The organism is Exiguobacterium sp. NPDC077395 (assembly GCF_050269125.1).
Lineage (GTDB): Bacteria > Bacillota > Bacilli > Exiguobacteriales > Exiguobacteriaceae > Exiguobacterium > Exiguobacterium aestuarii_A.
In genome coordinates this window covers 1-224,373 of the sequence record NZ_JBNNHU010000001.1, presented here as the reverse complement: position 1 = coordinate 224,373, position 224,373 = coordinate 1, and the positions used below count along the sequence as shown (strand labels likewise).

Annotated in this window: 246 protein-coding genes, 6 tRNA genes, 4 riboswitches and 2 other annotated features; of the genes, 82 read left to right on the top strand and 170 right to left on the bottom strand. The window is 48.7% G+C overall.

The genetic code is table 11. From position 1 onward, the window contains the following. Positions 1-79 precede the first annotated feature (79 nt). Both ACQKD4_RS01260 and ACQKD4_RS01255 read left to right on the top strand, forming a co-directional pair. On the top strand, positions 80-286 hold the full coding sequence (locus tag ACQKD4_RS01260) for a hypothetical protein (protein ID WP_427372201.1): 207 nt from the start codon (positions 80-82) through the stop codon (positions 284-286). A 46-nt stretch (positions 287-332) separates the two neighbouring features. Continuing rightward, on the top strand, positions 333-1,085 hold the full coding sequence (locus tag ACQKD4_RS01255; protein ID WP_427372200.1) for a helix-turn-helix domain-containing protein: 753 nt from the start codon (positions 333-335) through the stop codon (positions 1,083-1,085). 6 nt (positions 1,086-1,091) lie between these two features. Here the strand turns inward: ACQKD4_RS01255 and ACQKD4_RS01250 are convergent, their stop codons facing one another. The 5 genes from ACQKD4_RS01250 to ACQKD4_RS01230 all read right to left on the bottom strand — a co-directional run bounded on the left by ACQKD4_RS01250 (position 1,092) and on the right by ACQKD4_RS01230 (position 6,375). Next, positions 1,092-1,637, bottom strand: coding sequence for a GNAT family N-acetyltransferase (locus ACQKD4_RS01250; protein WP_427372199.1), 546 nt, complete (start codon positions 1,635-1,637; stop codon positions 1,092-1,094). 31 nt (positions 1,638-1,668) lie between these two features. Continuing rightward, complete coding sequence (locus tag ACQKD4_RS01245; RefSeq protein ID WP_427372198.1) at positions 1,669-2,511, bottom strand: TVP38/TMEM64 family protein; 843 nt, start codon at positions 2,509-2,511, stop codon at positions 1,669-1,671. 138 nt (positions 2,512-2,649) lie between these two features. After that, positions 2,650-4,245 (bottom strand): CTP synthase, encoded by a 1,596-nt coding sequence (locus ACQKD4_RS01240; RefSeq protein ID WP_031422194.1) that lies wholly within the window; start codon positions 4,243-4,245, stop codon positions 2,650-2,652. 247 nt (positions 4,246-4,492) lie between these two features. Then, positions 4,493-4,972, bottom strand: coding sequence for a DNA-directed RNA polymerase subunit delta (gene rpoE / locus ACQKD4_RS01235; RefSeq protein WP_012727404.1), 480 nt, complete (start codon positions 4,970-4,972; stop codon positions 4,493-4,495). An 80-nt stretch (positions 4,973-5,052) separates the two neighbouring features. Further along, positions 5,053-6,375: a hypothetical protein gene (locus ACQKD4_RS01230; RefSeq protein WP_427372197.1), complete on the bottom strand. Its 1,323-nt coding sequence runs from the start codon at positions 6,373-6,375 to the stop codon at positions 5,053-5,055. A 170-nt stretch (positions 6,376-6,545) separates the two neighbouring features. On the opposite strand from ACQKD4_RS01230, the gene ACQKD4_RS01225 reads away from it, so the two are divergent. Further along, the gene (locus ACQKD4_RS01225) at positions 6,546-7,844 is read left to right on the top strand and encodes a methyl-accepting chemotaxis protein (protein WP_427372196.1); all 1,299 of its coding nucleotides are present in this window, start codon (positions 6,546-6,548) and stop codon (positions 7,842-7,844) included. A gap of 38 nt (positions 7,845-7,882) precedes the next feature. Here ACQKD4_RS01225 and ACQKD4_RS01220 read toward each other — a convergent pair whose 3' ends face one another. The 8 genes from ACQKD4_RS01220 to ACQKD4_RS01185 all read right to left on the bottom strand — a co-directional run bounded on the left by ACQKD4_RS01220 (position 7,883) and on the right by ACQKD4_RS01185 (position 15,491). Further along, positions 7,883-10,009, bottom strand: a complete 2,127-nt coding sequence (locus tag ACQKD4_RS01220; protein WP_427372195.1) for a (Fe-S)-binding protein — start codon at positions 10,007-10,009, stop codon at positions 7,883-7,885. A gap of 92 nt (positions 10,010-10,101) precedes the next feature. Beyond that, positions 10,102-10,818 carry a hypothetical protein gene (locus tag ACQKD4_RS01215; protein WP_214694601.1) on the bottom strand — a complete coding sequence of 239 codons (717 nt, stop codon included), beginning with the start codon at positions 10,816-10,818 and terminating at the stop codon, positions 10,102-10,104. A 7-nt stretch (positions 10,819-10,825) separates the two neighbouring features. After that, positions 10,826-11,344, bottom strand: coding sequence for a GNAT family N-acetyltransferase (locus tag ACQKD4_RS01210; protein WP_427372194.1), 519 nt, complete (start codon positions 11,342-11,344; stop codon positions 10,826-10,828). Positions 11,345-11,511: 167 nt separating this feature from the next. Further along, positions 11,512-11,940: a hypothetical protein gene (locus ACQKD4_RS01205; protein ID WP_074035800.1), complete on the bottom strand. Its 429-nt coding sequence runs from the start codon at positions 11,938-11,940 to the stop codon at positions 11,512-11,514. Continuing rightward, on the bottom strand, positions 11,940-12,356 hold the full coding sequence (locus tag ACQKD4_RS01200; RefSeq protein WP_427372193.1) for a DUF1934 domain-containing protein: 417 nt from the start codon (positions 12,354-12,356) through the stop codon (positions 11,940-11,942). Before ACQKD4_RS01200 ends, ACQKD4_RS01205 begins: the two co-directional genes overlap by 1 nt. Positions 12,357-12,407: 51 nt before the next feature. Continuing rightward, entirely contained in the window at positions 12,408-12,968 is a 561-nt protein-coding gene (locus tag ACQKD4_RS01195; RefSeq protein ID WP_427372192.1) for a GNAT family N-acetyltransferase, read from the bottom strand. 34 nt (positions 12,969-13,002) lie between these two features. Next, positions 13,003-13,665, bottom strand: coding sequence for a Type 1 glutamine amidotransferase-like domain-containing protein (locus tag ACQKD4_RS01190; RefSeq protein ID WP_427372191.1), 663 nt, complete (start codon positions 13,663-13,665; stop codon positions 13,003-13,005). A 119-nt stretch (positions 13,666-13,784) separates the two neighbouring features. After that, positions 13,785-15,491, bottom strand: a complete 1,707-nt coding sequence (locus ACQKD4_RS01185; protein WP_214759787.1) for a glycoside hydrolase family 13 protein — start codon at positions 15,489-15,491, stop codon at positions 13,785-13,787. A gap of 213 nt (positions 15,492-15,704) precedes the next feature. Here ACQKD4_RS01185 and ACQKD4_RS01180 point away from each other — a divergent pair, with 213 nt between their 5' ends. Beyond that, positions 15,705-16,169 (top strand): GNAT family N-acetyltransferase, encoded by a 465-nt coding sequence (locus ACQKD4_RS01180; RefSeq protein ID WP_427372190.1) that lies wholly within the window; start codon positions 15,705-15,707, stop codon positions 16,167-16,169. 47 nt (positions 16,170-16,216) lie between these two features. Continuing rightward, entirely contained in the window at positions 16,217-16,981 is a 765-nt protein-coding gene (locus ACQKD4_RS01175; RefSeq protein WP_427372189.1) for a MerR family transcriptional regulator, read from the top strand. 9 nt (positions 16,982-16,990) lie between these two features. On the opposite strand, the gene ACQKD4_RS01170 is transcribed toward ACQKD4_RS01175, so the two are convergent. The 5 genes from ACQKD4_RS01170 to ACQKD4_RS01150 are packed head-to-tail and all read right to left on the bottom strand — an operon-like array spanning position 16,991 to position 22,179. Further along, a complete protein-coding gene (locus tag ACQKD4_RS01170; protein WP_427372188.1) occupies positions 16,991-17,650 on the bottom strand; it encodes a hypothetical protein in 660 nt (219 codons plus the stop codon). 19 nt (positions 17,651-17,669) lie between these two features. Then, positions 17,670-18,248 (bottom strand): hypothetical protein, encoded by a 579-nt coding sequence (locus tag ACQKD4_RS01165; protein ID WP_427372187.1) that lies wholly within the window; start codon positions 18,246-18,248, stop codon positions 17,670-17,672. A gap of 12 nt (positions 18,249-18,260) precedes the next feature. Continuing rightward, a complete protein-coding gene (locus tag ACQKD4_RS01160) occupies positions 18,261-19,403 on the bottom strand; it encodes an aminotransferase class I/II-fold pyridoxal phosphate-dependent enzyme (protein WP_427372186.1) in 1,143 nt (380 codons plus the stop codon). Further along, positions 19,400-20,248, bottom strand: coding sequence for an NAD-dependent epimerase/dehydratase family protein (locus tag ACQKD4_RS01155; RefSeq protein ID WP_427372185.1), 849 nt, complete (start codon positions 20,246-20,248; stop codon positions 19,400-19,402). Before ACQKD4_RS01155 ends, ACQKD4_RS01160 begins: the two co-directional genes overlap by 4 nt. 14 nt (positions 20,249-20,262) lie before the next feature. Then, complete coding sequence (locus ACQKD4_RS01150) at positions 20,263-22,179, bottom strand: nucleoside-diphosphate sugar epimerase/dehydratase (RefSeq protein ID WP_337874900.1); 1,917 nt, start codon at positions 22,177-22,179, stop codon at positions 20,263-20,265. A 397-nt stretch (positions 22,180-22,576) separates the two neighbouring features. On the opposite strand from ACQKD4_RS01150, the gene ACQKD4_RS01145 reads away from it, so the two are divergent. Next, positions 22,577-23,329, top strand: coding sequence for a homing endonuclease associated repeat-containing protein (locus tag ACQKD4_RS01145; protein ID WP_214744652.1), 753 nt, complete (start codon positions 22,577-22,579; stop codon positions 23,327-23,329). A 51-nt stretch (positions 23,330-23,380) separates the two neighbouring features. Here the strand turns inward: ACQKD4_RS01145 and ACQKD4_RS01140 are convergent, their stop codons facing one another. The 4 genes from ACQKD4_RS01140 to speE form a co-directional block, all read right to left on the bottom strand. Then, positions 23,381-24,337 carry a sodium-dependent bicarbonate transport family permease gene (locus ACQKD4_RS01140; protein WP_214744654.1) on the bottom strand — a complete coding sequence of 319 codons (957 nt, stop codon included), beginning with the start codon at positions 24,335-24,337 and terminating at the stop codon, positions 23,381-23,383. 217 nt (positions 24,338-24,554) lie between these two features. Further along, entirely contained in the window at positions 24,555-24,914 is a 360-nt protein-coding gene (locus tag ACQKD4_RS01135; RefSeq protein WP_031422162.1) for a DUF2294 domain-containing protein, read from the bottom strand. Further along, the gene (gene speB / locus ACQKD4_RS01130; RefSeq protein ID WP_214784858.1) at positions 24,915-25,796 is read right to left on the bottom strand and encodes an agmatinase; all 882 of its coding nucleotides are present in this window, start codon (positions 25,794-25,796) and stop codon (positions 24,915-24,917) included. After that, a complete protein-coding gene (gene speE, locus ACQKD4_RS01125) occupies positions 25,793-26,632 on the bottom strand; it encodes a polyamine aminopropyltransferase (protein WP_012727429.1) in 840 nt (279 codons plus the stop codon). Before speE ends, speB begins: the two co-directional genes overlap by 4 nt. A gap of 201 nt (positions 26,633-26,833) precedes the next feature. On the opposite strand from speE, the gene ACQKD4_RS01120 reads away from it, so the two are divergent. The 4 genes from ACQKD4_RS01120 (at position 26,834) to cls (ending at position 31,136) form a co-directional block, all read left to right on the top strand. Beyond that, on the top strand, positions 26,834-27,772 hold the full coding sequence (locus ACQKD4_RS01120) for an EAL domain-containing protein (protein ID WP_427372184.1): 939 nt from the start codon (positions 26,834-26,836) through the stop codon (positions 27,770-27,772). A gap of 187 nt (positions 27,773-27,959) precedes the next feature. Continuing rightward, positions 27,960-29,144, top strand: coding sequence for a chloride channel protein (locus ACQKD4_RS01115; RefSeq protein ID WP_427372183.1), 1,185 nt, complete (start codon positions 27,960-27,962; stop codon positions 29,142-29,144). Positions 29,145-29,209: 65 nt separating this feature from the next. Then, the gene (locus ACQKD4_RS01110) at positions 29,210-29,560 is read left to right on the top strand and encodes a hypothetical protein (RefSeq protein WP_074035622.1); all 351 of its coding nucleotides are present in this window, start codon (positions 29,210-29,212) and stop codon (positions 29,558-29,560) included. Between the two features lie 46 nt (positions 29,561-29,606). Next, the gene (gene cls, locus ACQKD4_RS01105) at positions 29,607-31,136 is read left to right on the top strand and encodes a cardiolipin synthase (protein WP_427372182.1); all 1,530 of its coding nucleotides are present in this window, start codon (positions 29,607-29,609) and stop codon (positions 31,134-31,136) included. On the opposite strand, the gene ACQKD4_RS01100 is transcribed toward cls, so the two are convergent. The 9 genes from ACQKD4_RS01100 to ypfJ all read right to left on the bottom strand — a co-directional run bounded on the left by ACQKD4_RS01100 (position 31,112) and on the right by ypfJ (position 39,456). Next, a complete protein-coding gene (locus ACQKD4_RS01100; RefSeq protein WP_274664586.1) occupies positions 31,112-31,645 on the bottom strand; it encodes a TVP38/TMEM64 family protein in 534 nt (177 codons plus the stop codon). The two genes, cls and ACQKD4_RS01100, sit on opposite strands and share 25 nt — an antisense overlap. A gap of 63 nt (positions 31,646-31,708) precedes the next feature. Then, positions 31,709-32,986, bottom strand: a complete 1,278-nt coding sequence (locus ACQKD4_RS01095; RefSeq protein WP_427372181.1) for a dicarboxylate/amino acid:cation symporter — start codon at positions 32,984-32,986, stop codon at positions 31,709-31,711. A 157-nt stretch (positions 32,987-33,143) separates the two neighbouring features. Continuing rightward, positions 33,144-33,647 carry a YwhD family protein gene (locus tag ACQKD4_RS01090; protein ID WP_427372180.1) on the bottom strand — a complete coding sequence of 168 codons (504 nt, stop codon included), beginning with the start codon at positions 33,645-33,647 and terminating at the stop codon, positions 33,144-33,146. 55 nt (positions 33,648-33,702) lie between these two features. After that, positions 33,703-34,752 carry a DUF871 domain-containing protein gene (locus ACQKD4_RS01085; protein ID WP_427372179.1) on the bottom strand — a complete coding sequence of 350 codons (1,050 nt, stop codon included), beginning with the start codon at positions 34,750-34,752 and terminating at the stop codon, positions 33,703-33,705. A 60-nt stretch (positions 34,753-34,812) separates the two neighbouring features. Further along, positions 34,813-36,186, bottom strand: coding sequence for a PTS transporter subunit EIIC (locus ACQKD4_RS01080; protein ID WP_427372178.1), 1,374 nt, complete (start codon positions 36,184-36,186; stop codon positions 34,813-34,815). Positions 36,187-36,200: 14 nt separating this feature from the next. Beyond that, positions 36,201-37,094 carry an N-acetylmuramic acid 6-phosphate etherase gene (murQ, locus tag ACQKD4_RS01075; RefSeq protein WP_427372177.1) on the bottom strand — a complete coding sequence of 298 codons (894 nt, stop codon included), beginning with the start codon at positions 37,092-37,094 and terminating at the stop codon, positions 36,201-36,203. A 100-nt stretch (positions 37,095-37,194) separates the two neighbouring features. Then, positions 37,195-37,662 (bottom strand): GNAT family N-acetyltransferase, encoded by a 468-nt coding sequence (locus ACQKD4_RS01070; RefSeq protein ID WP_339962899.1) that lies wholly within the window; start codon positions 37,660-37,662, stop codon positions 37,195-37,197. Continuing rightward, positions 37,659-38,507 (bottom strand): MurR/RpiR family transcriptional regulator, encoded by an 849-nt coding sequence (locus ACQKD4_RS01065; protein WP_074035742.1) that lies wholly within the window; start codon positions 38,505-38,507, stop codon positions 37,659-37,661. Before ACQKD4_RS01065 ends, ACQKD4_RS01070 begins: the two co-directional genes overlap by 4 nt. 94 nt (positions 38,508-38,601) lie before the next feature. Then, the gene (gene ypfJ / locus ACQKD4_RS01060) at positions 38,602-39,456 is read right to left on the bottom strand and encodes a KPN_02809 family neutral zinc metallopeptidase (RefSeq protein WP_427372176.1); all 855 of its coding nucleotides are present in this window, start codon (positions 39,454-39,456) and stop codon (positions 38,602-38,604) included. A 149-nt stretch (positions 39,457-39,605) separates the two neighbouring features. On the opposite strand from ypfJ, the gene ACQKD4_RS01055 reads away from it, so the two are divergent. After that, positions 39,606-39,794 (top strand): 2-hydroxymuconate tautomerase, encoded by a 189-nt coding sequence (locus ACQKD4_RS01055; RefSeq protein WP_012727443.1) that lies wholly within the window; start codon positions 39,606-39,608, stop codon positions 39,792-39,794. A gap of 52 nt (positions 39,795-39,846) precedes the next feature. Here ACQKD4_RS01055 and ACQKD4_RS01050 read toward each other — a convergent pair whose 3' ends face one another. The 3 genes from ACQKD4_RS01050 to ACQKD4_RS01040 are packed head-to-tail and all read right to left on the bottom strand — an operon-like array spanning position 39,847 to position 43,424. After that, positions 39,847-40,500 (bottom strand): hypothetical protein, encoded by a 654-nt coding sequence (locus tag ACQKD4_RS01050; protein WP_427372175.1) that lies wholly within the window; start codon positions 40,498-40,500, stop codon positions 39,847-39,849. A gap of 20 nt (positions 40,501-40,520) precedes the next feature. Then, positions 40,521-42,107, bottom strand: a complete 1,587-nt coding sequence (locus ACQKD4_RS01045; RefSeq protein WP_427372174.1) for a Na/Pi cotransporter family protein — start codon at positions 42,105-42,107, stop codon at positions 40,521-40,523. 21 nt (positions 42,108-42,128) lie between these two features. Further along, positions 42,129-43,424 (bottom strand): HD domain-containing protein, encoded by a 1,296-nt coding sequence (locus tag ACQKD4_RS01040; RefSeq protein WP_427372173.1) that lies wholly within the window; start codon positions 43,422-43,424, stop codon positions 42,129-42,131. Between the two features lie 106 nt (positions 43,425-43,530). Here ACQKD4_RS01040 and ACQKD4_RS01035 point away from each other — a divergent pair, with 106 nt between their 5' ends. Beyond that, the gene (locus ACQKD4_RS01035) at positions 43,531-44,373 is read left to right on the top strand and encodes a lipoate--protein ligase family protein (RefSeq protein ID WP_427372172.1); all 843 of its coding nucleotides are present in this window, start codon (positions 43,531-43,533) and stop codon (positions 44,371-44,373) included. A gap of 8 nt (positions 44,374-44,381) precedes the next feature. Then, complete coding sequence (locus tag ACQKD4_RS01030; protein WP_427372171.1) at positions 44,382-45,227, top strand: DegV family protein; 846 nt, start codon at positions 44,382-44,384, stop codon at positions 45,225-45,227. A 38-nt stretch (positions 45,228-45,265) separates the two neighbouring features. On the opposite strand, the gene ACQKD4_RS01025 is transcribed toward ACQKD4_RS01030, so the two are convergent. Continuing rightward, on the bottom strand, positions 45,266-47,215 hold the full coding sequence (locus tag ACQKD4_RS01025) for a glycoside hydrolase family 3 protein (protein ID WP_427372170.1): 1,950 nt from the start codon (positions 47,213-47,215) through the stop codon (positions 45,266-45,268). Positions 47,216-47,537: 322 nt separating this feature from the next. Between ACQKD4_RS01025 and lipA the strand changes: the two genes are divergently transcribed. Both lipA and ACQKD4_RS01015 read left to right on the top strand, forming a co-directional pair. Continuing rightward, entirely contained in the window at positions 47,538-48,440 is a 903-nt protein-coding gene (gene lipA / locus ACQKD4_RS01020) for a lipoyl synthase (RefSeq protein WP_339962969.1), read from the top strand. 17 nt (positions 48,441-48,457) lie between these two features. Beyond that, entirely contained in the window at positions 48,458-49,288 is an 831-nt protein-coding gene (locus ACQKD4_RS01015; RefSeq protein ID WP_427372169.1) for a lipoate--protein ligase family protein, read from the top strand. A 34-nt stretch (positions 49,289-49,322) separates the two neighbouring features. On the opposite strand, the gene ACQKD4_RS01010 is transcribed toward ACQKD4_RS01015, so the two are convergent. The 4 genes from ACQKD4_RS01010 to ACQKD4_RS00995 form a co-directional block, all read right to left on the bottom strand. Continuing rightward, positions 49,323-50,336, bottom strand: a complete 1,014-nt coding sequence (locus ACQKD4_RS01010; protein ID WP_427372168.1) for a fatty acid desaturase — start codon at positions 50,334-50,336, stop codon at positions 49,323-49,325. A 204-nt stretch (positions 50,337-50,540) separates the two neighbouring features. Continuing rightward, positions 50,541-52,082, bottom strand: a complete 1,542-nt coding sequence (amyS, locus tag ACQKD4_RS01005; RefSeq protein ID WP_427373252.1) for an alpha-amylase — start codon at positions 52,080-52,082, stop codon at positions 50,541-50,543. Between the two features lie 178 nt (positions 52,083-52,260). Continuing rightward, entirely contained in the window at positions 52,261-53,388 is a 1,128-nt protein-coding gene (locus ACQKD4_RS01000) for a YfbR-like 5'-deoxynucleotidase (RefSeq protein WP_224862384.1), read from the bottom strand. An 11-nt stretch (positions 53,389-53,399) separates the two neighbouring features. Beyond that, entirely contained in the window at positions 53,400-54,419 is a 1,020-nt protein-coding gene (locus ACQKD4_RS00995) for an ion channel (protein ID WP_427372167.1), read from the bottom strand. A gap of 106 nt (positions 54,420-54,525) precedes the next feature. Between ACQKD4_RS00995 and ACQKD4_RS00990 the strand changes: the two genes are divergently transcribed. The 6 genes from ACQKD4_RS00990 (at position 54,526) to ACQKD4_RS00965 (ending at position 58,172) form a co-directional block, all read left to right on the top strand. Next, complete coding sequence (locus ACQKD4_RS00990; protein ID WP_214694705.1) at positions 54,526-54,984, top strand: hypothetical protein; 459 nt, start codon at positions 54,526-54,528, stop codon at positions 54,982-54,984. Further along, positions 54,981-55,349 (top strand): hypothetical protein, encoded by a 369-nt coding sequence (locus ACQKD4_RS00985; protein ID WP_012727458.1) that lies wholly within the window; start codon positions 54,981-54,983, stop codon positions 55,347-55,349. The genes ACQKD4_RS00990 and ACQKD4_RS00985 overlap by 4 nt, the downstream gene beginning before the upstream one ends. Then, complete coding sequence (locus tag ACQKD4_RS00980; RefSeq protein WP_427372166.1) at positions 55,346-56,575, top strand: glutathionylspermidine synthase family protein; 1,230 nt, start codon at positions 55,346-55,348, stop codon at positions 56,573-56,575. The genes ACQKD4_RS00985 and ACQKD4_RS00980 overlap by 4 nt, the downstream gene beginning before the upstream one ends. After that, positions 56,572-56,985, top strand: a complete 414-nt coding sequence (locus tag ACQKD4_RS00975; protein ID WP_427372165.1) for a DUF350 domain-containing protein — start codon at positions 56,572-56,574, stop codon at positions 56,983-56,985. The genes ACQKD4_RS00980 and ACQKD4_RS00975 overlap by 4 nt, the downstream gene beginning before the upstream one ends. A gap of 70 nt (positions 56,986-57,055) precedes the next feature. After that, positions 57,056-57,616, top strand: a complete 561-nt coding sequence (locus ACQKD4_RS00970; protein WP_427372164.1) for a hypothetical protein — start codon at positions 57,056-57,058, stop codon at positions 57,614-57,616. Positions 57,617-57,659: 43 nt separating this feature from the next. Beyond that, positions 57,660-58,172, top strand: coding sequence for a hypothetical protein (locus ACQKD4_RS00965; RefSeq protein WP_427372163.1), 513 nt, complete (start codon positions 57,660-57,662; stop codon positions 58,170-58,172). A gap of 44 nt (positions 58,173-58,216) precedes the next feature. Here ACQKD4_RS00965 and ACQKD4_RS00960 read toward each other — a convergent pair whose 3' ends face one another. After that, the gene (locus ACQKD4_RS00960; RefSeq protein WP_427372162.1) at positions 58,217-59,317 is read right to left on the bottom strand and encodes a globin domain-containing protein; all 1,101 of its coding nucleotides are present in this window, start codon (positions 59,315-59,317) and stop codon (positions 58,217-58,219) included. A 186-nt stretch (positions 59,318-59,503) separates the two neighbouring features. On the opposite strand from ACQKD4_RS00960, the gene ACQKD4_RS00955 reads away from it, so the two are divergent. Further along, positions 59,504-59,944, top strand: coding sequence for an RrF2 family transcriptional regulator (locus ACQKD4_RS00955; RefSeq protein ID WP_214694713.1), 441 nt, complete (start codon positions 59,504-59,506; stop codon positions 59,942-59,944). Positions 59,945-59,966: 22 nt separating this feature from the next. On the opposite strand, the gene ACQKD4_RS00950 is transcribed toward ACQKD4_RS00955, so the two are convergent. After that, positions 59,967-60,899, bottom strand: a complete 933-nt coding sequence (locus tag ACQKD4_RS00950; RefSeq protein ID WP_427372161.1) for a ring-cleaving dioxygenase — start codon at positions 60,897-60,899, stop codon at positions 59,967-59,969. Positions 60,900-61,018: 119 nt separating this feature from the next. Between ACQKD4_RS00950 and ACQKD4_RS00945 the strand changes: the two genes are divergently transcribed. From ACQKD4_RS00945 to ACQKD4_RS00930, 4 genes are all read left to right on the top strand, one after another. Continuing rightward, the gene (locus ACQKD4_RS00945) at positions 61,019-61,228 is read left to right on the top strand and encodes a helix-turn-helix transcriptional regulator (RefSeq protein WP_214694717.1); all 210 of its coding nucleotides are present in this window, start codon (positions 61,019-61,021) and stop codon (positions 61,226-61,228) included. Further along, positions 61,225-61,692, top strand: a complete 468-nt coding sequence (locus ACQKD4_RS00940) for a hypothetical protein (protein WP_427372160.1) — start codon at positions 61,225-61,227, stop codon at positions 61,690-61,692. The genes ACQKD4_RS00945 and ACQKD4_RS00940 overlap by 4 nt, the downstream gene beginning before the upstream one ends. An 87-nt stretch (positions 61,693-61,779) precedes the next feature. Then, the gene (locus tag ACQKD4_RS00935) at positions 61,780-62,112 is read left to right on the top strand and encodes an ArsR/SmtB family transcription factor (protein WP_274665100.1); all 333 of its coding nucleotides are present in this window, start codon (positions 61,780-61,782) and stop codon (positions 62,110-62,112) included. After that, positions 62,109-62,609 carry an SRPBCC family protein gene (locus tag ACQKD4_RS00930; RefSeq protein WP_427372159.1) on the top strand — a complete coding sequence of 167 codons (501 nt, stop codon included), beginning with the start codon at positions 62,109-62,111 and terminating at the stop codon, positions 62,607-62,609. The genes ACQKD4_RS00935 and ACQKD4_RS00930 overlap by 4 nt, the downstream gene beginning before the upstream one ends. Before the next feature lie 45 nt (positions 62,610-62,654). On the opposite strand, the gene ACQKD4_RS00925 is transcribed toward ACQKD4_RS00930, so the two are convergent. The 8 genes from ACQKD4_RS00925 to ACQKD4_RS00890 form a co-directional block, all read right to left on the bottom strand. Continuing rightward, positions 62,655-63,026 carry a YidH family protein gene (locus ACQKD4_RS00925; protein WP_214744721.1) on the bottom strand — a complete coding sequence of 124 codons (372 nt, stop codon included), beginning with the start codon at positions 63,024-63,026 and terminating at the stop codon, positions 62,655-62,657. A gap of 8 nt (positions 63,027-63,034) precedes the next feature. Further along, positions 63,035-63,682: a response regulator gene (locus ACQKD4_RS00920; RefSeq protein WP_427372158.1), complete on the bottom strand. Its 648-nt coding sequence runs from the start codon at positions 63,680-63,682 to the stop codon at positions 63,035-63,037. Continuing rightward, a complete protein-coding gene (locus ACQKD4_RS00915) occupies positions 63,666-64,691 on the bottom strand; it encodes a histidine kinase (RefSeq protein WP_427372157.1) in 1,026 nt (341 codons plus the stop codon). Before ACQKD4_RS00915 ends, ACQKD4_RS00920 begins: the two co-directional genes overlap by 17 nt. Before the next feature lie 154 nt (positions 64,692-64,845). Next, positions 64,846-65,406 (bottom strand): hypothetical protein, encoded by a 561-nt coding sequence (locus ACQKD4_RS00910; RefSeq protein WP_427372156.1) that lies wholly within the window; start codon positions 65,404-65,406, stop codon positions 64,846-64,848. Between the two features lie 16 nt (positions 65,407-65,422). Then, the gene (locus ACQKD4_RS00905) at positions 65,423-66,616 is read right to left on the bottom strand and encodes an FAD-dependent oxidoreductase (RefSeq protein WP_427372155.1); all 1,194 of its coding nucleotides are present in this window, start codon (positions 66,614-66,616) and stop codon (positions 65,423-65,425) included. A gap of 272 nt (positions 66,617-66,888) precedes the next feature. Beyond that, positions 66,889-67,953: a threonine aldolase family protein gene (locus ACQKD4_RS00900; RefSeq protein ID WP_427372154.1), complete on the bottom strand. Its 1,065-nt coding sequence runs from the start codon at positions 67,951-67,953 to the stop codon at positions 66,889-66,891. Positions 67,954-68,008: 55 nt separating this feature from the next. Next, positions 68,009-68,989 carry a zinc-binding dehydrogenase gene (locus ACQKD4_RS00895; protein WP_427372153.1) on the bottom strand — a complete coding sequence of 327 codons (981 nt, stop codon included), beginning with the start codon at positions 68,987-68,989 and terminating at the stop codon, positions 68,009-68,011. Between the two features lie 2 nt (positions 68,990-68,991). Further along, positions 68,992-69,483, bottom strand: coding sequence for a lactoylglutathione lyase family protein (locus ACQKD4_RS00890; RefSeq protein ID WP_012727473.1), 492 nt, complete (start codon positions 69,481-69,483; stop codon positions 68,992-68,994). A gap of 118 nt (positions 69,484-69,601) precedes the next feature. Between ACQKD4_RS00890 and ACQKD4_RS00885 the strand changes: the two genes are divergently transcribed. Further along, positions 69,602-69,910 (top strand): winged helix-turn-helix transcriptional regulator, encoded by a 309-nt coding sequence (locus ACQKD4_RS00885; RefSeq protein ID WP_031422089.1) that lies wholly within the window; start codon positions 69,602-69,604, stop codon positions 69,908-69,910. A gap of 28 nt (positions 69,911-69,938) precedes the next feature. On the opposite strand, the gene ACQKD4_RS00880 is transcribed toward ACQKD4_RS00885, so the two are convergent. Continuing rightward, complete coding sequence (locus tag ACQKD4_RS00880) at positions 69,939-70,319, bottom strand: VOC family protein (RefSeq protein ID WP_214744732.1); 381 nt, start codon at positions 70,317-70,319, stop codon at positions 69,939-69,941. Between the two features lie 75 nt (positions 70,320-70,394). Between ACQKD4_RS00880 and ACQKD4_RS00875 the strand changes: the two genes are divergently transcribed. Next, on the top strand, positions 70,395-70,877 hold the full coding sequence (locus ACQKD4_RS00875) for a GNAT family N-acetyltransferase (RefSeq protein ID WP_427372152.1): 483 nt from the start codon (positions 70,395-70,397) through the stop codon (positions 70,875-70,877). Between the two features lie 15 nt (positions 70,878-70,892). On the opposite strand, the gene ACQKD4_RS00870 is transcribed toward ACQKD4_RS00875, so the two are convergent. From ACQKD4_RS00870 to mtnK, 5 genes are read right to left on the bottom strand one after another with little or no spacing between them, the layout of a single operon-like run. Further along, positions 70,893-71,894, bottom strand: a complete 1,002-nt coding sequence (locus tag ACQKD4_RS00870; RefSeq protein ID WP_074035675.1) for an ABC transporter permease — start codon at positions 71,892-71,894, stop codon at positions 70,893-70,895. A 1-nt stretch (position 71,895) separates the two neighbouring features. Then, the gene (locus ACQKD4_RS00865; RefSeq protein ID WP_427372151.1) at positions 71,896-73,269 is read right to left on the bottom strand and encodes a sugar ABC transporter ATP-binding protein; all 1,374 of its coding nucleotides are present in this window, start codon (positions 73,267-73,269) and stop codon (positions 71,896-71,898) included. Beyond that, positions 73,269-74,348, bottom strand: a complete 1,080-nt coding sequence (locus ACQKD4_RS00860) for a sugar ABC transporter substrate-binding protein (RefSeq protein ID WP_427372150.1) — start codon at positions 74,346-74,348, stop codon at positions 73,269-73,271. Before ACQKD4_RS00860 ends, ACQKD4_RS00865 begins: the two co-directional genes overlap by 1 nt. Beyond that, positions 74,341-75,375 (bottom strand): S-methyl-5-thioribose-1-phosphate isomerase, encoded by a 1,035-nt coding sequence (mtnA, locus tag ACQKD4_RS00855; protein ID WP_427372149.1) that lies wholly within the window; start codon positions 75,373-75,375, stop codon positions 74,341-74,343. The genes ACQKD4_RS00860 and mtnA overlap by 8 nt, the downstream gene beginning before the upstream one ends. Continuing rightward, a complete protein-coding gene (gene mtnK, locus ACQKD4_RS00850) occupies positions 75,372-76,523 on the bottom strand; it encodes an S-methyl-5-thioribose kinase (protein ID WP_427372148.1) in 1,152 nt (383 codons plus the stop codon). Before mtnK ends, mtnA begins: the two co-directional genes overlap by 4 nt. Before the next feature lie 82 nt (positions 76,524-76,605). Then, a riboswitch (SAM riboswitch) is annotated at positions 76,606-76,708 on the bottom strand. 205 nt (positions 76,709-76,913) lie between these two features. Then, positions 76,914-77,015, top strand: a riboswitch (SAM riboswitch). Positions 77,016-77,085: 70 nt separating this feature from the next. On the opposite strand from mtnK, the gene ACQKD4_RS00845 reads away from it, so the two are divergent. Genes ACQKD4_RS00845 through ACQKD4_RS00830 form a run of 4 tightly spaced genes read left to right on the top strand, consistent with a single transcriptional unit; the run spans position 77,086 to position 80,048 of the window. Next, positions 77,086-78,240 (top strand): 2,3-diketo-5-methylthiopentyl-1-phosphate enolase, encoded by a 1,155-nt coding sequence (locus ACQKD4_RS00845; protein ID WP_427372147.1) that lies wholly within the window; start codon positions 77,086-77,088, stop codon positions 78,238-78,240. Beyond that, positions 78,237-78,887, top strand: coding sequence for a 2-hydroxy-3-keto-5-methylthiopentenyl-1-phosphate phosphatase (locus ACQKD4_RS00840; RefSeq protein WP_427372146.1), 651 nt, complete (start codon positions 78,237-78,239; stop codon positions 78,885-78,887). Before ACQKD4_RS00845 ends, ACQKD4_RS00840 begins: the two co-directional genes overlap by 4 nt. Continuing rightward, positions 78,884-79,501 carry a methylthioribulose 1-phosphate dehydratase gene (locus ACQKD4_RS00835; protein WP_427372145.1) on the top strand — a complete coding sequence of 206 codons (618 nt, stop codon included), beginning with the start codon at positions 78,884-78,886 and terminating at the stop codon, positions 79,499-79,501. The genes ACQKD4_RS00840 and ACQKD4_RS00835 overlap by 4 nt, the downstream gene beginning before the upstream one ends. A 13-nt stretch (positions 79,502-79,514) precedes the next feature. Beyond that, entirely contained in the window at positions 79,515-80,048 is a 534-nt protein-coding gene (locus ACQKD4_RS00830; protein WP_427372144.1) for a cupin domain-containing protein, read from the top strand. A gap of 18 nt (positions 80,049-80,066) precedes the next feature. On the opposite strand, the gene ACQKD4_RS00825 is transcribed toward ACQKD4_RS00830, so the two are convergent. The 3 genes from ACQKD4_RS00825 to ACQKD4_RS00815 all read right to left on the bottom strand — a co-directional run bounded on the left by ACQKD4_RS00825 (position 80,067) and on the right by ACQKD4_RS00815 (position 82,025). Further along, positions 80,067-80,549: a DUF4188 domain-containing protein gene (locus ACQKD4_RS00825; protein WP_427372143.1), complete on the bottom strand. Its 483-nt coding sequence runs from the start codon at positions 80,547-80,549 to the stop codon at positions 80,067-80,069. Next, entirely contained in the window at positions 80,521-81,087 is a 567-nt protein-coding gene (locus ACQKD4_RS00820; protein ID WP_427372142.1) for a PadR family transcriptional regulator, read from the bottom strand. Before ACQKD4_RS00820 ends, ACQKD4_RS00825 begins: the two co-directional genes overlap by 29 nt. A gap of 107 nt (positions 81,088-81,194) precedes the next feature. Next, complete coding sequence (locus ACQKD4_RS00815) at positions 81,195-82,025, bottom strand: TerC family protein (protein WP_214784949.1); 831 nt, start codon at positions 82,023-82,025, stop codon at positions 81,195-81,197. A gap of 255 nt (positions 82,026-82,280) precedes the next feature. Here ACQKD4_RS00815 and folE2 point away from each other — a divergent pair, with 255 nt between their 5' ends. Then, positions 82,281-83,192: a GTP cyclohydrolase FolE2 gene (gene folE2 / locus ACQKD4_RS00810; protein ID WP_012727487.1), complete on the top strand. Its 912-nt coding sequence runs from the start codon at positions 82,281-82,283 to the stop codon at positions 83,190-83,192. A 39-nt stretch (positions 83,193-83,231) separates the two neighbouring features. Here folE2 and ACQKD4_RS00805 read toward each other — a convergent pair whose 3' ends face one another. The 3 genes from ACQKD4_RS00805 to pta all read right to left on the bottom strand — a co-directional run bounded on the left by ACQKD4_RS00805 (position 83,232) and on the right by pta (position 84,788). Further along, positions 83,232-83,399, bottom strand: a complete 168-nt coding sequence (locus ACQKD4_RS00805) for a hypothetical protein (protein ID WP_427373291.1) — start codon at positions 83,397-83,399, stop codon at positions 83,232-83,234. After that, positions 83,396-83,695 (bottom strand): rhodanese-like domain-containing protein, encoded by a 300-nt coding sequence (locus ACQKD4_RS00800; RefSeq protein ID WP_074035656.1) that lies wholly within the window; start codon positions 83,693-83,695, stop codon positions 83,396-83,398. The genes ACQKD4_RS00805 and ACQKD4_RS00800 overlap by 4 nt, the downstream gene beginning before the upstream one ends. 103 nt (positions 83,696-83,798) lie before the next feature. Then, complete coding sequence (pta, locus tag ACQKD4_RS00795) at positions 83,799-84,788, bottom strand: phosphate acetyltransferase (protein WP_214744764.1); 990 nt, start codon at positions 84,786-84,788, stop codon at positions 83,799-83,801. 338 nt (positions 84,789-85,126) lie between these two features. Here pta and hemQ point away from each other — a divergent pair, with 338 nt between their 5' ends. Together hemQ and ACQKD4_RS00785 are read left to right on the top strand one after the other, a co-directional pair. Then, positions 85,127-85,903, top strand: a complete 777-nt coding sequence (gene hemQ / locus ACQKD4_RS00790) for a hydrogen peroxide-dependent heme synthase (RefSeq protein ID WP_214759859.1) — start codon at positions 85,127-85,129, stop codon at positions 85,901-85,903. A 75-nt stretch (positions 85,904-85,978) separates the two neighbouring features. Beyond that, positions 85,979-86,125 (top strand): hypothetical protein, encoded by a 147-nt coding sequence (locus tag ACQKD4_RS00785; protein WP_012727492.1) that lies wholly within the window; start codon positions 85,979-85,981, stop codon positions 86,123-86,125. Positions 86,126-86,128: 3 nt separating this feature from the next. Here ACQKD4_RS00785 and ACQKD4_RS00780 read toward each other — a convergent pair whose 3' ends face one another. Further along, entirely contained in the window at positions 86,129-87,067 is a 939-nt protein-coding gene (locus tag ACQKD4_RS00780; protein WP_427372141.1) for an ATP-grasp domain-containing protein, read from the bottom strand. A gap of 152 nt (positions 87,068-87,219) precedes the next feature. Here ACQKD4_RS00780 and ACQKD4_RS00775 point away from each other — a divergent pair, with 152 nt between their 5' ends. Further along, positions 87,220-88,710, top strand: a complete 1,491-nt coding sequence (locus tag ACQKD4_RS00775) for a potassium/proton antiporter (protein WP_427372140.1) — start codon at positions 87,220-87,222, stop codon at positions 88,708-88,710. Between the two features lie 41 nt (positions 88,711-88,751). On the opposite strand, the gene trpA is transcribed toward ACQKD4_RS00775, so the two are convergent. Genes trpA through trpD form a run of 5 tightly spaced genes read right to left on the bottom strand, consistent with a single transcriptional unit; the run spans position 88,752 to position 92,977 of the window. Beyond that, positions 88,752-89,519, bottom strand: coding sequence for a tryptophan synthase subunit alpha (gene trpA / locus ACQKD4_RS00770; RefSeq protein ID WP_427372139.1), 768 nt, complete (start codon positions 89,517-89,519; stop codon positions 88,752-88,754). Further along, positions 89,516-90,703, bottom strand: coding sequence for a tryptophan synthase subunit beta (trpB, locus tag ACQKD4_RS00765; protein WP_427372138.1), 1,188 nt, complete (start codon positions 90,701-90,703; stop codon positions 89,516-89,518). Before trpB ends, trpA begins: the two co-directional genes overlap by 4 nt. Then, entirely contained in the window at positions 90,700-91,254 is a 555-nt protein-coding gene (locus ACQKD4_RS00760) for a phosphoribosylanthranilate isomerase (RefSeq protein WP_427372137.1), read from the bottom strand. Before ACQKD4_RS00760 ends, trpB begins: the two co-directional genes overlap by 4 nt. Further along, positions 91,230-91,991, bottom strand: a complete 762-nt coding sequence (gene trpC, locus ACQKD4_RS00755; RefSeq protein WP_427372136.1) for an indole-3-glycerol phosphate synthase TrpC — start codon at positions 91,989-91,991, stop codon at positions 91,230-91,232. Before trpC ends, ACQKD4_RS00760 begins: the two co-directional genes overlap by 25 nt. Continuing rightward, entirely contained in the window at positions 91,988-92,977 is a 990-nt protein-coding gene (trpD, locus tag ACQKD4_RS00750) for an anthranilate phosphoribosyltransferase (RefSeq protein ID WP_427372135.1), read from the bottom strand. The genes trpC and trpD overlap by 4 nt, the downstream gene beginning before the upstream one ends. 56 nt (positions 92,978-93,033) lie before the next feature. Beyond that, positions 93,034-93,261, bottom strand: a binding site (T-box leader). A 48-nt stretch (positions 93,262-93,309) separates the two neighbouring features. Continuing rightward, positions 93,310-93,538: a binding site (T-box leader), on the bottom strand. A 242-nt stretch (positions 93,539-93,780) separates the two neighbouring features. Here trpD and ACQKD4_RS00745 point away from each other — a divergent pair. Beyond that, the gene (locus ACQKD4_RS00745; protein ID WP_427373251.1) at positions 93,781-95,094 is read left to right on the top strand and encodes an amino acid permease; all 1,314 of its coding nucleotides are present in this window, start codon (positions 93,781-93,783) and stop codon (positions 95,092-95,094) included. A gap of 86 nt (positions 95,095-95,180) precedes the next feature. Here the strand turns inward: ACQKD4_RS00745 and ACQKD4_RS00740 are convergent, their stop codons facing one another. The 3 genes from ACQKD4_RS00740 to ACQKD4_RS00730 all read right to left on the bottom strand — a co-directional run bounded on the left by ACQKD4_RS00740 (position 95,181) and on the right by ACQKD4_RS00730 (position 98,112). Beyond that, positions 95,181-96,707, bottom strand: a complete 1,527-nt coding sequence (locus tag ACQKD4_RS00740; RefSeq protein WP_427372134.1) for a murein hydrolase activator EnvC family protein — start codon at positions 96,705-96,707, stop codon at positions 95,181-95,183. Between the two features lie 421 nt (positions 96,708-97,128). Continuing rightward, positions 97,129-97,494, bottom strand: a complete 366-nt coding sequence (locus ACQKD4_RS00735) for a DUF423 domain-containing protein (RefSeq protein WP_427372133.1) — start codon at positions 97,492-97,494, stop codon at positions 97,129-97,131. A gap of 12 nt (positions 97,495-97,506) precedes the next feature. Continuing rightward, positions 97,507-98,112, bottom strand: a complete 606-nt coding sequence (locus ACQKD4_RS00730) for a trimeric intracellular cation channel family protein (protein WP_427372132.1) — start codon at positions 98,110-98,112, stop codon at positions 97,507-97,509. A gap of 93 nt (positions 98,113-98,205) precedes the next feature. Between ACQKD4_RS00730 and ACQKD4_RS00725 the strand changes: the two genes are divergently transcribed. Next, positions 98,206-99,843 (top strand): ABC1 kinase family protein, encoded by a 1,638-nt coding sequence (locus ACQKD4_RS00725; RefSeq protein WP_214694799.1) that lies wholly within the window; start codon positions 98,206-98,208, stop codon positions 99,841-99,843. Here ACQKD4_RS00725 and ACQKD4_RS00720 read toward each other — a convergent pair. Further along, entirely contained in the window at positions 99,782-101,365 is a 1,584-nt protein-coding gene (locus ACQKD4_RS00720) for a GNAT family N-acetyltransferase (RefSeq protein WP_427372131.1), read from the bottom strand. The genes ACQKD4_RS00725 and ACQKD4_RS00720 overlap by 62 nt on opposite strands. After that, positions 101,362-101,874 (bottom strand): glycerol-3-phosphate acyltransferase, encoded by a 513-nt coding sequence (locus ACQKD4_RS00715; RefSeq protein WP_427372130.1) that lies wholly within the window; start codon positions 101,872-101,874, stop codon positions 101,362-101,364. Before ACQKD4_RS00715 ends, ACQKD4_RS00720 begins: the two co-directional genes overlap by 4 nt. A gap of 92 nt (positions 101,875-101,966) precedes the next feature. Here ACQKD4_RS00715 and ACQKD4_RS00710 point away from each other — a divergent pair, with 92 nt between their 5' ends. After that, complete coding sequence (locus tag ACQKD4_RS00710) at positions 101,967-103,379, top strand: NAD-dependent succinate-semialdehyde dehydrogenase (protein ID WP_427372129.1); 1,413 nt, start codon at positions 101,967-101,969, stop codon at positions 103,377-103,379. A gap of 46 nt (positions 103,380-103,425) precedes the next feature. Here the strand turns inward: ACQKD4_RS00710 and ACQKD4_RS00705 are convergent, their stop codons facing one another. The 6 genes from ACQKD4_RS00705 to ACQKD4_RS00680 form a co-directional block, all read right to left on the bottom strand. Beyond that, positions 103,426-104,058, bottom strand: a complete 633-nt coding sequence (locus ACQKD4_RS00705) for an HAD family hydrolase (RefSeq protein ID WP_214694811.1) — start codon at positions 104,056-104,058, stop codon at positions 103,426-103,428. 116 nt (positions 104,059-104,174) lie between these two features. Continuing rightward, entirely contained in the window at positions 104,175-104,540 is a 366-nt protein-coding gene (locus ACQKD4_RS00700) for a rhodanese-like domain-containing protein (RefSeq protein WP_214694813.1), read from the bottom strand. A 108-nt stretch (positions 104,541-104,648) separates the two neighbouring features. Then, entirely contained in the window at positions 104,649-104,927 is a 279-nt protein-coding gene (locus ACQKD4_RS00695; RefSeq protein WP_427372128.1) for a DUF5327 family protein, read from the bottom strand. Between the two features lie 62 nt (positions 104,928-104,989). Then, positions 104,990-106,276: a DUF2252 domain-containing protein gene (locus tag ACQKD4_RS00690; RefSeq protein ID WP_427372127.1), complete on the bottom strand. Its 1,287-nt coding sequence runs from the start codon at positions 106,274-106,276 to the stop codon at positions 104,990-104,992. Between the two features lie 13 nt (positions 106,277-106,289). Continuing rightward, positions 106,290-107,240, bottom strand: a complete 951-nt coding sequence (msrA, locus tag ACQKD4_RS00685; RefSeq protein WP_214744801.1) for a peptide-methionine (S)-S-oxide reductase MsrA — start codon at positions 107,238-107,240, stop codon at positions 106,290-106,292. Between the two features lie 82 nt (positions 107,241-107,322). Further along, the gene (locus ACQKD4_RS00680; protein ID WP_031422036.1) at positions 107,323-107,505 is read right to left on the bottom strand and encodes a hypothetical protein; all 183 of its coding nucleotides are present in this window, start codon (positions 107,503-107,505) and stop codon (positions 107,323-107,325) included. Between the two features lie 224 nt (positions 107,506-107,729). On the opposite strand from ACQKD4_RS00680, the gene ACQKD4_RS00675 reads away from it, so the two are divergent. Together ACQKD4_RS00675 and ACQKD4_RS00670 are read left to right on the top strand one after the other, a co-directional pair. Next, positions 107,730-108,806, top strand: coding sequence for a diguanylate cyclase (locus ACQKD4_RS00675; RefSeq protein WP_427372126.1), 1,077 nt, complete (start codon positions 107,730-107,732; stop codon positions 108,804-108,806). 128 nt (positions 108,807-108,934) lie between these two features. After that, the gene (locus ACQKD4_RS00670; protein WP_074035604.1) at positions 108,935-109,459 is read left to right on the top strand and encodes a hypothetical protein; all 525 of its coding nucleotides are present in this window, start codon (positions 108,935-108,937) and stop codon (positions 109,457-109,459) included. A 261-nt stretch (positions 109,460-109,720) separates the two neighbouring features. Here ACQKD4_RS00670 and cydC read toward each other — a convergent pair whose 3' ends face one another. From cydC to arcA, 8 genes are all read right to left on the bottom strand, one after another. Then, a complete protein-coding gene (cydC, locus tag ACQKD4_RS00665; RefSeq protein ID WP_427372125.1) occupies positions 109,721-111,436 on the bottom strand; it encodes a thiol reductant ABC exporter subunit CydC in 1,716 nt (571 codons plus the stop codon). Beyond that, a complete protein-coding gene (gene cydD / locus ACQKD4_RS00660; protein WP_427372124.1) occupies positions 111,433-113,157 on the bottom strand; it encodes a thiol reductant ABC exporter subunit CydD in 1,725 nt (574 codons plus the stop codon). The genes cydC and cydD overlap by 4 nt, the downstream gene beginning before the upstream one ends. A gap of 122 nt (positions 113,158-113,279) precedes the next feature. Beyond that, positions 113,280-113,969, bottom strand: coding sequence for a Crp/Fnr family transcriptional regulator (locus tag ACQKD4_RS00655; protein WP_427372123.1), 690 nt, complete (start codon positions 113,967-113,969; stop codon positions 113,280-113,282). 112 nt (positions 113,970-114,081) lie between these two features. Beyond that, positions 114,082-116,424, bottom strand: coding sequence for a TIM-barrel domain-containing protein (locus ACQKD4_RS00650; RefSeq protein ID WP_427372122.1), 2,343 nt, complete (start codon positions 116,422-116,424; stop codon positions 114,082-114,084). Between the two features lie 161 nt (positions 116,425-116,585). Further along, a complete protein-coding gene (gene arcC / locus ACQKD4_RS00645) occupies positions 116,586-117,548 on the bottom strand; it encodes a carbamate kinase (RefSeq protein ID WP_427372121.1) in 963 nt (320 codons plus the stop codon). A gap of 14 nt (positions 117,549-117,562) precedes the next feature. After that, positions 117,563-119,038, bottom strand: coding sequence for an arginine-ornithine antiporter (gene arcD, locus ACQKD4_RS00640; protein WP_427372120.1), 1,476 nt, complete (start codon positions 119,036-119,038; stop codon positions 117,563-117,565). 54 nt (positions 119,039-119,092) lie between these two features. Continuing rightward, a complete protein-coding gene (gene argF, locus ACQKD4_RS00635; protein ID WP_427372119.1) occupies positions 119,093-120,121 on the bottom strand; it encodes an ornithine carbamoyltransferase in 1,029 nt (342 codons plus the stop codon). A 21-nt stretch (positions 120,122-120,142) separates the two neighbouring features. Next, positions 120,143-121,372, bottom strand: coding sequence for an arginine deiminase (gene arcA / locus ACQKD4_RS00630; RefSeq protein WP_214745087.1), 1,230 nt, complete (start codon positions 121,370-121,372; stop codon positions 120,143-120,145). 304 nt (positions 121,373-121,676) lie between these two features. On the opposite strand from arcA, the gene mgtE reads away from it, so the two are divergent. Beyond that, complete coding sequence (mgtE, locus tag ACQKD4_RS00625) at positions 121,677-123,035, top strand: magnesium transporter (protein WP_427372118.1); 1,359 nt, start codon at positions 121,677-121,679, stop codon at positions 123,033-123,035. Between the two features lie 64 nt (positions 123,036-123,099). Here mgtE and ACQKD4_RS00620 read toward each other — a convergent pair whose 3' ends face one another. Further along, on the bottom strand, positions 123,100-123,717 hold the full coding sequence (locus ACQKD4_RS00620) for a hypothetical protein (protein ID WP_427372117.1): 618 nt from the start codon (positions 123,715-123,717) through the stop codon (positions 123,100-123,102). 174 nt (positions 123,718-123,891) lie between these two features. Here ACQKD4_RS00620 and ACQKD4_RS00615 point away from each other — a divergent pair, with 174 nt between their 5' ends. After that, positions 123,892-125,670, top strand: coding sequence for a solute:sodium symporter family transporter (locus tag ACQKD4_RS00615; RefSeq protein ID WP_427372116.1), 1,779 nt, complete (start codon positions 123,892-123,894; stop codon positions 125,668-125,670). Positions 125,671-125,691: 21 nt separating this feature from the next. On the opposite strand, the gene ACQKD4_RS00610 is transcribed toward ACQKD4_RS00615, so the two are convergent. Further along, the gene (locus tag ACQKD4_RS00610; protein ID WP_427372115.1) at positions 125,692-126,645 is read right to left on the bottom strand and encodes a GGDEF domain-containing protein; all 954 of its coding nucleotides are present in this window, start codon (positions 126,643-126,645) and stop codon (positions 125,692-125,694) included. Between the two features lie 93 nt (positions 126,646-126,738). On the opposite strand from ACQKD4_RS00610, the gene ACQKD4_RS00605 reads away from it, so the two are divergent. From ACQKD4_RS00605 to ACQKD4_RS00590, 4 genes are all read left to right on the top strand, one after another. Next, the gene (locus ACQKD4_RS00605; RefSeq protein WP_427372114.1) at positions 126,739-127,779 is read left to right on the top strand and encodes a serine hydrolase domain-containing protein; all 1,041 of its coding nucleotides are present in this window, start codon (positions 126,739-126,741) and stop codon (positions 127,777-127,779) included. After that, positions 127,776-128,165, top strand: coding sequence for a GNAT family N-acetyltransferase (locus tag ACQKD4_RS00600; protein WP_427372113.1), 390 nt, complete (start codon positions 127,776-127,778; stop codon positions 128,163-128,165). Before ACQKD4_RS00605 ends, ACQKD4_RS00600 begins: the two co-directional genes overlap by 4 nt. An 11-nt stretch (positions 128,166-128,176) precedes the next feature. Then, positions 128,177-128,884 (top strand): SDR family NAD(P)-dependent oxidoreductase, encoded by a 708-nt coding sequence (locus ACQKD4_RS00595; protein ID WP_427372112.1) that lies wholly within the window; start codon positions 128,177-128,179, stop codon positions 128,882-128,884. A gap of 83 nt (positions 128,885-128,967) precedes the next feature. Next, on the top strand, positions 128,968-129,177 hold the full coding sequence (locus ACQKD4_RS00590; protein ID WP_427372111.1) for a hypothetical protein: 210 nt from the start codon (positions 128,968-128,970) through the stop codon (positions 129,175-129,177). Between the two features lie 18 nt (positions 129,178-129,195). On the opposite strand, the gene ACQKD4_RS00585 is transcribed toward ACQKD4_RS00590, so the two are convergent. Next, entirely contained in the window at positions 129,196-129,618 is a 423-nt protein-coding gene (locus tag ACQKD4_RS00585; RefSeq protein ID WP_074035571.1) for a hypothetical protein, read from the bottom strand. 143 nt (positions 129,619-129,761) lie between these two features. Here ACQKD4_RS00585 and ACQKD4_RS00580 point away from each other — a divergent pair, with 143 nt between their 5' ends. After that, positions 129,762-130,754: an MDR family oxidoreductase gene (locus tag ACQKD4_RS00580; protein WP_427372110.1), complete on the top strand. Its 993-nt coding sequence runs from the start codon at positions 129,762-129,764 to the stop codon at positions 130,752-130,754. 67 nt (positions 130,755-130,821) lie between these two features. Here ACQKD4_RS00580 and ACQKD4_RS00575 read toward each other — a convergent pair whose 3' ends face one another. The 4 genes from ACQKD4_RS00575 to ACQKD4_RS00560 all read right to left on the bottom strand — a co-directional run bounded on the left by ACQKD4_RS00575 (position 130,822) and on the right by ACQKD4_RS00560 (position 133,304). Continuing rightward, on the bottom strand, positions 130,822-131,166 hold the full coding sequence (locus ACQKD4_RS00575) for a general stress protein (RefSeq protein ID WP_214744836.1): 345 nt from the start codon (positions 131,164-131,166) through the stop codon (positions 130,822-130,824). Positions 131,167-131,262: 96 nt separating this feature from the next. Beyond that, positions 131,263-132,723: a UDP-N-acetylmuramoyl-L-alanyl-D-glutamate--2,6-diaminopimelate ligase gene (locus ACQKD4_RS00570; protein WP_427372109.1), complete on the bottom strand. Its 1,461-nt coding sequence runs from the start codon at positions 132,721-132,723 to the stop codon at positions 131,263-131,265. A 150-nt stretch (positions 132,724-132,873) separates the two neighbouring features. Continuing rightward, positions 132,874-133,074, bottom strand: a complete 201-nt coding sequence (locus ACQKD4_RS00565; protein WP_427372108.1) for a hypothetical protein — start codon at positions 133,072-133,074, stop codon at positions 132,874-132,876. Beyond that, on the bottom strand, positions 133,071-133,304 hold the full coding sequence (locus ACQKD4_RS00560) for a hypothetical protein (protein WP_214694870.1): 234 nt from the start codon (positions 133,302-133,304) through the stop codon (positions 133,071-133,073). The genes ACQKD4_RS00565 and ACQKD4_RS00560 overlap by 4 nt, the downstream gene beginning before the upstream one ends. A gap of 128 nt (positions 133,305-133,432) precedes the next feature. Here ACQKD4_RS00560 and ACQKD4_RS00555 point away from each other — a divergent pair, with 128 nt between their 5' ends. Beyond that, positions 133,433-133,648, top strand: a complete 216-nt coding sequence (locus ACQKD4_RS00555; protein ID WP_214694872.1) for a zinc-ribbon domain-containing protein — start codon at positions 133,433-133,435, stop codon at positions 133,646-133,648. Between the two features lie 155 nt (positions 133,649-133,803). Continuing rightward, positions 133,804-134,109 (top strand): RNA polymerase sigma factor, encoded by a 306-nt coding sequence (locus tag ACQKD4_RS00550; RefSeq protein WP_427372107.1) that lies wholly within the window; start codon positions 133,804-133,806, stop codon positions 134,107-134,109. Here ACQKD4_RS00550 and ACQKD4_RS00545 read toward each other — a convergent pair. Further along, the gene (locus ACQKD4_RS00545) at positions 134,055-134,855 is read right to left on the bottom strand and encodes an HAD family hydrolase (protein WP_427372106.1); all 801 of its coding nucleotides are present in this window, start codon (positions 134,853-134,855) and stop codon (positions 134,055-134,057) included. The genes ACQKD4_RS00550 and ACQKD4_RS00545 overlap by 55 nt on opposite strands. Before the next feature lie 398 nt (positions 134,856-135,253). On the opposite strand from ACQKD4_RS00545, the gene ACQKD4_RS00540 reads away from it, so the two are divergent. The 4 genes from ACQKD4_RS00540 (at position 135,254) to ACQKD4_RS00525 (ending at position 137,708) form a co-directional block, all read left to right on the top strand. Then, positions 135,254-135,814, top strand: a complete 561-nt coding sequence (locus ACQKD4_RS00540; protein WP_214694878.1) for an RNA polymerase sigma factor — start codon at positions 135,254-135,256, stop codon at positions 135,812-135,814. After that, positions 135,811-136,533, top strand: a complete 723-nt coding sequence (locus tag ACQKD4_RS00535; RefSeq protein ID WP_427372105.1) for an anti-sigma factor — start codon at positions 135,811-135,813, stop codon at positions 136,531-136,533. Before ACQKD4_RS00540 ends, ACQKD4_RS00535 begins: the two co-directional genes overlap by 4 nt. Positions 136,534-136,597: 64 nt before the next feature. After that, positions 136,598-137,503 (top strand): Gfo/Idh/MocA family protein, encoded by a 906-nt coding sequence (locus ACQKD4_RS00530; protein ID WP_427372104.1) that lies wholly within the window; start codon positions 136,598-136,600, stop codon positions 137,501-137,503. Positions 137,504-137,516: 13 nt separating this feature from the next. Beyond that, positions 137,517-137,708 (top strand): hypothetical protein, encoded by a 192-nt coding sequence (locus ACQKD4_RS00525; protein WP_427372103.1) that lies wholly within the window; start codon positions 137,517-137,519, stop codon positions 137,706-137,708. A gap of 43 nt (positions 137,709-137,751) precedes the next feature. On the opposite strand, the gene ACQKD4_RS00520 is transcribed toward ACQKD4_RS00525, so the two are convergent. Then, on the bottom strand, positions 137,752-138,651 hold the full coding sequence (locus ACQKD4_RS00520; RefSeq protein WP_427372102.1) for a DMT family transporter: 900 nt from the start codon (positions 138,649-138,651) through the stop codon (positions 137,752-137,754). A gap of 325 nt (positions 138,652-138,976) precedes the next feature. On the opposite strand from ACQKD4_RS00520, the gene abc-f reads away from it, so the two are divergent. Continuing rightward, entirely contained in the window at positions 138,977-140,821 is a 1,845-nt protein-coding gene (gene abc-f / locus ACQKD4_RS00515; protein ID WP_427372101.1) for a ribosomal protection-like ABC-F family protein, read from the top strand. A gap of 17 nt (positions 140,822-140,838) precedes the next feature. Here abc-f and ACQKD4_RS00510 read toward each other — a convergent pair whose 3' ends face one another. Beyond that, the gene (locus ACQKD4_RS00510; RefSeq protein WP_427372100.1) at positions 140,839-141,003 is read right to left on the bottom strand and encodes a hypothetical protein; all 165 of its coding nucleotides are present in this window, start codon (positions 141,001-141,003) and stop codon (positions 140,839-140,841) included. Between the two features lie 567 nt (positions 141,004-141,570). Next, positions 141,571-142,419, bottom strand: a complete 849-nt coding sequence (locus tag ACQKD4_RS00505; RefSeq protein WP_427372099.1) for a Cof-type HAD-IIB family hydrolase — start codon at positions 142,417-142,419, stop codon at positions 141,571-141,573. A gap of 133 nt (positions 142,420-142,552) precedes the next feature. Between ACQKD4_RS00505 and ACQKD4_RS00500 the strand changes: the two genes are divergently transcribed. The 6 genes from ACQKD4_RS00500 to ACQKD4_RS00475 all read left to right on the top strand — a co-directional run bounded on the left by ACQKD4_RS00500 (position 142,553) and on the right by ACQKD4_RS00475 (position 151,784). Then, positions 142,553-144,067 (top strand): glycine betaine uptake BCCT transporter, encoded by a 1,515-nt coding sequence (locus ACQKD4_RS00500; RefSeq protein ID WP_214816290.1) that lies wholly within the window; start codon positions 142,553-142,555, stop codon positions 144,065-144,067. A 144-nt stretch (positions 144,068-144,211) separates the two neighbouring features. After that, the gene (gene kynU, locus ACQKD4_RS00495) at positions 144,212-145,486 is read left to right on the top strand and encodes a kynureninase (protein WP_427372098.1); all 1,275 of its coding nucleotides are present in this window, start codon (positions 144,212-144,214) and stop codon (positions 145,484-145,486) included. Between the two features lie 12 nt (positions 145,487-145,498). Continuing rightward, positions 145,499-146,338, top strand: coding sequence for a tryptophan 2,3-dioxygenase (gene kynA, locus ACQKD4_RS00490; protein WP_427372097.1), 840 nt, complete (start codon positions 145,499-145,501; stop codon positions 146,336-146,338). Positions 146,339-146,353: 15 nt separating this feature from the next. Further along, positions 146,354-146,977: an arylformamidase gene (kynB, locus tag ACQKD4_RS00485; protein WP_427372096.1), complete on the top strand. Its 624-nt coding sequence runs from the start codon at positions 146,354-146,356 to the stop codon at positions 146,975-146,977. A 100-nt stretch (positions 146,978-147,077) separates the two neighbouring features. Then, complete coding sequence (locus ACQKD4_RS00480; RefSeq protein ID WP_427372095.1) at positions 147,078-151,493, top strand: hypothetical protein; 4,416 nt, start codon at positions 147,078-147,080, stop codon at positions 151,491-151,493. A 6-nt stretch (positions 151,494-151,499) separates the two neighbouring features. Further along, the gene (locus ACQKD4_RS00475; RefSeq protein WP_427372094.1) at positions 151,500-151,784 is read left to right on the top strand and encodes a hypothetical protein; all 285 of its coding nucleotides are present in this window, start codon (positions 151,500-151,502) and stop codon (positions 151,782-151,784) included. A gap of 55 nt (positions 151,785-151,839) precedes the next feature. Here ACQKD4_RS00475 and ACQKD4_RS00470 read toward each other — a convergent pair whose 3' ends face one another. Beyond that, entirely contained in the window at positions 151,840-152,997 is a 1,158-nt protein-coding gene (locus ACQKD4_RS00470; protein WP_427372093.1) for a glycosyltransferase, read from the bottom strand. 46 nt (positions 152,998-153,043) lie between these two features. Here ACQKD4_RS00470 and ACQKD4_RS00465 point away from each other — a divergent pair, with 46 nt between their 5' ends. From ACQKD4_RS00465 to ACQKD4_RS00455, 3 genes are read left to right on the top strand one after another with little or no spacing between them, the layout of a single operon-like run. After that, positions 153,044-154,228 (top strand): lipopolysaccharide biosynthesis protein, encoded by a 1,185-nt coding sequence (locus ACQKD4_RS00465; protein ID WP_427372092.1) that lies wholly within the window; start codon positions 153,044-153,046, stop codon positions 154,226-154,228. Beyond that, entirely contained in the window at positions 154,228-155,367 is a 1,140-nt protein-coding gene (locus ACQKD4_RS00460; protein ID WP_427372091.1) for a glycosyltransferase family 4 protein, read from the top strand. The genes ACQKD4_RS00465 and ACQKD4_RS00460 overlap by 1 nt, the downstream gene beginning before the upstream one ends. Then, entirely contained in the window at positions 155,364-156,257 is an 894-nt protein-coding gene (locus ACQKD4_RS00455) for a glycosyltransferase family 2 protein (protein ID WP_427372090.1), read from the top strand. The genes ACQKD4_RS00460 and ACQKD4_RS00455 overlap by 4 nt, the downstream gene beginning before the upstream one ends. Here the strand turns inward: ACQKD4_RS00455 and ACQKD4_RS00450 are convergent. Next, positions 156,211-156,813 carry a response regulator gene (locus ACQKD4_RS00450; RefSeq protein WP_214694920.1) on the bottom strand — a complete coding sequence of 201 codons (603 nt, stop codon included), beginning with the start codon at positions 156,811-156,813 and terminating at the stop codon, positions 156,211-156,213. The two genes, ACQKD4_RS00455 and ACQKD4_RS00450, sit on opposite strands and share 47 nt — an antisense overlap. Before the next feature lie 43 nt (positions 156,814-156,856). Here ACQKD4_RS00450 and ACQKD4_RS00445 point away from each other — a divergent pair, with 43 nt between their 5' ends. Then, positions 156,857-158,194: a sugar phosphate nucleotidyltransferase gene (locus tag ACQKD4_RS00445; protein WP_427372089.1), complete on the top strand. Its 1,338-nt coding sequence runs from the start codon at positions 156,857-156,859 to the stop codon at positions 158,192-158,194. On the opposite strand, the gene manA is transcribed toward ACQKD4_RS00445, so the two are convergent. From manA to ACQKD4_RS00405, 8 genes are all read right to left on the bottom strand, one after another. Next, on the bottom strand, positions 158,115-159,155 hold the full coding sequence (gene manA / locus ACQKD4_RS00440) for a mannose-6-phosphate isomerase, class I (RefSeq protein WP_427372088.1): 1,041 nt from the start codon (positions 159,153-159,155) through the stop codon (positions 158,115-158,117). The two genes, ACQKD4_RS00445 and manA, sit on opposite strands and share 80 nt — an antisense overlap. Before the next feature lie 167 nt (positions 159,156-159,322). Beyond that, positions 159,323-160,234: a ribose ABC transporter substrate-binding protein RbsB gene (gene rbsB / locus ACQKD4_RS00435; protein WP_214694925.1), complete on the bottom strand. Its 912-nt coding sequence runs from the start codon at positions 160,232-160,234 to the stop codon at positions 159,323-159,325. Positions 160,235-160,257: 23 nt separating this feature from the next. Beyond that, positions 160,258-161,223 (bottom strand): ABC transporter permease subunit, encoded by a 966-nt coding sequence (locus ACQKD4_RS00430; protein WP_214694930.1) that lies wholly within the window; start codon positions 161,221-161,223, stop codon positions 160,258-160,260. Between the two features lies 1 nt (position 161,224). Next, positions 161,225-162,703 (bottom strand): sugar ABC transporter ATP-binding protein, encoded by a 1,479-nt coding sequence (locus tag ACQKD4_RS00425; protein WP_427372087.1) that lies wholly within the window; start codon positions 162,701-162,703, stop codon positions 161,225-161,227. A gap of 12 nt (positions 162,704-162,715) precedes the next feature. Next, complete coding sequence (gene rbsD / locus ACQKD4_RS00420) at positions 162,716-163,105, bottom strand: D-ribose pyranase (protein WP_214694934.1); 390 nt, start codon at positions 163,103-163,105, stop codon at positions 162,716-162,718. Beyond that, positions 163,105-163,989: a ribokinase gene (gene rbsK, locus ACQKD4_RS00415; RefSeq protein ID WP_427372086.1), complete on the bottom strand. Its 885-nt coding sequence runs from the start codon at positions 163,987-163,989 to the stop codon at positions 163,105-163,107. Before rbsK ends, rbsD begins: the two co-directional genes overlap by 1 nt. A 3-nt stretch (positions 163,990-163,992) precedes the next feature. Continuing rightward, positions 163,993-164,970 carry a LacI family DNA-binding transcriptional regulator gene (locus ACQKD4_RS00410; protein ID WP_427372085.1) on the bottom strand — a complete coding sequence of 326 codons (978 nt, stop codon included), beginning with the start codon at positions 164,968-164,970 and terminating at the stop codon, positions 163,993-163,995. A 107-nt stretch (positions 164,971-165,077) separates the two neighbouring features. After that, positions 165,078-165,620, bottom strand: a complete 543-nt coding sequence (locus ACQKD4_RS00405; protein WP_214785082.1) for a GNAT family N-acetyltransferase — start codon at positions 165,618-165,620, stop codon at positions 165,078-165,080. 75 nt (positions 165,621-165,695) lie between these two features. Between ACQKD4_RS00405 and ACQKD4_RS00400 the strand changes: the two genes are divergently transcribed. Beyond that, positions 165,696-166,142 carry a DUF4385 domain-containing protein gene (locus tag ACQKD4_RS00400; RefSeq protein ID WP_012727567.1) on the top strand — a complete coding sequence of 149 codons (447 nt, stop codon included), beginning with the start codon at positions 165,696-165,698 and terminating at the stop codon, positions 166,140-166,142. Here the strand turns inward: ACQKD4_RS00400 and ACQKD4_RS00395 are convergent. From ACQKD4_RS00395 to tenA, 8 genes are all read right to left on the bottom strand, one after another. Next, positions 166,139-166,582 (bottom strand): GNAT family N-acetyltransferase, encoded by a 444-nt coding sequence (locus ACQKD4_RS00395; protein WP_427372084.1) that lies wholly within the window; start codon positions 166,580-166,582, stop codon positions 166,139-166,141. The genes ACQKD4_RS00400 and ACQKD4_RS00395 overlap by 4 nt on opposite strands. A 62-nt stretch (positions 166,583-166,644) precedes the next feature. Then, positions 166,645-167,094 (bottom strand): OsmC family protein, encoded by a 450-nt coding sequence (locus ACQKD4_RS00390; protein WP_427372083.1) that lies wholly within the window; start codon positions 167,092-167,094, stop codon positions 166,645-166,647. A 42-nt stretch (positions 167,095-167,136) separates the two neighbouring features. Further along, complete coding sequence (locus tag ACQKD4_RS00385; protein ID WP_427372082.1) at positions 167,137-168,702, bottom strand: GGDEF domain-containing protein; 1,566 nt, start codon at positions 168,700-168,702, stop codon at positions 167,137-167,139. A gap of 115 nt (positions 168,703-168,817) precedes the next feature. Next, positions 168,818-169,456 (bottom strand): SDR family oxidoreductase, encoded by a 639-nt coding sequence (locus tag ACQKD4_RS00380; RefSeq protein ID WP_427372081.1) that lies wholly within the window; start codon positions 169,454-169,456, stop codon positions 168,818-168,820. A 25-nt stretch (positions 169,457-169,481) separates the two neighbouring features. Further along, complete coding sequence (thiE, locus tag ACQKD4_RS00375; protein ID WP_427372080.1) at positions 169,482-170,123, bottom strand: thiamine phosphate synthase; 642 nt, start codon at positions 170,121-170,123, stop codon at positions 169,482-169,484. Then, positions 170,092-170,931 carry a bifunctional hydroxymethylpyrimidine kinase/phosphomethylpyrimidine kinase gene (gene thiD, locus ACQKD4_RS00370; protein WP_427372079.1) on the bottom strand — a complete coding sequence of 280 codons (840 nt, stop codon included), beginning with the start codon at positions 170,929-170,931 and terminating at the stop codon, positions 170,092-170,094. The genes thiE and thiD overlap by 32 nt, the downstream gene beginning before the upstream one ends. Beyond that, positions 170,928-171,719, bottom strand: coding sequence for a hydroxyethylthiazole kinase (gene thiM / locus ACQKD4_RS00365; protein ID WP_427372078.1), 792 nt, complete (start codon positions 171,717-171,719; stop codon positions 170,928-170,930). The genes thiD and thiM overlap by 4 nt, the downstream gene beginning before the upstream one ends. Then, entirely contained in the window at positions 171,716-172,390 is a 675-nt protein-coding gene (gene tenA / locus ACQKD4_RS00360; RefSeq protein ID WP_012727575.1) for a thiaminase II, read from the bottom strand. Before tenA ends, thiM begins: the two co-directional genes overlap by 4 nt. An 88-nt stretch (positions 172,391-172,478) precedes the next feature. After that, positions 172,479-172,583, bottom strand: a riboswitch (TPP riboswitch). A 127-nt stretch (positions 172,584-172,710) separates the two neighbouring features. Between tenA and ACQKD4_RS00355 the strand changes: the two genes are divergently transcribed. Further along, complete coding sequence (locus ACQKD4_RS00355) at positions 172,711-173,115, top strand: ion channel (protein WP_274664709.1); 405 nt, start codon at positions 172,711-172,713, stop codon at positions 173,113-173,115. Between the two features lie 7 nt (positions 173,116-173,122). On the opposite strand, the gene ACQKD4_RS00350 is transcribed toward ACQKD4_RS00355, so the two are convergent. Genes ACQKD4_RS00350 through ACQKD4_RS00340 form a run of 3 tightly spaced genes read right to left on the bottom strand, consistent with a single transcriptional unit; the run spans position 173,123 to position 174,752 of the window. After that, positions 173,123-173,275 carry a hypothetical protein gene (locus ACQKD4_RS00350; RefSeq protein ID WP_012727577.1) on the bottom strand — a complete coding sequence of 51 codons (153 nt, stop codon included), beginning with the start codon at positions 173,273-173,275 and terminating at the stop codon, positions 173,123-173,125. A gap of 50 nt (positions 173,276-173,325) precedes the next feature. Next, entirely contained in the window at positions 173,326-174,153 is an 828-nt protein-coding gene (locus ACQKD4_RS00345) for an aminoglycoside 6-adenylyltransferase (RefSeq protein WP_427372077.1), read from the bottom strand. Continuing rightward, positions 174,150-174,752, bottom strand: a complete 603-nt coding sequence (locus tag ACQKD4_RS00340) for a pentapeptide repeat-containing protein (protein WP_214694974.1) — start codon at positions 174,750-174,752, stop codon at positions 174,150-174,152. The genes ACQKD4_RS00345 and ACQKD4_RS00340 overlap by 4 nt, the downstream gene beginning before the upstream one ends. Before the next feature lie 55 nt (positions 174,753-174,807). On the opposite strand from ACQKD4_RS00340, the gene ACQKD4_RS00335 reads away from it, so the two are divergent. Further along, positions 174,808-175,257, top strand: coding sequence for an NUDIX hydrolase (locus ACQKD4_RS00335; RefSeq protein WP_427372076.1), 450 nt, complete (start codon positions 174,808-174,810; stop codon positions 175,255-175,257). 2 nt (positions 175,258-175,259) lie between these two features. On the opposite strand, the gene ACQKD4_RS00330 is transcribed toward ACQKD4_RS00335, so the two are convergent. Further along, the gene (locus ACQKD4_RS00330; protein ID WP_214744921.1) at positions 175,260-175,937 is read right to left on the bottom strand and encodes a YjjG family noncanonical pyrimidine nucleotidase; all 678 of its coding nucleotides are present in this window, start codon (positions 175,935-175,937) and stop codon (positions 175,260-175,262) included. A gap of 252 nt (positions 175,938-176,189) precedes the next feature. On the opposite strand from ACQKD4_RS00330, the gene ACQKD4_RS00325 reads away from it, so the two are divergent. After that, positions 176,190-177,647 (top strand): aldehyde dehydrogenase family protein, encoded by a 1,458-nt coding sequence (locus ACQKD4_RS00325; RefSeq protein ID WP_427372075.1) that lies wholly within the window; start codon positions 176,190-176,192, stop codon positions 177,645-177,647. 66 nt (positions 177,648-177,713) lie between these two features. Here ACQKD4_RS00325 and ACQKD4_RS00320 read toward each other — a convergent pair whose 3' ends face one another. The 5 genes from ACQKD4_RS00320 to ACQKD4_RS00300 all read right to left on the bottom strand — a co-directional run bounded on the left by ACQKD4_RS00320 (position 177,714) and on the right by ACQKD4_RS00300 (position 180,143). Continuing rightward, on the bottom strand, positions 177,714-177,896 hold the full coding sequence (locus tag ACQKD4_RS00320; protein WP_074035494.1) for a DUF6440 family protein: 183 nt from the start codon (positions 177,894-177,896) through the stop codon (positions 177,714-177,716). A 214-nt stretch (positions 177,897-178,110) separates the two neighbouring features. Then, positions 178,111-178,449 carry a zinc ribbon domain-containing protein YjdM gene (locus ACQKD4_RS00315; RefSeq protein ID WP_427372074.1) on the bottom strand — a complete coding sequence of 113 codons (339 nt, stop codon included), beginning with the start codon at positions 178,447-178,449 and terminating at the stop codon, positions 178,111-178,113. 66 nt (positions 178,450-178,515) lie between these two features. Next, a complete protein-coding gene (locus ACQKD4_RS00310) occupies positions 178,516-179,028 on the bottom strand; it encodes an N-acetyltransferase family protein (RefSeq protein WP_427372073.1) in 513 nt (170 codons plus the stop codon). Positions 179,029-179,120: 92 nt separating this feature from the next. After that, a complete protein-coding gene (locus ACQKD4_RS00305) occupies positions 179,121-179,450 on the bottom strand; it encodes a four-helix bundle copper-binding protein (protein ID WP_214694993.1) in 330 nt (109 codons plus the stop codon). A gap of 81 nt (positions 179,451-179,531) precedes the next feature. Further along, complete coding sequence (locus ACQKD4_RS00300) at positions 179,532-180,143, bottom strand: protein kinase family protein (protein ID WP_427372072.1); 612 nt, start codon at positions 180,141-180,143, stop codon at positions 179,532-179,534. 147 nt (positions 180,144-180,290) lie between these two features. Here ACQKD4_RS00300 and ACQKD4_RS00295 point away from each other — a divergent pair, with 147 nt between their 5' ends. From ACQKD4_RS00295 to ACQKD4_RS00285, 3 genes are all read left to right on the top strand, one after another. Further along, positions 180,291-181,187, top strand: coding sequence for an aldo/keto reductase (locus ACQKD4_RS00295; RefSeq protein WP_427372071.1), 897 nt, complete (start codon positions 180,291-180,293; stop codon positions 181,185-181,187). Between the two features lie 287 nt (positions 181,188-181,474). Beyond that, positions 181,475-182,740: a hypothetical protein gene (locus tag ACQKD4_RS00290; RefSeq protein ID WP_427372070.1), complete on the top strand. Its 1,266-nt coding sequence runs from the start codon at positions 181,475-181,477 to the stop codon at positions 182,738-182,740. Positions 182,741-182,847: 107 nt separating this feature from the next. Then, complete coding sequence (locus ACQKD4_RS00285; protein ID WP_427372069.1) at positions 182,848-183,705, top strand: pirin family protein; 858 nt, start codon at positions 182,848-182,850, stop codon at positions 183,703-183,705. 39 nt (positions 183,706-183,744) lie between these two features. Here ACQKD4_RS00285 and ACQKD4_RS00280 read toward each other — a convergent pair whose 3' ends face one another. The 4 genes from ACQKD4_RS00280 to ACQKD4_RS00265 are packed head-to-tail and all read right to left on the bottom strand — an operon-like array spanning position 183,745 to position 185,403. After that, positions 183,745-184,044 carry a hypothetical protein gene (locus tag ACQKD4_RS00280; protein WP_214759938.1) on the bottom strand — a complete coding sequence of 100 codons (300 nt, stop codon included), beginning with the start codon at positions 184,042-184,044 and terminating at the stop codon, positions 183,745-183,747. Between the two features lie 4 nt (positions 184,045-184,048). Further along, positions 184,049-184,522, bottom strand: coding sequence for a GNAT family N-acetyltransferase (locus ACQKD4_RS00275; protein WP_427372068.1), 474 nt, complete (start codon positions 184,520-184,522; stop codon positions 184,049-184,051). Further along, on the bottom strand, positions 184,522-184,821 hold the full coding sequence (locus ACQKD4_RS00270) for a hypothetical protein (RefSeq protein ID WP_214785119.1): 300 nt from the start codon (positions 184,819-184,821) through the stop codon (positions 184,522-184,524). The genes ACQKD4_RS00275 and ACQKD4_RS00270 overlap by 1 nt, the downstream gene beginning before the upstream one ends. A 57-nt stretch (positions 184,822-184,878) precedes the next feature. Continuing rightward, the gene (locus ACQKD4_RS00265; protein WP_214785121.1) at positions 184,879-185,403 is read right to left on the bottom strand and encodes a GrpB family protein; all 525 of its coding nucleotides are present in this window, start codon (positions 185,401-185,403) and stop codon (positions 184,879-184,881) included. 150 nt (positions 185,404-185,553) lie between these two features. Between ACQKD4_RS00265 and ACQKD4_RS00260 the strand changes: the two genes are divergently transcribed. Continuing rightward, positions 185,554-186,099: a TraR/DksA C4-type zinc finger protein gene (locus tag ACQKD4_RS00260; RefSeq protein ID WP_427372067.1), complete on the top strand. Its 546-nt coding sequence runs from the start codon at positions 185,554-185,556 to the stop codon at positions 186,097-186,099. 44 nt (positions 186,100-186,143) lie between these two features. On the opposite strand, the gene ACQKD4_RS00255 is transcribed toward ACQKD4_RS00260, so the two are convergent. From ACQKD4_RS00255 to ACQKD4_RS00245, 3 genes are all read right to left on the bottom strand, one after another. Beyond that, on the bottom strand, positions 186,144-187,127 hold the full coding sequence (locus ACQKD4_RS00255) for a peptidoglycan DD-metalloendopeptidase family protein (protein WP_427372066.1): 984 nt from the start codon (positions 187,125-187,127) through the stop codon (positions 186,144-186,146). Between the two features lie 163 nt (positions 187,128-187,290). Further along, positions 187,291-187,476 carry a hypothetical protein gene (locus tag ACQKD4_RS00250; RefSeq protein WP_214759951.1) on the bottom strand — a complete coding sequence of 62 codons (186 nt, stop codon included), beginning with the start codon at positions 187,474-187,476 and terminating at the stop codon, positions 187,291-187,293. Continuing rightward, entirely contained in the window at positions 187,473-188,264 is a 792-nt protein-coding gene (locus ACQKD4_RS00245) for a GNAT family N-acetyltransferase (RefSeq protein WP_427372065.1), read from the bottom strand. Before ACQKD4_RS00245 ends, ACQKD4_RS00250 begins: the two co-directional genes overlap by 4 nt. A gap of 50 nt (positions 188,265-188,314) precedes the next feature. Here ACQKD4_RS00245 and ACQKD4_RS00240 point away from each other — a divergent pair, with 50 nt between their 5' ends. Next, a complete protein-coding gene (locus ACQKD4_RS00240; protein ID WP_427372064.1) occupies positions 188,315-188,779 on the top strand; it encodes a GNAT family N-acetyltransferase in 465 nt (154 codons plus the stop codon). On the opposite strand, the gene ACQKD4_RS00235 is transcribed toward ACQKD4_RS00240, so the two are convergent. From ACQKD4_RS00235 to ACQKD4_RS00225, 3 genes are all read right to left on the bottom strand, one after another. After that, entirely contained in the window at positions 188,768-189,358 is a 591-nt protein-coding gene (locus ACQKD4_RS00235) for an NUDIX hydrolase (RefSeq protein ID WP_427372063.1), read from the bottom strand. The genes ACQKD4_RS00240 and ACQKD4_RS00235 overlap by 12 nt on opposite strands. Further along, positions 189,355-190,359 (bottom strand): S66 family peptidase, encoded by a 1,005-nt coding sequence (locus tag ACQKD4_RS00230; protein WP_427372062.1) that lies wholly within the window; start codon positions 190,357-190,359, stop codon positions 189,355-189,357. The genes ACQKD4_RS00235 and ACQKD4_RS00230 overlap by 4 nt, the downstream gene beginning before the upstream one ends. A 68-nt stretch (positions 190,360-190,427) precedes the next feature. Continuing rightward, positions 190,428-190,736: a hypothetical protein gene (locus ACQKD4_RS00225; RefSeq protein WP_214744984.1), complete on the bottom strand. Its 309-nt coding sequence runs from the start codon at positions 190,734-190,736 to the stop codon at positions 190,428-190,430. Between the two features lie 144 nt (positions 190,737-190,880). On the opposite strand from ACQKD4_RS00225, the gene ACQKD4_RS00220 reads away from it, so the two are divergent. After that, the gene (locus tag ACQKD4_RS00220; protein WP_427372061.1) at positions 190,881-191,195 is read left to right on the top strand and encodes a hypothetical protein; all 315 of its coding nucleotides are present in this window, start codon (positions 190,881-190,883) and stop codon (positions 191,193-191,195) included. Positions 191,196-191,268: 73 nt separating this feature from the next. Then, on the top strand, positions 191,269-192,054 hold the full coding sequence (locus ACQKD4_RS00215; RefSeq protein WP_427372060.1) for an SDR family oxidoreductase: 786 nt from the start codon (positions 191,269-191,271) through the stop codon (positions 192,052-192,054). A gap of 36 nt (positions 192,055-192,090) precedes the next feature. On the opposite strand, the gene ACQKD4_RS00210 is transcribed toward ACQKD4_RS00215, so the two are convergent. The 12 genes from ACQKD4_RS00210 to ACQKD4_RS00155 all read right to left on the bottom strand — a co-directional run bounded on the left by ACQKD4_RS00210 (position 192,091) and on the right by ACQKD4_RS00155 (position 201,526). Next, on the bottom strand, positions 192,091-192,885 hold the full coding sequence (locus tag ACQKD4_RS00210) for a GNAT family N-acetyltransferase (protein WP_427372059.1): 795 nt from the start codon (positions 192,883-192,885) through the stop codon (positions 192,091-192,093). A 39-nt stretch (positions 192,886-192,924) separates the two neighbouring features. Continuing rightward, positions 192,925-193,422, bottom strand: coding sequence for an NUDIX hydrolase (locus tag ACQKD4_RS00205; protein WP_427372058.1), 498 nt, complete (start codon positions 193,420-193,422; stop codon positions 192,925-192,927). Then, the gene (locus ACQKD4_RS00200; RefSeq protein ID WP_427372057.1) at positions 193,419-194,486 is read right to left on the bottom strand and encodes a saccharopine dehydrogenase family protein; all 1,068 of its coding nucleotides are present in this window, start codon (positions 194,484-194,486) and stop codon (positions 193,419-193,421) included. Before ACQKD4_RS00200 ends, ACQKD4_RS00205 begins: the two co-directional genes overlap by 4 nt. Positions 194,487-194,526: 40 nt before the next feature. Beyond that, complete coding sequence (locus ACQKD4_RS00195; RefSeq protein WP_427372056.1) at positions 194,527-195,006, bottom strand: hypothetical protein; 480 nt, start codon at positions 195,004-195,006, stop codon at positions 194,527-194,529. Between the two features lie 96 nt (positions 195,007-195,102). After that, entirely contained in the window at positions 195,103-195,732 is a 630-nt protein-coding gene (locus ACQKD4_RS00190) for an NADPH-dependent FMN reductase (RefSeq protein ID WP_074035419.1), read from the bottom strand. Further along, positions 195,729-196,721 carry a ring-cleaving dioxygenase gene (locus ACQKD4_RS00185; protein WP_427372055.1) on the bottom strand — a complete coding sequence of 331 codons (993 nt, stop codon included), beginning with the start codon at positions 196,719-196,721 and terminating at the stop codon, positions 195,729-195,731. Before ACQKD4_RS00185 ends, ACQKD4_RS00190 begins: the two co-directional genes overlap by 4 nt. A 27-nt stretch (positions 196,722-196,748) precedes the next feature. Beyond that, positions 196,749-197,192, bottom strand: coding sequence for a MarR family winged helix-turn-helix transcriptional regulator (locus ACQKD4_RS00180; protein WP_427372054.1), 444 nt, complete (start codon positions 197,190-197,192; stop codon positions 196,749-196,751). A 131-nt stretch (positions 197,193-197,323) separates the two neighbouring features. After that, positions 197,324-197,755: a GNAT family N-acetyltransferase gene (locus ACQKD4_RS00175; RefSeq protein WP_427372053.1), complete on the bottom strand. Its 432-nt coding sequence runs from the start codon at positions 197,753-197,755 to the stop codon at positions 197,324-197,326. An 11-nt stretch (positions 197,756-197,766) separates the two neighbouring features. Further along, the gene (locus ACQKD4_RS00170; RefSeq protein ID WP_427372052.1) at positions 197,767-198,897 is read right to left on the bottom strand and encodes a tetratricopeptide repeat protein; all 1,131 of its coding nucleotides are present in this window, start codon (positions 198,895-198,897) and stop codon (positions 197,767-197,769) included. A 49-nt stretch (positions 198,898-198,946) separates the two neighbouring features. Next, positions 198,947-199,486 carry a DUF402 domain-containing protein gene (locus ACQKD4_RS00165; RefSeq protein ID WP_427372051.1) on the bottom strand — a complete coding sequence of 180 codons (540 nt, stop codon included), beginning with the start codon at positions 199,484-199,486 and terminating at the stop codon, positions 198,947-198,949. A 64-nt stretch (positions 199,487-199,550) separates the two neighbouring features. Beyond that, on the bottom strand, positions 199,551-200,603 hold the full coding sequence (locus ACQKD4_RS00160) for a DUF58 domain-containing protein (protein WP_427372050.1): 1,053 nt from the start codon (positions 200,601-200,603) through the stop codon (positions 199,551-199,553). Positions 200,604-200,605: 2 nt separating this feature from the next. Then, positions 200,606-201,526: an AAA family ATPase gene (locus tag ACQKD4_RS00155; protein WP_427372049.1), complete on the bottom strand. Its 921-nt coding sequence runs from the start codon at positions 201,524-201,526 to the stop codon at positions 200,606-200,608. A gap of 93 nt (positions 201,527-201,619) precedes the next feature. On the opposite strand from ACQKD4_RS00155, the gene ACQKD4_RS00150 reads away from it, so the two are divergent. The 3 genes from ACQKD4_RS00150 (at position 201,620) to thiW (ending at position 203,827) form a co-directional block, all read left to right on the top strand. After that, positions 201,620-202,312 (top strand): hypothetical protein, encoded by a 693-nt coding sequence (locus ACQKD4_RS00150; protein ID WP_427372048.1) that lies wholly within the window; start codon positions 201,620-201,622, stop codon positions 202,310-202,312. Positions 202,313-202,385: 73 nt separating this feature from the next. After that, positions 202,386-203,126 carry a hypothetical protein gene (locus ACQKD4_RS00145; RefSeq protein WP_427372047.1) on the top strand — a complete coding sequence of 247 codons (741 nt, stop codon included), beginning with the start codon at positions 202,386-202,388 and terminating at the stop codon, positions 203,124-203,126. Positions 203,127-203,173: 47 nt separating this feature from the next. Further along, positions 203,174-203,274: riboswitch (TPP riboswitch) on the top strand. Positions 203,275-203,341: 67 nt separating this feature from the next. Further along, a complete protein-coding gene (gene thiW / locus ACQKD4_RS00140) occupies positions 203,342-203,827 on the top strand; it encodes an energy coupling factor transporter S component ThiW (RefSeq protein WP_074035388.1) in 486 nt (161 codons plus the stop codon). Positions 203,828-203,855: 28 nt separating this feature from the next. On the opposite strand, the gene ACQKD4_RS00135 is transcribed toward thiW, so the two are convergent. Further along, entirely contained in the window at positions 203,856-204,332 is a 477-nt protein-coding gene (locus tag ACQKD4_RS00135) for a GNAT family N-acetyltransferase (RefSeq protein ID WP_427372046.1), read from the bottom strand. Positions 204,333-204,450: 118 nt separating this feature from the next. Here ACQKD4_RS00135 and ACQKD4_RS00130 point away from each other — a divergent pair, with 118 nt between their 5' ends. From ACQKD4_RS00130 to ACQKD4_RS00120, 3 genes are all read left to right on the top strand, one after another. Continuing rightward, positions 204,451-204,873: a VOC family protein gene (locus ACQKD4_RS00130; RefSeq protein ID WP_427372045.1), complete on the top strand. Its 423-nt coding sequence runs from the start codon at positions 204,451-204,453 to the stop codon at positions 204,871-204,873. After that, complete coding sequence (locus ACQKD4_RS00125) at positions 204,873-205,271, top strand: VOC family protein (protein ID WP_427372044.1); 399 nt, start codon at positions 204,873-204,875, stop codon at positions 205,269-205,271. The genes ACQKD4_RS00130 and ACQKD4_RS00125 overlap by 1 nt, the downstream gene beginning before the upstream one ends. Positions 205,272-205,359: 88 nt before the next feature. Then, complete coding sequence (locus tag ACQKD4_RS00120; protein WP_427372043.1) at positions 205,360-207,177, top strand: LTA synthase family protein; 1,818 nt, start codon at positions 205,360-205,362, stop codon at positions 207,175-207,177. Positions 207,178-207,212: 35 nt separating this feature from the next. Here ACQKD4_RS00120 and ACQKD4_RS00115 read toward each other — a convergent pair whose 3' ends face one another. The 23 genes from ACQKD4_RS00115 to ACQKD4_RS00005 form a co-directional block, all read right to left on the bottom strand. After that, complete coding sequence (locus ACQKD4_RS00115) at positions 207,213-208,097, bottom strand: VOC family protein (RefSeq protein ID WP_427372042.1); 885 nt, start codon at positions 208,095-208,097, stop codon at positions 207,213-207,215. A gap of 14 nt (positions 208,098-208,111) precedes the next feature. Continuing rightward, on the bottom strand, positions 208,112-208,396 hold the full coding sequence (locus ACQKD4_RS00110; RefSeq protein ID WP_427372041.1) for a putative quinol monooxygenase: 285 nt from the start codon (positions 208,394-208,396) through the stop codon (positions 208,112-208,114). A gap of 103 nt (positions 208,397-208,499) precedes the next feature. Beyond that, a complete protein-coding gene (locus tag ACQKD4_RS00105; protein ID WP_427372040.1) occupies positions 208,500-211,154 on the bottom strand; it encodes an MMPL family transporter in 2,655 nt (884 codons plus the stop codon). A 3-nt stretch (positions 211,155-211,157) separates the two neighbouring features. Beyond that, on the bottom strand, positions 211,158-211,601 hold the full coding sequence (locus ACQKD4_RS00100; protein WP_214695082.1) for a MarR family winged helix-turn-helix transcriptional regulator: 444 nt from the start codon (positions 211,599-211,601) through the stop codon (positions 211,158-211,160). Between the two features lie 111 nt (positions 211,602-211,712). After that, complete coding sequence (locus ACQKD4_RS00095; protein ID WP_274665359.1) at positions 211,713-212,186, bottom strand: YfbM family protein; 474 nt, start codon at positions 212,184-212,186, stop codon at positions 211,713-211,715. 70 nt (positions 212,187-212,256) lie between these two features. Then, positions 212,257-213,198, bottom strand: coding sequence for an NAD(P)/FAD-dependent oxidoreductase (locus tag ACQKD4_RS00090; RefSeq protein WP_427372039.1), 942 nt, complete (start codon positions 213,196-213,198; stop codon positions 212,257-212,259). Between the two features lie 70 nt (positions 213,199-213,268). Next, on the bottom strand, positions 213,269-213,955 hold the full coding sequence (locus ACQKD4_RS00085; protein WP_427372038.1) for a DUF975 family protein: 687 nt from the start codon (positions 213,953-213,955) through the stop codon (positions 213,269-213,271). An 84-nt stretch (positions 213,956-214,039) separates the two neighbouring features. After that, positions 214,040-214,258: a helix-turn-helix domain-containing protein gene (locus tag ACQKD4_RS00080; RefSeq protein ID WP_012727632.1), complete on the bottom strand. Its 219-nt coding sequence runs from the start codon at positions 214,256-214,258 to the stop codon at positions 214,040-214,042. Positions 214,259-214,267: 9 nt separating this feature from the next. Then, positions 214,268-214,747: a DUF2975 domain-containing protein gene (locus ACQKD4_RS00075; RefSeq protein WP_427372037.1), complete on the bottom strand. Its 480-nt coding sequence runs from the start codon at positions 214,745-214,747 to the stop codon at positions 214,268-214,270. 116 nt (positions 214,748-214,863) lie between these two features. Then, positions 214,864-215,427: a YdhK family protein gene (locus ACQKD4_RS00070; protein ID WP_427372036.1), complete on the bottom strand. Its 564-nt coding sequence runs from the start codon at positions 215,425-215,427 to the stop codon at positions 214,864-214,866. 141 nt (positions 215,428-215,568) lie between these two features. Next, on the bottom strand, positions 215,569-217,365 hold the full coding sequence (glmS, locus tag ACQKD4_RS00065) for a glutamine--fructose-6-phosphate transaminase (isomerizing) (RefSeq protein ID WP_427372035.1): 1,797 nt from the start codon (positions 217,363-217,365) through the stop codon (positions 215,569-215,571). 359 nt (positions 217,366-217,724) lie between these two features. Next, positions 217,725-219,083 carry a phosphoglucosamine mutase gene (gene glmM, locus ACQKD4_RS00060; protein WP_074035349.1) on the bottom strand — a complete coding sequence of 453 codons (1,359 nt, stop codon included), beginning with the start codon at positions 219,081-219,083 and terminating at the stop codon, positions 217,725-217,727. 36 nt (positions 219,084-219,119) lie between these two features. Further along, positions 219,120-220,400, bottom strand: coding sequence for a CdaR family protein (locus tag ACQKD4_RS00055; protein ID WP_214697360.1), 1,281 nt, complete (start codon positions 220,398-220,400; stop codon positions 219,120-219,122). Beyond that, on the bottom strand, positions 220,401-221,261 hold the full coding sequence (gene cdaA, locus ACQKD4_RS00050; protein ID WP_214697362.1) for a diadenylate cyclase CdaA: 861 nt from the start codon (positions 221,259-221,261) through the stop codon (positions 220,401-220,403). It abuts the gene before it with no gap. Positions 221,262-221,388: 127 nt separating this feature from the next. Next, positions 221,389-222,024, bottom strand: a complete 636-nt coding sequence (locus ACQKD4_RS00045) for an RseA family anti-sigma factor (RefSeq protein WP_214697364.1) — start codon at positions 222,022-222,024, stop codon at positions 221,389-221,391. Further along, positions 222,021-222,596: an RNA polymerase sigma factor SigW gene (gene sigW / locus ACQKD4_RS00040; RefSeq protein WP_012727640.1), complete on the bottom strand. Its 576-nt coding sequence runs from the start codon at positions 222,594-222,596 to the stop codon at positions 222,021-222,023. The genes ACQKD4_RS00045 and sigW overlap by 4 nt, the downstream gene beginning before the upstream one ends. 130 nt (positions 222,597-222,726) lie before the next feature. Then, the gene (gene rocF / locus ACQKD4_RS00035; RefSeq protein ID WP_427372034.1) at positions 222,727-223,629 is read right to left on the bottom strand and encodes an arginase; all 903 of its coding nucleotides are present in this window, start codon (positions 223,627-223,629) and stop codon (positions 222,727-222,729) included. Positions 223,630-223,830: 201 nt separating this feature from the next. Next, positions 223,831-223,906 (bottom strand) — tRNA-Ala (locus ACQKD4_RS00030). 18 nt (positions 223,907-223,924) lie between these two features. Further along, a tRNA-Gly gene (locus tag ACQKD4_RS00025) sits at positions 223,925-223,999 on the bottom strand. A 6-nt stretch (positions 224,000-224,005) separates the two neighbouring features. Further along, a tRNA-Lys gene (locus ACQKD4_RS00020) sits at positions 224,006-224,081 on the bottom strand. Between the two features lie 5 nt (positions 224,082-224,086). Next, positions 224,087-224,170 (bottom strand) — tRNA-Tyr (locus ACQKD4_RS00015). A 6-nt stretch (positions 224,171-224,176) separates the two neighbouring features. Then, positions 224,177-224,249, bottom strand: a tRNA-Thr gene (locus ACQKD4_RS00010). Positions 224,250-224,281: 32 nt separating this feature from the next. Then, positions 224,282-224,357: transfer RNA gene (locus ACQKD4_RS00005), tRNA-Val, on the bottom strand. Positions 224,358-224,373: the final 16 nt, after the last annotated feature.

Below are 224,373 nucleotides of genomic sequence, written 5' to 3'. Positions count from 1 at the left end.
TCACACAATTTTAATCTAGTATTGACGATGCGTTGGGTCAGTCTGTTTGATTTTTTGTTGAAAGGGGCATTCTATCCTAATGGTAGATCAACCAGTAGATATGAATTTACACCATGAACAACACCGTCAGTATCAGCAGCAATTTAAACGCAAAACGGAAGCATTTCGACAGCAAAGCCAGGCCATTCAACAACAAATGCAAGATTCTTCAGAATCACACGAACGAGCATTTACTAAAGAAATCGCGGAGCTAAAACAGCTAACGAAACGACATGCGTCTAAATGAGCATTCTTGATCGCTTCTACCCGCAAGGAAAGAAGTGAACCGTTATATGGAAAATAGAATCCGACAACAATTTTTAACTCATCTCGCTCGAGAGAACAATCATTTCACAGATCAAAGTTACGTGGAAAATTTTTACGAATTGGATGAGCAGATTATACGGGCTCTTCAAACCAATCAACTTCAATTAGCCAACACGTTGCTAGAAACATTGACACTCGATTTGTTAAAGCATCCTATGATTGATGAGTATCATGGGGTTCGACTTTACTTTCGAGGACTCACCTATCATGTGAGTCGCCTTGTTCCTGTCTCGAATTCAAATGTTCAAACATCACTTGCCTACACAAGTGCGCTGTTGAGACTGGTCGATGAACTCCATACCCCACTCGACTTTGTCTATGCGATCCCTGTCGTTACAGAATCATTGGCTACGATGATGTCATTCATTTCCTCACAAGACTCTTCGGATCATCGCGTTCTGTCTGCCATCCGATTGATTGAGGAACACTTAACTGATCCCACTCTGTCTTTATCAAGCGTAGCGATTGGAGTCGGGTTATCTAACAATTATTTATCTTCCTTATTTAAACAAGAGACGGGTGAAACCATTGCAGAACGCATTCGCAGACGTCGGATTGAGGCCTCAATGAACGATTTAATCGTGACCTCATTACCTATTTGCTCCATCGCGAAGTCGTATTGTTTTTCATCGTGTACAACGTTTATCAGTACATTTAAGACTTACAAAAACATGACTCCCCTACAATATCGTCAATCACACCATAAGAAAAAACGTTGAGGTTCATCATGTCCTCAACGTTTTTTCATTCCATTCTTCTCGTAACATACCCATCCGAATCGAATCATAGCGCTTCTCGTTCACGACACGCACTTGACGGATTCGACCTTCCAGTTGCATCCCTACTTTTTCAGCGACCCGCATCATACGCTCATTTCCTGACCACGTCGTCAAACCCACACGAACGACTGGTAGCGTCTCAAATAGATGTTCGGTCCATAGACGAAGGGCACGCGTCCCGACACCGCGATTCCAGCGGTCGGACTGATGCAAGATGATGCCCATCTCGAGCCACTCTCGTCCGGCATCCTCAAAATAATAAGAAACGGTCCCATATACGGTTCCATCCACTTCAATGACCCACATGTCATCTTTTTGGATGAGCGACTGCTCGATTTGCTGAAACTCTTCGTAGGACATCGCCTTGTGTTCAAAGTAAGGGGCGTCCCATTGTTTCCACTCCGGTGTCGCATCCCGATAAATCAATTCCCATAGTCGTGATAAGTCTTGTTCTTCAATCGGTCGAATGACCACTTCATTGTCTTGTCGCATCTTGTCTTCCTCTCTAAAGATCGTCCTTACCTTATTCTTGCGTCCCGTTCGAATCCCCTTTTTTTCGCTTACGCCAAATGAACGCAAGGATCAAGACAATCAAACTCGCCATGACGGAAGCGATGGCAATCGGACTCGAATCGGTCATAAACAATTGGCCAATGGAGACGGAGTAGGCAAGCCCAAACGACGTGACGAGTTTTGCACCGAACGCGATGCCCGCGAAACGTGGGAACGGCACGCGACTGAATCCGGCCGCAAGACAGATGACCTCGTCCGGCAAAATCGGAATGATGAATAAGACGAGCAAAATGCCAAGACCATACTTCTCGACATATCGGTCGTACGTCTTCAACTTCTCCTCATCGACCCAGCGGATGATCCGCTCACGACCGAACCGGGCCAACCCATACATGACAAAGATACCAAGCGTGGTCGCGATACTCCCGACTAAAGCCGCACGAAACGGTCCGAGCGCGACACTTCCAATCGGCACACTGACCGCTTCCGGGACCGGCAAGGCAATCGGCTGTAAAAAGCTGAATGCTGCAAACACCCAGACCGCCTGTCGTTCATATTGCTCTAATAGACGATCTAATCCGTATGTGTCATAGAGAACAAGTCCGAACGAGACATAATAGACGAGAACGAAAATCAAGAAGAGAGAGAACGTAATTTTCCACATCTGTTTTAGGATGACGTTCGAGCCGTCCCGAATCGCCCGTAGTAGTCCGACCGAGAGGGCGAGTAAGACAATGCCCGTCCACCCGAGCTGGTACGGCAATAGGAGGGAAGGTAAGACGACAAACGGCAACAGACTGAGCGCGACGAGCCCCAATCCGTATCCAAGATAAATCGAATGTCGTTCTTTCATGAGCCATCACCCTCTCCCCGTTCTACTTCTAGTGTACCCAGAAAGTGAAGGGGATGTATCCTGCCAAGGGCACCTTCCATCTCATGCTTTTGATGTAGAAAAAACCACGATCGATTTCAGATCGTGGCTTTCAATCATTTATTCTCCAAGTGACGCTTGGATGAAGTCATGGAATAGACGTTGTGGACGTTCTGGACGCGAAATCAACTCTGGGTGGAACTGTGATGCCACGAACCACTTGTGTTCTGGAATCTCAATGATTTCTACGAGACGACCATCCGGGCTCGTACCTGAGAACTTGAAGCCTTCTGCTTCAAACGCTTCACGGTACTCGTTGTTGAACTCGTAACGGTGACGGTGACGCTCGTATACGAGCTCTTGATCGTATGCGGCGTGTGCGTTCGTCCCTTTTTCGAGTTTACATGGGTAGAGTCCGAGACGGAGTGTGCCGCCAAGGTCTTCGATGTCCTTTTGCTCTGGAAGAAGGTCGATGATCGGATATGGTGTCGATGGGTCGATTTCAGCCGTATGTGCACCGTCCAACTTCAAGACGTTACGGGCAAACTCGACCGTTGCGAGTTGCATCCCGAGACAGATCCCGAAGAATGGGACGTTATTTTCACGAGCGAAACGTGTCGCTTCGATTTTCCCTTCGATTCCTCGCTCACCGAACCCACCAGGAACGAGGATACCGTCTGCATCGCCGAGGATGTCCGAGACATTTTCAGCTGTCACGTCTTCTGCATTGATCCAGTCGATGTCGATGTCCGCGTTGAACGCATAACCTGCGTGCTTAAGCGCCTCTGCGACTGAGATATACGCATCACGCAACTCGACATATTTCCCGACGAGTGCGATTTTCACTTTTTTCTCAAGGTGCGTGACCGTGTGAACGAGCTCTTTCCAAGCCGTCATGTCGGCAGCCGGTGTGTTGAAACCGAAGTAGTCGTTGACGAGTTGGTCCATTCCTTGTTTTTGGAGGTTAAGTGGTACTTCGTAAAGTGTCGACGCATCTTGTGCTTCGATGACCGCCTCTTTACGCGTATCACAGAAGAGTGCGATTTTCTCACGCATGTCTTCCGGAATGTCGTGCTCTGTACGGAGAACGATAATGTCTGGCTGAATCCCGTAGCTGCGAAGCTCTTTGACGCTGTGTTGCGTCGGTTTCGTCTTCATCTCACCTGCCGCACGAAGGTAAGGAACGAGCGTACAGTGAACGTACATGACGTTCTCTTTCCCGATGTCATTTTTTACTTGGCGAATGGCTTCGATGAACGGAAGAGATTCGATATCTCCGACTGTTCCACCAATCTCTGTAATGACGACATCAGCGTTCGTCTCACGACCTGCACGGAAGACACGGTCTTTGATTTCATTCGTGATATGTGGAATGACCTGAACCGTTCCACCGTTATAGTCTCCACGACGCTCTTTTTTCAAGACAGTCGAATAAATGCGTCCTGATGTGACGTTCGCGTTTTGCGATAAGTTGATGTCGATGAAACGCTCATAGTGTCCGAGGTCAAGGTCAGTCTCAGCGCCATCATCTGTGACGAATACTTCTCCGTGTTGATACGGGCTCATCGTACCTGGGTCGATGTTGATGTATGGGTCAAACTTTTGAATCGTCACGTTGAGTCCTCGATTTTTGAGTAGACGCGCGAGTGAAGCTGCCGTGATCCCTTTACCGAGCGAAGATACTACCCCGCCTGTTACGAAAATGTACTTTGTCATGTTTCTTTCTCCTCTCTTGAATACCAACCATCGGGAAACGAAAAAACAAAAAAAGCAAAAGTGCCCCCGTGAATGGAGGACACTTTTGCTGCATCGTTACGTGCTAAACTAGCCCATGACTAATTTACGCCAGAGACGATACAGTCGTCAAGATATTATTTTTTCTTTTTTTCAAGTCGGTGAAAACGACTAAAAAAGAAAAAGAGACACGCCTAGCCGGGCGCGATGCCCGGCTTTTTGCGGTCTCTTATAAATCATCCTCGTCTTCGAGATCGAGGTCGTCGTCCAAGTCATCGTCCTTGAAGTCATCAAGGCCTTCTACTTTTTCTTCTTCGTCCTCATCGTCAAATTCAGATGAATCATAATCTTCTACTTTTGCGAATACATCCAAGTCATCTTCGATATCGACGATGCCTTCGTCTGCTTCTTCGAACTCTTCTTCGAATTCGTCAAGTTCACCACGTTGACGTGCTTCGATGACGAGATCCTCATCCGACTTGTCGAATGGGTACCAAACACGAAGCGCCCAACGGTTTGCTCCCAAGTTGACGAACAACCCGTCGATGTTCAAATCGGTGTAAAGTTGTGCGATTTTCTCGAGCTCTTCTTCTTCACTCGCAAACGTATAGTTTTGCTTGATTTTTTCGCGAATCTCATCAAAAGAAACAGGCTGCTCGCCAGTTTCTTGGAGAAGTTCATAAACGAAATCAATCAACGATTTATTCATTAAAGGACACTCCTTTTCCGTCACTAGTTAAACATCACTCCTCATTATAAACAAAAGCGATATGAAAAAGCTAGAGGAAATTATGAATCGTTCGATGTCTCCGTTTTGATTCGGAACCAATACAAACTAATCAACCCGATATTGAACAACCACGTCAGTCCCAGAACGCCAAACATCCATCCTCTCGGAATTTGAAACGACAATTCCGCATTGACGGTCTGTCCGACGTATAGACCGTACCCTAACAAACCGACCATCAGAAATGAGTAGGACACGACCATCCCGAACCGCTTCCACAATTGAATGAGCAGTGAGGCAAACTCTTTGTTCGTCTCATATTTTGAAAACAAATAATCATGCCCTGCGCTCGAGTACATCGTCTGCGTGTATCCACTTACGAATAACACGGGTATGAAAGCGACAGGATGTATGAATCCAAGGAAAAAGATAAGGGATGATCCAAGTAGGACCAAATACGGATGTCTCGCAAAATCATACACCCGGCTGAAGAGTACCCAACCGAGCACGCCTGCTAAAAACGGGATGAATACGTAAAGAAGAAGTTGTAGAAACGAATAGAGGGCGAGACTGACAAACACAGCACCAATGAGCGTCCATCCCCCGAACAGACCAATCACAAAAGATAACAGTTGGACTTGTCGCGTACGACTCGCTCGAATAAATAATTGCATCCGCTTTTGAAACAAGAGCCAACCGACATATCCGAGCAGAATGACCATCAAGGCAAACACTTCGATATAGCCGCGCGCGCCTTCCAACAGACTGAGCAACCGACTGATCAATGTGAAAAGAGTGACTGCAAGGAATGCGCGCAAAAAGGAGGCAGTCTCTAGTTGCCACGTTGCTGACTTTTCAAGCGGTAACTTGCGTACGAATAGCCAAGGTAGCACCAGACTGATGAGGAACAGCCCGACCGCCCACGAATACGATTGGAATAGCGCATACGAAAATAAAACGATCCAGCTCAATAGGATGAGGACGAGCGGCCATGAACTTCCTTGTTTCGACGTTGTTTCACTCTCGCGATTTGCCAACTCATTCAACTGCGACAAAATCGTCGTCATGATGGAACCGACACCCACTGAGCCAACCCCGACTAAAAAAGCACTCCATTCAATCGCACGTTCAAATGGAAGTAAAAAAATGATCAACCCGACGGCAAGTGTACCTAAGGCCACTAAAAACGTATCCTTTGAGCCACGTCGTCCGATCACATAAACCCACAACAAGAGTCCTGACATGCTCGATACGTAAAAAATAAGGAACGGGATCAATCGTCCGACCCCTTCTTCGACCGCCATAATCGACAAAAATAAGATTTGCGGCAGAATCTGACTGCTAAGTGCGCTGACGATGATCATGAGTAGGATTACTCGTTTCATGAAAAGTCACCTCTCGTTTGAACATAGCTACACTGCTCTCCTATCCATCTTTCCCATTTTCGTTTCTACGTGAACCCGTTCATGAGCACATTCACTTCTCAGTTTCTTCACACTTCTGTCGATATAGAAGAGAACGCCAATTTAGATATGACATAAAAGGAGAATAAAATATGGCACTTTTTCGAAAGACAACCTCAACAGGTTTCGTTGCTTCAGAAGGTTTTCCTGATATTCAGACAATCGCCAAGCCGTCTGACTCGAGTTTGAGCGGACGTACTCATTATATGGGCTATACGGCCTCTCAAGTGAAACGTCTACAAGACATGGCTCCGCTCGTGGAGTCCGTGCTAGATGAAGTACTTGAAAATGTGCTCGACCACTTAATGCTTCAACCCGAAATGGTTCGCATCGCAAACGCTTCATCAACGAGGGAACGTTTAAAGAACGTATTCGCCGATTATTTCCGCAGTTTGTTGACGGGAAACATCGATGACAAATTCTTAGCCATGCGAAAACGAATGGGACAGACACATCACCACTTCGCGGTCCCTGTCGTCTGGTTCCTCGCGACGTATTCCGCGTTCAATACCTTGCTCATCCCAAAAGTCGTCGAGACGTATCAACATGACCCGGCGACTTTGACAGAATCGCTTTTGGCGTTATCACACGCGATGAACTTAGACGCTCAAATCGTTACCGAACAATACGTGAACGCCCGACTCGATGAACTCGAGTCCGCGAATGAGGCCCGTGCCACATTGTTAAGCGACGTCTCACGCGTCAGTGCAGAAGTCGCTACGACGATGGACCGAACGGGACAAGCGATGTCTGAAACAAGCAATCGCGCGCACCAAGTCCTTGCGGAAACGGAACAAACGGAAAAGATGAGTCGCCACTTGATGACGTTGACACATACGAACGGCGAACAAATCGAACAGATGGAAGTCGAATTCAAACAATCTGCTACTTATGTAGACACTTCGCTCGATCGCATCACAGCTCTAAAAAATGGTTCTCAAGAAATCGTCAGCATGACGCGAAGTATCGAACAAATCGCCAATCAAACGAACTTGCTCGCCTTAAACGCCTCAATCGAAGCGGCTCGAGCGGGTGAACACGGGAAAGGATTCGCTGTCGTCGCCACCGAAGTGCGCACACTCGCGGAGAACGCGAAACAACTGAGCAGTCAAATCAATGCGCTCATTCATGAAAATGAAGCCAATATCGCAGCACTCTTCGATCAAATGGGGCATATGCATCGGACGAACGATGAAGCGATGCGTCAATTGAACGACGTCAAGGCTAGTTTCTCGACCGTTCAAGAAGAAATGGGGCAATACGTCCTTTCGTTTGAACGGAACAAACAAGATCTCGGACAGATGGTTGAAACCATTTCCTCCATCAACGAGACGACACAAGGTTTATCTCACCTGACCTCTTCGCTTCTCTCTACAGCTGAAATGCAATAAACAAACAAGGCACGGTCCGCGGACCGTGCCTTTCTGCATTATTGTACAACCGGTTCTGGTATCTCGATGGCTTTCAGCGAGCGATCGAGCAATTCGACGACGTCGAACGTGCCGACCGTCTCATCGACTTCCTTCGCTTTCGTTCCATCAGACAACATCGTCAAACAGTACGGACATGCCGAACCGATGACTGTCGGTTTCGTTTCAAGCAATTGTTCCGTCCGAGCCACGTTGACACGTGTCCCGACTTTCTCTTCTTGCCACATGAGACCACCACCGGCTCCACAACACATACCGTTTTCACGGTTACGTGTCGCTTCGACGAGTTCGATACCCGGGATCCGTTCGAGGACGAATCGTGGTGCATCATAAATGCCGTTGTAACGACCGAGGTAACAAGAGTCGTGATAGACGACACGTTCATTCACTTGAAGGTCAGGTTGAATCCGATCCGTATCGAGCAATTCGGCGAGTAACTCCGTATGGTGATACACTTTCACACCATCAAGTCCGAAGTCTGGATACTCATTTTTGAATGTGTTGTAAGCGTGTGGGTCGACCGTGACGATTTTCGTCACCCCATACTTCTCAAACAATTTAATGTTCGCTTCGGCGAGTTCTTGGAAGAGTAACTCGTTTCCGATTCGACGTGGTGTGTCTCCTGAGTTCTTCTCTTCATTTCCGAGAATAGCGAATGAGACGCCCGCCTTGTTCAAGACGCTCGCAAAGCTCTGCGCGACTTTTTGACTACGGCTATCGTAAGAGCCCATCGCGCCGACCCAGAAGAGGTATTCGAATTCTTCGCCTGCTTTTTTCTTTTCTTTCGCCGTCGGGATGACGAGTTCTGTATCCTTGCGCCAGTTCTCGCGTTCTTTCCGGTTCATTCCCCACGGGTTTCCTTGACGCTCGATGTTTGCGACCGTGCGCTGCGCCTCCGGATCCATCTTCCCTTCCATCATGACGAGGTAACGACGAAGGTCGATGATTTTATCGACGTGCTCGTTCATGACCGGACATTGATCTTCACAGTTTCGGCATGTCGTACACGCCCAGATTTCTTCTTCCGTGATGACGTTGCCGATCAATTCGTCTGCGACGAGTATATGGCCATCTTGCGCCGCTGCTGCGATTTCAGCACCTTGCGTGTTTTGGAACATAAGTGCCGGTGCCCACGGCGATTTTCTCGTGACCGCCGCACCTTTCATATTCATATGGTCACGAAGTTTGACGATCAAGTCCATCGGAGACAACATCTTCCCTGTTCCTGTTGCCGGACATACATTCGTACAACGTCCGCACTCGACGCAAGCGTACAAGTCGACGAGTTGCTTCTGGTTAAAGTCTTCAATCTTGTTGACCCCGAAGACGATTTCTTCATCTGATTCTTCTGCTTCTTCCATCGCTGAAAAATCAACAGGTGCCAAGCGACCGACTTTGTGTGTGCGCCCGAGCCAGACGTTGAGCGTCCCGGCGATCAAGTGCGCGTGTTTGCCTTGCGGGATGTAGACCATGAAGCTGAGTAAGAATAAGAGGTGCATCCACCAGAAGACGACGAACAAGGCGAAAGCGACCGGACCCGGTACCCAAGCAAACGCTGAACCGATGAGTGTCGCGACCGGTTCACCCCACATCGGGAGCTCTTCCTTATAAACGAGGTAAAACCCGTTCCCGAACAAGACGGAAACCATCAACCCGCCGATGAAGATGAGGGCGAGACCTGCTAAAAAGTTTCGTTTCAAGCGCACGAGCTTCTCGACGTAACGACGGTAGAATCCCCAAACGACCGCGACGAGAATCATGAGCATGACGATTTCTTGCATGAACGTGAAGATTGGATAGAGTGGACCGAGCGGGATGTGTGGGAAACGTGTTCCGACCGCTAGTCCTTTCCAAATAAAATCAATCGCCCCGAATTGGACGAGGATAAAGCCGTAAAACATCATGACGTGAATGGCGCCACTCTTTTTATCCTTTAACAATTTCTTTTGACCGAACACGTTGATCATGACCTGTTCGAGTCGTTCTTTGTTCGTTTGGCTCCATTCTGCCTTCTTCCCGAGCTTGATGAATGTATAACGCTGATGAACCAGCGAAGCAAATAAATACACCCCATAGCCGAGGACGAGCAAGAATAGAATCCAGTTGACGATTAAAAATGTAGACATCCCCAAAACTCCCCCTTTTGAAAACGGATTCAATCTTGAATTCAGTATATCAAATGATGAATGAACAGTCATTCATTTTTGTGAAGTTCTCGTCAGAAGTTTAGAAGATGTTTCAAGATGAGCAATAATCCCCCATAACTGCATACGGCCAATACGAATGTACGGAAGTGCAGATTTCGGTCGGACGGGAGTTCAAACTTCACGATATTGAGAATCATCGCCCCGGCCACGAACGCAAAACAGAGCGCTTCGACGTGCGCGGCCAAGTCAATCCAGCGTGAAAAGAACCCACCGAGCAAAATCCCACCGCTCAACAAGTAGCGTCCTTGTCGCATGTAACGTTCTCCATAGTGCCGGTTCAAGTCATGTCCGAGCGCCAAAAAGTGGACACCGAGCGCCGTCGCATAGAAACTTCTCGCAACGAACGTCACGGAGTCGGCCGTCACCACATACGCCGAAAATGTCATATATGCCGTGAGGAGCGTCACCTGTAGCCAATACGAAACGGCCCGATCGACCGCTTCATCTTGGAAGTGAGGCGTCCGAACGAACCGCATCGTACCGTAGAACAACGTAAACCCGATGAGACTGACGATGTAAATCTCTGAAGGTAGGGCCAGATTCAACCAATCGATGCGGAGCGTGTCCTGGCGTTTATTCAGCGACGGCAAGAGATACATGAAGAAGTACGTGATGGCGACCCCGCTCGAGAAAGAGAACCACTTCTTTGAAGGAACGGTCTCTTCCCGGAACAAATAGATGCCGAAGAAGTTAATCAGCGCCAAATAGATGATGATCCAGTTCGCCATCTCGTCTTCATCCTCTCAAATCAATCCAAAACCGCTCGACAATCGTCCCGTCTTCTTCCGTATACGGTGTGTCCGCGACGCCCCCGTTGTTTAAAATGACTTGACGGGAAGCGACGTTTGTCCGATCACACGTAATTAAGGCACGCTCAATGCCTAGCTCTTTCACTTTCTCAAGCGCAAGTTGTAATTGAATCGTAGCGAGTCCTCGCCCACGCGCGCTCGGTTTCACCCCGTATCCGACATGCCCACCAATTTTCAAGAGCGATTCATTCAACTCGTGACGAATGTTCGCCGCCCCGAGAAGCTCCTCTCCGTCCGTGAGCCAATACGTCGTACTAGGGACCCTGCCTTCCTCTATGTTCTCACGTAACTCTTTCTGACGTAACGTGTTAACGTATGCCTCGAAGTCTGTCGTTTCTCGGTCCACCGAGGTCGGGACGATCCGTTCATCTCGTTCGTACCATTCTTCTAAAAATGCGAGAATCTGTTCTTTTTGTTCGACAGACGTCTTGATTAGTCTTAACATCACATTTCCCCCTTTATTCATTTCCATTCGCGCTCTCTAAATTGATTTCCTTGTTCCTTCATCTTAAGGAACGCACACTCGAAATAAAATGGACGTTCTCGTCAAGGTTTGTCCCCTTTCAAACATGAAAAAAGTGCCACCTTGTTCAGATGACACTTTCGGTATGCTTATTCTTCGAGTCCGAGACGTTGCGGCATGTGTGGAGCGAGTTGTCTCGCTTCTTCTAACCGCCCTGCTTCGACGAGCGTATGGAAATGTAAGAACTGTTCGTGCGATGCATCACTGATGGCTGCCAAATAATCGACGTACCGATCGTAGACCGCTTTGTCCTCTGGACGTGCCTCGATGAGTGCGATATACAGGCGAACGGTGTCCTCTCCGTAAAGGAGCGGGAACTCATCGTTCAATTGAAGCAGTTTATCGATCGAATTGACATCGACACCGTTCTCCTGATCGTAGTGCGTGATGACTTGTTCGGCATGGTCCTCGAGGCGACCGCGCCACTCTTCATACTCTTCCTCATTCGTTTCGAGCATCTCGAACCAGTCTTCGTTCAACATCTCTTCAATCTTGTTTACGCGTTCTGTAAAGTTCATCAGTCTTCTCCTCCTTCAAATGTCCATGTGACATGTACTTCATATATGCCAACATCTTCTTCATTCATGGACAACTCATATACGAACGTACATGATTCTTCTGCCACATCGAGGCGCGATGTCGTCGTCGCCATCGTCATCGACATATATGGATTCTTGTATAAGCTTTGCGTGAAGCGACCTTCGATGAAGGAGTGATTCATCTCGATTGGTCCCTTACAGATCAGCGCCAATCGTTCCGGCGTGTACTTGATTGTCGTCGGGACCGGTCCGTCCTCTTGTTGTTGGTCAAACATTAAAATAAAGCCAGTCTTCAATGGATAATATAAGCCGTCAGCCGAAAGTTCGATCGCCTCTGACATATCACTCATCCGTGTTGTTTGCTGGACACGCACGCGAAGTGGTTCAATCGCCATGCTCATCCCCCTTTCCGTCAACTCATCGTACCATATGTGGTAGGAGTCGTTCTATCGACGGCGCTTTGTTTTCACGTAGACGAGATGGTCTACCCACTCTTCATTCTCATAGATAAACCCTTCTCTCGTACACTCGTACGACATGCCGACACGCTCAGCGAGACGAACCGACGCCTCATTGTCGAGATTGATATGTGCCTCGATTCGTTGAAAGTTCAAATCGTCAAAAGCGATACGCATCGCCAGGTCGACTGCTTCTGTGCCATACCCTTGACCCCAATGCTGATTATGAATCGTATACCCGACCCTCCCCCATTGAAACGCATCTCGCGCAAGAGTAGAAAAATCCACCATACCAAGGTGTGTCCCATCGTCGAGTCGGAAAATGGCGAAGACATGTGCCTCGTCTTCAAGCGCAAGTGCCTGATGATTGTCGACTAGCTGGTCAAACCAAACGGACGTACAGTCGCTCATGTCTAATTTCCCAGGGTCATACTCATGTTGCGAAACAAGACGATTTGTAAATCCACTTAACCACGCGTCATAATCTTGTTTCTCTAACGGTCGTACAACGATTCGATTCGTTTTTCGTTGATGCGTAAATCGGTTCAATCTTTCAGGTCCCCTTCCTATTACTTTTATACAGTCAGAAAAACTTCTTCCACTTTCCTTCCGAAATCACATCGACCTTTCCTTCATTCACACGAATCGCAGTCTCGTCGTCAATCGCATAGGCGGGTGCCTGTAACGCTTCCGCCCACTCTGCCGCATCTCGTGACGTATTCTCCGAAAGCATCTCGTGATCGAGGTGTGGAAAGATTGAGAAGTCGACAAACCCTAGCGTCTCATCGCTCTGCTCATCAGATGAACGCCATCCGACAAATGCTTCCCCGATTCGTGGGGTCATCACCATGCTGCCGGCACTCAATCCGACATACACGCCTTCCCAAGATGGGAGTAACGCCGCCACCCCGGACTGTTTCATCCAATGATGTAAAAACAGCGGATCGCCACCGTTCACCAATAACACGTCCGCTCGTTCAAATGCCGGTCTCCATACCGATTCATCGATACTCGGGAGCGCGCTCAGTTCGAGCACCCCGATCGACTTCCAGCCCAGTTCGCACATCGGTGTCGAGAAATCCCCCTTGAAAAAGTTCCATGCATGCTGCGTTCCACCGTTCAACGCATAGATGGCTGTCGGGATACAGAGTGCCTCACACTCTTCAATCGGCTTGTCCAATAACTCGAGAAGTGCTTGTTTGATGCTTTCGTTCTTTATACCTGCTGACGTTAATAACAGTTTCATCTACGTCTCCTCCTTCTTCATCTCCGTATAAGGAGTTCGCATAAGTCGCCGTTATCCCCTTTGTTCAACAAAAAAGGCCGTAGACGAATTCTCGTCCACGACCTTGAGGTACTGAAAAATTAGCTGATTTTATACACGCGGCCTTCGAACGGCTTCAAGTGAAGAAGCGTCGATTCTGCATCGCCCTCGACCGGCATATTGCTCAAGACGACATCTTTCGCACGAAGTGTCTGGTCCATATCGAACATCGTCTCTTTCGCCGTCAAGTTCGTGACGACAAGGTACTGCGTGTTCCCGAGCGTACGCGTATACGCATAGACTTCCGGGTGATCCGGTAAAACGACATCATACGCCCCGTATACAAACGTCTCATCGTCTTTACGGAGTTGGATCATCTCTTTATAGAAGTTAAAGATAGAGTCCTCGTCTTCAAGCTGTGCTTCGACGTTGATGTCTGTATAGTTCGGGTTGATGCCGACCCATGGCTTCTCTGCGAATGTGAAGCCGGCGTTCGGTGCATCACTCCACTGCATCGGAGTGCGCGTGTTATCGCGTGACGAGTTCCACGTGATACGCATCATCTCGTCATGACTCTTCCCTTGCTCGACACCGATATAGTAGCGATTGCGTGTCGCGATATCGTCATATTGATCGATTGAATCGAATTTGACGTTCGTCATCCCGATTTCTTGACCTTGATAGATGAATGGCGTTCCTTGCATGAGGAAGTACATCATCGCAATCGACTTCGCGCTTTCTTTCCAGTAACGCTCGTCGTCTCCCCATTTCGAGACCGTACGCGTCTGGTCATGATTTTCGACGTAAAGGGCGTTCCATCCGTCAGCCTCAAGTCCTTTTTGCCATTTCGTCAACACGTTCTTCAAGTGGACGACATCGAGTTTCGAATCGGCGTCCTCACTCCATAGGTCCATGTGTTCGAATTGGAAGACCATGTTCATCTTCCCTTCTTTTTCACCGACCCAAAGGTGCGCATCGTCAGGTGATACCCCGTTCGCCTCACCGACCGTCATGATGTCATGTTTATTGAACGTCTCGTCACGAAGTTCTTCTAGATAGTCGTGAATCCCGTCCACGTTCATGTGCATCTCGAACGACGGTACAAAGTCGAGGTCGTTCGGGTTCGGCAAGTCGGCGAACGTCGGATTCTTGCGGATGTGGCTGATCGCATCGACACGGAACCCGTCGATTCCTTTTTCGAGCCACCAGTTGATCATGTCGTATACGGCTGTACGCATCTCAGCGTTTTCCCAGTTGAGATCTGGCTGTTTTTTCGAGAAGACGTGCAAGTAATATTGCTCCGTCGCTTCATCGAATTCCCAAGCCGAGCCGCCAAAGATGGATTCCCAGTTATTCGGCTTCGATCCGTCCGGTTTTCCGTCACGCCAAATATACCAGTCGCGCTTCGGATTGTCTTTTGAGCTCTTCGATTCAATGAACCAAGGGTGCTCATCCGACGTATGGTTGACGACGAGGTCGAGCAACAGTTTCATACCGCGCTGATGCACCTCGTCCAATAAACGGTCGAAGTCTTCCATCGTACCGAATTCGTCCATGATGTCTTGGTAGTCACTAATGTCATACCCATTGTCATCGTTTGGCGATTTATACATCGGGCAAATCCAGATGACGTCAATGCCAAGGTCTTTCAAATAGTCGAGCTTATCAATGATTCCTTGAATGTCTCCGATTCCGTCTCCGTTCGCGTCATAAAAACTGCGTGGATAGATTTGATAGGCGACGGCTTCTTTCCACCAGTTGCGTTTAAGCGTTTGTGTTTGTTGTTGTTCTCGTTGTAAAAGTTGCATGTGATCTAGATACTCCTTATCCCAAAACTCACTGCTCATCATTTATAATTATCTTATTCGTGCTGTGAACTTTATATCATTAGCGCAATCGTTTGCACGATGCAATAAATTTATCTTACCAAAAAACATTCGATGATACAAAGATGTTTCATCAGCATACTCAACGTGTACCCTACACGATTTTGAAAAGAAATGAAAGCGAGGTGCCTCATCATGTTTCGATTTGCTACACTTGATGATTTTTCAGCCATCGACCAATTGATTGTAAAGAAAGCGAAAGAATTTCAGGCAGCCGGGAAGTCCCAATGGGTCAAATATTTAGAGCCGAGTCGCTCGGATTATGTCCGCCACGATTTAACGAAAGGGACTGTATTTGTATATGAACGTGACCACCATGTCGTCGGTGCCGTCAGTCTCATCCCACCGACCGATTGGGATCATCATCTATGGAATGACCCGGACGGTGCCGTCTACTTGCACCGACTCGTCACGGACTCGAAGGTAAAAGGAGAGCGAATCGGTGAACGCTTGATGCAATATGCCCTCTCTCACACTGCTTCGACCGTTCGATTGGATTGCGTGGCAGACAACACGTTCTTGAATGGATACTACCCTCAATTTGGCTTCCGTTACATCGGGGAACGGAACGGCTTTTCATTATTCGAAAAACAGGCTTGACCTTGACGTGACGTCAACCTTTACGCTTGTGCTAAGGAGGTGAAGGGATGTATACGATTCAACAACTTGCGTCACTCGCCGGCACGACGGCGCGGACACTTCGACATTATGACTCGATTGGATTACTCGTCCCCATGCGTGACGACAATGGCTACCGCCGTTATACGTCGCGTGATGCCGAGCGTCTACAGCTGATTTTACTGTATCGAACACTCGACGTTCCGCTCGATCAAATCGGAGAACTACTTGATGCATCGGCGTTTGATCGAGTCGAAGTACTGAACGAACATGTCGAGGCGTTACGACAAAAAGCCGCCTATTTCGCGCAACTCGCGGAGACGGCGGAAAAGACCCTCACCTCACTCAAAGGAGGGATTCCAATGGATGACAAATCACTGTTCAAAGGATTGTCTTATGAAGAGATTCAAGCACATGAGGCAAAGCATCATGATGAGGTAAAGGAGCGTTGGGGAGACAGTTCCGCTTACAAAATCGCGCAAGAGCGAGCTGCGAAGCGCTCAAAAGCGGACTGGGAACGTATGAATCAGATGCAACTCGATTTGGTTGCGCCACTCGTCAATTTGTTTCGTTCACAAGTCGCAATTGAAGATGACCGTGTTCAATCGGTCGTCAGAGACAATCATCTGTTTATCGACAAACACTTTTACGATTGTTCACTCGACATGTTCAGCGGACTCGGACAGATGTATGTAGCGGATGAGCGATTCACCGCCTATTATGACCGCTTCGAACCAGGTCTTGCATCGTACTATAACGAAGCCATCCAATATTATTGTATCGCCAACAGTTAAGTCCAAGCCTCAGGCTTGGACTTTGGTCTGTCGACGGTTCGGTCGCGCGTGATCCAGCGTTTCGATGTATCGGCGCAACATCGGTAAGACCGTGACCAATTGTAAATAAGGATATGTGGCAAAATTGTCGTCCCCCCCTTTATAGATGACAGCCTGATCGAGAGCGCGCCACCCTTGTATCGTCCATTGTTCAAGTGTTGCCTTACAGAACGAAGGCTGGGATTGGATTGCCCAATAGGCTTGGAGCTGTCCTTCCGCCGTCGACGGACGAACGGTGATGATGGGGCATGGCAATTGGTTCAAACGACTCGATTCAATCGGTCCAGTCTCGTGAATCACGAGCAGTTTCGGTGCGAGTCGTTCAAGCCACATCATCGTCTTATCGTCGTTTAAGGATGAGACATGAATAAGGTGATGAGAGGGAATCGGAGAATCCTGTAGCGGATAGCGCTCCCTCACCTCTTGAATACGCGCTTGACTCGTCCATTTCATAAGCGGTGTCGCCCATCGAATATACAATTGAGTAATCCATTGTTTGAGCGACTGTGGTCGATGTTCAGTGGGACCGTCTTCTTGAATGACATGTGTCACGCCTAAATCGCGGATAGCGTGATAGACGAAAGTGGATGTATGATGGTCACTAATCATGAGTACAATCGGTCTAGTCATCTCTCGATCCCTCCATTGATCACTTTTGATCCGTCATTTCATGAATTCCGAGTTCGCATAATGCACGTTTCCAAGAACCAAATCGTCTCGATACTTTTGCGACACTCGGTTTATTGAAGCGTTTAGCCCACTTTTGATACGTAATCGCATTAAACGGTTTTAATACTCGATACGCTTCATATAGCGCTTGGACAATCTCCGCCTTATCTTTGGCAGGTTGTACGGTGAAATGTTCTTCTTCTAAACGCTCGACCGCTTTGACGGCGAGACTCCACGACCCGAAGTGGGTAATAATATCACCTAATGAAGGAACACTTCGTCCTGATGCCCAGTGCCGATATTGAGCACTCGTCAGCCTTCCTTCTTCTGCCGATGCGAGCCGAAGTGCCTGAATCATATCCTGGGACTCGTATCGTCTGACTTCTAACAGTCCGGATGCTTTCAGGGCATTCATCCACGTCCCATAAACAGATAAAATCTCGAGAAAGGTGGGAACGTCTCGATGTTGACTCCATCGTTGATATTGTGTCACCGTGAGAGATGGAGTCAGAGATGCTGCGGTTTGAAGCGCTTGAATGATCTCTGCTTCCGTTTTCATTTCATTTCCTCCTTACACGCTTTTTTCTTTTACGAAATGGCGTGTATCTAGCACGGTCTGAATGACTTTTTGCTGCTCACCAATCGTCAAACTCGAGCTCGATGGTAAGCAAATACCGTTTTCAAATAAGTGACGACTCACGTCTTCCCCGTCAACCGTGACGTATTCGGCATCTTGATAGAGCGGTTGTAGGTGCATCGGTTTCCAGACTGGGCGTGATTCAATCCCCTCATCGTTCAACTGTTGAATCAACTGATCACGGCTGGCGATGTCGCGTCCGACTTGCATGGCGGTCAACCAACGATTCGCACGAGAGAAAGGGATTTCTTGTTGATACGTGACATCAATCGTCGAAAACATTTGTTCATACCGACGAAAGACGTTACGTCTCGCCCGGACTCGTTGTTCGATGACCTCTAGCTGTCCTCGACCAATCCCTGCCGACACATTACTCAAGCGATAGTTGTACCCGACTTCTTCATGCTCGTAATGTAAAACGTTCTCCCTTGCTTGCGTTGCGAGTTTCAACGCATATTGGCGCTGACTGTCAGAGCCTAGCAATAGCATCCCTCCACCGGATGTGGTGATGATTTTGTTCCCATTGAACGAATAAAATCCGATGTCACCGATCGTACCGGTCATCTGCCCTTTCCAAGTCGCTCCGAGCGATTCCGCCGCATCCTCAATCAGAGTCACCCCAAACTCTTGGCAAATGTGACGAATCTCGCCAATTTTTGCGACTACCCCGTATAAATGAACGACAATGACCGCTTTTGGTAACTTTCCTTTTGTAGCGGCTTGAACAAGCGCTTTTCGTAATGCTTCCGGTGACATGTTCCACGTTTCCTTCTCTGAATCGATGAATACCGGTGTCGCCCCGACATACAGAATGGGATTGACCGAAGCGACGAACGTGAGCGACTGACAAAAGATCACATCTCCTCTTTCGATTCCTAACGTCAACAACGCGAGATGGAGCGCCGCTGTGCCAGAACTCGTCGCGAGTGTATGTGTGTGATCGACGTACTTGCCAAGTTCTTCTTCAAAGGCGTTAACGTTCGGACCGAGTGGCGCAATCCAGTTACTTGCGAATGCTTCTTCTACATAAGCCATCTCTCGTCCGGACATGTGCGGTTTTGATAATAAAATAGTCATGTGCTCATGTCCTCCTTCATCATCGTTTGATAGGCGTTGTACCAATCGATTGTCTTCCTCAACCCCTCGTGGAGCGGGGTGCGTGGTCGAAATCCAATCATCGCTTCTAGCGTAGGCAAATTTATTTCTTGAAAGACTTGGTCACGCATCGGTAGAGATACATGGACCGGTTGATGCATCTGGTGCCCGATTTCCGTAAGCAGCGTTTGGACGTGTACATAATCCGAGGCATCGATTCGAAACTGTCCAACGATTGGCAAGCCTGACTGAATCAATTTGATGACACGAACGACGGTTTCGACCACATCATCGATGTAAGAGGCTTTTACAATATCCGTTGCATAGTATCCAACCATACGATGACCTTGGTCGATGGCGAGTATCGCTTTCGAAAACAAGGTTGACGAATCATCCCAAGGTCCGTATACGTCCTCTGTCATTAGATGAAGCGCTGAGGAAGAATGACGAGTCTGTTCCATCGGAAGGTCGAACGTGATGAACGACTTGATTGGCACCCGACTTTTTTGATTCATAACAAGCTGCTTCACTTGTTCGTAACGCTCTATTTGACGATGCTGATAAATGTTAGATGTTCCATTGCATAAGATGACGTGATTCGGTTCATACATCGTCACGATTTGGCGCATATGTGGCTTATGGGAGACATCTGTTCGAATGAGATGGAACAAGGGATGAGACAAAACGTATAATCGTTGTCTCGCAAGCTGCGCTTTCGCTTCTCCTTCATCATCAATCCCAATCACTTCGTATCCGTCTTTTAGTAGTCGCCTGGCAAGATGAAATCCTTTGAACGTGGATACACCGATCACCATGACACGATCCATTGCACTCCCCCCCTTTAATTTCCATCGACGACCCGGATGCGCACTTGCTGGGCTGGGATAAACTCGAATCCACTTGCAAAAATCCGTTGTAAATCTCGGTCAATATCGTTACTGTTCGCGACAAACAGTAACGCGTCTGTCAGTGCCGGGCCATTCTGTCGGAAGTGTTCGATTAACCGCAAGATGGGAGCGACCGATGTGAAGGGACGCGTGCAACCGACAAAGATTTTCGGGAAGATATTCGCCTCTGGGTCTAACTCATTTGTAGCCAGCAATTCCTCGTATAGCTTTTCACCCGGGCGAATCCCCGTCACTTCAATCGGAATTTGATCGATGGTGAACCCGCTGAGCTCGATCATCTTTTTCGCCAAATCGATAATTTTGACCGGTTCTCCCATATCGAGTACGAAGATTTCTCCACCTCGAGATAACACACTCGCTTGAATGACGAGTCGACTCGCCTCTGGAATGGTCATGAAGTAACGGGTCATCTCTGAATCCGTTACCGTGACCGGTCCTCCTTGGGCAATTTGTTCTTTGAAGAGAGGGACGACCGAACCACGGCTACCGAGAACGTTACCGAATCGAACGACAGCGAAAATCGTATCGCTTGAACGCGCTTTTTCCTGAACAATCATCTCTGCGATTCGTTTCGTCGACCCCATGACGTTCGTTGGGTTGACCGCTTTATCGGTCGATACCATGACGAAGCGATCAACCCGATATTTGGAAGCCACATCGACCATATTCTTTGTGCCATAGATATTATTTTTGACTGCTTCAAGCGGGTTATCTTGCATGAGCGGAACGTGTTTGTGTGCCGCCGCATGATAAACGATTTCCGGGCGATACGTTTGAAAGACGTGTTCGAGTCGCTCTACATCTTGCACATCCCCGATTACTGGATGAAGTTTCGTCTCAAGTCCAAGTCCGTTTAACTCTTTCTCGATTAAATAAATGCTGTTTTCTCCATGTCCGAAAAGGATCATCTCGGCCGGTTTGAACTTGATCAATTGACGACAGAGTTCCGAACCAATCGACCCTCCAGCTCCTGTCACGAGGACCGTTGCTCCTTCCACGTGCTTCGAGATACCTGAAATATCGAGTTGTACCGGCTCTCGTCCTAACAAATCCTCGATTTTCACTTCGCGAATTTCATTGATCGACACATTTCCGGTCGCAAGTTCGGACAACATCGGGAGTGCATGTGATTCAACGCCAGTCTTTTCAATCCGTTTCAACAATTCGATGCGTCTTGCGTGCGCTAGACTCGGGATAGAGAAAATGACGACTTCAATCCCTTGTTCTTCGATGATGCGTTCTAAATCGTCTGTCGTACCGAGAATCGGGACGCCGTGTACATATAGAGAGGCGAGCATCGGATCGTCATCGAGAATCCCGACAACATGGAGGACGTTCGTCCGATACTCTTTCAACTCACGTACGATGAGCTGTCCAGAGTTCCCGGCGCCGATAATCAGTGTTTTCCGACCTTGTGGGGCAGGGTGCGGCTTGAACGTATGCAAGACGTGATGACGGGCCAAGAAACGCGTGAATAAAATCATGTTGAATGCTAATAGCCCTTGAACCGCAATCATGACGCCGAGCCCGCGTCCGAATTGAAATTGATTGTAGGCGAATAGAATCAAGTCGCTGCTAATCAACGCAATGGTTACTTGTTTCATTTCATGGATTGAGGCGTATCGCCAATCGATTCGATGAATTTTCAATAGCGCCCCGACAAGCATGAAGCTAAACATTTTAATCGACACCATCAGCAACAAATCGTATGTTGTCGCTGTGAACGGCATCACTTTCGAAAATAAAATGTCAAACGTCATATATAAGACGATTGAGACGATTGCGATATCGACGCAGAAAAACAGTAAGTTTCTGCGATTTCTTCGATAGACGTTAACGAGTGTAGCCATCGTGTATTGCACCTCCAAATGTCTAAGTTGTGTAATCGTGTTGGGTATGGTGTGCGAAGAATGCGTTGATGCTAGTAAACTACCCGAGTCGTTGTAACAAATTTAAGGATAATGCGAGCTTTTTGTTATTAATGAAATCGCTGTAACAAATAAGTTCACAAAGTTATTCTCATCTTTTCTTTCACATAATGAATAATTTTCTTCCGAGCGGGAATGGAAAGAACATACCAAAAAAAATTGGATGTTGTTGACAACTGTGTTTTAAATGAAAAGGAGGAACCTGTACCGCATCGCTGTTTGACTTCTGTACGACCAACCTAACAACATACATGTTCATTCACACCAAGAGACCTTCTGAGACGCCCGTGAGCGTTCACACAAAAGGAGAGACACCAAGATGAAAAAATGGACAAGACCTCAAATCGTACAAGCTTTGCAGTTAGCTGCCCAAGAATACGCAGAACTTGATTCCAAACAATACAGTGTTTGGTCTCATGACAAAAATGTCCCTTCCCTTTCCACCGTCATTCATCAATTTGGTTCGTGGCGCGAAGCCCTCGTTGCGGCACAGATTAAGCTTTCGTTTCATTATTATTCAGACGAAGATATTCTACGCGCATTAAACAAAGCTGCAGAAGAGCTAACGCTATTCACGAGTCAAACGTACCGAGAATGGTCAAAAGTGACACGATCGCCTTCTCTCACCCTCATCAGTAGTCGGTTTGGTTCATGGTCGAATGCACTCCGAGAAGCGAAACTTCAAACAACGGCCGCTAAAAATAGTGAAGAACGCATCATCCAAGCCCTAATCGAAGCATCGGAAGAACTTGAACGCCTCACGTCTCAACATTATGCCGTGTGGGCGCAAGAACGAGGCTATCCGACCGTTGCGACCATCGCGCGAAAGTATGGTTCTTGGAGCTATGCTCTTTTCGTATTAGATATCGCTCCACCGAAACGAAAATGGGATGAAGAGGATGTGATTGAAGCGCTCCGGCTCGCGAAAAAAGAATTGCCTCATTTCAGCATCCTCCATTATCGAAAATGGGCGGAAGGACGGAACGTACCGAGTACATCGACGATTAACGTCCTCTTTGGAAGCTGGACGGCCGCTCTCAAATGTATGGAAGCGCAAAAAGTGACACAATGATGCTCAACGAACACACAAAAAGCGCCGACTCAGGAGGAGTCGACGCTTTTTTCATGTGACGATTGCAATATACAACGGAATGCCAATCAACAAATTGAACGGGAACGTGACCGCAAGGGAGAGGGTCAAATAAAAGGACGGTTTCGCTTCTGGGACCGAGGCTTGTAGCATCGCAGGCGCGGCAATGTATGAACCACTCGCCGCTAATGTCATAAGAAGTATCGTTCCTCCTTCTGAAAGACCAGCGACACCCGCCGCCAAAAAGCCAACAAGTGCCCCAATCAACGGGAATAACATTCCCATGGCAACGAACTTCAGCCCATACGTCGGCACCGTCTTCAACTGTTGTCCGACTTTTACCCCCAATCCTAATAAGAAGAGGAGCAACACCCCTGGGAACAAGTCCACAAAGAACGGTTTGAGCGGAGTCGCGTCTGGTGTCACGAGTCCGACCACAAGACCTGCCAGCATAAGCAAGATGCTCTTTGAAAATAAGCTATCCCGGAGGACAGACAGCGAATTCGTCTTACCCGACGTCGCCGTGATCCCCATTACTTGCGTTTGGTTATATAACAGTAACGCCACAATCAGTCCAGGGATTTCAAGCACGACGACCAATGTCGTCATGAACGGTTCATATCCAATCCCAAGACGCTCCAGCTGCGTTGACGCGGCCACATAGGTCACGAGCGAGACGGAACCAAACGTCGCAGCCATGGCAATCCGTTCGTGGAAGGTAAACTTCAGGAGACCTCCTGCGAGAAAAGCGAGGAGCGGTAATAAAATCCCAATCAACAGCGTCACCGTCAATGGTAGTGCAATCTCTTCAAATGATACCGAGGCGAGTCCCATCCCACCTTTTAATCCAATGGCAAGTAGTAAGTAAATGTTGAGCGTCGTGCTCAGTGAATCAGGAATCTTCAAGTTCGATTTCCCGACTGCGGCAATCACGCCCGTTACAAATAGAAGCACGGGAGCACTCGTGAGTAAAAATAAAAACAATTCCATACATGTTCCTCCTTGGCGACAAAAAAGCGCACACCTAAAGAAGGCGTGCGCTGTATGCCGACGGCTCGACTATTCGCTCCGTCAGGCCGACAACTGTCGGTTGATTAAATTGTTCAGTAGCTCCGTAAGAAGATCTCGAAAGCACGCCTCGTGACGACTCGTCCATTCGCTCCTCTCACGTCTCTGAATTTCATTTTAAAAAGTCGACGTTCCGTTGTCAATCGGTTTGATCCCAAGGTGCGTCCAACCGAAAGACGATGAGACGCTCCCCTGTTTTCGTACTGATGTCCGTGTGGAGCGAAACAATCGAACGGCCGAGCACTTGCCCGACAATCGTTTCAAGTTGGCTCCGTCCCGATTCGACGAGATTGTTGCGGTATTTCTTCAATTGCTCGCGACCTGACGACTTGGTGGCCAAGTCATACTCGGCCGGCGTCAACACACCTTGGAGTGTGACGATGGCGAGGTCCCGAAGCAGGTCTGCCTTACACGTCAATGACCCGCGACCCAAGTATTCTTTTTCCCATTGGGTGATCCGGGCGCTCAGTTCCATTTCCAGCTGACCTTTTTTCCGCATTTACTTCACGAATCCAATCATCATCTCACGAAGAATTTTTGCTGCCGCGATGGCCGTCATATCCGACTGATCGTATGCCGGTGACACTTCGACAAGGTCTGCACCGATGATGTCGAGGTCTGCGTTTGCGATGGCGTGTACCGCTTCTAACAATTCTTTCGTCGAGATGCCGCCGATTTCTTGTGTGCCTGTCCCAGGTGCTGCTGACGGGTCAAGAACGTCGATGTCGATTGTGACATATACTTTTTTCCCAGCGAGTGTTGGTAAGACGCGCTTGAGTGGCTCGATGACTTCAAATTGATGCATGTTGTAGCCGACTTCACGTGCCCACTCGAACTCTTCTTTCATCCCTGAACGAATCCCGAACGAGTAGCAGTTCGATGGTCCAATCAAGTTTGCCGCTTTTTTAAGCGGAGTCGAGTGTGAAAGTGGCTCGCCTTCATACTCATCCCGAAGATCCGTATGCGCATCCAAGTGGATGATGACAAAGTCGTCGCCGTACACATCGTGCATCGCTTTGATGATCGGCCAAGTGACGAGGTGCTCGCCACCCATTCCGAGTGGGAACTTGCCTGCTTTGACGACATCTTTGACGAATGCCTCGATCATGTCGAGCGATTTTGGCGCGTTTCCGAACGGAAGTGGGATATCCCCTGCATCGTATACCGCTGCATCTGCCAAGTCGCCGTCCAAATACGGGCTGTATTCTTCAAGTCCGATCGACACTTCACGAATTCGGTTCGGACCAAAACGTGAACCTGGGCGGAAACTGACTGTCCAGTCCATCGGCATCCCGTAAAGAACCGTCTTCGCCTCTGTCACCTCTGGGAGACTAGCGATAAACACTTTACCTGAGTATGCTTCATCAAAACGTTTGATCATTTTGTCAAATCCTCCACGAATTTCGGAAGGACGAACGCCGCGTTGTGAAGCTTCGGCGTGTAGTATTTTGTTTCGATGTCATGGAAACGCTCAGCCGATACTTGTTCCGGATCGTATTTCTTCGAACCGATTGTGAACGTCCACATCCCGCTCGGGTACGTCGGAACGTTCGCTGTGTACAATTTCGTGATTGGGAAGATTTCCTTCACGTCGCGTTGAACCGTTTGAATAAGTTCTGGTGTGAACCACGGGTTATCCGTCTGTGCGACAAAGATGCCATCCTCTTTGAGCGCTTTCGAGATGCCTGCATAGAATCCTTTTGTGAAGAGGTTCGCTGCTGGTCCGACTGGTTCTGTCGAGTCGACCATGATGACGTCATACTCGTTTTCTGACTTCGCAATATGCATGAAACCGTCACCGACGATGACTTCAACACGTGGGTTATCAAGTTCACCGGCAATGTTCGGCAAGTATTTCTTCGAATATTCAATGACTTTCCCGTCGATATCAACGAGAACTGCCTTTTCAACTGATGGGTGTTTCATGATTTCACGGATGACACCGCCGTCTCCCCCACCGACAACAAGCACATGCTTTGGATTCGGGTGTGTAAAGAGTGGGACGTGTGCGACCATCTCGTGATAGACGAATTCGTCCTTATCCGTCGTCATGACCATCCCGTCAAGTAACAACATCGTTCCGAACTCGTCCGTTTCGACCATTTCTAGTCGTTGAAACTCCGTTTGTTCGCTCTCATAAACGTGGTTTACACGGAACGTGATCCCGTAATCTTCTGTTTGGTGCTCCGTAAACCATAATTTTAATTTTTGGTCCATCGATAGAACCCCTTTCTGTTCAAAAAGTTGTTCGTATGCGAGTGGCGTTTTGAGGCGCTTCTTAATCATACGATAGGAAGTATACAAAACCTGTACCCATTTTGCACGATTTTTTTGAAGAATGTCTTCGGAATGTGAGTTTTTTGTGAGACGTGGCCGATATACTGAATGAACCGATTTCAAATGGAAAGGTGGAATAGTATGTGGTCACCCTGCGCTTCTTGTAACACAACAATTCCTTTGATTGCCCAAGGGACACTCGTCACTTCACTCAAGGAACACCCATATACATCGTTTGAAGAACTAGATATACTTCTCTCGCAAGTGGAGGGGACGGTCTACTGTGTCGATCCTGCATCGAACCGTCAGACCCCGCCGCTTGAGATCGACATGTTAAAAGATCAGCTTGCCAATCGACACATCATTGAACAGATTCAGCACGGCACGTTCGAGAGTCATCTCCAGCCAATCATCTTCCTCGATTCTACGGAAACGTTCGGGTACGAGGCACTTCTCCGTAGCGATGCCAACATCTCACCTTATGATTTATTTCGGACGGCAAACCGTTTCGGTCTTCATTCGAAGCTCGATCAGCGGGCTCGTGCTGAGGCGATTAAAGCGACATACGAAGTCGTCGCCCCTCATCAAAAGACATTCATCAACTTCTTACCCTCAACGATTTACAACCCGGACTATTGTTTGCAGCATACGTTCGACATCATCGATCGATATCAACTTAGTCCGGATCGCTTTATCTTTGAAGTCGTGGAGACGGAGAAGGTACATGACGTCGATCATTTGCAGCACGTATTCTCAACGTATAAAAAGCGTGGGATGCAAGTGGCGTTAGACGATGTCGGTGCAGGTTTCTCGACCATCGATATGTTGAAGCGACTCGAACCAAACTATGTCAAAATCGACCGCTCGTATATTTCATTTTGTGATGAGGATGCCGAGAAGCGGGATTTCCTCAAAAAAGTTCGCGCATTGACCCACTCGATGGGCATCACGCTCCTCGCCGAAGGTGTCGAGCGCATCGAAGAAGCGGATGTGTGCCGTGAGCTCGGATTTGATTTGGCACAAGGTTATTTCTTCGGAAAACCGGCTCCTGCGAAAGAGCACGCCATCAAAACAGCATAAGCATATTTCGTTATTCTAAGTGTGGGCATCGACTTGATCGAGTGCCCGCACCTTTTTATTTTCCATGGTGAGTAGCCCCAACTCATCTCTTCTAAACGGTTTCGTCGATTTTTAGGTTTCAGTCCGAGGTGTTCAGGAGATAGCATATTATAGAAGGTCGACGCGAGCGAAAAAGGTGGAGATGTAGATGAAATCATGGATTATCAGTGGCTATGCCATCGTACTCGGAATCATCATCGGCTTAGTGAGTTGGCTCTTTTTATCCGTTGTTTATAAAGGCATACACGTTGTGTGGCATACGGTACCTGAGCAATTTAATTTTCCGTTTTATGTGTTTCTCGTGCCGGTCATCGCCGGGGTATGCATCGGTCTGTTGCAACGTCGGTATGGGCGAATGCCCCGTCTCATGCCTGAGGTGTTAGAAGAACGAAAAGGAACGGGGCGCATTGACTATCGTTTGATCGGCTTTACGACGTTGACCGCCCTCCTCGTTCTCATTGGAGGAGCAAGTCTCGGTCCCGAGGCCGCGCTCGTCGGCATCGTCGGCGGGCTCACGACGTGGTTCTCAGAGCGCATCCGTCACGTCCGTCAAGAATTAGCGGAATTGCAAGAAGTCGGTCATGCCGTCGTGCTCGGGATCGTCTTCAACGCGCCACTCTTCGGGGCAATCGCAGCGGAAGAGAGCGAGCAGAAAAAGCAACCGATGCTGAACCTGCTTGCGACACTCGCCGGAATCGGGACGTTTTATTTACTCAATCAACTTGACGAGCGTCCGCCGTTCATCATTAAGTTCCCTGCGATTGAAAGTGTTCAGATTGATTGGACGATGCTATTCGTTGTTATTAGCGGCATGGTTCTCGGCTGGCTTTACTTGGTCAGTGAACATGCATTGATGCGGCTCTTCTCAAACGTGCCTATTCTACTCCTCACAACGCTCGGCGGCGTCGGAATCGGGATCATGGCTCTACTTTATCCGGACCTCCTCTTCTCCGGAGAAGAAACGATTCTCGAATATGCAGAAGACTGGCAACTCATTCCGCTGTACACCCTTCTTCTATACAGCGTGTTGAAACTGCTCTTTACGGCGTTCTGTCTAGCAACTGGATGGCGCGGTGGACACATCTATCCGCTTCTCTTCTCGTCGTTCACACTCGGCTATTTTTTCAGCCTCTTATTCGAGCTCGATATGACATTCTCGGTCGTTTTAACAACGAGTGCCTTACTCGCCACGGCGATGCGACAACCGTTGGCCATCATCGTGTTACTCGTGCTCTTTTTCCCGCCGAATAGTTGGCTCTATGTATTTGCGGTCGTGGCAATCGTTTCTAAAATTCCACTCCCCGCATTCATCCATTCGCCAATAAAAGCCTGATTTTAGAGATGAAAAAAAGGGTAATGGATGTATAGTTATGCAATCTGTCGAAAGGAGGAACTGTTGTGAGCGAATATGAAATGGCCATTGAAAACCTAATTGACGCAGTTAGCTCGGATTGGATTAGCATCATTTTAGCTATTTTAGTCGTGATCATGGGGATTGTCGTCTTCATCTATGTCGTCATGACAATCGTCGACATGTTTTTATCCAAGGATATCGTCTGGGGAATCGTTGAAGTCATCGCTCTATTCGTAGGACTGGCAGTGCTCTTGTCCGTCTTCTATTACTGGAATCGAAATCGGGTCAAAGCACAGTTCGGTCTCTTCCTCGTCTTGTTCTCTCTCGCAGTAAATGTGTACTTCTTCGTTCGTTATGCGGACGAAATCAACGCTGTCCTAAACAGCGTTTACTAAAAAACGAGGGGAATTCCCCCTCGTTTTCATCGTTAATGGAAAGGTGGTGTTTCCTTTGAAACGTCGCGTCATTCAACTCATCATCATGATCATCAGCGTCATCTTGCTCGTCGGTCTCTTGTTTTGGCTCGATGTCCTCATTCCCGTATTAATCGGGATCGCCATCGTCGCACCGCTCGTCGTCGGTTGGCAGATATTATTTGACCAAGTACAGCCCCAAGGGAAGCTCGCCTGGTTATTGACTGTATTCTTCATTCCGTTCATCGGCGTCTTAGCATGGGTCATGTTCGGTCGTACACCGCGTCGCCATCGACGCTTTAAACGAACGTCATCCGAAATTCGGATGCTAAGACAAGCGATTGAAAGCGAAAAAATCGAGACTTCTCCCGATATCGTATCTACCTATCCGTTGACACGGACACTTGAAAAATTAGGGGCAAGCGGTGCGGACGCTCACACGTCGACAACCCTCCTCGTCAACGGCGAAGAAAAGTTCGACGCCTTGTTAGACGCCATCAACGGTGCGACCGATCATATTCACATTCAATACTATCTGTTTAGAACCGATGAGATTTCACTAAAGGTCCGAGATGCACTCATCCAAAAATCGAATGAGAACGTCATCGTTCGCTTTTTATATGACGGGCTCGGTAGCCAAGAAATCGGGGAAGACTTTATTCAGCCGTTACGGGAATCCCGTGTCCACGTCCAAGCGTTTGACCCGGTCTTGCATCCATACCTCGTTTTCAATGCCAACTTCCGCAACCATCAAAAACTGATTGTCGTGGATGGACGAATCGCGCTAACAGGCGGGTTGAACGTCGGTGATGAATATCTAGGGAAGAATGAGTTGCTCGGTTTCTGGCGTGACACGCATCTACGTCTCGAAGGTCCCCTCGTCCGAGAACTTCAACAGCTCTTCGTCGAGAACTGGTTATATGCGGGTCAAGGAACAATCGATGAGACGTGGGATTTATTCGCAGACGAAGAACATCTCTCTCAGTACTTTGTGAATGAACCAAAAGGACAAAACGGGGCGACACAACTACTCGTCACGTCACCTGGTAAAGACGTGACGATTCGCGATGGATTGATGCGTCTGTTGATGGAGGCAAAAGAGTCGATCTGGCTCACCACCCCATACCTTGTACCTCCACCTGAACTGTTGGCGATTCTCGAAGTCGCAGGTCGTAGCGGCATCGATGTGCGTATCGTCGTACCGGGCAAGGGAGATGAATGGTTCAGTTTCCATGCGACCGAGTATTATTTCGAACAGCTTTTGAAGCGGAACATTAAAATTTATAAATACAATCGCCATTTCATTCATGCCAAAACGCTCCTGATCGATGGCAAAGTTGCCCTCGTCGGGTCAGCCAACTTCGACTTCCGGAGTATGTTTCTCAACCATGAGATGATGATCGCCCAATTCGATACGACGTCGATTCAACAACTTCACGAAGCCTTTTTAAAGGATTTTGAAGAATCGATTTTAATCGACTGGGCCGTGTTACGGAAGAAAACGACCGGCAAGCGATTCATCGAGGCGTTTTGTCATATCTTCTCGCCTCTTCTCTGACGCATTCGCCAGACGAGATAAGAAACTCCGACGAGACCGACCAAGAACAATTGCCATCCGATCGTCAATTGCATCGCTGCCGTCACCGCCAGCCCTTCCATGATGAGGGCAGGCACTTTCCCAATCGTACTTGCGACCGCAAATGAGGCGAGTGTCATACGACTGAACGCTGCCGATAACGTGACGAGTCCAGACGGTACGAACGGCATGAGACGCATGCCGAGGACGAGAAACCAGGCCTCGGCTCCTGTGGCCTCACGGAGTCGCTGAAACCGGCCTCCGTCCGGGGACGTGTAACGATGCAGCGCTTTTCGGTAAAGGATGAAACTGACGATGGCCCCTACCGCCTCACCGACAATCGAGACGAGAATACCAGGTACGAGACCGAGGACGCTCACGTTGATCGCCGTCAAAAAAGCGCTCGGTAACACCCCGGCCACCGCAATCACACTATTTAGTAAAATACTCATTATTAAAAATAAAGGGAGCGGGAGCAGTTCCCATTCCATAATCATCACTCTTTCTATTCACAAAATAAGGACCATGACGTGTTGTCATGGTCCTTTACTATATCATAGCGATGATGAAGAGGTCGCGCCTGCTTCATCCCACGAGTCTTCGTCGACTGGTGGTAAATGTTTTTCTTCCAATTTCGAAACGACAACCGCACATGCCGCATCCCCCGTGATGTTGACAGATGTGCGAAGCATATCGAGAATACGGTCGACCCCGATGATGAGGGCGATTCCCTCTACTGGCAAGTTGACCGACTGAAGGACGAGGGCAAGCATGACAAGCCCGACCCCTGGTACACCCGCTGTCCCGATTGAAGCGAGGACCGCCGTAATGACGACTGTCAACAATTGAGTCATTGTTAAGTCAGAAGCGAATACTTGCGCGATGAAGATGGTTGCAACACCTTGCATGATGGCCGTTCCGTCCATGTTGACCGTTGCCCCGAGTGGTTGCACGAACGACGAAATCGAACGTGGAACACCGAGTTTCTTCTGTGCAACTTCCATCGATACCGGAAGCGTCGCATTCGACGAAGATGTCGAGAACGCAAACGTCATCGCCTCATAGAAGTTTTTGAAGAAGAACACTGGGCTCATCTTTCCGATGAAGTAAACGGCTGACCCGTATACGATGGTCGCATGTAAGAAGAGCGTCAAGACAACGGCAATCATATACCATGCCATGGCGACGACCGCATCGAGACCGATGCCTCCGATTGCCGAAGCAATCAATGCGAATGCGCCGTAAGGAGCGAGCTTCATGACGATATGGATGAGGTACATCATGATGCGATCACCTTGTTTGACGAATTGACGCCATGTCTTCGCCTTGTCCCCAAGAGCGATTAACGCAAATCCAATCAATGCTGCAAAGACAATGATTTGAAGCATGTTCCCTTCAGCGAGTGCCGTAATCGGATTCGTTGGAATCATATTGACGAATGTCTGTACGATATTTGACGATTCCTCGGTCGCTGTTGACTCAAATTCAAGACCTGTTGTTTGGAAATCCCCACGCTCCCCTGGCTGTAAGACAGATGCGACGCCCATCGCCAACATAATCGCGAGTGCTGTCGTCGCTAAGAAGAACAAAATCGACTTCGTCCCGACCCGACCTAGCTCTTTCGGGTCCCCGAGACCCATGACGCCTAAAATAATCGAGAAGAAGACAATCGGCACGACTAACATTTTAATTAAATTCAAAAAGATCGTTCCGACCGGAGATAAAATATACGGATTCACAATCTCATAAATTGAATCCGGCAATCCTGCCAATCCGAGACCAACTACAACACCTAGCGCGAGACCGATTAAGATTTTTTTCGTTTCGCTCATCGTATCACCCTTTCTTTTTTTCACAATGTAGTCAGTATATCATAATACTGAATTTTCATACAATTACAAATGAATATCTCTTCAGTTACATAATTTCCTGTTACTCCCAAAAATGCGAAACAAAAAAGATTGGAGACGAAAAAATCGTCCAATCTTTTTACTCGACGCCTAAGCGCTCGAGCTCTGCATGAAGTTCAGTCGAGTTCGTCCAAATTTCTGGGCGATGCTCTTGTAGGAAATTCGCCAATACGTTGCGGGACGGAGCGTCCATCATGTCGATTAAAATCCGACCCTTCAACGATTTGTCCATCTGATTGACGTGATAAGGCAATAGTTTATAGCCTCGTCTCGCTTCGACATCTACCAACATGTCACATGCGGCGACGCCGCCATAGTAAAAGCCTTCTCGTTTCCGACCGACCGTCACCCAAACGATCCAGTACGGTTTCCCATTCGGTACCGCTTCTTGGTCCGTCAAAAACTTGATACGCTTCTCGATGGCAGACTTGGCGTGCATCGCACCCATATCGATTGTCGCCGTGCCCGCTTCGACATCGATGATGACCGGGGACATGTTATTTAAACTAAGCGAACCGACACCAAAACCGCCGTGCCCGTCCGTCGCGTCGTCTGAAATGATATTAAAATTAATGTCTTTCATGTTCCACCCTCCCTCTCTACTGTACACAATGATATAGGACGGTGGCAATCCTGAGTCACGTCCAGTCGATTTGGAAACGTCTTCCCGGTCCAATATGGCGGATAAGCGTGCGGTCCATTTCAATGACCCGACCGATGACGTTGACCCGTTCATCTGCCGGCAAATCTCGCTTCGTCACTTGCAGTTCTCCCGCATAACGCCCATATCGTTCGTTGTCCATCGTGATGCTGCCGAGCAGTCGTTCTTCTGTATTTTGCGGTTGAATCAAATGGTCACCTGGTCGTCCGTAAGCTCTCGATTCGACCGAACGAATAACATCTCGGGCTGGGTCCATCCGGTTCGTATGCAGTGTCGGTAATGAATCGACACGGTACTCTGAAGTTGCACGAAGGACGATGATTCCTTCATCGTACGCCTGAAATTGTCGCATCGCCTGATCGGACGTGCGCGGGTCACCAATCAAAATTCGGTCGACCGTCGCTTGTAAATCGATGTAACACGAAAGCGGAGACTGATGGCGGTGCGCCTCGAGTGTCGGTAACGTCTCATGAAGCGGACCACGTAATTGTTCATCTCCAGGGATGAACGCCTGCACCTTGATTCCTTGCGCATGTAACCAAGTGTTTCTCTCGTCAAACCAGGAGCGGTCGAGCCCCGTCTCAGGACGAGGATAAAAGTTATGCCACGCTTCGACGTGGTCACGTCGTAGCCCTTGTCGCAACATCTCTTCAAGCTCTGTTTCCGTGAGTGTACTGGCATTGAGTGCGACCATCATATGTCGTGACAAGTCGGCCACTTGTTTCGGTGTGACGCCATAGTCGACACGTAACCCTGTGACGCCCCACTCTAACAATGTATGGGCATCATTCCAGTTCTTGCCGAGCGCCTGTAGAGATGACGGGGCGATGTCTGCCACGAGCTCCATCTCCAGACGTTTTGCCAATTCTCCTAACTGCTGGAGCCGTCCTGTATATAACGTCGAATCGTCTTCCGGAATATGAAGCGACGTGAAGATACTCGTGAACCCGCTCTCTCGCATGCGTTCGATCCAATCAATGGACGCAGAAGTCAATTCCTCACTTAAGTAAACGGAAATCCCTCTCATCTATTTCCCTCCTCACAAAACGTATAGAAAAAGATGACTCGAGCGAGCCATCTTTGTTTGTCAAATCCCATCCGCCATCTCTTCTTTGAAGCCGAAGAAATAAGTGAACAGGAATCCTGCCGTATAAGAAATCAATAGTCCGGCGACATACGTCAAATACATCCCGTCGTCAATCAGCGGCGTAAGGGATAGACCCGATACGCCAATTCCAAGTGCAGCCGTCTTCATCGTTGCCTGGAAGGCACCACCGACCGCGGCGCCAAGACATGCCGTTAAGAACGGACGTCCGAGCGGAAGCGTGACCCCGTAAAGGAGCGGTTCGCCGATTCCGAGGAACCCAACCGGGATGGCCCCTTTGATAATATTACGGAGTCGCGGGTTGCTTGTCTTCACAAAGATCGCAAGCGCCGCACCGACTTGACCGGCACCCGCCATCGCCAAGATTGGAAGAAGCGCCGTCGTCCCGACCGTATTCAACAGTTCTAAATGGATCGGCGTCAAACCATGGTGTAACCCGACCATGACGAGCGGTAAGAAGAAACCGGCTAATAATGCTCCAGCGACAGGTCCCCCGAACTCAAGCGTCGCATTAATGCCTCGCATGATCCCATCTGACAATACGCCCGCGACCGGCATGATCGCATAGAGCGCCGTAAATCCGACGATGAGGACCGTGAAGAGCGGTGTGAAGATAATATCGATCGATACCGGCATGAAGCGACGAATGTGCTTCTCGATATACGTCATGAGCCAACCGGCAAAAATGACACCGAACAAGCCACCGCGTCCGACGACGAGCGGTTCCCCATAGATGACGATGTCCGCGAGGAGCGGGTTGAACAGAATTCCCCCGGCAATCGCCCCGAGCACCGGTGTCCCCCCGAACTCTTTCGCCGTGTTCCATCCGACGAGGATGGCTAAGTATGCGAAGACTGTGCTACCGAGGACGAGTAAAATCTGCATCCACGTCTCCGTCCGGTCGACACCGGCGTTAACAGCAAAGTTCGCCGCACCATTGATGATTCCTGAAGCGACGAGACCCGGAATGAGCGGGATGAAGATATTCCCGAGTCGACGAAGGAATCGTTTGAACGGTGACTTTTGCTTCTCTTTTACTTTTTGACGCTCCACCGCTGCGCGTTCTTCTAGCGTCAAGTTCGCGTCCACTGACTCTTCTCCGATCGCAAGACCTGTCTCATGACTCATATAGTCCGCGACCCGATTCACCGTTCCCGGACCGACGACGATTTGTAGCGTCTCATCATCGATGACCCCCATGACGCCATCAGTCTTCTTCAAGGCGTCAAGATCGGCTTTGGTCGGATCCTTCAACGACAACCGGACACGCGTCATACAGTGAGCGAGTTGACGAATGTTCTCTTTCCCCCCGACATGTGCGAGGATGTCCCGTGCTAAAACCTCTTCTTTCTTCATCTCGATTTTCCCCCTTATAGCGCCTCGCGGACAAACCCGTTCGCACGCTCTAATCGTTTGATGGCTTCTTCGTAAGAGACGTTCGCCAAAATCATGACGATTGCTGTTTTGACATGTCCTTTAGATGACGCAAAATAACGCGCGGCCGTTTCCATGTCGACCCCTGTCGCTTCTGCGATCATCCGCTTGGCACGTACTTCTAATTTTTCGTTCGTCGGTTTCACGTCGACCATCAAGTTTTGATACACTTTGCCTACTCCAATCATCGACGTCGTCGAAATCATGTTGAGGACCAATTTTTGTGCCGTTCCTGCCTTCAATCGTGTCGAACCGGTTAAGACTTCTGGTCCTGTCTCCACTTCAATGGCATAGTCTGCATGTCGACTAATGATTGCGTCCTGATTACAGGAGATGGCCGCAGTGGTTGCCCCAACTTCCCGTGCATAATCGAGACCCCCGATGACATATGGCGTCCGTCCGCTCGCCGCAATGCCAACGACGGTGTCGTCCGCCGTCAATTGAAGCGCTTTCAAATCATCGACTGCCAATTCCTTGCTGTCTTCTGCTCCCTCGACCGCTTGAATGAGCGCACGCTCGCCACCGGCAATCAACCCGATGACCTGATCTGGGGACACCCCGAACGTCGGTACGCACTCTGCGGCGTCTAAAATGCCTAAACGTCCACTTGTACCCGCCCCGATATAAATCAAGCGACCGCCTTTACGAAAGGATGCGATGACCCGCTCCACGACTTGCGCGATGACGGGAATCTGATGTTGAATCACTTGCGGGACTTGTCGGTCCTCACTGTTCATGATCGTCAATCGCTCCTCGATCGACATCTCATCTAGTTGCATCGTTCGTTCATTCCGTCTTTCTGTAGCCAATTTTTCTAGCATCGCCACCATCCTTTCTTCTCTATGATTTCATCGTACTATACCGAAACTTAAAGTCAATTTATTATTAATTATTTTTGAAATTTAATTTCAGTATTTGCGAAAGAAAAACTCACTCCGGTCGAATGAGTTGTTTCTTCAGGACATGAACGCGCACACCCTTATTCGTGGTAGAATCCTTTTCGTATACATAGCCGTTCCGCTCCCAAAACCGACGAGCGCGCAGATTGTTCGGAAGGACACCTAATCGAAACACCGTCTGATAGGGGCGCATATACTCTTCTTCCACTTGTTCATATAACGTTTGCGCCAAGCCCGTCCCGTGAAGGGTTTCCTCGACGACAAACAATCCGAGCCAAAGCGAACCGTCCACGGGATGTCGTTTTAACAGGTCCGCGATGGCGACAATCCGTCCATCTTCACGAATAATCAGACTGACGGTGGCATCCTCTTCAAAATCCGCCACATTCTCGTCGCAAAACTCTTCAAAGGACTGTCCATTCAAACGGGCAAAGGTACGTTGTCTCACCAAGAAGTCTTCCAATTCCGCGCGATCTTCTTTCGAATACGGTCTGATCATCGGCGCAACTTCACCATCTCATCTCGCGCTTCGGCATAGCGATCAATCAAGCCTTCTCCTTTTCGATGCAAGAGACCCATATATAACGTATCGACAATCGTTAATTGCGTCATCCGCGAGGCGATGCTCGCAATCCGGAAATCGCTCTCGACGTTCGGCGTGCAAAGGCGTACGTCCGCTTCCCGATAAAGTGGCGACTTGTCCAAGTTCGTAATGGCGATGACGGGCACACGTTTCTTCTTGGCGAAACGAACGAGTTCGAGCACATCTTTCGTCCGTCCCGACGTGCTGATGGCGACGAATACGTCTGATTTTCCTAAATGCGGAATCAACGACAACATATAATGAAAGTCCGACGATGTCGTAGCCGCATACCCGAGCTTCGTGAATTTATATTGCGCATCCATCGCTGCAGTCGACGATCCACCGACCCCATAAAAGATGACACGATTCGCGCGCGCGAATAAGTCCACCGCATGTTCGAGCTCGCGTTTGTCCATCGCTTCGGCACACGCCTCGATCGCCGCTTTATTCACATGGATGACTTTTTGAAACGAATCGTACGGCGTATCTTTTTGCTGGAGAACGTTGAAGTCCGTCAATGTCGTTTCTGTGACGGCCAAGTCTTTCACGAGCGCAAGCTTAAATGCTTTAAAGCTATCAATCCCGACTACGCGGGCGAAACGGACGATACTCGCCTCGGATACATCCGTCTTTTGGGCAAGTTCTTTCGTCGTCATATTTGGAATGAGCGTTGAATGGGACAAGATATAGTCCGCGATTTTCTTTTCAACCGCCGTCATATCGTCTTTTGCTAAATCAATTTTCGTAAGTAAGGATTCCATCGGGTCATCCCCTTCCTGCAACTGTTGTTCTTTTATGATAGCGGATTCTTTCCTCATATTCCAACCGGCTAAAAAGGTCGAGCGTGCGCCCGACCTATAAGTTGTTCGTATTGAACGTATCTCCACCTTGAATCGACCCGTTCTCAAAGCCTCTCTCGAACCAGCGCATCCGCTGTTCCGACGTTCCATGCGTAAACGAGTCCGGCGTCACGTATCCATGCGCCTGACGTTGTAACGTGTCGTCACCGATCTGGTGAGCTGCATTCATCGCTTCTTCGACGTCCCCTGCTTCGAGGTAACCGAGTCCTTGCGCGTGATGCGCCCATACACCCGCATAGTAGTCCGCCTGTAACTCGAAACGGACGAGATAGCGATTGAATTCAGTCTCGCTTATCTCGTTCCGAAGCGGCATGATCTCTTCTGTCGTTCCGAGAAGCGTCTGGACATGGTGCCCGACCTCATGGGCGACGACGTATGCCATCGCAAAATCACCCGGCGCATTGAAACGCTGACTCAGCTCATCATAGAAACTTAAATCAATGTACAGCTTTTGATCACCCGGACAGTAGAAGGGGCCGACCGCCGACCCGGCGATGCCACATGCGGATTCAACTTGTCCCGAGAACAGGACGAGCGTCGGTTCTTGGTACGTCATGCCGTTCTCCGCAAAAATATCCGTCCATACTTCCTCCGTGTCTTTCAAGACGACCGCCACAAAGTCCGCCATCTCCTCTTCTCGCTCCGTACCGGTGTATGTTCCTTCAGTTTGCGGCTCGCCTAGTCCGATATTGTTGACGAGGTCGGTCGGGCTTCCCCCATTCAATAACGTAAAGACGATGACGAGAATCAATCCGAGACCACCCCCGACCCCGGCAATCCCTTTTCCTCCGATACTACGGCCTCGTCGGTCCTCGACGTTACGGCTCTGTTGTCTACCTTTCCACTTCATCTTCATTCCTCCTACATTCGCTCTGTCTTGTTCCTTACCCGAAATGTCGAAAAAGTGAGCGCAAGCTTTGAGGTGGACGAGAATTTTTCTTTTCTCGGTGAAGCGGATTCACTACAATGAAAGAGACTTCAGTAAAGGAGGAATGACCCATGCCTTACGTAACAGTAAAAATGCTCCCGGGCCGTACCGTGGAACAAAAACGCGCGTTGATTGAAAAAGTGACGGACGCCGTCTCCGAGACGACGAACGCTCCGAAAGAGAACATCACCGTCTTCATCGAAGAAATGGATGCGACGCACTATGGTCAAGCCGGCGTCATGCACGCGGACAAGAAATAAGTAACGAACGGACTCCTTGAATCGGGGTCCGTTTTTTCGTCTAAGCACCACGTCAAATATGTATTCGTTGAACTTCTTGATTTTTCGCTTGCAGTCCACAAAGAACCTCTTCAATGAAATCATCGACCTCTTGAGGTGACATATATACATATTCATGCTGTGGGTCAAACGGATGTGTTTTATAGAAGGTCGTGATGTTTTGAATTTGTTGTCCCGTTTGTCCTTGTGGGAAGAATGGTAGGACGTCTTCGAACGAGTCAATGTGACAGAAGTCCGTCCAAAAGATATGATTCGGATGTTTTGCCAAGTACTCAAAGTCAATCCCATACCAGTCCGTTTTGACTAAACGGGTATAGTCTGGTGTTCCGACGATTGCCTGTACAATCGGTTCTTCTTTTTTCGCACGGGTCAACCGCACCCAATATTCGTCTGTTATCAGATGAAAGTAGTAACCGACTAAATAAGACCACTCTGTATTCGATTTCGTGGTTCCTCCATCTAAATACGTCTGTTTGAACAAATCAGAGGAGATCCCGTTCTCTGTTTTGAAATGTGTGATGGTTTTCGGTGGTTCAGGACGTCCATCCGCTCCGACCAGCCCACAGTCCGGACCGATATTTCCTACTAAAAAAGGTATGCGTTCAAACGCGGAATCCGTCTCAAGAATCCGCTCCGCGATACGAAAGTGAGTCACCCATGTCGCCATTTCCATTCCTCCATTTTACTTCAATCTTCCCGGTTCACTTCGAACCGTTCACTCGGCACGGTCGGCTTAATCAAGTGCCGTGTTGCCCGCCAAATGTGGTAGCCGATCCGGTCAAGCCACAGCAATACTTGTACTTTTTGGATCGTCTGGTCCATCTCCAATTGATTCGCCGCCGTTTCTTCTAGCAGCTCAGAGCGATGTGCCTTCCGATATTCCGCCAACTGTTTTGACGCCTGTTTCCACATCTTCGAATCTTCCGGTGGCGTATGATGATTCAATTGATGAACGAGATCGAGTTCGTGCAAGACGAGTTCGCGCGCTGCTAAAAAGTCCGTGTCCCGCAGTGACTGGACCGGTTCGATTTCTCGCAATACATACAACCACCGTTCGAGATGGTCGATTGAATGCAGGAGGGACAAGTGTTGCCCGTAGTCATTTTGCTTTCCGACATCGTCTAGTTGAATCGTACTCAAAAAGACGCGGACATCGCTCAGCGTCTTGTCGACGAGCGTCAACTCATCTTCCCGGAGACGTCCCTCCCGGACGAGCAACTCAGTCTCGTTCCCTAAATAGCGTTCAATCTCGAGTAAAGACCGCCGCGCCGCCTCAAGGGCGACCGTCGGGAGTTGCGACATGTTCTTGTCGAGCAGACGTGTCAGTTTTTCTGCTCGGCTCGGGATCCATTTTAGTAAGCGCCTTGCGAACGACTGATAAAATGGCAAGAACAAGAGGACGCCTAACACATGGAACGTCGTATGGAATAGGGCGAGACGTAACAAGTCGTTCCAGTTGAACCAATCGGCTACTCGATTGACGACATAGAAGAGAACGGGAAACGTCAGCCATCCGATGAGGACGATGGACACGTGATAGATGGCATGCCCCAATACGATGCGTCGGGCCGACTTCCAGCCTCCGATTGAACCGAGTGCCACGACAAGACTCGTTCCAGCACTTTGACCGAGTACCAAAAAAGTGGCTTGCGGAAGTGAAATCGCGGCGGTCGCAAGAGCCGTCATCGTTAAGACGAGCCCAATCGTCGACGACTGAAGGACAACCGTCATCGCAAACCCGATGCCAATCAGGAACGCCTGTTGAGAAAAACGCATCGACTCGATTGGTCCGAACGAGAACGTGACGACATCCCGCATCGCCTCTTGTAGCGTCCCAACCCCGACAAAAATCAAACCGATACTGACGAATAATAGCCCGATTCGTCGTAGACGTGGTCCTGAGAGACGAAGTGCCATCCCGAGACCGATGAGTGGCAAGAACACTTGACGTACGTCTACGTTATAGCCAAGGACGGCGATGATCCATCCTGTCGTCGCGCTACCTACGTTCGCCCCGATGATGAGCGGTAATGCTTGCGTGAACGTGATTAATCCTGCGCTCACAAAACCGATTGTCATCAACGTCGTGACGGTAGAAGATTGAAATAAAGCCGTCAACATCGCGCCAAGTGCCGCCCCCGACAACGAGCCGTCGGTGAATTGGTTCAAACGATGACGAAGTCGTGTACCGGCCCATTTTTTGAGCGTGTCTGTGAGTAACGTCATCCCGAGTAAAAAAATCCCGATGCCACCAATCAGTGTCGCAATCTCCATCGTGTCACGCCCCTTTTCGGGTTATTCGGATTTCAATGTCGACAAGAGCCACGATTTTTCATTCGCATAATCCCTTAAGTTCAATAGCACATCTTCCGGATAGTAAATTTTTTCATCCGATTGTCTCGAGTTTAAAATCGACTGGACGAGCATGGACACTTCCGAAATCTCTTTCCGTTCTCCATCATTCATCTGAAGATAAATGCCTTCATACTTCCCCTGCCCTTTGTACAAGTCATATGGCAACTGACTCAACTGATCTTCGAGCAAGTAGTATTTCGGCGGAAGTCCGATGCCTTCCATCGTCTGACGCAACCGTTCCATATAGCGGACGCGGTTCGCTTCCGGGAAGTTTTTATATTTCAATAAACGACGATTCACAAAACGGCTTGATAAATCGGCTAGAATTGCGTCGTCTTCCTCCATCCATTCCTGGAAATAGAAGTAGACGACCGTCTCGTCCAACTTCAAATATTGTTCGAGTGACATGTTGTTCTGCTCAAAAATAGGTAAGAAATGTTTCGGTACCATTTTGAATGCATAGCCGCTCTCATATAGTTCTTGCGCCCGCTCGAGAATTGCTTTTAAGAGAAGATCGCTCGAACGTGTCGCCGGGTGAAGGTACACTTGCCAATACATTTGATAGCGGCGCATGATATAGTCTTCAATCGTATGCATCCCCGACTGTTTGACGACGACTTGGTCCTCATCTGGTCTAAGGACACGCAACATGCGCTCTAAATCAAACTTCCCATAACTGACACCCGCAAAGTGCGCATCACGCAATAGATAATCCATCCGATCGACATCGAGCTGCGAACTGAGCATATTGACGATCAAGCGGTTCGGATGCGTCTTGTTGATGATGGAAGCCACCTCTTCTGCGAACCCGACACCCATCTCCGACAACACTTGGTTGACCTCGGTATCGCCTAAAATGATGCGCTCGGTCCACACTTCATGGCGAACAGAGAAGACGTGTTCGAACGCGTGTGAGAATGGACCGTGACCGACATCGTGCAAAAGCGCCGCCGCCAATAACAGTTCGCGGTCGCGGTCATCCCATTCCGGGTATTGTTGGAACTGGTCAATCAATTGGCGCGCAATCTCATAGACGCCGAGAGAATGATGGAATCGCGTGTGCTCTGCGCCGTGGAACGTTAAAAAGGATGTCCCGAGCTGTTTGATGCGACGTAAGCGTTGGAATTCTTTCGTGTTGATCAGTTCCCAAATAAGGTGGTCGTAGACGTAAATATAACGGTGTACCGGGTCTTTAAACACTTTTGACCCAGATAATTGTCCTCGTGACGAGTACATGACATGCCCTCCTACGTTTCGTTATGTTCTAGATTCGACTTCAAACGAATCGTTCCCTCCATGCTATAATGAGAAGGAAAATTATTTGTGAAAAGGAATTAAGTATATGATCCATCCATTATTAAAACAACCGAGCTATCGTGTGATCGACCAATCGAGCCTTGGCACGATGTTTCAAGCGGAACAATCGTTCGCGACGGATGACACGTTATGTGCTTCGACCCAACAATCAGGATCTGTCTTGCGCGCATGGGTGCACACGAATACGATTGTACTCGGAATTCAAGATGCAAGGTTACCTCATTTAAAAGATGGGGTCCGGTATTTGCACGAGCGTGGCTTCCGACCGGTCGTCCGTAACTCGGGTGGGCTCGCCGTCGTGTTAGACGAGGATGTCCTGAACTTATCTTTAATCTTACCCGAGAATGACGGCATTCAAATCGACAGCGGCTATGAGGCCATGACTTCCCTCATCCAACACATGTTCCAAGACGTCACGAACGACATCGTCCCAGGTGAAGTCGTCGGCTCGTACTGTCCGGGAAGTTTCGACTTGTCGATTGACGGCAAAAAGTTCGCTGGTATTTCGCAACGACGCGTCCGTGGCGGTGTCGCCGTTCAAATTTACTTGAGCGTAAGGCAGAGCGGGAGCGAACGTGCCGAAATCATCCGAGACTTTTATGATTTGGCCATCCAAGGGGAAGCGACCAAGTTCACGTACCCGACCATTGTACCGGAAACGATGGCTTCGTTAGAAGACTTGCTCGGCATTCCCCTCACGGTTCAAGATGTTCTTACACGGGCCTACCGCGTCCTTTCCACTGTCAGCACGCTCCAAAACGCGTCGCTGACGGCTGAAGAACAAACGACACTCGTGAGCCAGCTCGAACGGATGTGGAAACGGAATGAACCATTACGCGAGATCGAACAACAATTAACAGAGGAGTGATTCATCCAATGTTTAAACTGATCACAGACACCGGGGCCGATTTGACGCACGATCAAATCATCGAGTACGGTCTTGAGATTTTACCGCTCGGTGTCATCATCGACAACGAAGAGTTTTTAGACGGGGAGACGATTCAAGCGAAAGACGTGTACGATGCGATGCGTCAAGGCAAGACGCCCAAGACGTTCCAAATCGAGGCGTCACGAATCGAGCATTGCTTCCGTCAACATCTCGAAGCCGAAATTCCGTTTTTATATCTCGCTTTCTCCGGAGAACTCTCCGGTACATATCAAACGGCTTTCATGGTCGGTGAGATGCTCAAAGAGGAGTATCCCGATAGCAAATTCAAGATTATCGATACGCGAACGGCTTCCGTCGGACAGGCATTGTTCGTCAAGACAGTCGCAGAGTACGGACAAGACCATACGTACGAAGAAACAAGTGAGTATGCTGCTTCACTCGTCGGAAAGATTCGCCACCTGTTCACGGTCGAGTCACTCGAATATTTGATGCGGGGCGGACGCGTCTCGAAAGCGAGTGCCTTCATCGGTGACTTGTTGACGATTCTGCCGTTACTGACGGTCGAGGACGGGAAACTCGTCCCGATCGAAAAGGTACGCGGTCATAAAAAGGTCATGCGCCGTATGGTCGAATGGACGATGGAATCGAAGCCACTCGTCGAGAACGGTGACCTCTTCATCGGTCACGGTGACGACCTTGGAAAAGCGGAACAGTTCGAGAAGATGGTCCTTGAACATGTTCAACCGAAACACATCACGAAAACACTTGTCGGCTCTGCCATCGGTGCCCATACCGGTCCAGGTCTACTCGTCATCGCCTATTTCGAGGCATAAAAAATGAGCTCCCCGCTATCGGGTGAGCTCATTTTCATTTAGCGGTTCCAGTTCTTAAATCCATCTCCAAACTGTGCATAGTTCTCGTCTTTGAACACACCGTCCACAAATTTCGGTACGTCTACCGGCAACTTCCCTTGTGGCTTCACTTCACCGAAGATGGCACGAATGCCCGCCGGCAAGTTCGGTCCGGCCGATTTCAAGTTACCCGCTTCCGAGTCCGGTCCGTTCGGATCACCCTTGAACCCATAGATCAAGAGCTGCGCCGGAGAGTCTGGCTGAACGGCGACATCGTATGGGTTGCGCAAGCTGAGCATGACCGACTTCTTCCCTGTCTCGTTGGCGTAACGGAACACCTCCGCCGGCACGTAATGGTCAGCCGATGTCGGCTTCAATTTCGCGCTATTGTTCACGTTCGAATCGACGATGATGTAATCGGCTGCCTCGACTTTTTGTTGAAGTGCCGGATTTTGCGTTAAGTGTGGCGTTGATGCCGAATAGTTGGCCGTGATGACGTTCACGCCTTTCATATTCCCGGCGTTCTTCTCAAGCGACTTGATCGTCTTCACCATACTGTCCGTCTGATCTTTTGCTGGTGACAAGACGAGCACCGTGTCCCCTTTTTTCGGTTTGAACGGGAGTGTCTTGTCCTCATTCTTCACGAGAGTGACGGCCGCTTCCGCGATTTCACGCTCTTTCGCTTTATGCTCCGCACTACCTACGACGGCGTTCGCTTTTGTGAGCTTCGCCTCGAGCGTCGTCGAATCGATCGTCTCTCCCCAAATCCCACGCTCTGCCTTCAGTTTTAAAATACGCTCGACCGACTCATCAATGGTCTCCTCTGATAAACGCCCATCCTTCACCGATTGGATGACTTCATCAAAGATGGCTTCGAGTTTGATCACGTCTGCTTCCGAACGCAAAATCGTCGGCATGAGGGCGATATCGACGCCCGCTTCAAACGTCTTGATGACCGCTTCTGCTTCCGTAAAGTTATCGGAGATGGCCTGCATGTTGAGCGCGTCAGTCACAACGATTCCGTCATATCCGAGTTCCTCACGTAGCACGCCCGTGATGACATCGTCCGAGAGCGTCGCTGGGAGCGGGAACGTCCCACGATCCGACTCGACGACCTCATCTTCGATTTGCGGCATACCGATATGTGCCGTCATAATCATGTCGATCCCTTCTGTAATCGCGCGTTTGAACGGCAACAACTCGAGTCCACGCAATTCGTCGAGCGACTTATCGACAATCGGTAGTCCATAGTGTGAGTCGACTGCCGTATCCCCATGACCCGGGAAATGTTTCGCCGTCGCCGCGACACCTTGGTCTTGAATGCCTTGTGTCATCGCCGAACCGAGTTCGCCGACGAGTTCAGGGTCGCTCGAGAATGAACGGACCCCAATGACCGGGTTTCCTGGATTGTTGTTGACGTCGAGTACTGGTCCGAAGTTCACGTTTACCCCGAGTGCGTTCAATTCAGAACCGATGATGTTTCCAGCGTCATACGCATATTGACTGTTACGAGTGGCCCCGATTGCCATATTTCCCGGTAAGTTCGTCCCTGTCCCGAGACGCGTCACGATGCCTCCCTCTTGGTCAATCGTGACAAAGAGCGGAATGTCATTGCTGTCGTCTTGCTTCACGACTTCTTGCAGATCATGAACGAGTTTCGTCGTCTGTTCCGTCTCCTTCACGTTCTCCGCAAACAAAATCACGCCACCGAGATCAAAACGATCGATGACACGCGCCACTTCCGGTGCAAGAGATGTATGATTTGCCCCGTTCCAGAGTCGGAAGTCCGGCATGATCATCTGCCCGATTTTTTGTTCGAGCGTCATCGATTCTAGCTTCGTGTTGACGCGCTGGTCAATTGACATCATCGGCGTCCCTTCCGCCACGACCGCATCCGCTGCCGGAATCGATGAAACGAGTAGTGCCGTCGTCAATCCGAGTGTTGCTGTCCAGTTCAATGCCTTGTTCATGTTCCCCACTCCCCTTAGTCCAATTTGACTGACCCCCAAACGAAAAGGCATGGAGGAAGAAGCGTTGCCTCATCAACGCTCGTTCACCCCATGCCTGATCGCATCAGTTACATTTGGTTCTTATTCAGGTGGTCAACAACAGTATAGCAACTCCATTTTTCAGAAACAATGACTCATGTGAAAGCGTAACCATTTTGAAACAATGTTTCTGTTTTGATACACAGAAAACTGTATTGGCAAAACCAATAATTTCCGTGGTTCGTTTTTGATTCTTTTTTTGGTAAACTCAATTCGATACAGGTTAACTTTCAAAAAGGGGGAAATTATTGTGGCAAGAGGGGAACTGAAACGAAAGCCGGAATGGTTAAAGATTAAATTAAACACGAACGACACATATACCGGGCTGAAGAAGATGATGCGCGAGAAAAATCTACATACGGTATGTGAGGAAGCTAAGTGTCCGAACATCCATGAATGTTGGGCGGTACGTCGGACCGCGACGTTCATGATTTTAGGAAGCATTTGTACACGTGCCTGTCGTTTTTGTGCCGTCACGACCGGTAAACCGAACGAGCTCGATTGGGAAGAGCCAAAGCGCGTCGCCGAATCCGTACGCCTCATGAACTTGAAGCACGTCGTCATCACTGCCGTCGCCCGTGATGACTTGAACGATTACGGGGCTACCGTCTTCGCAGAAACGGTTCGTGCCGTCCGTGCCATGAATCCAGAGACATCGATCGAAGTGCTCCCATCTGACATGATGGGTGACTTCTCTGCCTTGCAGACGTTGATTGATGCGGGTCCTGACATCATGAACCATAACTTAGAGACGGTTCGTCGCCTCACACCGAGAGTCCGTGCCAAAGCGACATACGACCGCACACTCGAATTCTTGAAACGCTCAAAAGAATTGAACCCGGATATCCCGACGAAATCGTCAATCATGGTCGGACTCGGAGAAACGAAAGAGGAATTGATTGAAGCGATGGATGACCTCCGCGCACACAACGTCGACATCTTGACACTCGGTCAATACTTGCAACCGACGAAGAAACACCTCGAGGTGGAACGTTACTACCACCCGGATGAGTTCGCCGAGTTGAAAGAGATCGCACTATCAAAAGGATTCTCACATTGTGAGGCAGGTCCGCTCGTCCGCTCGTCTTACCATGCGGATGAACAAGTACACAAGGCGCGTCGCCACACGATGTTGCCAATCGACTAATAGAAAGAAGAGAGATTATGACTGGTACGACGTGGCACTTACTTAGAACTGAATCCACTTCACCGGCTGAAAACATGGCGATTGACGAAGCCATCGCCAACTGGGTCGCGAAGGGAGAACTCAAACCGACGCTTCGTTTTTATTCATGGGCACCTCATGCGATCAGCGTCGGGCGCTTCCAACGGGCGACACGTGACTTGGACCGTGACGCCCTCACGAAGAACAACATTCCGGTCGTCCGTCGCCTGACCGGAGGACGCGCCGTGTTGCACGCCGATGAGCTGACGTATAGCGTCATCTTGCCAGAATCGACACCGGCTCTCCCGACAAATATCATCGAGAGCTATCGCTTGCTCACGGAAGGAGTCCGTCGTGGTTATCACGAGCTTGGTGTACCAGCCGAGTTTTCGGTACCGTTGACAGAAGAGGACCGTGAGGCACTGCGCAAACCGAAATCAGCCGTCTGCTTTGATGCCGCCTCCTATTATGAGCTGGCCGTCGATGGGAAAAAGATTGCGGGTAGCGCACAAGTGCGCCACCAAGGGGCCGTCTTGCAACATGGTTCCATCCCTCTTTCTGTCGACGATGAGGTACTATTCGACTGTTTCGCGATGGAAGAGCACGAAAAACGTGAAGCCAAAAGTCGGTTCAGCGAAAAAGCCGTCGCCTTGAACGATACGTTACAGCGCTTCGTCTCCTTTGATGAAGTAGCGGCCGCGTTCGAGACCGGCTTCAAAGATGCCTTCTCGTTGACGTTCGAACCGCTCGTCTTCACGAAAGAACAGCAATCCGAAATCGACTTGCTCGTCAAGAAGTATGAAAGTGATGAATGGGTCTGGAAACGCTAAAAAGATTGTCCCTTTTGATGGGGACAATCTTTTTTTATGCCGCGTTCGTTCGGCGCAACAGATGGCGCACTTCTCGGAACGTGACGAATGTTTTGTTGTTCGCATCATACAATTTGTAGCGTAACGACTTCAAACTTGAAAACAGTCCGATCGTCGTCGCCCGTTGTAACGGTGGTGTCGACGTATGCGCCTTCTCCAAATGATAGTTCGGGACACGCGGGCTCAAATGGTGGACGTGATGGAAACCAATATTTCCTGTCACCCATTGAAGCACTTTCGGCAATTCATAATACGAGCTTCCTTCGATTGCCGCCTTCACATAATCCCACTCCTGCTCATCCTCGAAGTATGAATCTTCAAACGTGTGCTGGACATAGAATAACCAAATCCCAAGCACACCGGCGATGAACATCGTCGTACCTTGAACAATGAGGAAAGCTTGCCATCCGATGACATAAATCAACGCACTGTATAACACGATGAGTGAGAGATTAATGATATACGTGTTTTGGCGTTCTTTCTTACGCGCATCTTTTCGATTGAAACGGCTCGTCACGAGAATGAGCCAAAGCGGTCCAAGACCAAACATGACGAGTGGATGACGATATAGGCGATATTTCAGTCGCGTCCATTTCGAAGCTTCTATGTACTCCTCAATCGTCATGACCCAGATGTCCCCGACGCCCCGTTTATCCAAGTTTCCGCTCGACGCATGATGAATCGCATGCTCTCGCTTCCACTTCTCGTACGGGAATAACGTCAAGATTCCTGTAATGGTTCCGACAATCGCGTTCGCCTTCTTATTTTTGAAGAATGAACCGTGCGTGCAGTCATGGAAGATGATGAACATCCGCACGACAAATCCTGCCGCAATCAACGTAAACGGTAATGTCAGGAAAATCGAGACACTCAGTAGTTGATACGCTAAGAACCATGATACGAGAAACGGTAAAATCGTATTGATCATCTGCCGCACACTAATCCGGATATCGGACTTTTCAAACGGCGAGACGTGCTTTCTTAATTGGGCAATCTTTTCTTTACTCATAACAACCTCCTTGAATTCAACAGCGTCACAACGCAAAAATATAAATGAAACCAACAACCAACGTTGTTCAATGTGAATTCATGGATCGGAAAATCGTCCCTATCAAGAATTAACACTAGGTCATTATATCACGTATAAAAATTATGTGGTGAAAATTCAGAAAAAAGACTTATCTCATTTTTAGATGAGACAAGTCTGATGGATTTATTGTTGTGTATAGATGGAAACCGAGCCACCGTTGACGAAGAACTCGCCCCAACCATCTGCGTTGACTGTTACGAGACGACTATTGTTGCCGGTCATGTCTTTCCATACTTCTCCCGCGTTCTGCTTCCCGACATACATCCATTTCGAACCACCCGGTCCGTCCGACAAAATCGTCGCAAGACCTGACTTCGCACGGTCTGTCACACCTTCACGTGTCCAACCGATGACGTCTTGGTGGTTGATGTAGTCATGTTGTGTGCCATAGGCAAAGTCTTTACGCGCTTTCAAAATCGGTTGAAGAGACCCTGACATGTTCGGAATTTCACGGTTCGTTGTCCCTTTCGTTCCATAATAATCCCCGTAGAAGAGTGTCGGGTATCCTTGACCGCGTGTCATGATCGTCGCATAGGCGAGCGGTTTGAACCAATTGGCAACCGTCGACTCGAGTGATTGCCCAGGTTGTGAGTCATGGTTGTCGACAATGGTGACGGCGAGTGTCGGATGCTGCTCGACGACCGTTCCTTTTAGAATGTTGCGCATGTCATAGTAACCGCCGCCGTTCCCTGCCGCTTGGAAGTTGTAGTGGAGCGGTACATCGAATACCGAGTGAGTATAGCCCGTCTTCGCCAAGTAATCATTGATGGCCCCAAGGTCGTTTTTCCAATACTCCGCGACGGTGAACATCTCTTTCCCTGTCGTCTGTCGGACACTTGTCACCCATTCTTTCAAGTAAGAATGATTAATATGTTTGACCGCATCGAGACGGAATCCATCGAGACCGAGTGAATCCGCGTACCATTTCCCCCAGTTTTTCATCTCTTGTCGAACTTCCGGATGATCGAAATCGACATCGGCGTACATCAAGTAGTCATAGTTCCCGTTCTCCCCGGATACTTCACTGTCCCACGCTTTCCCCGTACTCTTGAATTTGTAGATTCGGCTCAAACTCCGTGACTGATCCCAATCGGTCCCGTCAAAGTGATACCAACGCCACTTGAACGGCGAGTATGTATTGTTGCGACCCGCAAAATTGAATCCGGTCCAGGCAGAAATCGAATATTCCCCAGACGTCTCCTGATTCCGGTTAGAAGGATTGACCTCGACAGCCTGAACGGACTCGGTATAATCCGCTCCGCCCTTATGATTCATGACCACATCCCCGTATACGCCAATCCCTTTTCCGCGTAAGTTGGAGATGGCCGACTGTAGCTGCGCTTTTGTTCCATACTTCGTCCGTGTCGTCCCTTTTTGATTGAACTCTCCTAAATCATACAAATCATAAGCCCCGTATCCGACATCATTTTGAGACGTCCCTTTATATGCCGGTGGAATCCAAACCGTGGAGATCCCGATGTCTTTCAAGTGCTGCGAATCATTCGAGAGACGGTTCCAATGAAGCCCGTCGTTCGGGACATACCATTCAAAGTATTGCATCATCGTACCGTTCTGTGGAGTTGCCGCTTGTGCGACCGGTTGCCCCGAAAGCAGTGCAATCGATGTCACGCCAGCCAGCACGGCAATCCCTTGTCGTTTCTTCAACATCATTCATTCCTCCTCAATTAAATAATGAAAGCGCTTGCATAAATTATTGTGAAGGATTTTGATTTTGTTGCATAGACCGATGTCCAAAAACAGTTCTCTCTCCCTAACTATTTTTCATTTGAATAGTTCAGTCGAACGAAACAAAAACGGATGGCTTGTGCCATCCGCCTATTCATCAACTTGTGACGTAATCTAGATCGTGCAAAATATAGGCCAAGAAGAAAATCATACTCGGGTTCTCATAACGCATCTGGACTTTACGGAGTTGTTCGCGATATGTGACCTCATACTCGGCCCCGTTCATCTTCCGCTCCATGTTCATCTTGATGAGGGCATCGAGCTTGTCCATCATGTCGACGAGCATCCCTTCGTACGTGTCATCTTTCGAATCAGCCATATATCGACGGAACGCCGGTTGCATATATGCCGGCAACAACCCGAGAAGACGTTCACTCTCTGCCCGCTCATATGCCTCGAACGCCGCTCCCGTCTCTTGTGTCGAATGCTTGACTGGTCCGAGCACATCTCCGGTCACCCCTTCGACTAAGTCGTGACAAAGAAGACGTGCCACGAGTTCGGCGACATCAACGTCGACGTTGTACTTCTCGCGCTCTAAGAGTCCGCTGAACATACCGAGCGCTGCTGCCCGGAAACCATGAATCGCATCGTTGTCGTCAATCGTATTAAAGCGCCCTTTCCAACGACGGACACTGTCCATCCGCATGACGTTCTCGATGAAGCGTAAAACATCGGTCTCTGCCTCGACCTGGTCGAACAGCCAACGGACCGAATCAATCGGATGATGACGGAGGGCGGCTTTCATCTCTTCTAACTTGTCATCGAAATGAGGAGAGCCATGGGCGACTTCCCGTCGCACGAATAGCATCGCATCAAAAGAATCGATTCCGTCGACAATCCGTCCTTCGAACGAGTCATCTTCCGCCTCAACAACAAAACGGTGAAAGTGAGGACGTAACGACTGTGACAACAACTCGACAAGACCGAGGCTCGCTGTCCGCTCCATGCGCTCGATGTGACCAATCAAAGTCGGTTCTTTTTTCGTCCGGTGCATGATCGGACCGGTCTGTACTTCATTCATGTCGTGGAAAATGGCTTTCCCGAGCAAATCGAGCAAGTCGACATCACGCCCGTTCTCTTTTTCCACATAAGCCGCGATCAAGCTGAAGACCGCGACACGAAAGCTATGGCTCGCTGCATTATCATGATAATGAGGGGCATATTCGTCCCATCGTTGCACGTTTTGCATACGTGTCATCTTTCGGATAAACGTTCCGTTATGCATGGTTTCACTCCTTATGATAATTGTTCAAATACATCGTCATGACAGACGACATATAACATATCTGTGTCTTGTAGCGGCAAGTCGAGCATCGTCGCCACATCCAATCGGTCATTGACCGCGATGAGTGTCACTCCTGATTCAAGTAACGCTGTATTTGCTTGTCGAACATTTTGCCACTCGACTTTTGGTTTCAACGCTTGGATGTTTCCGCCTGACTGTTTGCTTAACAATTGACGGAAAATCGCCGTCGTCCCTGGCTGTAACGTCGCTTTCGCCATCAAGAGGGAGACCGAGTCGTTCGCTAAAATAAAGTCGTCGACGCGGACGTGTTTGAATTTCGAGATATTCCGCTCTTCACACACTTCGACGACCGTGTGCAAATCGACTTTGTAATCGTGTGATAATGCTTCTACCGCTGATGCGATCAATAACGACTTTCCGTCGGCGAGTAACGTCTCCGTGATGCGAGCATCCGCAAAAATAGCGACGCGTCGTGCTTTCAAGACGTTCGCCTGCAGCAATACGGCTTCATCCGAGGCATCCCCTGAAACGAAGTGCACTTGATCGTGCACGTACGGCTCCTCGATCAATTGATCGATCAAGACGATTTCTGCCTTCGGTTCGTAGTTAAGTACTTCATCGATTGCTTTCTTCGTTTTCGGGGACCACCCGATATACACATAATGCCCTTCTCCACGATACACTAGTCTTCCCTCCCGTTTTAACCGTTGAAACGTCGCGCCGATTTCAACTAATTTTCCAATCAACGCCCCGATAATTCCAATCCCGAATAGGAACAAGAAAATCCCGAGCCATCGCCCTGCCACGGAGGACGGATAAAAATCTCCATATCCGACGGTCGTCAGCGTCGTCATCGTCCACCAAAATGAATCAAATAATGACCCGAACGTCTCTGGCTCTAACCAATAACCGAGTACGGTTCCTAGGATAATGATGCCAACCGACGCCAAGACGACATTCAAAAATGATAACTTCGCTAACCCTTTCCACAAACGAAATAAGATATGCACTGTTTCCCCCTCCTTCTCTCTTATATACTAAACGTATCCACTAAAAGATTCACGAAACCATTTTGATGGGGGTTCCGTATAAGAAGAAAAAAGGAAGGACTGACTTATGAACTCAATCGTCTTAGAGTATCGTCTCTATAAAAATGAATTATCGTTCGAACCGCTTTATCATTATACGTCTCTCGGCTTAGACGAAGTGCTGGCCCGTCGTGAATGTGAGTTTTTCGTCAAAGACGGCATGACCTATAAACAACGCTCGTCCGCCTTAGAAGGCGATCAATACTTCTTGATTTACGTCGATCGTTACACAGAAGGACCGATGGACAAACACGAAACGAGCGAGATCAAAGTCGAGATCCGTACACTCGACGACCGGTTTGACAACCCATTGCTCGAAGCCTATTACGTCGACCGTCACCTCGATGCGCTCGCCATGCTCGGGAGCCAGTACCTGTATGTCGCCGGCAAAGAATATGAACGCGATTCAGCAGAAACAGATGAAGATCGTGGTGTGTATGTCATCTACGTCACACCGACGGGTTATGAATTGGAGGAATCAACATGAAGACAAGCAAGAAAATTTTAAGCGGACTCTCGGTCGCGGTATTGACGACTTCCCTTGCTGCTTGCGGTGGGGATGAATATGAAGAGGCGGCACTCCCGGAAGAACCGACCGGTTACGAATGTGACGATTGGGACTGGGATGACGAGACCGAGTCATATTATTGCGATGACGACCGTTCTCCTCACTATGGCAGCTATTTCTTACTCGGTAGTCTATTCCGCTCAAAAAATGCATTGAAGAGCTCTTCGTCATATAAGACGTATAAAGCTAACGGTGGTGCGACCGGCGCCGTATCGAACGGTTCCAATTCAGGATCGTCAAAATCTGGACTCGGCAGCGGCTCTAAAGGTGGATTTGGCGGATGACGCGTGACGAACTTTACAGTCAAATCCCTTATTTTTGGCCCGATTTAAACGATGAAGAATATGCCCTATATGACTGTTTCGAAATGACCGCCTCGCAGGTTAACTCGATTCGAGAAGCGACCGAGGCGGTTGACTCGATTTTTCGGAAGACGAATCAATTGTTGCGGACGCTACCGGACGAGACGCTCCGACTACTCGGTTATCCTGAGGCGAGCCTGCCTTTTTTACGAGAGAAGGCGATTTCCCAGGAAACCATCATCGGGCGTTACGACTGGATCATGAAAGACGGTCAACTCAAATTGATGGAGTTCAATGCAGATACGCCGACCTTTATTAAGGAGCTCTTTGACGTGAACGGCGTAGTCGCTTCCGAGTTTGGTCTCCTCGACCCGAACAGGGAAGCCACCGCTCAACTGAAAACCGAACTGCGCAAGGCCATCGTCGCCGCATGGAAACGCCTCGGACGAGAAGGTACACCTAAAATCGTCTTTACGGCACATGACGACAACATCGAAGACAAATGGACGGCGCGCTTTCTGCAAGAAACACTCGACTTACCATCTGAATTCGTACCGTTGCACGCTTTACTCGTCGATGAAGACGGTGTCTACACACCATCGGGTGAGCGGATCGACATCTTGTATCGTCAAACGTATCCAATCGAGCATCTTGTGGACGACCGAGCACCGGACGGAGACTTGATTGGCATTCGGTTGCTCGAATTGAACCTACAAAAACATGTGTCGCTGCTCAACCCGCTCTCGGCATTCCTCATGCAGTCGAAAGGCGTACAAGCCCTCATTTGGGAATTGTATGAGACCGAGACATTGTTCGATGAAGCCGAGCGCGACATCATCGGAACTTATTTTTTACCGACTTACTTAGAAGACACACCGTTTCTCGGCGAATCGGATTACGTCAAAAAACCGGCGTTCGGACGCGAAGGGGACTCCGTCATCTTGTACACGAAAGACGGCCAACCGTTTCACCGAGAAGCACTACAAACGTATGCGGAAGAAACAGCCGTGTACCAACAGTTCATCGAACTTCCGACACGGATGACGACGACTGTCAAAGGTCGTGTCGAGACACATTATATGGTCGGATGTTTCTGTTTGAACGGACATCCGTCCGCACTCGGCGTCCGTGCCGGTAGCATGATCACGAACAACCAATCTTACTACTTAGCCGTTGGCACACCTACACAAAAGGAGACAAACTCATGACTTTCATCACACTCGACTCAATTTTAAGCTTCCTCGCCCATCTCGGGACAGGATTCGGTCTCATTCTTGCCGGACTCATCATCTTCGCCTTGACGACCAAATATTCGGAACGTAAGTTAATCAAAGAAGGCAACATAGCCGTCGCCTTGAAACTTTGGGGGAAAGCGCTCGGACTTGCCATCGTCATCTATACGGTTTGGGCGAACAGCGTCAACTTACTCGACGCATTCATCTGGGGACTCGTCGGGATTGTCGCTCAAGTATTAGCGTTCTGGACGTTTGAATATGTCCTCACGCCTGGCGTGAACTTAGAAAAAGAAGTCGAGAACGGCAACATGGCGATCGGTTTCAGCTTGTTCGCCGCATCACTCGTCGTCGGCATCATCGTCGCCGCGAGCTTGACGTACTAATTCAAACACCCCATGCACGCATTCGCGAGGCATGGGGTGTCTCTATTTATAACAGATTGGAGGAAGAGTCATGTCCAAACGAATCATCCTACTCACGATCGTCTCCAGTCTCATCGTCGTCGCTATCGCAGTCGGCGTCGGACTGTATACGTACACCAACATTCAGAACGGTAACTCATACGAGAATGCCGAAAAGGAAATGAATCGTTATATGACGATGAACGATTGGTATACGTTTGAAATTCATAACATGGAACAGTCCGTTCTCTCTTTTTACACAAATGAAGACCGCTCCGTTATCGGTCTAGCTGAGATCGATGTCGAAACAGGGAACTTAGGGTCTGTCACGGAACAGACAGAGCCGAATCAGCCTTTTGATTTCGTCACCCTTCGAGTTGAAGACATGGAGTACATCGGTGTTCACCTTAAAGAGCGACCGGAAGATGTCGTCTATTTACGATTAAAACGAGGGGATGAATCTAAAGAATTTACTGTAAATAATCCCGAAGATGAAACATACGCCATGACATACGTCATGAAATTGAATACATCTTCTTTTGAAGACGGAACTCTTGAAACATTGGACCAGGATCATAACGTGCTATCTTCACAACCCTATTCGTCCATGTGATGAACCTTCTTCAGAAACACCGCTATGAAAAAGGAGAGCAATTATGCTAAATCGGAAAAGAGTTGCAATCTTTCTATTCTTCATTCTAAGCATCGCTATCGTTTCAGCTTTCCGCACTTCTTTATTGGACAAAATCCAGCTCGGTCGCCATTTATCGGATCATGGATTTGTCGTGTATCAATATTATAAGAAGGACGACACGGTGTTCGCACTCTTCACAAATGATGAGGAGAGGATTCTAGGTGTCGCGGAACAAAATCAGGACGGCTATGGTTCTGTAACCGTTGATACGGAACCGTCTACGTCTTTTGACTATATTTACATCCAGAACGGCAAAAATCACTATCTTGCTCTTCGTTTGAATCATCATGCTCAGCAGGTGGCGAAGTTACAGATTGAAGGAGAACTGTGGTCGGAAGAACATATACTCAACGACGCTAGTAACGGTGGAAACCGTGATTTCTTTTTCTTAGACATGTATAACTCGTTGGAGAATGCCTTGACGATTCAAACACTCGATCAACATGACCAAGTCATGACATCCATTTCATTATAAAAGTGTCGCAGACTCATCCAAGTCTGCGACACTTTTTTGATTGGTTACGTTAAAGAAAGCGTTGCAGACGGTCCGAAAAATTCATATCGTGCCTGAGGCATGACGCGTACGACCGTCTCCATCATCGCATTTGGTCCACACGTATAGACATCATGCCCTTCGACATCGAGTGCCTCAAGTTGCGTCGCACTCATACAACCCGATACGTCATCCACGTGTGTGACGAGGTGAAGTCCTTCTTTCTCGAGTTCATCGAGTTCTTCGCCGAGTGGACGAAGGTCTATACTCCGAACAGCATGCAACAATGTGACGGAACGCCCTTGTCCGAGTGCCGTCTTCGCCATATTGAAGAGAGGCGTAATCCCGATTCCTCCCGCGATCAGTGTGAGCGGACGATCTGATGCTTCAAGGATGAACTCTCCTGCCGGTGCGCTCACCGGAATTTCGGTACCGACCGTTTGTTCATGAAGCCAGTTCGAAACGAGCCCTTCTTGTTTCGGCGCGATCCAGTACCCGTTTTCTGTCGTATCGATGACGCTATATTGGCGGTGGTGCAAGATGTCCTCGCCAGCGATTCGCGCCTGAACCGAGATGTATTGTCCTGGGATGGCTGTGCCAATAACCCCATCTTTCGCAACGAGACGTAATCGCTTCACTTCCGGTGTGTCTTCAATGATTTCTTCGATGACGAACGGTTTGAATCCGACCCACGGTGCGTCATCATACATCTGTTTCTCGAGTGAGATGAAGACATCGGCAATCACGCCATACGCTTTCGCCCATGCATCGATGATGTCTGGTGTTGCCGCTTCTCCGAGGACATCTTGAATCGCTCCGAGTAAGTTTTCACCGACAATCGGATAATGTTCTGGACGGATATTCAAACTCTTATGTTTATGGAGTGCCGGTTGAATGGCAGGAAGAATCGCTTCGAGCCGGTCGATATGAAGGGCAGCCGCATAGACCGCGTTCGCAAGTGCCTCCGGTTGGCGTCCTCGTTTTTGGTTCGTATGGTTGAAGAAGTGACGTACTTCTGGATTTTGTTCGAACATTCGTTCATAAAAATGCTTCGTAATCGTCACACCATGCTCTTTCAAAACAGGCGCTGTCGCCTTTACAATCTCAATCGTTTGTTGATCTAACATATGTTTGTCCCCCTTTTGTTCAGTACACGTTCATTATGTGAGTCAGGTCACTTTAAATCAATATATTAAATACTTGTTTAAATTAGATTTCACGTTTCTGACTCATTTCTGCCATCATCCTTTCACATTTGTTCGAATCGCACTTTTAAACGTTGTCTTGTACAATGGAAAAAGAGGTGATGATGGATGAGACTCACGCAAACGTGTGACTACGCACTACGGACGTTGATGTATAGCGCCACGTTTTCGCATCGACTGGTCACGATTCAAGAAGTCGCAGACCAATACAAAATCTCCAAAAATCATGTCATGAAAGTCGTATACGAGCTTGGAAAACATGGATACTTGGAGTCGGTTCGTGGCCGTGGTGGCGGCTTCCGTCTCGCGCGCCCGATGGAAGACATCAATGTAGGCGAGGTCGTTCGAACGATGGAACCGCTCGAGCTCGTGGAATGCTTCGGGGAAGGTCGATGTGTGATCGCACCGGCCTGTGACTTACGAAGTGTGTTGAATGAGGCCATGCTGGCGTTCTTTCAAGTGCTCGACCGTTACACGATTGCCGATCTCGTCGCCAATCGAACAAACGAACTCGCCCTGCTCTTAGGCGTACAAAACCCGACAGACTGAAAAAAGTCCGTCGGGTTTTTGGTTACAGTGGTTTTAACTTTTCCTCAATTTCCGCTCGTCTCGACTCCAGAAACGGCGGCAAGGCCAAGCGTTCTCCGAGTGCTTCAACTGATTCATCCGTCGCGAATCCCGGTTCATCTGTTGCCAGTTCTACTAAGATCCCACTCGGTTCACGGAAGTAGATCGACTGGAAATAATAACGGTCAATGAGACCGGAGTGACTGATCCCATGTGCGTCAAGTTTCTCAATCCACTTCGCCATATCGTCTGTTTCTTCCACTCGAATCGCCACATGATGCACACTTCCCCGACCTGGTCGTTCCGATGGCAAATCCGGTCGATCGATGAGATGAATCTCTGTCGCCACGCCACCTTCTCCTGTTTCAAAAACGCGTACGTCGTGACCCTCCCGCTCAAATGTCTCCACATATCGATAGCCAAGCACTTCCGTCAGCACTCGTGCCGTCTTCTCAATCCGCCGTCCCGTCCATTCACTAAACCCGAGACCGAAGATGCCGACATCCGTTGGAACAGGACCATTTTTCCAAGGTGTCCCACTCCCCCCTTCCACAAGACAGAGGCGTTGACCTTCATGATCTTCAAACGACAACGTCGCCCGTCCGAGCACTGATTCGACTTCCCCATATGTTACACCGAACGTGTCGAAACGCTCTTGCCAATATGCGATTGCCCCGTCCGGCACCCTGAGTGCTGTTCGAGAGATACTGTTTGACCCTCGATACGTCTGTCCGAGAAACGGTAACTCAAAGAACGTCAAATCGGTTCCAGGCGTACCCGTCTCGTCCGCATAGAACAGGTGATACATCGATGGGTCATCCTGGTTGACCGTCTTTTTGACGAGTCGCATCCCTAGTACTTCCGTGTAGAATCGTAAGTTCTTTTTGGCATCCCCGGTCATCGCCGACACGTGATGTTGTCCCCCAATCGCCTTCATCTATCATCTCCCCTTTCTACTATATCGTTATTGTATCACCTCTAATTAAGTAAAGTCTTCTTTACATTATGTAAAGTTTGTTTTACACTCGTGGTAGAAACTAGAAATGAGGTGGCACGATGCCATTAGTCAACCGCGTGAAAGAACTGCGTGCCCGGCACCAGTTAACCCAAGGCGACCTGGCCGAAAAGGTCGGTGTGACGAGACAGACGATCATCTCGCTCGAGAAAGGCAGCTACACCCCGTCACTCATGCTAGCGATGCACATCGCACGCGTGTTCGAGGAACCGGTCGAATCTATATTCACAATCGAGGAGGAAACAAAATGAAACACGTTGTCGTTCAGTCTATTTCCAGCATCATCTTGTATGTCCTGATGGCTTTTCTGTTCAGTTCGTTTTTGTCCGATGTGTCAAAGACCGTCATTGAGTCTGACCGCTTCTTAGTTGAATTCAATCTGCTTCCACTACTATTACTCGTTGTTTTTGGCATTGTTTGGACAGTCTATTCATTTAACACACGACCGAACAAGCAGTTGAACTTTGCTCAATGGTCCGTCCGGATGACTGAATTCAGTGAGGTCGATGAGCGCGAACAAATCATCACCGCGAAAGCGACAAAAGCGGCATACGTTTCATTCGGTATTTCCGTTCCAATCTTCATGGGATCGTTCATGTTCTATCCGTTGTTCGAAGACACACTTCCCGCCTATCCAATCTATGCACTCGCTTCTACGCTCATCATCGCGACACTCGTCTATATGACGACATGGATTCGCGGTTATCGACGTTAAGGAATTCATTACGAATTCCTTTTTATATTCCTGTTTTAGAATATTCCACATGGGGAATATAAGAGAATAAGAGGACGGTGACGAAAGATGGAAGAGAAACTGGCTTCTTTGTTTCAAGCGTTAGCCGACCCGAATCGGTTACGGATGATTGAATTGTTACGGAAACAGGAGTGGACGGTCGGAATGATGGCAAATCAGCTTGGAATCAGTCAACCGCAGACGTCGAAACACCTGCGAATCTTATATGATGCGGGGCTTGTCACGGTAACGATTGATGCGAACCGGAGACGCTACGCGCTCAAGTCTCAAGCACTTGAACCGTTAGATGCTTGGCAGACCTATATCGCGCGGGAAACAGAGCGTCTCGATCGATTGGAATCGTTTTTAGCGGAGTCACAACGAGAGGAGAATCAATCATGAGTACGGTCAAATCACATGTAGAGGGCACGACATTGATTATGGAACGTTTGTTCAAGGCACCACGGCAACTTGTATTTGAGGCATTCTCGACACCCGCACATCTCGAGAAATGGTGGGGACCGGCTGGATGGGAGACGAAAGTATACAGCTTCGACTTCAAACCAGGTGGGATTTGGCACTACTGTATGACGTGTGTCGACAAAGAACAGGGTGACTTTTATGGCATGGAATCATGGGGCAAATCGACCTTTATCGAGATTGATCCTTATTCCCGAATCGTCTATACGGATGCGTTCTCAGATGCGGACGGACACGTCAATCCGGACTTACCTGTTATGACCATCACGAATGAGTTTCTCGATACAACGGAAGGCACGTTGTTCATTAGCCGCTCCGAATTCCCGAATGAAGAAGCTCTCCAACAAGTCGTTGAGATGGGGGCTGTCGAAGGATTCACTTCCCAGCTCGATCGTCTTGAAGCGATTGTGACGCAGTAACGTAAAAGGCACCGTCCTCGTAAGAGAGACGGTGCCTGATTGTGTTCACAATAAAAAATAGCTCACGAAGAGGATGAGTGAAAAGATGAAGACCATCCCAATTGCTAAAGCAATGAGACTCATCTTCGCAGATTTGAATTGTTGCGTATTAATCGTATGCACTTTTTTCAAATAGGAACGAGTTCCTACAAGAATTGTACTGATGCCGAACAAAATAGATAACATCCCGATAGCCGAGATCAATTGATGTTCTGCACCATTTAGATTCTCGCTTCGATAATAATGAAAATTCGTCACTAAGAAACCAATCCCAATCACGGTAATCGCAGTACGGATCCATGCCAAAAATGTACGTTCATTTGCCAGATGTTGCTGGATGTATTGCGAATCGATCGTTTTTTCTACTTCTACTTTCATTCTTTCAATCATCCTTCCATTTCAATCAAATGATTTTTCAAGGCGTATTGCACCAATTCGTGTCGGTGCTTCATCTGTAGTTTGTTCATAATCCGTGCTTTATGATTCTCTACTGTCTTGGGACTGATTCCTAATTTTTCCCCGATCTCATTATGGCTATACCCTAAAGTCGACAACCGCACAATCTCTAGTTCACGACGTGTCAATAACGGGTGACCATTTTTTTGAAGCACGAGCTTGTCAATATAATCCTCGGTCAATGACGTCGAATAATATCGTTTCCCGTCAAATACATACTCAATCCCTTCTGCTAGTTGAGATGGATCGCTATTTTTAGACATAAAACCAGGTACATCCAGTTCAAGAGCACGTTTGATATAAATCTCTTCATCATGCATCGTCAGCAAGATGATTTTTGCGGAAGGTACTTCCTCAGCGAGTGCTTGAACCGTCACAAACCCATCCAATCCATTCGGCATCGTGATATCAAGTAAAATGACATCGGGACGCATCCGAATCGCTTCTTGTATTGCCGCTGCTCCCTCTGCCGCTTCCCCAACTACACGAATGCGCTCATTTGTACGAAACATCAGTTTTAATCCACGTCGCACTAACTCATGATCATCAACAATCAATACATTAATCGGTTTCATCATGACCTCGCTCTCTCGGAACTGACACTGAAATTTCAGTCCCGTGCCCTATCACCGAAACGATCTGAAACAAACCTTCTATTGTTTTTGCCCTTTCTTCCATGTGACGTAGCCCTAACCCTTTCGAGACCACGAGAGAATCAAAGCCAACTCCATCATCTCGAAACAACAATTCAATTTGTTCCTCCTGTTCAAATACTCGACAATAAACATTTGTTGGATTCGCATACTTCATTGCGTTCACAAGTGCCTCTTGGACAATTCGATATAAATTAATTTCAACAAGGGAATCACATCGTGTCTTTAGTCGAAAATCCGTATGAAATACCACGTTCGGATAACGAGTGGCAAAACTATCAAGTAGCACTTGTAGTGCCGATTCCAGTCCAAATTGATCAAGTTCGACTGGTCTCAACTGTTTTGAATAATTTCTGACGTGATCCATCAGGAGACTCACTTCAGAAATGACAGAACTCAAATATTCTTTTTTATCGGGGTCAACTACGTCTGATTGCAATGAATTCAAGGCAAGCGTGATACTAAACAGCGATTGTCCGACCCCATCATGTAACTCTTGAGCCAATCGTTCATGTTCCTCTTCTCTCGCCCGAATCAATTCCCGAACCATTTGTTCTCTTAAGATATGCGCTTCCCTGCGCTTTCGTTCTGTAAAATCTCGTAAGACAAGCAGATAGTATGTCGCACCGGTCGTCGGATCATTTAAGATGCGAGCCGTGTTCATCTCAACGTCAACCATTTTCCCAGAGTATGTCGGCATCTCCGAAGTGAAATATGGGGAACGTTCATGTTCAATCAAATAGCAACGTTCTTCGCTAATGTTCACGTTTCGCTTCTGACAAAAAGAACAATAAGGAACCGGTTCTCCGATTTGCCATCCCGTCAATTGTTCGGCCGATTGATTCATCGAGATGATCGTTCGTTCATGGTCCATCACAATCACACCGTCTTTGAGTACGTTTAATATTTGATGTTCAAAGTCACGTAGTGTCAACGTTATCCCCTCCGCACTCTTTCAGTTCTTATATCCATAATACCCCTATGGGTAAACAAACCCAAATGATGCACTTCATTCCCCCATGAAAAAAGACGCGCCTCGAGGCACGTCTAATTTATTGAAAACTCTATTCATCATGATTTATTCATGTTTAACGCTTGATTGTCCGTTCGTTTAGTACATCAACAGTTGCTTGAACGTATTTAAGGCCGTATTGAACTGATGGTTCTTTAATCCAACGCATGAGTGAAAATAGGGTGATTTGGCGGTCATCCTGTTCGACACGTTGTTGCACTTCCGTCCACATCTCTCGTGTCCATTCAACCTTCTCTTTCGCTGGCACGGCATACTCATCGATTCGTTTCCCAATCAATTCTTTCGTTTGTTCATCATGATATACATCTTGGACAAACGTGAACATGAACTCAAGTTGATTCGTCACCTGTAACAACATCGGTAACTTTTCAGTCAGTTTTATTGCTGCTTCAAGCGTTTCGATTTGGATATTGGAATTGTCGATGGCTGCGTCAACTTTCTCTTTTACCGTTTCATCTTTCATCGTCGCCATACCAAAATCAACAGCATCCTCTAAACGGCGGAGAGACTGTTCAATTTTGGGCAAACGATCGATCAGTGCAATCAGTGCTTGTTCAACGTCAGGTCTTGTCAGTACGGTCTCGACCGTTTGTTCTTCAAGTGCAGAACGTTCCATCACGATCCCTCCTTTCTCACATCGTTCCTTTCAACATGCCGTTCCAGTACATAATCGGTAAAAAGTCTTTTTTCAAAATGTACATGCTTCGTCTCTCTTTTGCTTGATTGAACGGCATCGATTCTTGAGGGATTTTATCATAATCAAACTCTGCTAGAATTAATGAACCGTAACCTGTGACAATCGGACAAGAAGAGTAGCCGTCATATGAAGCTGTCGGTAAATGACCATACATTGCATCTAGTACATTTTGGACAACGACAGGTGCCTGTTTCCGAATGGCTGCGCCTGTCTTCGATGTCGGTAGATTCGTACAGTCACCTAACCCGAACACATTTTTGAATCGCTTATGTTGAAGTGTATGTTTGTCGACATCGACCCATCCACCAGAGTCTGCCAATGAACTGTTCCGAATGAATGCCGGAGCTTGCATCGGTGGCGTGACATGAATCATGTCATAGCTGATCTCGAACGATTCTCCCGTATCTAAGTTTTCAAAAATCGCTACTTTTTCATCTGCCTTTATTTCTGTCAGATTCACCCGAAAATGCGTTTCAATCTGTTTTCGTTCGAGTACTTTCTCCAGTGCGTCCCGATACTTCGCAACATCGAAAATGGCAGGATTGGCTGAACCGAAGACCACCCGACTCGAACCACGAATGCCCGTCTTCATGAAATACTCTTCCGCCAAGTACATGATTTTTTGAGGAGCACCCCCGCATTTTACCGGAGAAGCCGGGTGTGTGAACAATGCCGTTCCACCCGTAAACTTTTCGAGAGTATCCCATGTGTAGCCAACGTGTTCGTATGAATAATTACTGCAGACCTCTTTTGTCCCAAGCGCTTCTTTTAATCCTTTTATGCGTCCCCAGTCAATTTCAATCCCTGGTGACACAATGAGAAAATCATAGTAAATCTTTCCGTGACTTGACGTTTCGACTTGATTGTTTTCAGGATCAAATGTCGTCACATGATCTTGTAACCACTTCGCCCCATCAGGAATGAGAGAATCCATCGGGCGGGCCGACTCTTCTTTCTTCACAATACCTGCTCCGACTAGTGTCCATAACGGTTGATAATAATGAGTAGTGGCAGGATCAATCAGTAGAATCTCATCTTTCAAATGATGTTTCTCTCGAAGCAATCTTGCCGCGACACTGATTCCCCCGGTTCCTGCTCCTACAATCACAACACGATAATGTGTACGCATCTTATGCAACCCCTTCTGTTTATTACACGCTATTTTTGACAAACAAGTGAACCAATCTATAAACTAAGCATATTTGAAAGCGTATACACTTTATATAGGGGAAGTCCCTCAATTTCCATCTAAATCGTTGATATATGTTGTATAACACACTGGTTCATCGAAAATTTTGTTTACGTGCCGTTCTGTTCAAAGTGACTTTCATCACTTTTAAGAGCGCTATTTTTCTCAATATAAAAAAGCCTTGAAGATCAACACTCTTCAAAGCTTTACGCTCATTCAGCATGGAATTTTTTGAAAAGATCATCGAGTTGATCGAGAGTCATCTCGCCATAAACATCCCCGATACTGATTTCTGTGGAACAGTACCCTTCTTTTTCAACGAGATAACCGGTTATGCCAATCCCGGTCTCTTCTTGGATTCCTGCAATCCGTTCAGCGAGTTCCTCTTTTCCCCCTTGAAAATGTAAGTGGAACATATTCGTGACGGGGATGCGTGGTGTCGTCCACACTCCATCGATTTCATTAAAGCGTGCTGCCAACCGCACTGCATCGTCCCGATACCGGGTCATCTTGTCTTTCCGTAACTCATAATAATAATCGGAAGAAAGAATATACGGGTAAAGGCTAATCAAATCACCGCCGTAGCGTCGCTTCCACACCTTCGACGTGTCACAAAATGATTTCGGTCCAGCAAGGATGGCACCGGCAATCCCGCCGATTCCTTTATAAAACGAGACATATACGCTATCGAAGAGTGCACAAATCTCAAATGCTTCCTTCTCGTAATACGGGAGTGATTCGAACAGTCGTGCCCCGTCCAGATGTAGATAGATCCCTTTCTCACGACAGTGTTCATGAATCGCCACAAGTTCCTCGAAGGTCGGCAATTCCCCGCCGATTTCCCGTTGTGGCAGTTCGAGCAGTAAACACGCGATGTCTGGCAACGCCTGAATCTCTTCGAGTGTCATCAACCGATTTTCGTCCCCGACTAAAACCGGTTCGATGTGATGCAACTCCTTCAAACCGTCCTGTTCGTGGATTTCAAGGTGACAGAGCGGATGATACGCGACCGTGTTCTTCCCTGTTTCATCACACCAAATGCGCAGGGCAATCTGTTGCGCCATCGTACCGCTCGGAAAGAATACCGCCGACTCTTTCCCAAGAACTTGTGCCATCTTCTCTTCAAACTGACGAATCGTTTTCCCCTGTCCATACTGGTCACTCGGCTCATCGTCACGCACCTGTTCAAACGCACGTTTCAACACCCCGACTTCCCGTTTGCCGTGACCGCTCAACTGAACATCTGTCTGTCGATACGTGTCTATTAATCGCTCCATATATTCCCCTCCTCGACAAATAAACTCCCTGTCAGTATAACAGGGAGTCCTCTACTCAGTCGCGAATCCGGACGATGAGTTTACCGCGCACTTTCCGCGTTTGTAGTTTTTCGAGACCTTCTTTCAACTGGTCGAATGATAACACTTCTGTGACGAGATCGTTCAGTTCACCTGCATCAAGCAAGTTCATCAACTCTTCGGCCATATACGCCAAGTTGCGAATCGCATGTTCGTCCTCGCTCGCATGTGCCGCCCCGAGTGCCACTTCATGAATCGAAGGGGATAACGTGAAACCTTTCATGTTCGTCATATCTGGTGGACCGGCGATATAGGCGAGGTGTCCGCTGAACGCGAGACGATCGAGGTCAGCCGTCGCGACGTCGCGACCGACCGTGTTCAAAATCAAGTCGACACCACGTCCATTCGTCTCTTCCATGATTCGTGCCGTCACGTCCTCGACGTTATAGTCGATGACCACGTCCGCCCCGAGTGATTCTACCCACTCAAAATTCTCCGGAGATGCCGTCGTGAACACTTTTAACCCGAGGCGTTTTGCGAGTTGAATCGCAAAGCCACCGACACCGCCCGCTCCGGCGTGTACGAGAATTGTCTCCTTATCCCGCGTGTTCAGCTTCTGCATGACCGCTTCATAAGCTGTCATTCCGGCACACAGAATCGAAGCCGCCGCCTCATCACTTACACCTTGTGGAACGACCGCACACGCCCGAGCATCAACGACCGTGTACTCGGCGAACCCTCCATATTTCGAAAGATCCGTATGCACGGCTACACGTGAACCCGTAATGATGTTGGCGATACTTGAACCGACCTCGACGACTTCTCCGACGAGATCGACACCGAGAATGTGTGGATATGCCCAGTTCGGGTTTCCGTTTGAACCGACTTTATAGTCGACCGGGTTCAAGGCGACCGCTTCGACACGAATCAACAGTTCTCCCGTTCCTGGTGTCGGTCGGTCGATTTCTCCAATATGCAGATGATCTAGACCGGGTTGGTCGAGTAGCCATGCTTTCATGTTTAGTAAGCTCCTTCCGAATATGTGAGTTCGTATGAATGTGAATAAATTTCAACGAGATTACCGAATGGGTCTTCGCAGTACACCATACGATATGGTTTCTCGCCTGGGTAGTATTCACGAATCGGCATCCGTTGTTTCCCGCCATGGGCGACAATCTTCTCGACAAGTCCTTCAATGTCAGGGTCTTGTACACAGTAGTGGAAGATCCCTGTCTTCCAAAACTCGAAGTTGTCTTCTGGTGTCTCGTTATTCGGGAATTCGAATAACTCGATTCCAATTCCGTCTCCTGTTGACATATGGGCGATGCGGAATTTACCCCAGCCTGGTCCGAAGACGTCTGTACACATCACGCCGATTGGCGAATCATCTTCGACGACGTCTGATGGTGTCATGATGGTATACCACCCCATCACGTCCTCATAAAATTTTACGGCCTCGGTTACGCTCGGCACAGAAAGACCGATGTGTGAAAATGTTCTTGGATACGTCATGTTTCATCTACTCCTTTTTGTTTGCTCAATTTAGCGGATAACGATAAGATACTGTCATTGAAGCAAGAAAAAAAGTACGCACATTGAAGTAACTACCCGAAAGTGAGGCTCTTTGAACATGACTACATCGTTCCCCGTCAACCGCGCACTCGAGATTATCGGCGGCAAATGGCGCCCTCAAGTGTATTGTACGCTTCAAGATGGACCGCTTCGTTTTTCTGATATTCAACGGGCGATTCCTGACGTCAGCCGAAAAGTGTTGACCGACCAATTGCGTGAACTCGAGCAACTCGGCATGGTTCGCCGTGTCGACTATTCGACCGAGAAGCACCTCCATGTCGAGTATTCATTGACCGAAGACGCCCTCGGCCTGCAACCTGCCATGAATGCCCTTTGTTCATGGGGAGAGTGCCACGACAACAAATAATCCCGAGCCACATGGCCCGGGATTATTTTTATGAAGCGAACAAACTAATTAGATTCCCGTCCGCATCGTACAGGATAGCGTAACGTTGTCCCCAAAACGCATCCCATGGGGCTTTATGTGACGCATAGCCTTGTTCAAGTACCGTGTTATATAATCGGTCGAGCGCCTCACGGCTCTCACATAAGAAGGCAAGTTCGATCCGATGCCCGTCTGCCTGTTTCCATTCCCCGTATACTGATTCGGCCACTTCTACCGTATCGAACGCGAGACGCACGCCTCCTTCGTCAATCTCTACATGCGCTTCCCCGTTCATCGCTTCTGGAATCTCAAACCCAAGCGCCCGATAAAAGTCGAGCGACCGCTTCATATCCGTCACGACGATCCCGACCATGTCCAACTTGACTGCCATCACATTCCCTCCTCTTGTTTTCATGATACGATTTGAGTGTAGCATGACCACTTCCATTAGAGACGAGGAATTTTAATGAGCTATACGTTTCATCCACTCACCCAAGAGCAAGCCGAACTGATCGCTTTCAAGTGGCGCTATGAAGGCGACTATGCGTTTTATAATATGGACGCCGATGAGGAAGACCTCGCCTTATTTTTAGATGCGGATGAACGGGGAGACACGACGTTCGCCATCCTTGAAGCGAATGAGCTGATTGGCTTTGTCACGATGCAATTCGAATCAGCGGAAACTGTTTCCATCGGTCTGGGCATGCGCCCTGATTTGACAGGAAGCGGCAACGGACATCGATTCCTCACTTCAATCCTTACTTGGATCGAGGCGACATATGGGACTCGCACAGTGCATCTTGCCGTCGCCACGTTCAACAAACGTGCCATCCGGTTATACGAATCACTCGGTTTCATCCCACAAGACACGTTCATGCAAGAAACGAATGGTGGCGTATATCCTTTTCTCTCTATGACACGTGAACAAAACGAACCCCCGAACAACTGATGTCCGGGGGTTTTGTCATGTCCGCTGTTTCTTTTGAATATAAGAAAGACCGAGCGCTCCAATCAAAATCGTCCCTTTGACGATGTCTTGCGCATAATACGGCACATCCCACATCGTCAGTCCATTCAAGAGAATTCCGATTAAAATAGCTCCAATCAATGTCCCGATCACGTTCGGACGACCGGTCCCAAAGACGGCGTAGCCGATATAAGCAGCCGCGACAGCGTCCATCAAAAGCGGTGCTCCGGCCGAGACCTGTCCTGTCCCAATCCGAGATGCAAGAATGATCCCACCGATGGCAGCGAACAACCCGCTGAGCACGTAAGCGTACAACTTGATCCGATTCACGGCAATCCCGGAACGGCGGGCCGCTTCTGCGTTCGACCCGACGTAATAAAACTCACGCCCTGTCCGTGTATACGTCAAAAACAGATGAGCCCCAATAAAGAACAACAGCATAAGCAGGGCGACGAACGGAATCGGACCGATTGTTCCTTGTCCAATAAATAAAAAGGATGGAATGAAGCGTCCTGGCGCCGTTCCCCCTTCGATCGGCATGTTGTCATAAATCGAGAATCCTTTCGTATACGTCAACTGAATCCCGTTAATGACGTACATGATGGCGAGTGTCGCTAGTAAATCCGGTAACCGAAACTTGATGGTGACGAGCGCATTCAATAGTCCGACGAGAATCCCTAGGGCGAGCGGAATCAGCAGCGCGACGAGAAGCTCTTGCCGATGAAGGACAAGGCTTGCCGCTGCCCCGATTGTCGCAAGACTCGCCGTCGACCCGACCGATAAGTCAAACCCTCCGACGATGAGCGAAAACGTGACACCGAGGGCAAGTAACGACACGATTGAAACCGATTTGATGATGTCACTAAAGTTCGCATATGTCAGAAATTGATCGTTCGTCACGGTAAAGACTGCGATCAACCCAATGATTGCGAGTAACGTCCCGTATTGACCGATATGACCGCTGATTCGTTTTCGTTCTTTGACTACTAATTGTGCCATGTCATGCGCCTCCTTTCTCTACAAATTGTCCACGGTCGAGCCAAAGAATCCGATTGGCGACCCGTTCAAGTTCATGTCGCTCACTTGACGTGAACAACACGGTTTTCCCTTGTTTCGCGAGTGCAATGACGCGTTCATACACATCTTGCTTCGCTGCGATATCAATCCCTTTTGTCGGTTCATCGAGCAGATAGATGTCCCGTTCGTCGAGTAGCCATTTGCTGAAGACGACCTTCTGCTGATTTCCACCACTCAGTTCACCGACCGTTTGTTTCACGTTCGCATAGCGGACACGAAGTGATGCCAGTACGTCAGAGACACCATCGGTCTTTCCTGCAACAGCAATCACGTTCCGCTCAATCGTCTCGTCTAGAAATAATCCGTGACGACGTCTCTCCTCTGGAACGAGTGCAAACCCTAAACGTACGGCGTCTGTCGGTTCTTTGATCACGTGTGTGGTTCCGTCAACCGTGATGGATTGACGAAGCCCAGAAAGACCGAACAAGGCTTCCACCAGTTCCGTCTTCCCGCTCCCCGTCAATCCTCCAATCCCGAGCACTTCCCCGCGGTACGCTTCAACGGAAAGATTTGTCCCGAACGCAGGGAGAGTCACCTGCGCGGACAAACGAATCTCCTCTTCAGGGGTTGCCTTCTCTTGTGCCCCTTCAAATGTCGTTCCACTCAAAAAGGTTTGAACGGCTTCCGTAGAAAGGGTTTGAAACGGTCCCTCATATACAACGCGTCCGTCTCGAAGAAACGTAGAGGTCGAGGTGACGCGCGTGAGCTCATCTGATCGGTGCGTGACCAACACGATGCCTACCCCTTCTGCCGCCAGCGTTTGTAATAATTCAAGCAAGGCATCGGCATCCGTTTCCGACAAGGCGGCGGTCGGTTCATCGAGTAATAAATACTTGGCATTACTCTCGAGTGCCCGGGCGATGAGAAGACGTTGCTTTACGCTGAGCGGATAGTGACCGGCCGGACGCGTTGGATCGATGTCTAAACCGACCCGGGATAGCACGTCTTTTGACTGCTGTTTCAACAGTTGTGGGCGAATCCTCTTTACCGTCTGCCATGGGAGAACATTTTCGTATACAGGCAAATCCAAATAGAGCGCATCGTCCACTTCTTGCGATACGGTGATGATGCCTTGACGAATGGCTTCCGCCGGTGTGAGACGGATGGTTGTCCCGTCGATGGACAGCTCGCCGGACGTCGGTTCGACCGTTCCGTTCAGCAGTTTGATGAGCGTACTCTTACCCGCCCCGTTCAGACCGAGGAGTCCATGAATGTCTCCCGGTTTTAGGCTGAACGACAGTTGATTGAGTACGGTCACCTCACCGTACTGTTTCGTGATTCGTTCCAAGCGAATCATCAGTCCGTCTCCTTCATCCAGTCCGACCATGCCGCATTCGACTCGCCCCAACCCGGAACGTACTGTCCGAGGTCATTCATCGTGACAGGCTCATCCGGCAAGACGTCACGGTCCACTAAATATGGATCAACCGAGTGAATCGAAGGGGTTTCTTCTCCGACCACTTTTTGATAAGCGTAACGGACTTGAATGCGACCGATTTCAGCAGGATCCGTCGCGGCCGTCACGCCCCACGGACTCCCGTCCTCTTGCATGAGTTGTAGGTCTTCGTCACTCAAGTCAATCCCGTAAACAGCAATTTCGTCACGTCCTGCTTGCTTGATGGCACGGCTCGCCCCTTTGGCGAACTCATCCCACATCGCAAACACCGCATCGATTTCGCCTTCCGGATACTTCTTCAAAATTGCCTCCATCTGACTTTGCGTATCGAGCGCCGTATTGTTCGTCGCCGAACCAAATTTCGCGACTTCTTGGATGCCCGGGTAACGTTTCAAGAACGCATCATAAATCGTATGACGACGTTCCATCGGCGTGAATCCGCCGACCCAGATCGTGACGATGTTTCCTTCCCCGTCCAAATCTTCAGCAAGTGCTTTGAGTGAGCGCCAAGCGAGGGAATAATCATCTTGATCGATGACCGTCACCCCTTCATTCGTTAAATCGTTGTCGAATGCGACGACTTTGATGCCCTTATCGAGCGCCCGTTGAACAGGCTCTTTCAAGGCATCAGCACGTCCGTGGTCAATCAAGATCACATCGACGCCTTGCGTCGTTGCCGTATCAACGTAACTCGCCATCTTCGACAAATCATTATCGGCGTTATACACTTTCACGTTGCCTCCGAACGCTTCGACTTGCTCGGTCACCCCTTCGATATATTGCGAAGAAAATGTCCCAATCGACATTTGCATGACGAGTGCGACCTCTAGGTCTTTCGGAAGCGTCTCATTTGAGACGCTGACTGTTTTTGTCTCCACTTTATTTGTTGTCGCGGTCGTTTTCGGTTGCGCCTGTTCGTTCGTGCATCCGGCAAGCGCCAGAATGACGGTCAACAGGAAGAAGATGATTTTTTTAGACATATGCGTTTCCTCCTACGTGTTGTACAATGACCGACTCGGTCGGTTCGAGCACACCTGTCTCTGTGATCAGACCGGTGATGAGTTCTGGTGGGGTCACATCAAACGCCGGATTGAAGACGGTGATGCCGACGAGTGCCGTCGAGTGTCCCCCGATATGGGTCACTTCATGCGCGTCCCGTTCTTCGATTTGAATCGTGTCGTCTGCTTCCAAATCAAACGTCGAATGCGGGGCTGCCACATAAAACGGGATGCCATAATGCTTCGCCAAAATTGCGAGCTGGAGCGTCCCGATTTTGTTGGCCGTATGACCGGTACGGGTGATGCGGTCCGCCCCGACGATGATGGCATCGATTTGTTTCGTCTGAATTGTCCACGCCGCCATGTTATCCGTGATCAATGTGACGTCGATGTCTGCCCGGTCGAGTTCCCATACGGTCAACCGTGCCCCTTGAAGCAGTGGACGAGTTTCCGACGCGAATACACGAAACGGGATGCCTCGTTCTTTTCCGACATAAAACGGAGCAAGCGCGGTGCCGTACCGTGACGTCGCAATGGCACCGGCGTTACAAATCGTCAACACGTTCCCTCCAGCAGGTAACACGGTCAACGCATGCTCACCAATCGTGCGATACGTCGCCACGTCTTGTTCATAGATTTCAATCGCACGCGCTTTGATGGCTTTTGCGATCTGCTCAAAGTCTTCCCCCACATTTAGTCGAAGGAGTGATTCGATGACATGTTGTAAGTTGACCGCTGTTGGTCTTGTCGCAATCAACCGTTGGCCGACCTGGTCCAATTGGCGGTGAAAATATAAATTGTCCTGGAGACGTGATGCCTCTTTCGCGAGGACGAACGCCCCAAAGTAAGCGATGGCCGGTGCTCCCCGAACTTGAAGGGCCTTGATCGCCTGTTCTGCCTGTTCGAGCGTTAACACTTCGACATAGCGCTCTTCTTGCGGCAACTGTGTCTGATCTAAAATCGTCAACACCTCGGTGTCGGCATCGAAATGAATACTTTGCACACTCATACACGCACCTCCGATAGGACTGGAATTAGCTGGTCAATCGATTGAATCTGATGGCGCTGTTTGATGAGACACGTGCCGAGCTCCAAGGCGTGACGTTTCCGTTCGATCCGAAGGTCGTCTGGCAACGTTTCTAAGTCAGCGACACCCGCTAGACCGACCGTCCGACGAATCAATTCGCAGCCTGCGTAGCCGATCGCATCACTCAAAATCGATGGCAACAGTTCGTCCACGAATCCTACTGTGTTGAACGGCTCGACCGCCTGTGTGAAGCGTGTACGGAACGTTTTTTCGAACGTCTCCCACAGAGTGAGCACTTCTGTGAAGCGTTCGAACCGCTTCAACGGATGTGCATACGTCGAGAACACCAAATGGGCGATGATTTGACCGATGTCAAAACCGAATGGACCGTAAAAGGCAAACTCAGGATCGATGATTTTCGTTTCCTGACGCGTCGCAAAAATGCTTCCTGTATGTAAATCCCCATGTAGCAACGCTTCATGTTTGGTCACGAACCCAACCTTCAATTTCGTCACTTCAATTTTCAAGGCGAGATCTGACCAAAGTTGCTCCACGTCCGGACGAAGAGCCATTTCGATTTGATTCGATTCTGCATCGCGATACGGGTCGGTGAAGATCAGCTTTTCCGTAATATCACATAGCTCTGGATTGTAATACTCTTTTTCGATTTGTTTCTTGGCGAGCGGTCCTTTCGCATAGTCAGATGTCGCAAACAACGTTTCCCCGAGGAATGTACCGACGTGACGCGCCAAATTCGGATAGCTCTCTCCTTTTAGGAAGCCTGACCGGACGATTTCAAAAGCTGACAAATCTTCCAAAATCGTATAGGCGAGTTCACGGTCACTACCGAGTACATCCGGTACGAATTGTGGTACGACTTTTGAAAACTCACGGAGGGCCAGTTGTTCAATCCACGAACGGTCAAGCGTGAGCGGCCAACTCTCTCCAACAACTTTTGCGTACGGCAACGCCTGTTTCACAATCAATGACGTTTCTCCTTGACGAATGCGAAAGACGAGATTTAAATTTCCATCTCCAATTTCCTCACATTCTGCAATCCCCTCTTCTAGTAACCCCAACTGTCGAACGTGTTCGACGACACTTTGTTCTGTAAACGCCTCATAAGCCATGATAATTTTCCCCTTTCTTGAATCTATGCATTAAAAAAGCCCCTTTCTCCGCGAGAAAGAGGCACACCCAAATTGGTTGTTCCTCTCATCTTTCAGACATATGTCTGGTGGATGTAGCACCGTGCCAAATGGTCGGTTGCTGCGGCGTCTTAGGGCCAATTCCCTCTGCCAACTCGCGATAAGAGTAAATGATGTAGTTGTATTTGACGTGTTGAGACGAATATTACGGACTAGGCACGCTAGTTGTCAATCCTCTATTTTCGGTCGACTCCCTATTTTTGACACGCATATATAGAAACATTATTTTCAAACTTTTTTTCTCAAAAAAAGGAATTGACGAGTGAGCGATTCTATGTAAAAATTCAATTAAATTTCACAACTTCACAACTATTCTTATCAAGAGCAGACGGAGGGACAAGCCCGATGATGTCGCAGCAACCGACCAGAAATGGCACGGTGCTAATTCTTGCAGCTATCGCTGAGAGATAAGAGTTCATTGTTTTCGAATGACCTCTTGCCTTGGCATGAGGTCATTTTTTGTTTGACCTGAAAGGAGGAACTTATGGGAATCATCGCAACTTATGAAATCAAACATACCGATCACGTCGAACGCGTGGCTGAGAAAATCGCACATGAGCTGACCGTCGGAACATGGACCGAATTGAACCATCTCGAACAGCATCAACTACAGGCGTTCCGAGGCGCGGTCATCGATACCTCCCAACAGGAAACGACGAGTCGTTTCTCGATTCGTTACCCGCTACATAATGTGACGCCGGACTTCTCGTCCATTCTGACGACGACATTCGGAAAACTGTCGCTCGACCCAAACGTCCAACTTGTCGACCTATCGCTCCCGAATGAGCTCGCATCGGACTTTCCGGGTGCCGCATTCGGTGTTGAAGGGGTCCGCGACATCCTTCAAGTACACGACCGACCGCTCGCCATGAGCATCTTCAAAGGTGTCATCGGGCGTGACCTTGATTTTTTGGCGACACAGCTCCGTGACCAGTTTACAGGTGGTATCGATCTCGTGAAAGACGATGAGATTTTATATGACAATCCGCTCACCCCATCGATCGAACGGGCACGGGTCGGGGCATCGATCATTCAAGAACATCAAGACCTGACGGGTCGTTCCGTTCTATACGCCGTCACGTTGAGCGGACCCGTTTTCACCTTACGCGATCAGGCAAAACGTTTGATCGAAGCAGGCGCGACCGCACTGTTGTTCAATGTGTATACGTACGGGCTCGACGCGTTACGAGAGCTCGCCAAAGACCCTGAGATTCACGTCCCGATTTTGGCACATCCTGCTTTTGCGGGAGCGTTGACCGGATTGATTCGTCATTCCCTCCTTTTCGGGAAACTGATTCGACTCGCCGGGGCAGACTTGACGCTCTTCCCGTCGCCATATGGTTCACTGTCGACTCCGAAAGACGAAACACAACAGATTCAAACGTACGCGACGGAATCCCATTGGACGAAACCGATTCTGACGGTCCCCTCTGCCGGGATTCACCCAGGACTCGTCCCGGATTTGATTCGTGACTTCGGAACGGATGTCGTGATCAATGCCGGCGGTGGGATTCATGGGCATCCAGACGGTGCGGCTGCCGGTGCGAGGGCGTTCCGCCAAGCAATCGATCAGGCAATCGGTAAAACGAGCGAGACCGATGCGTTATCGACTGCGCTGAATACGTGGGGTGCGCGATGAGTACGCACGTCATCTGTGATTTCGACGGGACCATCACGGAAGAAGATAACATCATCGCGTTGATGCGACGCTTCGCCCCACCTGAATGGATCGAACTCAAAGATGGTGTTTTGAACCAAACGCTCTCCATTCGAGAAGGCGTCGGTCAGATGTTCAGCCTGCTCCCGAGTAACCAGCAAGAGCGGTATCGTGAGTTTCTTCAGTCGACCATCACGCTTCGAGCGGGGTTTGTCGAGTTTTTGCAAGAGACCCAGTCGTACGGCTTTCGATTCGATGTCGTCAGTGGGGGCATGGACTTTTTCGTCCATCCGATTCTAGGAGGTCATGTCGCACCTGAACACATCTACTGCAATCACGTTGATTTTTCAGGAGAGACGGCGCGCGTCACATGGCCTCATTCATGCGATGTTCATTGTTTGAACGACTGCGGATGTTGCAAGCCGACGATTGCCCGACAGATTGTCTCACCTACCGACACGTTGATCGTCATCGGGGACTCTGTCACCGATTTTGAAATCGTCAAACGTGCCGACGTCGTGTATGCGCGGGGTCAACTGATTTCACTATGCGAGGCGGAAGGAATCTACTATGTTCCGTTCGAGACATTCTATGACATTTCAGCTCACATGAAAGGAGTGAATGTATGACCGTACAAGAACGATGGGTCGAACTTGCTGACATTAAAGACGAGCTTGCCGCACGGGACTGGTTTCCCGGGACGAGCGGCAACTTGGCAATCCGCGTATCGGACGACCCGTTGACGTTCCTCGTGACAGCAAGCGGTCGTGATAAACGGAAGCGTACGGATGAAGACTTCGTCCTCGTCGATGCGACCGGTCAATTGATTGGAGAGCAGTCAGGCAAACCGTCCGCGGAGACGTTGCTACACGTCGAAATCTTTAACAAGACGAACGCAACCTGTTCCCTTCACGTGCACACGGTCGACAACAACGTCATCTCAGAGCTTTACGCGGCGAACGGACATGTCACGTTCACGGGTCAAGAAATCATCAAGGCACTCGGCTATTGGGAGGAAACGGCAAGCGTCCGAATCCCCATTATCGAGAACCATGCGGATATCCCGACACTCGCCCGTGCATTTGCCCCACATGTCACAAGCGATGCCGGTGCCGTCCTCATCCGGAATCACGGGATCACCGTTTGGGGCGAAACACCCGCTGCAGCAAAACGTTATCTAGAAGCATATGAATTTTTATTTAGCTACTCATTAAAATTACGCGCCTTAGGCGTCCATTCATAAGGAGGAATTCAACATGGCAACGATTTATTTTCAACAAACCGAAGAACGTGTCAGTGATCAACAAGAGGTACGTGACTTTTTAGAATCACGAGGCATCCTTTACGAAGCATGGGACATCGCGAAATTACCTGCTTCCCTTCAAGAAAACTATCAACTAACAGACGAAGACAAAGCCGTCATTTTATCGACGTTCCAAGACGAGATTCAAGACGTATCGACGCGACGTGGTTATCAAACGGCTGATGTCATCTCTTTATCCGATGCGACGCCGAACTTAGACGAACTGCTCGTCAACTTCCAAAAAGAACATCACCATACGGACGACGAGGTTCGTTTCATCGTCAGTGGTCACGGCATTTTTGCCATCGACGATGCAGAGCGTGGATACTTCAATATCGAGCTCAACCCGGGTGACCTCATCTCGGTGCCGGTCAACACGCGTCATTACTTCACGTTGCAAGAAGACCGCCAAGTCGTCGCCGTTCGTATTTTCGTGACGACCGAGGGCTGGGTGCCGATCTACGACAAAGAAAATGTGAATGCATAATAAAAACGGGCAGGTGCGTCATGCATCTGTCCGTTGCTTTTGCTCGTGTAAAGACCGTTCATCCAATCGCTCTTTTGCCGAATTTCTTCCTTTGCCTACATCCACAGTACCAAGCGCTTTACCGAGACCACGATCCGGTAGATTGACATACATCGTCTCATAATTACTCACTGCGTACGTTTCGTGGAAAATACCAACGACATCCGTCGCCCTTGCCTTTTGATTGAATGCTTTCCACGCCTCCAGATGCGTGTTCCCGTGGGCATAGTCGAGTAATTCATCTGTTGACCGCCAATATTGAATCAACGTGACCGAGCGCCAGCCAATCGTCAGATCATGTGACAGAAAGCCAAGTTCCTTTTGTGTATACAGTTCTTTCAGCATGGCCGGCATGGCATTGAAGACCGGCCACCATTTTCGAATCGATCGCAAACGATTCACTCGTAAGCCAATGACAAACACCACTACTTCTTCATTCGGGACGGCCATTTTGCGTGCCATCATTTCCTCCTCCTTTGAGGGTTATCACAGCTGCTTCACACCATTCCATCAATGCATTCGTTTGGCGTTTTCCATAATCGAGTGTCAACAGCCAATAAACAGCGTCAGGTGAATGCGAGTCGCTCGCTTGAATCATCGTCTCGATGGCTTTATACGTCTTCAGTCGTTCCCGTAGCAGTCGTTCATGATGTGTAATTTTGCTGATTGTTTGCTCCATCGTCTCATGTCGAGCGAAGAATAACTTTAGCAAGAGCTCATTCCGTTGAACTGGTAACGTATCCGGCTCTTCTGCAATCCATTGTCTTAACTCGTCATGACCGGTTGACGTCAGCTCGTATGCCTTTCGGTCGTTGTCTTCCACCTGATGGATCAACCCTTCTGCTTCTAACGTCCGAAGCATCGGATACACTTGACCGAAACTAATTTTCCAAAAGTGGTTGAGGCTACGGTCGATCATCTGTTTCATGTCATATCCTGTTCGACACTCCGTCGTCAATAAACCTAAAACAGCGTATCGTGTCATATTTTCACGAGGCATTCAACCCCTCCTATCTAAAAGATAGTATCTATTTGATATATTCCCTCGTTTCACAGAAATGAAAACAAAAAAAGCGTACTTCCCGTGAGAAGATACGCTTTTGGAGATTATGCTTGTTTTGCTGTTGGTTTCGATGAGAACCAGCCCCATGTCGCAATCCCGACCATGACTGACCAGAAGAAGATGGTCCAAGCTGTCGAGTGGACGAATCCGTCTGGGAGTCCCATGAATTCGAACGGCGTACCGGCAATCAACTCTTTGAACCCTGGGTGCTCGAGTACGAGAACCGTCAATTTGACCCCGACCCAACCGACGATGATGAAGGCGGCCGTTTCAAGTGTAGGACGTTGATGAAGCAATTTGACGAAAATACGTGCCGCAAATCGCATCAAGACGACCCCGATGAGTCCACCAGTCAAGACGACGAAGAACTGACCTGAGTCAATCCCACCGATTTCACCGAGACCGAGTGGTGGCAGGCTGACCGCAAGCGCGACCGCGGCTAAGATCGAATCGACCGCAAAAGCGATGTCCGCAAACTCGACTTTCGCAACAGTGAGCCAAAACTCTTTCTTCGATACCGGCTTTTCTGTGACAGCCGTCTCTTCTTTCGCTTCGGCCGCCAACTCCTGTTGTGGCTCCATCTTCCTCGCCTTATAGGTCATATACAGGTGTCGCGCACTCATTCCGATTAAGTAAAGTGCACCTAGTGCCTGTACTTGCCATACGTTGATCAAGAACGAGATCAAGAACAATGCGATAAATCGGAAGACGAACGCCCCGAGGAGACCATAAAATAATGCCTTCTTCTGCTCTGTACGCGGCAAGTGTTTGACCATGACGGCCAAGACGAGCGCGTTGTCTGCAGATAATAAGCCTTCCAAACCGACGAGTACGACGACGATCCAGGCATACTGCAGGACTAACTGCCAATCCATAAAAACATCTCCTTTTTTCTTTCAATTCCTTCATATTTAATAGTGATCTATTTTTTAAGTTCACAGGACCATTTTATTCCCGTTCACAAAGTAAATCAATCCTCTTTCTTCAATATCTGAAGGATTTTTTTGCGATTGCATATTCAAAACATGTTATGAGAGCAAAATCATACCCGTTCAGCCATCATTTCGTGATAAAATCCTAACAAGAACGAGTGGTCCTTTGAACCGCTCTAAAAAAAGGAGAATCCGATTATGTCTACAAGCCATGTCGCTTTACCTACTAAAGCAGAACGACATAAATTGTTCGGGTCGGTCCCACCGATTAAAGGAACAAAGCCGACCGAGAAAGAACAGATGGTCGATTTACAAAATACACCGAAAAACTTCTTATTCGCCCTCGACAGTGTCGGCATCTCAAATGTGAAGCACCCTGTGAACGTCGAGACGCCAGAAGGGGTCCAATCAACGGTCGCTACATTCGAATTGACGACATCGCTCGTTCAAGACCGTAAAGGAATCAACATGTCTCGTTTGACAGAGCAGCTCGACGCGTACCATCAACAAGGGTGGACGGTATCGAACCGTTCGTTGATCGAGTTCGCACAGGAGCTCGCCGAGCGTATGGAACAAACGGAAGGCCAATTGACAATCCGTTATCCATGGTTCTTCACGCGTAAAGCACCTGCGACTGGCCTTAGCGGTTTGATGAACGCGGACGTCATGCACCGTGTGACGTACAACCTTGAAACGGGCGTCGCAAACGTGACGGTCGGTCTCGTCATCAATGTCACGACGCTTTGCCCATGTTCAAAAGAAATCAGTGAGTACAGCGCCCATAACCAACGTGGGTACATCACGATCGAAGCAGGTCTTGATGAGACGTCGATGGACGGATTCGACTGGCGTGCAGCACTTCTCGATGCAGCGGAGTCGAACGCCTCAGCACCACTCCACCCGGTCCTCAAACGTCCGGATGAAAAACGTGCGACTGAAATCGCGTACGAAAACCCGCGTTTCGTCGAGGACATGGTCCGCTTGATCGCGGCTGACTTGTACGAGATGAAGCAAGTCGTGAACTTCTTCGTCGAATGCCGTAACGAAGAATCGATTCACCAACACGATGCCATCGCATCAATCACATTCGATAAGCGTCAAGACGCATAAAAAAATGCGGAACCTCTGTTAAAGAGGTTCCGCATTTTTTTATAGACTTGTCATGAGTTCAATCGTCAATAAGATGATGATGAGCATCACCCACACTGCCCAGACAAGTCGCCACTTCTCCCAGTCAAATCGCTTCATCACTGCATAGACCGTGAGGTAGAGCGCAATGAGAAGCGGTACGACGACCCAAGGATTCTCTAGCATCACGCTTCGATGTCGCCATCCCAAGCGAGCATTCCGCCGTCGACATTGACGACTTTATAACCTTGCGATTCTAAGTAATCACACGCCGTCTGGCTCCGTCCACCTGAACGACAGATGACGTGATAGACATTATCTTGTGCCAACTTTTCTGTCACATGTGGAAATTCAGATAGTGGATAGAGCGGTACGTTCGGGATATGCCCTGCATCATATTCATCTTGTTCGCGCACATCGATGATATGGAGAGACTCCCCGTTCTCTAACTTTTCTCGTAATTCCGTCGCATGAATGCTTTGCATACATAGCTCCCCTTTCGATAATGGATTCCTCTTATAGTTTACCTCAGCTCCCCTTCAAAAAAACACAAAAAAAGCACCCTTCTATCAAGAAGGATGCTCCAACTTACGCTTCGTTGCGCTCGTCGATTGCTTGTGCTGCCGTGATGAGTGTCAATTTGTAGACGTCCTCTTCGTTACAGCCACGTGATAAGTCGTTCACTGGTTTGTTGAGACCTTGAAGGATCGGACCGATTGCTTCGAACCCACCGAAACGTTGAACCATCTTGTAGCCAATGTTTCCTGCTTCAAGACTTGGGAAGACGAATACGTTCGCCTTACCAGCAACGTCAGAACCCGGTGCTTTCTTCGCCGCTACGCTAGGGACGAATGCCGCATCGAATTGAAGTTCTCCGTCGATTGGAAGGTTCGGTGATTTTTCTTTTGCAAGGCGTGTCGCTTCCACGACTTTCTCTGTTTCAGGTGACTTCGCAGAACCTTTCGTCGAGAAGCTAAGAAGCGCGACTTGTGGGTCGATGCCGAACGTCTTCGCTGTCGCCGCCGACAAGAACGCGTTCTCTGCTAAGTCTGCAGCGTCCGGTGCGATGTTGATTGCACAGTCCGAGAAGACATATTGCTCGTCGTCACGTACCATGATGAATACACCTGATGTCTTTTTGATCCCTGGTTGCATTTTGATGATTTGAAGTGCCGGACGTACCGTATCGGCCGTCGCGTGCATCGCGCCTGAGACAAGACCTTCTGCTTTTCCTGTATGAACGAGCATCGTTCCGAAGTAGTTCACGTCTGATGTAAGGAGTTCGCGCGCTTGTTCAGCTGTCGCTTTCCCTTTACGACGCTCGACGAATGATTCAACGAGAACATCGATGTCTTCGTATGTCGCTGGGTCATATTGTGTCAAACCTGAGATGTCAAAACCGTGTTTCGCCGCAACCGCTTCAACGTCTGCTTTCGCACCGACGACGATCGGTTCTACCATACCGTCCGCCTTTAATCGAACAGCTGCTCCAAGAACACGCTCATCGACGCCTTCTGGGAAGACGATTGTCGGACGAATCGGACTGACTTTTTGCTTCAACGTTTCAAATAATTTCATAACGAATGAACCCCTTTTCTCAATTTACAGCATGACTGCTAGTGGTTTTGCCGTTGACTTGTGTCTTTACGCGATTTCAATTATACACAGTACCCTTTTTAAAATAAACTATTCTGCCCATTTCGCCATAAATCGCTTAGAATCAATCATTATATGAATAGAACAGTTTTACTAAATCGACTGATACAGCCATTTTTGTAGCCGTTTTCATGTTTCTGTCCTCTGTTCTTTACCCTTCGTGAATCGTGATAACCCTCACAGTGTCTCAAAGTTGCCAGTCAGTGAAGCGTGTATGGTAAAATAGACGGCGAAGCCAAGTCCCGAAAGGAGATTTTTTTATGTCAGAACGTCCAGTACCTACAACAGATACACAACATGCCGCCGCCACGTTAGACGGATGGTATACTCTTCATGATTTCCGCACAATCGATTGGGCTCGTTTGAAGCTCGTCGACGCCGAAAAGCGTCAACACATGATTGACGAGTTCACTGCGTTCCTCGCTTCTCTTGAAGAGGTTGAAGCAAAAGGTGAAGGAAGCCACGCCTTCTACTCAATTCTCGGTCAAAAGGCAGACCTCGTCTTGATGGTGCTTCGCCCGACATTCAACGAACTTGAAGACGTCGAGCGCGCATTCCGCAAAACAGCGCTATACGACTATATGATTCCGTCGTATTCGTACGTGTCGGTCATCGAGCTCGGGATGTATCGTGGATCTGGAGATGGGGACCCATATCAAAACCCTCATATCCGCTCACGTCTCTACCCGACGCTTCCAAAAGCCGCGCACATCTGTTTCTATCCGATGAGCAAGGCTCGTCGCGACGGTGACAACTGGTACATGTTGTCGATGGATGAGCGCAAAGACCTCATGTATCGCCACAGCATGATCGGCCGTAGCTACGCCGGTAAGATTCAGCAGTTCATCGGTGGATCGACTGGATTCGATGCATGGGAATGGGGCGTCACGCTCTTCGCTGAAGATTCACTTCAGTTCAAGAAAATCGTTTACGAGATGCGTTTTGACGAAGTGAGTGCAAAATACGGTGAGTTCGGTGACTTCTACGTCGGGAACATCTTACCGAAAGAAAATCTGAGCACATTCTTTAGCGTGTAAAAGGTTTACGCGTATAGCACCTCGGGAATTAAGGATGATGTAAGCAAGTTATCCTAATCAACGAGGTGAACAACGATGCGCGTGTTCAAAGAAACCGATCGTGACACTGCGGAACGTTTAGATTCGTTCATCGAACGAATGGCACCGACAGCAGAATTAGTCCAACATCGATTTGAAGAGCAACTTAAACATACACAGCAAAAGGGTCAGGCGAGCGCCTGACCCTTATTTTGTCGTGGTGACATGAAGTGCGTCCCCTAAGAAACTAGCCAATTCAAGCATTCCATAACGTCCTGCTTTCGCTTCAGCGTCGGAATTGTAGTTCGTATTCGTATTGACGTCGTAGGCATAGACGTTATCGTCTCGGTCTCGAATGATCTCAATCCCCGCAATATCGATCGCATTCGCTTTCAGGAACTGTTCGAGCTTTGGAATGATTGGGTCATCGAATCCTTCGACAATTTCGAACTTCGCCGGTGGCGTCTCCCCAACCGGGCAGAATTGGTCTTCAATCGAGCAGGCGTCTGCCGGGCAGAGCTGGAATCCTTCCGACGTATCGACACGCACCGCATAAACGAACTTCCCACCGATGAATTCACAACGGGTAATATATGGTTCCGGGGATTCGATATACTGTTGAATGAGCGTGATGCCGTCAACCGAGTCCTCAAACGAGGCACCATACACATATTCCTTCAATCCTTCGATTGTATGGAACAATTGGACACCAAGTCCTTTTCCGGCACGGTTATGTTTCGTGATGAACGGTGTCATGTCTAGCTTTTCGGCCGCCTCGATGATTTGGTCTTTACCGACCGCCGCAATCGTCTTCGGCACACGAATCCCTTCACGACGAAGCGCCGTGTACTGATTGACTTTACTTACTTCTAGGCGAATGGCACGCGTTCCGTTGAACACGGTACGGTCATGCGCTTCTAGCCAAGCGAGGACGCCTTCTGTTAATTCGGGTGCATACCGATGCCCGCGTGTGTGCGAAGAAGCGCTCATGCGATTATAAAAGACACCTTCCGGGGGCGTTGCTTCGAGATCAATCGTCCCTTGGTCCAAGTGCCATAGTTCATAAGGCAACTGTAGTTCTTCTAAGCGATGAACCAGATGGTTCGTCCATTCTTCGTTCTCATGAATGACGTGAATTTTAGACATCATCATCCCTCCTTATTCTTGTTCTCACTTTACCATATCCATAACTTATAATTCCAATGTGTAAGGTTGGTATAATCGTCAATTCTGAAATATCAGACGATTTCATGGTACAATGAACTTAAGAGCATTGTTTTGGAAAGGAAGTGTTGTGTTTGCCCGTACCTGTCATCAGTACTGATGTACTCATCTTACTCTTCGGTCTACTTCTTGTAGCCGGTGTCATGGCGACGCGAATCTCGACTCGCTTCGGCTTGCCTGCCTTGATCTTATTTATGGGGATCGGCATGATCATGGGAAGTGATATCACCGGTCTCATCTTCTTCGACGACTCCAACCTGGCACAGCTGATCGGGGTAGCCGCCCTGATTGTCATTTTGTTTGAAGGGGGTCTTCAGACGAAATGGTCATCGATTCGGAGTGTCCTCGCGCCAGCCGCCTCACTTGCGACATTCGGTGTCTTAATCACCACGACTGTCGTCGCCGTAGCCGTTCGTTTCGTATTTGGTTTCGATTGGATTGAATCTTTCTTATTCGGTGCGATTATCGGTTCGACCGACGCGGCGGCCGTCTTCGCTGCATTTAAAGGAAAGAACATCTCACCGAAAGTCGGTGCGACACTCGAAGCCGAGTCCGGCACGAACGACCCGATGGCGATGTTTTTGACGATTCTCGCCCTCGACTTCATGATGAAGCCAGAAACGACCATCTGGGACGGTATCTGGATGTTTGTCCTTCAAATCGTTGTCGGAGCCCTCATCGGCTTCATTCTCGGCCAGCTGTCCCGCCTCATGTTGAATCATCTGAGACTCGAATCGAGCGGACTACATGCCGTCCTTATGATTTCAATGGCGTTCCTCACCTATGGTGTCACAGCCTACTTATTGGGAAGCGGATTACTAGCGGTCTATATCGCCGCCATGATTGTCGGAAATGCGGATACCGCGCATGAAGTGACAATCGTCCAATTCTCAGAAGCACTCGCATGGATCATGCAGATCATCATGTTCGTCATTCTTGGGTTACTCGTCTTCCCACGTCAACTCATCGAACCGGGCTTGATTTGGAAAGGACTACTCATTTCATTCGTCCTCATGTTCTTCGCCCGTCCGATCGCCGTTTATCTATCGACACTCGGCATGGCATTCACGAGAAAAGAAAAACTGTTTATCTCGTGGGCCGGGTTAAAGGGAGCTGTCCCTATCGTCTTAGCCACTTTCCCTCTCATCGCTGGGATTGAAGACAGTCAACTGTTATTCAATGCTGTCTTCTTCGTCGTCGTGACGAGCGCCTTGATTCAAGGAACGACGTTGACGCCGCTCGCTGAAAAATTAGGGTTGCTCGGACCAGATAAAATCCGTTCGCCGTATACGATTGCCCTCGTCTCGAGTAAACAGTCCCAACATAAGCTCGTTCCTTATGTTGTCACGGAGAGTTCTTCGATGATTGGCAAGACGCTAGCGGATATCACGCTCCCACCGAACACCGTCGTGAACGCCATCGTCCGAAACGAATACTTGATTCCACCAAATGGACAAACATCCATCGAAGAAGGCGACCTTTTATATGTGCTCGCTTCGATGTATCGTCATGATCAACTCGACCAAAAATTTGGTGAAGACGGTCTCGATCGAGTGGAACTATGAGTAAACGAATAACCGGCGCCTCTTTTGAAGCGCCGGTTTTCTTATGCGTGTATGTGCTTTGCCGATTGGATCAATGTCTCAACGTCATCTGTTCGCCCTTCATGGAGCGCCTCGACGATGAAGCTCCCGACGACGACACCGTCACATGCTTGTCCTAACGTCTGCACTTGCTCCGAACGGTGTACGCCGAATCCTGCTAAGACGGGAACACGTGACTGGTCTGTCAATCGAGTCAAATAGGCGAGTAACTCGTCCGGGAACACATCGGCTTTCCCTGTCGTCCCTTTGAGCGTGACCGCATAGACGAATCCTTCCGCTTTCTCTAAGATGGATGCCGTACGCTCTTCGCTACTCGTCAATGTAACGAGTGGGATGACGGCGACGTCATGTCGGTCGATATCTGCGAATAATTGGAGACTCTCTTCAAACGGGAGATCCGGAATGATGACCCCACTTACGCCGCATTCATTTGCCCGGTCAAAGAACGGTTGAACCCCGAACCGAAACACTGGATTCAAGTATGTCATCAAGACGATTGGAACGTTAAATTGATCATTTCCTTCTATTAAATGGTTCAATACCATTTCAAGCGTCACACCTGCTTCAAGAGCACGCATGCCTGCCGCCTCAATGATTGGACCATCTGCCACCGGGTCCGAGAAAGGGATTCCGAGTTCAATCGCCGTCGCACCCATCCGTTCTAGTTCTACGATGGTCGGGATGAGTCGGTCCATCCCGCCATCACCAGCCATGATATACGGGACGAACGCTGCCCCTTCTCGCTCTCGAATCGCTGTTTCTAGTTTCATCGTGTCGCCACCTTCTCTCGGATTGTGTGGACGTCTTTGTCTCCGCGCCCTGATAAACAAATCACCAACGTTTCGTCTTCACCCATCGTCTTCGTGAGCGTCTCCGCATAAGCGAGAGCATGTGAGGATTCTAAGGCAGGAATGATGCCTTCTTGTCGACTGAGGGCAAGACATGCATCGAGTGCCGCGTCATCGGTGACGGCTGCATACCGCACTCGCTCGATATCTTTCAAGAAGCTGTGCTCTGGTCCTACCCCCGGGTAGTCGAGCCCGGCTGAGATTGAATGTGCCTCCTCGATTTGGCCGGCCGCGTCTTGTAAGACATACATGAGCGAACCATGTAGGACACCGACTTCCCCTTTCGTAAGGGTTGCCGCATGTTTATCTGTATCAATGCCACTGCCTGCTGCCTCGACACCGTAGAGGGCGACCGACTCATCGTTCAAGAACGGATAGAACATACCCATGGCGTTACTTCCTCCTCCGACGCAAGCGACGACGGCGTCTGGGAGACGTCCTGTCTGTTCGAGGATTTGACGACGCGTCTCTGTTCCAATCACGCTTTGGAAGTCACGAACCATCTGCGGGAACGGGTGCGGTCCGAGTACAGAGCCCATCACGTAATGCGTATCGTCGACATGTTTGACCCAGTAACGAAGCGCTTCATTGACGGCATCTTTTAGCGTACGGCTGCCTGATTTGACAGGGACGACTTTCGCTCCGAGCAGTTCCATCCGAAAGACGTTCAACGCTTGGCGCTCGACATCGACCTCACCCATGAAGATGGTGCACTCTAAATCGAGTAATGCACATACCGTCGCAGTCGCGACGCCGTGCTGACCAGCACCCGTCTCGGCGACGACTTTCTGTTTCCCCATCCGTTTCGCGAGGAGCGCCTGCCCGATTGTGTTATTGATTTTGTGGGCACCGGTATGGTTCAAGTCTTCCCGTTTCAAATAAACGTTCGTCCCGAGGCGACGACTCAAGTTCGATGCATAATAAAGTGGCGTCTCACGTCCCACGTATTCGCTTAATAAAGAAGAGAAGCGTTCTTGAAACTCAGGGTCTTGCTTCGCCTCTTCGTAAGCGACCTCTAATTCTTCGACCGCTTGCATGAGCGTCTCCGGAATGTACTTCCCACCATATTGTCCAAATTTCCCGTTCACTGGTTGTGCATACATCATAGTTCCTCCTTGGCGCGTTGAATGAACGCGCGAATTTTTTCGATATCTTTCACACCGTCCGTCTCGACACCGCTAGAGACGTCGACGCCGTCTGGTTGAATCGTTTGAATCGCTTGTCTCACATTATCCGGGGATAGGCCACCCGCTAGCCAAAACGGATGTTTCGGCCGGTCAATTGCGTCCCAGTCTAATACTTGCCCACTTCCCGGATTCGGATGATCCATCAATCGGACATCCGCCGTCTCCTCGGTCGACGCATCGATAATCGGTAACCCGAAGATGCGGAGTTCTTCCATTGATTGTGTCCGATGGTGAATTTGTAAATCCGTCAGCCCCACGTCCATCGCTTGCTCGATGTCTTCCATTGAAGGACTTAAAAACACACCAACGATTCGAACCGATTGTGGGATCTGTGCAACTAGCGTCTTCGCTGTCGCCACGTCGATTTGACGGGAACTCGGTGCAAACACGAACCCGATGGCATCCGCCCCCGCCTCTACCGCTGCCTGAACAGCTTCTTCTGTCTTTATTCCACAGATTTTAACGAACATGTTTTCAACTCCTCGAGTAGCCGTGTCGGGTCTTCTTCACGCATGAGTGCTTCCCCGACGAGAATGGCGCTTGCCCCGGCTTCTTGTAAACGGGCAGCCGCCTCGACTGTGCTGACTCCACTTTCGCTGACGAACGTGACGTCGGGATAACGTTCCATCAAATCGATCGATGTCTCGAGGGATACCTCAAACGTTTTTAAGTCTCTGTTATTGATGCCGATCAACACGTCATCAAGTTCGAGCGCGATGCGTAACTCCGGCTCGTCATGTACTTCGACTAAGACGTCAAGACCGATCGAGCGGGCGTATCGCGTCAATTCGTGGAGACGTGTCGGATGGAGGGCCGCCACGATGAGAAGTGCCACACTCGCCCCGTAATGCTTCGCATAGTCGAGTTGCCGTTCATCGATGATGAAATCTTTACAGAGCACCGGGATCGTGACGACGTCGGCGACTTGTCTTAAATCGTCAAACGAACCGTTGAAATACGTTTTGTCTGTCAGAACGGAAATCATCGTCGCACCGGCTTGTTCGTATTGATGAGCTCGTTCGGCAACGTCGACCGTTTCTCGAATCATTCCTTTTGAAGGAGACGATCGTTTAATTTCCGAGATGATATGGAATCCATCATTCATCATATTTAAAAGAGCGACCGGTTTTGTCACAGCAACATCGATGGGCTGCATGCGACTGACCTCTTCGATTTTCGTTCCGATGATTTTCGTTAAATAACTCATGCCTCTACCTCCGTACGTTGTAAGTGTTGTAACACGCGCAAGGCGTGTCCTTCGTCAATGCTTCGTTTCGCCTCTTTCACTCCCTCACGGAGCGTCGAAGTCGTGCCGTACGTGCAAAGGGCCAGCGCCGCGTTCAGTAAGACGACGTCTCGTGCCGGACCTATTTCTCCGTTCAACACGGCGAGCAGTGTCGCAGCGTTCTCTTCCGGTGTGCCTCCGCGTAATGCTTCGAGCGGCGCCCGCATCAAGCCGACATCTCGTGGGTCGACCGCGTAACGCGCCGTCTGTTCCCCATCAAAGAAGTACACATCATTCACACCAGCAAGGCTCGCTTCATCGAGACCTCCCGCACCGTGTACGACCATGCCACGCTCTACGCCAAGATGCCGCATCGCGGTCGCCATTTTCTCAAGTAGCGACGGATGATAAACACCGATCAATTGTCGTTTCGGACGAAGCGGATTCGTCAACGGTCCGATTTGATTGAAGATGGTCGCCGTCGCGAGTCGTTTCCGGACCGGCATGACGTGCTTCATAATCGGATGGACATGTTGCGCGAAGAGGAAACTCAAATTCGTTCGCTTCAAGTCAGCATGTACTTCTTCTGCCGTCTTCACGATTGGAACGTTCAATGCCTCGAGGACGTCGGCGCTTCCCGATCGACTCGATACGCTTCGGTTTCCGTGTTTGGCGACCGGAATGCCGAGACCGGCTAGGACGAACGCGACGGTCGAACTGATGTTGAACGTGTTCGCCCCATCGCCGCCAGTACCACACACATCGAGTACCGGTAAATCAGTCGGGGGGAACTGTGCCGCTTCACGGATGTACGCTGCGAGTCCCGCCATCTCTTCTGCCGTCTCCCCGCGTTCTTTCATCGCGAGTAGCACACGTTCGATTTGCGCCTCATCCGCTTGGAACATCTCGCTTGCTGCCACTTTCATATCTGCTGTCGATAGTGCGTTTGTCTCCAATTGTTGAATCATCGTCTGTTCCCCCTCTAAAAATGTGTATAAAAAAAACTCCACACGACAGTCGTCGTATGGAGGACGGTTTGAGACCGCGGTGCCACCTCTCGTTGATTCCAAAGAATCCACTCTCCGATGCAATCACATCGTATCCCGATAACGGGGGAAACCGTCACGACCTACTTCATTCAGCCATGCTCTCATGAGCCCATTCACGCGGACGCCTCGGTCAGGATCTCACCACCCCTGACTCTCTGGACGAAACGTCTTCTCGCGCTACTCTTCTCAATCCTCGATTTGTATTGTTGAAACGAAAAAGGGGTCACCCGTCTCCTCATAGCTTACGCTACAAGAAGGACGAGTAACCCCGTGGTGCCACCTTCGTTGGTTCTACAGAACCCACTTCACGGACAATCATCCGCTTCCCCGTGATAACGGTGGGTAACCCGCTAAAGCCTACTCAAAGTTCGGTTTAGAGCTCAGAAGTCCATTCGCGACGTCCTATATACTGATTCGCACCACCCATCAGCTCTCTGTCATACAGGATTCGTCGTTACTTCTCTTCGTCGACGCCTTTATTCGTTTCAGTTAAGTTAACTCGTACTATACAGGGCGGATCATTCCATGTCAAATAAAAAAATTAAAAAAACTTTGCCTCTATATGTGCACCCCGAAATGGAGAACCTTCACCGATTTTTCGAATTGACATCGTTTTTTTCTGTCTGCTATAGTCGTCCACAACAACATTTCACTCAGTTAAAGGAGAATCGATTTTGGAAACAAATAAACTAAAACGCGAGCTGTCCACCCGGCAACTCACGATGATTTCCCTCGGGAGCGCCATCGGAACCGGGCTTTTCCTCGGAAGCGGTCTTGCGATCCAAACTGCTGGTCCGAGCGTGCTCGTCAGTTATGCCATCGGGGCGTTCATCGTCCTCTTACTCATGGGTGCACTCGCCGAAATGACGGTCGCTCATCCAACATCCGGATCATTCGGGACGATCGCCGAGCGCTACGTCCATCCACTCGCCGGCTTTCTTGTCCGTTACTCTTACTGGGTCGCGAACGTACTAGCTGTAGGGGTTGAGGTCAGTGCCATCGCCATCTATATGCGTTACTGGTTCCCGGATGTGAACGGGTTCGTATGGGTCGCCCTCTTCGGTGGACTCCTCATTTACGTCAACGCCCGTCACGTTCATACGTTCGGAACAACCGAATACTGGTTATCATTCATCAAAGTAACTGCCATCATCCTCTTCATCGTCCTTGGTGCCGCTACATTGTTCGGCGAACCAGGATCACCGATCGAATCGATCACGACAGGAAACGAAGGATTCTTCGCTTTCGGCTTTTACGGGATGTGGGTGACGATTTTCATCTCCCTTTTCAGTTTTCTCGGGACCGAACTCGTTGCCGTCACTGCAGGTGAAGCGAAAGACCCGGACCAAGCCGTACCACGCGCTTTACGCGCTACTGTGTTCCGCTTGACGTTCTTTTATGTCGTCACGCTCGCCATCATGCTCATGCTCATCCCATGGCAGCAAGCAGGGATCGATCAAAGTCCGTTCGTGCTCGTCATGGAACAGTTTGATGTCCCGTTCGCGGCAGGCATCCTCAACTTTGTCATTTTGATTGCTGCCTTGTCTGCCATGAACGCACAGCTTTACGCGTCGACACGTATGATGTACTCACTCGCGGAAGCCGGTGATGCACCGAAAGCATTCAAAACAATCAGCAAAAATGGCATTCCGATGTTCGCGCTACTCGTTTCAACGGGCGGGATCGTCCTCGCTGCTTTACTACAAGTATTCATGGAGTCATCGTATCCGTTCTTAATGGGGATCTCGATGTTCGGAGCCATTTTCACTTGGTTCATGGTCTTCGTCTCCCACTTGTTCTTCCGTAAGAAATGGACTGGGCGAAAACTTCCTGTCCGCATGACGGGGTATCCGTTCCTCCCATTGCTCGGAGCAGTCTTACTCCTCAGCCTAATGATCACGACATGGTTCACGGACTTCAATATTTTGCTGAAGTTCGGGATCCCTTGGTTGGTCGGGTTGACAATCGTCTATGTTGTGCGTGAACAAATGCGTAAAAAACAAAATCGTCAAAGCGATATCGAACAAGCTAACTAACAAGCATCCCTTCGCGACAGCGGAGGGATTTTTTTGTACGCACAAAAGCCCCTTTCGCAATCGAAAGGAGCTTTCTGTATGAGGCATCAGAAGAACTGACGCGGGTTGACTGTGCTACCTGCGCTCGTTGCCGAGTATGAGTAGCCGCCTTTATGAATCTCAAAGTGCAAGTGCGGACCTGACGAGTTCCCCGTGTTCCCAAGTGTCCCGATGTTCGACCCTTGTGTCACACGCTGTCCAGAGCTGACAGATACCGAGTTCATGTGTGCATAGACCGTTGTCCAAACTTGACCGTTGATGACGTGCGCGATCATGACGTGGTTCCCGTATGCGCCACCCCAACCTGCACGAATGACCGTACCTGTCGCAGACGCGCGAATCGGTGTCCCTGTCGGACCAGCGATGTCTAAACCGTTATGGAACGTGTAACCATACGCGCCACTCGCAGGACCCCATCCTTGTGAGTAGCGTCCTGAAGCCGGTTGAATGAACATCGAGCTAGATGGTGCTGGTGTCGACGTCGTCGGTGCCGGTTTTGGTGCTGGTGCTGGTGCCGGCTTCGGTGCTGGCGCCGGTTTTGGCTCAGGTTTTGGTGCTGGTGTTGATGAAGCCGTGTTGTTTGAAGACGACGAAGACGGGGTATTCGATTTATTGTCCTGCTTCTGTTGTGCAGCTTGCTTCTGTTGTGCAGCTTTACGAGCCGCTTCCGCTTCTCGTGCTGCCTCTGCTTTACGAGCTGCTTCAGCTTGACGTGCAGCTTCTGCTTGGCGTGCTTCTTCTGCTTTACGTGCCGCCTCTTGACGAGCTGCTTCTTCAGCACGACGACGAGCTTCTTCTTCCTCACGACGTTGTGCTTCGATTTCAGCCGCAATCGCCTGTTCTTGTGCGACTAACGTCGCTTCAATCTCTTGAAGATCGAAAATTTGCGATTCGAACTTGATGTTCTTCTCTTCAAGCTCTTTGATGCGTTTTTCACGTTGCTTCATTTTCTTCTCAAGCTCGGCTTGACGAACTTCGAGCGCTTTTTGCTGTTCGAGAAGTGAAGCGCGTTCTGCTTTCAAGTCAGCCTGTGCTTCTTTCAACGACTTTTGTGTCGCTTCATAGTCATCGAACAACTCTTGGTCACTTCGCTGAATCGTCCCGGCCGTGATCATACGCGTGACGAGGTCAGAGAGGTTTTTTGAACCGAAGATGAATTCAGCCCAGTTGATCGAGCCGCCACCGTTCTTTTGCATCGTGGCCATCCGTTCTTTCATCATTGCTTCTTGTGCCTTCATTTTTTCCTGATAATCTACAATGTCGGCTTCAAGATCCTCGATTTTCATCTCGGTACGCTTGATTTCTTGGCGCTTCATCGCGACATCATTGATGATGTCTTGCAATTGTGCGTCCATTTTATTGACCTCTGCCTGAACTTTTGAAATCTCTTCTTTGTTCACTTCAATCTTTGAAGACGTGTCGGCTTGGTCTTTTTTCACGCTATTGCGTTTTTCTTGTACTTTTTGTTGTTCTTCTTGCTTTTCTTTAATCGAAGTCGATGCATCGGCAACTGTATGTGTGCTGATGAGCATCACACCAAGCGTCAGCGTCGAGACTGTGCGTTTCCAATTCATGAATGGGGTACATCCTTTCTTAAATAACAAACGTGGGTACCTACTACACTACATATTTTTAAAGCCGTTTCAGTATGTAACAAAAACGATCATTTAGTTGAGTTTCAACACGACTAATTATATCTAACTGCTAGATATTTTCCTGTTAAAGTTATATTTCAATTTTATTACGCACAGACAGACGCGCAGCCAACGAAATCGTCTAACTTATTATTTATCAATACCTTTTCGAATCGTTCAATTTGAAATCTTCCTGTAATGTTTTATGTAAATAGAAAACGCTTTACCCTATTTTCAAATAATATTTTGAATACATCATTCATAAGTTTCCAATTGATGGAACGACCCATCAAAAAAATCCACGTCCTCGCCTCATGTACACATGAGCAAAGACATGGATATCGGTTTGACTGGTCTTCTGTTATAACTTGGTTGCGCCAATGATCACAAAAATCCAAGCGGCGATGAACAAGACTCCGCCAATCGGTGTCACGGCTCCGAGTTTCGTGATCCCCGTCAATGCCATGACATACAAGCTTCCTGAGAAGAAGATGATTCCGGCAAACATGAGCCATCCGGCAATGTTAAATTGACTGATGCTCACACGCATGAGCAGTGACGCAATTCCGATGATTCCGAGTGCATGGATCATATGATAGAGTACCCCGGTTTGCCAGTTCGCCAACATGTTTGGTGACAGTCTCTCTTTTAAGGCGTGTGCGCCGAACGCACCGAGTGCTACGCCGAGTGCCATCAATCCGGCACCAATCATTAATAAGATTTTCATTTGTGTTCCCCCTTATCTGACTTTACGTGCTGGTAAATTCCACTTCCGATAGTAGGATATCACTCGAAGTATCGCGACGACAATTAATAATGCATAGACGGCAAGGCCGCCTTCGAGCTTGAAGTAATACGTGATGACCGCGATGAGAATCGCCCAAATCGCATACACTTCAGATTGTAAGACGAGCGGTTTTCGTCCGGCCAGTAAGTCGCGGACCACACCACCCCCGACACCTGTCAGGACAGCCGCCGCAATCGCCGCTGATAATGGCAAATCTAGCTTGATGGCGACCTGCGCTCCTTGAAAGGCGAAGGCGACCAACCCAATGGCATCGACAATGACACCCCAACGTTCCCAGTGCGGCAATACGACACTCGGTAGCAGGAAGATGAGGAGTGCGACAAGAAAACATAAAATAAATAAATCATTCTGTTGCCAAATTAAACTGACGGGGTTTCCTAATAGCACGTTTCGAATCGCACCGCCCCCAAAGGCAGTGATAAACGCGAGCAGCCACACCCCAAAAATATCGTATTTTTCATCCATCGCAATGATGGCTCCGCTCGCCGCGAACGCAATCGTTCCGACGACGTTGAGCAATTCCCACTCCATGAACATCCCTTGCCCTTTCTTCAACGCATTGTATGGTAAAGTATAGTTACAAAAAATCAGGTCAGTCGAGCGACTGTCGTAAAGGATGTCGGTATTACTATGAAACGTATCGCTTTGTTCCGTATATGGATTATCGTCACCATGTTCGCCCGATTCATCATTCGGCTGTACGCCTTTTCACGTAAACAACAGCAAGGCGTTGCCACGACAGAAGAATATGAAGCACTTATGCTCAAGCTCGCGCGTGAGTATAAACGAAATGCGTTACGGCTCGAAGGCTTGTTGATCAAGCTCGGACAATTTTTGTCCATTCGTGCAGACTTATTGCCACCCGCCGTCCTGAATGAGCTCTCTGAACTTGTCGACCGTGTCCCGACATCGGGTTGGGAGAAGTCGCGCGCGATTCTAGAGGCTGAATGGGGCGTTCCTTACTCGCAAGTCGTCAAAGACGTCGGAATCGATGCCGTCGCCTCCGCCTCGATTGGGGAAGTATACGGCGCCACATTGCTTGAAAACGGGAAACGGGTCGCCATCAAAATTCAACGTCCGAATATCGAAAAAATCATTCGTACGGACTTCCGTGCCATGCGAATTGTCACGTCGATGTTGAAGCGGACATCCCTCGCTAAATCGACCGACTTAGATAGCTTATATCGCCAAATGATTTTTGTCATCGGGGATGAACTAAATTTTCAAACCGAATTAAAAAATGCTCTCTATTTTAAAGCAAAGTATGCTGATAACCCGGACGTTTATATCCCGGATTATCACGAGCACCTCTGTACAAACCGTGTCTTGACGATGGACTGGGTCGATGCGAGACGAATCACCGATCTCGCCTTCTTAAAAGAAAATGACATCGATCGCTCCGCACTAGCCGAACGGCTGTTCACGCTCGCCGCCGAACAGTTGTTGTTCGGTGGACAGTTCCATGCCGACCCACACCCCGGAAACGTCCAAATTCGGGCGGACGGCACCATCATCTTACTCGACTTCGGTATGGTCGGACAGACGACGGCGCAAGACATGGCGACGATTCGAAACATTCTACAGGCGTTCATCTCGCTCGACTATGACAGCATCGTCGACGGACTCGAGGATTTACGATTCTTGCTACCGACGGCGAACAAACAAAACATCCGCCAAGCACTCGAAAAGGCCGTGACGTTTTATTTGGAGACCGATATCGATACGGTCGATACGAAGTTAATCGAGAAAGTGTTGCAAGATATTCAGTTGCTCGTCAAAAATGAACCAATTCAACTCCCGGCGGAATTTGCCTTCTTCGGGCGGGCCGCGTCGACCTTGCTTGGCATCCTACAAATTCTCGACCCGAAAATCGACCTGTTCACACTCGGCAAACCGATTGTCATCGAATGGCTCGAGGAAGACGGGACAACGCTTCAAAACCGATATGTGAAGACCGGAATCAATTATGCGAAGAAATTATTGAACGTCCCGCCGCTTCTCGACAATTACTTAAAAGAACCAACGCGAAAACGCCTGTCGGAGCAAGCGATGTTCCAACGCAACTTAGAATCCAAAGAACTGTTGCACCGCCAAACGTTCAATGCCATCGTCATCTTGCTCGGGTTGCTCGTCGGACTACTCGGCTATATTCGACCGGATGAATGGCTGTTCTGGTCGGGTGGCGTCGTCTCCGTACTGGCTTACTTCAATTGGAGACGCCTCGGACGAAAAATTCGTCACTTGGCACGTCAGGATTTTCGAGTTTGAGCGAACCGTCACTCTCAGGAGTGGCGGTTTTTTGTTGCATCCACTCGGCAATATAGGCCCCGACGTCACGCATCATACGAGGTGTCGTCCAGCCCATCGTCGATACTTGGATGACGTTCGCCCGCTTCAAATATTCACTCTCATATTGCACGAGATAACCTTGATACGACAGCTGTCGACCGAGCTCGATTGAGGACTGTCCGTACGGCACCGGGATCGTGATGATGCCGGGGGACTGGGCGGGACTCAGCTCGATCTGTAAGCCGTTCTCACGGAGTGAGTTGATCAGGACGAGCATCTTCTCTTCATGCGACGCGACTTCCTCTTCCGTCAGTTCTTCTAATGCGACATCCATCGCCGCAAGGAGCGGTTCTGACTGTGTGAAGGCGATTGGTTGGTAAAGGGATAAGTCAAAGTAGCGAGGCACGTCTCGTAACGCTTCTGCCCGCTCTTTCATGGCAACGAACGCGAGACCTGGGGCGTTCCGTAGCGCCTTTCCTGAGGAGAAGGTCACATAATCAGCAAAGGAATAGTCATAGACGAGTGTCCCAACAGCACTGATCGCATCGACGGCAACGACACCTTGCCACGTATGAAGCGGGGTGAGATCGATTAAGATCCCCAAAGATGTCTCACAATGCACCGTCCACACCCAGTCTGGCTTAATGCGTTCAAGTTCATAAACATCCCACTTCCCTTTACGGTCCGCTTGAATGACGTCAAACGAGAGACTGACGCGAGATGCGTGATCCATAAGACGTTCTCCGAATTCGCCGGCGCATAAAATGACACCATGTCCGCTCAATCGTGATGCGACCGCATCGTTGGCCACCGTGCCGCTTCCTAAAAGCGTGTAGACATAAGGAAGTCCGATTCGTTTCGTCAATTGTTGCTGAACGGATTCAAGCATACGGCCCGTCTCGTTTGAACGATGTGGGAGCGGCTGTCTCGAGAGCCTCGCTCTTACACGCTCCGAGCATTCGACAGGACCTGCGAGCAAACTTTTCGGTCGAAGCGTCGACGCTGACTTTGATTCATAAAATGCCGAACGTGTTAACACCATCGGTACATATCGTGCTTCCTCAGGACCGATCGGATTCGCAAATGGGACAAACCCGAATCGGCGATAGAGCACTTGTTCACGCGTCGTCCCGCTGATGACGATACCGTCGACTTCACGTTCTGTCGCATCCCCAATGACTGCTCGCATCAATCCGGCGAACGTACGATTGCGCCGATACGCTTTCTTCACAGCGAGCAGACGTATTTCAAGCCAATCCCCGTCAGGCGTACACACCCCTTTTTGTTCTAACGAAAAGGGCCTTTCGCCACGTAGCGCGCACATGGCGACTACTTCACCATTCACTTCCCCAATCCAATATGTATTCTCTTCATGAAACTTGTCGACGAGTCGACGTTCTAGATTCGGCGGATGTTGCGGAATCTCTTCGACGAACGTTTCGTAATTTAATCGATGAATGGTGTCAAAATCAGATGAACCGGCTTTTCGATAAACAATCATATCGTTCCCTCCTTCACATGATGATAGACAATCACGATGGCAATGAGTGTGGCCCAGATGATATTTCCGATACTTCCAAGTGCAGCCAACGGAAGTAGGACGAGCATGATGAGCCCTGTCTCACGTGAATTGCCCGTCACTTTAATCAAAAGTAATAGAATCAGGAGACCACCGATAAACCACCACGGGTCGTATGACCATATGATTCCAGAAAAAACGGCATATCCCTTCCCGCCTGCGCGGATTCGCCAAAACGGATAAATATGACCGAGCGTGAGTGCAAGTGCCATCTGCCAAAAATACGGTCCGCTCACCTGTAGGACAAGAATCGTCTTCAGCACGTCGAATCCATATACGATTAGAAACGCCTTCACCCCTCCGATCCGATGCGCATTGCGGGCACCGGTATTGTTGGAACCAGATGTCGCTAAATCATGACCACTTAGTAACTCATAAAGTCTGCCCCCGAGCAGACTCCCGACTAGATAGCCGACGATGATGATCCACATAGTATCCCCTCATTTTTTGGAAATTTGTGTGCGTTTCAGAAAAACGGGTATCCTCTAATTAACTGTGCACTTTTTGGAAAGGGGAAATCAAGATGCGAGAAGAGAAAAACTTTATTAACGGGGAATGGACAGAGACGGAACAGACAATCGAGGTACGCAACCCGGCCACCGGAAATGTGATGGCCGTTGTGACGAAAAGTGATACCGCCGAAGCGACACAAGCTGTCGATGCGGCGCATGAAGCGTTACAGGAATGGCAACAAAAGACCGCGGACGAACGAGGGGCGCTACTGAATGAGTGGCATCGTTTAATCGCAGAACATACAGAAGAACTTGCCCGGACGATGGTCGAGGAACAAGGAAAGCCACTGAAAGAAGCCATCGGTGAAATCAACTATGCGAACGGCTTTATCGACTGGTATGCAGCAGAAGGACGACGCGTGTATGGAGAGACGATTCCCGCCTCTTCGAACAAGAAGCGAATCTTCGCCATCAAGCAACCGGTCGGCGTCATCGCCGCCATCACACCTTGGAACTTCCCGGCTGCCATGATCACGCGGAAAGTCGCACCGGCACTCGCCGCAGGCTGTACGGTCGTCATGAAACCTGCATCGGCGACTCCGTTGACCGCGATTGAATTGGTCAAATTAGCCGAAAAGGCAGGGTTCCCAAAAGGAGTCATCAACCTCGTTACAGGGCAAGCATCTGATATCGTCAAAGCGTGGCAACAAGACAAGCGAGTGCGAAAATTGACGTTCACCGGGTCGACCGAAGTCGGGAAAATGCTCATGCGTGACGCGGCGGACACGATGAAAAAGATTTCCCTTGAGCTCGGAGGGCACGCCCCGCTCATCGTCACGGCCAAAGCTGACTTAGATAAAGCCGTCCCGCAAGCGGTCGCCACGAAGTTCCGTAATGGCGGACAGACTTGCGTCTGTGCGAACCGGATCTATGTCGAACGTGCCGTCGTCGATGAATTCTCGGAGCGTTTCATCAAAGAGGTCGAAGCGCTGAAAGTCGGGAACGGTCTAGAGGAAGGTGTCGACATCGGTCCGCTCATTGATGATGATGCGCTCAGTAAAGTCGAAAAGCATATCGAGGACGCTCAAATTCGCGGCGGTGAAGTGTATGGTGGCGAAGTATTAGATGGCCTCTTCATCCGTCCAGCAGTCATCCGTTATGCGAATGAAGACATGCTCTGCATGAATGAAGAGACATTTGGTCCTCTCGCCCCGATTGCGACATTCGATTCACTCGACGAAGTGATCGAACGGGCGAACAATACGCCGTTCGGCTTAGCCGCTTACTTGTTCACACAAGACATCAACGAAGCCGTCTATTTAGCGGAGTCGTTAGAGTATGGAATCGTCGGTGTGAACGACGGTCTTCCTTCAACTCCTCAAGCGCCGTTCGGTGGTTGGAAAGAAAGTGGACTCGGGCGTGAAGGTGGTCATCACGGCATCGAAGAATTTTTAGAAGTCAAATACATCTCACTCGGGTTGTAAGAATAGGCATACAAAAAGGCTTGTCGCACGTGCGACAAGCCTTTTCTTATCGGTTGACCCATTCGACTAAATCGTTCGGCGATTTGATGACGTGATCCGCAAGCGCCCACTCTTCTTCATTTCCAAATCCGAACCCTGTCAAAACGACCGGGAAGTCGTGTGCCCGTGCTGCTTCGACATCTGATTTGCGATCGCCGACCATCATATAGTCCGCCTCACCGTGACGGACACGGTGTGCTGTCAGAATGTCCGCTTTCTTTTCGCCACTGACAGACTCCAAGCATTCCGGTGCTGTCATGTAGGAGCGAATCTGTTGCGTATCTAAAATCAAGTTCATGTAATGAACACCGCAGTTGCTAGCCGTCGTCAACGTATGACCTTGTTCGTGAAGCGTCTCCAACATGTCACGAATGCCATCGAATAAGACGTTTTGCCCTTCCATCGTCTTTTCGAGCGTCGTGTGACGCAATCTCCGAATGAGACGAATTTCTTCGAGCGTCGCTTCCGGGATGACATGCTCCCAAAACGCGTTACCTGCCAAGCCATATCCTGAACGGACCGCCTCTTCACTCGGTTTCGGAAGGTGAGGAAGTTCCTCGAGCGCCTCATGAATCGCCTGCGTCATCGGTCCAGTCGTATCTACTAACGTGCCATCGATATCAAATAAAATCACTGCCATTGGATGAATCTCCTCTCTTTCAATTGCTTCCCTTACCGTAGCAGAATCCCCGAAAATGCAAAAGAGAAAACGTGGTGACAAAAAAACGACTGAACCGATTCGTTCAGTCGCATCTATTATCCACGCCAGAAGTTCATTCCGCCTTTTACAGAATAGACGTCGGTATATCCGGCACTCTTGAGCATCGCTGCAGCGCGTTGGCTACGCATGCCACTTTGACAGATCACGTAGACGGGACGCTCCTTTTCTTTCGGATATTTCGCTTGTGCGTTCCCGAAACCAGAAAGTGGGACGTTTTTCGCTTGTTTAATGTGTCCCCCACGGTATTCATGCGGCTCACGTACATCCAACAATTGAATGTTCCGCTCTTCTGCGATTCTACGCTTCAAATCATCCGTTGAGACCGTTTTAACATTGTTTCGGCGACTCCACCAAAAATACACGATTCCAATGATGACCGCCACAAAAAGAAAGTCCAACATATTCACGCCTCCATTTGCTTTTCATTTCTTACACCCATTATACCCCCTATGGTATTTAAGTCAATGAATGTGAATCCACAAAAAAACCACATGTGTATCACATGTGGTTCAAAAATCGAGCAATGAATCGGATTTGGGTGGTTCGTCTTCTTCCATGGGAATCCCGAGGAAAGCGGCCATCTGACGATCAAGCGGAGGTTTTTCCTCACTCGCCGGTGTCGTCATTTGTGGCGTACTGACACCTTTCACTTCAGACGTCTCCGCTAATAGTAGTTCGCAAAAGCCCATCAACTTTGCCAAATGACGCTTTTGTACTTCGCCCGTCGACGACTCAATCTGTGTCATCACCTGACGCATCTGGGCGATAACTTGTTGTTCTGTAATCATGGTCCTTACACATCCTTTACGCATCCATTGTGCAGGATTTCCCCTTCGATTCGCAAGTATCCTCAACGTTTCCTTGATTCAACCCAATTTAAAAAGGCATCGTAATCAAAGCGAACTTGATTTGCATAAAAATCGGCCCATCTCGACAACTGCCGAATGAATAACGATGGTGAGTCCCCGATGGCCACAGCAATTCGTTCACTCGCCGTATAATCTAGCACGTTAGACGTCGCATCGGCCCGTGCGTGAATTTTAGCTGTGATTTGTGCTTGCACCTTCAACGTCTCAACGAGTGATGTCTCGTCTTTCATATGCTTCGCCTTCACTTTTCGTTTGTACGGTGAACGCTGCCTGACATAGTACTCTTTCCCATCAATCGTCAAATAACCGAGATAAGGGTCACGACTATGAACCATTGCCCGCTGCGCGGCAACGACACGCGCCCCTTGGTGCGACAACCCATTCTCAAATAGCGGATGCGTCGGCAGAAAAAGCGATGGAACGGCGGACTGTGCCTGTTTCATCTCTAAAATGACATCTTCATCGTGCTCTTGATCGGCCCCTTCAATCAAAATGTAATAACGCTCTAGACCGATGGAGGCCGTACCGCTTTGCAGCTTGATGGCGATGTCTTTGATTTCATAATGATCGGCGTGATGTCGATGCTCATCCGACAAGGAAGATAAATAATCTCCCCAGCCCGCCTCGATTTTGTCTCGTACTTCAGGCGAAACGGCAAGCAAATCGTCACTTGTTGAAAAATAACGTTCCTCGTCCCGTACTTCCGTTCGTTCGGACATAAATTCGTCTTTCTTCTTCTCCGCTTTTTTAATGACTTTCTTCACGGCTTTACACGTATTCTCTTTTGTAAATTGAATATGTTCACTTTTCCCTTTCGCATGCTTCTCAATCGCCTCCGCATACGAGCGTGCAAATGCCTCGATGGCTGCTTTACCGTCAAACCCCGATTCAGCCGCGAACAAATCGACAGAGACCGCCATCCGTAACAAGTCGAACAGATAGGAACCGATATACGCCTCGTCAAAGTCGTTTACGTCATAAATGATCGTACCGGCCCCGTCCTCGAACACACCGAAATTTTCAAAGTGCAAGTCTCCTTGAATGAACGTTGGGTGGTCGGGACCTGTGTCAAACGCGATGGGGACTTTCGCAAAGTCGTAATAGAACAAGTGTGAGCTCCCTCGAAAGAACGAGAACGGGCTCGAACTCATTTTGGCGTACTTCTGTTGTCTCGCTTCTTCCGAAAGATGTCGAATCGACTGGTCGTAAAAATCAAGGACGGTCCCAATCGTTTCGCACCGAATTTGTTGTTTGACGGCTGTGAACATACGACTCTCCCCTTCATTTGTTGAATAAGTGTTTATATTCCCCGTACCCAGCTTCTTCAAGCTCTTCTACAGGAATGAATCGGAGAGCGGCCGAGTTGATGCAATAGCGTAAACCGCCGAGCTCTTTCGGTCCGTCATCAAAGACGTGACCGAGGTGACTGTCACCTTGTTTTGAACGAACTTCCGTCCGTACCATGTGGTGCGTCGTGTCCATGTTCAAGTCGACTCGTTTCTCTTCGATTGGACGTGAGAAGCTCGGCCATCCACAGTTTGACTGGAACTTATCGTGAGATGTGAACAGTGGTGTCCCATCGACGATGTCGACGTACAATCCTTCACGTTCTTCGTCCCAGTATTCATTTTTAAACGGCGGCTCTGTTCCGTTTTCTTGCGTGACTTTATATTGCATCGGCGTCAAACGTTCACGGAGTGCCTGTTGCTTCTTCCGATCACTCCAAGCTTCTTTAATGAATTTCGCACGACCAGACCCGACCCGATACATCTCGTAGCGGAACGGATTCTTTTTATAATAGTCCTGATGGTAATCTTCCGCTTCCCAGAACGTTTTCGCAGGGCGGATGTCGACTTCAATCGGACGATCAAATCGTCCGGAGTCTTCCACTTCTTGTTTCGAGCGCTCCGCTGCGTCCCTTTGTTCTTCTGAATGATAGAAGATGGCCGGACGATATGATTCACCTCGGTCATTGAATTGTCCTCCACCATCTGTCGGGTCGATTTGACGCCAATAGATACGGAGCAACTCCTCATACGAGATGACCTCAGGGTCGAACGTGATCTCGACCGCCTCTAAATGCCCCGTCGTCTCTGAACAGACTTGTTGATACGTCGGGTTGTCGACGTGTCCACCCGTGTAACCGGAAATGACGCGTTCGACCCCCTCATATTTATGAAACGGTTTGACCATGCACCAAAAACAGCCTCCCGCAAACGTAGCTTTTGCCATAAAAAATCCCTCCTTACTTTGTAGTGTACCCAAAAAAGTCGCAAGACAACAAAAAACGAGAACCACAAAATGTGTTCTCGTTTTAGTCTTCTTCGACTTGGTTCACATGACGCATCACTAAAAATAAGATGACTCCTACAATCGCAGCCCCTAAAAGCGTCAACACCATGTTATCTCTAGCCGATAAAGTATAAAAGATCGCTAATCCAATCAAAATGAGCGCAATCGGAATAAACGCTCGTTTAAAATGATCCCAGTAACGCACGGACAGTCCTCCTTTTCTCTTATCATACCAAACTTTCGATTTTCGATAACGAAAGTTCTAAAAGTTGAAACATGTCTGTGAAACCGAAAAGGGATGATTGAGGTTGGACTTGAATTCTAATCAAAGGTACTTATGTTTTAGTTCGCAGGTTAATCCTACCTGTTTTCGATAAGATGATTTATACTGTAACTAAATATTTCCATACGGGGTAAGGGGGAGCTTCGATGCTCACAATCGTCAATGCGTTCTTTATCAACCTGTGTATCTTATTCACGCTCTTCACGATTTCTTTTTTACCGTTCCGTAATCGCCCCCGTCTGACACCGCAATCTCCGTTAAAGGGCAGAGTCTTGCTCGGTGTACAGACTGGACTGATTGCCATCTTACTGTTAGCAAACGCCCTGCCTCTCGAAGGGGTACTCATCGATTTGCGCGCCATTCCGATTATGCTAGCTGTCTTATTCGGTGGTTGGGTAAGCGGTACAGTCGCTGGGATCATCTATCTGATTGGCCGTGCTTTCGTCGTTTGGTACACGGACGGCGCAATAATCGGATTGTACTTAGCGTTTGCGACCATGTTCGTTCTCGTCGGATCGATTAGTATTTTACGGAAACGTATGGATAACACACGCCCGACATTACTCGTCTTCACGACAGTTAGCATCGCCATCTTTGGGGCAGCCATCTATGCCGCCCTACCGCTCAATCTATTCTATCCCGTTTTAATCGTCTACACGTTAATGTCTTATGGTGGAGCTTGTGCCGCCTATCGGTTATTGCTCGAATTACGCCGTCACTTTGAGAACGTCCAACATCAACAACAGCTTGCGCGCACGGATGCGCTCACCGGAATTGCCAACCGACGCCTGTTGAATGAAGCGATGGCCAACTTGACGGTTGAAGCAGAAGAATATGCGTTAATCTTAGTCGATATTGATCACTTTAAACGAGTGAACGACACGTACGGGCACGACGTCGGTGATGACGTGTTACGTGAACTCGGTATGCTGCTCGTCAACGAAAGTGAAGAGCGACATCTGGTCGGTCGCTTCGGTGGAGAAGAATTTTTAATCGTCATGCCACACGCTACGCGGGATGAAGTGTCTCGCCTCGCAGAATCTATCCGAGAAAAGGTTTCGTCGTTCCCGTTCGAAACGAGCGCAGGTACGCTACACATCACCGTTTCGCTGGGAGCCTGCCATTCGAACGATATTGAAATCGATAGTGTGTTGAAGCACGCAGACGAAGCGTTATATCACGCAAAAGAGTCTGGACGAAATCGATTCATCCTCGCTTCTTAAAGGATTGAACACTTCACACTTGAGCATGTTTTCTCGCTTTACTTTCTCGAAACGAATCGTTAAACTAGGCTAGACTTTGGTTCAGATTGGTACATCAGGATTTATTCAGAAAAGGGGAAACATCGTTCATGTCAGTTTTGTTATCTTTGTTTGGAATTATGTTTATCAGCTCGTTCGCGATTGACTATAAACGTGGGAAGACGCTTCAACAATCGGCACTCGGGGGAATTCGTTCGATTCAACAAAACTTATGGATCTTTTTCCGTACGTCGCTCTCGATGATGATCGTCATCGGCCCACTCTTACTCATTTCAGGACTCGTGTTTTCAGATTTAGTGGCATTTAACACCGTCCCATCTTTCTTGATCGCCGTACTTAGTATCGGTTTTGCCGAACGGATCATCGGAATGACCGTCGCACCACTGATCCGTACGTTTTGGCATCAACGGGGTCGTCTCATGCCACTTTATTTAGACGCTGCTCTTTACGTATTCTTGCTATCGATTCTCGTCTTAGAGTTTTTGATGAACATTCCTGGGATTGACCTCCAGTCACCGTTCATCGCGCTATTTTATGCGTTCGCGCTCTTCTTCACGAGATACTTGTTCAGTCTCATTCGATTCACGGTTCAAAAAGGCGTGGCCTCGAACTAATTCGAGATCCTATCCATATGTGTTCGCACGTATGGATATTTTTTTCGCAATTCTCATTGACAATGAGAATCGTTATCAACTATACTCTAGATGTAGCTTCCTAAAAGCTTGACGTGCACGTTCCCCAAACCAATCACGTCACGTGGATTCCCCTCCACGACACTCTTTTTGAAAGCATTGCTGCGACAACCCCCATTTGTTGCACCCATATTTGCCAAAAACAAGACGAGCAGCCCACCGACGGGGCTGCTCGTCTTTTTGTTATGCGAACACTTCTTGTTCGATTTGTTTCAATTCGTAGAACATACCACGTTTCATCATCAATTCCTCATAAGATCCAACTTCGACGATTCGTCCAGCTTCCATCACGATGATTTGGTCGAAGGTTTCGAGTCCCGTCAAGCGGTGACTGACAAGGATGAGCGTCCCTGCCCCAGCCTGATTCACTAGTTCAGAAAAGACATGCGCTTCCGTTCCTGCATCAAGCGCTGAAGTAGGTTCATCAAGCAACCAGATCAGCCCGTTTTTCAGAAGGGCTCGTGCAATCGCTAACCGTTGACGTTCTCCGCCTGACAAGTTCGCTCCTTTCTCAAGGACCGGCTCATCGAGTGAAAACGATAAACGGACACGTTCGAGCGCCACAAGCATCTCCTCATCGGTAAAGTCACCGGCTAGTGCCAAGTTCTCCCGTACGGTCCCGTAAAAGAAGTGATTGTCTTGCAAGACGACACTCGCATGCTGCCAGATCGCAGTCTGTTTCATGTCATTCAAGTTGTCTTGATCGAGTCGGATCGTCCCGTCTTCTGTCCGGACAAATGCCAACAACAGTTGGAGCAACGTCGACTTCCCGGAGCCGCTCGGTCCAACGATGACCGTCTTCGAACCGCTCGGGATGTGTAACGACACATCGTCAATCACATCCCGATACGTATCCGGATAGCGATAACGAACATGCTCAAATGAGATGGATGGCGATACCGTGAACTTCACATCCTGACGTTTCGCTTCGAGCGCCTCAATCGTTTCACTCGGCTCCATCACTTCAAATAATCGATCGGCAGCTTGTTTACTGTCTGCAAAGTGTCCCGGAAATACAGCCATCGGTGTCGTGTTCTCAAACGCTGTGAGCGACATCATGATGAGCATCGCCAAGAAGAGCCCGTTCAAATCTCCATCTACGACTTGATAGGCACCGATTGCCAAGACGCCCCATGAAACGAGTAAAGAGCCGGCGACGACGAGTGCGGAGTTGAAAAATTGGTTCGTCGTGTCTTTCCGCTCCGCTTCCATGTAGCGTTCGCTGCGCGCATAGACGGCTTGCTTCGTACGATCGAGTTGATGATGTAGTTTTAAATCTCGATATCCGTACATCATCTCGGTCAACTGAATCGATACATCCCCGCGCAATGCACGAATCGTCTCGTCATGACGAGCGCGAATTCGAGCAAATCCGAGTGGGATCAAAAATCCGGTGACGAGCACACCGAGTAAGATCCATAGACTGACCGCGAACGAGAAGAACGTCACAAAGAAGATCGTACTTAAGAACACGAGCACGAGTATAATCGGCGGATAGAATACGCGGAGAAAATAGTTTTGTAGGCTCTCCACATCTCCGACGACACGTGCAAGCAAATCTCCACTCCGATATTTCGCAAAAATCGATGGGACGAGCGGTTCAAGTTGTCGATAAAAGCGGACACGCAGCTCGCTCAATATCGTAAACGTCGCCCGGTGTGACGCGAGGCGCTCCCGATAACGACTTCCTGCCCGAATGACTCCGAACAGTTTGATGAGAACGACGGGTACCATGAGCGCATACAGTGGCGGAACAAGCCCTGCCCTTGAGACGAGGTATCCGCTTGCTGCAAACAGGGCGACCGCCGCAATCCCAGCTGCATATCCAAAGAAGATGGAGAGAAGGATATCTTTCTTCTCGCGCATCATCCATTTTGTAATCGTCCAAAGCGAGTTCATCGGCTCACCCCTTTCTGAAGCGCAAACAGTTCCGCATACTCTGGGACGGCGAGCAACGCGTCATGTGTGCCTTCCGCAATCCGTTTCCCGTCTTCCATAAACCAGATGGTATCCGCCTCTTTGATTGTATGCAGGCGATGAGCCACCGTGATCAACGTTGCCTCTTTCGACAACACAGCAATCGAACGTCTCACAATCTGCTCGGTCTTCAAATCGAGACCGGTCGTCGGCTCATCGAACAAGAGGATACCAGGTCGTTTAAAGAAGGCACGGGCGAGTGCGAGACGTTGTCGTTCCCCACCCGATAGACCAAATCCACCTTCTCCAAGCTCCGTCCAAATCCCGTTCGGTAATTGATCAATCACCTCAGACAGTCCTGCCGCATCGGCCGCTTCCCGTAACGCGTGCTCATCGGCCTCTTCACCTAAGGCGATGTTATCGGCAAGTGTTCCGGCGAATAGATAAGGGTTTTGCGAGATATAGGCAATGTTTCCATACCAGGCAGACTCGTCAAACGACTGAAGAGGTTCACCGTCTACGAGGACACGTCCCGATTTCACCTGTAGCAGTCCGGAGATGACGTTCAGTACTGTCGTCTTCCCGGAACCGCTCGCACCGACCAAGGCCAGGTGAGTGCCGGACGGAATCCGACCGCTCAACGGTTGAATCGCAAAGCGTCCGCCTGCGTATTCGAAGGAGACGTCTTCGAGTTCAAGGTTTGGTGTTCGTGAACGAAGTGACTTTGTTCCCCATTCGATGCGATCATCCGGGGCGTCTAATACCTCAAAGATTCGGTCGGCTGCGCCCATACTTCCACGTCCTGTATGGAAGGCACTTCCTAAATCTTTAATCGCTAAATAATACTCTGGCGCCAATACGAGAATCAAAAAGCCAGAGAAGAACGTGAGGTTTTGCCACACGACCATCTGTAAGGCGACTTCTAACGCGACGACTCCGGTACTGAGCATCGAGATGAACTCGAGCATGAGTCCCGATAAGAACGCCGTCTTCAAAACGACCATCGTTGCATCCCGAAAGTCGAGACTGCTCTTCTCAATCGCCTTCGCTTCTTGCTCCGTACGATTGTAAAGCTTGAGCGTCGTTAGCCCTTGTAACACATCTAAAAACTTACCGGAAAATTGATTCATCTTCTCCATCTGTTCTTCTGATTTTTTCTGAGTCGCAATCCCGATGATGATGAAGAACAGTGGAATGAACGGTGCCGTGACCATCATGATGACTCCTGAAATCCAGTGTTGGCTGAAGACGACGACCAAAATGAGGAGCGGGATGATCGATGTTTGGATGACTTGCGGCCAATATTGACTGAAGTAAGCGTCCACCTCGTCGACAGCATCCATGAACACACTGACCTTTTTACCTGATTGTCCTGTCAAAGATGACTCGACCGGACTCGTGGCGTACCGTTCCAACAGTTGAAGGCGTAACGTCTGTTTCGCCTTTTCGGATAAACTCGCACCGATGCGTCCTGACACGTATCCAAAAAGCGCTCGTGCCAATAAGGCAACGACGAGCCATAGCAAAGCCGGAAGGATGGCTTCGAATGATTCATCCTTTAAAAAGATTCGGTCGACGATGTCGACGATTAAATACGCTTGCGCCAAAATCGATAGTCCAATCATGACCGCGGATAACACGAGTCCGATGATGTGACCCCTTTCAGCGAAAGCAAGGGCTTGCAGTCGTTTCACTGCATTCATCCTTTCTTTATTTACAATTCCATTGCTTTGTGAGATTCATCACTAATTATACAATATGCCACGTTTTGAAGCGAACGCCCCGCTCGTCTGAACATGTAAAAGACGCCCTCATCCGAGTGGCGTCAATCGAAGTCTTGCTCAAAATATTCAGGATGCCCGATGACAAGTTGATGGGCGTCGATGCGAAGTATATCTTCTTTTCGAAGCTTCGCTAAAATCGTCGAAACCGTCTCCCGAGACGTACCGGACAGACGAGAAAGTTCGATTGCGGTGAATGGGCATCGGACGCGAACACCTTGTTCGTCCGGTTCCCCTAAATCTTCAATTAAGAAATGGAGCGTATTGATGACACGCTCTTTCGCACTCGGCGTGATGATTTCTTGGACACGCCTTTCATGCAAATCAAGAATACGATTCATCTGGCCAATGATATAGAGTAGCATGCTCGACTGCGTGGACACGAACCGCTCAAAGCGATCCGTCGGGATGTAGATGACCTCAATATCCGTCACCGCTTCAGCCGTATGACGATAGTCTTCCCCTGTGAATAGACCGTTGTATGGGAAAAATTGTTTCGGTTTCACGTAATCGGCGTAATGATGGGTCGCGTTCTCGTTCATCCGTTCGAGTTTGATATAACCGCTCATTAAGAAATACACACGCTCGCGCGGATCCCCTTCCATGAACAACAGTTGTCCTTTCCGATACGTCCGGCAATAGACGTGCGGAATCAACTGTTCAAGTGCTCGACTCGGACATGTCTCAAACAGCGTCAACTGCCGTAAATCGTCAATCGTCCACATGTGTCGCATGTTCATCCCCTCATTTCTATTCTTCTATCTTCAGTATAGTGGGATTTTTATTGAAAGCGCTTTCTAAATCCGACAGTTTTCTGACATGACAAAAGGGGGTCTCCCCCCTTTTTCAGTCCAACATCAGTTCCAATAGCGCGTCCTGTAAATCACGATCGAGCTCTAACGCATGGAGGTCAAACAGCCATGCCTCGAGACGCGTCTTCGTGGTCGCCATCTGATACAGACGATCTTTTAAGTCATAAGCGATTTCGGCGCGGTCTAAGAACCGATAGAGACGGTCGAGTCGATGTGCGTTTTGTGTCAGATCGATCGGAAGCATCACGGTCTGCTCCCGTTTCCATTCACCGAGTGGGATGTGTAACGTCTGCGTCTCCGCATCATAGTCCCCTTCTCCGACGACCCCCCGGACAAGAATCGTCAACGTCCGATTCGCCGGGACGAGTGTCAAATCACCTGATGTCTCGATGTGAAGCGTACGCGCTTCCCAATCGAGCGTGAACGTCGTTTCGAGTGACGCCCCCGTCTCATAATCACGGCTTTCCCCGTCATCTTCGTACATCGTGAACGTGTTCGAGGCACCTGGAAAGAGGAGTACTTCTAGCTCGCTCGGGTTCCCCGTTTCGTTCGCATGCGGTTCATGCGGCATCATCGGAATGATGGCACCCGCTTTGGCGAAAACCGGTTGCCCTTCGAGTCCACGGAACACACGAATCGACTTGTCGCCTTCATAACGATGACCCGTGAAGAAATCGAACCATTGCCCTTTCGGCAACCACACGTTCGCACCCGCGACATGGAGCTGTCGGTCCATTGGTGTGACAATCGGGGAGACGATGAGTTCACTTCCGAAATAAAACTGATTCGGCACCTGATAAGCCGCTTCATCATCGGGATGTTCGATATACATCGGTAACACGAGTGGCAACGCTTCTGCATGGTTCCGATAGTTCATCGTATACAAATAAGGAATGAGTTGATGACGCAGGCGTAAGAATCGCTTCATCGACTGTTCGGCTTCGATTCCGAAACGCCAAGGCTCTTTTCCGTTGAACGTGCTGAACGTCGAGTGGAGGCGCATGATTGGACTGAACACTCCGTATGCGACCCAACGTGCCGCGAGCTCATCGTCTTTTTTACCACGATGATGCCCTCCGATGTCATGACTCCACCATCCATAACCGATATTTGTAGCTGTTGCCGTGAAATACGGCTGGAAGGCGAGTGATGCCCAAGAGATGATTGTGTCCCCTGAGAATCCGACCGGGTAACGGTGGCTCCCTGGCCCAGCGTAACGAGAAAAAATGAGCGGGCGCTTGCCGTCACGGGCGATATCGATGGCATGATAATGATTTAACATCCATAACGGATCGAGTCCTTCCATCTTCGACGTCGACCCTTGTTGCCAGTCGATCCACCAAAAATCAACGCCGTCTGCTTCATGCGGGTGATGCATCTGTTCGAAATACGCTTGAATGAATCGCTTGTCAGAAAAATCGAACGGGATTCGGTCACCCGATTCCGGATCGACCCCCATCGCCTCAGCCATCGCCGCATACTGGTCTTCAAACGCACGGACCCCGTCAGCGGGGTGTAAGTTCAATGTCACCATCATCCCCTCGTCTTTTAACCATTTGAGGAATCGCTTCGGTTCAGGGAATAAGTTTCTATTCCACGAATAGCCCGTCCAGCCACTCCCATACTCTTCCGGGATGTCTGTCACGTGCCAGTCCATATCGATGACGCTGACCGAGAACGGGACGTCTTCGGATTTGAAGCGGCGCATCAGCGCCTTATATTCTTTTTCGTCGTATCGCCAGTAGCGACTCCACCAGTTTCCGAGCGCTTTACGAGGAAGCATCGGCGTCGGGCCCGTCAACGTGTAAAAATCTCGAAGTGCCTGTTTATAGTCATGGCCATATCCGAAGTAGTAAATGTCATGAATCCCTTTTCGTCTCGGCTCGACGAAGCGATCATCCGTCATCAAAAACGAGGATGAATCATCAATGATCGCATACCCTTGTTTCGAAAGGATCCCTTCTTCTAACTCCGTCGCCCCGTCCACATGGTCGAGCGTCCGCGCCGTCCCTTTCAGCGTCCGCTCGGGACCGTTGAACATGTAGCGGCTGTAATACGTACTGAAGTTCCCTTTCACGTCCACATAGAGCGTGTTCGGTGCGAACGGTCCTTTCGTATAATATAAGTGAACGTGTTCCGTGATGATTTGGAGCTCTGCCTCATCTTCAATCACTCGAAATTGTGGAACGTCAAATTCTCGATTCCACGCCACTTGGGTGGCACGGTCTTCAAAAATCCCGTCTTCTGCATACTCCATCCGAATTAACTGACTCGTCAATACGGTGAAGCGATAACAGCTTCCTTGCACGATTGCCTCTTCTCTTGCTTTCGGTCTCATCCATGACTGATATACATGATTTTCTTCGAATAGGCGCATACACTCGAGCGTTTCCGCTCTCCGTCACTTCCTTCCTGAAATTAGTGCAAACGTTTACACTGAATATGATAGCAATCTCATTTTTGGCATACAACATTCCTTCCCCTTGAATCGGGACAGAAAACAAAAAGTCGCAAACGTTTCACGTTTGCGACACATTCTTATTGTTGGAGGGATGGAGCCAAACGGACGCGTGTTCCGGCATCCCCATAAATGGCAGCTAGCGCCTGGTCGAGTGACGTGATGATGGCGACCCGGTTCGTGCCGGATTCTGCGAACTGTAGTGCCGCTCTTACTTTTGGTAACATGCTGCCCGGAGCGAACTGTCCTTCGGCGATATACGTCTCCATCTGTTCCTTTGAGGTCTCCTGGAGCGCCGTCTCATCTGGCTTCCCGAAGTTGACATACACATGTTCGACCGCAGTCAGGATGAGCAATACGTCTGCGTTGACGAGGTCCGCGAGTTTCGCAGCCGCAAAGTCTTTATCGATGACTGCCTCGATTCCGACATACCCTTCAGGCGTCTCCATGACCGGAATACCACCGCCACCGGAAGCGACGACGATATGCCCCGCTTCAACGAGCGTTCGGATGACGGCGTGTTCCGCGATTTTCATCGGGACCGGGCTCGGGACGACACGACGGTATCCACGTCCTGCATCTTCTTTGAATACGTAACCCGTCGTCCGTTCGAGATGGAGTGCCTCTTCTTCCCTATAAAACGGACCGATTGGCTTCGATGGATGATGAAACGCACTATCATTCGGATCGACCACGCTTCGTGTGACGAGAGAAGCCACATCTCGTCCAAGACCACGCGCACGCAGTGCTTTCGTTAGCGCATTTTCAAACCAGTATCCAATCATTCCTTGCGTCATCGCACCACATACATCAAGGGGCATCGCCGGCGTAGCCGGACTGTCTGATGCGGCTTGTTGTAACATTAAATTTCCGACTTGCGGACCGTTCCCGTGTGTGATGATGACGTCGACCCCTTCTGCAATCAGTGCTGCGAGAGATTCTGCCGTCGCCTCGACCGCTCGCATTTGTGCTTCCGCTGTCGCATCTTTACCTTGTTGAATCGCATTTCCGCCTAGGGCGATGACCACACGTTTTTTCTCCATATCGATACCCCCGATCAGATGACTGAGATATTACCAGATAGTATGCGTACGACTGCGAAAATGGCGAGTGCGGTCAACACTCCGGCGACCAACCATTCCGTTTTGTTGAGTGACTTGATGCCATTTTCACGTTGCGCTTTCATGTAGAGAAGTGTTCCTGGTGCGTATAGAAGGGTCGTGAGCAGTAAATAATCGATTCCTGCCGCATAGATGAGCCACAATCCGTAAATGGAAGCGACCAATCCGATCGTCAAATCGCGTGTTCTCTGTTCACCGGCGCTATAACCGATTCCATTTTTCGATACCTTCACTTGGTAAAATGCCGAGAATACATACGGGATCAAAATGGCACTTGAAGCGAGGGAGAACGCAAAATTATAGGCGGCATCTGAAATCAAGAAGGTGAAGAGGAAGAGCTGAATCAACCCGTTTGTTAACCAAAGTGCGTTGACAGGTGCCTGATTTTTATTCTCTTTCGTGAACCATTTCGGAAACACGCCGTCTTTCGCAGCAACGAACGGAATCTCAGCCGCGAGAAGCGTCCAACCGAGCCATGCCCCGAGTACGGAAATGACGAGTCCACCGTTGATGAGCATCGCGCCCCAAGGACCGACTGCTGACTCGAGCAAGTAAGCCATCGCCGGTTGCGAGGCGTTCGCCACGTTTTCCGGTGTCATGAGACCGAGCGACATGACAGAGATGAGCAGATAGATGACGAGTGTCCCGAGTAACCCGATGACAGTTGCCTTTCCGACGTCAGAACGCTTCCGAGCACGACCCGAGAGAACGACTGCCCCCTCGACGCCGATGAATACCCAAAGCGTGACGAGCATCGTCGAGACGACCTGGTCGCGAACACTTCCCCATGAGAAGCCGCCTTGTCCCCAAAAATCGAAAGTGAAGTTTTCGAGATTGAAGAAGAACAACGTAATCGTAATGAATGCAAAAATCGGAACGAGCTTGGCAATCGTGGTGACGATGTTGATCATCGACGCCTCATGCACCCCACGAAGAATGAGCGTGTGTACGAGCCAAAGCATGATGGAAGCTCCGACGATGGAGGCAATATTTTGTCCCCCTTCAAAAATCGGGAAGAAATAGCCGACCGAACTGAACAGCAGTGTGGCATACGCCACGTTTCCTAGCCAGGCAGATAACCAGTATCCCCAGGCTGAGTTGAATCCGACGAACGAACCGAAACCGGCACGTGCATAGCTATAGACACCACCGTCCAAATCAGGGCGACGCATCGTCAAGTTTTGAAAACTGAGACCGAGCGCGATGATCCCAATTCCGGTGATGACCCACCCGATGAGAATGGCACCCGCGTTCGCACCTTGCGCTAAATCGGCGGCCAAGTTGAAGGCGCCACCGCCAATCATCGATCCGACGACAAGTGCCGTCAACGCTCCGAGACCTAATCGCTTGTCTTGCTTGTCAGGATGTACTCCAGCCGAACCACCTGAGTCATGCTCCAACTTCGTAGACATTCTACTCATCCCTTTCGCTTATTTTGAAACGGGAGGGGAAGTCCCCCTCCCCCGTCAACGTTCAAGCCATTCGCGTGTCTCCGTGAGCGTTGCCGCCATTACCGCCTTGATCGTATGCATCCGATTTTCCGCTTCATCAAATACGAACGAGTGACGACTGCGGAACACCTCATCAGTCACTTCCATTTCGGTCAATCCGTACTGTTCATGAATCGCCCGACCGACCTCTGTCTCTAAGTCGTGGAAGGCAGGGAGGCAGTGTAAGAACATGATGTCCGGGTTGCCGCTCTTTTGAAGCATATCCATGTTCACTTGATATGGTCGCAACAATTCGATCCGTTCTGCGAAGGCCGCCTCTTCGCCCATCGACACCCATACATCCGTGTAGACGACGTCCGCCTGGTCCATCGCTTCTTCAATGCTCTCCGTCAACGTGATGACGGCGCCTGTTTCAGCAGCAACCGATTTCGCATAATTGACGATTTCGTCAGATGGCCAAAGTGATTTCGGTGCGCAAATCCGCATATCCATCCCTACTTTTGCGCCACCAATCAATAGCGTGTTCCCCATGTTGTTCCGGCCGTCGCCGACGTACACGAATTTGATTCCGGCCAATTCTCCTTTTTGTTCTTTCACCGTCAAGAAGTCGGCCAAGATTTGTGTCGGATGATAGAGGTCGGTCAATCCGTTCCAAACCGGCACCCCTGCATCTTTCGCGAGACCTTCGACCGTCTCATGGGCGAACCCTCGAAATTGAATACCGTCAAACATGCGCCCGAGGACGATGGCTGTATCACGTACCGATTCTTTCTTCCCGAACTGGATATCATTTTTGCCTAAATACTCAGGATGCATCCCTAAGTCGATTGCGGCGACCGTGAACGCACAACGCGTTCGCGTCGACGGTTTTTCAAAGAGTAAGGCAATGTTTTTGCCATCACAAATCCGATGTGGGATGCCTTGTTTCTTTTGACGTTTGAATGCAGCAGACAAATCGATCAAATAATTGATTTCTTCACCAGAAAACTCGTTTAACGATAAAAAGTGACGACCTTTCAAATCAAAATTGAACGTTGTAGACATACTGCTTCCTCCTTATCACATTTAGATGTCTTGACGGATAATCGGACAGCTCATGCAACGTGGACCTCCACGTCCGCGCGATAGTTCACTCGACATGATTTCAATCACTTCAACGCCTTCTTTACGGAGCAGTTCATTCGAGACGTAGTTCCGGTCATACGTGACCACGACACCCGGTGCGATGGCGAGCGTATTCGATCCATCATTCCACTGTTCACGCGCCGCTGCGATCGGGTCGCCACCGCCACAAGGAATCAACGTCGCTTCCTGCAAGCCGAGGACGTCTTTTAACACTTTCAACAAATCGGTATGTTGCGTGATTTGCAATTCACCTTCTGCATTCAATGAAAGTTCGAAAATATTCATCTTTCCTTCCGGTCCTTGAATGAACGGATGGATGGTGAATTTATCATGGTCGACCATCGTAAAGACGGTATCGAGATGCATGAAGGCGCGTGATTTTGGAATTTCGATGGCGATGACTTTTTTGAAGCTGTCTCCATGTTTGAGCAAATTGAGGGCGACGCGTTCGATTCCTTGCGCGGTCGTTCGTTCAGAGATGCCGATGGCGACGACTTCTTTCGATAAGACGAGCTCGTCCCCGCCCTCCATCGCAAATCGATAGTCGCGGTCTGACCAAATCGGAACATCATGTTTCGCAAAGCGTGGGTGATAGCGCATAATATATTGCGTGAAGAGTGATTCACGGCGACGTGCCGGTTCTTTCATTCGGTTGATGGAGAGACCATGACCGATTGCGGCGGCCGGATCTCGTGTGAAATAGAGGTTTGGCATAGGATCTAAAAAGAAGGGGTACGTATCTTCAATCATTTCGTGCAAATGTCGGCGTTTCTCCGGCTTGATCTCCGATTTTCGGATACCGGCCATCACCGTTTCAATCAACATTTCATTATCAAAATCGAGTAAATATTCTTTTAACGTTTCATAAGAGCCGTTGATATTTGATTTCGACTCCGATAAGATATCCGCGACAAACTTTTCGCGCACACCGGGGAGCGACAATGTCTCAGCCATTAATTTTTCGAGGTAAAGGACTTCCACACCGCGATTTTGGAGCGCACTCGCAAAATAGTCGTGCTCTTTTTGAATGACCGGCAAATGGGGAATATCATCGAACAAGAGGCGCTCTAAATATTCCGGGGTGAGGTTTTCTAATTCCCTTCCCGGTCGTTTCAGTAATACCGTTTTTAATTCTCCAATTTCTGAATACACATGAATCGGATGTTTCAGCGTCGTATCTTGTGAAATCGGTTGATTCGTCATTGAGATCATCTCGCTTCCTCCTTGTGATTCGGGTGTGTGACTACCCTTACCTTATCACTTTACCAAATTTGCGAATGTCTAATCCGGCAGTTCACCTGTTAGTGATTCCACATAGCTATGTATAAACCTTCACCTTTGTGAATGAACAAACAATGCATGAAAATTCGGCGTCCTGACAAGGGGAAATGAGATGTATGGATGATGAATACAATCCTTCTGAAAAATAAGGAAAACTTTTTTTGAAAAATGCGAAAGATCAGGATGTGAGCAAATGAAAATAGAAGAAATGGAATACAACGAACATGAAGCGGCACTTCGCACATTGATTCAAAAGGGAGACCCGGTCGATTTTCAAGACCTCTTCCTCTCCCTCCACCCCGGTGAACAGGCCGATCATTTTATCGAACTCGATCAGCATGAGCGTGCGTTCGTATATCGAACGATCTCACCTGAAGTGTTTACTGACCTTTTTGAAAAACTGACGTTAGAGGAACAGTGTTCATTCATTCAAGAAACGCCTCAACCGTATGCTGTCCGGATTTTAAATGAGATGTATTCAGATAACGCCGCCGATTTGATGCGGGAGCTACCCGATGCGTTCATGGACACACTATTCGAGCAGATGGACGATATCGAGGAACAAGAAGTCAAAGATTTGATGCAATACCCGGAAGAGACGGCCGGGGCGCTCATGACGACCGAGTTCGTCGTCCTTCAAGCGAACAAGACCGTCGGACTGACTTTAGAAGAGTTGCGTGAACTCGGACCAGACGCTGAGACGATTTATTACTTATATGTGGTCGACCAAGCGCACCAACTGGTTGGTGTCGTCTCTTTACGTGATTTGATTGTCGCGCCGCTCGAGGCGAAAATCGAAGACATCATGGGTTTTCGTGTCATCTCGGCAAACGTCATGACCGACCAGGAAGACTTGGCTCGGATTGTCCAAAAGTATGATTTATTGGCCCTTCCTGTCATCGACGATCAGCAAAAGCTACTCGGCATCATCACGGTCGATGATGTGTTAGACGTCATCGAGCGCGAAACGACGGAAGACTTTGAAGAACTATCCGCGACGAAGGGGTCGTCCGATATCAACATGAGTCCGTTCGAGGCGGCGAAAAAACGTGCCCCGTGGATTGTCAGCCTCATGTTTCTCGGGATGATCACAGCATCGACAATCGGTGGCTTTGAAGACACGCTTGAGACGATTGTGCTACTCGCCGTCTTCATGCCACTTGTCATGGGGTCTGCCGGTAATGCAGCCACCCAGTCACTTGTCGTTGCTGTTCGTTCGATTGCGCTTGGTACGATCAATCGCAAGAACGTCATGAAGATGATTCGACGCGAGCTCGGGACCGGCATCATCTTAGGGATTGCTTGTATGATTGTCATCTTCGGGGTCATCACGATTCTTTATGACAACATGCTCATCGGCTTCATTGTCGGAGTCTCCATCTTTGCAGCACTCAGTGTCGCCACGATGATCGGCACGATTGTCCCGCTTCTCATCAATCGCCTGAAGTTAGACCCCGCTGTTGCCTCTGGACCGTTTATCACGACACTGATGGACAACCTCGGTCTCATCATCTACTTCACGGTCGCGACGTCCATGCTTCAATTCTTATGATATTTATAAAAGTTCACACTAAAAAGCGGTGCTGATTTCATCAGCGCCGCTTTCACTCGTTATATCATTGAAATTCCTCTAACAGACGTTCTTGGGTGTCGTTAAAAGCTTCAATGTCTTCATCCGTCATCACGTCGTTTTGTTCTGCCATATAAGGATTGTCGTTCAATAATGTCTCTAGTTTACTCAAGTCAGCACTTCGCCCGCTTTCTTGATAAAGATTGGATTCTCCTACCGAAGTCAGTGTCCCTGTCCGATTCACTTTGAAATGTCCTTGTTGTAGACCGACAATTCGATACGCGTTCTCAATCACGGGGCCTTCGTATTTTTGTAAATACAAGAGAACGTTTTCTCCTCGTCTGACGAGCGGGTCTTCTTCCATATCGTTTTGTAAGAGGGTAATCGTATCAGTTTGCTTGAGTTCATGACTCACGTCTCGATAGACACGCTGCACGTGAATATCTGATTCAAAGAAAGTAACCGAATGATATTCAAAAGATCTCGGGTGACTGCTCACTTTGCCGACGATGACAATCGGCGAGCGTGTAGCTAAATCGTCTATGTGTCGGAAGCTTTCGGTCACAGCCAAATCACTCGTGTTTTCTTGTTTCAGCATATCACTAAACATGACATAACTTGCTACTGCTGCAACAGATAATATTCCAATCATCCATTTCCTCAAAGAGATTCCTCCCACCGATTCACCCTATTGAATTTCTAATCGATCACATTGAGAAATTTATGCCCAGCCCATGACTTTTTATCATTCCATCAAGATAAGAGGACTACTTTCTTACACTTTAGGGTATTTCCTACAAATAGATTATATAACATAAGTAAGAAGTGAGGGGATTCTATGACGATTCAGCAAGTACTCTACATACTCGTGACTAGTGCTTTGTTCATGGCACTCGTCGCCTACGTCTCATATCGCATGACGAGAGGAAAAGTCGAAAGTGCTGATGATTATTTCTTGGCCGGTCGCGGATTGACGGGCGTCTTCATCGCAGGTTCGCTCCTCTTGACCAACTTGTCTGCTGAACAATTGATTGGCTTGAACGGTCAATCGTTCGCCGGCAATATGTCGGCAATGGCTTGGGAAGTCACAGCTGGAATTGCTGCCATCATCATGGCGCTCTTTTTACTACCGCGTTTTCTTGGTATCGGGATCTCGACCATCCCTGAATTTTTAAGTCAACGCTATGACGAGGACGTTCGTCGATTGACCGTCCTGCTGTTTTTACTCGGATACATGTGTGTCACGATTCCGTCCATGCTCTATTCTGGCGGATTAGCTGTCCTCCAACTATTCGACGTGCCTGCCCTTCTCGGGATTAGCTTCGAGCAGTCCCTTTGGATTGTCGTCTGGTTCATTGGAATCATCGGGGCGATTTACGCTATCTTCGGTGGTCTTCGCGCGGTCGCCGTTTCCGACACGTTAAACGGAATCGGTCTCATCATCATCGGCTTCCTCGTTCCAACGCTCGGATTCCTCGCACTAGGTGACGGGAATCTTTTGGACGGGATGAAGACGATTGCGACGACGAATCCCGAAAAGTTGAACGCCATCGGCTCCGCCAATGACTCGGTCCCGTTCCTCTCCATTTTCACCGGGATGATTTTTGCGAACTTGTTCTACTGGGCACTCAATCAATACGTGATTCAACGCGCTCTCGGCGCAAAAAACTTGGCAGAGGGACAAAAAGGAGTACTATTTACGGGTTATTTAAAACTACTTGTTCCCATTTTTATGCTCTTGCCTGGCGTCATCGCCTTCCATTTGTATGGATCGAACGTCGAGAAAGCCGATTTAGCGTATCCGAGCTTGATTGCTGAGCTACTCCCGATGTGGCTCATGGGCTTTTTCCTTGCCGTCTTACTCGGTGCCGTGTTCAGCTCATTTAACTCACTATTAAATAGTATCGCAACGCTATTCGTACTCGATATTTATAAACCGAAGTTCAAACCAGATGCCTCCGATCAAGATTTGATTCGCGTCAGCAAATGGTTTGGCACGTTCGTGGCGCTCGTCTCTTTCTTTGTCGCCCCGAATCTCATGTATGCACCAGACGGGTTATGGGATTTGATTCGTCGTTTTACAGGCTTCTTCAACATCCCAATTCTTGTCATTGTCCTAATCGGTATGCTCGTCAAACGAGTTCCCCCGATTGCTGCGAAGACCGTCGTCTTCTTCCACGTCATTGCTTACTATTTCCTCGTGTGGGGAACGGAGCAATGGTTCGGTGTGGAAATCGGGATTAACTTTATCCATATTTACGGTATTCTCTTCGTCGTCGAGACGGCTATCATGCTCATCTTCGCTCGCGTACGACCGATGCTTCAAGCGAATCCGATTCGAATCGAGCTCGGACGAGTCAAACCATGGCGTCACGCGCTGTCGACTTCGATTTTGCTTGTCGCTTCGATGATTTTCGTCTATCTCGTCTTTTCACCAATTGGACTTGCCTACGCGGATGGGATTGTTTCCGGATGGTTCGCTCCATTGACGATTGGACTCATTGCCGTGACGACCCTTCTGATTTGGGCATCTTATCGCTATGGACTCGCACGATATGAACGTTATCTTAATAACTTAGGTGAAGAACCACCTGAAGTAGAGGAAGCGAGTAGTTAACAAAAAAGAGATTTTCTTGAACTAAACGTCAAGAAGATCTCTTTTTTGTTGCTGCTTTTGTTCATACATCGCGTCATCTGCTTCTTGCCAAAGTACTTCGATTGATTCTGGATGAGATGCCCAAGCCAACCCGATGGCCACTGAGATTTCCTCTTCCCGGCATGTCGTTTCGATCTCATGAACCATCTTCTCGCATGCTTCTTCTGACATCATCTGAAGAAACAAGACGAACTCGTCTCCTCCAATCCGATAGACAGAGGACTCGATGGTTTGAAGGAGGTTACCGACACGCTTCAACAAACCATCACCGGCAGAGTGTCCTTTTTGATCGTTCACGACTTTCAAATCATTCACATCGAGTACGATGATTCCGATATTTCTCATCCCTTCCGCTTGACCGATCGTTTCTTCAAACGCCCGACGATTGAAGACACCCGTCAAACTGTCATGACGACTTTCATACAGAAGACGCTCACGCTCGGTCATGGCCGCCTCGATGTTCCGAATCACACCTTGCACCGCCACAATCTCACCGTTCTCATAGATCGGGGTCGTATACTCTTCGAACCATACATAAGTCCCTTCATTCGTCCGCCACCGCTGAAGAATTGCTTCTTCATAGTCGACGCGCCCCAACACTTTGTCTAGCAACAATCGTCGATCGTCCGGATGGATTCTGCGGAAACATTCCTGCGCATTCGAATAGCTCCGCATGACGGTTCCTTCGCCCAGATACAAATCTAAAGAAGGACTGATATACCGAAAACGCCATGCTGGTTTCGTTTCAAAAATATAGATGACATCTTTCGTTTGGTTCCCGAAATGCATGAACGAAAGCGTCTGCGGATGTGGCCGTTGACGCTTATATAGCCACAAAGCAATCAAACATCCAACGAGTATCCCTAAAAAGAATAGCGTCATTGAATACACTTCCTCTCTGTTCGCCCATATCGTACCACGTTCGAGGTCAGACACCTGTCTCAATTCCTGTTATTTGGTAAATGTTTTTTTGAATATTGAGTAAATTTATGGATGGTTCATTTAGAAGTGATATAGTCGAAGTACTTGATGACTCAACAATTGGAGGTTCTTTTGCAAAACATCACGCATCTCACAGTGGACGAAACATTCTCTGGTGTCTATTCCGTCACCAACCCAGAAACGTCCATCCATCAATCCCTTGGCTATGCTAATCGCTCGGAACAGATTCAACATGAAGTCAAAACGAGATTCGGAATCGCTTCCGGTTGCAAACTGTTCACAGCAATCGCCATTTGTCAGTTAGTCGAACAAGGTCGACTCTCTTTTGCAACTTCACTGGATTCGTTTCAGACATTCGACCTGCCCTACATATCCTCAAAAGTTACAATCCATCAGCTATTGACGCATACGTCGGGGATCCCTGACTATTTTGATGAGTCCGTCTCTGACGACTTCGAAGCGTTGTGGCGTGATGTTCCGATGTATCGATTTCAACAACCACGAGATTTTTTACCGCTATTTCAACAAAAAACGATGCAGGATGAACCAGGTTCCCGATTCTCCTACAATAATGCAGGGTATATTCTGTTAGGGTTGATTGTCGAGGAAGTGACCGGGCAATCTTTCACCGATTACGTCGAACAGTCGATTTTTCAACCTGCCAACATGAGCGATTCCGGATATTTCTCGCTCGATGCCTTACCCGCCAAAACGGCGCTCGGCTATATCGATCATTCGGACGGCTCATGGCGTACGAATCAATATGCGATTCCAATCAAAGGCGGGGCAGATGGCGGAGCATATGTGACCGTTCAAGATATGACTCGTTTTTGGGAGGCGTTGTTTTCACATCAACTTCTTGACGCCGCATCCACATCCCTACTTCTCACACCACATGTGACGGTCAATGACCGAGGTGGTAGTTATGGATACGGGATTTGGATTCAGCATCATTCGTCTGGAGACATCTATAAGTACCATGTGATGGGATATGACCCGGGCGTCAGCTTTCATTCCGGGTATTACCCAGAAACTCAGGTCATTTCGGTCGTTTGTTCGAATCAATCAGACGGCGCGTTTGATGTGATGAAGCAAATCGAAGCACAGATGGGAGAGCGAATCGAATGAAAATCCGCGCATATGTCGCGTCAGATTTTGAACACATCCAGCAGCTCAATCATGAGGAAGGCTGGACTCAACTCGTCGAACGGGGGGAGCTGACCCGTGAAGCGTGGCGTCAATCGAACGTCACGTATGTCATGGAGTCTGATAAGGGAGAGATTGTCGCCTACTTACGGGGACTCACCGATACGGCAGTCACCTTGTTCGTCTGTAAATTATTGGTCGCTCCCGCCTATCAAAAATGTGGGCTCGGTGAACAGTTACTTCAACATATCCATGAACGATACCCAACAACGCGAATCGAACTGTTAGCGAGTCAAACTTCGCACACATATTACGAAAAACTACGATTCCGTCCGTTTTACGGCTTTCGGAAAACGATTCACGAATAGGAGGAATGTATATGAAACTCGCTCTCGTCACCGGGGCATCACGCGGTCTCGGTCGTGCCATTGCCCAAGAACTCCAAGCTCGAGATTATGACGTGATCGGTCTCTCACGTTCACAGTCCGAAGACGTCACATATGAACAATTACCCATCGACCTCTCAGACGTCTCAGGAATCGAAACGGCCATTCGAGACATCACTTCCCTTTTAGAGAATGCCGATTCGATTCTTCTCGTTCAAAATGCCGCATGGATCGAACCGATTCATCGTGTCGGACAGTTGGATGGGAAGAAAGTGACGGCCCATGTCCATGCCAACCTACTCGCACCGATGCTATTGGCGAACGCGGTCCTCGCTTTCAACAAGCCGACCGATTTGATTCATGTGACGTCTGGCGCGGCCAAACGTCCGATTTCAGGTTGGAGTGCGTATTGCGGCACGAAAGCAGGACTTGACCACTTCACAGAAACGCTAGCACTTGAGCTCGAAAACACACCACATCGTGCGGCACTCTTTAATCCTGGCGTGATGGATACATCGATGCAGGCGGAGATTCGCTCTTCTTCGGAAGAGGCGTTTGCAGACCTCGAACAATTCCGTTCATACGAAACAGAGGGACGACTCCGCTCTCCCGAGACGGTCGCTCGCGTGTTCGTCGAACAACTGATTGACCGCCCTCTTGAAAACGGCAAGACCTATTCGATTTACGACTTAATCAAATAATTTACCTGGTCAAAAATAGAATCACCCTCTTGCCGGTAAACCGTCTACACTACTTTCATAGACATGTGAAAGGGTGAATCATGATGAAGACGATTGCCGGAGGATTACTATTATTTGGATTATTTAGTTTGACGATGTCGTTCACGATGATTGGAGATACCGCTGTCGTCGGGGCAATGGTCAGTGGTGTCGCACTACTGTGCAGTGTCGGTCTTTTTTTCGGGTCGACGGAGCTCGCCCGCGTGCGTAGCAATTTGCTTCACGACAAAAAAACGTCTTTCCCATCTGAATGAGGGAAAGACGTTTTTGATTCAGTCTTCTTCGTATTCTTCTAATAAATCGTCGACATCATATTCTTCAAAGTCTTCTTCGTCAATAAAGATATCGCGATCGTTCACAACGTGGATTGGACCATTGGCCACATCGATGCGAATCGTCCACGCCCAAGGAATGCGTAACCGGTTATAAACCCCTGTCCAGAACTCCATTGATTCTTGCTCATACTGTTCAAATTCTGTCAGGAGTTCTTTGAACGAAACACCCGTTAATTGGAAGTTTGAGTCTTGGAGCCGTTGAAGCGCATGATGTTTCGCTTCTAATTCGGCCGCTCGGACCATTTCTTCAGCGGTCGCCATCTCGAGGATTGTCCCATCTGGCGGGAGAATATCGTATACGTTGAACAATTCGCCTTCTTCTACTTCTACATCATCAAACTCATAGTCATCGTGCCGCATACTACATTCCTCCTTACGCAATTTGAATCCCTTTTATTGTACCACTCTCTACCCGATTCCCCCTAAAGATTCGTGCATATATTTTATTTGTCACGGGAAAGAGTGTTAGAGTGAGAACATCCATAGGAAAAGAGGTTACGCACATGAATGAATCATTCCAAGCACTCATGCTCGACCAGCATGATGAACACCTTCATGCCGAAGTAAAAGAAGTGAAATCCGACGTCCTTCCGAAGGAAGAAGACGGAAATGTGTTAGTGGAAGTCCACTACTCCGCGTTGAATTATAAAGACGCGCTCGGATTGACGACATCAGGCAAAATCGTAAGCCATTATCCATTTATTCCAGGATGTGAATTTGTCGGGAAAGTAGTCGAATCGGATCATCTGGATATTAAAGTTGGGGACGAAGTCATCGCCACCGGTTTCGGGATCGGGGAGCGTCATTTCGGAGGCTTCAGTCAATACGCCCAAGTGCCAGGTAACTGGCTCGTCAAATTACCGAAAGGGATGAGCATGCGGGACGCCATCGCAATCGGGACTCCGGGACTTACAGCCATGCTTTCCATTGATGCGCTCGAACATGCTGGCGTTCGACCTGGGGAAGAAGTGCTTGTCACAGGCGCGACGGGTGGCGTAGGAAGTTTCGCCATTACATTACTCCGTCGTCTTGGCTATCATGTCGTCGCCTCGACTGGTAAAACGGATTCACCATACTTACGCTCACTCGGTGTCGAGACCATCATCGACCGGAGCGAATTAGAAGGACCTGCTCGTCCGTTGGCTAAACAACGCTTTGATGCCGCCATCGATTCGGTCGGCGGAAACACCCTCGCCAACATCTTGAGCCAAACCCGATACGAAGGTGCTGTCGCCGCATGCGGTCTCGTTGGTGGCGCCGACTTGCCGACGAGTGTCTATCCGTTCATCCTTCGTGGGGTGAAACTGATTGGAATCGATTCGGTTATGCAGCCGATGGCACGCCGTACAAACGCATGGGAACGCCTTGAGGAACTCATTGATCCGAAAGTGTTGAATGACATGATTCATGAGATTCCGCTACACGACGTCCCACGTCACGCCGAAGCGATGATGCGCGGCGAGTTGAGCGGTCGCACTGTTGTTCGTCTTCGCTAAACACATCAAAAGAGGCTGAATCGCTCGCGATTCAGCCTCTTTTCTCTCTATTCTCCATGGTGTGGAATTAGATGGTAAAGCCAGCCGGTGCGTCTTTCACAACGACGAGCACTTTGCCTTGGTCTAGTTTTTCTTCTAAACGTTCCGATTCCTCTTTCGTGAAACCGAGTTCTTGGAACTCAGCGCGAAGTTCGTCCCCTTTTTTGCGGAACATGTTTTTAGCGGCTGTCCCCAAGCCAACGTCACTCGCAGAAACGGTGTTTGCATCTGCATTGTCCGCAACACGTTTACTTCTGTCATCGTCATGTGTGATGACATAAATGTTGGACTCATCTATCCCATTGGATTTCATTGATTGAACGGCGGTAACGACTTCTTCATCATTTGTAAATTCTTTGTACAAAACTGACATGTCTATTCTCCTCCTTCAATTCTACTACATTAGTATGTATTACCTTCATCGATGGTTTTCACACATTAAAAAACGATGACAACCGTCATCGTTTTGTTAAACGGCAGGTTCCTGCCCTTTTTGTTTTTTCAATTCTTCCAATAGAATATCCGATTCATTAAACGGGATCGAATGTCGACCGATTCGCTCGACGTGGTCATGTCCTTTGCCGACGACCACGACTCGCTTCCCTTTTAACGCCTGCATCGCAGCATGGCGAAGGGCATCTTCTCTCGCTTCAAATGTCACGTACTTCACGTTCGGCTGAATCCCTTTGACTAAATCTTCAATGATTTGTTTCGGATCCTCCATTCGAACATCATGTACAGTGACAATCACGTCATCTGAATATTGACTCGCAATCCGTCCCATATCTTGACGTTTCGTCGGGTCACGGTCTCCTGCCGCACTTAGGACGACAACGAGAGACCCATCGTCTTGTTGTAACGTGGACAAACACTTCTCTAAACCGTCTGGGGTGTGTGCATAATCGATATAGATTTCGGCATCCTCTGTGTCGAGGCGCTCGAGACGTCCTTTTGGTAACGTCAGTCCTGGTACATTCAAGACAATCTTTCGAAGGGTCATATCAGATGTTGAGACGAGTCCGATCGCTGCTGCCAAATTCGCCGCATTGAACGCACCCATAAATCGCACGGGTACTTCTAGCTTAAATTCTTTCATATGAACAAGAACCGTATCCTCTCGCCAAATGACTTGAATATCGGCTTCTACTTCTTCTGTCGCGCTATACATAATGACTCGGCGCGTCGGTGCAAACTCAGCCATCACTCGGCTAGCCTGGTCTTCCGCATTTAACACGATCGCGTCACCATTCGTCACTTCTACCTGTTCAAACAATCGCGCCTTCGCCCGGGCATATTCATCCATCGAACGATGGTAATCTAAATGATCATGCGTCAAATTCGTAAATGCGGCCGCATGAAAGTGAATTCCGGCCACACGTCCCTCCATCAATGCATGAGATGACACTTCAAGTACACAGTCCGTGACACCGGCATCGACCATATCCGCTAAAATACGATGTAAGACGACGGCTTCTGGGGTCGTATTGGCCGTTTCAATCGTTTGATTGTGGAAACGGGCACCGATTGTACTGACAATCCCTGCACGAAGTCCAGAGAGACGCAATAAATCATATGTCAATGTCGCTGTCGTTGTTTTTCCATTCGTTCCCGTCACACCATATATACGCATCCGATGAGACGGATGATCATAAAAAGTACTCGCAACCGCTCCTGCTGTCTGCTTCGTATCGGCAACAACCACATTCGGTACATCGAGATCGAGTGGATATTCTGAGATGACCGCACTCGCACCATTGGCCACGGCGTCTTCCGCAAACTTGTGTCCGTCGACCGTGTAGCCGCGAATGCAAATAAAGACATTCCCTGAACTGACCTTCCTGGAGTCTGTTTCGACTCCGGTCACCCATGGATCAAGCTTCATGTCATCCATCTCATTTTGTAAAATGGCGGATAAACGTTTCGTTCTCATGCTGTGTACGTCCTTTCTCATGGGTGTCGCTAGGTGTATAAACCTTATCGTCATGTTACTAGATTTTAACGGCAATTGAGATGACAAATATATTACTTCCCGTTTTCAATGAAAAGCAATCACTTCACGAAAAAAACCTAGACGTTTCATTCACGTACTAGGTTTCTCTTCCTTAAATGCTAGATGATATTTGGTTAACTCGTTTTGTAGGACGTGGATGGCATTTGGTCCAACGCCATGCCAACTCTCTACTTCACGACGCGTGTAGAGAGACAAGTCATCTAAGGAATCGACTCCTTTTGACGTCAAAGCTCTTTTGGCTGGTGCAGCTAATTTCGGTAAGGCAATCATCCGATCTCCACCTTCCGCTTTCTAAATCGTTCGTTGATGGGAAGACAGGCAAGAACTTGTTCGATTCGAAATGTTCGTCTGGCCCGTTTATTCAAATCCCACGCCACGACATGTTCTCCCTGCACTTTCATCAATTTGACCCGCCGCTTCGAAAACACTCCATGTCGATCCACATATACCATTTCTGTGACCAGACCCGAACGCATCCATCGTAACAATTCTTCTCTCATCCTGTTTTCCCCTCCTTTTATTTAGTATAAGTATACAGAACATTTGTTCTCATTTCTATTGATAAGCTGTTCGCATATGTAAATTTCGATTATGATGGAAGAAATTTAACAGGAAAGGAAAGAAGACGATGACCTACGTTTTATTACTCGTTTTAGCGGCCTTTTTATTCGGCGCGATGATTTTCGCCGCACTAGCATTACCCAACCTTCGCAACATTTTATTCAATCGCGGCACCCTGTTCAATCAACAGAGTGAGACCGTCACTTGTCCGAAGTGCAAAACGTCATTTAAACGCGCGCCGGGAGATGCGCAGACGTGTCCGAATTGTTATCACACGTTTTGAATCGTTGAGGGGTATTGCATATTCGACCGCTATTTTTCATATTCCTTGGTTTGAATGAGAGCAAATGAGTGAAAGAACAGAAAGGATGCTTTATTTAAGTAAAGTTCCTTGTTTTTTCACTGTTGAACCTTCATTCCATACGAAAGGAGTTGCATATGCTTCCTACACTCGACGAGCGCCTAATCGATCAAATTCGTTTAAAAAATCGACAAGCCCTAGAACATTTATATGCCCGTTATGAAAACTTACTCTATCGATACGCGCTTCATTTAAATAACCGCCCTGCAACTGCAGAAGCGGCTTTGACTGATTTATTTTGTCGTGTCTGGCAACAACGTCTCAAATTCGAACCTCATACAGAAACCGTTCGTGCAACCCTGATCCGTTCTTTAGAACACATCATTCATCAGATGAACGAAGAAACATCCGCCTCGAGCACTTCTAAAATACCTTCCGCATAAGGTTTTTTTGTCACCTTTGAATGTAACCGCTTCGCCTGTTCGGTCGCGTTGTTCACCAAGTATCCGTTCCCCACATGTGCCAACATGTTCAGGTCATTCCCGCTGTCTCCAAAAGCATATGTATCTTCTCGTACAAAAGAAGAAGTGGCACATACATATTCAATACTTGAGACTTTCCCGGCATGGATCGGGTAAAAATCGATATCAAATGCATCAGCCGGATCACCTGCGTTCGGATTACATTGACTGATATTGACGGCGATGCCAGCTGAATCTGTCAGCATCCGAAGCGTTTCTCTCCATGAACCGACTTGGTCGCGGGCATAGTAGCTTCGAATCCAAGGACTCATCCCATTCCCCGGCTGTTCATCTAATTGAATACGCATCTGTCCAGTCTGTGACACGATGCGTTCCACACGTGATACAAAATCGCTCGGAAATAGTTCTTGATAGACCTCGTCCTCAACGAACGTTCCGTCCGTCTCGATTTGATATAATTCTGTGCCGAGACTCGAGGCGATGCGATGTGGCCAAAAGCGAAGATTCGCCCGTTTTACTTTTTCATGTAATGACGCCAGAGAGCTTCCCGTCACCCACATTGTCGAAAATTTGGAGGAATGTCGCTCTAGAAAATCTTCAAGACGACGCACGGATGCCAATTGAGCTGGCGTACATGCATGAGGAAAATAAGTCTCATCAAAGTCAAAACAAATGAGTATGTTTCCTTCATTCGTAAATCGCTTCATCGTATCGTCTCCTTATCGTTTTCTCTTTCTCCTATAGTACAATGAAACAGAGGAGGCATCTTATGATTCAACGTATCTTTCAAGTATATTGCCAAGTGAGTAGCCTGATTACAGGATTTTTCATTGTTTTCGCTTTTCTACTCGGCATTCGATCCTATTTCTTTTGGATAACGGTCAGTTCTCCCTTGATTGCTATCGGATTGATGCTCGTGACAGCGGTAGGACTGAGCGCCATCACCTATACCTTTTCAGAGAAATTACGATTGTTCATTTATACGAGACTTCCAGACCAATCATCAACATGTTCAATAAATCGTCACACAAAATAGTCATCCATTTTTCTATTTTGTCCGTTAGATCAATACAAGGGACATCCCTTCTGCGCAAAGGAGTATGTTATGACTGACTTAGAATTATACGAGCGTGTCCGACAAAAGGACAAAGAAGCGCTCGAAATATTGTATGATCGGTATGAGCGAATTTTATACGCCTTTGTTCTACAGCTGACAAAGGATCGCGATTTAGCCGAAGAAGCCATGCAAGAAGTATTTATCAAGTTGTGGCGCGGCGGTGGCGTCTATGATGACTCGAAAGGCAAATTCAGGTCTTGGCTCTTTACGATGAGCCGCCACGTGGCCATCGACTTGATTCGAAAGCGTAAACCTGATTTACAATTAGATGAATCTTACGCCGAGGCTATCCCTTCTGACTCACCATCCGTTGAAAAAGAAGTGGAATGGCAAGAAGAACGCGCTCAAATCGAGACGGCCATGGCGACACTGCCGGCCGAACAACAGCAAGTCGTCCGACTCATGTACTTCCAAGGGTTAAGTCAGCAAAAGATCGCTGACGCGTGTGGCATCCCGCTTGGTACAGTGAAAGGAAGGATTCGACTAGCGCTGAAGCAACTGAGGAAACAGTTATCCCATGAATTCATCGGAAAGGAGGTAGAACAATGAACGCATGCGACCAATTGATTGACTATTTCAACCAACATTTATCGGAAGATGAACGAGAGAAATTCGAACAACACTTAGCATCGTGTAAAGATTGTCAAGAAGAGCTCGAGCAACTCGAAGCACTTGTCGGTGGCGTCGCGTTCTTGTCTACTCCGATTGAACCACCCCGAGGCATGAAAGCACGTGTCCTCGATCGTGTATTCGAAGAAGAAGACAACGAACCCGTCACATCGTCCGTGACATCCGAATCCACTCCACCCGTCACACCGTTCAAACAGAAACGAGAACGGAAAGTACCTGTTTGGGGAGTGGTTGCGCTCGCGGCGGCGCTCCTGCTCTCTTTGATCGGAAACGGGTATCTGCTTACCAATCAATCCGATTCACCCGGCATCGCATTGACTGAAACCATTCCACTTGAAGGTGAATCCGAAGGGACTGCTTATCTCGCAGAACAAGATGGTACGACGCAATTGATCGTCCAAACGAACGGCTTAGGCTCACTCGACGACAATGAAGTGTACCAAGTGTGGCTGTTAAAAGATAATGCCCCAATCCCGACTGGTGCCTTCGTCACAGACGATAAGGGTAACGGGACGGTCATCTATACGCTTGACTCGGATGAAGTCGACGTCGACTGGGATACGGTCGCCGTCACAAAAGAACCGAATCGTGGCAACGAGACGCCACAAGGCGAAATGGTCTTAAGTGCCAGCCTTTAATCCTTCAACCGGACACAAATACTGTCCGGTTTTTTTGTTATGATGGACCAAAGGAGTGAATGGGATGCAAAAACCTAAAATCGGGATCGTCGGACTCGGAAACATTGCCCAAAAAGCGTATGTACCAATCCTTGCGAACCATCCCCTCATTGATGTAGCCGGTGCATTTTCTCCGAACACATCGAAGCGGGAAAAGATTTGCCAAACGTATCGGATGACCTCGTTCGACACGTTAGAGGACCTCGCCTCATCGGTTGATGCGGCATTCGTACATAGCTCGACTGAAACCCATTATGACGTCGTCGCGTATTTACTAGAACGCGGGGTCGATGTTTACGTGGATAAGCCTCTCGCCGCAACATTGGATGAGGCGGAACAACTCGTCGAACTAGCCGAGCGACTCGGCCGCAAATTGATGGTCGGGTTCAATCGACGCTTTGCCCCGATGTATAGACGTCTTAAACAAGAATCACCCTCACATATGATTGATGTGGTGAAACATCGGGAGAACGATGTCGGTCCACAGGATGCGATGTTCACCCTACTCGACGATTATTTGCATGTCGTTGATACGTTACGCTTCCTCGCTGGAAACGAGCTTCGACTCGTCTCGGGTCAACTCGAGGTCAATGACAAGCAAGAACTTCGCTTCGCCCGTCATGTGTGGCAAGACGAGCATGGGATGCATACGACATCGATGCATCGCTCGTCCGGAGCGAACCATGAGCACGTCTCCATCGTCCGTGACGGAGAGCGACTATCCGTTGACGAGATGGTCACGCTACATCGCTTCAAAGATGGACAACATGAAATAGAAACGTTCGGATCGTGGGACCCGACACTCACCCAACGTGGTTTCCAAGAGGCGATTGACCACTTCATTTCAGCGCTCATCGATGATACACCCATTCAAACAGACGGTCGTGCTGCGCTTGAGACACAGCGACTTGTCACAAAATGTTTCGAGTAAAGGAGGGAAACACATGGATTTCTTTTTCTACGTCATGGTCATGGTAATCGTCGTTTCGTCGGTCGGTGCCAATACGATTATCAAAACGAGAGAAGCTCGTGTCGAAGAACGTCGCCTGAAAATCGAAGAAGAGAAACTCGCCATTCAACGTCTTGAACTTGAAATGAAACGCGAACAAGATAAGCTCGAGCATCATGGATTTTAATAAAAGCGGTCGCCCTCTAAACATGAGGGCGACCGTTTTGTCGTCAAAGATTTCGTTCTGAAATGGGCAATTGTTGTCGCCGTTCTGCGAGCGTCGACCACGTCACGGCCGTCATGATACAACCGGCACCGATAAAGAAATTCAGATGAAGCGTCTCATTCAAGACGAGCCACCCGAGCGTCCCTCCGACCAAAGGCTGGAAGAAGAAAAAGAGTGACCCGACACTCGCATCCATCAACTCAAGTCCTTTGTTCCAAAAGAAGAACGCCCCTGCCGTCGACACGACACCGATATATAGGACACTGAGCCAAAGAACACCATTCAATTCCGGAAAGCCGTTTTGCATGACCTCCATACTCATCAAAGGGGTCATCAACAACCAGGCGACTCCAATCGCAAACGTCGTCAGTGTCAACGTCGATAAAGTCTGCGTCCCGATTTTCACGTAGATGGACATGAGCGCCCACGTCACGGCGGCTAATACGAGTATAAAACTACCTAAACGATACGTCCCTTCCCCTTCCCAACCGACCACAATGAGAACACCCACCGTCGCCAGTCCGAGCGCCCCGATTTTGACTGGGGTCAATCGTTCCTTCAACAAAATTCGAGCGAATAAGACCATGAACGCCGGCGTCGCTGCGGTCACGAGCGAACCCGTATGCGCATCCGATAGCTTCGTCCCGATAAATTGAAACGAAATCGAGGCGACATACCCGATCACACCGACGAGTCCAATCCATTTCCAATCTTTCCGCCGAATCGATTCCCGTCCAAACCGAAGCCAGACAATGAATAACACGGTAAATGCGACCGCATACCGTAACCAGACGAATGTGAACGGTTCGATATAAGCGAGCGCATACTTACTGACCACATACATTCCGCCCCATATACTCGCCGCAAGTGTCAAACTGAGTGCTCCTAGCCATTCTTTCCTCATGCTCTCTCCTCCTCAATGGCGACTATATACGACGTCCTTGTGTCCATTTCCTTTATTTTCATTGTCAGTCTCAAGAAAAACGCTTACAATCAAGACATAGATGAATGAAAGGAGGGAGAAAGGTGAAATTTGTCGGACGTACGCATTGGACAACTGAACATTTGTACATTTTGCGTGCGATTTTTCACGATGTCGCTTAATCAAGGGACCCGTCTGTCCTTTTTTAGACATTGCTGAATATACGACAAAGCGCCTCTCTCTCTAAACCGAGCGCTTCTTTGCGCTCGGTTTTTTTGATAGGCCCTGATCTCAGGAGGAACCTATTATGTTAATCGATTTACAACACATTCAAAAACAATACGGTGGTCACGCCGTTCTCACAGATGCGAATTTAATGATCAATGAACGCGAACGAGTTGGGCTCGTCGGTCGGAACGGCAGCGGTAAAACAACACTGTTACGCATGATCGTCGGCTCTGAAGAGCATGACGCCGGAACGATTTACCGTCGGCAGCGACTCTCTATCGGCTATTTGGTTCAACTTCCCGACTATCCCGGAAACAGTGGACGCGATGTCCTTCAGACCGCCTTCGAGGAAGTCCTTCGCCTTCGCGAGAAGATGTCTCGCCTCGAGGAAGAGATGTCGACGACTGAACAGCTTGAACGTCTTCTCGAAACATACGGGACGGTCCAAGCGCAATTCGAACATGCGGGCGGCTACGTCTACGAGTCAAAAATCAGTGCGATGATTGACGGGTTGAAGCTGACCTCATTCGTGGACCAACCGTTCGATACGTTGAGCGGCGGGGAACGTACAAAAATCGGTCTCGCCTTGGCGCTTCTTCAAGAGCCAGAGCTACTCATTTTGGATGAACCGACGAACCATTTGGATTTAGAAGCGATGACGTGGCTCGAATCCTATTTACAGGATTACGATTCAGCGCTCCTGATTGTGTCCCATGACCGTGTCTTCTTGGATGCGGTCGCCACGCGAATCGTCGAGTGTGAAGACGGCGAGTTGACGAGTTATCCCGGAAACTATACCGATTTCGTCGCTCAAAAAGAAAAACAATTGCTCGATCAGTTCCATGCCTATACCGAGCAACAAAAGAAGATTAAAAAGATGAAAGAAACGATTCGGCAGTTACGGCAATGGGCCAACGAAGGCCATCCACCGAATGAAAAGTTCTATCGTCGCGCCAAATCGATGGAAAAGGCTCTCGAACGAATCGAGCGGATCAAGAAACCACAACTCGAAGCCGACCAACCGAACATGCACTTCACGACGAACGGACGAACGGGACGTGACGTCTTCGAAGTGAGTGACGTGACACTTGCCTATGATCGTCCTCTATTTGAAGACGTGCATTTTTACACGGGGCATGGAGAACGCGTCGCCATCGTCGGACCGAACGGGAGCGGGAAGTCTTCGCTGTTGAAGATATTGCTCGGTCAAGTCGTGCCGCAAGCCGGAACCGTAAAGCGAGCTGACCAAGCCAAAATCGGTTATCTATCACAACACATCACCTTCGATGAGTCGCATCGGTTGATTGAAGCGTTCCGAGACCGAATCGCGGTCGATGAAGGAAAAGCGAGACATCTCCTTGCTCAGTTTTTGTTCTACGGACCGAGTGTGTTCAAACCTGTCTCAAATTTAAGCGGCGGTGAGAAGATGCGCCTCATGCTTGCGATTCTCGTTCATGAAGAAATCAATGTCCTCGTCTTAGACGAGCCGACAAACCACCTTGATATCGAATCGAGAGAGGCACTTGAAGAAGCGCTCGAATGTTTCCCTGGAACGGTCGTTACCGTCTCCCATGACCGCTACTTCTTAAATAAATTGTTCCCCATCACGTATTGGCTCGACGGGACGATGACGCGGTTTGAAGGTAATGTCGCTTATGCCCTCGACAAACGTGGACAGGAATCGAAAGAGGAACCTAAAACGGAACACGTGAAACCATCGAAATCGGTGAAGCAGACGAAATTCGCACCATCTACGATTGACGAGGAAGCTCACCTGACCCGATTAGAGGCAGAACATCAGGCACTGTTCCAACGAATGAATGAATTGGATGACCTCGATGAATTGATGGTGCTACAACAACAAGTTGATGCACTGCAAATAGAAATCGATGACGTGATGACACGTTTACTCGAATCCCTATAAAGAGAAGCGGCACCCCATCAAGGGCGCCGCTTCTTTTGCTCAAATCGAGTCTGTATGAGATAGGCGATGACCGCGATGGCCATCAACCCAATCGGGAGTATACGGTAAAGACCTTCCGTCGTTCCCGTGGTCAAAAGAATCATTCCACTCAGGAACGTCCCAAACCAATATAGCTTTGGCATATGATCCCTCCATCGGTTGCATTCATCCAATAGGATACCACAAGAAAAGCGCCCTCACTCGGCGCTTTTCTTGATTCTCTAGTCCCCGGACTTTCATCCAACCAAGCCCCGCTCGATTGACCGTCCCATCTATGATTTGGTTCGACTAGAGATGTCCAAGCCAGCGTGACGCATCATTCGAATCGGTTCATTGTCCATCGGTTCACCAATTGTTTTTCATGACATAACATGAAATCGAACAGGTGACTCGTAGACATTTGGATTGAATGGGCACGATAGACTTGGCACCTATGCTGTCCACAACTGACGGGAATCATGTGGAATTCCTTATACAAACAGTCTGTCTGGTATGCTTGCTCGGATGGCAAGCAGAGGCCGACGCATCATCGTTTGGAATACACGATTCACGCTCACATGGACTTTCCCATCCGCTTTCTGCGATTAGCTACAGGTGACGAAAGTGCCTCCCCGTTCCCCGACTCATTTCAGAAAGTGAATGGTTACATGTATACAATATCCGTTTTAAGTGGGATTCAATCCTCGTTCACGATTTCTCCATAATCTGATTTATACATAATGCGTCAGCGCGTAAGCGACCCCGTCCTCTTCCACATCTTTGGTAATATGCGTGCTCAAATCTTTTAGCGGGTCCACAGCATTTCCCATCGCAATCCTTGTCTCTGCCACTTCAAACATCGACACGTCATTCAAATTGTCTCCAATGGCAACGACATCACCCATTGGAATCTGATAATGCTCCGCTAGTTGTTTTAGCGCCGCTCCTTTACTCGCATGAGGATGTCCAATCTCAATTTTCGTCCAACCCGCTGTTGTAATCAAAATGTCGTTCCGTGGTTCATAAACTTTGCGCAAGCGGTGTAGCTTTTGGCGATCGAACGAGTAGACAAACACCTTGTACACTTCATCTCGTGCAAAGTCGATGTCTGCCATCGAGTCCATGTACGTCAGACCAAACTGTTCATTTTGAATTTCAATCTCACGTTCTGCCCATTCACGAGTGAACGATTGATCGTGCGGCAACACTTCATCGAGTTCCCGCTTCAATAAGTCGCTTCCCGAACGAAGCACCTTCACTCCCGCATTCGTATAAAATTCGACGTACGCATCGTCCGCTTTTGCGATTTCCCACAGTTCATTTACGATTGTCTGGTCCATCGCATGATAGTAAATTCGCTCGTTCTCATAAAAGCCAATTGCTCCGTTACCTGACAAAATCGGACAGACGAGGTCACTTCGCTTCAACAGTTCGTCGATATCATGAATCGAACGTCCTGAACAGATGGCGACGATATCACCATTTTCTTGTCGACGACGAATCGCCTCCTGGTTCGCCTCTGTAATCACACCCGTGCGCGACAACAGCGTCCCGTCTAAATCAATCGCAATCAATTTCATAGCATTCCCTCCTCTTTGTTTCTTTTCCCGATTCAACTCCACAAAACACGATTAAACGCGCTTCCTGTTTGCAATGTGGAGATTAGGGAACGGTTTATTAGGGCTAAATAATATTTTTTGAAAGGAGACATCTATGAAAGATTCTACACAAAAGCCACGTTTGAATCGCGTCTTTTACATTTCAGCAAGTTTAATCGCCTTACTCGTTCTATTCGGAGCCATCGCTCCAACCACGTTTGCTTCGATCGCAGGATCCATTTTCAACTTTACGACTCGCTCGTTCGGTTGGTTCTATTTACTATCCGTCTTCTTGTTTGTGCTCTTTTTAATCTTTTTAGCGTTCAGTAAATATGGAAAAATCCGTCTCGGAAAAGATGACGATCGTCCACAATATCCGTTCTTCACCTGGATCGGCATGTTATTCTCCGCTGGATTCGGTGTCGGACTCGTCTTTTGGGGTGTTGCCGAGCCGATGAGTCATTTCTTCACGCCACCGTACGCGGATACGGAAGCACTGACGGTTGAGGGAGCACGTCTTGCGATGGCTTATTCGTTCTTCCATTGGGGTGTCAGTCAATGGTCCGTCTTTGCGATTGTCGGACTGATCATCGCCTACTTCCAGTTCCGTCGTAATGCGGATGGACTCATCTCGACCAGCCTCTCACCGCTTATCAAAGAACGACCATACAAACAACCGTTGAACCAGACGATCGATATTTTAGCGGTCATCGCCACTGTCATGGGTGTCGCGACGTCACTTGGTTTAGGTGTTCTTCAAATCAACGGTGGCCTAAACAGTGTGTTCGGGCTCCCAAACACCGCTTGGATGCAAGTCGCCATCATCGTCGTCTTGACCGCGCTCTTTTTAACATCGACGACGACTGGGCTCGATCGTGGCATCAAATGGTTGAGTAATATCAATTTAGGGACCGCCCTCGTCTTGATGGTCTTTGTCTTCTTTGCCGGTCCTACCATCTTCATTTTAGAAACCCTCACCCTTGGCTTAGGTGACTACTTACAAAATTTCATTCGTTATAGTCTTCGGTTACAACCGTATCAGCAAGGGACGTGGGTCCGAGATTGGACGATCTTTTACTGGGCGTGGGCCATCGCTTGGTCACCGTTCGTTGGAGCGTTCGTCGCACGTGTCTCACGAGGACGCACCATTCGCGAGTTCATCGTCGGCGTCCTCATCGTTCCTCCGTTCATCGCACTCTTATGGATTGCTGTATTTGGAGGCACAGCCCTCCATTTAGATTTATTCGAAGGGACTTCCATCGCCGAAGCTGTCAATGCAGACGTGACGAGCGCATTGTTTGTGACGTTTGCCGAGCTTCCGTTCAGTTTCATTCTTTCAGTGTTGTCGATTCTCTTGATTTTGACGTTCTTGATCACATCGGCCGATTCTGCTACCTATATCATCAGTAGTATGACGACAAACGGTAGCTTGAATCCTCCCCTCCCCGTTCGAATCGCCTGGGGTGTTTTGTTAGGAGGAATCGCCGCCGTTCTATTGATTGCGAGTGGGTTGGAAGGACTTCAAACCGCATCGTTGATTTCCGCCTTGCCGTTCACTATCATCCTTTTGTTGATGGTCTTCACACTATTCAAGCTACTCCGACAAGAGAATGTACGAAAAATAAAATAAGCTACACTTCTAAGCGCTCAAGATCACGTTTGAGCGTTTTTTAGTTTGAGTCGTCGACACCTCGTTGTTTATTGACTTCCTTATGTCCGATTGCTACGATTTTGACAACGTACACAGCAACAGCATGAAGGGGGAAATGGGGACATGAACGATTTTACACGTGCCTACGCACAACAACTAGACAAACAAGACCCGCTCGCATCGTATCGGGAAGAATTTTATTTACCGGAAGACGGGATTTATATGGATGGGAATTCACTCGGTCTCTTATCGAAACGAGCCGAGCGCACACTCCTTGAATCGCTTGCGGACTGGAAAGAGCTCGGGATTGACGGCTGGATGTCCGGGCGTCACCCTTGGTTCAACTTGTCCGAAGAATTGGCCGCATTGAACGCACCGCTCATCGGAGGAAAGCCGGAAGAAGTGATGGTCACCGGTTCGACAACGGTGAACTTACATCAACTCGTCGCTTCTTTCTTTAAACCAAAAGGCAAACGTACGAAAATTTTGGCAGACGCCCTCACGTTTCCATCTGATATCTACGCTTTGAAGAGTCAGCTCGAACTACGTGGACTCGACCCTTCGGAGCATCTCGTTCAAGTCGAAAGTCCGGACGGGCGCATCTTAGTAGAAGACGATTTGATTGCCGCGATGACCGACGAGATCGCCCTCATCGTATTGCCGACCGTCCTCTATCGGAGCGGTCAGATTTTAGACATGCCGCGTCTGGCGAAAGCGGCGCACGAACGTGGCATTTTAATCGGGTTTGATGCTTGTCATTCCGTCGGTGCCATCCCTCACGACTTCCACGACTGGGGTGTCGATTTCGCTTACTGGTGCAACTACAAACATTTGAACGGTGGTCCGGGAACGGTCGGCGGCTTATTCGTACATGAACGTCACTTCGGCACGACACCAGGACTCGCTGGATGGTTCGGTTCACGCAAAGACAAGCAGTTCGATATGGACCATACGATGACACCGGCTGAACATGCCGGCGCGTTCCAAATCGGGACGCCACACGTCATGAGCCTCGCTCCCCAACTTGGAGCCCTCGAGATGTTTAACGAGGTCGGGATGGAAGCGATTCGTCAAAAATCACTCGCCCTCACGACATATATGATGGAATTGATTGAAGACATGCTCGCACCACACGGGTTCTTCATCGGAAGCCCGACAGACACACGTCAACGCGGTGCCCATTTAAGTCTCGAGCACCCTGAAGCGGCACGCATCTGTAAAGCATTGAAAAAACATCACATCATCCCTGACTTCCGGGCACCGAACATCATCCGTCTCGCACCGGTCGCATTATATAACACGTTTACCGACGTGTATGACGTGATCGTGACGTTAAAGAAAATCATGGATGACAAAGAATATGAGGCGTTCGAGAACGTCCGCGAAGTGGTCGCATAAGGGGGAATTGTCATGAGTGAACGTATGGAACATAAAGTGGAAAAAACGATTCAAACCGACTTCTCGAAAGACATGTCGTACGGGGACTATCTCCAGCTCGATCCGATTTTATCGAGCCAGCATCGCCTTTCCGACCATCATGATGAGATGCTCTTTATCATCATCCATCAGACGAGCGAGTTATGGATGAAACTCATCTTGCATGAATTGACGGCAGCCACGACGGCCATCACGAACGGAGAGCTCGAGCGCTCATTTAAGATGCTCGCTCGCGTTTCGAAGATTCAGCAGCAACTTATCCAGTCATGGGGCGTCCTCGCGACATTGACACCGGCCGAGTATTTAGAGTTCCGAGACCAACTCGGCTCTTCATCTGGTTTTCAGTCTTACCAAAACCGACAGATTGAATTCGCGCTCGGCTTCAAAAACGCACGGACACTCAGCGTCTATGCGCATGATGTAAAACTGTATCCGCTTCTCGAAGGCTCGCTTCAAGCACCTAGCATTTATGACGTGACCGTCCGTGAGATGCATCGCCGTGGTCTTCCGATTGATGCGAGCGTGCTCGAACGAGATGTCACGCAGGACTGGGAATGGAACGAGAGTGTCGAGAAGGCATGGGTCGAGGTCTATCGCGATGTCGACACGTATTGGGATTTGTATGAGCTCGGTGAAAAACTACTCGATATCGGGAGCCAGCAACAGATGTGGCGCTTCAACCATATGAGTACCGTAGAACGCATCATCGGACAGAAGATGGGAACAGGCGGCTCGTCTGGCGTGAACTACTTGCGCCGCGTGCTCGATCATCGTTTCTTCCCAGAGCTTTGGACGGTCCGAACATCATTATAAGAGGAGCTGAACGAAATGACATGGATTGATGTATCCCAACCGCTTCATGCCGATGTGACGACATGGCCGGGAGACACGAAGTTTTCGTACGAGATCGCTTGGCCGATGGCGCAGAGCGGTTCGGTCAATGTCGGGAAAGTGACGATGAGTCTACACGTCGGGACACATATCGATGCCCCGTTTCACTTTGACGACCACGGGAAGCGCGTCATCGATCTCGACCCTTCCCTCTATATTGGTCCGGCACGCGTCATTCATATGCCGCATAAGTCAAAAATTGAAGCGTCTGACTTGGACGGTCATGACTTGACCGGGGTCGAACGCCTCATTTTGAAGACGGATGGTTGGCCAGATAAGAGCGTCTTCCCAGAGACGATTCCTGAACTGACACCGTCTCTTGCCGATCGTCTCGGAGAACTTGGGATTTTCTTGATCGGGCTCGACTTGCCGTCCGTTGATGCGATTGACAGTAAAGAAATGGATGCCCATCATGCGTTAGCACGAAATGGTGTCCATATATTAGAAGGGCTCGTCCTAGACGACATTTTGCCGGGAGAGTATGACTTGAACGCCGTCCCGCTCCCGATTGTCGAAGGTGACGGAAGCCCCGTTCGTGCACTGCTTCGCCCCATGTCGTAAAGAGATAGCCGGAATCGGCTGTCTCTTTTTTGATTAGACAGGGATAGTCCAACCTTTGGCGAAATAGATGACATACGTGATGAAAGGAGGCAGATCGGATTTGCAACGCATCTTATCTACACTACGAAACGGTCTGCATACGTACCGTTACGACCTCATCGCCTTGACGATTATGTTGTCATGTATCCTCGCCTATGCGTACCCACTCTTTTCGTCGGGGATGGTCGTCTTTAGTGATATCGCATTCGGTCTATCGTCCGACCGTTATATCGAAGAGATTTTTGGTGCCTGGAATGAACGATGGAGCACGACAACATTGTTGAATGTGCCTCGACTCGTCTTCATCGCACCACTGTATGGATTAAGTTTATTGTTCGGTGCATCTGGACCATTCTTAATCAAATCATTCATCTTGACGTTGCTCATCGTTTCGGCACTCAGCATGTATGCGCTCGTCAAACGACTTCACTCGATTTATATCACGAAACACTTTCAGTTGATGACACTCATGACGTTCACGCTTGCCGGGCTCTTTTACGCGTTGAACCCGTGGATCATCACACGCATTCAACATATTTATCTCCTGTGCGGCTATGCGCTGTTCCCGTTCGCACTTCTACTCTTCTTTAACTTGTTCGACCCGAAATTCCGACGTCAGTTGGATCCAGACTTTTCGTTCAACAAACGACTCTCACCGAGAATCTGGATTGATGCCATCGGGTTGTCCGTTGTGTTCATGTTCATGTCTGCCGGAATCCATTACTTTTTCTTCTCAGCCATTTATATGGGCATCATGCTCGGACTGATCGTGCTCAAAACGCTTTGGACCGAACGGAAGACGCTATCGTTCAAATCGTATTTCTTCTACTACGTTCGCCTGATCACAGCGGTCGGGTTCGTGTTCATCTTGTTCAACGGCTACTGGTTCTTTATGTATGTCGGTTCCATCTTGTTCGGGGCCCAGGCGTCCCAACATAATATTAACGTCACCGAGACGTTGATGCTGTTCAGTCGAAACTCGTCGATTGAGAATGTGCTCTATACCATCAGTTATTGGTGGCCGATGTTCGACTTGCATACACTTCCACTGACGTTTTGGGTGGCCGGTGGAATCTTGCTCTTCTTCATCGGAATCGGTCTTCTCGGAAGCTACAAACGACCGATTCACCTGTTCTTCGGCTTACTCGGCATCGGTTTGATCATCTTTGCGACTGGAACGTATGAATGGATCGCGACGGCGTTCGTCGCGCTCGTCACGTACACACCCTTGATCGGTCCGATGTTCCGCGACCCGAATAAGCTCGTCGGTCTATTGATTGTCAGTTACAGCTTGCTGCTCTCTCTCGGTATCGGGATTGTTGATGCCAGACAATCTAAAGCGATACCACGTCCGCTTTATCGCGGTATCCTTTTTATCGGTAGTTTTGTCGCGTTGACGCTCTTTATTTATCCGTATCGCACCGTGTATATGGAGGGTTTTTATAAACCAATCGACGTTCCTGAAGAATACGCGACCGTACAACAAGAAATCGATGGGAAGTGGCTACAGTTCCCCGTTGCCGATGAGATGACCCAGCCGATCACCGGGGTGGCGACACCGAGATGGAACGAAAATCCCGCACTCGGCGAGACGGTCAAACCGACCGGGGACTTCCACGTGTACAGTTCGCTTGAAAATACGGTGTTCCATCATGAAGGGTCGACGCCTGCGATTCGTTATCTGTTTTCACTCTTACAATACTTGCTCGATACAGGACGTTCAGACGAGGCGAGTAACTTGATTAAAGTGTTCGGTGTCGACCAGTTCGCATATCGGGATGAATATTTAGGGATGGAAGAGCGACAGCAGTTCAACTTAGAGGTACTCGCCTCGCAACGTGATTTACTGCGGACGAAGCAAGTCGGTCTATTCACTTTATTCGATGTCGTCGCACCGCTCACCGACCGGACCGTCCCACAGCTTATCGTAACGCCTTACGGAATCGACCGTTCCATCACATATGGAACGATTCCTGAATATGAGCAAGGGAAGCAATCGATTTTATTCACGACACAGCGACATAGTGACGATTTTGATTGGATTCGTTCAGGTGATGCGATTGAGATGATCGAACAAAAAGACATGCTGCTCAGTCAGGTCCCCGATGACTATTACTGGAAGCCGTTTGAGGCAATCGATTCCGCCAACCCGTTCCTCACATGGGGCAAGACCCTTTTCGCGAACAGTGACTGGCGTTGGTATCAACAAACGCAAGGTGTGAAAGATCCTGCATTCGATCTTGATTTCGGAGACGGTGTCGGACTTTCCTTCGCTTCTGCCCGAATCGATGCCCCCCCTTACGAGCTCGATGATTTGTCGACGAAACAAGTCGCATCGTTCAATTCGATGCTTGAGGATGAAACGTTCTTCAAAGCCGATAACCCGGACATCGTCGACCTGTCACCTAACCCGTTGTCTTCAACGAACGACTTGCCACTGCTTCAAGCGGAAGTCGCCAAAGGAGATCCAAACTACATTTGGCAAGTCGCGAAGTCCGGTCTCTTACCAGCACTCCCGAATAACGCGTATCGGTTCGATATTGTCGCATCGGGTCGAGGGGTCGACCGTTTGCACGTGAAAGTACGCTTCTTCGATGCATCCGGTGAAGAAATCGACCAGACTTATGTCGTCGCTCCGAGAGATTCCGGGAATTTAGACGGGATTCACCTTCGCGGAGAATACGTGACGCCACGGGCTGCCGAGACGATGCGCATCGACTTATTGAGTTATCAAAGACCAGAACGAAAGACGTACTGGTGGATTCACGATGTTCAAATCGAGAGCTTCGAATCACATATGGTACCGAACATGTTCTCCATTACGAAAGAGACACCTCCGGGCCGCTATATCGGGTTCGCGCGTGTCTTGATGAATCAAAGTGGCGGACAGCTTGACGTCACGATCAATGATGACGATCAAATCGTCGAAACAACCCGACAAACGGGGGCACGGCTCGAGTGGGTGCCGCTCGGAATACACGATGTCGATACGAATGAAACGACCATCACTGTCGAGAATACGGTCGGTTTCAATGCCATTCAAAACATCGTCTTCTTACCAGAGGAAGAATGGAAGACGTTACAGCAGTCACTCCAAAACGTATTAGAACCAACGAACACCTTCATGGTTCTCGAAGGTGAACAAGATTTCGATTATAGCGGGACGATCCAGTCTGAGCGCAACTACCCGTCACTCAGTTTCGGGAAAGGCGTCTCACTCACATCCGGTACGTTGTCTCGTACAATCGATGTGGCGGAGCCTGGTGATTACCGTTTCCACATCAACCTGACACCTCCTGTTTCGACAGATGGGACGATTCGCTTACGCCTCTTGCAGGACGAAGAAGTCGTTCAAGAAGAGACGATCGGCGTCACGGCGATGCAGCAACTGCCTGATGTGAAAACGGATATCGGCACACAGACGGTCACGTATGACTCCTTGCGTCGTAACTTCCCATACCAACTTCAATCACTCGAAGATGTGCATCCGACATTGAAACGTTGGACACCGAATACATTCGAGATGGAGCCGGGATCATACACGCTCGAGTTGACCGTAGACAGTAACGTGCCGTCACGAATCGAGTTGGAGGATTTACGGAAGTTCGACCCGAACGAGATTGTCGTGACCGAACCACTCGCGACACCTGAAGCTGCCGCCACGTGTGCGACCTGTGTATCCATTACAGACGATATGTTCGAGTCAACGGTGGAAGATGACACGTTTATCGCATCATACGAACCGACCTGTTCTTGTGACTGGTATATTTTCGCATCAGAACAAATCGAGGCACTTCCCGACCGAGAATATTTGGTCGCTTTTGACGCGCGGAGCGAACAGATTCGAAATCGACATGTGAAGATGTACTATCTTGACGAGGAACGTCGCGTGATCGGGACCGACTTCATCAGCGAAGTGGAAGAATATCGGAAATCGACATGGAACCACTACGAGCAGATTTTGATTCCACCGAAGGGAACCGACTCGATGCAGCTTCATATTTGGGCACGTGGAAATGTTGAAAATGCAGGACGACTGGAGATGAAGAACTTGAACGTCGTCCGCTACGATCACCTTCTCCTGACCGACCAAGTGACCGTCGAGGAAGTGACAGAACGTCCGCTACTCACTACAACAGAAGCCGAATCTCTTGATGTGGCGCGAAGTGTCATGAAGCGGACAGTCTCTCACAAAGATTCACTCGGCCGCTTCACGTTAAACGACTCCCCATCTCCGTTGTTCGAGCTCTCGACCAGTGAAGGGGCACAGCGCGGTGAAGTCGCATTGAATGGCGTGACACAACTGTATATGTCTTCTGAAAGTGACGTACAGGTGAATGCCGTCTTACGTCTCGTCTACTTCGCGGGCATGACCCTTTTGTTACTCGCCACACCTGTCTCGTTCTTCTTCTATTGGAATGCGCGGCAGGAAGAGCCGCTCCTCCGACGAGTACGACAACGATTCAAGAAAGGGTGACGGCTCATGCTTCGGACTTTACTGCTCACGACTTTTTTGGGCTGCATGATGATTCTTAGCGCTTGTACGATGGGTGACGAAGACAGTGTGATTGAAGACAACACCCTATGGATTGCGCCATTTAATCAAGACCCTGAGGAACAGTATGTGCTACGGGAGGTGACACTTACTTCGTCGACGATTGTCGACGGGAAACCCAACCACCTCGATACACTGAACGTCGGAGATGTTATCACGATTGAATATACAGAGACGGACTCTTCGATTGCCGAATCGATTACACGCAAATGAGTGCAAATAAAGCCCACGTCCAATAAGAGACGTGGGCTTTATGCGTGATGTGCGTTTATCGTCTGGCCCGACTGACGGCCCGCTGTCGTCGTAAAAGAAGGGCCATCGTCTTGAGGAACGCAATCGAGTCTTTCACGAGATCGACGTGAGACCCTTCCCGCTCGATACAGGTCACCGGCTGCTGATAGACACGGAGACGCTCTTTTTTGGCGGCGTACATCATCTCTAAATCGATGGCAAATCCGCTCGTCGCGCTCAAATACGGAAGTAACCGTGGAATCGCCCGACGATTGATGATTTTAAGACCCGTCTGAGAATCCGACACACCTTCTGGTAGAAACGGTTTTGTGATGGTTCGTTTTGCAAAACTCACAAACTTTCGGACAAAGCTTCGGTCTTCAATCGTCAAATCTTTCGTCCCGATGACGATATCGTAATAGTCATTTTCCGCGATACTCAGCAGTTGAGCGATGTCATCGACTTTGAACGAATTGTCCGCATCAACGAACACATAATATTCGCTCGAGATATGCGTCATCCCTTCGATAAAGAGACCCGCTTTTTTCGTATTCTGCTTCAACTCATACATCTTTAAATAATCAATTTTGAACAACGTGTCCGTCGCGTTCATGACGATGTCCCGATACTCCTGTAACAAGTGTTTCGACTGATCGGAGGAGGCATCGTCCACAAAATAAATAGACCCGTGTAAATAGTTCCGTTCAATCATTTTGGTAAGGGATGTCAAAAAAGCATGAATGTGTGAAAATCGTTTCTCTTCATTGAAAATTGGTAATATAAAGGCTACAGTCCCTTTTTTGACGGCATATTCTGGATGGATAATATTTTGAATCTCAGCTAATAATTCATCTGTGTATTCTTCTCTATAATAAAATATTCTAAATATCCCATTCCCTAACAATTGTTTGAAGGGGAAGTTTCCTTTATGTCGAATAACGTCATCAACCCATAGAATCGAAGATTGAGGATGATACGACCGTAGTGCTGCCGCTACCTTCAATCCCGTTTCATAGTCAACATAATCAATCACATACACTTTAATCTGATCTTTCATGGCACGAATGTCTGGTGAAATTTTCGGTTCAGATGATGCGCCTGATTCAGAAATGATAAGTTCATAGTGCGGAATAGACGAGGCATACGGAATGTTTCGTTGTTGATCTGTAAAAATCACTACTTTACCTTTATCCATCACATTGTCCTCCTTTTAAGATTGACGAATTGAAAGAGGTGATTGTATGAAAGCTGTCATGAGTCGTTATTCGATTTTACTCATCTTTCCTGTTCTTGATGCGCTACTGAATATCATTAATTACTCGTATCACTTCTTCTTAGCACGAGGTTTGACCAGTCAAGACTATGGTCTTTTGAATGCTTATCTCGCCCTTCTCGGACTGTTACTCATTATCGGGAGCGCCGTCCAATGGATCGTCACCCGAAACTTGGGACAACAAATCGCGACCGACTATCGGTATATCGAACGGATTATCTTGCTCGTCGCGATGGGTTTATCCGGCGTACTCTTTATACTTATCCCATATATTCTTCCTTTATCTAGGATTAACCTCTTTTTACTTGCAGTTACAGTATTTTTCCATATCCTCGTGTCATTTCGGCGTGGGGTCTTGCAGGCAAATGAACGATTTTATGCCCTCACTCTTTCTTATTACGTTGAAGCGATTGTGAAAGTGGGGGTCACGTGGATTTTTCTCGAACAGCTTGATATTACGCTCGCTTTGATTGGGATTTTGATCGGCATGATTCTCACATATGGACTCAGTATATGGCAAACTCACTTCCCGGAAACGGCTGGTGACAAACAGTTCCATGGTTTGTTCCAACTCATCCATGTGCAGATTGTCATGACACTCTTCTTCTCGGTCGACAGCTTACTCGTCACCTTATTCTTTCCATCTTTAGTCGGAGATTATTCCGTCAGCCTACGCTTTAGTCAGCTCGTCTTGTTCGTCTGTCTGTCGATTTTCCAAGTCCTTTTGCCACGTCTGAGCCGGGCGGCCGAGACGGATTCATTCCTATCGTTTGAGCGCACCGTATTCCGATTATTATTGGCTGCTCTCGGAATCATCACCATCGTCTATTACTTGGTCATTCCATCAGTTGTACCGATCTTCTTTGGTCAAGGATATGACGAGGCAGGCTATTTCGTACGCTATATGATTTTCACCTATATCGGCATCATCATTGTGCAATATGAAGCGATGTTGCAATTCATCTTACGAAACAATCGGTACTTGCGTTGGTATTGGGCGCTACTCTTCGTCTTTCTCGTTGCCTTATTCCTATTCCGGCAATCGATGGAGGTGTGGCTATTCGCTCAAGCGGTCGTCTTACTCGGAGGGTCTCTACTCCTTCGTTTCCGCTTCCATTCTGAGCGACGCCAACAATTAAAGGAGGAATCGTGATGAAACCCACTTTATTATGTCTCTCTTGGCGAGACATCAAACATCCGAAAGCAGGAGGAGCCGAAGTATTCACGCATGAGATGTTGGCTTACGTGGCCCCTCGTTACAACATTATCCATCTGTCCCCTCATATCGAAGGACGTGAGGATGAGGAATGGATTGATGGCGTTCGGTATATTCGCTCCGGTACAGATATGACGAGCATCGTAGAGGCACGGCGCTACTACAAAGCAAACGAGGATGATATCGACCTCGTCCTCGACCAAATGAATACACACCATTACTTCTCACCATTCTATGTGCCGGCACACAAACGTGTTCTCTTCATCCATCAATTGACGCGTGAGATTTGGCGAATCAACCTACCGCCTCCCGTGTCATGGGTCGGGGCATGGACGGAAACGAGTCGTCTGCGTCTCTATCGGCAAAACGATGTCTTGACCGTCAGTCAGTCGACGGCAGATGACCTCGTCGCCGTCGGAATTCCTGAGTCTTATATCACGATTTTGCCGGAAGGACTCAACTTCACACCTTGGCCAGAAGAAGAATGGTTTGAGAAAGAAGAACATCCTACGTTCTTATACGTCGGGCGCATGTCCGCCTATAAAGGAATCAACGATGCCGTCAAAGCGTTCGTATCCATCAAGCGCGATTTCCCGACCGCACAACTGTGGATCATCGGGAAGAAGAACGAGGCATACATCGCCGAACAACTTGATCCGATCACGCCTGAGGATGTACGGTCAGATATTCATTACTTCGGATTCGTCAGTGAAGAAGAGAAACTCGAACGCATGAGTCGGGCGACAGCCCTCCTCTTTCCGTCCCGTCGTGAAGGATGGGGCTTGACCGTCAGCGAAGCCGCTGCTGTCGGGACGCCGACCATCGTGTACGATGCGCCGGGACTTCGGGACGCGGTTCAGTACGGAAAACTCGGATACATGACGATGGCACAGACCGCAGAGGCACTCGCGCTCGAGATGAGACGCTGTTTGAACGATCAAGATCATTATGAGGTCGTGCGACGTGATGCCCATGCATTTTCAAAAACACTGCAATGGAGTCGCACCGGCGCGGCATTTGAACAATGGTTGAATCAAAAGTTAGGAATCTTGATTCAGGAAGGGAGAACATCATGATTGGAATCGCGATGTCTACGTATTGCAACGAGGAAATCATTCGGGAAACGATTCAGTCCATCCAACAGCAAACGGCCGAGTTTGTCTGTGTGATCGCGGATGACGGCTCGACCGATCGAACCGTCGAGGTCATGCGAGAGTTGACTGTAGACGATGACCGCTTCATCATCCTCTCGCTCCCACATGGAGAGCGTGGAATCGCCCGTAAAGAGGCAATCGGTCGACTTCGTGAACTCCACGTCGATGTCTTGTATGTCATCGACTCGGACATGGTGTTGACCGAGGGACTGTTGACGAGTTGCCTGCTTTATCTTAAGCATCACGAAGAGGTCGGGGCGCTCGTCATCCCAGAAGAGGCGTATAGCACGTACACCAACTTTTTCTCCAAAGTAAAGGTGTTTGAACGGAATCTATTCCAAATCCCAGAAGAACGGATTGATGACCGCTCCATCGAGGCGGCACGGTTTTGGCGGATGAAAGCGTACGAGGCATCAGGCGGGATCAACCCTGCTCAAATCAGTTTTGAAGAGACGCAACCGACCATTCGTTACATCCAACAAGGCGGGATCATCCGTCGCGCCACCTTCACTGCGGTGAAACATAACGAGAAGGAAGTGACGCTCCAAAATCTGCTCGAGAAGAAGCGCTATTACTTCCAAGTGATGCCGCAAACGCTCGAGACAGAGGAAGGCGGCTTCCGAAAGGCACTCGCTCGCTGGTATTTCTTCAGACCGGTGCTCTATCATCCGTCCAACCTCAAAAAATATAGACGACACCCTGTATTAACATTAGGGGTCGCCTACATGTACCTTCGATTAACGATGATCGGAGTATCGCAACTCTTTACCCACAAGTTCGGGAAGAACGATCCCGTGACTGATACAAAATAAATTCTCCATATTGCGTCGGGATGACGAACCGTTTCAGCTCGCTCGTCTCCCCCGATTCGAACGGGACGACAAGATTTTCCGAGCTGACCAAGTCTCCGCTCTCATAAAACAGACAGTATGCCTGTCCAAGATCGTCTAGAAACTCCGTCAACATGTCTGCGACTCGATACTTATTCGTCTTCATGTTGACGGCTTCTTGACCGACATCTTTGATGACGCGAATCACATACTCATCGATTTTCATCGGTTTTGTCATGATGCGCTTGACGTTTCCATAATTGACGGCCGCGATTAACGTATGGGTATGCGTGTAATCCGTCAATACGATTTGATGAATGAGCGGGAATTTTTTCTTCACATACGATAACAGTTCGACCCCGTCCGTATGGGGGAGTCTTAATTCGGTGATGACGACATCGATGTCACTCGACTCTAAAATCTCAATCGCTTCCGTCGCTTCCGTCGCTTCAAAAATGAGTTCTCCTTCTTTCATCAACAGACGAGCCAACGTCTTGCGCGTATGCTCATGCGGTTCGACGAGTAAGTAATTTGCCATGTTGTGTACCTCCGAAATTTTAATCGAGAAAGGGTGTCACGAAATGAAACTACTCTTACTATCAGGTGGATCCGGAAAGCGTCTTTGGCCACTATCAAACGATATCAACTCGAAACAGTTCATTCGATTACTTGATGACGGTCAAGGTGCCAAACAATCGATGATTGAACGGGTCTTCTCCCAACTAAGTGACATGCAATTAGATCGAGATGCCTTTATTTTAACAAACGCGCTTCAACGCGATGCCATCGTTTATCAAATCGGGACCGACGCCAATATCATCACCGAACCGAGTCGTCGAGATACATTCCCTGCCATCGTGCTCGGTGCTAGTTATTTGAACGAACAACGTGTCGACCCGGATGAGACAGTACTCGTGATGCCGGTCGATGCTTATGTCGACCTTCGCTTCTTTGAATATTTCCCTCAAGTAGATGAAGCGGTACAAGCGAGTGACGATGCCTTACATCTGATTGGGGTCACGCCCCTCCACCCGACATCGAAATACGGATACATCGTCCCAGACGAAACGGCTCAAATCTCCTCCGTCCGGTTGTTCCAAGAAAAGCCGACCGTCGATGTGGCGGAACAGTTGATTGAACAAGGCGCATTATGGAACTGTGGAATCTTCGCTTGTAAGTTGCACTTGTTGCTCGATGAGCTTACGGAGCGAAACTTACCAACGACATATTCAGAACTCACGACCCGCTACGATGATTTAGAAAAAACGTCGTTCGACTATGCCGTCGTTGAACATGCGGAGTCCGTGTTCGTCCATCGTTACGATGGAGATTGGAAGGACCTAGGCACATGGAATACTTTGACCGAAGAAATGACGTCCACTACCCACGGTCAAGTCGAGTTGTTCGAGTCGACGAACACACATGTCATCAACGAGTTGAATCTTCCGTTGATTGGAATTGGACTCGAAGATCTCGTCGTCGCCGTCAACGCGGACGGGATTCTCGTCTCGACGAAAGATGCGACGCCACAGTTGAAAGATTATCTAGCCTCCTCTGATGACCATCCAAAGTTCAAATGGAAGCGCTGGGGACAATCCGAAGTGATTCATCACGAGACGCTTGCGGACGGTCATCACAGTGTGACGCGACGGATGCTCGTCCAGGCCGGGAAAGAACTCAGCTATCATTATCACGAAGCGACCGATACGATTTGGACGATGCTTCAAGGAACGGCGACCGTCACAATTGACGGACAATCGTTTGAGGCGAAGCCGACCGACGTCATCTCGATTCAACGCGGTGCGGCTCACACGCTCAAAGCTCACGAAGACGTCGTGTTCATCGAGGTTCAGTATTCAAACGATTGGACACTCGACGATGCTTGTCCTGTGCCGTCTCCACTTGATAAACAGTATTGACGCGATGCGTTGTTGGAACAGGGACTTCACTTGTGACGATTTCCACCTTCCCGGTGAACAAGTGAGGTCCTTTTCCTTTTGGAACGAAATAGTGCTCTCCTGCTCGGATGGCTTGGACGCCATCTTCACCTTGCACGAATCCTTCACCCGAAACGACCGAGATCAATCGGAACGTTTCCGATTGTTCTAAAATCGCGGGGGTGCCATTCACTTGGTGTCGCATGATTTTAAAAGATGGTTTTGAAATCAATTCGGTCGTCAACGCATCTTTTAAATCTGTCCGTACGAGTTCGTCTGTCCGACGATCCGGAATGTTCATCACTTCCACGGCTTTCTCGATATGAAGGTCACGAAGACGACCCGTGTCATCCACTCGATCAAAATCGTAAAGACGATATGTCCGGTCACTCGTCTGTTGAATTTCAAGCAACACGACACCCGGACCAAGAGCGTGAACGGTTCCGCTCGGGATGTAAATGAAGTCACCTTTTTTCACGGCTTGTGTCTTTAGACGAGTCGCCCATTCTTTTTGTTGCACACATGTATATACCTCTTGTTTCGTTCGGAACGTATGGCCGACGATAATCTCGGCATTCGGTTCTGCGTCTAACACGTACCAGCACTCTTCTTTCCCAAACTCTTCTTGTTCGAGACGTTGCGCCTGCTCATCGTTCGGATGAACCTGTACCGATAAATAAGCACGCGCGTCGAGTAGTTTGACGTGTAACGGAAACGTCGCAAATGGATACGGACCGAATAGTTCTAAACGGTGGGCATCCCATAAATCCGCGAGCGTCTGTCCTGCAAATGGTCCGTTCTCAAATGTGGTCATTCCGCTCGGATGTGCGGATGCAGCCCAACACTCGCCAATCTTCCCTTCCGGTAACGAAAGATAAAATAACGTTTCTAGCTGACGACCACCCCAAATACGTTCTTTAAACACCGGTTTGAGTTTATACATATGTGCTGCGTTTCTCAAAAAGAAGAAACGACTCCCCCTTCCTGTATTTTACCTAGATATACCCTGAAAAAGGGAGAAACTATCCAATTTATGAAGAGGGATATGTAAACATTCAAAAACCTCACGAGCTCTACCCGAAATCAAGGCATCGTGAGGTTTCATTTTCCTTATTTGATTAATTCGAGTTCGACCGGGATGTTCTCTTCCACCGTTTCACCCTTCAAATGATTAATTGCCGCTTCTACACCCAATTTACCAATCTCAGCTGGTTTTTGGGCAACCGTTGCTGCCATCGTCCCACCTTCGACCGCTTTGACTGCATCGTCTGTCGCATCGAATCCGATGACTTTCACGTCACTCATTCCAGCCGCTTCAAGTGCTTGAACGGCACCGAGTGCCATCTCGTCGTTATGTGCGAATACAGCGACGATGTCTTTATTGTCTTGCAAAATATTCTCCATGACCGTCAATCCTTCTGCACGGTCAAAGTTTGCAGATTGTTTTGCCACGACTTCCAATTTCCCATCGATTGCTTCGTTGAATCCTTGTCCACGGTCACGTGTCGCTGACGCTCCTGGAATTCCTTCGAGTTCGACGACTTTTTGACCTTCGCCTACGAGTTCGACCATATAGTCACCCGCCAACTGTCCACCCGCGACGTTATCTGAAGCGACGTGTGCGACCACTTCACCAGTCTCTGCGTTACGGTCTACCGTAATGACCGGAATGCCCGCGTCATTTGCTGCTTGTACGGCTGCGCCGACCGCTTCTGAATCTGTCGGGTTGATGAGAATCAAATCCATTCCTTTTTGAATCATGTCTTCAACGTCATTCACTTGTTTCGCGGCATCGTTTTGCGCGTCCGCCACTGTCAATGTCGCATCCATTTCGTTCGCCTGTTCTTCTGCGCCTTCTTTCAATGCGACGAAGAACGGGTTGTTCAATGTCGAGATGGATAAGCCGATTTCATAATCCCCATCTTTCGTTTCAGTCTCAGAAGTAGACCCCGGTTGTTCAGTCGAGCAAGCTGCCATCAGTACCATAGTCAGTGCGAGTAGCCAAGCTGTCCATTTTTTCATGTTCCGTTTTCCCCTTTCGCGTGTTACGCGTTTTGTCGACGATCAAGCAATACTGCAAACAATATAACTGCACCTTTTACGACGAGTTGGAAGAAAGATGATACGCCGAGAAGGTTCAATCCGTTGTTCAACGTTCCGATGATCAGTGCCCCAATCAATGTTCCGACAATCCAACCTCGACCACCTGCAAGGCTCGTTCCCCCGAGAACGACCGCCGCAATGGCATCGAGTTCATATGACGTTCCTGCCGTCGGTTGTGCGGAGTTGAGACGTGATGTCAAGATGATGCCCGCGAGTGCAGCAAGCATACCCGATAGCGAATAAATCATAATTTTGACTTTATTGACGCCAATCCCCATCAATTTTGCCGCTTCTTCATTTCCACCGATTGCGTACGTGTGACGACCAAATGTTGTCTTTTTCAAAATGAAATAAAGAACACCGAACGCGAGTAACATCGTCAATGCCGGCACCGGGATAATCCAGAAGTAGCCACGTCCGAGCATCTCGAACCACCCAGAATTTCCGAGACCAGTAATCGGTCGCCCGTCCGTATAGACGAGCGTCAAACCTCGGTAAATCGTCATCGTGGCCAATGTCGCGATGAACGGCGCCACTTTCCCGTATGTGATGACCGCCCCGTTAAAGGCCCCGAGAACGGCACCCGCAATCAAGCCAAGTGCAACGGCCATGACCGCATGTTGACCGTCCACCATCATGCCTGCCACTAGTGCAGATGCGAGCGCTAAAATCGACCCGACCGATAAATCAATCCCACCTGTCAAGATGACGAATGTCATCCCGAAGGCAATCAAGGCATTGATGGACACTTGTCGAAGTACGTTAAAGATATTATTTAATGATAAAAATCCAGGTTCGAGCGCGGTCACGACGACGACGATGACGAGTAGACCAAACAGCGGTCCTAACTTTTGTCCCCATCCAAGTCGACCCGGGCGCTTCAGTGCAGTCGTTGCTTTCAATTCCATGTCATTGCCCTCCTGTCGCATACGTCATTACTTTTTCTTGCGTCGCCTCTTCTTTCGTGAGCGTTCCGGTCACAACACCTTCCCGCATGACGACGATTCGGTCACTCATCCCGAGCACTTCCGGTAAATCGGAGGAGACCATGATGATGGCAACACCTGACTCCGCAAGATCACTCATGATATTGTAAATTTCTTTCTTGGCACCGACGTCGACTCCACGGGTCGGTTCATCCAAAATCAAGACGTCCGGCTCGACACCTAACCATTTACCGAGCACAATCTTCTGTTGGTTCCCACCGGACAACGACTTCACTTTTTGCTCCATCGAATGATGCTTGACCCGCAGTTTTTGTAAGTATGTCTCAGCGAACGTCGCTTCCTGTTGCTTCGAGATGACTGACCCTTTCGCCCGTTTATCGAGTGTCGGGAGTGATAAGTTTTCTCTTAGTGAGAAGTCGAGAAGCAAGCCTTCGCCTTTTCGGTCTTCTGTTAAAAAGGCGATGCCATGTTTGATGGCGTCTGCCGGAGTCTTGATTCGAATCGGTTTCCCGTTCAGCTTGATGACTCCCCCTTTGTGGGTGTCTGCTCCGAACAAAGCACGCATCACTTCAGTCCGTCCTGCTCCCATCAATCCGGAGAATCCGACGATTTCACCAGCTCGAACGTTGAATGATACGTTGTGGAACCGGTTACCTATTAAATCATCTACTTCGAGAACGACCTCCCCGAGCGTCGCCGTGCGCGTCGGATAACGTTCACCGATCTCACGTCCGACCATATCGCGCACGGTTTCTTCAAAAGAAGTGTCCGAAATCATACGGGTCGAGATGGACTGTCCATCCCGAAGCACGGTGATCCGATCACACAAGTCGAAAATTTCTTCCATGCGGTGAGAGATATAGATGATGGACACACCTTGATCTCGTAAGGCACGTGAGACGGCGAAGAGCGCCTGAATTTCGCGATCGGTCAAGGCGGCCGTCGGTTCGTCCATGACGATGACTTTCGCATCTGTCATGAGTGCCTTGGCAATCTCAATCATCTGTTGCTGACCGACCGATAAGTTGCGTGCCACTTCATCGACATCCATGAAGACGTTCAATTCTGCCAAATATTCACGAGCGCGTCGTGTCATCTCCTGCTGTTTGACCATCCCGAACGGTCCCGTCAGCTCTCGACCTAAAAATAAGTTTTCCGTTACCGTCATCTCTGGTAAAATGTTGAGCTCCTGATGGATGAAGGCAATCCCTTCTTGCTCCGCTTCTTTTGGGTGTTTGAATTGACGTTTCTTCCCGTCGATGAGGATGTCTCCTTCATCTTGAGCGTGAAGACCGGTCATTACTTTCATCAACGTCGACTTACCCGCTCCGTTTTCTCCCATGAGCGCATGAATCTCTCCAGGCAACAGGTCGAAGTCGACTCCTTTCAAGACGGAGACCGGACCGAACGACTTATGGATGCCTTTCAACTGAATGTGCATCGAAATCCCCCCTTAAAAAATGACCCCGGCGTGTAAGATGACGTTCGCGTAAGGTGTCGCTTCCCCAGTTCGAATGACCACTTTTGCTTTTGCGACCTCCCGTTTGAAGTCTTCATGCGAACACATGTCGATGCTTGTGTATCGTTCTTTCAGTGAATCTGCAATCGTCGGGTTGTGTGTGAGGATTTCCTCGGCAATCGTGATGCGCTCTACGACCAAATCCGATTCGACGACATCAAGTACTTCAAGAAAGGAAGGTTCCCCGATTCGGAGGCTAAGGTCGACACGCTTCACCCCGTCCGGAATCGGGAGTCCGCAGTCTGCGATGACGATGCGATCCGTATGCCCGAGATCGGCAAAGATTTTTGCTAGATGACTGTTTAAAATCCCTTGTTTTTTCATCACACGCGCTCCAATCGTTGTTGTACATCTTCTCGTGTCGGCATACCACCTTGTGCACCAAAGCCTTCGACGCTCATGCCGGATGCGACCACGGCAAACCGTACGGCCGTCTCCAAATCATCTTGTTCGATGAGGGAGACAGCGAGCGCACCGTTGAACGTGTCACCGGCTCCTGTCGTGTCGACGACGTTCGCTCGGATAGCTGGCACATGCCTCACTTCTCGTCCGTCATGGAATCGAACACCTCGGACGCCTTCTGTCACGAGTAACTTGTTCGGATATCGTTCAAGCACTTCGTCCACGGACGATTCTTTAAACAGATCCCGACACTCATGTTCGTTCGGCGTCAAGTACGTGACGTCTTCAATCACTTCTGGCGGGAGCGATTGCGACGGTGCCGGATTGAGGAGCACCGGAATCCCTTTCTCCTTACAGTAAGCGGTCACTTGTTTGACCGTTTCGATTGGAATCTCGAGCTGTAAGAGTACGAACGACTGCTCATCGAGTAACTGATCCAGTTCCTCGTCCGTGAAGATGACTTGCTTGTTCGCCGATTGGACGACGACAATCGAATTATCTGCTTCCGCCAATACGATGTGGGCTGTCCCCGTCACTTCATTCGGTATGAGCCGAACGTGCGCAACATCGACACCATGCTGTTTGAAGTTCTCAACAATCTGCTGACCGAACGGATCGTTCCCTACACAACCGACCATCTGCACGGCACTTCCTAATTTAGAAGCAGCGACCGCTTGGTTCGCACCTTTCCCCCCTGGAACGGTACGGAACGACTCGCCGATGACGGTTTCCCCTGCTTGCGGACGTTTGTCGGACGTGACGACAAGGTCCATCGATATACTGCCAATGACAACAATGCGTTTCATTCTTTATTTCTCCTTCCGCTTTGTCGTTTGTCTTTCAAGTAACGTGACCGGTAACAACATTTCTTTCGGTCGTGTATCTTTTTTCTCAATCAAATCGAGCAATCGTTCTGTCGCCACTCGCCCCATCTCATAAATCGGTTGAACGATGGTCGTCAGCGGCGGAGACGTCATCTCGCCTAGTTCGATCCCGTCATATCCTATGACCTGTAGTTCTTCCGGAACACGAATGTTTCGACGAACTGCTTCCTGCAATACGGCGGCTGCAATCACATCGTTTGCTGCGAAGATGCCATCGAACGGCCACGCATGATCGAACAGCTCTTGGGACGCTTTCAAGGCGTCTTTGAACGTGAATGTGGACTCGGTCATCCCGACGAGCTTGTCGCCTGCCACTTCGACAAATCCTTCGGTCCGACGCTTGACCGTCTTGAGATGATCAGGTCCGGCAATATGAGCCAGACGTGTCGCACCGCGTTGTAACAACGTATCGGCTGCCAACTTTCCTCCCTCATAACCATCCGATACAACGGCATCAATCCCAGCCTTCACGATTCGGTCGAGCGCGACCATCGGTAAATCCAACGTCTCGTAATTCGGGTTGTGCGAATGGTTTGTCGTGATGATCAGCCCATCGACATGCATCGTCTGCAAGGCGACCAAATATGTCTGCTCTTTTTCGAGTTGTTCGTCTGTGTTGCATAAGACGACTTGATACCCATGCTGATTGGCGACATCCTCAATCGCCCGAGCTAGCTGTGGAAAGAACGGGTTTGTGATGTCTGGCATGATGAGTCCAATCAAGTTCGACGATTTTTTATAAAGCGAACGAGCGACTCGGTTCGGCGCGTAATTTAGTTCTGCAATCGCCTTTTCGACCGCCTCTTTCGCCTCTTCGCTTACATATCCGCTCTTATTCATGACGCGTGATACGGTCGCCACTGAAACGTTCGCATGTTTTGCCACTTGTTTGATGGTCGCCATTTGACATCCTCCGTTCTGGAAACGCTTACAAAACCATCTTAATGTGTAACCGGTTACATATCAAGGGGTTTTTATGATTTCACGAAAAAACACATTGAAACAGCGCTTCAATGTGTAGAGAATGTCGGATTGAGTTGTACATAGACGAGGCATTCTACCGTCCGTCCATCGAGTCGGGTCAATTCTTGCGTTTTCGTGAACGCATAGGTGAACCCACATTTCTCAACGACGCGTCGGGATTGGTCATTGAAGCTGAAATAGCCGCACCAAATCCGCTCTAGCCCTAATGCTTCGAATCCAAATCGAATCATCGCCTGAACGGCTTCCGGCACATAGCCGTTCCCCCAATAATCGGGGCTGAGCACATAACCGATTTCACGTTGAGCCTCATGTTGAATCGTAGGGTCCGGTCTTCGGTCGTGTAATCCGATGCTGCCAATCACTTGCCCGGTTTCTTTCAACACGATCGCCCACACGTCTTTTTCCTCAACAAACAGTCGAATGACATCTTTCGTCTCTTCAACGGATTCATGTGGCGCCCAACCGGCCATCGGTCCGACACGTTCGTCTTTGGCGTAACGATACATATCCTCTGCGTCCTCTAGCGTAAATGCTCTTAAGACCAATCGTTCTGTCTCCATCTTGATCATACAAACCCATCCTTTTCCTTCTAGTTGTTTCTTTCCTCGACCTAATGGGAAAACGTTAGGCGAGGAGGAATAAACATGCCATTTGACTATGATTTAAATTTTGATGAAATCGACTTCCGAAAACAACCCGAACTATACCGAGTCGGGCGTGGTGAACAAGGGGTACTACTCGTCGAACCGTATAAAAGTGAGATTTTGCCCCATTGGCGATTTAAAACGCCAGAGATCGCCAAGCAATCCGCTGAAGAAATCATGGAATTGTTTGAAGCGTATCGCGCAAACGATGATTTCGTCGGAATGGACATGGCCCGAAAGTTCATCCAAATGGGCTACACGCGAGCCCGACGCTACGCCAATTATAAAGGTGGTCGTAAATATAAAGAAGATGGTGACATCCACGAGCGCGAAATCGACGAAGAAAAAGCAGAGTCTGCCCGCATCTTCAAAACGTATTGGGATCAACTCCGTGCCGATGAGGATTATTTGCGACGTAAAAAGGCACATCAGAAACAATATGGTTAATCGCGCATCATCACTTGGAACGGGACCTCATTTCGCTCAAACGTTGTGATGGTATGAAATCCAAGCGTTTCATATAGATGAATCGCACGCTCGTTGAAAGAGGCGACAGTTAGACGGAGCGGTTCCCCTCGTTCCGTCGCTCTCTCCATGACGTATTCCACAAACGATTGTCCGCGTCCTTTACCCGTCAAGTCAGGTCTCATCCCAAACCCAATGTCTGTGAAGTCTGACGAATACAGATATGTCGAATTTGGCACTTGCGCAGCAACACCGATGCAATAAAATCCAATCAGCTCATGATCCTCTAACATCGCCTGATACGTCATCAACTCGTCAATCCCCTCTTCAGAAGGCGACTGATTATAGAAATCATAAGGAGCTCCGTAGGTCCATTCTTGAATTTGACTTGCCCATTCACGCGTCATCGGTTGGTGATGCATTCGTCTTCCCTCCGTACTCTTTTCACGATTACTATGTAAAAAAGATGAGGTCGCCCCCATCTTTATTTCCGAGTCCATTCTGCCGTCATCGCCACGTCTGCTGCATGCATCAGATTATGAATCGGGCATCGTGCCTCGACGCCTTTTCGTAATTCGGCAATTCGCTCATCCGATTCAGTCGTATCTAGTACGATCTTCATCTGAACTGACTCAAAGTAAGTTCGGACACCTTCCATCCCTTGGAACCCTCTCGGATCGAGTGTCCCTTCCGTCACAAAATGGACACCCTCGTAATCAAAGTTCAAGTCCTGTGCGACATAAGCAATCATGATGGTCGTACAAGACGATAACGCACCGAGAAGATACTCAAGCGGGTTCGGTCCTTTGTTCGTTCCACCGAGCCGTTCTGGCTCATCCACGATAAAAGGGGTGTGCTCTCCTACACGTACAGTTGTCTTGACGCCTCCTGCATCTCCTTCGGCACGCATCGTTACTAACGGTCTTTCTGACATATTCCATCCTCCTCTCAACGATTAACCATTTCTATGTTCCCGTTATTTTGGACCATGTAACGCCTCATCATAAATCGCATAATCATTTTTCCCGCCTTGCTTGATTTGATACATCGCCTGGTCCGCTTTATGAATCAGCGTATCCAAGTCCGTCCCTTGATCCGGCGCATGACTGCCCCCGATACTTGCACGAATCGGAATCGTCACATCCGACGTTCTATAAGGGTTCCGGTTCAACGTCATCTGGAGCTCATGAATAAACGCAAGCACTTCGGATTCCGTTAAGTCGATTACATAGATGTAGAACTCATCGCCTCCGACACGGGAAGCCAAGCCAACGTCTCGTGCCGACATTTCCAATAGTCCACCTAAATGGGTTAGGAAGTGGTCCCCAATTTGGTGTCCATACGTATCGTTGACCGCTTTGAAGCCGTCCAAATCAATGATGAGTAATGATAATCTCGATGCATGAAGCAGCTCGTGATCTGCCCGTTCATAAAACGCACGTCGATTGGCCAACTTCGTCAGTGGGTCATGGTAGGCAAAGAAGCGAATTGTTTGCTCTGCTTCTTTGAACGAATGAACGTCTCGAATGATAATCATTCCATGGATCGTTCGATCGATATCAACAAAGTCCCCATCAATGACGACATACCGCTCTTGTCCGGATTTCGTCATAATCTTCGTCTCGAACTCTAAAAACTTTTTGTGAGTCTGGAAATGTTGATGATAATGTTCCATCCACTCTGCCTTTTTCTTTTCCGGTAATAAATCGACAAAGCGTTCATTTACGACACGGACTGTATGAAATAGCGTTCGTGCGGCCGGATTCGCACTTTCCACTTTTCCATCGGGATCAATCAAAAGAATGGCAGACGGATTCAAGTTATACAGTGTCCCGTATCGCTTCACGTAAGAGGTCAAGAAATCCAAACGATTCATTGCGATGACGAGCGCCACTGCCCATACGAGCCCTCCATACATATAAGAGTACGGCGGAAGGAACCCACGGAATTGAAAGTAGCCAAACACGATATCCCACACAAGTACGACATTCGCCGTCCAAAAAAGCATGCGCAACACGCGTTGGTGCTCTCTTCGTTCTGCACGTTTGAGGGCATAAAAAATGAGACCGATGATCAATATGTGAAAGATGTTCCCGACGGTCAGTGTAATCAAATAAGAAGCGTTGAACTCGGGATAAATCCAGATCCCCACTTGCTCAAACTGCTGACTGTTGATGATGTTCTCTCGCCGGATATACGTCAATATGACGGGAATCAGCGGCAAATAGACGACCCAAGGATACAGCCACTTCGGTGCCTTTGCTCCGACGCCTGTGATACTTAATATGAAATGAACAGAAAAGATAAAGATGAAGATGCCGGCATTCCCAAACCAATACGCAATGAGTGCCGGACTGTATTCAATCGGAGAAAGATGGCGGACAAATTCAGCCAAGAAGAGCATCGAATAACCGAACACAAACAGGCTCAGCAAACGATGCTCTACTTTATTCGGATTTCGTTGAAAGACATCGAGTGCTAAAAAGCCGAGCAAAAATGACGGTAACAAATAGACCGCCAGATAAATAAACATCTCGGTCATGCGGAACCTCCTCACCTGTTCGTATTCTTCTATTATTTCGTTATTCTGCGTTCTTTTCCCTCTTTAACGCGACAAAAAACGGGATGGTTCACATCCCGTTCTTGATGTCACATACTTATAGCGTTTCTTCGATTGGGGTATCCCCTTTGATCAAATCGATTGCTTTGTTCTGTGCGTTTGAATGGTTATGAAGGACGTGCACCAAGAATGATGCCACGTCTTCGCGTGGAATCTCTCCACTTCCTTCGAATTGCGTGTTCACTTTGCCCGTTCCCGCATCATCTGTCAACGCGCCCGGACGAACAATCGTGTATGTGAGTCCACTCTGTTCGAGTAAGCGATCGGCATGATGCTTCGCTACGTAGTACGGCTTCATCGAATCTGGCCAAGCTGAGCGATCCTCAGCTTTCAAGGCGCTGACCATGACGAAGTGTTTAATGTTCCCGTTCGCTTGTGCTGCTTCGATACTCTTCGCTGCACCGTCTAGGTCGATTAAAAGCGTCTTGTCTGCCCCAGTGCTACCACCAGAACCTGCTGCAAACACGATGACATCCATCCCGTCGATTGCTTTTTTTAAATCTTCTACCGAACCTTCGAGATCACCGAGTACGGCGTTGTATCCTTTTGACTTGAAGTCATTGAGTTGTTCTTCTTTACGCACCATCGCCGTGACGTGATGCTTTCCTTCATTGTGTAACTTTTCCACCAATTGATGGCCAATCTGGCCGTTTGCACCGATTACAAATACGTTCATCTGTCTTCCTCCTCAAGAATTAAATTCAGAGACAAGCGAAACGCCGGGTAGCCGTTGCTACGTCCGGTGCAGAAGCAATGGCAGAGATGACGGCAACGCCGTCTGCCCCGTCAGAAATGATTGAAGGAACATGCTCCGGAAGAATACCTCCAATCCCCACAATCGGAAGCCGCGGATATTGCTGACGAACCTGCTGAATCAGTTCCGTCCCGCGCACACGTCCCGCGTCTAACTTGCTCTTCGTCGCGTGAATCGGACCAATCCCGACATAATCTGCGAATGGAAGAGCTGCACTTACTTCCTCCATCGTATGGACGGACACCCCTAACCATTTGTCAGGTCCTAACTTTGCACGGACCCACTCGGCAGGCAAGTCGTCTTGTCCGACATGCACACCGTCTGCATCAATCGAGATTGCCAAGTCCACATCGTCATTGATGATGAATGGAACATTCGATTGTCGACATACCTGTTGGAGCGCCTTCGCCATTGCTTCTTTTTCATCTCCATACAATGCATCTTTACCTTTTTCGCGAAATTGAAAACATGTCACACCACATCGAAGTGCCGTTTCGAGTGTTCCCACCAAATCAGATGTATCCGTCGTCCCACACACAAAATAAAGACGAAGTTGCTTAGCGAGCGCTTGTTTCGTACATGACGTCAACGGTAACCACCTCTTCTTTCGCTAAACGATGTCCCCAATGATTTGTCGGTCCATGCCCCTGTCCAATCGATAATCCATGCGTGATCGCCTGATGGATAAATTGCTTCGCGTCCACGACAGCTTGACGAAGTGTCTTTCCGTATGCCAGCTCAGCCATCAAAGCTGCAGAGAACGTACATCCCGTTCCATGTGTGTCTTTCGTCCGAACGCGGGGTGCGCTCACTTGAAACACTTCAGATTCGGACACAATCAAATCGACGGCCTTCACACCTCCCATATGTCCACCTTTGATGATGACGACATCGACACCGAGTGCACGAATCAATTGAGCGGCCTTCATCTGATCTGCCTCCGTTCGAATCTCGATTCCGGCCAATACCTCTGCTTCAGGGATATTTGGCGTCACGACCGTCGCATGTGGCAACAGCTTCGTCCGAAGTGCCTCGACCGCGCTATCTTGCAACAGAGAAGCGCCCCCTTTCGCTACCATGACGGGATCGACGACGACGTGTTGGAAACGATGACGTTCAAGTGCTACGGCTACCGCTTCAATCCGCTCCGCATCTACCAACATGCCGGTCTTACAAGCTGTAATCTGAAAGTCATTGGCCACTGCATCGATTTGCCGAGTGATCATTTCCGGGGAAATCGCTTCAATTCCATGCACGCCGAGTGTATTCTGGGCTGTGATGGCGGTAAGTACACTTGTCCCGAACGCACCGAGCTCTTGAAACGTTTTTAAGTCGGCTTGAATACCAGCTCCGCCCCCTGAATCAGATCCTGCAATCGTCAATACTTGTGGTCTCATGAGGTCGACACCTCGATTCGATTCGTCGGGATTGTATATTGCGTCAATTGATGGAGGGCATTTAAAAAGTGAATCGGAAAATCTCCTGGTCCTTCTGCCCGTTCACTCGCCAACTCCCCGCAATAGGCATATCCTGATACGGCTGTCACCGTCGCCTTGAGTGCATTCTTTTCGACCGCTAGACATGCTCCGACGACCGCACTGAGTAAGCATCCCGTACCGGTCGTATCAGTCATCCGTTTCGTCCCACCATGAACTTCTATGACGACACTTCCATCGCTGACCATATCCTCTTTTCCGGTCACGGCCACGACACATCCATATCGTTTCGCCGCTTCGAGTGCCAATTGGCTTGGTTCATACGCCCCGTCACCCGCATCCACGCCTCGTGCTGTCCAATCAACGCCAATCAATGTCGCGATTTCTCCTGCATTCCCACGAATGACCGATACACGGACGTGGCGAAGGATTCGCTCGACGACATCCCGACGGAACGACGTCGCCCCGACACCGACCGGATCGAGCACGACCGGACATCCCGCTTCATTCGCCGCCTGCCCCGCACGAATCATCGTCGCCTCCGTCATCGTACCGAGTGTTCCGATGTTTAACACGAGCGCATCGCTCACAAATGTCATCTCTGCCACTTCTTCAATCGCATCTGCCATGACGGGAGAGGCACCGATGGCGAGCAGTCCATTCGCCGAAAAGTTGGCGACGACCGTGTTTGTGATGTTGTGGATCAACGGTGCCTGCTTTCGAATCTCGCTCCAAATCTCATGTCTCATTGGTTGACCTCCTGAGACAATGTCCAAGATTCAAGCGTCCATGCCATTTCCCAGAAGGCGACTTCGTAATAGCAACTCTTCAAGAAGAGTTTTGTGTAACGAAGCCGTTCTTCTTCTGTCGCTTGTCCAGCCAATTCATCCAACCGATCAATCTGTTCTTCCACCAACTCACGGAACCACTCCGAACCATACGTCGCAATCCAAGCTGAATAAATCGGATGATCGGGTCGTTTGTCTTTTAAACGTTCACCGATTTCGTAATACACCCAATAACACGGAAGGATTGACGCCAATACGTCACCGAGAGTCGGCCCCGCCTGTTGCATATGAAGCGCATACGCGTAAGCGGTCGGTGCCGGCTCGAATGTCGCCAGTTCAACATCCGTCACGTTGAGCATCGTAAAGAACTCACGATGAAGTGAGAGTTCCGCCTCAATCGTGTGTAAGGCATGTGTCAAAAAGCGACTCGATAGTTCCATCGTCGGGGCAAGCGTCGCCCCTTTGGCCTGGACTTTCGAGAATTGATTCAAGTAATACGAGTCTTGCATGACGTAATGTCTAAACTTCTTCTCATCGAGCGTTCCTTCTCCGAGTGAACGGACGAACGGATGATGAAAGCTTGCTTCAAACAATCCATCTGCTTCCTGACGTAAGTGATCTGTAAATTTCATAATAACTCCCCCTTATAACAGATAAAAAGACGCCGCCTCCCATAACGGAAGCGGCGTCTCGAACTGTCATATCTAGGTGAAGCCATATGAGTCGTCTCGCCCACTTCCCTACGCTAGCGTGAACTAGATCAGGTTCGAAGGGTCTGGACCTTGTCCATCTCAGCCGCGTGACGCGACTCCCCTAGTGGCAAACATTATGAAATTCAGTCGTCTTCGACCACATTCTATCAATCTTTTCATCAATTGCAAACCTTTTCCGATTCTGTTTTTCATTCTTCGCTTCGGGAATGGATAAATGAACTCATTTACATGAAAAGGATGTGTCCGGATTGAATACGATTTTATTAACCATTGCGTTACTCTTCATCAGTTTGAACGTGTTTTGGTTTTTCAAACGTCAAACGTACAAGCAAACAGGATTTGACGGGAGATTGTTCGCTCAGTTGTTCGTTAGCCTACTTGGTGTCATGTTAGGATTCACATTGATTTATTATGCTTTGTCTCGTGATTCAGTCATTCTTGTGACTTCACTCGAATCCATGAATGCCGTTGAACCGACTTGGGAAAACCTCCTGTATTTCAGCGGGGTCACTTTATTATCAATCGGATTTGGTGATTTGTTGCCGATTGGTTTGACCCGATTATTCGCCATCATCGAAGGCGCCATCGGCATTTTGTTACCGAGTGCCTTCTTCATCAAATCGATGTATCAAAAAGACAAGTGAACATGTCCTAGCGCCCCGTGATGAGTAAGAACATATTAAATGCGACGAGACCAAGGGGGAGCATCGCAACCAAAATGATTGGCCATTTTTTTAAGCGAATGCCGACAAAGAGGACAAGACTTCCGACTAGAAGAGCAATAAATGTCGTATATGGGTTCATGAAAAAACGCTCCTTTCTCTATAAGGAGCGTTTCCCGGCTCACGGCCTCATTAATCGTTCGAATGTCGAAGTGTTGCACATGCGGCACGGACGCGTCTGGCTTCTTCTTCCTGGAAGACGAAATCACCTTGTTCCGCGACACGCTGCGCGCAAAAGAAGAAGAGTGATTGCAGGCGGTCATGCGTGTCTTCAATCGCGCTCAGCTCAGCCGAGGCATACGTCGCCGTGAGCATCTCCCACAACTCTTCCGGTAAATGCTCTCGCATCCCGTCACCCGATTTCCCGAGATTCACAGAAAAGTTCGTCGCATAGCCGATGTTCCATTCCATCATCTGACGGAGCATATTCCGCATGATGTCGAGGTGATCGAGCGCGTATAACACCTGATGTCGCTTGATTCCTTTGACAACATAGAGTGATACCCACCAAAACTCATTCCAACAAGCCGCATACTCGTCAACAGACGGGCGTGTCACACGGTATGTGTTGTCTGACGGTGTCACACTCGGGTGATGATCTCGGTCGAACACGATCTGACTGAGCGAATCGGCTTCGAGCATCTCTTCAAGTTGCTCGGTGCTTCGAATCGTCAAATCAATACGATGTCCGTCTACATACTGCACCAAAAATGAAACATGTCGTTCGGGATCAGACGTTTCAGGTGTCTGCATGATCAAGACTTCTCCAAACATATCGATCCATGAGCGATCGGTCGCAACCGCTTTTACATCTTCTACGTAAAAAGTGAGATCGACATCCTGATACGCGTCCGCTTGTACATTCGGATTGACGAGCGAGCCGTTCAAGACGACCGTTCGGATGTATTCACGTTCTTTTGCGAACACAATCAACTGTTCAATAATTTGTTCCGGTTTCATTCTATAATCGCCCCCAATGAGCGCGCGACTTGGATTGCCTGCATCGCGTCTAGTTTTGTTTGTTGTAACGTCACGTTTGAAAAATCAACCCCGTCGACAAGTGCTCCTCTGAAGTCAGCACCACGGCACACCGCATGTTGAAGTGTCGCTCGTGACAAGTCCGCCTGATGCCAAACCGTCTCGGTCAAATCAGCACCGTATAGGTCCGCCTCAACCAAACGAACGTGGGACCAATCCATTTTCTTAAGAGACACGTGACGAAGGTTGACGAATGACCAGTCCCCTTCTGTGACATGGACGCCTTCAAACTGGCTCTCCTCAAAGGAAGACCCCGTCATTTTACATTGCTCAAACTCACTCGTGAACAAATTGGCACCATGGAACTGACAGTTCAAAAATGAGCTGCCGATATGACGGGACGCATTCCATTTCGAATCGGTAAAATCACAGTTGATGAACTGACAGCGTTCCGTTTGTAGTTCCGTCGCATCGACGTATGTGAAGCGGCAGTTCTCGAACGTGACGTGTGACAGCTCTTCGTCACGGAGTGTCACGTCGCGGAAATCTTCGTCTCGATATTGCGTATGTGGTTGAAACATAATATCCCTCCTTCAGGTATACTAGAACATATGACAAAGATTGGAAGTGATATAGATGGACCTCGTATTCCCGACTGAACAAGGCGTCTTCAATTACCGCGTCGCCGGTATTTTCGTGAAAGACGGACACGTATTGATTCACCGAAATATCCGGGATGACTTTTGGGCACTGCCTGGCGGTCGCGTGACGCTCGGTGAAGAAGCCGCAACCGCCCTCGCACGCGAGCTACATGAAGAATTGGATATGTGCGTGACCGATACCACGTTCGCCTTCGTCCACGAGAATTTATTTACCTACAACGAACAGCCGTTTCATGAAATCGGTCTCTATTTTTATGTAGACGGTGATCTCCCGCTCCAAGAAGTAGACTTTTATGGACCTGAAGGAGACCACCTCATCTATCGTTGGCAAAAACTCGACCGTCTTCGAGAGGTCACGCTCTATCCAGAAGTACTCGCACAACTACCGAATCGTTTGCCGTCTCATTCACTAAATCCGGCTTGAACTTAGAGAAGTGATTTCAACTCGTTTAAATGTCGAATCTCGTACGTCGACTCCATCGTCGCGGCCACTTCATTCGGATTGAACCAACATGTATCTAGGCCGTACATCCGCCCACCTGCGATGTCTGCCGTGACTGAGTCGCCAATGATTAAGCCCTTCTCTGGCTTTACGTTCGGGATTCGATCAAAGACGTAGTCAAAGAACGGCTTCATCGGTTTTTGCGAGCCGGTCGCATCCGATACGAAGACATCTTGGAAGTACGGCAATAGTCCCGATGACTCTAACCGTTTGAATTGCGTCTCCGTCACACCGTTTGTGACGATATAGAGCGGATAGTCCGCGCTCAGCGTTTGGACAATCTCTAACGCGCCATCGACCATGTGTACGCCTGCATGTAAGTAGTCCCGATACTGCTGTTCGACTTGCGGACCGTCGACCGTGAGTCCGAGCGAATCGAACAGTTTCGTGTGACGACCGACGAGTACTTCCTCCCGGTCTACTTCGCCGCGCTCAAATGCGCGCCACAGGCCACTGTTAATGTCGACATACCGAGCCTTCACTTCATCCGTCATCCGGACATTGTAGGATGCGAGTAATTGTTCTAACGCAACGTGCTCACTTTGTTTAAAGTCTAGCAACGTGTCGTCAATATCAAATAAAATTGCTTCATAACGTTTCATATTTCTTTCTAACCCCTCTCTTCGTCTAACTGTACAGGAAGTATTCAGGAACTTCAAAAGAGTGGCGACGGATGAATCTACACTTGAGTTCTAGTAATGGTATGTTTCTACTCTTGCTAACAGACCTCCCCACTTCCCTTATCCGTCTCAAACGTCATGCTTCAAACCTAATCACTCGACCGATTAAGATGTTTATTTTTATAAAATAAGTGAATACTTCCTATGGTGAAGAAAAACAAAGGAGTGTTCTATATGCATACAGATTTTACGAAAATGTACATCAATGGTGAGTGGGTAAACGGATCAAGTGAGAAGTCGATCGACAACGTCAATCCGTTCTCGAACGAAACACTGTTCTCGATTCAATCAGCGGATGAAGATGATTTGAATCGTGCTTATGAAGCAGCCAAAGCGTCTCAGACGGACTGGGCTGACATGCTTCCGCAAGCACGACGGGAATTGATCGAGAAGTTTGCCCAGGTGACGATGGACAACAAGGAACTCATCGTCGATTGGCTCGTGAAAGAGTCTGGCAGTACACGGATCAAGGCAGAAGGCGAATTTGCCGCATCAATGGCCATCATCAAAGAAGCTGCGACATTCCCATTCCGTATGGACGGACTCATCAAACCTTCGGTCGTGCCGAACAAAGAAAATCGGGTTTACCGTAAACCACTCGGGGTCATCGGAATCATCAGTCCTTGGAATTTCCCGTTCCATTTGGCTGTTCGTTCAATCGTGACGGCTCTCGCGACCGGGAATGCGGTCGTCGTCAAACCAGCTACAGCGACACCGGTCACAGGTGGTCTTCTGTTCGCATCGCTCTTTGAAGAAGCAGGACTTCCAAAAGGCGTACTTAATATCGTCGTCGGACGAGGGTCTGAAATCGGCGATGCCATCGTTGAACATCCGATTCCGCGTCTCATCTCGTTCACAGGTTCAACCGAGGTTGGTCAAGGAATCGCAGAGAAAGCGGGTCGCCTCTTGAAGAAGACCGCTCTTGAACTCGGTGGGAACAACGTGTTTGTCGTACTCGACGATGCCGACCTCGATCGTGCCGTCGAATCAGCGGTATACAGCAAGTTCTACCATCAAGGGCAAATTTGTATGTCGACAAACCGGATCCTCGTCGCCGAATCGATTCATGACGAATTCGTGGAACGTTACGTCGAGCGCGTTAAACAATTAAAAGCAGGCGACCCGAACGAAAAAGACACGCAAGTCGGTCCGCTCATCGATCACGATCAAATCGATCGTATCTTAGAGCAAATCGAGAAAACCGTCGATGCAGGTGCGACCGTCCATACTGGGGGGACAGCCGACGGCAACGTTCTCGAACCGACCGTCCTCAGTGGCGTCACGAATGACATGCCACTCGCGAAAAATGAAATCTTCGGTCCAGTTGCGGTCATCCTGTCGTTTAAAGATGACGAAGAGGCACTCCGTCTCTCGAATGAATTGCCGTATGGATTGAGCGGTGCCGTCCACGGTTCGGTTGACCGTGCGACCAATTTCGCACGAAAAGTCGAAACCGGCATGATTCACGTCAACGACCAGTCGGTCAACGATGAACCGCACATGCCATTCGGAGGCGAGAAAAACTCTGGTCTCGGACGTTTCAACGGCGAATGGGTACTCGAAGAGTTCACGACCCTCCAATGGGTGTCGGTCATGCACGAACGTCGCGAGTATAAACCATTCTTCTCATAATACGGTCCATACAAAAAACCAGGCTGATCGGCCTGGTTTTTTGTATGGATTCTATACTCCACGATTTCACGAAGTCGATTTCGGCTTCTCAATGACGACTTTTCCATGTTCATCTAAGAGAGGCGTCATTCCACTCAATCCTAAGCCGCTAGTCATCAAATAGTGAACGCCTGTATAGCTATCCACGACAATTTTTATAATTCCACCACTCATATGCTGTTTTGACTTCAATACAAATCGTTGTCCCACGAAATGTCTTCCTCCTCTTTTTCGATTTAGAATGTCTTCATCATCATCTCATATCTACATAAAGCACATACTATTTTTTACCATTCCAATCATTCTAAGAGTTCATTTACATCCTTACCTTGATTACATACATCATTACGATAAACAAAAGTTTACAAAAAAGACGAACCAAGGCGCATTTCACGCCCCAATTCGTCGACAGTCTGACGTTATGTTAGATTTTCTTCACGAACTCTGACTTCAGTTTCATCGCACCTAGACCGTCGATTTTACAGTCGATATCATGGTCACCGTCCACAAGTCGAATCCCTTTTACTTTCGTTCCTTGTTTGACGACAAGCGATGTGCCTTTCACTTTCAAATCCTTGATGACAGTGACAGTATCTCCATCTTGAAGTGGATTTCCGTTCACGTCTTTGATTTGAGATGCGGCTTCCGCTTCGGCTGCCTCGCTCGGTGACCACTCATAGGCGCACTCCGGGCAGACGAGCAGGGAACCGTCCTCATATACATAAGACGATTGGCATTTTGGGCAATTCGGGTACTCGTTCATACATTTTCCTCCATTCGATTCACTCGTTTCAGTATATCGTATGGAGTGGCACCCTTTCTAGACGGTTCATCCTTCCGTAGGTGACGCAGGACCTTCTAAATCGAGTTGATAAAACGATAAATCGAGCCATTTCCCGAATTTATACCCGGCATTTCGAATCGTTCCTGAATGTACGAATCCAACTTTTTCATGGGCACGGATGCTCGTCACGTTCGACGCATCAATTCCACCAATCACAGTCTTCATCCCTCTCGCTTCTGCGATACGGATGATTTCCTTTAATAATTTGTTGCCAATTCCTTTCCCGCGATAGCCAGGGTGTACGTACACGGAATGCTCGACCGTGTAGTGGTATGCAGGCCACGGGCGGAATGGCCCAAACGTCGCAAATCCCATGACGACATCATCCTCAACCCACACGATGATCGGATAGTCTTGTTCTTTCTTCTCTTCATACCAGGCGACTCTGTTCTCGAGCGTTACCGGTTCATAATGATAGACAGCCGTGCTGTTCACGATTGCGTCATTATAAATATGTAAAATCATTTGAAGATCGTCTCGCCGACAGTTGCGAATCATACCAACACCTACTTCTCGTTTTTTTCATTATACGAATCCCCTCTTCAAAAGACACGAAAAAAGTGACCGGTCCCATCGACCGATCACTCAGATTATGCTGCTAGGCGGTCACACATCGAGGCGCATTCTGCACAGACGCGTGCACATTCCTGACAATGCGCGTGTTTATGTTTCCCACACTCTTGTGCACAGGCTTTGCAGATGACCGCACACGCTCGAGCAAGTTCTGGGACAAATGCCGAGTCACGCGTCATTGCCTCGGCGAGAAACGCACAGGCCGCGGCACATTCACGGTCGAGCCGGATACAATCGACCATCATCTGTACATCTTTTTCCTCTAGACAGGATTCCAAGCAATAATTACATGTCTCCACGCATTCGTGGAGTGTTTCGAGTTCATTCGCATAGATTCGATGAGCCATTCGTCATTCCCCTTTCACTTCTCCTTTGGATTTGGACACGTTACTCATGTTCCCTAATCGACAAAAGAAAAACGACCCAGATCAAACATCCGGATCGTTCACGAGTTTACGGTACAAATAAGCGATTCGATTAAGTAAGGCCTCATTATACTGTTTCGGCATGAAACGATAACGATAGAGACGATACATTCGCTTCAAGTCTTCCCATTGATGGTCGATTTGTTGTCCTTGTCTAAAGCGTGCCAAATCAATCAAGAAAATCTGTCCGTTCGGGGTCAAAATAATGTTTCGCAAATGGACGTCCGATGGGGTCAATCCTAACAACCGTGCTTGACGAAGTGCTTCGTCCACGATTTCGATATAAGACGGGTCAATCCAGATGCCCTCTGTCAGACACTCAAACAGCGTCTTCCCTTCGATGTAATCCATGACTAAATAAGAGTCACCCGCTTCATAACAAGTCGGAAAATAAGGAAGCCCTTTTAGCTTTTCATAGATGGCTGCCTCTTCGATTGCGATTTGTTCGTATCCCGGAAAGAACACTTTAATGACGCGGTCCCTTTCTTTTAAACGAAACACGGCCGCACTGCGTCCAATCCCGTGTAACTGAAGCTCGGGGTGCATCGCCATTACCTGAAACGAGTCACCCACCCGTTCGAAGGTGACGTCCGCATATGGTTTATAGTCACTCATCTGTCACGCCTCTTTCCTGTTTCTCTTCTTTATCATCATAGCGTATACAAGCTCATTTGACGTTAAAACTGCTCGAGAGGTGGCAAGTGACTCGCTTTCTTTGAAGACGTATAATGAAAAGCGACTGACAACCAAGGAGGAGTTATTATGCAACGCATCGCTTTAACAGAAGAATTATCATTCTCACGCGTCATCCATGGAATGTGGCGACTCGCTGATTGGGATATGACCCCACAGGAACGTCTCACGTTCATCGAACAATGTCTCGAACTCGGTATCACGACGTTTGACCATGCAGATATTTATGGCGGTTATACATGTGAAGGATTATTTGGGGAAGCGTTAAAACTAAAACCTGAACTCCGTGACCAAATGGAGATTGTCACAAAAACGGGTATCAAATTGACAGGATCATTCAATCCGGGTCAAACGCTCAACTATTATGACACGACAAAAGAACATATCATCGCGCAAGCGGAGCGTTCACTAAAAGAACTCGCCATCGATCACATTGATACATTATTGATTCACCGCCCAGACCCACTCATGAACCCGGATGAAGTCGCCGAGGCCTTCATTACGTTACGTGATAGTGGGAAAGTACGTGAGTTCGGTGTATCCAACCACGTGCCGGCCACACAAAACTTGCTTCAATCACGTCTCCCGTTCCAACTCGTGACGAACCAACTCGAGCTCTCTCCGATGCAATTGAAACACTTTGAAGATGGAGCGGTTGATCTTTGTCACGAAAAACGGATGCCACTCATGGCTTGGAGCCCACTCGCAGGAGGGCAACTTTTCAAAGACGAACAGTATGCACCTCTTCGTGAAAAGCTCGAGGAGATTCGTGCACGTCACAATGCGAGCGGAATCGACTCGATTGTGTATGCATGGCTCATCAAACACCCTGCGAACATCATGCCAATCATCGGATCAGGAAAAATCGAGCGCGTTCAAACAGGTGTCGACGCACTTCAAATCGATCTCACGCGTGAAGAATGGTTTGAAATTTTGAAGGCAGCACGCGGTCGAGATGTTGATTGAAGGGAACTTCATCAAATAAATCCCATTGGATTCTAATCTGATGATTTAGACGAAAAATTGCTATTTTTCGAATCTGCTTTAAATCAACGTTTTTTCGTCAAAAATCGACACGGCAAAAAAAGGTTAAAAGTAAAAATAAAACATAAATGGTTTTATCCCCCGTCCAGTTCAAGTTGGACGGGTTTTTTAATTTTTTTTTAAAATAACACATTAATTTTCCTAAGACTAAAGTCACAAAAAAATGGTGCTAGAATGGTGAAAGTGATTCATCGAAGGAGAGTACCGATGTGAAAAAGTACCTGATTTTCAGTACCCTCGTCATCCTATTTTTCTTATTCGGATGCGAGGAAGAACGCGCACTCCGACTCCAACCTGCCCCAGAATATTATCAAGGACGTGCCTTGTTACCGAATGGACAACAAATCGAAATGCCAGAATCCGATCGCGCATTGATCATCGAATTGTGTCAACCAGACAATGCAGTTTCGACAATCCCGAGCGGCGAGAGACATTGGCTTGGAACGGTCACGCTGACACAGCCATTAACAGATGTCGCCACATCATCCGCGTTCCCGACGGCCACATTGTTTACAGTCAATAATGAATCGTACGTACAATGTCAGCTAGACTCGATTACGTATGTCACCAAAACAAACAATCTTCCTGAAAGCTTACATGATGTCCAATATACAGCAGACTCTTATCCAGATATCGCAAAGATTCGCTCTGCCGAACCGCATGAATATGAACACTTTGCTGAAGAGATGAAAAAGCCGATAGGTAATGAGCCCTATCCAGAACGAACCGGAATCGAACATACCCTCTTCCATATCACGATGCCGTTTAACGGAGAATTTGAACTGACATTGACATCGTCAGAAGGAGAAGAGCGTCTGATGATTCCGATTGATGCATCACGTCATCCTTATCTGTCAGTAGGTCTCGGGACAGAGCAATCGGATGATACGTTACAATATGCGATTTACACCAGTTCAGATCAAAACGATTATCAAACGGTCTTACGACCGAAAGATGGTCATATGTCACAGGTATTCGGTGCGAAGGCAGCATCTCAATTGCCATCTGTTCTTATACCCGGACACAGCTATCCACTGTATAGTTTTACGTACATGAAAAACGGAACGGCGCACCGTCAGCTCGTCTCCATCACGTATCATCAACCAGAATTAATGGATGGAGAGGAATTAAATAAACAGATTCATGAAACGTTAAGCGGTGAACGCCATGCCCTGTTTCATGAGTTAGCGCTTCTCGGTACAGAGTCAAAAGACGCCTCGTTTTTACAGCATGTCGGAACAGAAGAAGTAGACTTTCTCTTCCGTGCGATTGAACAGGCGAATGCGACATCTCACGCAGGAACACCTGCACCCGTTCCTTATTTGACACTGTTTCAAGGTGTATGTGCCCAAACGTTTGACGTGAGTTATGACGGTAACGACGTCTATGTAACGAATGCAGAGACAGGGGCCCACTTTAAACTGTTACGTGAGGACGCCATCAAGTGGCATAACCTGTTCAAAGACAATAGTTGATTCGGCAGATGCCAAGCGCATCTGTCTTTTTTGCATATCCATGAGGCAAATTAGACCCTAACGAAAACGTTTTTTGGGAAAATAAAAAGAGAAAGGAGTGAAATGTGATGACTAATTCATTTGTTAGAGATGTCGACAAGCATTGGCGCGTCAATTATCGCCAAAACGGATATCCGCACGTTCAACAAGGTTGGGTATTACCCCCTGAACAAAAAGAAGCGTTCGACCCCTTCATTTTGATGGCCGAAGACTGGTTCAAACGAGGAACGTTTTCCGATCATCCACATCGTGGGTTCCAGACGATCACATACGTCATCGACGGGCGTCTCGAACACATTGACAATCATGGAGGACATTCAATTTTAGATGCTGGTGATGTCCAATATATGAATGCCGGATGGGCGGCTCGCCACGCTGAGGAAGCCGTCGATGATGACCTTATCCATACCCTTCAATTGTGGTTGAATTTGCCGAAGTCACTAAAAACGACGACGACCTCTTATCAAAATGTGTATGTCGAAGACGCGCCGGTTGTTCTGATTGATGGTGGGCAGCTTCGTGTCTACTCTGGCGAAATCGCTGGTGTGAAAGGACCGATGGAGAGTCTCGTTCCAATCACGATGACCGAAATATGGTTGAAAAAAGGGAGTGCGTACGAACATGTCCTTCCCGCGAACCATAACAGCTTCCTGTATGTCCTAGCAGGATCTGTTGAAGTCGGGACGTCCAGTACCCCGCTCGATAAGACGGATGTGGCGACACTGACGTTTGATGAAACGTCCGATGCGATGAGTAGCCTTCACCTCCAAGCGACAAGCCGCACACGCGTCCTCATCTATTCGGGAAAGCCGATTCGGGAAGAGTATATCGCGCACGGTCCTTTTGTCATGAGCACCGAAGAAGAGATTCGCCAAGCCTTCCGCGACTATCACAGCGGCGGCTTCGGCCCTCCAGCCGTCAAATAAACAAAGGGAGCATCTCAATTTGCGAGAGCTCCCTTTCGTTCATTTTTCCGGTTGTAGTACGGTTTGTTGTGTCGGAACGTGACCGATTGGTACAGTACGCTCCACGAGGACGTAACGTTTACCTTCGACTTCGAACTTGCGGTCCCCAAGGTAGTGGGCAGCCTTGCCGTCTTCATATAGCTTCGCCAAAATCGCAGGCACGTATTCTTCTAACTTCGTGTAATGCTCATCGAGGGTCATGACGATATTTCCCCCTTTATATCCGAGCCAGTAACTATAAAAGAACCAACCTAATGAAAGTACTCCGAGAATTCCTAATCCAATTGTGATCCATTCCATTTGCTCATTCCCCCAATGCTTTCATGACAATTTGACGCTTCGGAACGAATCCGATCTCGTCATAAAAAGAGGCCGCTTCGCTGTTGATCATCCAATAGTCCAACTCAATCGACTTAAATTGGTGATCACGTGCCCATTGCTCAATCCACTGCATCATGCGTCGTCCGTATCCTTTGCGCTGATACATCGTATCGATGCTGATGTGATGTACATATACCGTTCGAACTACTTGGCGAAACGCGGTCGCCTCACTCACTTTCTCCTCGAACCATATGTAGCCGACAGGGGTTGCTTCTACTTCCATCACCATGAAATGATGATTCGGTCTCCCTACCAGCGTTAGAAAGGCTTCATACATCTTCTCTTCCTCATACTCTGCAAAGTAATCTGAATTCATGCGGACGTGATGCTCATGAATGGAACGATTTAATCGAGCGATGAGTCGGGCATCTGTTGTTGAGACGAACACGCTGTCCATCAACCGTTAAATCCTGTGTGATTCCGATCTTCTATCACACCATGTGGTTTTTCAGTCCCATGCAACGTATGCTCTTTCGAAGTCGAAGTCCCTTTCCCTTCTAGGCGACGTTGAAGCGGACGGGCCAAGAAGTAACCCATAAGAAGCGAAATCGGCAACACAAGAAAAAATGAACCGAGTACCGTCAACATATACCCTTTATCTGTATCCCCAGCGATCATCCGGAGGACGAAGAATAACCCGACGAATACGAGTGCAGCCAAGGAGTATTCCACGCATTTTCCAAGAAACCATTTCATATGAGATCTCCCCCTTCAAGGTTTGATGTATTATACGACGATTCCCACAAAAAGGTTTCACACGCCATGATTTTCTTTATACCACTTCGTCGCCAGTCGTTCCGTTTCGATGATCCACTCATGTTTTCCTTGGATGTAGCCTTCCATATCTTCCGGATGTTGCGCTGCGAGCTGCAACTTCAACTCTCCATACGCATCGCGCACTTCAGGGAATGTACGCAAGTAATCCCGGAAGGCGAGGTGTCTCAAGACATCTGGATTCCCTTCTTCAAACACATGTACGTGAACTGTCCGCTCCTCTTCGCCTTTTCGAAAATAGCGACGCTTTGGAATACCGTATTCACCGAGCCCTCGATACCCGAGCGCTTCCATCCGTTCCGTATACGCATCAACTCGTTCGATATCCCGTACGACAGGCATCATATCGATGATTGGCTTCGCCGCGAGTCCTTCGACCGAGGTGCTCCCGATATGATGAATCGCAACGAGCTCTCCTTCAAACAATCGGCTCAACTTCCCTGCCTCTTCTTCAAATCGGTGCTTCCACTCCGGATGATATGCGACCACTTCGACTTTTCGCATGATTCGTTCCTCCTCACTAAAATCCATATGCTCTATTGTCATCATACCCTTTTCCCCTCTCGACATGATGGATTCCACGTCAAAAGGTTTGTGCGCAAATAAAATGGGAAACCTTATATTAATGACTTGAGAACTGGAGAGTGAATCAATATGTTGACTGCAGAACAAATCGAAACGTTTAAAAAACGTCTGTTGAAAGAGAAAGCAAGAACAGAAGGTTACATGGATAACCGAGAAGAGACGTATGATGAAGGCGAGCTCTCTCATTACGATAATCACCCGGCCGATTCCGGTGAAGAACTCTTTTTACGAGAACGCGACCAAGCGCTCAACGAGCTCGACGAAGAGTTTTTAAGCGATGTCGATAAAGCACTACTCGCCATCCAGAACGGTACGTATGGTCAATGTGAAGTGTGCGGGAAAGACATTGAACTCGACCGGCTAGAAGTCATCCCGGAAGCCACGTTATGTATCGAACACGCTCGTGCACAGGAAGAAGAAGAGCACGAACATGAACTCGATCGACCGGTCGAAGAAGGCGTATTGAACCCGAACGAGACGGCTCGTCGCAAAGAACTGGACGGAACAGATGAACCCGGTCAAAAGACGGACGCCTTTTCACAAGTTGAAGATTACGGCAGTTCGGATACGATTGCCGATAGTGAAGGCAACCACGATCCGACACGCGAACAATGAAAAATGCCCTGACCTCGTTTACGAGGCTCAGGGCATCTGTCTGATTAAAACGTTGCTTTCACTGGAGAAGCACCACCAAGGCGCTCTGCCACTTTCATCGGATTGACGGCATTTCCAGCTGAACTAGCTGAGAAATTGTAGTTCCCTTTATGAATTTCAAAGTGTAAGTGTGGACCTGACGAGTTGCCCGTGTTTCCGATTTGACCAATCGGTTCACCTTGACGCACCGTCTGACCTTTTTTCACATCGACTTTATGCATATGGGCATAGACCGTCGTCCATTTCTGGCCATCTACGTTATGCTCAATTTGAATATGGTTTCCATAAGGTCCACTTGAGCTGACTTTTGTGACTTTTCCAGCTTCTGCTGCGTAAATCGGTGTACCTGTTTTAGCGGCAATATCAAGACCGTTGTGGAACGTGTATCCGAACTGTCCGCTTGCTGCACCGAACCCTTGTGAGAGACGTCCTTCTGCCGGCATCAAGAACCGATCCGGCGCCATCGCTTCATACTGTTTTTTCAAATCACTTAACTGATTCGTTTGTTTCTTATATTGTTTCGACTTCTCGTCATATGCCGTCTTCACATCTTGACGTGTCGCTTCGATCTGTTGTTGCTCTTCTTTTAATTGTTTCAACGATTCATTTGCTTTTTCTTTCTTCTCAACGAGTGCTTGATGCGCTTCTTCTGCTTCAGCAGCCTCCGCTTTCGCACTCGGTAGAACAGAAGATACGACTTTCGCAAAGAGCGACTGTTCTGTCGGAACGAGTTCCTCTTCGACCGCTTCTAATTCTTCAGAAGTGCCTTCAATCTTGTCACGCAATACTTCCGCGTTTTGATTGACTTCATCCAACTTTGACTGGATTTTTTGAATGGCTTGTTTCGTTTCTTTGACTTGTTTCGTAGTTTGTTGGACAGATTTCTCCGTTTGAACGAGGTCTTGCGGGGTCATTTCGTTAGCGGATGCGGTTTGTCCTTGGAACAAGAGTACGCCGACACCTGCTGTCATGATCAGTTGTTTCCACATATATATAATAAACCCTCCAAATTGATACATTCATGAACTTCAAAAAAGCTACATATGCGAATATACCACTGGGGGTTAAACATTTCAATAAATGAAGTTTTTCATTTTCATGTCATACATGACAGGACGATGTGATATTTTCAAGCATTACTTCACAAGGATTTCACTTGCGTTTTCTCGTATAATATCCAGCAAGGACGATGCCGATGACTGACAAGATGGTCAGTCCAACCCCACCTGTTAGCAACAAATTCACCGTTCCTGGCGAGAGATTCGTCGTCAGTGCGATGATGGTCGCTGTATTTCCTAACATCAATCCGATGATACAAACAAGTAATAATCGCTTCATCGTTCGTCTTTCACCATTTCAAACTGCGAAATGTCATCTTGTACAAATCCTAGTCGGCGTGCCGCTTCTATCCATTTAGGACGGTCGGACGTCAAAGTGAGGTGAAGTGGGGATCGGGTCGCAGCCGCGCGCAATAACCATTCTGCATCTTCAGCGTGACCAAAAACATCAAGCAATACATGATCGCGGTATAACAAAAATCCTTCTCGCTCGTCTTCGACCACTTTCACAAGTTCCGCCTCCTGTTGAGTCACGCGCACATCGCGTTGCCAAATCGGAACATGTTGAGCTGTCGGGTATAGTCGGTCGAACAACGTTTGAATCGGTTCCGAAGTCATGTGAGCAGTCGTTTCAAGTGGTACCGCCTGAAAGTAATAGATTTCACGTGTCGTCTTATATCCAAGTTGATGATAAAGCGACAACGCTGCATCGTTCCCTTGAATTACTTCAAGCAAACGAGTTCCTTTGGCGTCCTCTTCAAATCGTTGCATCAACTCGGTCGCAACGCCTAATTTCCGAGCGTGCGGGGCGACAGCAAGTCCGCCGCAACGCGTCTGCCATCCTGAATCGAGATACGCAATCCCACTTAATACGACGCCGACCGGCTCTTCCCCGTCATAAGCGACGATGGAACGGGACGGCTGATTTTGGTCTCGTACGAGAAAGACGTCTTCAAACGTCTGCTCATCGAATTGGAACGGAATGATATAATCAGAAAAACCAGTCATAAACGCCCGATATAAATCTCGCACAGGCGGGTTTTGACGATATGTAAGTTGTGTAGCCATATAATTCCCCTTTACTGAATGAAATGAATAACGCCCGAAGGAGACGCCTTATGAACATCACATTAGAATATCGAAATGATACGCATCGACCGATTCTTGATACGTTCACGTTGCCGACGGACCAAGAAAAGTATACAACCCTTCCAAAAGATATGGACGACCCACTTCCTGATGACGTTCATCCGATTGTTGTCGTCGAACAGAAGCCGGTCGGCATGTTTTTACTACATGACAACAAACGAGTCGCTTCTTACACGGACGAACCACATGCGCTACTCTTCTCGGCTTTTGCCATCAATGATGCAGATCAAGGCAAGGGGTACGCAAAAGCGGCACTCCAGGAACTTCCGAAGTTTGTACAACAGCATTTTCCTCATATCCGTGAAGTCGTATTGTCCGTCAATCTAAAAAATGATGTGGCGTTTACACTTTATACGACAAACGGATGGGTCGATACCGGACGTCGAATCGGTGGACCGATCGGCGAGCAGCGAATTCTCTCTTTATCGATTTGACGCATCGATTCGTGCCAACCCCTCACATATATGTTGCCAATACGTCAGACGATGCGGAACTAAATCGGCTTGTGTGATTTGAACGAGATGGTTCGTCATGATGGAGTTTCCTTCAATCGTACGCAATCGTCCTTCCGTGAGCGCCATCAGCTCGTCCCTGTGAACAACCACGACGTCCATCACTTCCCTGTCGTCAAAAAGGAGCGGTTCGTCTTGATAAGCGTAGCTATACGTATATGCAAACTCACGATCGAGGAACCCGTCCAGTTCAATCACGTCTTCAAATATTCCAAGAGCTGTGAGCTGTTCGAACGTCAATGACAGTCCGAGTTCTTCTTCAATTTCACGAATACCATCAATGAACGTCTCGTTTGAAGCGAGATGTCCCGCTGCGGTAATGTCATATTTCCCGGGAAAATCCTGTTTCTCCATACTTCGGCGCTGTAGATAAACAAATTGATCTTTCCAGAACCAGCAGTGGAATGTCTCATGCCAATCCCCGTCTACATGAACCTGCCCCCGTTCTTTCTCTCCTCTTTTTTGATGATTTCCGTCAAAAATCGTGAGGTATTCTTTCATGATGACACCCCATCTTCTAAAAATCGGATCGTTCCATTCGTCGCATCCAATTCGACCCGAATGCCAATCGGGAAGACGTGTGATGGGAACGTATGACCAATATCGACATTCGTCAAAATAGGGATGTTCGTGTCGCTGATGACTTCAAGCAACAAGTCGTTGAACGAGAACGGAGCCGATTGATCTTGGAAATGCTCATGCTTGCCGATAATTAGACCCGAAATCTCATCAAATACACCAGCGATTTTCAACATGCTAAGCGAACGTTCTTCTTCAGCCATCGTTTTGAACGAGTCTTCCAGGAAAAGAATCGCCCCCTTCAAATCGGGATAATAGTCCGATTTGAAGAAACCTGACATCGTATTCAAATTCCCGCCAATCAATGTGCCTTGTGCCTTTCCATCCCTTAGTGGTACCCATCCTTCATTCGGTTGGAAGGTTTTGATACGTTGCTGCGTCGACCAATCGAGCATCTCTTCGGTCCACTCTTTCGGCACGTCCAAATCGAACGGGGCAGTTTTCTCCAAACTGAGGATATCTCGTACGTACTGGGACCCTTTCTCGAACATCCCACCATACTCGCCGAATGATGGTACGACAGCCGGTCCGTAAAACGTGACAACCCCCGTTTTGGCGTAACACGCCATCAAGATTGCTGTCACATCACTATAGCCCATAATGATTTTAGGATGGCGTCTTAATTGCTCATAATCGATATAGGGGAGTAACGAGTTCGAATTCGTTCCTCCAATCGTACTGATAATCGCTTTCACTTCAGGGTCATGCAAAAACGCATTCAGTTCGTTCACTCGATTCTGAATGGAGGATGACCGATACCCTTCTGATTCATATGTACATGTGCCTTCTTTCACCTTGAACCCCATACGCTTAAGCTGATTGATCCCTCGTTGATAACGCTCCTCAAACTGCACGGGTGCTGGAAAAGAAGGCGTGATGATCCCAATTGTATCTCCGTTCTTTAACTGTGGTGGTGCAATCATCATTTCCACTCCATTTCCTGTAAACATCGTTATGACCGCATTATACCGTAGGAGTGGTAAGTCAGGCTTCAAAATAAATCAGGGTCTTCCGATAATGTTCTTACTTTTCGGACTTTCGTCGGTCGCCCCGTCCAGCCGAGCGCCACGAAGAAAAAGGCACCTAGGAGTAAGCCGAATAAAACGGTCAGCCCTACTTGAACCCCGATAAATCCGTACTGTTCTCCTAGCTTCACAAGTAAAAGTGGCGCAAACAGACAGGTCATACTTAAGGACAAGAGCCCTCCACGTACTCGTCGCCCCGCATTGCCGATAGTAAACCAGCCAAACGTGATCCATACACAAGCAACAAATCCTAGCGCCGCAACCATCATCCACATTCGCCCGCACCTCACCTTTTCGTTTTTCTTTCTATTCCCCATTTTTCTTGAGATTCCTACTATTTTTTCAAGTAATGAGAGAATTTCCGGGTAAAGGTAAATTAGACAAGATGCGATGCCGGACAATGAAGGAGTGGGTTGCGCATGAGTGCACGGTTAACCTTTGCCCTAGCCTTTCTCGGTCTTTTTTTAATCGTCATGTATTGGATGAGTACATGGAATGACAATGTGGTCGAAGGCCAAATTGAACGGGTCGACATTCCTCAGCTATTGATTGAATCCACCGAATCCTCAGAAGAAGTCACGCTGCGCGTCATCTTAATTAACGACCAAACCGAGGTAACGGGCATCGTCAATAGCGTACAAGGATTACAAAGCGGTCAGCTCGTCACCATCGAGGTCATCCCCACGGAGTCCAACTTGAACATCGCACGGACAATTGAAGTCATATCGCCATGATTTTCTGAAATGAAGCGTAACTTTTCCAGAACTGTGGAATATGAGAAAGAGTCATGATAAAGGAGTGATTGGATTGATTTCAAATAAATTACTATCTGGAAAAGTAGCGCTCGTCACCGGTGCAGCTTCCGGTATCGGACGTGCCACCGTCATTCGCTTCATTCAAGCGGGTGCAAAAGTCGCCATTCTCGACTTGAATGAAGAAGACGCGATGCGTCTCGCAAGTCTCGTCGGAGAGGAACGGGCCATCGGAATCAGCGCCGATGTTGCGGATGAAGCCGCGATGAAAGAAGCGTATGCACGGACGATTGAACGGTTCGGACAAATCGATATCGTCTTCGCGAACGCCGGGCGAAACGGGACTATCACACCGATTGAACACTTGTCCATTGAAGACTGGAATGGTGTCGTGGAGACGAATCTGACGGGAACGTTTTTGACCGTCAAACATGCCATTCCTCATTTGAAAGAGAATGGTGGCAGTATCATCATCACTTCATCGATCAACGGCAATCGCTACTTTAAAAACTTTGGTTTCAGTGGCTATGCGACGACGAAAGCAGGTCAGACCGGATTTGCGAAAATGGCAGCTGCCGAGCTCGCGCAATTCGGAATTCGCGTAAATTCGATTTGTCCTGGAGCCATTGATACGAATATCGACGATTCGACCAATCGAGATGACGCATTGCTCGAAGAAATCGTCATCCCTATCGAGTATCCGCTCGGCAACCAACCGCTTGCTGGAAAGTCCGGTGCTGCGAAACAAGTCGCTGACGTCGTCTTATTCTTTGCGAGCAACATGTCAAGCCACGTCACCGGTTCTGAAGTATACGTTGACGGTGCTGAATCTCTCCTTTAATTCAAAAAACAGGTCACCTCACATGAGGTGGCCTGATTATTTAAGGATTGGACTTTTCATGACCGCCTTTTGATAAAACGGTTGAAACCCGAGTCGTTCCATATTTCGTCCCGAGGCGGAGTCGACCTTCGTCGTCACCGTCAAGACGTCACATCCAAGCGCTTTCGCCTCGGCGATTCGTTCCAAAATCAGTTGCGTCTGGTAACCTTTTTGACGGTAAGACGGTACGGTACTCGTTAGAAACAATTCCCCGATTCCGTCTTGCGTGGCGAGAATCCCACCCGCTACGACAGCGTCCGCTTCTCGTACGAGATAAGCGTGATTACTCGGTAGCGCATAAAATCCTTTCGCCGTATCGACCGTCTCTTGAAGAATCGTTCCAGATTCGGCAAATCCGGCCGCAATCGCGTGCGCCCATTCATGGAGCGTCTCATCTTGCACCTTTTCCACTTGATTCGAAGAAAGCGGTTCGTCATATTGTGCGAGATCTAACGTCCATACGTCTAAGAAGTGATCGAGCGTATAGTTACGCTCTTGCAGTAAGCGTAGTAAGGAATCGTCTGCTAACGGACAAACTTCGATATGTAGTCGGGACACATTTTTTCCACGCACCCACTTTTCCATCTGGTGCAGGTCGTAAAAGCTTGTCGGTCGATTGAGTCCGAATCCGACTGCAAAGCTCATATTCCCCATTTTGAACACGTGCCCCTTACCTTCTACGTGTAATTCCGCACCTTCATAGGGAGGGGTTTGTTTGCGGTGTCGAATATAAGCAGACGTTCCCTCTGCTTTAATGCTTTCGATGCGTCGTGCCAATTCTAAACGTTTCACTTTGTTCCCTCCCTTGCTTTTCATGTTGAGTGTAGCATATCACGTTCGAATCAAGTGACCGTACTTGATCAACCGCTCTTTGACAGTAGGCACGAGTTCAACAGAATCGAGCACCGTGTCCCACTCCTCTAATCTCACATCGACCACTTCATCGGTTTGTAAGGAAAGTTGATCTACATCAATCGGTTGCTCGCTCGTGTAGACATAAACATCTAAGAAGTACGTCCCGCGCTTGATTGTCGTCACGAAACGCAACTGTTCGGGGTCGATGATTAACCCTAATTCTTCTTGGAGTTCACGGACCGCACCTTGTCGACTCGTCTCACCCGTTAAAATCGAGCCGCCCGTGCCTTCCCAAAGAAGAGGATACTTCTTATCGGGATGGCGCTTCGAGAGTAACAATTTACCATCCGCATCAAATGTGAATACTTCGATGACCGTGTGAAACGTATTCGGATCCAGTTCATCCCCGCGAAAATGCGTTCGTCCGAGCGGTTGCCGATTTTCGTCTAGTAAATCCCATGTTTCTCGGCTCATGGACGAATCTCATCAATCGTGAATGAAGACGAACCTTGGATCTCTTCGATGAAATGTGATCCAAACAACATGGCCGGTGTGAAACTTCCCGCAAGCATCCGACCGGAGCCGAGCAATCGATTGACGACGGCGAGTGCACCGTAAACAGTGAAGGCATACGTACTCGCCGTTTGGATGCGAACGACGATCTTGCGCCCCTCCTCATTTGTTGCCTCGCCCCATACATACGTCGAGGTTTTTTCACGTTCGGCTTCATTCGGTCCCGATACGTTCTCATCGACATAACGGAGCAATCGTTCCTGCACCGCCTCTTTTCCAAGAATCGGGCTGAACCAGGACAAAGCGCGTGCCACATAAGCTGCCGCTGTCGGCACCGGCACCCACGTCGTAATATTCGGGATGTCCGTCGTATAGTAGGCGGTCGAAACGTCTCCCCACGGAATCGCAATCGCGGTGCGGCTTCCTCGTCCAAAATCAATCGTTCTGCGTTTTGCCCCGATTGGGAACGGTGATAACTTTCCGTTCACACGTTCCACGCTACTCGATCCAAGTCCACGAACAGCTGTCTTCATCGTTCCTGGTGAGATGCCACCTGCCGCCGAAAATCCGAGAGCGAGTGATGTCGCATCGGGTAAGAGTTCCTTTAATTTTCGTGCGACACAGTCGGTCGGGATGACGTCAAATCCAACACCGGAGCATAAAATCACACCACGCTCTTTGGCTTGAGCCGCTCGCTGTTTAGAATGGACATATTCGAACACGTCGATTTCCCCGGTAATGTCTAAATAATGTGTGCCCGTTTCCAGACATGCCTCGATCATCACTTGACTCGTATCCGTGAACGGACCCGCACAGTGAAGAACTAAATCCACATCGCGAAGCGCCTTGATTGCCGCCTCACGACTTAATGCGAAAATCGATGTCTCGCAGTCGAGCTCGTCTCCGAGTCGATGAATCTCCCGACCAGTTCGCCCCGCAAGAATCGGACGCAATCCGTCACTGACGGCCTGACGGGCAATCAGTTCCCCTGTATATCCATTCGCCCCGTAAATCATCCATCTCATGGTTACCCCTCCTTATGTAAGGTTGTCCTTGTTCGTTTCCCTAAATCGAGTTGAATCGAACGAAAAAGTCTTGAACGACCCCAATCAGATACACACTTCCCATCACGACAAGCAAACACCCGATTGGGATGAAAAGACTTTTGATGGCAGCTCGTTTTGTCACGTCCATTCGATTCATCAATCGACGATCGATCAGGAAGAACAAGATGGCTGCGAGAAGACTCAGCCATGACAAGACGAGCCCAAATAGAATATGTAAAGCGAACGAAGTGAACAACTGTATGCGTTCCGAACTGAATCGCTTTGCGACCCAATCGCTAAACCACGATGTCACGACACCATATGTAAAAATGATGGGAAAACTATATGCCATGTAAATCGTACACAATAAAAGAAACCCAGATAGGCTCTCTAAAAATGAAGTTTCCACAAGGGTTTGTTGCGAAAATTCAACGATGCTTAACACAAACGCATAGATGGGTACGGTCCAGGAAGCCGCGATAATTTTTCGTGTCATCATCGAATCCCTCCTTTCTTTCCATTCTTCTTCACTTTAGCGCAATCAACTTGAAAACGCACAAAAACCAGCCTGAATTCAGACTGGCTTCGCGATTTGTTAATTGTTTGCAACTTCTCCGGCTTTCGTACGGACCGATTGCATCGCTTCCGTCCACGGAAGGAGTTGGTCGAGCATGTCGTTGACCGATTGTGCTTGCACATCTTTCGGTGCGAAATGCGTGCCGTTCTCGAAGTCCGTGAAGAGTGAGAGGGCAGGATGGACACGTACGTGAGCGATTGACAATTCGCTCAAGATGCCACGTAAATGTTCCGTTGCCCGTGCTCCACCGACAGAACCGTATGAGACGATCCCAGCTGCTTTGTTGTTCCATTCGACGCGTAAGTAGTCGAGTGCGTTTTTAAGAGATGCTGAGATGGAATGGTTATATTCTTGGACGATGAAGATGAACCCGTCCATTTGCGCAATTTTCTCCGACCAGGCCGCTGCGCCTGATGCGTCTTGACCAGCTTCACCGAGAAGCGGTAAGTTATAGTCTGCGATGTCGATGACTTCATAGTTGGCATCGCCACGTTTGTCGGCGAGTTCTTTCACCCATTCCCCGACTTGTGGGCTGACGCGACCTTCACGAGTTGATCCGAGTACGATTCCGATGTTTAACATAGTAGTTCCTCCTTGGTTATGTTGTGATTCATCTGATTTTCCAAACAAACGATTCAAGAAACTCATTTCATGCCCTCATATTCTTTCTCAAATGTTTTCGTGCTTCTGACCGTATCGATTGGTCGTACCATCGCCTCGATTTGCGAACGTTTCGCTTCGAGGAACGGCGGGAGTGACAATTTCTCACCAACCGTCTCATACGGCTCATCTCCCATGAATCCAGGTCCGTCCGTCGCCCACTCAAACAAGATTTGCGGCGCGACACGTGCATAAGACGATTCAAAGAAGAAGCGGTCGACATAGCCAGAAGTCGGCAAACCGAACTGTTGGAGACGTGCTGTCCATTCATCGAGGACGCTGCGGTCTTCGACACGAAATGCGACATGGTGCACGGTACCGAACCCTTGACGCGCTTGTGGAGATGTCTCGTCATGAATGACGATCACTTGCGCTCCGTTTCCACCTTCACCTCCTTCAAAGAGATACACATCACCTTCTCGCCCGATCTCTTTAAATAGCATCACTTGCTCCATCACTTGTTTGAAATACGTGATATCGGCGATACGAATAAAGATGGGACCGAGGCCCGTGATCGCGTATTCAAGTGGGACTGGACCGTTTTTCCACGGTTCGCCCGACGCAATGCCTTCGTTAAACTCATCCGAGATGAGTTGATACGCCTGTTCGTCGAAGTCGATGAACGAGAGCGTCTTCTTCCCGAACTGTTCTTGAATCCCTTCATGTTCGACACCGAGACGGTCGAAGCGGCGGACCCAATACGTCAACGCTTCATCTGTCGGTACGCGGAACGACGTCTTCGCGATCTCATTTGTCCCATGCTTGCCTTTCGGGATACCTGGGAAGTCGAAGAAGGTCATGTCTGTCCCCGCGTTCCCTTTATCGTCCGCAAAGAATAAGTGATACGTTTGAATGTCGTCCTGGTTGACCGTTTTTTTCACTAAGCGCATCCCAAGAATATGGGTGAAGAAGTCATAGTTTTTTTCGGCACTACTTGTAATCGCCGTGACGTGGTGAATTCCTTTTACGTGGTTCATCGTTCTCTCTCCTTTTATATCTTGATTTCAAGATACATGATTAAAATTTTTTGCGGCTTCTGCCCGCTTCCCAATTTGTTTCAACTGTTCAATCGTTTCTGTCAGAGATAATCCTTCAAATAATGCATTCATATGCTCCGTGTGCTTCGGAAAAATATCTCGCATCAAGTGCTCTCCGTCATTCGTTAACGCAGCATATGTGATGCGGCGATCACTCGGACAAGCTTTTCGGACGAGATATCCTTTCTCTTCTAACCGGTCCACGACGTACGTCATGCTGCCGCTCGAGAGAAGGATTTTCTTTCCGATGACTTGAATCGGTTGATCCCCTTTATGATATAAAAACTCGAGTACCGCGAACTCGGTCGCGTTTAATCCGTAAGACGCCACTTCCTGCTTCACCAGATCTTGTAATGACTGAGAGGCGCGTAACAGCACAGTAATCGTTTTTAATGCATCAGATGGTTCCATCTGTCTCCCTCCTTTGTCCAAGAGAGTCATTAACTTAAATTCAAATATCTTTAATTCGAGATAAATATATCATGTGAGGATTTTGCCGTCAATCGATTTGATTCAAAAAAATAAGACGGGATTCCCCCGCCTTATTCTCCTCGACGAATCACAGCCATCTCACGACCGAATCGGTGTCCTTCATCAACGAATCCTAAGCTTTCATATAAGTGATGCGCCGCATCGTTCTCAGGATGATACCCGACGACGATTGATTTCCCTTCGCCGATTTCTTCAAGCATCAGCTCTGTCGCTTGTCGACCGATTCCTTTGCCTTGATGGGCGTGGTCGATCATGATGCGGTAAATCCACCATGCATCCAACTCTTCCGGCTCCGTGTTGTACATGAGGAAGCCGACCATCGTTTCTTCTTCATAAATCGCGCGCGGGCGTAGCGTCGGTTCGTACATCGCTTGAAGTAGCGAAATCGCATTCGGCTCCATATATGTTTGTTGTTGTTCACTCAGTGCCAAGTGACAGCATGTATACCAATTTTGTGCATCGATCGGACGTAATGAAATCATGTCATTCTCCTTTATTCGTATGTTTCGTTTAAATTCCGTGCGTAGAACGCGATGGCACGACGGTACCTTGCGATGCTTTCATCCGGTTTTGGACTAGCAAGCAGCTCGAGTAACGCGCCCATCCCTTCTTCATGACGGCCGACGTTATAGTGGGTCATCGCCTGAAACACTTTGAGCGCCCCATGATTCGGGAAATGTTCGATTGCCTCTGCAAATAACTGCTCCGCTTCCTCGTATCGACCAAGTGCCCGATACGTGCTACCGAGTCCGAGATACGATTCCGCCAACTCATCTCCGGTCAATCCGAGTCGGATGGCCCGCTCATAATGCGGTACCGCTTGACGTTCTTCACCGAGCGAGTCATAACACCATGCACAGTATGCATGAAGTCTAGCATTCTTCTCATCCTTCCGTAAGAGCGATAAGAACAGTTGCTTCGCCTGCTCGAGCTGTCCCTCTTCACGGAGACGTACTGCTCGATTAAACTCATTTTCTTCTGTCACGTCGGTCACCTCCTGAGCGAAATCTTGGTCTAACCATGATTGGAGCGCTTCATAATACTTGCCAATATGCACCCCATCGACGAGTGCGTGGTGGGCTTGAACGGATAACGGCATCCTTAGACGCTCGCCTTGACGTTCAAACTTGCCCCAGGCGATGCGCGGGACGCTGTCATGTTGTTGCTGATGCGTCGGGTGCATGATGCTTGTGAACGTGACCCACGGCACACTCGTGATATACAGTAAGTCGTCGGGCTCGTCATCCCCAACTACGACTTCGTCAGCAGCTTGCTCCATCCGCGTCGTCACTTCCTGTAAGAACGTCGGTAAATCTTCACTGAACGTGGCCGCACAAAAATTGAAGACATCTTCGTCTAACATGACCGTGAACGACGGGTGGACCACCTCGTGTTCGATGACCGCTTCACCACGTATCCGATAGCGCAATTCCGGAATCGCGTTCGCCGCTTTCACCGCACCGTACAAAAAGAGTTTGAAGAACGATTGATCGCTTGCTTTCGCATATGTATAGAGATTTGTCACATCTACGTTCGCCGTCACATTAAAATGCGGCTCGTCAAACGCTTTGAAAAACTCAAAGTTTTTTCGTCGTGCCCACGTCTCGATTTCAATTTCTTTCATAAAAACTCCCCCTCCTACGCTCTTACTGTAGCAGAGAGAGTGAATCCACTCATAGCTTTTGTTTTAACTGTTCGTAATGTCCTTTTGCCAAATCAAAGTAGACGAAGTCTCCACGTTTGATCCGTTCGAGCGTCGCTTCAAACTCACGCCATCCCCGCTCGACTTGTTCAGGTGTCAATTCGCCGTTCTCGGTCGCCTCTTCGAACTCATCCTCATCCTTTTTGACGATGTCCCCATTCGGAAACACGAGAATATCGAGCAACAAGTCGTCCATATACGGGATGCCATCCTCTTCGCCGATCCGGTCGACGAGGTCGATATACCACTGCACGATTTCACCATCTGGATTGAACATGACCGTCACACCGAACGGTTCATTGTCCGGGAAATATTGGAGCCAACTAAAACCAGCATCCGCCACAATAAATTCTTCCCCTTTGTGCATCTTATATTGAGGTGCTCGAACCTCATCGATTTGGAATAAAGCAACCACCCCGGAAAATTGTTCCGTCTGAACGCGTTCTTGCGCATAACGGTTCTTTAAAATCCGTTCCCAGTCTCGTCGATTCGCATACTTCCGTTTTGCCATATGCATCTCTCCCTTTCGGTCATCTCTGTATGGTACAGTTCGCCAGAAGAAGGAAAGTTCCTTGTTAGTCGTACAGGTTATGCTGATTGAACCAGACGAGATGGCTTTGTTTCAAACGTTTCCGTTCAACCATTCGGACGAACGCGTCTGTCGAGATGAAGCGGTTCCCGGGATGAAGGTCGGCCAGCATCATGAGGATGAGGCGTGTCCCCCGTTCCCCTTCCTGGAGGGAGATATGCTCCATCTTTCCTTCACCATTGAAACGGTTGATGAACAGTTCGACTTTACACTCTTCTTTTAAGAGTCGGGTCGTCACATACGCGACTTGGCTGATGATCGACTCGAAGTCGTGATGCAATGTGTAGCCGGACGGACCACTCAAATCGACTGCGAACGTGAACGTATCGAGTGATGTCTTTTGAAAGACTTTGGACTGGACCCGACCAAGTTTTGCCGTCGCGACCCAGTCAATCTCCTTGACCGGTTCCCCTTCGTAAGGCTTCGACCCTAGAACCTGTAACGGATTCCGTAAAGGTGATGCGGTCAAAGGACGGTCACCGAGTGCCAATCGTTTCGTGCCGACCGGAGGATGTAACGTGAGGGACGGCAGCACCGTCCACCGTTTCTCGATGGGACACTCAAGCAAATACGTTCCGAGATGAAACGGGAGCGTCACAGCGAGTACACACTCTTCGATATAAGCCGGTCCCCGAAATTCGGCCTGAACACGAAGCACGTGACGGGCCTGATCCGTCCGTAACGTCATATCTAAACTATTTGGGGAACGGTCGTGGTCTGGAAAGCTGAGCGCTGTATTGGATTTCATCCGAACACGAACGGGAAGACCGAGTCGTTCGACGGTTTCACTTCCGTCTAGCATCACCTGCACTTCCGTCTCATCCCCGACGAACAGAAGAGACTCGTGCGTATGTATGTGAAGACGAAGTGCTCGTTCCAACTGTTTCCGTGTCCGTTCAAAGAACCAGACGATGCCCGCAAGTAAACAGAGAGCATACCCGACAATCTCCATGTACGGGACAAATACGAGAATCACTCCGGCGAATCCGTAGACCGGAATCCATTGTTTCTGTAGGGCGTTATGTGTCGAGAACGTCATCGTCAACCCTCGACCGGCACAGAAACGGTGTCTAAGATGTAACGGATGATGTCCTGTTTCGTCGATTTGATACCTCCTTCAAGCGTCAACGTCAGGCGATGGGCCAATACATAAGGTGCCACGGCTTTCACATCTTCTGGAATGACATACAATCGATTGTGGAGATAGGCGTAACTTTGAGAAGCCCGCATGAGCGCGATGGCTCCGCGTGGACTGACACCGACCTCGACGGATTGGTGTTCTCGTGTCGCATGGACGAGCCCGAGTAAATAATCGAGGACGTCATCTTGAATCGATACTTGCTTCACTTCATCTTGGGCGCGGCGTAACTTGTCTAACGTCGCGACCGCCTCCACGGTTTTCCGTGTTTGGCGCATGACTTGTAAGAGGAGCTCCCGCTCTTCCGCGACATCAGGGTAACCGACCGGAATCGAAATGAGGAAGCGGTCGAGCTGGGCATCCGGTAACGGGAACGTCCCGGCCGATTCAATCGGGTTTTGCGTTGCGATGACGAAGAATGGTTTCGGCATCGGATACGTCTCTCCCCCGATGGAGACTTGCCGTTCTTCCATCGCCTCGAGCAAGGCGGACTGCGTCCGTGGAACCGCTCGGTTGATTTCATCAATCAAGACGATGTTCGCAAAAATCGGTCCTTGTCGATGGTCGAACGTCTGTGTCTGCATGTTGAAATAATCTGCGCCAATCACGTCAGACGGTAATAAGTCGGCCGTAAACTGAATCCGTGAAAACGCGCCGTCAAAGCTAGCTGCAATCGTCTTGGCAAGTAATGTTTTCCCCGTACCTGGAACATCTTCTAAGAGAATATGCCCTTCCGCGAGTAACGCGGTACAACAGAGGCGTACGACATCCTCTTTGCCTAAATACACCTCGTTCAACTGTTTGATGACCTGCTCCATGCCCATATGATGACCTCCATTTTTTGTCTTAATCAAACTTTACCTTTTTATGGTAAGATAAACAACAAATAGTCTGAAAATTCAAAAGGAGGTATCCTCTTGCGCTGGACGAACAAATTTCTTCTCATGATTGCCACCATACTTCTCGTCACCTTTACAATGATGGTGGTTATGACGAGTGTATTCGAATGGCTCTATAATCCGGAAACCATACCGGTCGAGGAAAATAACAGTCCTCCGACTGATCTCCTATCAGATGACGATGATGGAATTTTAATTGGTGAATCCAAAGCAGAATACCCGTTTGAATTGGATCCTCGAAAAGGAAAAATAAAACCTCTTGAGAGATTTACGGGCTCTGGAGAGTCCACACGACGAAATCTCGGGTTATTCGTCGCTTTGCTTGCGCTCGGTTGCCTGTCCTTTTATATCTATCTAAAACGGAAACGACGTGTGGTTCGCGCACGAGATCATGTTGATTCAAACGCAGACCCGCTTGTCGAATCGCTACAACACGAAAACGCTTCGTCCGTTTCGACGCTCACAGCGTTCACGAACGTCCCGATTCGCGATGCACTGATCGCATTCAACCAATCTCTCGTACCAGTCAAGCGATTGCGTGCTCATGAAACACTGCAAGAGTGGTTCCGACGCATCGATTTACCGATGAACCCGTCCGTTTATCATGCGGTCCGCTACGGCACATCCTCAGGCGTGACGATTTCTGAAGAAGACACACTCCACTTTAAGAGCACACTCGATCACTACGCGACACGTCCTCACCCCGAGTGAGAATGTGCACAGGTTCTACTTTTCATTCATGAATGATAAAATGGTGGAAAATGTCAGTTAAGGGGATGAAATCATGAGACGATGGGCGATATTCGGATTAGGTGCACTTTTACTCACAGGTTGTACGGATACGGTGGCAGACAATCCGATCCCGATCGAATCACCCGATGAACCCATCACTGAATGGACGCGCGAAGACTTTAAAGACGTCTATGACCAATATGAACAAACACAACCGCTCCTCGCTGCGCTCGAACAACAAGGCATCAAACCGTTCCGCGAGACGTTTGAACGCGTCATCATTGCCGGAAACGGGCTTGAGCACACATATGCAGATATTTATCCGTTCAAACTCGATGACGGGACGTATGCCACGGTATTCGACAGTCAGAACGGGACGTTGATTAACGGTTCCGAATCGGTCGCTCCGCTGTTTTGGCAAGAGGAGTCTTTTCTTCAGTATGTCGAAGAGATAGAGAATCGAAAATTCGGAACGAGTGCCCCGCCTACCGACGTCATCCTTACGCAGGATGAATTTCAATCCGTCTATGACCGCCATGCGTACACGTCAGCCCTTCTCGTCGAACTCGATGAAGCGGGTGTCGAACTGGCACGGGAACCAATCGACGATGTGATTATCGCCGGGAATGGCGTGACCGAAGTCACTGCCGACTTGTTCGTGTTCGATGTCGAGAGCGGGTATGCCATCGTATATGATCAAGATGGAGAAATTTTAAAAGGTCCCGAGTCCATCTCACCGCTCTTTTGGAACGAGAAGGACTATGAGGACCTGTTAGCCAAGAATGAGGGGTAATTCCGTCCCTTCTTTCCGATTTTAGTTATGCTATACTCAAATCAATAAACGACCACTAGGGGAGCCTTCGGGCTGAGACGGCATTTGTGCCGGACCCTTCGAACCTGATCTGGCTCATACCAGCGTAGGGAAGTGGCTTGGGATACGTCTCTGTATGTCCACGCCATTTTTCCGTCTGGAAACGTGGCGTTTTTATTTTTGAAAGGAGACTATTCATGCGTATTCAACAACTCACTTGGATGGCGATGCTCGTTGCCATCGCCGTCGTTGGCTCAATGTTCATCTCGATTCCCACAGGTGTCGCCCGCGCTTATCCGATTCAGCATATGGTGAACGTGATTGCCGCAGTCACCGTCGGCCCAATCGGAGCCGTCCTCGTCGCATTCGTGACCGGACTCATTCGCGTCATGACCGGCACAGGGTCACTTCTCGCGTTCCCCGGTGGCATGATTGGTGCATTTCTTGCTGGTATGTTCTTCGTTCGTACGAATCGCGTCTATGCTGCCGCACTCGGAGAAATCATTGGAACCGGTGTCATCGCCTCGTTGATTGCCGTCCCGTATGCGAAACTGTTGATGGGTTCGACGTTCGGTGCCTTCTTCTTCGTCCCAGCGTTCCTTGCCTCTAGTTTGACGGGTGCGCTTCTCGGTTGGCTCGTCTTGTCGCGTGTCAAACAGTTGCGACCGAGCACACTCAAATAACGTATTTTGATTTAGGAATCCGACCGACTTATGACGGTCGGGTTTTTGTGTGATAGACCCAGATTGCTTCGCCGTTCCATTCATCAATCAAACCGCTGTCGACAAACTCGTTCTTCGCATAAAATTGTTTCGCAGCTTCATTCTCTTGATGGAGGCTCAGGATGATATCATTCACATCGTATTGTGTCTGGATAAATTCCACTGCCATGCGTAGACACTTCGTCCCAACACCTTTCCCCTGCTCATTGTGATCAATCATGAAACGATCGAGCCATACATAACGTTCTGTCTGGTTTTCTGCTCCGACCATCATGAAGCCAACCGGTCGCACGCCTTCATAGAATGCATAGCTTTTCCAATTGAATTTTATATCCTTCTCCATCTCTTGAAGAGACTCGGCATTCGTCTCGATGAATCGAGATTGTTTCTCGTCCACTGTCAGGGCGATGACCGCCTCTCGATTGACTGCATCAACCGGTTGAATCGTGATTTCGTTTACTTTCATACATTCACCTCATTGATTTTCTCTCTCTTTCATACGCTTTCTCCCGTAAAAAGTTTCTTCCCCCGTATCTTTGAAAGCATGTATTCGCTACACTAGAAATAGAAAGGGAGGTTATCATATGTTCCGAATCGGAAGTATCTTCATTCCCGTATCAGATGTAGAACAGTCTCTGCACTGGTATACCACTTATTTTGATGCTCAAGAAATTGGTCGCTGGGAAGGGGGCATCGGTTTGTGTCTACCAGACGGTTCGACTCAGCTCGGATTGATCCAGACCTCGTCACCGCAACCCGCAACGTTCAAAGATGCGTCAGGACAAGCCCATGTCTATTTCAACGTCATTTGTGAAGACATCCAGTTCGCGTATCAATCGTTCGAACAAGCAGGGTTGATTGCGACACCGCTTCACGATTTCGGAGGCATGTCCTGTTTTGACGTACGAGACCCGGATGGACATACAATCAGTCTCATCTCGGAAGATGTGACTTCCCCGTTCCACCGCAATCGCGTGAACGACCTACAAACGAAAGGAAAGTCTTAATGAAACAAATTCACCATATCTGTATCCAAACACCAGATTATGCCGCATCGAAGTCATTTTACGAAGCGCTCGGTTTTGAACTCGTCCAAGAGTCGCCAAACTTCCACACACGTGACTTCAATAGTTGGCTCAAACTCGGAGATTTTTATATCGAGCTCCAGACTGCTAAAACGGATGAAACGTTACAAGACTATTCGAAACATGCGGCCGGTCCCGTCCATTTCGCCCTCTATGTGGATAATCTCGAAGTGGAAGTCGCTCGACTCGAACAGCTCGGCGTCACGTTCTTGCCGAAGCACGGCGGCAACATCTACTTCGTCGTCGACGGTCATTTAAGTAAACTAAAAGCACCGGAAGGAACCATCATCGAATTGCGCGATACGTTTCTGATTAACTGAGGCCCCGTGCCTCTTTTTTGGTTGGACACATCTTCACGTTTCCCTCACTCACCTCATCGGGAATGGGTATGAAAAGGATGTGTTGTTCATGATCAAATATCTCGATTATTGGAGCTACTTGTCACTCTCCCTGGCAAAGCTCTTCTTTTTTAGCTGGTTGACCGCGACGGCGTTCGACTTCTCGTTTTTCCTCATCAATTTGGCGACGATTCTGCTCCTGACGAGCTGGGCACTCGCCGTGTCTTACCCGATTCGCCGATGGATTTTATACGTTTCTCTGTTCCTGCATAGTACCCTACTCGTCTCGGACGTCTGGTACTATCGCTATTTTGAAGACTTATTATCCGTCGCCTTACTGTCCGATATTGGACAGATGGGAGATGTCGGGGGTGGCTTCTTGACGCTCATCCGCCCAATCGATGCATTCTTCTTCATCGACCTCATCATCTACGGTTTGATTTTGCGTTATATGAAACGTCATCCTGTCCGTGAAGCGAAGCGGAACGGAAGACGATTGGCGCTCGCCGGCTTCACTCTCGGATTTCTTCTCTTCACGATTCCGCTCACCCTCAGTTATCAGCGCGGGGAAAAATGGATCGCAGACGACCCGATCTCGAATATGCGCGAATACTATCATCTTGGATTTTGGGGCTATCACGCGATGGATGTCGCCCGAGGCGTCGAACGTGCCATGGGATGGAACGAAGCCCTGACAGACGAGGAGCGTTCTCAAATCCAAGCACTCTCTTATCAGGAATTAAGTGCCCCGAGTCCGGATACGAACGTCATCGTCCTACAACTCGAATCGTTTCAAACTTCCGTCATCGATCAACGCATCAATGGACAGGAATTGACACCGAACTTAAATCGATTGCGACGTGACATGCTCTATTTCCCGAACGTGTATCATCAGACGCATGAGGGGCGGACATCCGATGCGGAGTTCATCGTCAACACGTCACTCTACCCTGTCAAATCCGGTTCGGTGTACACACGTTTCCCGGGAAATCAATTTAGCGCGCTCTCTCAGTCCTTAAACGAGGCCGGCTATGATACGGCAGCCATGCACTCCTTCCGTAAAGACTTTTGGAATCGGGATGATTTTTATGAGAACATCGGGTTCAATCATTTCTTTAGCGACAAAGACTACCCCGACCAAGGCATCATCGGGATGGCACTCAACGACCAGGAATTCTTGAATACGTCCGTCGGATTCATGGAAGAGTTGGATGAACCGTTTTATGCGTTTTTAGTCGCATTGACGAGCCATACACCGTACGACATTCCGGAGGAAGAGAAGCGATTGGACCTGACGGAAATTGAGGACCCGCTTCTCGAAAACTATTACCATACCGTTCATTTCGTCGATGCAGCAGTCGGTCAGTTCATCGAACGATTGAAGCAAGATGGGCTCTGGGATGAGACGCTACTCGTCATGTATGGTGACCACGATAGCGGTCTGACGGCACCTGGAGAAGAGATGGCTACCCTTGAAGAAGTGGACTCAACGGTTGACGCGTTTCAACTCGACCGTGCTGTCCCCCTCTTCATCAAACCGCCTGGATTGACGACAGGAGAAGTCATGGAGGCGAGTGGCGGTCAAATCGATATCGCACCGACGATTCTTGATGTACTTGGGATCTCTCCGGCATATATGCTTGGCGACTCTCTCTTGAATGATACGCCGAATTTGACCGTCTTTCGGACGGGCGCTTTCCGATATGAAGACCATTACTATGAACCAGACTTGACCGAACGTGCTGGTAACGGCACGTGCTATTCCGTCGAGACGGAAGAACCGGTCGCATTCGATCGATGCGCTCCATATATCGACCGTGCGGCCAGTCAGCTCCGTCTCTCGGATACCATCATCGAGAAGGATGCCCTCTCACAAATGAGTCCATGAAAAACCTCCCGAGCTATTTGTCTCGGGAGGTTTGTTTAATAGGCTTTACGCAACGTCGCGATATCGAGTTTTTTCATGGGCAGACACGCCTGTACGACTTGTTCAATCTGCTCTTGCGAACCGACCGTCATCATCTCTTCCATTTCCCACGGAATGATTTGCCACGAGACGCCGTATCGATCTTTCAGCCAACCGCATTCCTCTGCTTCCGGTACAGCCGATAACCGTTGCCAGTACGTATCGACTTCGTCTTGTGTCTCACAAAAAGCGATGAGCGACTGTGTTTCGTTAAATGAAAACATATGATTCTCATTACTGTCCATCACGACAAATTCTCGGCCGGATAAGACGAAACGGGCATAATTGATTTTACCGTCGAGTTCCTCCCCGTCTTCTTCCGTGTACCGTACCGTATGTCCGTCCAATACATACGAATCTTTGAAAATGGAAATCCAATCGTTCATCGCCGCCTCGGCGCGACCAAACGCATCCTGGACAAATAAGAGGCATGGCGTCACGAGCTGAATATCCATCCCCCCATCATGCATGATTTGCCAAGAAACTCCGTAGCGATCCTTCAACCACCCATAACGCTGACTGAAGTCGTACGTATCTAATGGAATCAAGATCTCCGCTCCGTCAGATAATCGTTCCCATAGCGCATTGATTTCTTCAGTTGTCGGGAGCGATACCATATAGGAAATGGACGGATTCCGTTCTTGCGCCGTACCTCCCCCGAGTAACTGAAAGAACTGTCCAGCGAGCGATAACGTCACAATCGTCGTCTCGCCTGCTGGCGAGCTTGAAAATCTCGTCGTATAGTCGACAAACGAATCTGGAAAGATGGAGACATACCACTCGGCGATTTCCTCGACATTCTCCTCAAACCAAATACATGGGATCACAGGTTGCGTAATCATGAGAAAGTCTCCTTTCAGACTTCATGCAAACGATAGACATCACGCACGGCGAGAAGCTCCCCAGCTTCCTCACGATATGCCTGATAATGCGATGAATGAATGTGGTGATCGAGCGCTTCTTCGTCTTGATACTTTTCATAGAAGACAAACGTTCCTGGCGCATCAATCGCCTCGTGAAGAACGTACGCGAGACATCCCTCTTCCGCTCGTGACGGTGGAATCACACGGTGTAGCGCCTCACGTAACGCTTCTTCTTTACCAGGATGAGCTTTCAAGATTGCAGTAATGACGATTTCCATACAGTATTCCTCCTTCGATAATGGACCTGCCTTTCTGTTCCCGAATCTACCTCAATCTATCCCAAAAAACGGATATCTCATCGCACGAGACATCCGTTTCTGCTTATGACTTTTTCTTTTGTCGGAACGGCCACCATACACCATCACCGAACGAAATTGTAATGGCTGGAATCAAGAGTGGCAATACAATCAATCCGTATAGCAACAGACCAGTAATGACGATGGTCGCAATCTGAACGAGACTGAGCACGCCTGACGGAATCATGGCGCCGAACGTCCCGGCGAGAATGACTGCAGCGGTCATAATGACGGTACCCATCTTCGTCATCGAATAGACGAGCGCATCACGGACCGTTTTCCCATTGATCGTCTCTTCCCGGAATCGATCCAGTAGGAAGATGGAATAGTCGATTCCAAGTGCAATCAACATGACGAATCCGAAGAACGGAACGGCCCAGCTGATTCCGTCATAGCCAAGACCTTCCACAAAGATCAGCTCTGTAATCGCTGCTGACGTATAGTACGTCAAGAGAAGCGAAGCGATCATGTAGAGCGGCATGATCATCGAGCGGAACAATGCCGTCAAGACGATGAACAACGTCACGAGCATGATGGCTACCGTTCGATTGAAGTCGTTCGTTGACGTTTCATTCAAATCGCTGTTAATGCTTGAGATACCTGCGTATCCGATGGTCGCATCTGCATATGGTGTCCCCTTAACAGATCGATCCATCGTCTCTTTAATCGTCTCGACGACATCAATCGCTTCTGGTGAGTATGGATCCATCTCTAGTACCACCTCGAGCTGAGTCGCCGTCTCTTCGTCAAAGACGTAGCGTTCTACGGCAGGGGAGAATTCATCTGACGTGAGCGTTCCTTCAGGAAGATAGACGCCTGTCTCCCGAAGCGAATCTGCTTCACTCAACTGTCGCAAGAACGAAACCGCTTCACCGAGGCCCGACTCGATTTGTCCTAATCCGTCGTTCGCTTCGCCGACACCTGTCGCGAGTTGCGATAATCCGGTGCTAAGTTCACCAACCTGAGACCCTTGCGCATTCAATGCGGACGCGGCTTCACTGATGCCCGATTCAATTTGTGTGAGCCCTGCCGACACTTGAGCGAGCTGTCCGACTGCAGCAGGGATGTTTTGAGTCGCTGTCAATCCTTGCCCAATGAGACCAAGTTGACCGTTTAACTGATTCAGCCCAGCTGCTGCTTCTGCAAGCGGTGCCCCGGCATTGGTTGAACCGCTTGGCAATTGTCCGACGACCGTGTCTAGCCCTTGCTCAATTTCATCTAATCCGGCTTGGACATCACCGAGACCCGTCTGTGCGTCAGACAAGCCTTCACTGAGTTCACCGAGTTGCGTGTCGACATAGAAATCGTCGATGACTTCACCAGTCGGGCGTGTGAGGGCACGTACGCCGCTCACTCCATCGACTTTTTCAAGCTCGCTTGCGAACATTTCAATGTATGGGACTTCCGATTCCGTAATGGCTTGATCTTGTTTCAAAATGATTTGTACCGGAAGGGATTCCCCTTGACCGAACCCTTCTGAAATCAAATTCAGTCCACGAACCGAATCGTACCCGTCTCCAATCTCATCGACCGTATTGAACGAACGGGCATCGTCATACGTGAACAGGACTGGCACCGTAATCAATCCAACGACCAAAATCGATACGAACGGGCGATTGACCGACAATCGGCTCAATCCAGCCCAGAGTTTGCTATCATGATGCTCGCCTGCTTTCTTCGATGGCCAGAACAGTCGTTGCTTGAGCGTCGCCATGAAGAATGGGACGACCGTGAAGAGAATCAACAGCAACACCGCAATCCCAACTGCGACGGCGACGGCTGATTTGAAGATTGGAAAATCTGCAAACCCGATGGCCGCGAAACCGACGAAGACCGCAAGCCCACTGATCAAGACCGTCCGTCCTGCCGTCTTGTACGTGTTGACGATTGCGTCTTCAATCGCATGCCCCGCACTCAGTTCCTCTTTATATCGGCTAAGAAGCAGGATACAGTAGTCTGTCCCGATCCCGAACAAGATGGCCACGAGGAATATTTGTGTGTAGTTCGATACCGGGAATCCAAACCAATCCACAAAGAACGCGACAAACGATTGGCTCAATAGATACGTGAAGCCGACCGCGATGAGTGGAATGAATGGTGTCACGATAGAACGGAACACGAGGAGCAGTAACCCAAAGATCAATACGACCGTGATGATTTCCGTCTTTTTCAATCCTTCTTGGGCACTCAAGTTTACATCATTGTTAATGATCTCTTCCCCAGTGATATATACGGTTTCCTCTTGAGGAAGCACGTTTTCACGGACATCATCAGCAAACGCATTGATTTCTTCTGTCGTACCTTCGACCGTGATCGGGACGAGGACGATGCGTCCGTCTTCAGAGACGAGCTGTGCCTCTGTCTCCTCACTTTCAAACGGATCGAGAACATCCGTCACGACCGTTTCATTCTGTCTAAGCTCTTCGATGACACGAGCGACATCCGTTCGCTCGGTTTCGCCAATCGACTCGAACTCGTAGACGAGCGAAATGGTTTTATCACTCTTCCCGGCTTCATCTAAAATCGCTTGTGCACGCTGAGAGTCCATATCGTCCGCTAGCTGAAAACTACCAGCTTCTTCTGCTTGCTTTGTTAAGTTCGGCGCTACGACAAATAGTGCCGCCGTCAATACGATGAGGGAAATGAGGATTCCCCAACGCCATTGAATGATTTTATGCACGCGTTATTCCTCCCCGATTCGGAGCAATTGTTTTATTTTCCGGAACGTCCGGACAAATTGCTCAATTTCAATTTCGTCTACTTCTCCATCGATGAGGGATTCTACATATCGATAGACGGCACCGTCCACTTCCTCGACGAGCCGCTTTCCTTCTGAGGTCAATTCAATCAAACGTTCGCGCTGATCCTTGCCACGTCGACTCGTGACAAGTTCTTTTTCGACCAGTTTTTTGAGTCGATTCGAGACCGCACTTTTATGGACACCTTGCTTTTGTGCCAATTGCCCAGCAGGGGTCGGTCCAAATTGATCAAGCAACTTTAAGAGCTGGAGTTGTTCACGCGAATATTCACGCCATACATCCCCTTCCATCGCTTCGATGACATGTTCCGTCCCATGGAACATCACTTCTTCAAATAACTGCACGGCTTCGCGCATCAATGCTTTCATTTTTAGTTTACCCCCTAAACTAGATGCTTATAGTTTATGCCCTAAACTAAATGACGTCAAATAAAAAGACCGATAAGGAGAATCCTATCGGCGCAACATATCAGTCGTATTTTATCCAATCCATGTGATCAACCCTTCTTGCTTTTGTGACGCGGATGAAAAAATCGCTTTCAATTCCTCGAATTGTTCGAGCAAGTATTGCTTCTCCTCACTTCCCCACCCTCTCTCGAATGGGTAAAGTTCATGCGCATTCATCCTCGTCGCCTCATAACGTGATTCAAGGGCATCTCGTTCGATATAGTGAAGTCGGGTCGTTAAGTCCTTCACTTCTGCTGACGTCAAATAGGCCGTTCCTGTTTCCTCTTCGATTACCATTCCGCCGAAAATCGTTCTCCCGAGTGAGTGACGATCAATGTCGTCCAAGTCCGCTTCTCCGGTCAGCAAAAAGTACAGTCCGTGCCACGCTTTATCGATATCCGATTGTCTTTCCTCGTAAGTGTACAATTCCTCGAAATAATCAGGTTCATCAAGTAGCCGCGCCAACTCATCATCTGTTACTCGCAAGTAAGTTCCAATCATCCCCATATGAGTGCCCCTCTCCAGTTCGTTTGTCTGTCTATTCGTCATCAAAACGAAAAAACCTTCCGTAGAAGGTTTAAACGATTGCCTTGGCGACACGTAGACCAGATAAATAGGCACTCTCAAATCGAGTACGTCCGGATGGATCATCCGCTTCAAGAAAGATATCGCCAGCTAAATAAATGGGATGATGGCTTACCTGATAAAACGGTTCATGCCACACCTCTGTCGCTTGCGCATAGCGCCACCGTTTCAATTGCCGTGACACGATGTCGATATCGCCAACTTCCTCCCTGAATAACCGCTCAACTTCTGCAAGTGTCTCCTCTTCCGGTCGCTCATACCACTCCTCACTCCACGCTTCTTCCATATATACGCTGATGAGCGAGGTCGCAGTGATTCCTTTTTGCTGATTATTGATCACCTTCAACAATCCAGGTGTTAGGTCATGATCGAGAATCCCATCTTCCCCAATCTGTACATCCCCCGTACATTCGAAGAGACCAACGAACGTCGGCGCATACACGAGACGTCGCAAGGAAGGTGTGACCTGATCAACCAAACTCCCGAGTAATTCGAACGATTGCGGAAGCGGTGCCGTCATCACGATTCGGTCGTATGAACGTCTCGTCACATCTGTCTTCACGCTGATGGTACCATCCTCTTCTATGTGAACGTGCTCCACGTGTTCATTCAAGTGTACCGTCAATCCCTCAGCAAGATGCTTGGCGAGTTCATTCATACCATCCGTCCCCACGTATCGCGGATAAGGATCCGCATACCAGACACGCACCCAGTTCGCACTCATCCACGACTGTACCTCGCGTTTGAGCTCTTCCCCACGTACGGTGAAATAGACGGCCCCGTGATCCGCTTGTCCGTCACCGATTCGACGAGTCGCCAAACGTCCCCCGACGCTTTGACTCTTTTCAATCAATTCAACCGTATGACCTCGACGTGCGAGTTCACGCGCTGCGATGATTCCGCTCAGACCAGCCCCAATGATTCCAATCTTCATTCAGCATTTCCCCTTTCCTTCATGAAGATTGTAGCATGCTCATTCCTTTCAACCTCTATTTAATATGCTTTCAGGCTGGTTTGTTCCATTGTTCGTCGTACGCCCGACGCGAGTCTTCATACATGACAGCGAAACGCGCAACGACGAATGGACGAATGAGGATTGTCGCAATCGATAATGATAATGCGGCAAGTAAAACCGAATTCACAACCATAAATAACGTGAAGCCAATCAAATAAATCGGGATGAACGGCAAAATCAGTTTAAATGCGTCCCACTTCTGACCATGCATCAACGTGCGTGACTTCGTGATTGCTTCTCTGACTGATAGCTCTGGCTCATCTCGCAAAATAAAGTACGTGAACGCGTAGGAAAAGAACTTCATGATTCCCGGAACAATGAATAATAGTGTCCAAAGCGTCTGGAAGATGGCTAGTAGGATGACAGCCGTCACATGCTTACCAAATCGTTCTTTCATCGGTCGAAACACATAACGAAACTCCGCGTCTTGTCCGCGAATGATTGAAAGAATGACCCAGTGATACCCGATGATGATTGGATATAGCATAAAGGATACAACCATCGTACTTACAAGGAATACAATCGCCTGTAACGAACCGGCTTTCGCCCCGTAAAGTGTCGGGTCGAATATTGCAATAAACTCTAATATAATGGCACAAAGAAACGACCAGGATAATAGTAGACCTCGTTTCCCATTGATTGCTTCATGTGTCCGTTCTGTCCATGTTTGAACCATTTTCTAGTCTCCCCCTGAATGATTTATCTTATATACGCTATATCGTTCAAATACGTTTCATGTTCACACAAAAAAAGCAGAGATTCACTCTGCTCGTTCGTCCGCTCGATATTCTAGTATGTCCCCCGGTTGACAGTCGAGCGCTTCACAAATCGCTTCGAGCGTCGAAAAACGAATCGCTTTCGCTTTGCCATTCTTTAAAATCGACAAGTTCGCCATGGTGATCCCGACCCGCTCCGATAGTTCTGTCACACTCATTTTCCGCTTCGCTAACATCACATCTAGATTCACAATCATCGCCATGTTCTCACCTCAGACCGTCAAATCGATTTCTTGTTTCATATCAATGGCTCGCTTCAATAATTTCTGTAACAACTCAGCAAAGACGGCAATGACAAATGCGGCGAACACGAAGACGAACCCGATGACTAAGAAACCTGGGGAATCATCACGTTCAGCGAACCAATAGAAGAACGGAAGTAACGCCGTATAGATGACCGTGATGGTCAATGCGCAATACTTGATCACTCGAAGTACTTTCACCGCTTCATAGGAGAACGCCTCATTCCGGTCAATTAATCCTAGCAAGGTAAATGTCTGGAACAGAGCCACAAAATAGGGGACTGCCGCCACATACATCCCCACGAGAATCGGACGCATCGAATTCGCAATCCACCCTCCGCTCTCGGTTGCGTCTCGCCAAAGAAACGGAAGTAAAAAGATACAGGCTGCAAGAATCGGAATGGCTAAGACAATCACCGATAGTTTCAAGAAGACGGTTTCTCGTTTCACCTGTCATACACCTCACTCATTTTATTTCCTTTATCATACGCCCTTATTTATCGTTTATCAATAAATATTTATCGAAAAAAAATAGACCTCAAGCATTTTCTTGAGGTCTTCTTTCCTTACTTCATCGCTTCTAGTTCACTTTCGGTCACCCATTTATGGTTTGTGACCTCTTCTCCATCTTCCGTCGTGTAATCCACCATATAAACCGTTGTCTCTTCAGCCGTATCAATTGTCGCTTCTGCTCCGTCCATGCCCTCCATGTGATCAGCAGCCAATACGACTTGTTCACCTTCTGCTAATGGCGCGTCGCCCGGATTCTCGAGTTCCTCATGAATCACCCATTTGTGATTCTCTACCGGATCACCGCCCGTGGTCGGTGTGTAACTGACTGCGTATACAGTCGTATCATACGCACCGATAATCGTGGCTTCAACACCTTCCATCCCCGGCATATGATCTGCCGTCATCATCGCTGTCGACCCTACCGGATACGTCGGATCACTCGCTTCCATCAGTCCGTCTGGTATCTCTCCAGACCCCGAATGGTTCATTGACGAATGGTCCATGCTTTGTTCTTCTGACATTTCCATCGATGTATCGTCTGCCGTATCCCCACATGCAGCCAATGATGTAGCGAGGATCATGACACCTAAGCCCGTCATCCATTTCTTCTGTTTCATCGAATCTCTCCCTTTATTCATACTCACGTTGAGTGTACCCGCTCTTTCAGGAAAACAGACATTTTTGAGAGCATTCCGATGATTTGTTAACTGACTGCAACAAAAAAGGCCAAAATCTCGAAAGATTCTGGCCATGGATGATTATTCAACTGTTACAGACTTCGCCAAGTTCCGTGGCTTGTCGACATCACAGTCGCGGGCGAGTGCCGCATAGTACGAGATGAGTTGAAGTGGAAGAACCGTCACGAGTGGCGTGAGAAGTGGTTCAACACGTGGAAGAACGAATGCATCGTTCTCGTGCTCCATTCCTTCCATTGAAATCGTACAAGCTATTGCACCACGCGCCACAACTTCTTTGATGTTTCCACGAATGTTGAGGTGTGTGTTCGGTTGAGACACAAGTGTGATGACTGGTGTCCCATCTTCAATCAACGCAATCGGTCCGTGTTTGAGTTCCCCGCCTGGGTATCCTTCTGCTTGGATGTATGAGATCTCTTTGAGCTTCAATGCGCCTTCAAGACCTACATATGAATCCAATCCACGTCCGAGGAAGAATGCGTTACGTGATTCTTTCAAGAACTTATCAGCAAGCTCTTCAAAGATTTCTTTTTGTGCCATAATCGAGTCCATCGTTGTTGCAACGAGTGCGAGCTCTTGCATCAAATCAAACGGAAGTTTCTTCCCGTTCGCACGAGCGATGTCGTATGCGAGAATCGCGAGGACGGCGATCTGTGCCGTGTACGCTTTCGTCGAGGCGACGGCGATCTCTGGTCCTGCGTGGAGGAGCATCGTCTCGTTCGCTTCACGCGACAGTGTCGATCCTGCTACGTTTGTTAACGTGAGCGCTTTATGGCCAAGCTTTTTCACTTCGACGAGGACGGCACGGCTGTCCGCTGTCTCACCTGATTGTGAGATGAAGAGGAAGAGTGGCTTCTCTGTCAAAAGTGGCATGTTGTAACCGAACTCTGACGCGACGTGTACTTCAGTCGGTACACCTGCGACGCGTTCGATCAATTGTTTCCCAACAAGACCGGCATGGTAACTTGTACCACACGCGACGATATAGACGCGGTCTGCTTCCGAGACGAGCTCGCGCACGCCTTCCGTGAGTTCGATGTCGCCGTTTTCGTTCTGGTAGTGCTGGATGATGTTGCGGATGACGGCCGGCTGCTCGTCCATCTCCTTCAACATGTAGTGCGCGTACGTGCCCTTCTCGATGTCTGACGCGTCGATCTCGGCCGTGTACGGTGCACGCTCAAGCACTTCGCCGTCGAGCGTCTTGATTGTCGCCGACTCACGCGTGAGGATGACGATCTCGCCGTCGTGGAGCTCGAGGTACTGGTCCGTCACCTGGAGCATCGCCATCGCATCCGATGCGACGACGTTGAACGTGCCGTCACCGAGTCCGACGAGGAGCGGTGACTTGTTCTTCCCGATATAGAGGCGCTCTTTGTCCTCTGAGTCGATCATCGCAATCGCGTATGAACCGTGGAGTTCCGAGAGCGTCTTGCGGAACGCCGCCTCGACGTCGCCGAGCTCGACGAAGTGTTTCTCCATGAGCTGGACGATGACTTCCGTGTCCGTCTCTGAAAGGAACGGGACGTCAAGCGTCTTCTTGATGATTTCGTCGTTCTCGATCACGCCGTTGTGCACGAGCGTGAAGCGTCCTGTCGTACTTTGGTGCGGGTGGGCGTTCGGTACGCTTGGTACCCCGTGTGTCGCCCAACGTGTGTGGCCGATTCCAATCGTGCCGTCTACTTCTGCTGGGATGATTTCGCGTAGCGCAGCGATGCGACCGACTTCTTTGTGAACGTTGACATTTTCATGCATCAACGCAAGACCTGCCGAGTCATAACCACGGTACTCGAGTTTTTCAAGACCTTTGAGAAGGACTTCCTTCGCTCCGGTATTCCCAATCATTCCTACAATTCCACACATAAACAAATCTCCTCTATTCTTCGATTTCTCGAAAAAGGAAACGGGCTTTTTCTAAGAGCTGTCAATACACGCTTCTTTGTCCGTCCGGTCACCCGGGCGTTTTAAAAGTGTGCTTTTCGTCGTGACAGGCGACGAGGAGGCATCCGCCGAAATCTCGATAACCTCCAACCTCGTCAACTCCGCAGAGTTCTGGCGCTTGTTCGTACTCTTGTGTCCTTCCGTTTCCAAGGTCACGCTCTTAATAGTACAAATCACACCCCCATTCGTCAAGAAGAACCATTGTTTTCTCGATGACAAAACGGAAACAAAAAGGGAATCCAACGTTGGATTCCCTTGTGTTATTCCCGGTTTCTGAAAAATTATCCTTCTACGCCGTAATCTTCACGCACGACTTGCGCGATTTTTTCAACGTAACGGTCACATTCTTCCGCTGTCGGCGCTTCTGCCATGACACGGACGAGTGGCTCTGTTCCAGATGCACGGACGAGAATCCGACCGTTCCCAGCCATTTCCGCTTCCGCTTCTTGAATCGTCGCGAGCACACGCTCTCCATTCATTGCATCATTCTTATTCGTCACACGAATGTTGACGAGCTTTTGCGGATAAACCGGCATCTCAGCTGCCAATTCAGAAAGTTTACGACCTGTCGACTTGACGATTTCCGCCAATTGGACGCCTGATAACATCCCATCACCCGTTGTCGAGTGATCGAGGAAAATCAAGTGACCCGACTGTTCGCCACCGAGTGTGTATTGATGTTTCTTCATTTCTTCTACAACGTAACGGTCTCCAACTGCTGTTTGAAGCGCCGTCATGCCCGCTTCTTCTACAGCTTTATGGAAGCCAAGGTTACTCATGACCGTCGCGACAATTGTGTTGTCTTTCAAACGACCTTTTTCACTCAAGTATTTCCCGCAGATGTACATGATTTTGTCTCCATCCACGATATCACCGTTCTCATCAATCGCAATCAAACGGTCTCCATCACCATCAAAGGCAAGACCCATATCCGCTCCTTTTTCACGAACGAACTCAGCCAAGTGCTCAGGGTGTGTCGAGCCGACACCTTCGTTGATGTTCAACCCGTTCGGCGAGTTTCCGATTGTCGACACGTTCGCCTCAAGGTCAGCGAAGAGACGCGCTGCAAGACCACTCGTTGCACCATGCGCACAGTCAAGCGCGATGTGAAGGCCATCAAAGTCCTCTTCTACAGTCTGTTTCAACATTTGAAGATACTTTTGTGCACCTTCATAATAATCTGAAACGAAACCGAGGTCTTTTCCAGTCGGACGTGGGAGTGTATCTTCTGCAGCGTCCAAAATGTCTTCGATTTCTTGCTCGGTTGCGTCATCTAATTTGAAACCATCGCTACCGAAGAATTTGATGCCGTTGTCTGCAACAGGGTTATGCGATGCCGAGATCATGACTCCCGCTGTCGCATCTAATGACTTCGTCAAGTAAGCGACCCCAGGTGTCGAGATGACACCGAGACGCATGACTTCTGCACCGATTGAAAGAAGACCCGCAATCAATGCACCCTCTAACATATGTCCTGAGATTCGTGTGTCACGACCAATCAAGACTTTTGGCTGTTCGCCTTCTGGCAAATGTTTCGAGAGCACGTAGCCACCCGCACGACCTAAACGATATGCTAATTCCGCAGTCAACTCAGAGTTCGCAACACCGCGAACTCCATCTGTTCCAAAATATTTACCCATAAGATTAAATCCTCACTTTTGTATGATTGAACATCTTTATTGAATAGAAGATGTTTCTGTTTCTTCATCGACGCTTGTCAATTGAACATCGATTGTTTTTGGCGAAATGACAGTTACGCCTTTTGGTACTTCATAATCTACATCTACCGCGTGTGTCCCACTCGGTAAACCTGTTAAATCTAAGGTTACATTGACACTGTTCGAGGAGATGTTCTCTAGAAGGGATCGTTTTCCAGACAACGTCACACTGACAACTTCTTGCGTTTGAACCGTGTAATTTGTCCGGTCATATCCACGAACATTGACAGGAACCGTCAATCGAATCCGTTCCGTCAATTCACCCGTGTCATCTTTCGACTCGTCGTTCGGACGAATCAACACTTGGACTTCGACTTCTTTTTTACCGAGAGATGTCGCTCCTTCTGGAAGGCGGAGGGTGGCATTTAACTTTTCAGACTTTGTTAAGTCATCCAGCTCAATCGGTTCCGTCTCGATTGTTTCGAGTGCGTCGAGCACTTCTTTTGGTGCAAAGACACGGACTTCCGTCTCACTTAACAACGTATCGACTAGTCGGAAGTCATCCGCCACTTCTCCGCTCGTAACGACCTCGATTGGGATCATCGCACTTTGATCATAAATCGGTACGGTGACATTGATGATATTCGGGTCGACCGACACGTTCAATGGGTTTCCATTCGCATCTAAAATAGTCGGGGGAATTTCTCGTGTAAACGTCTGACTTTGATTCGCAACGTCTACATTCAATGTAATTTCTTTGACGTTTTGAATCCGACTTGCGCCTCCCGTGACTTTCACAGTAGACGGTTCGATTTCGACATCACCAGCTACTTTCCCGTCCGGTAACTGATCTTTGTTTAATAAGTTGACAGATACCGGCACTTCAATCGTTTGCTTCCGGTCAATATAGATTTCGACAGTCTCTCGGTCTAACTTGACGTTGACGTCGCCACCGAATCCTCGTGCCTCGACCGGAACACGGTGAAAGCCCGTCCCGAGGTTCGTCAAGTCGACGAATACCTGATAATCTTTCACCAATTTGGTCATCGTTAAACTACTGGACGGACCTTGAAGCTCAACGCCCATCTCTTCCGGTACATTATATGCGACATACTGCACCTCATCAAAAAACACTTCGACCGGCACATCGAGCGTCATGGAACTCTGTCCGACGATCGGCAGCGCGCTCGACGCATTGTTCGAAGAGCTAGTCTCAGCGACCATTAAGTATAAAAGGACGGCTAAAGCAAGTGCGATGAAGCGGAGAAACCATTTATGTTGTAACCACTGATCAATCACTTACTTATCCCCTCCTTTTTTACCGAAGAACGAGAGGGTCGCCTCTTTTTCTTCGATGACGAGTTCTTGAATTAATTTGTTGCGTAGCGCTTCTTCATCCAATTCGCGATACAGACGTCCTGCAATCGCAAGGGAGACCGCTCCCGTTTCTTCTGAGACGGTAAGGGTGACACTGTCTGTCACTTCACTGACGCCGATGGCTGCACGGTGACGCGTCCCGAGCGCTTTATCGATGTGTGGACTTTCAGAGAGCGGTAAATAACAAGCTGCCGCTGCAATCTTCCCGTCCTGAATAATCATCGCTCCATCATGAAGCGGCGTGTTTGGAATGAATAAGTTAATAATCAACTGAGACGTAATATGCGAGTCCATCCGAATGCCTGTCTCGACATATTCATTAAGTCCCGTATCGCGTTCGATGGCAATCAATGCACCGATTCGCCGTTTGGACATATACTGTGCAGAACTGACGATGGCTTCAATCATTTGTCGTTGTTGCTCTTCGTCACTCGTTCCCGTACGTCCGAATAAATTGCTCGTTCGTCCGAGATGTTCAAGACCACGTCTCAACTCAGGTTGAAAGATGATGATGATCCCAAGAAGACCATACGTAATCACCTGATTTAGCAAGAACTGGAGCGTCTTCAATCCGAAGAAACCGCTCAAGAACCAACTGACCAGGATGATCGAGATCCCTTTGATTAACTGAACTGCTTTTGTCCCACGTACAATCATCATTAACTTATAAATCACGTACGTGACGACGACGATATCTAAAACATCATTCAAATAATCGTACCAATGTACGTTTTCTGAAAGATTTAAAAATGAGAAAAATGATACTTGTTCAAGTAGCGGCAAATGCTCCCCTCCTTAACTACCTAGCTAAATCGTGCAAGTTTCATTATATCATCAATTCTGTCTAGACGCATTGCGTCACTTCAAAACGAAACCAGATTGAAACGAAAAAAAGACGCTAGATGCGTCTTTAGAATAGTTGTTTCATCGAGTACCAAATCCACTCGAACATTTGGTCAATTTGTTCAAGCTCACCTGTCACTTGACCGGCACTGGCTAAATACGCACGACCATTCACAGCGGTCGCGTCACCTTTGACCGTTCCTTCGATTCGTAAATCGCCACCTTGAACGGTGATATCCTTCTCGACCGTTACACCGGCTGGCACAATGACTTCGTTCTCTGACACGACAACCCCTGGTACTTTTGTATAGGTCATCGTCTCAGATGCACTGTTCCAGAGTCCAAGTGTCGCGCTAGACATTAGACTGAAGAACAGGACCGCCGCGATTAAAGCCGGGTGTCGTTGTAGCCAAGCGATTTGTTTCGAGTGCGGTTTTCGTTCTTTTCGGATTGGTTTTGATAACGGAACGACCGTATCGGGTGCTTTTTGTACAGGTGCTTCAGGCAAAGCGGCCATCACACGTGCAGTAAAATCGGCTGATAACTTTGGACGAGGCAATGCTTTCAGTTCTGCGTCGATTCGTTCATATTGTAGATACGACTTGTATAATTCATCGTCTTCTAACAATTGACGCAATTCGTCAGATTCTTCGGGCAAAACGCCATCTTCCAAATATTGTTGTACTTTTTCTTCAGGAGTCAATTGAACCCCTCCCTATTTTGAAAGATTGTTTTTAACATTTCTCTTCCCCGGAAGATCCTTGTTTTAACCGTTGCGACCGGCATGTCGATCATCACGCTGATTTCTTTTAATGACAAATCATCCACATACTTTAGGAGTAAAGGAATACGATATTTGTCGGGGAGTTGCTTGATCGCTTCATGCATCTCACTTCGAATTTCGCGATGAACCACTTGGGCATCGGGTTGGGGCGCTTCATCAGCTAAGTGGTCTTGATAGGTCAAACCGTCTGTACCTGCAATTTCGGCATCCATCGAATACTCCGGTTTTCGTTTCCTCAATCGATCGATGGCAACGTTCGTTGTGATTCGATAGAGCCACGTTTTGAACTTATATTGTGCGTCATACGTATCGATTCGTGTATACGCACGAATGAACGCTTCTTGGGCAGCGTCTTCCGCTTCGCCACGATCATACAAAATTTTATAGGCGATTGCAAAGACGCCATCCTTGTATAGTTCTACCAGTTCGGCAAACGAATCGTGATTCCCCGCCCTCAATTCATCTACCAAACGGGTGGTCAGCCGTTCCATCAATCCACTTCCCCTCTCCGCTACACATGCGGTCATTTCTATATACGTCTCATGATTCAAATGGTTTCATTTAAAATAAAAAAAGTTTCCACCCCCATTGTAGCAAACGGGTTTGGAAACTGTAAGGAAATCAGACTGTCTCGCCTTCCAATAACAGGTTTTCTTTTGATTTTATAATCGTTTCACACAGACGATACGCTAAATTTGCCGTCATATCTTCTCGGTCTAACACTGGATTCAATTCAACGAGTTCGACAGCAATTAAATCATCTGCTTTCATAGCTTCTGTTAAAATCGCCTTGGCTTCGACTTCTGTCAGACCACCATCAACCGGTGTCCCCGTTCCAGGTACAAGTGATGCATCCAAACTATCCATATCAAAGCTGATGTAGAAACGATTGACGCGTTCACGTAGATAATTCAATGCTTCTTGCATGATGACATCGACACCACGCGTTCGCACTTCTTCTACAGTAACGACTTTGATGCCAAGTCGATTAATCTCGTTCATTTCCCCTTCATCGATATCACGAAGTGCGATGTATACTAAATGCTCCGGTGATAACTTCGGCTCACGTCCGCCTACCTCTGTCAGACGAACATCACCCATGCCCATTGCAGCCGCAAGCGGCATTCCATGAATATTGCCGGATGGTGACGTTTCTCCAGTATTCAAGTCAGCATGAGCATCTACCCAGATGACACCGTATGGTCCTGTTTGAGCCAACCCAGCGAGTGTACCGATTGCCATACTATGATCGCCCCCAACGATCAATGGGAATCGATTCGCTGTAATCTCACGATGCACAACTTCCGCTAATTCGGTGACTGTGTGTAGGACACCATCGACTCGCTTCAAGTGTTCCTCATTTTCACGAATTTCAGATTCCGGTAACACGCGAATCGTATGTTTGACCGTTTCCGGTGGCAAGAGTGTCTCCATCCCTAATTCGTTTAATTTTGCTGGTCCTTGGTCAACCCCGAGTTTCCCTTGACCGTATCGCAGCGGTACATGAATATATGACCATTGCATTGCCATTCCCCCTTTGAACGCTTGATAACTAAATTGTAAACGCTATCATTCGTTTGGTTCAACTCGGCAATAAAATGAATAAACATACAAAAAGGCAGCCTGAATGGTGGCAGGCTGCCTTTCTCTGTACTCTCATTTGAATGGTTCATGGTTTTAGGCAAAAAAAAACTTAAGTCATCACTAACTTAAGAAACAAACATATGGTGGAGCCTAGCGGGATCGAACCGCTGACCTCCTGCGTGCAAGGCAGGCGCTCTCCCAGCTGAGCTAAGGCCCCGAAACAGGGATAAGAATATGGAGCGGAAGACGGGATTCGAACCCGCGACCCCGACCTTGGCAAGGTCGTATTCTACCACTGAACTACTTCCGCAAAAAATGGTGAGCCATGCAGGGCTCGAACCTGCGACCCTCTGATTAAAAGTCAGATGCTCTACCAACTGAGCTAATGGCTCAAACCTGGTGGGGGGGGGCGGATTCGAACCGCCGAACCCGAAGGAGCGGATTTACAGTCCGCCGCGTTTAGCCACTTCGCTACCCCCCCGAGGAGTGCCGGCGAAAGGATTCGAACCCTCGACCCTCTGATTACAAGTCAGATGCTCTACCAACTGAGCTACACCGGCATATATATAGGTTTGATGTTAATACATAAAAATGGTGGAGGATGACGGGATCGAACCGCCGACCCCCTGCTTGTAAGGCAGGTGCTCTCCCAGCTGAGCTAATCCTCCATATGGTGACCCGTAC

What these genes read in the sequence shown, in the direction of transcription:
- ACQKD4_RS01260 (WP_427372201.1), top strand. Translation starts at nt 80, where the DNA reads ATGGTAGATCAACCAGTAGATATGAATTTACACCATGAACAACACCGT.
- ACQKD4_RS01255 (WP_427372200.1), top strand. Translation starts at nt 333, where the DNA reads ATGGAAAATAGAATCCGACAACAATTTTTAACTCATCTCGCTCGAGAG.
- ACQKD4_RS01250 (WP_427372199.1), bottom strand. Translation starts at nt 1,637, where the DNA reads ATGCGACAAGACAATGAAGTGGTCATTCGACCGATTGAAGAACAAGAC.
- ACQKD4_RS01245 (WP_427372198.1), bottom strand. Translation starts at nt 2,511, where the DNA reads ATGAAAGAACGACATTCGATTTATCTTGGATACGGATTGGGGCTCGTC.
- ACQKD4_RS01240 (WP_031422194.1), bottom strand. Translation starts at nt 4,245, where the DNA reads ATGACAAAGTACATTTTCGTAACAGGCGGGGTAGTATCTTCGCTCGGT.
- rpoE (WP_012727404.1), bottom strand. Translation starts at nt 4,972, where the DNA reads ATGAATAAATCGTTGATTGATTTCGTTTATGAACTTCTCCAAGAAACT.
- ACQKD4_RS01230 (WP_427372197.1), bottom strand. Translation starts at nt 6,375, where the DNA reads ATGAAACGAGTAATCCTACTCATGATCATCGTCAGCGCACTTAGCAGT.
- ACQKD4_RS01225 (WP_427372196.1), top strand. Translation starts at nt 6,546, where the DNA reads ATGGCACTTTTTCGAAAGACAACCTCAACAGGTTTCGTTGCTTCAGAA.
- ACQKD4_RS01220 (WP_427372195.1), bottom strand. Translation starts at nt 10,009, where the DNA reads ATGTCTACATTTTTAATCGTCAACTGGATTCTATTCTTGCTCGTCCTC.
- ACQKD4_RS01215 (WP_214694601.1), bottom strand. Translation starts at nt 10,818, where the DNA reads ATGGCGAACTGGATCATCATCTATTTGGCGCTGATTAACTTCTTCGGC.
- ACQKD4_RS01210 (WP_427372194.1), bottom strand. Translation starts at nt 11,344, where the DNA reads ATGTTAAGACTAATCAAGACGTCTGTCGAACAAAAAGAACAGATTCTC.
- ACQKD4_RS01205 (WP_074035800.1), bottom strand. Translation starts at nt 11,940, where the DNA reads ATGAACTTTACAGAACGCGTAAACAAGATTGAAGAGATGTTGAACGAA.
- ACQKD4_RS01200 (WP_427372193.1), bottom strand. Translation starts at nt 12,356, where the DNA reads ATGGCGATTGAACCACTTCGCGTGCGTGTCCAGCAAACAACACGGATG.
- ACQKD4_RS01190 (WP_427372191.1), bottom strand. Translation starts at nt 13,665, where the DNA reads ATGAAACTGTTATTAACGTCAGCAGGTATAAAGAACGAAAGCATCAAA.
- ACQKD4_RS01185 (WP_214759787.1), bottom strand. Translation starts at nt 15,491, where the DNA reads ATGCAACTTTTACAACGAGAACAACAACAAACACAAACGCTTAAACGC.
- ACQKD4_RS01180 (WP_427372190.1), top strand. Translation starts at nt 15,705, where the DNA reads ATGTTTCGATTTGCTACACTTGATGATTTTTCAGCCATCGACCAATTG.
- ACQKD4_RS01175 (WP_427372189.1), top strand. Translation starts at nt 16,217, where the DNA reads ATGTATACGATTCAACAACTTGCGTCACTCGCCGGCACGACGGCGCGG.
- ACQKD4_RS01170 (WP_427372188.1), bottom strand. Translation starts at nt 17,650, where the DNA reads ATGACTAGACCGATTGTACTCATGATTAGTGACCATCATACATCCACT.
- ACQKD4_RS01165 (WP_427372187.1), bottom strand. Translation starts at nt 18,248, where the DNA reads ATGAAAACGGAAGCAGAGATCATTCAAGCGCTTCAAACCGCAGCATCT.
- ACQKD4_RS01160 (WP_427372186.1), bottom strand. Translation starts at nt 19,403, where the DNA reads ATGACTATTTTATTATCAAAACCGCACATGTCCGGACGAGAGATGGCT.
- ACQKD4_RS01155 (WP_427372185.1), bottom strand. Translation starts at nt 20,248, where the DNA reads ATGGATCGTGTCATGGTGATCGGTGTATCCACGTTCAAAGGATTTCAT.
- ACQKD4_RS01150 (WP_337874900.1), bottom strand. Translation starts at nt 22,179, where the DNA reads ATGGCTACACTCGTTAACGTCTATCGAAGAAATCGCAGAAACTTACTG.
- ACQKD4_RS01145 (WP_214744652.1), top strand. Translation starts at nt 22,577, where the DNA reads ATGAAAAAATGGACAAGACCTCAAATCGTACAAGCTTTGCAGTTAGCT.
- ACQKD4_RS01140 (WP_214744654.1), bottom strand. Translation starts at nt 24,337, where the DNA reads ATGGAATTGTTTTTATTTTTACTCACGAGTGCTCCCGTGCTTCTATTT.
- ACQKD4_RS01135 (WP_031422162.1), bottom strand. Translation starts at nt 24,914, where the DNA reads ATGCGGAAAAAAGGTCAGCTGGAAATGGAACTGAGCGCCCGGATCACC.
- speB (WP_214784858.1), bottom strand. Translation starts at nt 25,796, where the DNA reads ATGATCAAACGTTTTGATGAAGCATACTCAGGTAAAGTGTTTATCGCT.
- speE (WP_012727429.1), bottom strand. Translation starts at nt 26,632, where the DNA reads ATGGACCAAAAATTAAAATTATGGTTTACGGAGCACCAAACAGAAGAT.
- ACQKD4_RS01120 (WP_427372184.1), top strand. Translation starts at nt 26,834, where the DNA reads ATGTGGTCACCCTGCGCTTCTTGTAACACAACAATTCCTTTGATTGCC.
- ACQKD4_RS01115 (WP_427372183.1), top strand. Translation starts at nt 27,960, where the DNA reads ATGAAATCATGGATTATCAGTGGCTATGCCATCGTACTCGGAATCATC.
- ACQKD4_RS01100 (WP_274664586.1), bottom strand. Translation starts at nt 31,645, where the DNA reads ATGGAATGGGAACTGCTCCCGCTCCCTTTATTTTTAATAATGAGTATT.
- ACQKD4_RS01095 (WP_427372181.1), bottom strand. Translation starts at nt 32,986, where the DNA reads ATGAGCGAAACGAAAAAAATCTTAATCGGTCTCGCGCTAGGTGTTGTA.
- ACQKD4_RS01090 (WP_427372180.1), bottom strand. Translation starts at nt 33,647, where the DNA reads ATGAAAGACATTAATTTTAATATCATTTCAGACGACGCGACGGACGGG.
- ACQKD4_RS01085 (WP_427372179.1), bottom strand. Translation starts at nt 34,752, where the DNA reads ATGAGAGGGATTTCCGTTTACTTAAGTGAGGAATTGACTTCTGCGTCC.
- ACQKD4_RS01080 (WP_427372178.1), bottom strand. Translation starts at nt 36,186, where the DNA reads ATGAAGAAAGAAGAGGTTTTAGCACGGGACATCCTCGCACATGTCGGG.
- murQ (WP_427372177.1), bottom strand. Translation starts at nt 37,094, where the DNA reads ATGGTGGCGATGCTAGAAAAATTGGCTACAGAAAGACGGAATGAACGA.
- ACQKD4_RS01070 (WP_339962899.1), bottom strand. Translation starts at nt 37,662, where the DNA reads ATGATCAGACCGTATTCGAAAGAAGATCGCGCGGAATTGGAAGACTTC.
- ACQKD4_RS01065 (WP_074035742.1), bottom strand. Translation starts at nt 38,507, where the DNA reads ATGGAATCCTTACTTACGAAAATTGATTTAGCAAAAGACGATATGACG.
- ypfJ (WP_427372176.1), bottom strand. Translation starts at nt 39,456, where the DNA reads ATGAAGTGGAAAGGTAGACAACAGAGCCGTAACGTCGAGGACCGACGA.
- ACQKD4_RS01055 (WP_012727443.1), top strand. Translation starts at nt 39,606, where the DNA reads ATGCCTTACGTAACAGTAAAAATGCTCCCGGGCCGTACCGTGGAACAA.
- ACQKD4_RS01050 (WP_427372175.1), bottom strand. Translation starts at nt 40,500, where the DNA reads ATGGCGACATGGGTGACTCACTTTCGTATCGCGGAGCGGATTCTTGAG.
- ACQKD4_RS01045 (WP_427372174.1), bottom strand. Translation starts at nt 42,107, where the DNA reads ATGGAGATTGCGACACTGATTGGTGGCATCGGGATTTTTTTACTCGGG.
- ACQKD4_RS01040 (WP_427372173.1), bottom strand. Translation starts at nt 43,424, where the DNA reads ATGTACTCGTCACGAGGACAATTATCTGGGTCAAAAGTGTTTAAAGAC.
- ACQKD4_RS01035 (WP_427372172.1), top strand. Translation starts at nt 43,531, where the DNA reads ATGATCCATCCATTATTAAAACAACCGAGCTATCGTGTGATCGACCAA.
- ACQKD4_RS01030 (WP_427372171.1), top strand. Translation starts at nt 44,382, where the DNA reads ATGTTTAAACTGATCACAGACACCGGGGCCGATTTGACGCACGATCAA.
- ACQKD4_RS01025 (WP_427372170.1), bottom strand. Translation starts at nt 47,215, where the DNA reads ATGAACAAGGCATTGAACTGGACAGCAACACTCGGATTGACGACGGCA.
- ACQKD4_RS01015 (WP_427372169.1), top strand. Translation starts at nt 48,458, where the DNA reads ATGACTGGTACGACGTGGCACTTACTTAGAACTGAATCCACTTCACCG.
- ACQKD4_RS01010 (WP_427372168.1), bottom strand. Translation starts at nt 50,336, where the DNA reads ATGAGTAAAGAAAAGATTGCCCAATTAAGAAAGCACGTCTCGCCGTTT.
- ACQKD4_RS01000 (WP_224862384.1), bottom strand. Translation starts at nt 53,388, where the DNA reads ATGCATAACGGAACGTTTATCCGAAAGATGACACGTATGCAAAACGTG.
- ACQKD4_RS00990 (WP_214694705.1), top strand. Translation starts at nt 54,526, where the DNA reads ATGAACTCAATCGTCTTAGAGTATCGTCTCTATAAAAATGAATTATCG.
- ACQKD4_RS00985 (WP_012727458.1), top strand. Translation starts at nt 54,981, where the DNA reads ATGAAGACAAGCAAGAAAATTTTAAGCGGACTCTCGGTCGCGGTATTG.
- ACQKD4_RS00980 (WP_427372166.1), top strand. Translation starts at nt 55,346, where the DNA reads ATGACGCGTGACGAACTTTACAGTCAAATCCCTTATTTTTGGCCCGAT.
- ACQKD4_RS00975 (WP_427372165.1), top strand. Translation starts at nt 56,572, where the DNA reads ATGACTTTCATCACACTCGACTCAATTTTAAGCTTCCTCGCCCATCTC.
- ACQKD4_RS00970 (WP_427372164.1), top strand. Translation starts at nt 57,056, where the DNA reads ATGTCCAAACGAATCATCCTACTCACGATCGTCTCCAGTCTCATCGTC.
- ACQKD4_RS00965 (WP_427372163.1), top strand. Translation starts at nt 57,660, where the DNA reads ATGCTAAATCGGAAAAGAGTTGCAATCTTTCTATTCTTCATTCTAAGC.
- ACQKD4_RS00960 (WP_427372162.1), bottom strand. Translation starts at nt 59,317, where the DNA reads ATGTTAGATCAACAAACGATTGAGATTGTAAAGGCGACAGCGCCTGTT.
- ACQKD4_RS00955 (WP_214694713.1), top strand. Translation starts at nt 59,504, where the DNA reads ATGAGACTCACGCAAACGTGTGACTACGCACTACGGACGTTGATGTAT.
- ACQKD4_RS00950 (WP_427372161.1), bottom strand. Translation starts at nt 60,899, where the DNA reads ATGAAGGCGATTGGGGGACAACATCACGTGTCGGCGATGACCGGGGAT.
- ACQKD4_RS00945 (WP_214694717.1), top strand. Translation starts at nt 61,019, where the DNA reads ATGCCATTAGTCAACCGCGTGAAAGAACTGCGTGCCCGGCACCAGTTA.
- ACQKD4_RS00940 (WP_427372160.1), top strand. Translation starts at nt 61,225, where the DNA reads ATGAAACACGTTGTCGTTCAGTCTATTTCCAGCATCATCTTGTATGTC.
- ACQKD4_RS00935 (WP_274665100.1), top strand. Translation starts at nt 61,780, where the DNA reads ATGGAAGAGAAACTGGCTTCTTTGTTTCAAGCGTTAGCCGACCCGAAT.
- ACQKD4_RS00930 (WP_427372159.1), top strand. Translation starts at nt 62,109, where the DNA reads ATGAGTACGGTCAAATCACATGTAGAGGGCACGACATTGATTATGGAA.
- ACQKD4_RS00925 (WP_214744721.1), bottom strand. Translation starts at nt 63,026, where the DNA reads ATGAAAGTAGAAGTAGAAAAAACGATCGATTCGCAATACATCCAGCAA.
- ACQKD4_RS00920 (WP_427372158.1), bottom strand. Translation starts at nt 63,682, where the DNA reads ATGATGAAACCGATTAATGTATTGATTGTTGATGATCATGAGTTAGTG.
- ACQKD4_RS00910 (WP_427372156.1), bottom strand. Translation starts at nt 65,406, where the DNA reads ATGGAACGTTCTGCACTTGAAGAACAAACGGTCGAGACCGTACTGACA.
- ACQKD4_RS00905 (WP_427372155.1), bottom strand. Translation starts at nt 66,616, where the DNA reads ATGCGTACACATTATCGTGTTGTGATTGTAGGAGCAGGAACCGGGGGA.
- ACQKD4_RS00900 (WP_427372154.1), bottom strand. Translation starts at nt 67,953, where the DNA reads ATGGAGCGATTAATAGACACGTATCGACAGACAGATGTTCAGTTGAGC.
- ACQKD4_RS00895 (WP_427372153.1), bottom strand. Translation starts at nt 68,989, where the DNA reads ATGAAAGCATGGCTACTCGACCAACCCGGTCTAGATCATCTGCATATT.
- ACQKD4_RS00890 (WP_012727473.1), bottom strand. Translation starts at nt 69,483, where the DNA reads ATGACGTATCCAAGAACATTTTCACACATCGGTCTTTCTGTGCCGAGC.
- ACQKD4_RS00885 (WP_031422089.1), top strand. Translation starts at nt 69,602, where the DNA reads ATGACTACATCGTTCCCCGTCAACCGCGCACTCGAGATTATCGGCGGC.
- ACQKD4_RS00880 (WP_214744732.1), bottom strand. Translation starts at nt 70,319, where the DNA reads ATGGCAGTCAAGTTGGACATGGTCGGGATCGTCGTGACGGATATGAAG.
- ACQKD4_RS00875 (WP_427372152.1), top strand. Translation starts at nt 70,395, where the DNA reads ATGAGCTATACGTTTCATCCACTCACCCAAGAGCAAGCCGAACTGATC.
- ACQKD4_RS00870 (WP_074035675.1), bottom strand. Translation starts at nt 71,894, where the DNA reads ATGGCACAATTAGTAGTCAAAGAACGAAAACGAATCAGCGGTCATATC.
- ACQKD4_RS00865 (WP_427372151.1), bottom strand. Translation starts at nt 73,269, where the DNA reads ATGATTCGCTTGGAACGAATCACGAAACAGTACGGTGAGGTGACCGTA.
- ACQKD4_RS00860 (WP_427372150.1), bottom strand. Translation starts at nt 74,348, where the DNA reads ATGTCTAAAAAAATCATCTTCTTCCTGTTGACCGTCATTCTGGCGCTT.
- mtnA (WP_427372149.1), bottom strand. Translation starts at nt 75,375, where the DNA reads ATGAGTGTGCAAAGTATTCATTTCGATGCCGACACCGAGGTGTTGACG.
- mtnK (WP_427372148.1), bottom strand. Translation starts at nt 76,523, where the DNA reads ATGGCTTATGAGGCGTTTACAGAACAAAGTGTCGTCGAACACGTTCGA.
- ACQKD4_RS00845 (WP_427372147.1), top strand. Translation starts at nt 77,086, where the DNA reads ATGGGAATCATCGCAACTTATGAAATCAAACATACCGATCACGTCGAA.
- ACQKD4_RS00840 (WP_427372146.1), top strand. Translation starts at nt 78,237, where the DNA reads ATGAGTACGCACGTCATCTGTGATTTCGACGGGACCATCACGGAAGAA.
- ACQKD4_RS00835 (WP_427372145.1), top strand. Translation starts at nt 78,884, where the DNA reads ATGACCGTACAAGAACGATGGGTCGAACTTGCTGACATTAAAGACGAG.
- ACQKD4_RS00830 (WP_427372144.1), top strand. Translation starts at nt 79,515, where the DNA reads ATGGCAACGATTTATTTTCAACAAACCGAAGAACGTGTCAGTGATCAA.
- ACQKD4_RS00825 (WP_427372143.1), bottom strand. Translation starts at nt 80,549, where the DNA reads ATGGCACGCAAAATGGCCGTCCCGAATGAAGAAGTAGTGGTGTTTGTC.
- ACQKD4_RS00820 (WP_427372142.1), bottom strand. Translation starts at nt 81,087, where the DNA reads ATGCCTCGTGAAAATATGACACGATACGCTGTTTTAGGTTTATTGACG.
- ACQKD4_RS00815 (WP_214784949.1), bottom strand. Translation starts at nt 82,025, where the DNA reads ATGGATTGGCAGTTAGTCCTGCAGTATGCCTGGATCGTCGTCGTACTC.
- folE2 (WP_012727487.1), top strand. Translation starts at nt 82,281, where the DNA reads ATGTCTACAAGCCATGTCGCTTTACCTACTAAAGCAGAACGACATAAA.
- ACQKD4_RS00800 (WP_074035656.1), bottom strand. Translation starts at nt 83,695, where the DNA reads ATGCAAAGCATTCATGCGACGGAATTACGAGAAAAGTTAGAGAACGGG.
- pta (WP_214744764.1), bottom strand. Translation starts at nt 84,788, where the DNA reads ATGAAATTATTTGAAACGTTGAAGCAAAAAGTCAGTCCGATTCGTCCG.
- hemQ (WP_214759859.1), top strand. Translation starts at nt 85,127, where the DNA reads ATGTCAGAACGTCCAGTACCTACAACAGATACACAACATGCCGCCGCC.
- ACQKD4_RS00785 (WP_012727492.1), top strand. Translation starts at nt 85,979, where the DNA reads ATGCGCGTGTTCAAAGAAACCGATCGTGACACTGCGGAACGTTTAGAT.
- ACQKD4_RS00780 (WP_427372141.1), bottom strand. Translation starts at nt 87,067, where the DNA reads ATGTCTAAAATTCACGTCATTCATGAGAACGAAGAATGGACGAACCAT.
- trpA (WP_427372139.1), bottom strand. Translation starts at nt 89,519, where the DNA reads ATGAAACTAGAAACAGCGATTCGAGAGCGAGAAGGGGCAGCGTTCGTC.
- trpB (WP_427372138.1), bottom strand. Translation starts at nt 90,703, where the DNA reads ATGATGTATGCACAACCAGTGAACGGGAAATTTGGACAATATGGTGGG.
- ACQKD4_RS00760 (WP_427372137.1), bottom strand. Translation starts at nt 91,254, where the DNA reads ATGTTCGTTAAAATCTGTGGAATAAAGACAGAAGAAGCTGTTCAGGCA.
- trpC (WP_427372136.1), bottom strand. Translation starts at nt 91,991, where the DNA reads ATGAGTTATTTAACGAAAATCATCGGAACGAAAATCGAAGAGGTCAGT.
- trpD (WP_427372135.1), bottom strand. Translation starts at nt 92,977, where the DNA reads ATGATTCAACAATTGGAGACAAACGCACTATCGACAGCAGATATGAAA.
- ACQKD4_RS00745 (WP_427373251.1), top strand. Translation starts at nt 93,781, where the DNA reads ATGATTTCCCTCGGGAGCGCCATCGGAACCGGGCTTTTCCTCGGAAGC.
- ACQKD4_RS00740 (WP_427372134.1), bottom strand. Translation starts at nt 96,707, where the DNA reads ATGAATTGGAAACGCACAGTCTCGACGCTGACGCTTGGTGTGATGCTC.
- ACQKD4_RS00735 (WP_427372133.1), bottom strand. Translation starts at nt 97,494, where the DNA reads ATGAAAATCTTATTAATGATTGGTGCCGGATTGATGGCACTCGGCGTA.
- ACQKD4_RS00730 (WP_427372132.1), bottom strand. Translation starts at nt 98,112, where the DNA reads ATGTTCATGGAGTGGGAATTGCTCAACGTCGTCGGAACGATTGCGTTC.
- ACQKD4_RS00725 (WP_214694799.1), top strand. Translation starts at nt 98,206, where the DNA reads ATGAAACGTATCGCTTTGTTCCGTATATGGATTATCGTCACCATGTTC.
- ACQKD4_RS00720 (WP_427372131.1), bottom strand. Translation starts at nt 101,365, where the DNA reads ATGATTGTTTATCGAAAAGCCGGTTCATCTGATTTTGACACCATTCAT.
- ACQKD4_RS00715 (WP_427372130.1), bottom strand. Translation starts at nt 101,874, where the DNA reads ATGTGGATCATCATCGTCGGCTATCTAGTCGGGAGTCTGCTCGGGGGC.
- ACQKD4_RS00710 (WP_427372129.1), top strand. Translation starts at nt 101,967, where the DNA reads ATGCGAGAAGAGAAAAACTTTATTAACGGGGAATGGACAGAGACGGAA.
- ACQKD4_RS00705 (WP_214694811.1), bottom strand. Translation starts at nt 104,058, where the DNA reads ATGGCAGTGATTTTATTTGATATCGATGGCACGTTAGTAGATACGACT.
- ACQKD4_RS00700 (WP_214694813.1), bottom strand. Translation starts at nt 104,540, where the DNA reads ATGTTGGACTTTCTTTTTGTGGCGGTCATCATTGGAATCGTGTATTTT.
- ACQKD4_RS00695 (WP_427372128.1), bottom strand. Translation starts at nt 104,927, where the DNA reads ATGATTACAGAACAACAAGTTATCGCCCAGATGCGTCAGGTGATGACA.
- ACQKD4_RS00690 (WP_427372127.1), bottom strand. Translation starts at nt 106,276, where the DNA reads ATGTTCACAGCCGTCAAACAACAAATTCGGTGCGAAACGATTGGGACC.
- msrA (WP_214744801.1), bottom strand. Translation starts at nt 107,240, where the DNA reads ATGGCAAAAGCTACGTTTGCGGGAGGCTGTTTTTGGTGCATGGTCAAA.
- ACQKD4_RS00675 (WP_427372126.1), top strand. Translation starts at nt 107,730, where the DNA reads ATGCTCACAATCGTCAATGCGTTCTTTATCAACCTGTGTATCTTATTC.
- ACQKD4_RS00670 (WP_074035604.1), top strand. Translation starts at nt 108,935, where the DNA reads ATGTCAGTTTTGTTATCTTTGTTTGGAATTATGTTTATCAGCTCGTTC.
- cydC (WP_427372125.1), bottom strand. Translation starts at nt 111,436, where the DNA reads ATGAACTCGCTTTGGACGATTACAAAATGGATGATGCGCGAGAAGAAA.
- cydD (WP_427372124.1), bottom strand. Translation starts at nt 113,157, where the DNA reads ATGAATGCAGTGAAACGACTGCAAGCCCTTGCTTTCGCTGAAAGGGGT.
- ACQKD4_RS00655 (WP_427372123.1), bottom strand. Translation starts at nt 113,969, where the DNA reads ATGCGACACATGTGGACGATTGACGATTTACGGCAGTTGACGCTGTTT.
- ACQKD4_RS00650 (WP_427372122.1), bottom strand. Translation starts at nt 116,424, where the DNA reads ATGCGCCTATTCGAAGAAAATCATGTATATCAGTCATGGATGAGACCG.
- arcC (WP_427372121.1), bottom strand. Translation starts at nt 117,548, where the DNA reads ATGGAGAAAAAACGTGTGGTCATCGCCCTAGGCGGAAATGCGATTCAA.
- arcD (WP_427372120.1), bottom strand. Translation starts at nt 119,038, where the DNA reads ATGTCTACGAAGTTGGAGCATGACTCAGGTGGTTCGGCTGGAGTACAT.
- argF (WP_427372119.1), bottom strand. Translation starts at nt 120,121, where the DNA reads ATGTCTACAACGTTCAATTTTGATTTGAAAGGTCGTCACTTTTTATCG.
- mgtE (WP_427372118.1), top strand. Translation starts at nt 121,677, where the DNA reads ATGAAAATAGAAGAAATGGAATACAACGAACATGAAGCGGCACTTCGC.
- ACQKD4_RS00615 (WP_427372116.1), top strand. Translation starts at nt 123,892, where the DNA reads ATGACGATTCAGCAAGTACTCTACATACTCGTGACTAGTGCTTTGTTC.
- ACQKD4_RS00605 (WP_427372114.1), top strand. Translation starts at nt 126,739, where the DNA reads ATGACTCAACAATTGGAGGTTCTTTTGCAAAACATCACGCATCTCACA.
- ACQKD4_RS00600 (WP_427372113.1), top strand. Translation starts at nt 127,776, where the DNA reads ATGAAAATCCGCGCATATGTCGCGTCAGATTTTGAACACATCCAGCAG.
- ACQKD4_RS00595 (WP_427372112.1), top strand. Translation starts at nt 128,177, where the DNA reads ATGAAACTCGCTCTCGTCACCGGGGCATCACGCGGTCTCGGTCGTGCC.
- ACQKD4_RS00590 (WP_427372111.1), top strand. Translation starts at nt 128,968, where the DNA reads ATGAAGACGATTGCCGGAGGATTACTATTATTTGGATTATTTAGTTTG.
- ACQKD4_RS00585 (WP_074035571.1), bottom strand. Translation starts at nt 129,618, where the DNA reads ATGCGGCACGATGACTATGAGTTTGATGATGTAGAAGTAGAAGAAGGC.
- ACQKD4_RS00580 (WP_427372110.1), top strand. Translation starts at nt 129,762, where the DNA reads ATGAATGAATCATTCCAAGCACTCATGCTCGACCAGCATGATGAACAC.
- ACQKD4_RS00575 (WP_214744836.1), bottom strand. Translation starts at nt 131,166, where the DNA reads ATGTCAGTTTTGTACAAAGAATTTACAAATGATGAAGAAGTCGTTACC.
- ACQKD4_RS00570 (WP_427372109.1), bottom strand. Translation starts at nt 132,723, where the DNA reads ATGAGAACGAAACGTTTATCCGCCATTTTACAAAATGAGATGGATGAC.
- ACQKD4_RS00565 (WP_427372108.1), bottom strand. Translation starts at nt 133,074, where the DNA reads ATGATTGCCTTACCGAAATTAGCTGCACCAGCCAAAAGAGCTTTGACG.
- ACQKD4_RS00560 (WP_214694870.1), bottom strand. Translation starts at nt 133,304, where the DNA reads ATGAGAGAAGAATTGTTACGATGGATGCGTTCGGGTCTGGTCACAGAA.
- ACQKD4_RS00555 (WP_214694872.1), top strand. Translation starts at nt 133,433, where the DNA reads ATGACCTACGTTTTATTACTCGTTTTAGCGGCCTTTTTATTCGGCGCG.
- ACQKD4_RS00550 (WP_427372107.1), top strand. Translation starts at nt 133,804, where the DNA reads ATGCTTCCTACACTCGACGAGCGCCTAATCGATCAAATTCGTTTAAAA.
- ACQKD4_RS00545 (WP_427372106.1), bottom strand. Translation starts at nt 134,855, where the DNA reads ATGAAGCGATTTACGAATGAAGGAAACATACTCATTTGTTTTGACTTT.
- ACQKD4_RS00540 (WP_214694878.1), top strand. Translation starts at nt 135,254, where the DNA reads ATGACTGACTTAGAATTATACGAGCGTGTCCGACAAAAGGACAAAGAA.
- ACQKD4_RS00535 (WP_427372105.1), top strand. Translation starts at nt 135,811, where the DNA reads ATGAACGCATGCGACCAATTGATTGACTATTTCAACCAACATTTATCG.
- ACQKD4_RS00530 (WP_427372104.1), top strand. Translation starts at nt 136,598, where the DNA reads ATGCAAAAACCTAAAATCGGGATCGTCGGACTCGGAAACATTGCCCAA.
- ACQKD4_RS00525 (WP_427372103.1), top strand. Translation starts at nt 137,517, where the DNA reads ATGGATTTCTTTTTCTACGTCATGGTCATGGTAATCGTCGTTTCGTCG.
- ACQKD4_RS00520 (WP_427372102.1), bottom strand. Translation starts at nt 138,651, where the DNA reads ATGAGGAAAGAATGGCTAGGAGCACTCAGTTTGACACTTGCGGCGAGT.
- abc-f (WP_427372101.1), top strand. Translation starts at nt 138,977, where the DNA reads ATGTTAATCGATTTACAACACATTCAAAAACAATACGGTGGTCACGCC.
- ACQKD4_RS00510 (WP_427372100.1), bottom strand. Translation starts at nt 141,003, where the DNA reads ATGCCAAAGCTATATTGGTTTGGGACGTTCCTGAGTGGAATGATTCTT.
- ACQKD4_RS00505 (WP_427372099.1), bottom strand. Translation starts at nt 142,419, where the DNA reads ATGAAATTGATTGCGATTGATTTAGACGGGACGCTGTTGTCGCGCACG.
- ACQKD4_RS00500 (WP_214816290.1), top strand. Translation starts at nt 142,553, where the DNA reads ATGAAAGATTCTACACAAAAGCCACGTTTGAATCGCGTCTTTTACATT.
- kynU (WP_427372098.1), top strand. Translation starts at nt 144,212, where the DNA reads ATGAACGATTTTACACGTGCCTACGCACAACAACTAGACAAACAAGAC.
- kynA (WP_427372097.1), top strand. Translation starts at nt 145,499, where the DNA reads ATGAGTGAACGTATGGAACATAAAGTGGAAAAAACGATTCAAACCGAC.
- kynB (WP_427372096.1), top strand. Translation starts at nt 146,354, where the DNA reads ATGACATGGATTGATGTATCCCAACCGCTTCATGCCGATGTGACGACA.
- ACQKD4_RS00475 (WP_427372094.1), top strand. Translation starts at nt 151,500, where the DNA reads ATGCTTCGGACTTTACTGCTCACGACTTTTTTGGGCTGCATGATGATT.
- ACQKD4_RS00470 (WP_427372093.1), bottom strand. Translation starts at nt 152,997, where the DNA reads ATGGATAAAGGTAAAGTAGTGATTTTTACAGATCAACAACGAAACATT.
- ACQKD4_RS00465 (WP_427372092.1), top strand. Translation starts at nt 153,044, where the DNA reads ATGAAAGCTGTCATGAGTCGTTATTCGATTTTACTCATCTTTCCTGTT.
- ACQKD4_RS00460 (WP_427372091.1), top strand. Translation starts at nt 154,228, where the DNA reads ATGAAACCCACTTTATTATGTCTCTCTTGGCGAGACATCAAACATCCG.
- ACQKD4_RS00455 (WP_427372090.1), top strand. Translation starts at nt 155,364, where the DNA reads ATGATTGGAATCGCGATGTCTACGTATTGCAACGAGGAAATCATTCGG.
- ACQKD4_RS00450 (WP_214694920.1), bottom strand. Translation starts at nt 156,813, where the DNA reads ATGGCAAATTACTTACTCGTCGAACCGCATGAGCATACGCGCAAGACG.
- ACQKD4_RS00445 (WP_427372089.1), top strand. Translation starts at nt 156,857, where the DNA reads ATGAAACTACTCTTACTATCAGGTGGATCCGGAAAGCGTCTTTGGCCA.
- manA (WP_427372088.1), bottom strand. Translation starts at nt 159,155, where the DNA reads ATGTATAAACTCAAACCGGTGTTTAAAGAACGTATTTGGGGTGGTCGT.
- rbsB (WP_214694925.1), bottom strand. Translation starts at nt 160,234, where the DNA reads ATGAAAAAATGGACAGCTTGGCTACTCGCACTGACTATGGTACTGATG.
- ACQKD4_RS00430 (WP_214694930.1), bottom strand. Translation starts at nt 161,223, where the DNA reads ATGGAATTGAAAGCAACGACTGCACTGAAGCGCCCGGGTCGACTTGGA.
- ACQKD4_RS00425 (WP_427372087.1), bottom strand. Translation starts at nt 162,703, where the DNA reads ATGCACATTCAGTTGAAAGGCATCCATAAGTCGTTCGGTCCGGTCTCC.
- rbsD (WP_214694934.1), bottom strand. Translation starts at nt 163,105, where the DNA reads ATGAAAAAACAAGGGATTTTAAACAGTCATCTAGCAAAAATCTTTGCC.
- rbsK (WP_427372086.1), bottom strand. Translation starts at nt 163,989, where the DNA reads ATGAAACGCATTGTTGTCATTGGCAGTATATCGATGGACCTTGTCGTC.
- ACQKD4_RS00410 (WP_427372085.1), bottom strand. Translation starts at nt 164,970, where the DNA reads ATGGCGACCATCAAACAAGTGGCAAAACATGCGAACGTTTCAGTGGCG.
- ACQKD4_RS00405 (WP_214785082.1), bottom strand. Translation starts at nt 165,620, where the DNA reads ATGATCAAGATGGAGACAGAACGATTGGTCTTAAGAGCATTTACGCTA.
- ACQKD4_RS00400 (WP_012727567.1), top strand. Translation starts at nt 165,696, where the DNA reads ATGCCATTTGACTATGATTTAAATTTTGATGAAATCGACTTCCGAAAA.
- ACQKD4_RS00395 (WP_427372084.1), bottom strand. Translation starts at nt 166,582, where the DNA reads ATGCATCACCAACCGATGACGCGTGAATGGGCAAGTCAAATTCAAGAA.
- ACQKD4_RS00390 (WP_427372083.1), bottom strand. Translation starts at nt 167,094, where the DNA reads ATGTCAGAAAGACCGTTAGTAACGATGCGTGCCGAAGGAGATGCAGGA.
- ACQKD4_RS00385 (WP_427372082.1), bottom strand. Translation starts at nt 168,702, where the DNA reads ATGACCGAGATGTTTATTTATCTGGCGGTCTATTTGTTACCGTCATTT.
- ACQKD4_RS00380 (WP_427372081.1), bottom strand. Translation starts at nt 169,456, where the DNA reads ATGAACGTATTTGTAATCGGTGCAAACGGCCAGATTGGCCATCAATTG.
- thiD (WP_427372079.1), bottom strand. Translation starts at nt 170,931, where the DNA reads ATGAGACCACAAGTATTGACGATTGCAGGATCTGATTCAGGGGGCGGA.
- thiM (WP_427372078.1), bottom strand. Translation starts at nt 171,719, where the DNA reads ATGAGACATGAGATTTGGAGCGAGATTCGAAAGCAGGCACCGTTGATC.
- tenA (WP_012727575.1), bottom strand. Translation starts at nt 172,390, where the DNA reads ATGAAATTTACAGATCACTTACGTCAGGAAGCAGATGGATTGTTTGAA.
- ACQKD4_RS00350 (WP_012727577.1), bottom strand. Translation starts at nt 173,275, where the DNA reads ATGAACCCATATACGACATTTATTGCTCTTCTAGTCGGAAGTCTTGTC.
- ACQKD4_RS00345 (WP_427372077.1), bottom strand. Translation starts at nt 174,153, where the DNA reads ATGAAACCGGAACAAATTATTGAACAGTTGATTGTGTTCGCAAAAGAA.
- ACQKD4_RS00340 (WP_214694974.1), bottom strand. Translation starts at nt 174,752, where the DNA reads ATGTTTCAACCACATACGCAATATCGAGACGAAGATTTCCGCGACGTG.
- ACQKD4_RS00335 (WP_427372076.1), top strand. Translation starts at nt 174,808, where the DNA reads ATGGACCTCGTATTCCCGACTGAACAAGGCGTCTTCAATTACCGCGTC.
- ACQKD4_RS00330 (WP_214744921.1), bottom strand. Translation starts at nt 175,937, where the DNA reads ATGAAACGTTATGAAGCAATTTTATTTGATATTGACGACACGTTGCTA.
- ACQKD4_RS00325 (WP_427372075.1), top strand. Translation starts at nt 176,190, where the DNA reads ATGCATACAGATTTTACGAAAATGTACATCAATGGTGAGTGGGTAAAC.
- ACQKD4_RS00315 (WP_427372074.1), bottom strand. Translation starts at nt 178,449, where the DNA reads ATGAACGAGTACCCGAATTGCCCAAAATGCCAATCGTCTTATGTATAT.
- ACQKD4_RS00310 (WP_427372073.1), bottom strand. Translation starts at nt 179,028, where the DNA reads ATGATTCGCAACTGTCGGCGAGACGATCTTCAAATGATTTTACATATT.
- ACQKD4_RS00305 (WP_214694993.1), bottom strand. Translation starts at nt 179,450, where the DNA reads ATGGCTCATCGAATCTATGCGAATGAACTCGAAACACTCCACGAATGC.
- ACQKD4_RS00300 (WP_427372072.1), bottom strand. Translation starts at nt 180,143, where the DNA reads ATGAGTGACTATAAACCATATGCGGACGTCACCTTCGAACGGGTGGGT.
- ACQKD4_RS00295 (WP_427372071.1), top strand. Translation starts at nt 180,291, where the DNA reads ATGCAACGCATCGCTTTAACAGAAGAATTATCATTCTCACGCGTCATC.
- ACQKD4_RS00285 (WP_427372069.1), top strand. Translation starts at nt 182,848, where the DNA reads ATGACTAATTCATTTGTTAGAGATGTCGACAAGCATTGGCGCGTCAAT.
- ACQKD4_RS00280 (WP_214759938.1), bottom strand. Translation starts at nt 184,044, where the DNA reads ATGGAATGGATCACAATTGGATTAGGAATTCTCGGAGTACTTTCATTA.
- ACQKD4_RS00275 (WP_427372068.1), bottom strand. Translation starts at nt 184,522, where the DNA reads ATGGACAGCGTGTTCGTCTCAACAACAGATGCCCGACTCATCGCTCGA.
- ACQKD4_RS00270 (WP_214785119.1), bottom strand. Translation starts at nt 184,821, where the DNA reads ATGAAATGGTTTCTTGGAAAATGCGTGGAATACTCCTTGGCTGCACTC.
- ACQKD4_RS00265 (WP_214785121.1), bottom strand. Translation starts at nt 185,403, where the DNA reads ATGCGAAAAGTCGAAGTGGTCGCATATCATCCGGAGTGGAAGCACCGA.
- ACQKD4_RS00260 (WP_427372067.1), top strand. Translation starts at nt 185,554, where the DNA reads ATGTTGACTGCAGAACAAATCGAAACGTTTAAAAAACGTCTGTTGAAA.
- ACQKD4_RS00255 (WP_427372066.1), bottom strand. Translation starts at nt 187,127, where the DNA reads ATGTGGAAACAACTGATCATGACAGCAGGTGTCGGCGTACTCTTGTTC.
- ACQKD4_RS00250 (WP_214759951.1), bottom strand. Translation starts at nt 187,476, where the DNA reads ATGAAGCGATTATTACTTGTTTGTATCATCGGATTGATGTTAGGAAAT.
- ACQKD4_RS00245 (WP_427372065.1), bottom strand. Translation starts at nt 188,264, where the DNA reads ATGGCTACACAACTTACATATCGTCAAAACCCGCCTGTGCGAGATTTA.
- ACQKD4_RS00240 (WP_427372064.1), top strand. Translation starts at nt 188,315, where the DNA reads ATGAACATCACATTAGAATATCGAAATGATACGCATCGACCGATTCTT.
- ACQKD4_RS00235 (WP_427372063.1), bottom strand. Translation starts at nt 189,358, where the DNA reads ATGAAAGAATACCTCACGATTTTTGACGGAAATCATCAAAAAAGAGGA.
- ACQKD4_RS00230 (WP_427372062.1), bottom strand. Translation starts at nt 190,359, where the DNA reads ATGATTGCACCACCACAGTTAAAGAACGGAGATACAATTGGGATCATC.
- ACQKD4_RS00225 (WP_214744984.1), bottom strand. Translation starts at nt 190,736, where the DNA reads ATGTGGATGATGGTTGCGGCGCTAGGATTTGTTGCTTGTGTATGGATC.
- ACQKD4_RS00220 (WP_427372061.1), top strand. Translation starts at nt 190,881, where the DNA reads ATGAGTGCACGGTTAACCTTTGCCCTAGCCTTTCTCGGTCTTTTTTTA.
- ACQKD4_RS00205 (WP_427372058.1), bottom strand. Translation starts at nt 193,422, where the DNA reads ATGAGCCGAGAAACATGGGATTTACTAGACGAAAATCGGCAACCGCTC.
- ACQKD4_RS00200 (WP_427372057.1), bottom strand. Translation starts at nt 194,486, where the DNA reads ATGAGATGGATGATTTACGGGGCGAATGGATATACAGGGGAACTGATT.
- ACQKD4_RS00195 (WP_427372056.1), bottom strand. Translation starts at nt 195,006, where the DNA reads ATGATGACACGAAAAATTATCGCGGCTTCCTGGACCGTACCCATCTAT.
- ACQKD4_RS00190 (WP_074035419.1), bottom strand. Translation starts at nt 195,732, where the DNA reads ATGAGTTTCTTGAATCGTTTGTTTGGAAAATCAGATGAATCACAACAT.
- ACQKD4_RS00185 (WP_427372055.1), bottom strand. Translation starts at nt 196,721, where the DNA reads ATGAACCACGTAAAAGGAATTCACCACGTCACGGCGATTACAAGTAGT.
- ACQKD4_RS00180 (WP_427372054.1), bottom strand. Translation starts at nt 197,192, where the DNA reads ATGGAACCATCTGATGCATTAAAAACGATTACTGTGCTGTTACGCGCC.
- ACQKD4_RS00175 (WP_427372053.1), bottom strand. Translation starts at nt 197,755, where the DNA reads ATGATTTCATTACGTCCGATCGATGCACAAAATTGGTATACATGCTGT.
- ACQKD4_RS00170 (WP_427372052.1), bottom strand. Translation starts at nt 198,897, where the DNA reads ATGAAAGAAATTGAAATCGAGACGTGGGCACGACGAAAAAACTTTGAG.
- ACQKD4_RS00165 (WP_427372051.1), bottom strand. Translation starts at nt 199,486, where the DNA reads ATGGCAAAACGGAAGTATGCGAATCGACGAGACTGGGAACGGATTTTA.
- ACQKD4_RS00160 (WP_427372050.1), bottom strand. Translation starts at nt 200,603, where the DNA reads ATGACGTTCTCGACACATAACGCCCTACAGAAACAATGGATTCCGGTC.
- ACQKD4_RS00155 (WP_427372049.1), bottom strand. Translation starts at nt 201,526, where the DNA reads ATGGGCATGGAGCAGGTCATCAAACAGTTGAACGAGGTGTATTTAGGC.
- ACQKD4_RS00145 (WP_427372047.1), top strand. Translation starts at nt 202,386, where the DNA reads ATGAGACGATGGGCGATATTCGGATTAGGTGCACTTTTACTCACAGGT.
- thiW (WP_074035388.1), top strand. Translation starts at nt 203,342, where the DNA reads ATGCGTATTCAACAACTCACTTGGATGGCGATGCTCGTTGCCATCGCC.
- ACQKD4_RS00135 (WP_427372046.1), bottom strand. Translation starts at nt 204,332, where the DNA reads ATGAAAGTAAACGAAATCACGATTCAACCGGTTGATGCAGTCAATCGA.
- ACQKD4_RS00130 (WP_427372045.1), top strand. Translation starts at nt 204,451, where the DNA reads ATGTTCCGAATCGGAAGTATCTTCATTCCCGTATCAGATGTAGAACAG.
- ACQKD4_RS00125 (WP_427372044.1), top strand. Translation starts at nt 204,873, where the DNA reads ATGAAACAAATTCACCATATCTGTATCCAAACACCAGATTATGCCGCA.
- ACQKD4_RS00120 (WP_427372043.1), top strand. Translation starts at nt 205,360, where the DNA reads ATGATCAAATATCTCGATTATTGGAGCTACTTGTCACTCTCCCTGGCA.
- ACQKD4_RS00115 (WP_427372042.1), bottom strand. Translation starts at nt 208,097, where the DNA reads ATGATTACGCAACCTGTGATCCCATGTATTTGGTTTGAGGAGAATGTC.
- ACQKD4_RS00110 (WP_427372041.1), bottom strand. Translation starts at nt 208,396, where the DNA reads ATGGAAATCGTCATTACTGCAATCTTGAAAGCTCATCCTGGTAAAGAA.
- ACQKD4_RS00100 (WP_214695082.1), bottom strand. Translation starts at nt 211,601, where the DNA reads ATGAAAGCATTGATGCGCGAAGCCGTGCAGTTATTTGAAGAAGTGATG.
- ACQKD4_RS00095 (WP_274665359.1), bottom strand. Translation starts at nt 212,186, where the DNA reads ATGGGGATGATTGGAACTTACTTGCGAGTAACAGATGATGAGTTGGCG.
- ACQKD4_RS00090 (WP_427372039.1), bottom strand. Translation starts at nt 213,198, where the DNA reads ATGAAGATTGGAATCATTGGGGCTGGTCTGAGCGGAATCATCGCAGCG.
- ACQKD4_RS00085 (WP_427372038.1), bottom strand. Translation starts at nt 213,955, where the DNA reads ATGGTTCAAACATGGACAGAACGGACACATGAAGCAATCAATGGGAAA.
- ACQKD4_RS00080 (WP_012727632.1), bottom strand. Translation starts at nt 214,258, where the DNA reads ATGGCGATGATTGTGAATCTAGATGTGATGTTAGCGAAGCGGAAAATG.
- ACQKD4_RS00070 (WP_427372036.1), bottom strand. Translation starts at nt 215,427, where the DNA reads ATGAAACAGAAGAAATGGATGACGGGCTTAGGTGTCATGATCCTCGCT.
- glmS (WP_427372035.1), bottom strand. Translation starts at nt 217,365, where the DNA reads ATGTGTGGAATTGTAGGAATGATTGGGAATACCGGAGCGAAGGAAGTC.
- glmM (WP_074035349.1), bottom strand. Translation starts at nt 219,083, where the DNA reads ATGGGTAAATATTTTGGAACAGATGGAGTTCGCGGTGTTGCGAACTCT.
- sigW (WP_012727640.1), bottom strand. Translation starts at nt 222,596, where the DNA reads ATGGAACGGCTGACCACCCGTTTGGTAGATGAATTGAGGGCGGGGAAT.
- rocF (WP_427372034.1), bottom strand. Translation starts at nt 223,629, where the DNA reads ATGCAATGGTCATATATTCATGTACCGCTGCGATACGGTCAAGGGAAA.